The 183,609-nt window shown below is 65.1% G+C and carries 170 protein-coding genes, 1 other RNA gene and 2 pseudogenes; 91 read left to right on the forward strand and 82 right to left on the reverse strand.

Features of this window, described 5'->3' with window-relative positions; genetic code table 11:
* Together pta and DN824_RS05025 are read left to right on the forward strand one after the other, a co-directional pair.
* Nucleotides 1–819 (forward strand): phosphate acetyltransferase (pta, locus tag DN824_RS05020; protein ID WP_138407250.1); only part of this gene is annotated, 819 nt, incomplete at its 5' end.
* 182 nt (nt 820–1,001) lie between these two features.
* On the forward strand, nt 1,002–1,931 hold the full coding sequence (locus DN824_RS05025; RefSeq protein WP_138407251.1) for an acyltransferase: 930 nt from the start codon (nt 1,002–1,004) through the stop codon (nt 1,929–1,931).
* Between the two features lie 30 nt (nt 1,932–1,961).
* Here DN824_RS05025 and DN824_RS05030 read toward each other — a convergent pair whose 3' ends face one another.
* The 6 genes from DN824_RS05030 to DN824_RS05055 form a co-directional block, all read right to left on the reverse strand.
* Nucleotides 1,962–4,109 carry a putative bifunctional diguanylate cyclase/phosphodiesterase gene (locus tag DN824_RS05030; protein ID WP_138407252.1) on the reverse strand — a complete coding sequence of 716 codons (2,148 nt, stop codon included), beginning with the start codon at nt 4,107–4,109 and terminating at the stop codon, nt 1,962–1,964.
* Between the two features lie 154 nt (nt 4,110–4,263).
* The gene (locus DN824_RS05035) at nt 4,264–7,986 is read right to left on the reverse strand and encodes a CHASE domain-containing protein (RefSeq protein ID WP_138407253.1); all 3,723 of its coding nucleotides are present in this window, start codon (nt 7,984–7,986) and stop codon (nt 4,264–4,266) included.
* 151 nt (nt 7,987–8,137) lie between these two features.
* On the reverse strand, nt 8,138–8,794 hold the full coding sequence (locus DN824_RS05040; RefSeq protein ID WP_138407254.1) for a YiaD family glycine zipper/OmpA-like lipoprotein: 657 nt from the start codon (nt 8,792–8,794) through the stop codon (nt 8,138–8,140).
* Nucleotides 8,795–8,937: 143 nt separating this feature from the next.
* Nucleotides 8,938–9,579 (reverse strand): MBL fold metallo-hydrolase, encoded by a 642-nt coding sequence (locus DN824_RS05045; protein ID WP_138407255.1) that lies wholly within the window; start codon nt 9,577–9,579, stop codon nt 8,938–8,940.
* An 83-nt stretch (nt 9,580–9,662) separates the two neighbouring features.
* Nucleotides 9,663–11,345, reverse strand: coding sequence for a fatty acid--CoA ligase (locus DN824_RS05050; protein WP_138407256.1), 1,683 nt, complete (start codon nt 11,343–11,345; stop codon nt 9,663–9,665).
* A 151-nt stretch (nt 11,346–11,496) separates the two neighbouring features.
* Entirely contained in the window at nt 11,497–12,126 is a 630-nt protein-coding gene (locus tag DN824_RS05055) for a LysE family translocator (RefSeq protein ID WP_138407257.1), read from the reverse strand.
* 67 nt (nt 12,127–12,193) lie between these two features.
* On the opposite strand from DN824_RS05055, the gene DN824_RS05060 reads away from it, so the two are divergent.
* From DN824_RS05060 to DN824_RS05075, 4 genes are all read left to right on the forward strand, one after another.
* Nucleotides 12,194–13,156 (forward strand): 2-hydroxyacid dehydrogenase, encoded by a 963-nt coding sequence (locus DN824_RS05060; protein ID WP_138407258.1) that lies wholly within the window; start codon nt 12,194–12,196, stop codon nt 13,154–13,156.
* 69 nt (nt 13,157–13,225) lie between these two features.
* Nucleotides 13,226–14,224 (forward strand): class I SAM-dependent methyltransferase, encoded by a 999-nt coding sequence (locus tag DN824_RS05065; protein WP_138407259.1) that lies wholly within the window; start codon nt 13,226–13,228, stop codon nt 14,222–14,224.
* A 246-nt stretch (nt 14,225–14,470) separates the two neighbouring features.
* The gene (locus tag DN824_RS05070) at nt 14,471–15,058 is read left to right on the forward strand and encodes a TMEM165/GDT1 family protein (RefSeq protein ID WP_138407260.1); all 588 of its coding nucleotides are present in this window, start codon (nt 14,471–14,473) and stop codon (nt 15,056–15,058) included.
* Between the two features lie 84 nt (nt 15,059–15,142).
* The gene (locus DN824_RS05075) at nt 15,143–15,586 is read left to right on the forward strand and encodes an ester cyclase (RefSeq protein WP_138407261.1); all 444 of its coding nucleotides are present in this window, start codon (nt 15,143–15,145) and stop codon (nt 15,584–15,586) included.
* Between the two features lie 17 nt (nt 15,587–15,603).
* Here DN824_RS05075 and DN824_RS05080 read toward each other — a convergent pair whose 3' ends face one another.
* On the reverse strand, nt 15,604–16,422 hold the full coding sequence (locus tag DN824_RS05080; RefSeq protein WP_138407262.1) for a M48 family metallopeptidase: 819 nt from the start codon (nt 16,420–16,422) through the stop codon (nt 15,604–15,606).
* 144 nt (nt 16,423–16,566) lie between these two features.
* Between DN824_RS05080 and DN824_RS05085 the strand changes: the two genes are divergently transcribed.
* On the forward strand, nt 16,567–18,696 hold the full coding sequence (locus DN824_RS05085; RefSeq protein WP_138407263.1) for a methyl-accepting chemotaxis protein: 2,130 nt from the start codon (nt 16,567–16,569) through the stop codon (nt 18,694–18,696).
* 4 nt (nt 18,697–18,700) lie between these two features.
* Here the strand turns inward: DN824_RS05085 and DN824_RS05090 are convergent, their stop codons facing one another.
* From DN824_RS05090 to DN824_RS05100, 3 genes are read right to left on the reverse strand one after another with little or no spacing between them, the layout of a single operon-like run.
* Nucleotides 18,701–19,321, reverse strand: coding sequence for an SOS response-associated peptidase (locus DN824_RS05090; RefSeq protein ID WP_138407264.1), 621 nt, complete (start codon nt 19,319–19,321; stop codon nt 18,701–18,703).
* Nucleotides 19,322–19,357: 36 nt separating this feature from the next.
* Nucleotides 19,358–19,618 carry a putative signal transducing protein gene (locus tag DN824_RS05095; RefSeq protein ID WP_138407265.1) on the reverse strand — a complete coding sequence of 87 codons (261 nt, stop codon included), beginning with the start codon at nt 19,616–19,618 and terminating at the stop codon, nt 19,358–19,360.
* Entirely contained in the window at nt 19,618–19,800 is a 183-nt protein-coding gene (locus DN824_RS05100) for a CPXCG motif-containing cysteine-rich protein (RefSeq protein ID WP_138407266.1), read from the reverse strand. Before DN824_RS05100 ends, DN824_RS05095 begins: the two co-directional genes overlap by 1 nt.
* 90 nt (nt 19,801–19,890) lie before the next feature.
* Between DN824_RS05100 and DN824_RS05105 the strand changes: the two genes are divergently transcribed.
* Together DN824_RS05105 and DN824_RS05110 are read left to right on the forward strand one after the other, a co-directional pair.
* Nucleotides 19,891–21,051 carry a 1-acyl-sn-glycerol-3-phosphate acyltransferase gene (locus tag DN824_RS05105; protein ID WP_138407267.1) on the forward strand — a complete coding sequence of 387 codons (1,161 nt, stop codon included), beginning with the start codon at nt 19,891–19,893 and terminating at the stop codon, nt 21,049–21,051.
* A gap of 340 nt (nt 21,052–21,391) precedes the next feature.
* Nucleotides 21,392–22,741: a DUF1329 domain-containing protein gene (locus tag DN824_RS05110; RefSeq protein ID WP_138407414.1), complete on the forward strand. Its 1,350-nt coding sequence runs from the start codon at nt 21,392–21,394 to the stop codon at nt 22,739–22,741.
* A 119-nt stretch (nt 22,742–22,860) separates the two neighbouring features.
* On the opposite strand, the gene DN824_RS05115 is transcribed toward DN824_RS05110, so the two are convergent.
* The 3 genes from DN824_RS05115 to DN824_RS05125 form a co-directional block, all read right to left on the reverse strand.
* A complete protein-coding gene (locus DN824_RS05115; RefSeq protein WP_138407268.1) occupies nt 22,861–23,445 on the reverse strand; it encodes a YajG family lipoprotein in 585 nt (194 codons plus the stop codon).
* A 175-nt stretch (nt 23,446–23,620) separates the two neighbouring features.
* The gene (mqo, locus tag DN824_RS05120) at nt 23,621–25,126 is read right to left on the reverse strand and encodes a malate dehydrogenase (quinone) (RefSeq protein WP_282096976.1); all 1,506 of its coding nucleotides are present in this window, start codon (nt 25,124–25,126) and stop codon (nt 23,621–23,623) included.
* A gap of 327 nt (nt 25,127–25,453) precedes the next feature.
* On the reverse strand, nt 25,454–25,741 hold the full coding sequence (locus DN824_RS05125) for a PA4642 family protein (protein ID WP_138407270.1): 288 nt from the start codon (nt 25,739–25,741) through the stop codon (nt 25,454–25,456).
* A 216-nt stretch (nt 25,742–25,957) separates the two neighbouring features.
* Here DN824_RS05125 and dauA point away from each other — a divergent pair, with 216 nt between their 5' ends.
* Nucleotides 25,958–27,697, forward strand: coding sequence for a C4-dicarboxylic acid transporter DauA (gene dauA, locus DN824_RS05130; protein WP_138407271.1), 1,740 nt, complete (start codon nt 25,958–25,960; stop codon nt 27,695–27,697).
* A 39-nt stretch (nt 27,698–27,736) separates the two neighbouring features.
* Here dauA and DN824_RS05135 read toward each other — a convergent pair whose 3' ends face one another.
* Nucleotides 27,737–28,648 (reverse strand): SDR family oxidoreductase, encoded by a 912-nt coding sequence (locus DN824_RS05135; protein WP_138407272.1) that lies wholly within the window; start codon nt 28,646–28,648, stop codon nt 27,737–27,739.
* A gap of 321 nt (nt 28,649–28,969) precedes the next feature.
* Here DN824_RS05135 and DN824_RS05140 point away from each other — a divergent pair, with 321 nt between their 5' ends.
* The 8 genes from DN824_RS05140 to DN824_RS05175 all read left to right on the forward strand — a co-directional run bounded on the left by DN824_RS05140 (nt 28,970) and on the right by DN824_RS05175 (nt 35,028).
* On the forward strand, nt 28,970–29,908 hold the full coding sequence (locus tag DN824_RS05140) for a glycerophosphodiester phosphodiesterase family protein (RefSeq protein WP_138407273.1): 939 nt from the start codon (nt 28,970–28,972) through the stop codon (nt 29,906–29,908).
* 771 nt (nt 29,909–30,679) lie between these two features.
* On the forward strand, nt 30,680–31,267 hold the full coding sequence (locus tag DN824_RS05145) for an LOG family protein (RefSeq protein ID WP_138407274.1): 588 nt from the start codon (nt 30,680–30,682) through the stop codon (nt 31,265–31,267).
* 37 nt (nt 31,268–31,304) lie between these two features.
* Nucleotides 31,305–31,793 (forward strand): Mut7-C RNAse domain-containing protein, encoded by a 489-nt coding sequence (locus tag DN824_RS05150; protein ID WP_138407275.1) that lies wholly within the window; start codon nt 31,305–31,307, stop codon nt 31,791–31,793.
* Nucleotides 31,794–31,916: 123 nt separating this feature from the next.
* Nucleotides 31,917–32,330, forward strand: a complete 414-nt coding sequence (locus tag DN824_RS05155; RefSeq protein ID WP_138407276.1) for a VOC family protein — start codon at nt 31,917–31,919, stop codon at nt 32,328–32,330.
* The gene (locus DN824_RS05160) at nt 32,327–32,806 is read left to right on the forward strand and encodes a DUF2726 domain-containing protein (protein ID WP_138407277.1); all 480 of its coding nucleotides are present in this window, start codon (nt 32,327–32,329) and stop codon (nt 32,804–32,806) included. The genes DN824_RS05155 and DN824_RS05160 overlap by 4 nt, the downstream gene beginning before the upstream one ends.
* 48 nt (nt 32,807–32,854) lie before the next feature.
* Nucleotides 32,855–33,358: a thioesterase family protein gene (locus tag DN824_RS05165; protein ID WP_138407278.1), complete on the forward strand. Its 504-nt coding sequence runs from the start codon at nt 32,855–32,857 to the stop codon at nt 33,356–33,358.
* Nucleotides 33,359–33,420: 62 nt separating this feature from the next.
* A complete protein-coding gene (locus tag DN824_RS05170; protein ID WP_138407279.1) occupies nt 33,421–34,443 on the forward strand; it encodes a DUF5924 family protein in 1,023 nt (340 codons plus the stop codon).
* 57 nt (nt 34,444–34,500) lie between these two features.
* Nucleotides 34,501–35,028, forward strand: coding sequence for an MgtC/SapB family protein (locus DN824_RS05175; RefSeq protein WP_138407280.1), 528 nt, complete (start codon nt 34,501–34,503; stop codon nt 35,026–35,028).
* A gap of 34 nt (nt 35,029–35,062) precedes the next feature.
* On the opposite strand, the gene sfsA is transcribed toward DN824_RS05175, so the two are convergent.
* Together sfsA and DN824_RS05185 are read right to left on the reverse strand one after the other, a co-directional pair.
* The gene (gene sfsA, locus DN824_RS05180; RefSeq protein ID WP_138407281.1) at nt 35,063–35,770 is read right to left on the reverse strand and encodes a DNA/RNA nuclease SfsA; all 708 of its coding nucleotides are present in this window, start codon (nt 35,768–35,770) and stop codon (nt 35,063–35,065) included.
* On the reverse strand, nt 35,770–36,942 hold the full coding sequence (locus DN824_RS05185; RefSeq protein WP_138407282.1) for a pyridoxal phosphate-dependent aminotransferase: 1,173 nt from the start codon (nt 36,940–36,942) through the stop codon (nt 35,770–35,772). The genes sfsA and DN824_RS05185 overlap by 1 nt, the downstream gene beginning before the upstream one ends.
* A gap of 190 nt (nt 36,943–37,132) precedes the next feature.
* On the opposite strand from DN824_RS05185, the gene dksA reads away from it, so the two are divergent.
* The 11 genes from dksA to pgi all read left to right on the forward strand — a co-directional run bounded on the left by dksA (nt 37,133) and on the right by pgi (nt 50,045).
* Entirely contained in the window at nt 37,133–37,579 is a 447-nt protein-coding gene (dksA, locus tag DN824_RS05190) for an RNA polymerase-binding protein DksA (protein ID WP_138407283.1), read from the forward strand.
* 56 nt (nt 37,580–37,635) lie between these two features.
* Nucleotides 37,636–38,547 (forward strand): tRNA glutamyl-Q(34) synthetase GluQRS, encoded by a 912-nt coding sequence (gene gluQRS / locus DN824_RS05195; RefSeq protein WP_138407284.1) that lies wholly within the window; start codon nt 37,636–37,638, stop codon nt 38,545–38,547.
* A gap of 103 nt (nt 38,548–38,650) precedes the next feature.
* Nucleotides 38,651–38,827, forward strand: coding sequence for a hypothetical protein (locus DN824_RS05200; protein WP_138407285.1), 177 nt, complete (start codon nt 38,651–38,653; stop codon nt 38,825–38,827).
* Nucleotides 38,811–41,759, forward strand: a complete 2,949-nt coding sequence (locus DN824_RS05205) for a sensor histidine kinase (protein WP_138407286.1) — start codon at nt 38,811–38,813, stop codon at nt 41,757–41,759. The genes DN824_RS05200 and DN824_RS05205 overlap by 17 nt, the downstream gene beginning before the upstream one ends.
* A 62-nt stretch (nt 41,760–41,821) precedes the next feature.
* Nucleotides 41,822–43,234, forward strand: a complete 1,413-nt coding sequence (locus DN824_RS05210; RefSeq protein ID WP_138407287.1) for a sigma-54-dependent transcriptional regulator — start codon at nt 41,822–41,824, stop codon at nt 43,232–43,234.
* Nucleotides 43,235–43,861: 627 nt separating this feature from the next.
* Nucleotides 43,862–45,262, forward strand: a complete 1,401-nt coding sequence (locus tag DN824_RS05220) for a polynucleotide adenylyltransferase PcnB (protein WP_138407289.1) — start codon at nt 43,862–43,864, stop codon at nt 45,260–45,262.
* Nucleotide 45,263: 1 nt separating this feature from the next.
* Entirely contained in the window at nt 45,264–45,782 is a 519-nt protein-coding gene (folK, locus tag DN824_RS05225; RefSeq protein ID WP_138407290.1) for a 2-amino-4-hydroxy-6-hydroxymethyldihydropteridine diphosphokinase, read from the forward strand.
* Nucleotides 45,783–45,942: 160 nt separating this feature from the next.
* Nucleotides 45,943–46,743 (forward strand): 3-methyl-2-oxobutanoate hydroxymethyltransferase, encoded by an 801-nt coding sequence (gene panB / locus DN824_RS05230; protein WP_138407291.1) that lies wholly within the window; start codon nt 45,943–45,945, stop codon nt 46,741–46,743.
* Complete coding sequence (panC, locus tag DN824_RS05235) at nt 46,740–47,597, forward strand: pantoate--beta-alanine ligase (RefSeq protein ID WP_138407292.1); 858 nt, start codon at nt 46,740–46,742, stop codon at nt 47,595–47,597. The genes panB and panC overlap by 4 nt, the downstream gene beginning before the upstream one ends.
* A gap of 73 nt (nt 47,598–47,670) precedes the next feature.
* Nucleotides 47,671–48,051, forward strand: a complete 381-nt coding sequence (gene panD, locus DN824_RS05240; RefSeq protein WP_138407293.1) for an aspartate 1-decarboxylase — start codon at nt 47,671–47,673, stop codon at nt 48,049–48,051.
* Between the two features lie 329 nt (nt 48,052–48,380).
* Complete coding sequence (gene pgi, locus DN824_RS05245) at nt 48,381–50,045, forward strand: glucose-6-phosphate isomerase (protein ID WP_138407294.1); 1,665 nt, start codon at nt 48,381–48,383, stop codon at nt 50,043–50,045.
* A gap of 67 nt (nt 50,046–50,112) precedes the next feature.
* Here the strand turns inward: pgi and DN824_RS05250 are convergent, their stop codons facing one another.
* On the reverse strand, nt 50,113–50,991 hold the full coding sequence (locus DN824_RS05250; RefSeq protein ID WP_138407295.1) for a ChaN family lipoprotein: 879 nt from the start codon (nt 50,989–50,991) through the stop codon (nt 50,113–50,115).
* Nucleotides 50,992–51,129: 138 nt separating this feature from the next.
* Between DN824_RS05250 and DN824_RS05255 the strand changes: the two genes are divergently transcribed.
* The 12 genes from DN824_RS05255 to DN824_RS05310 all read left to right on the forward strand — a co-directional run bounded on the left by DN824_RS05255 (nt 51,130) and on the right by DN824_RS05310 (nt 65,653).
* Nucleotides 51,130–51,462: a Rieske (2Fe-2S) protein gene (locus tag DN824_RS05255; protein ID WP_138407296.1), complete on the forward strand. Its 333-nt coding sequence runs from the start codon at nt 51,130–51,132 to the stop codon at nt 51,460–51,462.
* Nucleotides 51,463–51,522: 60 nt separating this feature from the next.
* A complete protein-coding gene (locus DN824_RS05260) occupies nt 51,523–53,292 on the forward strand; it encodes a protein-disulfide reductase DsbD (protein ID WP_138407297.1) in 1,770 nt (589 codons plus the stop codon).
* A 148-nt stretch (nt 53,293–53,440) separates the two neighbouring features.
* Nucleotides 53,441–53,884, forward strand: a complete 444-nt coding sequence (aroQ, locus tag DN824_RS05265; RefSeq protein ID WP_138407298.1) for a type II 3-dehydroquinate dehydratase — start codon at nt 53,441–53,443, stop codon at nt 53,882–53,884.
* An 80-nt stretch (nt 53,885–53,964) separates the two neighbouring features.
* Nucleotides 53,965–54,417, forward strand: a complete 453-nt coding sequence (accB, locus tag DN824_RS05270; RefSeq protein WP_138407299.1) for an acetyl-CoA carboxylase biotin carboxyl carrier protein — start codon at nt 53,965–53,967, stop codon at nt 54,415–54,417.
* Nucleotides 54,418–54,434: 17 nt separating this feature from the next.
* On the forward strand, nt 54,435–55,784 hold the full coding sequence (accC, locus tag DN824_RS05275) for an acetyl-CoA carboxylase biotin carboxylase subunit (RefSeq protein WP_138407300.1): 1,350 nt from the start codon (nt 54,435–54,437) through the stop codon (nt 55,782–55,784).
* Between the two features lie 101 nt (nt 55,785–55,885).
* Nucleotides 55,886–56,764 carry a 50S ribosomal protein L11 methyltransferase gene (prmA, locus tag DN824_RS05280; protein ID WP_138407301.1) on the forward strand — a complete coding sequence of 293 codons (879 nt, stop codon included), beginning with the start codon at nt 55,886–55,888 and terminating at the stop codon, nt 56,762–56,764.
* Between the two features lie 100 nt (nt 56,765–56,864).
* Entirely contained in the window at nt 56,865–58,082 is a 1,218-nt protein-coding gene (locus tag DN824_RS05285) for a DUF3426 domain-containing protein (protein WP_138407302.1), read from the forward strand.
* 177 nt (nt 58,083–58,259) lie between these two features.
* Nucleotides 58,260–59,273 (forward strand): tRNA dihydrouridine synthase DusB, encoded by a 1,014-nt coding sequence (gene dusB / locus DN824_RS05290; protein ID WP_138407303.1) that lies wholly within the window; start codon nt 58,260–58,262, stop codon nt 59,271–59,273.
* The gene (gene fis, locus DN824_RS05295; RefSeq protein ID WP_138407304.1) at nt 59,270–59,593 is read left to right on the forward strand and encodes a DNA-binding transcriptional regulator Fis; all 324 of its coding nucleotides are present in this window, start codon (nt 59,270–59,272) and stop codon (nt 59,591–59,593) included. The genes dusB and fis overlap by 4 nt, the downstream gene beginning before the upstream one ends.
* A 121-nt stretch (nt 59,594–59,714) precedes the next feature.
* The gene (purH, locus tag DN824_RS05300; RefSeq protein ID WP_138407305.1) at nt 59,715–61,319 is read left to right on the forward strand and encodes a bifunctional phosphoribosylaminoimidazolecarboxamide formyltransferase/IMP cyclohydrolase; all 1,605 of its coding nucleotides are present in this window, start codon (nt 59,715–59,717) and stop codon (nt 61,317–61,319) included.
* Nucleotides 61,320–61,436: 117 nt separating this feature from the next.
* Nucleotides 61,437–62,720 (forward strand): phosphoribosylamine--glycine ligase, encoded by a 1,284-nt coding sequence (gene purD, locus DN824_RS05305; RefSeq protein WP_138407306.1) that lies wholly within the window; start codon nt 61,437–61,439, stop codon nt 62,718–62,720.
* A gap of 119 nt (nt 62,721–62,839) precedes the next feature.
* Nucleotides 62,840–65,653 (forward strand): hybrid sensor histidine kinase/response regulator, encoded by a 2,814-nt coding sequence (locus tag DN824_RS05310; protein WP_138407307.1) that lies wholly within the window; start codon nt 62,840–62,842, stop codon nt 65,651–65,653.
* Between the two features lie 6 nt (nt 65,654–65,659).
* On the opposite strand, the gene DN824_RS05315 is transcribed toward DN824_RS05310, so the two are convergent.
* Nucleotides 65,660–66,907 (reverse strand): cytochrome P450, encoded by a 1,248-nt coding sequence (locus DN824_RS05315; RefSeq protein ID WP_138407308.1) that lies wholly within the window; start codon nt 66,905–66,907, stop codon nt 65,660–65,662.
* Nucleotides 66,908–67,150: 243 nt separating this feature from the next.
* Between DN824_RS05315 and DN824_RS05320 the strand changes: the two genes are divergently transcribed.
* Both DN824_RS05320 and DN824_RS05325 read left to right on the forward strand, forming a co-directional pair.
* On the forward strand, nt 67,151–68,098 hold the full coding sequence (locus tag DN824_RS05320; protein ID WP_138407309.1) for a lysylphosphatidylglycerol synthase transmembrane domain-containing protein: 948 nt from the start codon (nt 67,151–67,153) through the stop codon (nt 68,096–68,098).
* An 85-nt stretch (nt 68,099–68,183) separates the two neighbouring features.
* Nucleotides 68,184–68,915, forward strand: coding sequence for a VC0807 family protein (locus tag DN824_RS05325; protein WP_138407310.1), 732 nt, complete (start codon nt 68,184–68,186; stop codon nt 68,913–68,915).
* Nucleotides 68,916–68,963: 48 nt separating this feature from the next.
* Here DN824_RS05325 and DN824_RS22800 read toward each other — a convergent pair whose 3' ends face one another.
* Nucleotides 68,964–69,089, reverse strand: a complete 126-nt coding sequence (locus DN824_RS22800) for a small membrane protein YohP (RefSeq protein ID WP_282097001.1) — start codon at nt 69,087–69,089, stop codon at nt 68,964–68,966.
* Nucleotides 69,090–69,242: 153 nt separating this feature from the next.
* Nucleotides 69,243–70,166 carry a dTDP-4-dehydrorhamnose reductase gene (gene rfbD / locus DN824_RS05335; protein ID WP_138407311.1) on the reverse strand — a complete coding sequence of 308 codons (924 nt, stop codon included), beginning with the start codon at nt 70,164–70,166 and terminating at the stop codon, nt 69,243–69,245.
* A gap of 464 nt (nt 70,167–70,630) precedes the next feature.
* On the opposite strand from rfbD, the gene osmE reads away from it, so the two are divergent.
* From osmE to DN824_RS05350, 3 genes are all read left to right on the forward strand, one after another.
* Nucleotides 70,631–70,969, forward strand: a complete 339-nt coding sequence (gene osmE / locus DN824_RS05340; protein WP_138407312.1) for an osmotically-inducible lipoprotein OsmE — start codon at nt 70,631–70,633, stop codon at nt 70,967–70,969.
* Nucleotides 70,970–71,011: 42 nt separating this feature from the next.
* Nucleotides 71,012–71,410, forward strand: coding sequence for a Rho termination factor N-terminal domain-containing protein (locus DN824_RS05345; RefSeq protein ID WP_138407313.1), 399 nt, complete (start codon nt 71,012–71,014; stop codon nt 71,408–71,410).
* Between the two features lie 265 nt (nt 71,411–71,675).
* Nucleotides 71,676–72,209, forward strand: a complete 534-nt coding sequence (locus DN824_RS05350; RefSeq protein WP_138407314.1) for a ferritin-like domain-containing protein — start codon at nt 71,676–71,678, stop codon at nt 72,207–72,209.
* Between the two features lie 81 nt (nt 72,210–72,290).
* On the opposite strand, the gene lpxC is transcribed toward DN824_RS05350, so the two are convergent.
* From lpxC to rsmI, 18 genes are all read right to left on the reverse strand, one after another.
* Nucleotides 72,291–73,202: a UDP-3-O-acyl-N-acetylglucosamine deacetylase gene (gene lpxC, locus DN824_RS05355; RefSeq protein WP_138407315.1), complete on the reverse strand. Its 912-nt coding sequence runs from the start codon at nt 73,200–73,202 to the stop codon at nt 72,291–72,293.
* A 112-nt stretch (nt 73,203–73,314) separates the two neighbouring features.
* Complete coding sequence (gene ftsZ / locus DN824_RS05360; protein WP_138407316.1) at nt 73,315–74,502, reverse strand: cell division protein FtsZ; 1,188 nt, start codon at nt 74,500–74,502, stop codon at nt 73,315–73,317.
* 48 nt (nt 74,503–74,550) lie between these two features.
* The gene (ftsA, locus tag DN824_RS05365; protein ID WP_138407317.1) at nt 74,551–75,798 is read right to left on the reverse strand and encodes a cell division protein FtsA; all 1,248 of its coding nucleotides are present in this window, start codon (nt 75,796–75,798) and stop codon (nt 74,551–74,553) included.
* A gap of 13 nt (nt 75,799–75,811) precedes the next feature.
* Nucleotides 75,812–76,669 (reverse strand): cell division protein FtsQ/DivIB, encoded by an 858-nt coding sequence (locus DN824_RS05370; RefSeq protein ID WP_138407318.1) that lies wholly within the window; start codon nt 76,667–76,669, stop codon nt 75,812–75,814.
* Between the two features lie 3 nt (nt 76,670–76,672).
* The gene (locus DN824_RS05375; protein ID WP_138407319.1) at nt 76,673–77,620 is read right to left on the reverse strand and encodes a D-alanine--D-alanine ligase; all 948 of its coding nucleotides are present in this window, start codon (nt 77,618–77,620) and stop codon (nt 76,673–76,675) included.
* Nucleotides 77,617–79,077 (reverse strand): UDP-N-acetylmuramate--L-alanine ligase, encoded by a 1,461-nt coding sequence (gene murC / locus DN824_RS05380; protein WP_138407320.1) that lies wholly within the window; start codon nt 79,075–79,077, stop codon nt 77,617–77,619. Before murC ends, DN824_RS05375 begins: the two co-directional genes overlap by 4 nt.
* Nucleotides 79,070–80,140, reverse strand: coding sequence for an undecaprenyldiphospho-muramoylpentapeptide beta-N-acetylglucosaminyltransferase (gene murG, locus DN824_RS05385; RefSeq protein WP_138407321.1), 1,071 nt, complete (start codon nt 80,138–80,140; stop codon nt 79,070–79,072). Before murG ends, murC begins: the two co-directional genes overlap by 8 nt.
* Entirely contained in the window at nt 80,130–81,359 is a 1,230-nt protein-coding gene (ftsW, locus tag DN824_RS05390) for a putative lipid II flippase FtsW (RefSeq protein WP_138407322.1), read from the reverse strand. Before ftsW ends, murG begins: the two co-directional genes overlap by 11 nt.
* Nucleotides 81,359–82,702 carry a UDP-N-acetylmuramoyl-L-alanine--D-glutamate ligase gene (murD, locus tag DN824_RS05395; protein WP_138407323.1) on the reverse strand — a complete coding sequence of 448 codons (1,344 nt, stop codon included), beginning with the start codon at nt 82,700–82,702 and terminating at the stop codon, nt 81,359–81,361. The genes ftsW and murD overlap by 1 nt, the downstream gene beginning before the upstream one ends.
* A 6-nt stretch (nt 82,703–82,708) precedes the next feature.
* Nucleotides 82,709–83,791 carry a phospho-N-acetylmuramoyl-pentapeptide-transferase gene (mraY, locus tag DN824_RS05400; protein WP_138407324.1) on the reverse strand — a complete coding sequence of 361 codons (1,083 nt, stop codon included), beginning with the start codon at nt 83,789–83,791 and terminating at the stop codon, nt 82,709–82,711.
* Complete coding sequence (locus DN824_RS05405) at nt 83,791–85,167, reverse strand: UDP-N-acetylmuramoyl-tripeptide--D-alanyl-D-alanine ligase (RefSeq protein WP_138407325.1); 1,377 nt, start codon at nt 85,165–85,167, stop codon at nt 83,791–83,793. The genes mraY and DN824_RS05405 overlap by 1 nt, the downstream gene beginning before the upstream one ends.
* Nucleotides 85,160–86,623 carry a UDP-N-acetylmuramoyl-L-alanyl-D-glutamate--2,6-diaminopimelate ligase gene (locus DN824_RS05410; RefSeq protein ID WP_138407326.1) on the reverse strand — a complete coding sequence of 488 codons (1,464 nt, stop codon included), beginning with the start codon at nt 86,621–86,623 and terminating at the stop codon, nt 85,160–85,162. Before DN824_RS05410 ends, DN824_RS05405 begins: the two co-directional genes overlap by 8 nt.
* Entirely contained in the window at nt 86,623–88,347 is a 1,725-nt protein-coding gene (locus DN824_RS05415; RefSeq protein WP_138407416.1) for a peptidoglycan D,D-transpeptidase FtsI family protein, read from the reverse strand. Before DN824_RS05415 ends, DN824_RS05410 begins: the two co-directional genes overlap by 1 nt.
* Nucleotides 88,347–88,637: a cell division protein FtsL gene (gene ftsL / locus DN824_RS05420; protein ID WP_138407327.1), complete on the reverse strand. Its 291-nt coding sequence runs from the start codon at nt 88,635–88,637 to the stop codon at nt 88,347–88,349. The genes DN824_RS05415 and ftsL overlap by 1 nt, the downstream gene beginning before the upstream one ends.
* Nucleotides 88,634–89,581: a 16S rRNA (cytosine(1402)-N(4))-methyltransferase RsmH gene (gene rsmH, locus DN824_RS05425; protein ID WP_138407328.1), complete on the reverse strand. Its 948-nt coding sequence runs from the start codon at nt 89,579–89,581 to the stop codon at nt 88,634–88,636. The genes ftsL and rsmH overlap by 4 nt, the downstream gene beginning before the upstream one ends.
* On the reverse strand, nt 89,578–90,033 hold the full coding sequence (gene mraZ, locus DN824_RS05430; RefSeq protein WP_138407329.1) for a division/cell wall cluster transcriptional repressor MraZ: 456 nt from the start codon (nt 90,031–90,033) through the stop codon (nt 89,578–89,580). Before mraZ ends, rsmH begins: the two co-directional genes overlap by 4 nt.
* A 296-nt stretch (nt 90,034–90,329) precedes the next feature.
* Nucleotides 90,330–90,687: RNase P RNA component class A (gene rnpB / locus DN824_RS05435), an RNA gene on the reverse strand.
* 58 nt (nt 90,688–90,745) lie between these two features.
* The gene (gene rsmI / locus DN824_RS05440; RefSeq protein ID WP_138407330.1) at nt 90,746–91,612 is read right to left on the reverse strand and encodes a 16S rRNA (cytidine(1402)-2'-O)-methyltransferase; all 867 of its coding nucleotides are present in this window, start codon (nt 91,610–91,612) and stop codon (nt 90,746–90,748) included.
* A 115-nt stretch (nt 91,613–91,727) separates the two neighbouring features.
* Here rsmI and DN824_RS05445 point away from each other — a divergent pair, with 115 nt between their 5' ends.
* The 4 genes from DN824_RS05445 (at nt 91,728) to DN824_RS05460 (ending at nt 95,109) form a co-directional block, all read left to right on the forward strand.
* Nucleotides 91,728–93,503 (forward strand): penicillin-binding protein activator, encoded by a 1,776-nt coding sequence (locus DN824_RS05445; protein ID WP_138407331.1) that lies wholly within the window; start codon nt 91,728–91,730, stop codon nt 93,501–93,503.
* Complete coding sequence (locus DN824_RS05450; RefSeq protein WP_138407332.1) at nt 93,500–93,865, forward strand: YraN family protein; 366 nt, start codon at nt 93,500–93,502, stop codon at nt 93,863–93,865. Before DN824_RS05445 ends, DN824_RS05450 begins: the two co-directional genes overlap by 4 nt.
* A 72-nt stretch (nt 93,866–93,937) precedes the next feature.
* Nucleotides 93,938–94,531 (forward strand): phosphoheptose isomerase, encoded by a 594-nt coding sequence (locus tag DN824_RS05455; protein ID WP_138407333.1) that lies wholly within the window; start codon nt 93,938–93,940, stop codon nt 94,529–94,531.
* Nucleotides 94,528–95,109 (forward strand): BON domain-containing protein, encoded by a 582-nt coding sequence (locus tag DN824_RS05460; RefSeq protein WP_138407334.1) that lies wholly within the window; start codon nt 94,528–94,530, stop codon nt 95,107–95,109. Before DN824_RS05455 ends, DN824_RS05460 begins: the two co-directional genes overlap by 4 nt.
* A 66-nt stretch (nt 95,110–95,175) precedes the next feature.
* Here DN824_RS05460 and DN824_RS05465 read toward each other — a convergent pair whose 3' ends face one another.
* From DN824_RS05465 to rplM, 7 genes are all read right to left on the reverse strand, one after another.
* Entirely contained in the window at nt 95,176–95,583 is a 408-nt protein-coding gene (locus DN824_RS05465; protein WP_138407335.1) for a ClpXP protease specificity-enhancing factor, read from the reverse strand.
* A 17-nt stretch (nt 95,584–95,600) separates the two neighbouring features.
* Nucleotides 95,601–96,218, reverse strand: a complete 618-nt coding sequence (locus DN824_RS05470; RefSeq protein WP_138407336.1) for a glutathione S-transferase N-terminal domain-containing protein — start codon at nt 96,216–96,218, stop codon at nt 95,601–95,603.
* A gap of 160 nt (nt 96,219–96,378) precedes the next feature.
* A complete protein-coding gene (locus DN824_RS05475; RefSeq protein WP_138407337.1) occupies nt 96,379–97,161 on the reverse strand; it encodes a cytochrome c1 in 783 nt (260 codons plus the stop codon).
* Nucleotides 97,161–98,372, reverse strand: a complete 1,212-nt coding sequence (locus DN824_RS05480; protein WP_138407338.1) for a cytochrome b — start codon at nt 98,370–98,372, stop codon at nt 97,161–97,163. Before DN824_RS05480 ends, DN824_RS05475 begins: the two co-directional genes overlap by 1 nt.
* Complete coding sequence (gene petA, locus DN824_RS05485; RefSeq protein ID WP_138407339.1) at nt 98,372–98,965, reverse strand: ubiquinol-cytochrome c reductase iron-sulfur subunit; 594 nt, start codon at nt 98,963–98,965, stop codon at nt 98,372–98,374. The genes DN824_RS05480 and petA overlap by 1 nt, the downstream gene beginning before the upstream one ends.
* Nucleotides 98,966–99,218: 253 nt before the next feature.
* Entirely contained in the window at nt 99,219–99,611 is a 393-nt protein-coding gene (gene rpsI, locus DN824_RS05490; RefSeq protein ID WP_138407340.1) for a 30S ribosomal protein S9, read from the reverse strand.
* Nucleotides 99,612–99,625: 14 nt separating this feature from the next.
* Nucleotides 99,626–100,054, reverse strand: coding sequence for a 50S ribosomal protein L13 (gene rplM, locus DN824_RS05495; RefSeq protein ID WP_019342644.1), 429 nt, complete (start codon nt 100,052–100,054; stop codon nt 99,626–99,628).
* 347 nt (nt 100,055–100,401) lie between these two features.
* On the opposite strand from rplM, the gene DN824_RS05500 reads away from it, so the two are divergent.
* Both DN824_RS05500 and DN824_RS05505 read left to right on the forward strand, forming a co-directional pair.
* Nucleotides 100,402–101,439, forward strand: a complete 1,038-nt coding sequence (locus DN824_RS05500) for an NADP(H)-dependent aldo-keto reductase (RefSeq protein ID WP_138407341.1) — start codon at nt 100,402–100,404, stop codon at nt 101,437–101,439.
* Nucleotides 101,440–101,551: 112 nt separating this feature from the next.
* Nucleotides 101,552–102,229 (forward strand): energy-coupling factor ABC transporter permease, encoded by a 678-nt coding sequence (locus tag DN824_RS05505; RefSeq protein ID WP_138407342.1) that lies wholly within the window; start codon nt 101,552–101,554, stop codon nt 102,227–102,229.
* On the opposite strand, the gene yacG is transcribed toward DN824_RS05505, so the two are convergent.
* The 5 genes from yacG to pilB all read right to left on the reverse strand — a co-directional run bounded on the left by yacG (nt 102,230) and on the right by pilB (nt 106,946).
* Nucleotides 102,230–102,427, reverse strand: a complete 198-nt coding sequence (gene yacG / locus DN824_RS05510; protein ID WP_138407343.1) for a DNA gyrase inhibitor YacG — start codon at nt 102,425–102,427, stop codon at nt 102,230–102,232.
* Nucleotides 102,424–103,032: a dephospho-CoA kinase gene (coaE, locus tag DN824_RS05515; RefSeq protein WP_138407344.1), complete on the reverse strand. Its 609-nt coding sequence runs from the start codon at nt 103,030–103,032 to the stop codon at nt 102,424–102,426. The genes yacG and coaE overlap by 4 nt, the downstream gene beginning before the upstream one ends.
* 112 nt (nt 103,033–103,144) lie before the next feature.
* Nucleotides 103,145–104,020: a prepilin peptidase gene (locus DN824_RS05520; protein ID WP_138407345.1), complete on the reverse strand. Its 876-nt coding sequence runs from the start codon at nt 104,018–104,020 to the stop codon at nt 103,145–103,147.
* Complete coding sequence (locus tag DN824_RS05525) at nt 104,021–105,238, reverse strand: type II secretion system F family protein (protein ID WP_138407346.1); 1,218 nt, start codon at nt 105,236–105,238, stop codon at nt 104,021–104,023.
* Nucleotides 105,239–105,242: 4 nt separating this feature from the next.
* Entirely contained in the window at nt 105,243–106,946 is a 1,704-nt protein-coding gene (gene pilB / locus DN824_RS05530) for a type IV-A pilus assembly ATPase PilB (RefSeq protein ID WP_138407347.1), read from the reverse strand.
* 224 nt (nt 106,947–107,170) lie between these two features.
* On the opposite strand from pilB, the gene DN824_RS05535 reads away from it, so the two are divergent.
* Together DN824_RS05535 and DN824_RS22860 are read left to right on the forward strand one after the other, a co-directional pair.
* Complete coding sequence (locus DN824_RS05535; protein WP_138407348.1) at nt 107,171–107,647, forward strand: pilin; 477 nt, start codon at nt 107,171–107,173, stop codon at nt 107,645–107,647.
* Nucleotides 107,648–107,731: 84 nt separating this feature from the next.
* Nucleotides 107,732–108,163 carry a pilin gene (locus DN824_RS22860; RefSeq protein ID WP_158295313.1) on the forward strand — a complete coding sequence of 144 codons (432 nt, stop codon included), beginning with the start codon at nt 107,732–107,734 and terminating at the stop codon, nt 108,161–108,163.
* Nucleotides 108,164–108,362: 199 nt separating this feature from the next.
* On the opposite strand, the pseudogene DN824_RS22675 reads toward DN824_RS22860, so the two are convergent.
* From DN824_RS22675 to DN824_RS05565, 5 genes and pseudogenes are all read right to left on the reverse strand, one after another.
* Nucleotides 108,363–108,655 (reverse strand): annotated as a pseudogene (locus DN824_RS22675) (adenylyl-sulfate kinase); the annotation flags it as partial.
* A 146-nt stretch (nt 108,656–108,801) separates the two neighbouring features.
* Nucleotides 108,802–109,346, reverse strand: a pseudogene (locus DN824_RS22865) (REP-associated tyrosine transposase).
* 101 nt (nt 109,347–109,447) lie between these two features.
* Nucleotides 109,448–111,349 (reverse strand): sulfate adenylyltransferase subunit CysN, encoded by a 1,902-nt coding sequence (gene cysN, locus DN824_RS05555; RefSeq protein WP_138407350.1) that lies wholly within the window; start codon nt 111,347–111,349, stop codon nt 109,448–109,450.
* Nucleotides 111,350–111,448: 99 nt separating this feature from the next.
* Entirely contained in the window at nt 111,449–112,366 is a 918-nt protein-coding gene (cysD, locus tag DN824_RS05560; protein WP_138407351.1) for a sulfate adenylyltransferase subunit CysD, read from the reverse strand.
* A gap of 128 nt (nt 112,367–112,494) precedes the next feature.
* Nucleotides 112,495–113,253, reverse strand: a complete 759-nt coding sequence (locus tag DN824_RS05565) for a Nif3-like dinuclear metal center hexameric protein (RefSeq protein WP_138407352.1) — start codon at nt 113,251–113,253, stop codon at nt 112,495–112,497.
* 1,119 nt (nt 113,254–114,372) lie between these two features.
* Between DN824_RS05565 and ltrA the strand changes: the two genes are divergently transcribed.
* Nucleotides 114,373–116,103, forward strand: a complete 1,731-nt coding sequence (ltrA, locus tag DN824_RS05570; protein WP_125877216.1) for a group II intron reverse transcriptase/maturase — start codon at nt 114,373–114,375, stop codon at nt 116,101–116,103.
* Between the two features lie 176 nt (nt 116,104–116,279).
* The gene (gene algW, locus DN824_RS05575) at nt 116,280–117,443 is read left to right on the forward strand and encodes a Do family serine endopeptidase AlgW (RefSeq protein WP_138407353.1); all 1,164 of its coding nucleotides are present in this window, start codon (nt 116,280–116,282) and stop codon (nt 117,441–117,443) included.
* Nucleotides 117,444–117,482: 39 nt separating this feature from the next.
* On the opposite strand, the gene hisC is transcribed toward algW, so the two are convergent.
* The 10 genes from hisC to DN824_RS05625 all read right to left on the reverse strand — a co-directional run bounded on the left by hisC (nt 117,483) and on the right by DN824_RS05625 (nt 125,597).
* Nucleotides 117,483–118,544 carry a histidinol-phosphate transaminase gene (gene hisC, locus DN824_RS05580; protein WP_138407354.1) on the reverse strand — a complete coding sequence of 354 codons (1,062 nt, stop codon included), beginning with the start codon at nt 118,542–118,544 and terminating at the stop codon, nt 117,483–117,485.
* A 109-nt stretch (nt 118,545–118,653) separates the two neighbouring features.
* The gene (gene hisD, locus DN824_RS05585) at nt 118,654–119,964 is read right to left on the reverse strand and encodes a histidinol dehydrogenase (protein WP_138407355.1); all 1,311 of its coding nucleotides are present in this window, start codon (nt 119,962–119,964) and stop codon (nt 118,654–118,656) included.
* A 169-nt stretch (nt 119,965–120,133) separates the two neighbouring features.
* Complete coding sequence (gene hisG / locus DN824_RS05590; protein ID WP_138407356.1) at nt 120,134–120,760, reverse strand: ATP phosphoribosyltransferase; 627 nt, start codon at nt 120,758–120,760, stop codon at nt 120,134–120,136.
* A gap of 85 nt (nt 120,761–120,845) precedes the next feature.
* Complete coding sequence (murA, locus tag DN824_RS05595) at nt 120,846–122,111, reverse strand: UDP-N-acetylglucosamine 1-carboxyvinyltransferase (RefSeq protein WP_138407357.1); 1,266 nt, start codon at nt 122,109–122,111, stop codon at nt 120,846–120,848.
* A gap of 96 nt (nt 122,112–122,207) precedes the next feature.
* A complete protein-coding gene (locus DN824_RS05600) occupies nt 122,208–122,447 on the reverse strand; it encodes a BolA family protein (RefSeq protein ID WP_138407358.1) in 240 nt (79 codons plus the stop codon).
* A 99-nt stretch (nt 122,448–122,546) separates the two neighbouring features.
* Nucleotides 122,547–122,879: an STAS domain-containing protein gene (locus DN824_RS05605; RefSeq protein ID WP_138407359.1), complete on the reverse strand. Its 333-nt coding sequence runs from the start codon at nt 122,877–122,879 to the stop codon at nt 122,547–122,549.
* On the reverse strand, nt 122,872–123,522 hold the full coding sequence (locus DN824_RS05610) for an MlaC/ttg2D family ABC transporter substrate-binding protein (RefSeq protein WP_138407360.1): 651 nt from the start codon (nt 123,520–123,522) through the stop codon (nt 122,872–122,874). Before DN824_RS05610 ends, DN824_RS05605 begins: the two co-directional genes overlap by 8 nt.
* A gap of 11 nt (nt 123,523–123,533) precedes the next feature.
* Entirely contained in the window at nt 123,534–123,992 is a 459-nt protein-coding gene (mlaD, locus tag DN824_RS05615) for an outer membrane lipid asymmetry maintenance protein MlaD (protein WP_138407361.1), read from the reverse strand.
* Nucleotides 123,992–124,789 carry a lipid asymmetry maintenance ABC transporter permease subunit MlaE gene (gene mlaE / locus DN824_RS05620; protein ID WP_138407362.1) on the reverse strand — a complete coding sequence of 266 codons (798 nt, stop codon included), beginning with the start codon at nt 124,787–124,789 and terminating at the stop codon, nt 123,992–123,994. The genes mlaD and mlaE overlap by 1 nt, the downstream gene beginning before the upstream one ends.
* Nucleotides 124,782–125,597: an ATP-binding cassette domain-containing protein gene (locus DN824_RS05625; RefSeq protein WP_138407363.1), complete on the reverse strand. Its 816-nt coding sequence runs from the start codon at nt 125,595–125,597 to the stop codon at nt 124,782–124,784. Before DN824_RS05625 ends, mlaE begins: the two co-directional genes overlap by 8 nt.
* Before the next feature lie 267 nt (nt 125,598–125,864).
* Between DN824_RS05625 and DN824_RS05630 the strand changes: the two genes are divergently transcribed.
* The 10 genes from DN824_RS05630 (at nt 125,865) to DN824_RS05675 (ending at nt 132,861) form a co-directional block, all read left to right on the forward strand.
* Nucleotides 125,865–126,842, forward strand: a complete 978-nt coding sequence (locus DN824_RS05630) for a KpsF/GutQ family sugar-phosphate isomerase (RefSeq protein ID WP_138407364.1) — start codon at nt 125,865–125,867, stop codon at nt 126,840–126,842.
* Nucleotides 126,842–127,366, forward strand: a complete 525-nt coding sequence (locus DN824_RS05635) for a KdsC family phosphatase (RefSeq protein ID WP_138407365.1) — start codon at nt 126,842–126,844, stop codon at nt 127,364–127,366. The genes DN824_RS05630 and DN824_RS05635 overlap by 1 nt, the downstream gene beginning before the upstream one ends.
* Before the next feature lie 8 nt (nt 127,367–127,374).
* The gene (gene lptC / locus DN824_RS05640; RefSeq protein ID WP_138407366.1) at nt 127,375–127,947 is read left to right on the forward strand and encodes an LPS export ABC transporter periplasmic protein LptC; all 573 of its coding nucleotides are present in this window, start codon (nt 127,375–127,377) and stop codon (nt 127,945–127,947) included.
* Complete coding sequence (gene lptA / locus DN824_RS05645) at nt 127,934–128,479, forward strand: lipopolysaccharide transport periplasmic protein LptA (RefSeq protein WP_138407367.1); 546 nt, start codon at nt 127,934–127,936, stop codon at nt 128,477–128,479. The genes lptC and lptA overlap by 14 nt, the downstream gene beginning before the upstream one ends.
* On the forward strand, nt 128,479–129,204 hold the full coding sequence (lptB, locus tag DN824_RS05650; protein ID WP_138407368.1) for an LPS export ABC transporter ATP-binding protein: 726 nt from the start codon (nt 128,479–128,481) through the stop codon (nt 129,202–129,204). The genes lptA and lptB overlap by 1 nt, the downstream gene beginning before the upstream one ends.
* Nucleotides 129,205–129,352: 148 nt before the next feature.
* Nucleotides 129,353–130,855: an RNA polymerase factor sigma-54 gene (locus tag DN824_RS05655; protein WP_138407369.1), complete on the forward strand. Its 1,503-nt coding sequence runs from the start codon at nt 129,353–129,355 to the stop codon at nt 130,853–130,855.
* Nucleotides 130,856–130,929: 74 nt separating this feature from the next.
* Nucleotides 130,930–131,238 (forward strand): ribosome hibernation-promoting factor, HPF/YfiA family, encoded by a 309-nt coding sequence (hpf, locus tag DN824_RS05660; RefSeq protein ID WP_138407370.1) that lies wholly within the window; start codon nt 130,930–130,932, stop codon nt 131,236–131,238.
* A gap of 10 nt (nt 131,239–131,248) precedes the next feature.
* Nucleotides 131,249–131,713, forward strand: a complete 465-nt coding sequence (gene ptsN, locus DN824_RS05665) for a PTS IIA-like nitrogen regulatory protein PtsN (RefSeq protein ID WP_138407371.1) — start codon at nt 131,249–131,251, stop codon at nt 131,711–131,713.
* Between the two features lie 9 nt (nt 131,714–131,722).
* Complete coding sequence (gene rapZ, locus DN824_RS05670) at nt 131,723–132,580, forward strand: RNase adapter RapZ (RefSeq protein ID WP_138407372.1); 858 nt, start codon at nt 131,723–131,725, stop codon at nt 132,578–132,580.
* Nucleotides 132,581–132,588: 8 nt separating this feature from the next.
* Nucleotides 132,589–132,861, forward strand: a complete 273-nt coding sequence (locus DN824_RS05675; RefSeq protein ID WP_138407373.1) for an HPr family phosphocarrier protein — start codon at nt 132,589–132,591, stop codon at nt 132,859–132,861.
* A gap of 42 nt (nt 132,862–132,903) precedes the next feature.
* Here the strand turns inward: DN824_RS05675 and pmbA are convergent, their stop codons facing one another.
* Complete coding sequence (gene pmbA / locus DN824_RS05680; RefSeq protein ID WP_138407374.1) at nt 132,904–134,250, reverse strand: metalloprotease PmbA; 1,347 nt, start codon at nt 134,248–134,250, stop codon at nt 132,904–132,906.
* 106 nt (nt 134,251–134,356) lie between these two features.
* Here pmbA and yjgA point away from each other — a divergent pair, with 106 nt between their 5' ends.
* Nucleotides 134,357–134,878 (forward strand): ribosome biogenesis factor YjgA, encoded by a 522-nt coding sequence (yjgA, locus tag DN824_RS05685; protein WP_138407375.1) that lies wholly within the window; start codon nt 134,357–134,359, stop codon nt 134,876–134,878.
* 36 nt (nt 134,879–134,914) lie between these two features.
* Here the strand turns inward: yjgA and tldD are convergent, their stop codons facing one another.
* The 8 genes from tldD to mreB all read right to left on the reverse strand — a co-directional run bounded on the left by tldD (nt 134,915) and on the right by mreB (nt 145,876).
* On the reverse strand, nt 134,915–136,357 hold the full coding sequence (gene tldD / locus DN824_RS05690; protein ID WP_138407376.1) for a metalloprotease TldD: 1,443 nt from the start codon (nt 136,355–136,357) through the stop codon (nt 134,915–134,917).
* A gap of 2 nt (nt 136,358–136,359) precedes the next feature.
* Nucleotides 136,360–137,208: a carbon-nitrogen hydrolase family protein gene (locus DN824_RS05695; RefSeq protein ID WP_138407377.1), complete on the reverse strand. Its 849-nt coding sequence runs from the start codon at nt 137,206–137,208 to the stop codon at nt 136,360–136,362.
* 72 nt (nt 137,209–137,280) lie between these two features.
* The gene (locus DN824_RS05700) at nt 137,281–141,099 is read right to left on the reverse strand and encodes a YhdP family protein (protein ID WP_138407378.1); all 3,819 of its coding nucleotides are present in this window, start codon (nt 141,097–141,099) and stop codon (nt 137,281–137,283) included.
* A gap of 52 nt (nt 141,100–141,151) precedes the next feature.
* Nucleotides 141,152–142,609 carry a ribonuclease G gene (gene rng / locus DN824_RS05705; RefSeq protein WP_138407379.1) on the reverse strand — a complete coding sequence of 486 codons (1,458 nt, stop codon included), beginning with the start codon at nt 142,607–142,609 and terminating at the stop codon, nt 141,152–141,154.
* A gap of 73 nt (nt 142,610–142,682) precedes the next feature.
* Complete coding sequence (locus DN824_RS05710; RefSeq protein WP_138407380.1) at nt 142,683–143,273, reverse strand: Maf family protein; 591 nt, start codon at nt 143,271–143,273, stop codon at nt 142,683–142,685.
* A 46-nt stretch (nt 143,274–143,319) separates the two neighbouring features.
* Entirely contained in the window at nt 143,320–143,808 is a 489-nt protein-coding gene (gene mreD / locus DN824_RS05715) for a rod shape-determining protein MreD (protein ID WP_138407381.1), read from the reverse strand.
* On the reverse strand, nt 143,805–144,752 hold the full coding sequence (mreC, locus tag DN824_RS05720) for a rod shape-determining protein MreC (RefSeq protein ID WP_138407382.1): 948 nt from the start codon (nt 144,750–144,752) through the stop codon (nt 143,805–143,807). Before mreC ends, mreD begins: the two co-directional genes overlap by 4 nt.
* An 86-nt stretch (nt 144,753–144,838) precedes the next feature.
* Nucleotides 144,839–145,876 carry a rod shape-determining protein MreB gene (gene mreB / locus DN824_RS05725; RefSeq protein WP_138407383.1) on the reverse strand — a complete coding sequence of 346 codons (1,038 nt, stop codon included), beginning with the start codon at nt 145,874–145,876 and terminating at the stop codon, nt 144,839–144,841.
* A gap of 311 nt (nt 145,877–146,187) precedes the next feature.
* On the opposite strand from mreB, the gene gatC reads away from it, so the two are divergent.
* The 6 genes from gatC to DN824_RS05755 all read left to right on the forward strand — a co-directional run bounded on the left by gatC (nt 146,188) and on the right by DN824_RS05755 (nt 152,169).
* A complete protein-coding gene (gatC, locus tag DN824_RS05730) occupies nt 146,188–146,475 on the forward strand; it encodes an Asp-tRNA(Asn)/Glu-tRNA(Gln) amidotransferase subunit GatC (RefSeq protein WP_138407384.1) in 288 nt (95 codons plus the stop codon).
* A 14-nt stretch (nt 146,476–146,489) separates the two neighbouring features.
* Nucleotides 146,490–147,941, forward strand: coding sequence for an Asp-tRNA(Asn)/Glu-tRNA(Gln) amidotransferase subunit GatA (gene gatA / locus DN824_RS05735; RefSeq protein WP_138407385.1), 1,452 nt, complete (start codon nt 146,490–146,492; stop codon nt 147,939–147,941).
* 11 nt (nt 147,942–147,952) lie between these two features.
* Nucleotides 147,953–149,401, forward strand: coding sequence for an Asp-tRNA(Asn)/Glu-tRNA(Gln) amidotransferase subunit GatB (gene gatB, locus DN824_RS05740; protein ID WP_241666560.1), 1,449 nt, complete (start codon nt 147,953–147,955; stop codon nt 149,399–149,401).
* A 60-nt stretch (nt 149,402–149,461) separates the two neighbouring features.
* Nucleotides 149,462–149,875 (forward strand): septal ring lytic transglycosylase RlpA family protein, encoded by a 414-nt coding sequence (locus tag DN824_RS05745; RefSeq protein ID WP_138407387.1) that lies wholly within the window; start codon nt 149,462–149,464, stop codon nt 149,873–149,875.
* 72 nt (nt 149,876–149,947) lie between these two features.
* Entirely contained in the window at nt 149,948–151,060 is a 1,113-nt protein-coding gene (locus tag DN824_RS05750; RefSeq protein WP_138407388.1) for a calcium/sodium antiporter, read from the forward strand.
* 20 nt (nt 151,061–151,080) lie between these two features.
* Nucleotides 151,081–152,169: a calcium/sodium antiporter gene (locus DN824_RS05755; protein ID WP_138407389.1), complete on the forward strand. Its 1,089-nt coding sequence runs from the start codon at nt 151,081–151,083 to the stop codon at nt 152,167–152,169.
* Nucleotides 152,170–152,175: 6 nt separating this feature from the next.
* On the opposite strand, the gene DN824_RS05760 is transcribed toward DN824_RS05755, so the two are convergent.
* The 3 genes from DN824_RS05760 to DN824_RS05770 form a co-directional block, all read right to left on the reverse strand.
* Entirely contained in the window at nt 152,176–153,117 is a 942-nt protein-coding gene (locus DN824_RS05760; RefSeq protein WP_138407390.1) for an AEC family transporter, read from the reverse strand.
* Nucleotides 153,118–153,194: 77 nt separating this feature from the next.
* Nucleotides 153,195–153,758 (reverse strand): response regulator transcription factor, encoded by a 564-nt coding sequence (locus DN824_RS05765; RefSeq protein ID WP_138407391.1) that lies wholly within the window; start codon nt 153,756–153,758, stop codon nt 153,195–153,197.
* A 24-nt stretch (nt 153,759–153,782) separates the two neighbouring features.
* Nucleotides 153,783–155,036 (reverse strand): ATP-binding protein, encoded by a 1,254-nt coding sequence (locus DN824_RS05770; RefSeq protein WP_138407392.1) that lies wholly within the window; start codon nt 155,034–155,036, stop codon nt 153,783–153,785.
* 147 nt (nt 155,037–155,183) lie between these two features.
* Between DN824_RS05770 and DN824_RS05775 the strand changes: the two genes are divergently transcribed.
* Entirely contained in the window at nt 155,184–155,891 is a 708-nt protein-coding gene (locus tag DN824_RS05775; protein WP_138407393.1) for an SIMPL domain-containing protein, read from the forward strand.
* A 124-nt stretch (nt 155,892–156,015) separates the two neighbouring features.
* Nucleotides 156,016–157,614 (forward strand): ABC transporter substrate-binding protein, encoded by a 1,599-nt coding sequence (locus tag DN824_RS05780; RefSeq protein ID WP_414718395.1) that lies wholly within the window; start codon nt 156,016–156,018, stop codon nt 157,612–157,614.
* A gap of 93 nt (nt 157,615–157,707) precedes the next feature.
* On the opposite strand, the gene DN824_RS05785 is transcribed toward DN824_RS05780, so the two are convergent.
* Nucleotides 157,708–158,937, reverse strand: coding sequence for a M24 family metallopeptidase (locus DN824_RS05785; RefSeq protein WP_138407394.1), 1,230 nt, complete (start codon nt 158,935–158,937; stop codon nt 157,708–157,710).
* A gap of 161 nt (nt 158,938–159,098) precedes the next feature.
* Here DN824_RS05785 and DN824_RS05790 point away from each other — a divergent pair, with 161 nt between their 5' ends.
* The 13 genes from DN824_RS05790 to DN824_RS05850 all read left to right on the forward strand — a co-directional run bounded on the left by DN824_RS05790 (nt 159,099) and on the right by DN824_RS05850 (nt 175,363).
* A complete protein-coding gene (locus DN824_RS05790; RefSeq protein WP_138407395.1) occupies nt 159,099–159,662 on the forward strand; it encodes a helix-turn-helix domain-containing protein in 564 nt (187 codons plus the stop codon).
* 243 nt (nt 159,663–159,905) lie between these two features.
* Nucleotides 159,906–161,507: an ABC transporter substrate-binding protein gene (locus DN824_RS05795; RefSeq protein WP_138407396.1), complete on the forward strand. Its 1,602-nt coding sequence runs from the start codon at nt 159,906–159,908 to the stop codon at nt 161,505–161,507.
* Between the two features lie 218 nt (nt 161,508–161,725).
* Nucleotides 161,726–163,171, forward strand: a complete 1,446-nt coding sequence (locus tag DN824_RS05800; protein ID WP_138407397.1) for an OprD family outer membrane porin — start codon at nt 161,726–161,728, stop codon at nt 163,169–163,171.
* 56 nt (nt 163,172–163,227) lie between these two features.
* On the forward strand, nt 163,228–164,820 hold the full coding sequence (locus DN824_RS05805) for an ABC transporter substrate-binding protein (RefSeq protein WP_138407398.1): 1,593 nt from the start codon (nt 163,228–163,230) through the stop codon (nt 164,818–164,820).
* A gap of 108 nt (nt 164,821–164,928) precedes the next feature.
* Nucleotides 164,929–165,939 carry an ABC transporter permease subunit gene (locus DN824_RS05810; RefSeq protein WP_138407399.1) on the forward strand — a complete coding sequence of 337 codons (1,011 nt, stop codon included), beginning with the start codon at nt 164,929–164,931 and terminating at the stop codon, nt 165,937–165,939.
* 12 nt (nt 165,940–165,951) lie between these two features.
* On the forward strand, nt 165,952–166,863 hold the full coding sequence (locus DN824_RS05815) for an ABC transporter permease subunit (RefSeq protein ID WP_138407400.1): 912 nt from the start codon (nt 165,952–165,954) through the stop codon (nt 166,861–166,863).
* Between the two features lie 89 nt (nt 166,864–166,952).
* Nucleotides 166,953–167,981: an ABC transporter ATP-binding protein gene (locus DN824_RS05820; protein WP_138407401.1), complete on the forward strand. Its 1,029-nt coding sequence runs from the start codon at nt 166,953–166,955 to the stop codon at nt 167,979–167,981.
* The gene (locus DN824_RS05825) at nt 167,971–168,990 is read left to right on the forward strand and encodes a peptide ABC transporter ATP-binding protein (RefSeq protein WP_138407402.1); all 1,020 of its coding nucleotides are present in this window, start codon (nt 167,971–167,973) and stop codon (nt 168,988–168,990) included. Before DN824_RS05820 ends, DN824_RS05825 begins: the two co-directional genes overlap by 11 nt.
* Nucleotides 168,991–169,288: 298 nt before the next feature.
* Entirely contained in the window at nt 169,289–171,493 is a 2,205-nt protein-coding gene (locus tag DN824_RS05830; RefSeq protein ID WP_138407403.1) for a TonB-dependent receptor domain-containing protein, read from the forward strand.
* Between the two features lie 175 nt (nt 171,494–171,668).
* On the forward strand, nt 171,669–172,265 hold the full coding sequence (locus DN824_RS05835; protein ID WP_138407404.1) for a PepSY-associated TM helix domain-containing protein: 597 nt from the start codon (nt 171,669–171,671) through the stop codon (nt 172,263–172,265).
* 10 nt (nt 172,266–172,275) lie between these two features.
* Nucleotides 172,276–172,785, forward strand: a complete 510-nt coding sequence (locus DN824_RS05840) for a DUF2271 domain-containing protein (protein ID WP_138407405.1) — start codon at nt 172,276–172,278, stop codon at nt 172,783–172,785.
* 11 nt (nt 172,786–172,796) lie between these two features.
* Nucleotides 172,797–173,726: a DUF4198 domain-containing protein gene (locus tag DN824_RS05845; protein WP_138407406.1), complete on the forward strand. Its 930-nt coding sequence runs from the start codon at nt 172,797–172,799 to the stop codon at nt 173,724–173,726.
* Between the two features lie 68 nt (nt 173,727–173,794).
* Nucleotides 173,795–175,363, forward strand: a complete 1,569-nt coding sequence (locus DN824_RS05850; RefSeq protein ID WP_241666566.1) for a flavodoxin domain-containing protein — start codon at nt 173,795–173,797, stop codon at nt 175,361–175,363.
* A gap of 31 nt (nt 175,364–175,394) precedes the next feature.
* On the opposite strand, the gene DN824_RS05855 is transcribed toward DN824_RS05850, so the two are convergent.
* Together DN824_RS05855 and DN824_RS05860 are read right to left on the reverse strand one after the other, a co-directional pair.
* The gene (locus DN824_RS05855; protein WP_138407407.1) at nt 175,395–176,348 is read right to left on the reverse strand and encodes a hypothetical protein; all 954 of its coding nucleotides are present in this window, start codon (nt 176,346–176,348) and stop codon (nt 175,395–175,397) included.
* A gap of 382 nt (nt 176,349–176,730) precedes the next feature.
* A complete protein-coding gene (locus tag DN824_RS05860) occupies nt 176,731–177,795 on the reverse strand; it encodes a hypothetical protein (RefSeq protein ID WP_138407408.1) in 1,065 nt (354 codons plus the stop codon).
* A 530-nt stretch (nt 177,796–178,325) separates the two neighbouring features.
* On the opposite strand from DN824_RS05860, the gene DN824_RS05865 reads away from it, so the two are divergent.
* A complete protein-coding gene (locus DN824_RS05865; RefSeq protein WP_138407409.1) occupies nt 178,326–178,553 on the forward strand; it encodes a hypothetical protein in 228 nt (75 codons plus the stop codon).
* Nucleotides 178,554–178,599: 46 nt separating this feature from the next.
* Here the strand turns inward: DN824_RS05865 and DN824_RS05870 are convergent, their stop codons facing one another.
* Nucleotides 178,600–180,852, reverse strand: a complete 2,253-nt coding sequence (locus DN824_RS05870) for a TonB-dependent receptor (protein ID WP_138407410.1) — start codon at nt 180,850–180,852, stop codon at nt 178,600–178,602.
* Between the two features lie 154 nt (nt 180,853–181,006).
* Between DN824_RS05870 and DN824_RS05875 the strand changes: the two genes are divergently transcribed.
* Nucleotides 181,007–181,687 (forward strand): Fe2+-dependent dioxygenase, encoded by a 681-nt coding sequence (locus DN824_RS05875; protein WP_138407411.1) that lies wholly within the window; start codon nt 181,007–181,009, stop codon nt 181,685–181,687.
* Nucleotide 181,688: 1 nt separating this feature from the next.
* Complete coding sequence (locus DN824_RS05880; RefSeq protein WP_138407412.1) at nt 181,689–182,453, forward strand: tetratricopeptide repeat protein; 765 nt, start codon at nt 181,689–181,691, stop codon at nt 182,451–182,453.
* 148 nt (nt 182,454–182,601) lie between these two features.
* Here the strand turns inward: DN824_RS05880 and DN824_RS05885 are convergent.
* Nucleotides 182,602–183,609 (reverse strand): type III PLP-dependent enzyme (locus DN824_RS05885; RefSeq protein ID WP_138407413.1); only part of this gene is annotated, 1,008 nt, incomplete at its 5' end.

The following is a 183,609-nucleotide window of genomic DNA, read 5'->3' on the forward strand; positions in this document are numbered from 1 at the left end:
GTCGCCCAGGCGCAGGGCATCGACCTGCCGGAAGGGCTGGAGATCCTCGACCCGGACCTGATCCGCGAGCGCTACGTGCCGCCGATGGTGGAACTGCGCAAGGGCAAGGGCCTCAATGCCCCCATGGCCAGCGCACAGCTGGAGGACTCGGTGGTGCTGGGCACCATGATGCTGGCCCTGGACGAAGTGGACGGCCTGGTGTCCGGCGCCGTCCACACCACCGCCAACACCATCCGCCCCGCCCTGCAGCTGATCAAGACCGCGCCGGGCTACAAGCTCGTTTCCTCGGTGTTCTTCATGCTGCTGCCCGACCAGGTGGTGGTCTACGGCGACTGCGCGGTCAATCCCGACCCGACTGCCGCCGAACTCGCGGAAATCGCCATTCAGAGCGCCGACTCGGCCGCCGCCTTCGGCATCCCCCCGCGGGTGGCGATGATCAGCTACTCCACCGGCGATTCGGGCAGCGGCGAGGAAGTGGAAAAGGTGCGCGAAGCCACCCGCCTGGCTCGCGAGCTGCGCCCCGACCTCGCCCTCGACGGCCCGCTGCAGTACGACGCCGCCGCCATCGAAAGCGTCGGCCGGCAGAAGGCGCCCAACAGCAAGGTCGCGGGCAACGCCACGGTGTTCATCTTCCCCGACCTCAACACCGGCAACACGACCTACAAGGCCGTGCAGAGAAGCGCCAACGTGATCAGCGTCGGGCCGATGTTGCAGGGCCTGCGCAAGCCGGTGAACGACCTGTCGCGCGGCGCGCTGGTCGATGACATCGTCTTCACCATCGCCCTCACCGCCATCCAGGCCGCCAGCAGCGAAGCCTGATCCCCGCGCGCCATCGTCTCCCGGGGCGGTGGCGCGCGGGCTGCCCGGCGCCCGCCGCATCTGGCGACGATCTCGGCAATAGCTTGCAGTTCTACCCACAATCGTTACCCTTGGCGCCCAAATAATGACCCAAGCGCCAAACACGGGGCCTTCGCCCTGCGCATTTTTCGAGACATCGCACGATGCTGAGCTTTCTGCCCCACGTCCTTCGCGGCGCCCTCGCCGGCCTGTTACTGATCCTCAACACGCTCTTCTGGTGCTGGCCGCTGTTCGCCCTGTCGCTGCTCAAGCTGGTGCTGCCCTTCCCGCTGGCGCAACGGCCGCTGCGCACCGCCATGCACTGGATCGCCGAGTCCTGGATATCGGTGAACAGCTTCTGGATGGATCTGGTGCAGCGCACCCGTTGGGACGTGCAGGGGCTTGAGAAGGTGGACATGAGCCACTCCTACCTGGTCACCAGCAACCACCAGAGCTGGGCCGACATCCTGATGCTGCAGTACCAGCTCAACCGGCGCATGCCCATCCTCAAGTTCTTCCTGAAGCAGGAACTGATCTGGGTGCCGGTGATCGGCCTCTGCTGGTGGGCGCTGGAGTTTCCCTTCATGAAGCGCTTCAGCAAGGAATACCTGGCCAAGCACCCGGAAAAGCGCGGCCAGGACCTGGCCACCACGCGCAAGGCCTGCGAACGCTACCGGACCAACCCGGTGTCGGTGTTCAACTTCCTGGAAGGCACGCGCTTCACCCCGGCCAAGCACGACGAACAGAATTCGCCGTTCACGCATCTGCTCAAGCCCCGCGCGGGCGGCATCGCCTTCGTGCTGGACGCCATGGGCGAGCAGCTGACCGCCATGATCAACATCACCATCCACTATCCGGACGGCAATCCGAGCTTCTGGGACCTGCTGTGCGGGCGCATACGCCACGTGGTGATGCGCATCGAGACGCTACCGATTCCCGCCGAATTCATCTGCAGGAGCTATGACCAGGACGAGCAGTACCGGCTCAGCTTCCAGCAGTGGGTGAACCAGCTCTGGCAGGACAAGGACGCCCAGCTCGAGGCGCTGCACCGGGAATACCCGGGCTCCGCCCGAAGCCCCTCCGACGACCGCTGAACAGGCGAGGCCCTGACGGGCCGCCGCAGCTCAATGCGCCCCGGCGCCCACCACCGGCAGGCGGCTCCAGTCGACCTGCTGCGGAAAGCGGCTGGCCTGCTCGTGGCTGAGCCCGGGCGCGACCAGAAACCCCTGCATCACGTGGCAGTCGTGGGCGATCAGCCAGTCGCGCTGGGCCATGGTTTCGACGCCCTCGGCAATCACTTCCAGCCCCAGGTTGCGCCCCAGATCGATGATGGTGCTGACCACCGCCGCATCGCGGGGTGAATCGAGCATGTTGGACACGAACAGTCGGTCGATCTTCAGCGTATCGAGTTCGAAGTGCCTGAGGTAGGCGAGCGACGAGTAACCGGTGCCGAAGTCGTCGATCGCCACCCGGACGCCCAGCTTGCGCAGCTTGCTGAGCTTCTCGCAGCTGAGGTCGAGGTCCTGCATCAGTGTCCCTTCGGTGACTTCCAGCTCCAGCTGCGAAGGCTTCAGCCGGTAATCGTCGAGCAACCGGCTGAGCGTGTCCAACAGCCCGGCCATGGCGAACTGGACCGGGCTGACGTTGATGCTCAGGACCAGGTCGTCGCCCAGGCGGGGCAGCCATTCCTGGCACTGGCTCAGGCTCTCGCGCATCACCCACTCGCCCACCCGGTTTATCAGCCGCGTCTCTTCGAGCAGGGGGATGAACACGCCCGGCATCACCTGCCCGCTGCCGTTGCCATCCCAGCGCAACAGCGCCTCGAAGCCCCGCAGGCGGCCGGTGTCGAGCTGGATCTGCGGCTGGTAGACCAGGCCGAAATCGTTGCGGTCGATCGCGCTGCGCAGGTTCTCCTCCATGATCAGCCGGGCGTGGGCACGGCCGTTCATTTCCCTGGAGAAGAAGCGGAACTGCTGGCGCCCGGCACGCTTGGCCTCGTACATCGCCATGTCCGCCGAGCGCAGCAGGTCTTCGACGTTCTGCCCGCAATCGGGGAAGCTGGCGATGCCGATGCTCGCCCCCAGCGTCACCTCGGTGCCCTCGATGCTGTGGCGCACCGAGATCAGCTCGATGAGCTTTTCCGCGACCTTGGCCGCGTCCTCGGGATGGTCCAGCGAGTCGAGCAACGCGGTGAATTCGTCGCCGCCCATGCGCGCGAGGATGTCGTAGGGCCGCATGCAGGTTTCCAGCAGGCGCGCCACCTTGCACAGGATCGCGTCACCCGCCTCGTGCCCCAGCGAGTCGTTGATGCGCTTGAAGCCGTCCAGGTCGATGTAGAGGATCGCCATGCGCTTGCCGTTGCGATCGACCCGCGCCAGGGCCGAGTCCAGCGCCTGGTGAAAGCCGCGGCGATTGAGCAGCCCGGTGAGCGAGTCGGTCACCGCCTGGGTCTCGAGCTGCACGTGGAGGTTGCGCACCACCGACATGTCCAGCGCGATCACCACCATCGAGCGCTGCTGGCGCGGCAGCGGCGAGCAGCTCAGCGCCACCGGGAGCGAGCCGCCGTTGCCGGTGCGCAGCTGCGCCTCGTGGACGCGATAGGTCGCGCCGCTGCGCCAGTGCAGGTAGAAGTCGGTCTCGCGCCAGGCCTCGGGCATCTCCGGCGCCTCCAGGTGCGCCAGCAAGGGGGTGCCCTTGAGCGCATCGACGGTGGTGTGCAGCATTTGCGCGATGGCCGGGTTGGCGAAGCTGATGATGCCGTCCTCGCCGACCACCAGAATCCCCTCGGCGGCATTGTTCAGCACCGAGGCGTTGAATGCGCGGGCGCTGTCGAGCTGCTGGCTGAGCAGCTGCAGGTCGCGACGGTTGTGTTCGTGGGCCAGCAGCGTGTTGATCTTGTGCTTGAGAACCTGCGGATCGAACGGCTTGAGGATGAAGTCCACGGCACCGGTGGCGTAGCCGCGCAGCACCGAATCGCGCGTGTGGGCGATGGCCGAGACGAAGATGATGGGCGTGTAGCGGGTGTGCGGGCTGCCGCGCATCAGCCGCGCCACCTCGAAGCCGTCCATGCCGGGCATCTGCACGTCGAGCAGGACCAGCTCCACATCCAGTTCGAGCAGCGCCTGCAGCGCCGCCTCGCCGGAATTGACGGTGTGCACCTGCCAGTCGCCGTCGCCCAGCAGAGCTTCCATCGCAACCAGGTTCGCCTCCCGGTCGTCTACGACCAGCAAGGTGCGGGTGCGGGGCTCCGACTTAAGCTGCGGGCGCGCCATGTGCCACCTCCACTGCCATCGAGGGCATGACCAGGGTCAGCACCCCGATCGAGTGCATCGGCCGCAGGGCCGGGCCTGCCTGGAGCAGCCCCTGTTCGGGCTTGGCGTCCTGCCGCGCGCAGGACCTCAATAATGGGTGCAATCCACCTTCTCCTTATTTGTCTGCGGAGCGCGTCACCGCTACACCGAGCCAATGCTCCAGTCGCTCGGCCAGCTCGCTCTGTGCCACCGGCTTGGGCAGATGATCATCGGCCCCCGCCTCGACGCAGCGCTCCTTGTCTTCCTTCATCGCATGCGCCGTAAGGGCAATGATAGGCACCTGACAGCCGTGTTCGTTCCTCAACCGACGAATAAGTGTGCGTCCATCGAGCTTCGCCGCGCTCATGTCCAGCAACACCAGGTCGATGGGCTCGTCATCGAAATAGTCCAGCGCCTCCTCGGCATCGGTGGCCGGCACCACCTGCAAGCCGAGCTCGTCCAGCTGAGCGGTCATGGTGTAGATGGTGCGCACGTCGTCATCCACCAGCAGCACGCGCTGCCCCAGGAGCGGCTGCTCCACCGCGCCACGCGAGACCGGGCTGTTGTATTCCTGCGGCCGGAGCAGCGGTCCGATCTGCTCGATGGCCCGCTCCCTGGACAAGGTCACGCCAGCATACCGCTCGAGCCGGCGAAGTTCTTCGCCGTCGAGCGGATGATCGATGCCGAGTACCACGCGCGTCCCGCCCAGGGGCCGCAGGCGGTCCAGCGCGGCGAGCAGGTCCAGTCCGTTCGCGCCGTGGTCGATGACCATCGCGCTGTAGGACTGCTCGGCATACGCCAGGCGCGCCTCGTCGCTGTTGCGCACGACCGTCACGCTGTAGCCGAGGCGTTCCAGATGGTCCCGCAGCGCCTGGCGCAGGCTGCGGTCCGTTTCCAGCAGGAGCAGGCGAAGCGGGTTGTGTTTCTGCCGGGCCAGCTCGATGAACAGGCGCTCCAGCTCCGCCCGTGGCACCGGCTTGACCAGGTAGCGGCTGTCCTCATCGTGCCAGTCGTGGGGCTGGGGCACGCTGCTGATGACGATCACCGACACGTCATGGTGCCGCTCTTCGCCACGCACGCTGGCGAGGACCTGCCAGCCACTGTGATCGGGCAACAGCACATCCAGCACGATGGCGGCGAAGCGATTGTTCTTCAGCGCCTGCTGCGCCTCCTCGGCGCTGTGGCAGACCAGGCTGTCGAACCCATGGTTGCCGGCCGCCTCGGCCACTTCCCTGGCGAATGCGGCGTCGCTCTCGACGATCAGCACCCGGGGCCGCTGCTGGGCCACCCGCGGCATCGGTCGGCTTTCGGGGCGCGGCTCGCCCCGGGGTTCGGCCGGGCTGGCCAGGGTCACCGGAATCTGCACGGCGAAGCAGGAACCCTCTCCCGGCGCGCTGGTGAGCGTCACGCGGCCGTCGAGCACCTCGACCAGCTGCCGGGTGATGGCCAGCCCCAGACCGGTCCCGCCGTAGTGCCGGCTGATCGAACCGTCGATCTGCTGGAAGGCCTGAAAGATGCGCTCGTGCTGCTCGGCGGGGATGCCGATGCCGGTGTCGCACACGCGGATGCGGAGCGTCTCGCGGTCCGGCGTCTCGTCCTCGCCCTCGGCGACCCGGTCGACGAGGATCTCCACGCTGCCGCGCTCGGTGAACTTCAGCGCGTTGGACAGCAGGTTGCGCAGGATCTGCTCCAGGCGGGCGCGGTCGCTGCGTATCGCGGTACATACGCCGGGCTCGATCCGCACGCTGAGCGCCAGCCCTTTCTGCTCGGCCATCGGCCGCAGGCTTGCCTCGACCTCGCCGAGCAGGTCCTCGAGGTCGAGCGGTTCGACATCCAACTGCATCCGCCCGGCCTCGATCTTGGCCAGGTCCAGGACGTCGTTGATCAGCTGAAGCAGGTCGTTGCCGGCCCGGTGCATGATGTCGGCGTGGCGAACCTGCTTCTCGGTCAGGTTGCCCGCCGTGTTCTGCCGCATCTGGTCGCTGAGGATCAGGATGCTGTTGAGCGGCGTGCGCAGCTCGTGGGACATGTTGGCGAGGAACTCGGACTTGTAGCGGTTGGCCAGCGCCAGTTCGTCGGCCTGATCGCGCAGGCGCCGTTCCGCGGCCTTGCGGTGACTGATGTCGATGATCACCGCCTGCACCATCAGCTTGTCGCCGGCGCGCATCGGCGACAGCCCGACCTCCAGCGGCAGGGGCCGGCCGTCGGCATGCTGGCCGAACAGCTCGCGGTTGCTGCCCATCCGCCGCGGTTCGGCGTTCTTCATGTAGCCCTGCAGGAGCTCCCGGTGGGTTTCGCGCAACACATCGGGCAACAGCATCTCGACCGGCTGGCCGAGCAGTTGCTGGCGATCGTAGCCGAACATGGCTTCGGTCTGCCGATTGACCATCGCGATGATCCCGCGCTCGTCGACCAGCGCCAGCGCGTTGGGCGAGGCCTCCACCACGTTGCGAAAGCGCTCCTCGGCGCTTTTGCGAGCCTGCAGGTCGACCAGGTTGATCACGTGATGCAGGCCGTCTTCACGGCTCAGCTGGGTCAGGCTGACGGCCACCGGCACCAGCGATCCATCGTCGCGCTGGGCCTGGAATTCCTCCTGATTGGCCGCCATCGGGCCGGCGCGGCTCTCGTCGATCAGCACGCCGGGAACGTAGCGGCTGACGCGCTCGTCGAGCAGCCCTTCGATGGACGTGCCAAGCAGGCTCGCCGCGCTCTGGTTGGCGAGCTCGATACGGCCGCGGTCATTGCACAGCAAGGTCGCGACGGGCAGCTTTTCGATCAGCTGGCGGAACCGCGACTCGCGCTCCTGCAGCTTGAGACTGAGGGCACGACTCTCGCGCAGGGTGCGTTCGCGCAGATAGAGGTAGCTGCCGACCATCAGCGAGAACAGCAGGGCCGCCGTCAGCGCGCCGAGGAGGCTGAACGGTTGCCGGTTGCCACGCAGGATGGCTTCGTACTCCGGCGTGCTGGCAACCACCAGCTGCCAGCTGCGGCCATACATGTATAGGTTGCGGGTGCGCTTGAACTGCGCGCTTTCTGATACCGGCTGGCGCTCGGTGAGCAGGGCCGCGTCCGGGTCGGTCGCATCGTAGAGTTGCAGCTGGAACAGGCCGCTGCGCGAGCCGAGGATGCCCTCGAGCAGGTCGTTCAGCCGAAAGGCGCCATGCAGGGTGCCGGCAAAGGCGGCCCGGCGCTCGTCGCGGGTGGTGGTGGGTGCATTGGGCAGGTACACCGGCAGGTACAGCAGCACGCCGACCTGCACGTGCTGCTCCGTCTCCTGCTTCAGCCGCAGCGGCCCGGTCATGACCGGCACACCCTTCTCGCGTGCGTTCTCGATGGCCTCCCGACGGCCCGGCTCGCTGAGCATGTCGTAGCCGACCACCCTGCGGTTGCGCCAGTCGGTGGGGTGAATGAAGTCGACGACCAGATACTCGTCCCGCTCCCCTTCGGGATACATGCGAAAGCCGGGGCGGCCGTTGCGGCGGATATCGGCAACGAGCTGGGTCAGTGTCTCGGGGGTGGCATAGCGTGCCAGGCTGACCGCCTGGATACCGGGATAGAGGTCCTGGAGCTGCAACTGGTCGGTGGCGCGGGTCCAGTCCTCGGGCGTGACCTCGCCACTGCCTGCGACGAAGCCGGACAAGCCACGCAACACCATCTCGTAGGCGCGCATGCGCTCCTTGAGGGTGTGCTCGATGTCATTGACGGCGAAGACGAAGCGCCGCTCGTCTTCGGCAGCACTGCGCTTTTCAAGGGCTTGCCATTGCCAGCCGACCCATCCACACAGCCCCGCCAGCAAGGTCAGGGTGACCAATACAGGCAGCCAGGCTCTACGCGAATGGAAAGCGGGGCGACGATCCATCCGACCTCCTCAGCCACTTGCTGGCGCACTATCAGCATTGTGAGAGTCTTCAGGCGCCCCAGAGGTTCCGATCGTTTCGATCAGAACCTCCAAACTTGTCACATTATTGGCGACAAAAAACCAGCAAGCAGACGGAGGGAGGTCGCGTGTCTTACATCTGGATCAGGTTGATCTCGACACGACGGTTCTGCGCACGGCCCGCCTCGGTGCTGTTGCTGGCGATCGGCTGGCTCGGACCGGCGCCATAGGCCGAGATGCGGTTGGACGGAATGCCGTTGGACATCAGGTAGGACGCCACGCTCTGCGCGCGACGATTGGACAGGTCCTGGTTCAGCTGCGCCGAGCCGGTGCTGTCGGTGTGGCCGACGATGTTCACGCCGTTCTTGTTGAATTCCTTGAACACCAGCACCAGCGAGTTCAGCGTCGGGTAGAAGCTCGAGGAAATGTCGGAGGAGTTGCTGCCGAAGGTGATGTTGCCCGGCATGATCAGGGTCAGCTGATCGCCGTTGCGCTGCACCTGCACGCCAGTGCCCTGCAGCGTCTGGCGCAGCTTGGCTTCCTGGGTGTCGACGTAGTAGCCGTAGCCGCCACCGGCGGCGCCGCCGACGGCAGCACCGATCAGCGCGCCCTTGGTACGGTCCTTCTTGCTCGAGGTGGCCGCGCCGATGACCGCGCCGCTCACCGCGCCAACGCCGCCATAAATGCCGGCCTTGCCCGCCTGGGACTCACCGGTGTAGGGATTGGTGGTGCAACCGGCAAGCAGTACGAGGCCTGCAGCCACGGCGGTCAGGTTACCCAGCATCTTCATATGTACTTCCTTCGATCATGTTCGGTTATCAAACTGGCCGCCCCGACGGAGCAGGCTCCTGCAGGGCGCGGCAAGATTAACAAGATGAAGCGCAGCGGAGTGGGAACCGGCCATCAGAACGATGATCGGTAGGCACTGCCGGATCAGGCGCGCACGAAGGGGTTTTCCCGCATCTCGTCGCCCAGGCGGGTGTCGGCACCGTGCCCGGCGACCACCTTCGCGTCCTCGTCCAGCCGGTAAAGACGCTGCCTGATCGAACGCTCCAGGGCAGCCCGGTCGCCGCCCCACAGGTCGGTCCTGCCGACGCCACGACGAAACAGCGTATCGCCGGCGATCAGCAGCTTCGCCTCGGGAAACCAGAAGCTCATCGAGCCCGGCGTATGTCCGGGCGTGTGCAGCGCAACGCCACAGCCACAGTCCAGCGCCTGGTCGTCGGCCAACCACTGGTCCGGCGCAGGCACCGGCACGTAGGGCACGCCGAACATCCGGCACTGCATTTCCAGGTTGTCCCAGAGGAACTGGTCGTCCTTGTGCAGGTGCAAGGTGGCGCCGGTCCGCTCCTTCATCTGGCCGGACGCGAGGAAGTGGTCCAGGTGCGCATGGGTGTGAACGATGCTTACCAGCTTCAGCCCATGGGCCTCCAGGCGCGACAGGATCAGTTCCGGATCGCCGCCGGGATCGACGACGATGGCCTTCTTGGTCAGCGGATCACCGATGAGGGTGCAGTTGCACTGCAAAGGCCCGACGGGAAAGGTTTCGCGAATCAGGGAAGCGGAGTTCGACACGGAGAGCCTCGCTGCGGTGGTGTCATGCCGCGCAGGTTATCAAAGACCTGGCGCGGCATGCCCGTCGCGACGCTGGCGCAGCCTCAGAGCGACGACAGTTCCACGCCTCCCTCTTCCTGCCAGCGGGCGATGTCGACGCGGATGCGCTTCTTGTCGAGCTTGCCGACGCTGGTCTTGGGAATCTCCGAGACCAGGGCGATCTGCGAGGGGATCGCCCATTTGTTGATCTGCCCCGCGTCCACGGCGGGCTGGAGGAAGTCCTGCAGGGCGCGGGCGTCTAGCGACTGGCCTTGCGCGAGCACCAGCAGCGCGAACGGACGCTCGCCCCAGCGCTCGTCGGGCACGCCGACCACGGCCACTTCGCGCACCGCCGGATGACGGCTGATGAGGTCTTCGAGGGCCAGCGACGACAGCCACTCCCCGCCGGTCTTGATCACATCCTTTATACGGTCGCGGATGTCGATGGCGCCGCCGGGATCGATCGAGGCGACGTCGCCGGTATGCAGCCAGCCGCCCTGCCAGAGCTCTTCGCCCTTTTCCGGCTCGCGAAAGTAGCTTTGCGTCAGCCAGGGCGCACGCAACACCAGCTCGCCCTGGGCAACGCCGTCGGCGGGCAGGAAGCGCCCGTCCGCCCCCTGGATCGCCGCGTCGACCAGCACCACCGGCACGCCGGCCTTCAGGTAGGCCCGGGTCTGCGCCTCCTCGCCGGCGTCGCGCAGTTCGTCGCTGATATGCGCGCCGGAAATCAGCGGGCAGGTCTCCGACATGCCGTAGGCCGCCGACAGGCGCATGCCGCGCGCCTTGGCGGCCTCGTAGCAACCCCGGTTGAGCGCGCTGCCGCCGACGATGATCTTCCAGCCGGCGAAGTCGATGTCCTGGGCGGCGCCGGCGTTGAGCAGCATCTGCACGATGGTCGGCACGCAGTGGGAGAAGGTGACCTTCTCCCGGCGCCACAGCTCGATCAGCAATTGCGGGTCGTATCGACCCGGATAGACCTGTTTGACCCCGAGCATGGTCGCCACGTACGGCATGCCCCAGGCGTGCACATGAAACATCGGGGTGATCGGCATGTAGACGTCACCGGTACGCATCAGCTCCGGGTCTTCCTTGCCGGTCACCGTGACCGCCGCGGCCAGGGTATGGAGCACCAGCTGCCGATGGGTGAAATACACGCCCTTCGGGTTGCCGGTGGTGCCGGTGGTGTAGAAGGTGGTCGCGACCGAATCCTCGTCGAAATCGGGGAAGTCGTAGTGCGGCTCGGCCTCGGCCAGCAGCTGCTCGTACTCGCCGAGGCAATCGGGCAGCTCTGCATCGGCCGCGCCCTGGTCGGCCAGCAGGATGGTCTTCTGCACGCAGGTCAGCTGACCGGCAATGGCCTGATACAGGGGGGCGAACTCGGCATTGACCAGCACGAAGCGGTCGTCGGCGTGGTTCATGGTGTAGAGAATCTGTTCCGGCGACAGGCGCACGTTGATGGTATGCACCACCGCCCCGATCATCGGGATGGCGAACATGCACTCCAGGTAGCGGTGACTGTCCCAGTCCATCACCGCCACGGTATCGCCGGCCTTGACCCCGGCGGCGGTGAGCACGTTGGCCAGCCGCGCGATGCGCTGGTTGAGCGTGGGGTAATCGAAGCGGAGCTGGTCGCGGTAGACGATCTCGCGGGTGCGCTCGTAACGCTTTCCGGATAGCAGCAGCTGCTTGATCAGCAGCGGGTACTGGTAGGCGTTGTCCGCTGGTTTGAGGATTCGGGTCTGGAGCATCGGGGGCATTCCTTTGTTATTGGAGTTGTTGCCCGCACTCTAGAGGGCGGCGGAAAACCGTAGAACCCGTCGAAAGTGCGATTTTGGCCAGCAGCCATCTCGACCCCGAGGCTCGCCGTGCGATTCCCCACCGACACAGGTTGTAGAACTTTCAGCCCAGTTCGGTCAGCGCCAGCCGCGCGCCCAGCCCCACCAGCACCGCCCCCATCAGGCGATCGAACCAGTGCCCCATGCGGGCGAAACCCGCCCGCACGCGCCGCCGACTGAACAGCCAGGCGACCAAACAGAACCAGAGTGCCGTGGCCAAGGCGAGGTAGAGGCCGTACCCGGCCTGCACCGCAAGCGGCGTCTGCGGGCTGATCACCACGGTGAACAGCGAGAGGAAGAACAGCGTCGCCTTCGGATTCAATCCGTTGGTGACGAAGCCGGTGACGAAGGCCCGCCGCCACGACACCCGGGACTGCTGCGCCTCGGGCTCCAACGCAGCGACGCCCATGGGCCGGGCGCGCAGGGCACGCACGCCCAGATACAACAGATAACCGGCGGCCAGCCATTTGAAGAGGTTGAACAGCATCACCGACTGCGAGACGATCAGGCCGATACCCAGAAGCGAATACGCGACGTGCACGAGGATGCCGCTGCCCACACCCAGGGCCGTCCAGCTGCCCACGCGCCGCCCCTGGGTGACGCTTTCACGCACCACCACCGCGAAATCCGGGCCCGGGCTGGCGACCGCCAGCAGATGCACCAGGGCCACGGTCAGAAACTCCATCCAGTACATGTCTCATGCTCCGCTCAATGCCGGCTGGCATTCTCGACCAGCCAGGGCCACAACAAAAGGTACAGTCATGACCAATCGCCGCGCCGTTTTCCTCGACCTCGCCCCGCTGGACCAGGGCGACCTCGACCTGTCATCGCTACAGGGCGTATTCGACGAGCTGACCTGCCATGAGCACACCGCCCCGCAGGACATCGTCGAACGGCTGCAGGGCGCTCAGGTGGCGATCGTCAACAAGGTCGCGCTCGATGCCGAGGCGCTGGCCGCCTGCCCGTCGCTCGAGCTGATCCTGGTCAGCGCCACGGGCGTGAACAACATCGACCTGAACGCGGCGCGCGAGCACGGGATCACCGTGTGCAACTGCCAGGGCTATGGCACCGCGACGGTGGCCCAGCACACCCTCGCCCTGCTGCTGGCGCTGGCCATACGGCTGCCCGACTACCAGCGCGCCGTAGAGGCCGGTCGCTGGCAGGAGACCGGCCACTTCTGCCTGCTGGACTTTCCCATCGTCGAGCTCGAAGGCAAGACCCTGGGCCTGCTCGGCCACGGCGAACTGGGCAGTGCCGTCGCGCGACTGGCCGAGGCGCTCGGCATGCGCGTACTGATCGGCAACCTGCCGGGCCGTCCGGAGCGCGCCGGCCGGCTTTCGCTGGACGAACTGCTGCCGCAGGTCGACGCCCTGACCCTTCACTGCCCCCTGACCGATGCGACCCGCAACCTGATCGGCGCGCGCGAGCTGGCGCTGCTCAAACCCACCGCATTCGTCATCAATGCCGCGCGCGGCGGGCTGATCGACGAACAGGCGCTGGCCGACAGCCTGCGCAGCGGGCACCTGGGCGGCGCGGCGACCGACGTGCTCACGGTGGAGCCGCCGGTCAACGGCAACCCGCTGCTGGCCGGCGACATCCCGCGCCTGATCATCACCCCCCACAGCGCCTGGGGCAGCCGCGAAGCGCGCCAGCGCATCGTCGGGCAGTTGGCCGAGAACGCCAGCGCCTTCTTCGCCGGCACGCCCAAGCGCCAGGTCGGCTGATCGCGCGGGCAGGCATGCCGCAGCGGCGGCAAGGCTGATAAGCTTCGCCGCTTTTTCAGAGGAGTCGTCATGGATCCGCGCAGCGAAGTCATCTTGCGCCAGGCCGAGCTGTTCGGCGGCAACCTGCTGCTGGCGGGCCTGCCGGCCGACGACCTGCTCGGCCATCTGCCGAACGCCCGCGGCTGGAGCTGGCATGCCGGCGACCAGCAGCGCCTGCAGGCGCGCTTCGGGGAGCGCTGCCTGTTCGGCGTGACCCCGCCGCCGCAGCCCTTCGACGCCGCCGTGCTGTTCCTGCCCAAATCGCGCGAGCTGAGCGACTACCTGCTGCGCGCGCTGGCCAGCCGGCTGGCGGACAAGCCGCTCTATCTGGTGGGCGAAAAGCGCGGCGGTATCGAACGCGCCGCCCGCCAGCTCGAGGCATTCGGCACCCCGCGCAAGCTCGACAGCGCGCGCCATTGCCAGCTCTGGCAGCTGACGGTCAGAGACGCTCCCGACGCCCCGGTGCTCGAGGACCTCGCGCAGCGTTTCACCCTCGACCTGCCCGACGGCCCGCTGGAAATCGTGAGCCTGCCGGGCGTGTTCAGCCATGGACGCCTGGACCGCGGCAGCGCCTTGCTGCTGACCCAGCTCGATGACGTTCCGCGCGGCCGGGTGCTGGACTTCGGCTGCGGAGCCGGCGTGCTCGGCAGCGCCCTGAAGCGACGCTACCCCGAAAGCGAACTGGTGCTGCTGGACGTCGACGCCTTTGCCGTGCAGAGCAGCCGCATGACCCTTGCCGCCAACCAGCTGCAAGCGGAAGTCATCGCCGCCGACGGGATCGACGGCGCGCCGACCGGCCTTGCCGCCATCGTCAGCAACCCGCCCTTCCACCAGGGTGTACACACCGACTACCAGGCCAGCGAAACCCTGTTCCAGCGCGCCGCGTCGCATCTGGTGCCGAACGGCGAACTGCGCCTGGTGGCCAATGCGTTCCTCAAGTACCCCGCCTTGATCGAGGCGGCGCTGGGCCCCTGCCAGACACTGAGCGAGGCCGATGGCTTTCGGATTTACCGGGCCAAACGGCGTTAGCCTGTTGCACAACCGGGTCCGCTTGGGCAAACTCGCGCCCGTCCTGGGGGAGTAGTCTCGGCGAGCACCCTGCCCGCCCGGCGTGCGTCAACATACTTGGTCCACAGACCATGGCGCCCGCGACCAGCGAAGCTGTCACGCAGCCTTCGCCGGCCTGACAAGACCCATGGCATGAACACCTGACCCGGGGGCGGGCAGGTCGTGCATGCCATGGTGAAACGTCGGCCCGCCCCTTTCGGAACCCGCTTGGAATCGTTCTTCATCCCCACGCTGGTCGTCGCCCTCGCCGAAATCGGCGACAAGACCCAGCTGCTCGCCCTGCTCCTGGCCGCCCGCTACCGGCAACCCTGGCCCATCATCGGCGGGATGGTCGTCGCCACCCTGGCCAACCACCTTTTTGCCGGCCTGATCGGCAGCTGGGTATCGAGCACACTGTCGGAAGTCACCCTGAGCTGGATCCTGGCGGCGGCCTTCGCCGCGGTCGCCGTGTGGAGCCTGATCCCCGACAAGCTCGACGAAGACGAAGCCTCGCGCGGACGCCGCTACGGCCCGTTCTTCGCCACGCTGATCGCTTTTTTCCTCGCCGAGATGGGCGACAAGACCCAGGTCGCAACTGTGATGCTGGCCGCACAGTATCCGCAGTTCGTTCTGGTTATCCTCGGCACCACACTGGGCATGTTGATCGCCAATGTGCCCGTGGTCCTGGCGGGCAACTTTGCGGCCGATCGTCTGCCGCTGACGCTCATTCGTCGCGTAGCAGCTGCAGCGTTCGCCGGACTGGCCTTGTATGCCACCTATAAAGCGTTGAGCCTCAGCGGAATGCTGCCTTTCTGACTGCCGGCACAACTATCCGAACCCAGGGCCGCTGCGGCATGCTCGAAGAGGCGCGCCGCAGCCAAACCCAGGAGAGAAGCTGCAATGTCACCGGATGATTGCAAGAAACGTGTCCGTACCCACATCGACCTGAGCTGGAACAAGGGTCGCCTGGCACTGGCCGAACAACTACAAAGCAAATATTTCACCTACAAGAGCTCGCTGGCCCAGCAACCCCTCGACAGCGCCGGGTTCGCCCAGATCGTGCGGGACATCCGCGAGGCGATGCCGGATCTGGAAGTGGTGATCGACGAGTGCCTCAACGACGGCAACAAGGTCATCACCTCCAGCACCCTGATCGGCACGCTGGTCAAGCCGGCGTTCGGGCGCCAGCCGAGCGACAAGATCATGGCGATCGCCGCGATGTCGATCTGGACGCTCAATCCGGCGGGAGACATCGAAGAACTCAATTCGCTCTTCGATATCGATGGCGGGCGTTCCCTGGCCTGTCAGGAAGCGCCCCTGGCGCAGGCACAGCCGCTGGCCTGAGCGGCTCGCCTGAAGGATCAGCGGCCCGAGCGGGCCTGCTCGTACAAGGGCATCACTTTCGGAATGTTCGCCTGCAACGCGGCGATACGGCTGCCGGACGACGGGTGGGTGCTCATGAACTCCGGCGGAGCCGAGCCGCCAGCCTGACTCATCTTCTCCCACAGGGTGATGGCTGCATTCGGGTTGTAACCACCACGCGCGGCCAGCTCCAGGCCGATCAGATCGGCCTCGTTCTCGTTGGCGCGGCTGTTGGGCAGCGTCATCAGGTATTCCACGCCCATGTTGGCCAGCTGCAGGCTGCCATCGCCGAGGCCGAACGCCGAGCCCAGCTGAGTGGCCATCTGTACCCCATAGGCCTTGGACATCGCCTCTCGTCCGTGCTCGCGCAGGGCGTGGGCGATCTCGTGCCCCATCACCGCCGCGATCTCGTCGTCGGTGAGGTTCAGCTTCTCGATCAGGCCGGTGTAGAAGATGATCTTGCCGCCGGGGCCACAGTTGGCGTTCAGCTCCGGACTGGCGATCACGTTGACCTCCCAGTCCCACTGCGCCGCATCGGGGCGGAACACCGGCGCCTTGGCGATCAGGCGCTGGCCGATCGCGTTGACGCGCTTGGAAATGGCGCTGTTCTTGTCCAGCACGCCTTTCTTCGACGCTTCCTGGAGGGTTTCCTGGTACGACTGGGCGTACATCTGGTTGACCTGCTCGGTCGACAGCATGCTGAACATGTACTGCTTGCGGTCAACGCCGATGGCTCCGCCGCTGGTGGTATTGACGGCCTGGCAGCCCACCAGCAGCGCAGCGCCGACCAGCATCGACAGGGAATGTGGCTTGAACATGGTGCTTCTCCGAAAAACGTGGCGCGTATGCTAGAACCGGCCAGAGGCACCGGCAAGCGCGCCAGCGGCCCCATGTGTCGCAAAATTTCAGTTTTCCGGACCGCAGCCGATAACGGGGCCATACCCATAAGAAGGCTGTTTGCCATGTTTCGATCCGTCCAGACCGCATTCGCCGCGCTCGCCGGCGCAAGCATCGTCGCCATCATCGCGGCGCTGCTGCTTTATGTGATGTATTCCGGAGCCCGTACCCAGGCGCTCGTCGAATCCCGTACCAGCGCGATCACCACGACCATGGTCGAGCAGCGCGTCACGGCCCTCGCCCAGCTGCAGATCAGCCGTATCCAGTCGCAGTTGCAGACACCGCTGCTGATCACCGCCGAGCTCGCCCGGGTCAACTCCCTGACCGGCAAGACCGGCGACGACGGCATGCCGCTGGCCAACCTGCGCCGCGAAGAGCTGATCAACCTGGCCCGCGAAACCCTCGTCCAGAACCAGGTGCTGCAGAGCATCTTCATCGCCTGGGAACCGAACGCCATCGACGCCAACGACATCATGTACCGCCGCGATGCGCCCGGCATGCTCAACGGCCGTTTCGCCACCTGGCTGCACCGCGACGTCGGCGGCAAGCTCGCCCTCGACACCCTGACCGAGATCGAGAACACCTCGATGCTGCCCACCGGCGTGCGCGCCGGCGAGTACTACCTGTGCCCGAAGGAAACCCTCAAGCCCTGCGTCGTCGACCCCGCCCCCTACGAGGCAGGCGGCAAGACGACCCTGCTCGCCTCCTTCAACGCCCCGATCCTGATCGACGGCCAGTTCCAAGGCATCATCGGTGCCGACCTCGAGGTCGACTTCATCCAGCAACTGCTCATCGAAGCCAACGGCCAGCTCTACGGCGGTGCCGGCGAGATCTCGCTGATCTCCAACAACGGCCGGCTGGCCGCCTACTCGCGCGACCAGTCCATGATCGGCAAACCCGCCAGCGAAGTGCTCGAGCCCGAGGACCTGGCGCGCGCGCAGCAGCTCAAGGCCGGGGAATACCTCTACCAGATCGACCAGGCGCGCGGGCTGATCAAGCTGTTCCTGCCGTTCAGCTTCTCCGGCACCGACGCACGCTGGACCCTGGCGCTGGAACTGCCCATCGCCGTGGTGATGCAGGAACACCAGCAACTGATCGACACCCTCGCCTCCGACCACGACAGCAACCTGATCGGCATGCTGGTGATCGGCCTGCTGATCGCCGCCGCCGGCCTGGCCCTGGTCTGGATCATCAGCCATCGCCTGACCCGACCGCTGCGTCAGATGGTGGTCATGTTGGATGACATCGCCCAGGGCGACGGCGACCTCACGCAGCGCCTGAACGTCGACAGCCGCAACGAGCTGGGCCAGATCGCCACGGGCTTCAACGCGTTTCTCGCCAAGTTGCAGACGATGATCGGCAACGTGGTCGGCTCGGTGCAGCAGGTCAGCGACGCCTCGGAAAACACCGCCGACATCGCCATTCGCACCGACAAGGGCGTACAGAAGCAGCTGGCCGAGATCGAACAGGTCGCCACCTCTGTCCATGAGATGACCGCCACCGCCCAGGACGTGGCCCGCAACGCCACCCAGGCGGCCGAAGCGGCCAACAATGCCGACCGGGCCGCACGCCAGGGCAAGCAGATCGTCCAGGAAACCGCCGGCACCATCGGCGACCTGGCCGGCGAGATCGGCCGCGCGGTGGGCGTGGTGCAGACGCTGGCCCGGAACAGCGAGAACATCGATACCATTCTGATCACCATCCGCAGCATCGCCGAGCAGACCAACCTGCTGGCCCTCAACGCCGCGATCGAGGCCGCGCGTGCCGGCGAGCAGGGCCGAGGCTTCGCCGTGGTGGCCGACGAGGTGCGCAACCTGGCGCAGAAGACACAGCAGGCCACGGGCGAAATCCAGAACATGATCCAGCAGTTGCAGGAAGGCACCCGCGGCGTGGTTCAGGTGATGGAAAACAGCCAGTCGCGCACGCAGCAGAGCGTGCAGCAGGCCAGCGAGGCGGCTCGCGCCCTGGAGTCGATCACCCAGGCGGTGTCGGTGATCAACGATATGAATACCCAGATCGCCAGCGCCGCGGAACAGCAGAGCGCGGTCTCCGAGGACATCAACCGCAACGTCAGCAGCATCGGCCAGGTCGCCCACGAGGTCGCCGGGGGTGCCGAAGAAGCCAGCCGTGCCAGTGCCGGCCTGACCAAGCTGGCCGAGCAGCAGCGCCGCCTGATCAATCAGTTCAAGGTCTGATGCGCTAATTGGCCGGCGTCAGGCATTCCGGGCCGTCGAGGCCCGGATCGTTGACCAGCGTCGCCAGCGGCCGCTCGCGCAGCGGCTGCTGCGGGGCGGCGAGCAGAGCCTCGAGTTCGTCCAGAGGCGTCTGCGGATCGAGCCAGGCGGCCTGTCCTGCCGCATCGAGAATCAGCGGCCTGCGCAGGCTCGCCGCGGGCAGGGTCACCACCGCCGCGCTCAGGTAGGTATGCCCCTGTACCGGGTAGGCCTCCCACAACGCCGCGAAATACAGAATCGAACCCTCGCCGGTCATCCAGAACGGCCGCTTGCGCTGGTTGCCGCGCCATTCGTAGAAGCCATTGGCCGGCAGCAGGCCGCGCCGCTGGCGGAAGGCGTCGCGAAACATCGGCTGCTCGGCCAGGGTTTCGGCACGCGCCTGGGCCGGCGTGCGGGAGAGATCGGAAAGCCAGGCGGGCGTCAGCCCCCAGCGCACCCGGCTCACGCGCAGGCCCTCGCCGGCATCGTGCAGCAACAGGACCGAAGCGCCCGGCGCCAGGCTCCAGTGCGGTTGCTGGTCGGCGGGAAATCCCGGCAGGCGTGCGAAGTCGGGGTTCCAGCGGAAAAAGGCGAAGCGGCCACACATTTGGCAGAACTCGTCGGGCGGGGGTGAACGGGGGCGTCAGCAGATCAGCTCGCCCGGATAGCTGTCCGGCTCGTCGCCGGGCAAGAGGTCGGCGCCATTGTACTCGGCGATCAGTGACCGCGCCCGCTCGGCATCCGCCTCGGCCACCTGCAGACCCAGCAGGCCGGCAGCGGGCAGCTCGCCTATCGCGCCGATCAGGTGCTGCCCGGACACGAAGGCCACGATTCCCTCGGCCGCCAGCATGCCGACCAGCATCTGCGCTTCCAGCAGATCGCGCGGCTCGTAGATACGCTGCATCACTCATCCTCCCGCAACGCAACCAGCTGCCAGTCGACGCCATAGGTGCGAAGGTCGAAGACGATCGGCCGGCAGCAGACCGGGCAATCCTCGATGTACTGCTGATCCCCTGCGGACAGGTCGAGCACCGCTTCGACCGTCTCTCCGCAGTAAGGGCAAGCATAGTCCTGGGTGTCCAGCATCACCGTCTCCCATGTGACTTGTCGGTATAATGACCGTCTAGTTACCGGCCCGATATGCACGCCGACCACGCCGTTATCCCACAAGAGAGCATGATGGACGAATTCGAAGCCATCCGACCCTACGCCGACGCCGAAGTCCCCACGGTCATGGCGCGTCTGTTCGACGACCAGACCTTCCTCGCGATCCTCGCGCGGTTTCGCTTTCCCCGCCTGGCGGGCTCCCTCGGCTGGGCGCTCAAGCCGCTGATCGCCCGGTACCTGCGCAAGGAGTTCGCCGGACTTGAGACGGTCGACGCGCTGCAGGAAAAGATCGAACCCTACATCGACCGCACCATCGAGCGCGCCACCGACGGTATCACCTATTCGGGCCTGGAGCAGTTGCAGCGTGGCCGCGCCTATCTGTTCCTCGCCAACCACCGTGACATCGTCATGGACCCGGCCTTCGTCAACTACGCGGTGTACCAGGCGGGCCTGCGCACGCCACGCATCGCGATCGGCGACAACCTGCTGCAACGCCCCTTCGTCAGCGACCTGATGCGTCTGAACAAGAGCTTCATCGTCCACCGCTCGATCACCGGCCGGCGTGAAAAGCTGGCGGCCTACCAGCTGTTGTCGGCCTACATCAACCACTCGATCCGCCATGACGGCGAGTCGGTATGGATCGCCCAGGCCGAAGGACGCGCCAAGGACGGGGACGATCGAACCGACTCGGCGATCCTGAAGATGCTGCACATGAGCCGCAAGGACGAACCCTTCGCCCAGGCCATGGCCGAGCTGCGCCCCACGCCGGTCTCGATCAGCTACGAGTACGACCCGTGCGACCAGGCCAAGGCGCGCGAACTCTACATCCGCGCCACCACCGGCAGTTACACCAAGGCGCCCGGCGAGGATGACGCCAGCATCGCCCTGGGCATCACCGGCTACAAGGGACGGGTGCATGTCCATTTCGGCGCTCCAATGGAGCGCGTCCCCGAGGATGCCAAGCAGTTCGCCGTGGCGCTGGATCGCGAGATCCTTGGCAACTACCGCCTGTTCCCGGTGAACTACCTGGCCTATCACATGTGGGCCGGCAAGGACCCGGCACTGGAGGTGCCGGACGCCGCCACCCTGTTCAACGAGCAGGAACTGCAGCGCGCCCATGCCGAGTGGAGCAAGCGTCTGGCGGCCTGCCCGAGCGTGCAGCAGCCCTACCTCGTCGAGCAATACGCCACCCCGGTTCGCAACCAGTACCAGATCCGCCAGCACGGCTGATCCCGACGCCCCGCCCCGCTCGCGCGGGGCGCACCTCCGCCCTCCCGTACCGCAGGCCAGCCGTGACCACTCAGGCAGCATTTGCCTCGTTTATGGTCGTTCCTAAGCCGTGGCGTCCTTGACTATAGTGACGCCCGGCTGCACCCTCAAAACCCCCGAAGGGCCTATCCAGAGCATGCACGACATGCCAGGCGGAACAGCCAGAAGCCCCGGGAACGCCCGCTATCAGGCCAGGACCCCGTGACGCCCCATCGGCGCCACCCACCCTGCGCCTGAATGACGGCCGCACGATGGTCAATGCGCTTCAGGATTACAGGAATAAGAACAAATGAAACAAATAATGCTGAAAACGGGGGCTCTCACTCTCTCTTTGCTGGCTGCCAGCGCCATGGCGGCGGTGTCGGATTCCGATGCGGCCAAGCTGGGCGCCAGCCTCACGCCGATAGGGGCGGAAAAGGCCGGCAATGCCGCAGGCACCATCCCCGAATGGACAGGCGGGTTGCCGGAGAATGCCGCACCCGTCACCGATAACGGCTTCGTGACCGATCCCTTCCCGAACGACAAGCCCAAGTTCGTCATCACCGCCGAGAACGTCGACCAGTACAAGGACAACCTCTCGCCCGGCCAGATCGCCATGTTCAAGCGCTATCCGGACACCTACCGGATGCCGGTGTTCGAGACCCGCCGCAGCGCCGCCATGCCGCAGAGCATCTACGACGCCGCCAAGCGCAACGCGACCCACACCAACCTGGTCCGCGGCGGCAATGGGCTGGAAAACTTCGACACCGCCGTCGCCTTCCCGATGCCCCAGGACGGCCTGGAAGTCATCTGGAACCACATCACCCGTTATCGCGGCGGCTCGGCGCGGCGCGTGGTCGCCCAGGCCACCCCGCAGGTCAACGGCAACTACAGCCTGGTCAAGTTCGTCGACGAGGTGATCTACGCCAACACCCTGACCGACTACAGCCCGGAGAAGCACGGCAACGTGCTGTTCTACTTCAAGCAACAGGTCACCGAACCCTCGCGCCTGGCCGGTAACGTGCTGCTGGTCCACGAGACTCTGGATCAGGTGAAGGAACCGCGCATGGCGTGGATCTACAACGCTGGCCAGCGCCGCGTACGCCGCGCCCCGCAGGTGGCCTACGACGGCCCCGGCACCGCGGCCGACGGCCTGCGCACCTCCGACAACCTCGACCTGTTCAACGGCGCCCCGGATCGCTACGACTGGAAGCTGGTAGGCAAGAAGGAGCTGTACATCCCCTACAACTCCTACCGCCTGGATTCGCCGGAGCTCAAGTACAGCGACATCGTCAAGGCTGGCCACATCAATCAGGACCTGACCCGCTACGAGCTGCACCGTGTGTGGGAGGTCGAAGCGACGCTCAAGAGCGGCGAACGCCACATCTATGCCAAGCGCCACTTCTTCATCGACGAGGACACCTGGCAGGCAGCGATCGTCGACCATTACGACGGCCGCGGCCAGCTCTGGCGCGTAGCCGAGGCGCATGCCCTGTATTTCTATAACGTGCAGGTTCCGCTGTACGCGATGGAAACCCTGTACGACCTGATCTCCGGTCGCTACCTGGTGATGGGCATGAAGAACGAGGAACGCAACCCCTACACCTACAACTACAAGGCGCATTCCAACCAGTACACTCCGGCAGCGCTGCGTAACGCCGGCGTGCGCTGACCGCTCGCCCGCCCTGCAAACGCCCCGCCCTGCGGGGCGTTTTGCATTGTGCGCCGGCAAAAAATCCGCCCATGAAAAAGCCCGCTCGGGAGCGGGCTTTCGAGGACGGGCTCAGAGGATCACTGGGCCAACAGCTGTCCGATGTTCTGGTCGTTGAAGACGCGGGTCAGCGCATCGCTGAGCACCTCGCTGACCAGCTTGGTGTTGGTCTGCTCGTTCGGCGCCATGCCGAAGCGCTGGTTCAGCGTCGCCCCGTAGCGACCGTTGTAACGCCGGCCCCCGTTCTGCGCATCGACGCGGAAGGTGGCGCCGATCGTGGCTTCGGTGACATACAGACCTTCCTTGGGCGACTGGTATTTCAGGTCCGCCAGGGTCAGGGTCAGTTGAGGCGCGTTGAAGGCATTGGGCGACGGCGTGAAGCCGAGCAGGCGAACCGCGGCTTCGGCCTGGGCCTGCAGCTTGGGGATCACGTTGTTGGCCGGAACGATGACCGCGCTGGTCTCGGGATAGAGGCCGCCGCGGGTGCCGAGCGTCGACGAGGGACGACCATCCACCACGCGTACCATGACCGGCTGGCCTTGCCCGACGGGATTGATGGTACCGGTGAGCTTGGGATGCGGATCAAGCTGCTGGGGGCTGTGAGCGCAGCCGACCAGGCCGAGCGCCGCTACCGTGACAAGACCGAACAACAGGCGTTGCAGCATGCTGTCTACTCCAGGTGAGGGTTGAGAAGGAACGGGCCGCAGTATAGCCAGACGGACCGGCCGCTGACAGCGAGCCGATCGTAACCGAAACGGACAGAGGGCTGGCAGTCGAAGCGGCGCCAGCGCAGCGGGGCCCGGCGTTCCCGGGCCAATCGCCCGGGAACGCCGGCGGCCTTCAGTACGACAGGCCCAGGCGCTCGTCGGAGCGCGCGGTGACTTCGCGGTACACCTCGGCATCGGCCGCCAGGAGCTTCTCGCGGGCCGGGAAGATCTCCGCCAGCTTGCTCGCCCAGGCTTGCGACTGGGCTTTCTCCGGGAAGCAGCGCTCGATCAGTTCGAGCATGATCGAGACGGTGACCGAGGCACCCGGGGAGGCGCCCAGCAGGGCCGCGATACTGCCGTCGCGGGCCGCCACCAGCTCGGTGCCGAACTGCAGGATGCCGCCCTTCTTCGGGTCCTTCTTGATGATCTGCACACGCTGACCGGCCACTTCCAGGCGCCAGTCCTCGGCCTTGGCTTCGGGGTAGAAGCCGCGCAGCGTTTCCAGGCGATCCTGCATCGACTGGCGGACTTCCCGGATCAGGTAGCGGGTCAGGTCCATGTTGTCGCGCGCCACGGCCAGCATCGGCTTGAGGTTGCCCGGCCGGATCGACATCGGCAGGTCGAGCGGCGAACCGTACTTCAGGAACTTGGTGGTGAAACCCGCGTAAGGTCCGAACAGCAGCGATTTCTTGCCGTCGACCACCCGGGTGTCCAGGTGAGGCACCGACATCGGCGGCGCGCCGACCGCGGCGAGGCTGTAGACCTTCGCCTGGTGCTGTTTGACGATTTCCTGATTGTCGCAGCGCAGCCACTGGCCGCTGACCGGGAAACCGCCGAAGCCCTTGCCTTCCTTGATGCCCGACATCTGCAGCAGCGGCAGCGCACCGCCACCGGCGCCGAGGAAGACGAACCCGGCCTGGATGTCGCGCTCGGCGCCGCCGCGGGTGTCCTTGACCTTCACCCGCCAGCCCTTGCCGCTGCGCTCGAGGTCAGTGACACGCTGGTTGTAGCTCACGCTAACGCCCGGCTTGAGGGCCAGGTACTGCAGCAGCTGGTTGGTCAGCGCGCCGAAATTGACGTCGGTGCCGTTCATGGCCCGGGTCGCGGCGATCGGCTCGTCGGCCGCGCGGCCCGGCATCATCAGCGGCATCCAGTCGGCCATGGTGGCACGGTCTTCGGTGTAGACCATATCGGCGAAGGCGTGATGGCTGCGCAGCGCCTCGTAGCGCTTGTGCAGATAGGGAACGTTCTTGGCTCCGCGAACGAAGCTCAGGTGCGGGACGGCATTGATGAAGGTCTTGGCCGAACCGAAGCCTTCGCGATCGCACAGGTGAGCCCAGAACTGCTTGGAGACTTCGAACTGGGTGTTGATGGTGACCGCTTTCTTGATGTCGATCGAGCCGTCGGCCGCCTCGGGGGTGTAGTTCAGCTCGCACAGACCGGCGTGACCGGTACCGGCGTTGTTCCAGGGATTGGAGCTTTCGACGGCTCCGGCCTCCTGGAGCTCGACGATCTCAAGACGGATTTCGGGGTCCAGTTCCTTCAGCAGCACCGCCAGTGTAGCGCTCATGATACCGGCTCCCACCAGTACCATATCCACTGCTTCGCTATCGTGTTGCGCCATTAACGCCTTCTCCAAAATCGCAGCAAAAACCTGTCACGACCGCCGTATTCGGTGCGTGTGAAACCCTTCAGCCAGACGGGCAGAAACCGGAGGGGGATTCTGTGCCGTTGGTCGAGCGGGTGCTCGACATGACAGGTCGATCGTCGCCTGCCAGCTCAGAGGCAGGGCTTTTGGCCCTGCCTCTTCCCGCCTTGGCACCCGGAGCGGAACCCGAGGGTCCGGTCAGCTCTGAACAGGTAGCGAAGCGGGGGAAATCGTTCAGCAATTTTCACCATCGCCTGCGGCGACGGCGCGCACGATATCACCGATGCGCGGCTTCTTGATGCGAAAAAGGACCTCGACTCAACGGCGCGCGGCCTCGACCAGCTCGATGTAGGGTTGTGCCTGGCGCTGATCGGCGATCAGCTGGACGAAATCCTGGCCTCGGCTATCACGGGCGTTGAGGTCGTACCCGGCTTCGACAAAGAATCCGAGGAATCGCTCAAAATCATCGATGCGCAGCCCACGGTAGGCCTTGATCAGCTTGTGCAGGGAAGCGGGCGTGTCATCGGCCGGCTCCGGTTGCAGAAACAGCTTGATCGACTCGTCACCGATTTCCTCGCCAATCACCTGTTTCTTGTCTTTGCGCATGCTGCCTCCGGGGGAACGGGTGTTACGGGGCCGGCAGTTTACTCTCGCCGCGCGGCCCGCTCAACGCGATGATGAGCCTTGCGACGAAGGTCGTACGGCGAACGACCTCCCGCACGCGCGTCGATAATGCGACGATCGAGACGATTCGGGTCAGCGCCTGCAAACGCCAGGCGGCCCTATACTGGGGCATGCCGACCAGACTGGAGGGTCATCCGCATGTCGCTGCCGCCACTGTTTGCCGCCTGGCGCGAGGTACTGCAGGTCGGTTATGACGGACGCGCCCTGCGCGGCGACCTCGCCGCCGGGCTGACGGTGGGCATCATCGCCATTCCCCTGGCCATGGCCCTGGCGATCGCCGTCGGCGTTCCGCCGCAGCACGGCCTCTATACCGTGCTGATCGCCGCACCGCTCATAGCACTCACCGGCGGCTCGCGCTTCAACGTCTCCGGCCCCACCGCCGCCTTCGTCGTCATTCTGCTACCGATCACCCAGCAGTTCGGGCTCGGCGGCCTGCTGCTGTGCACCCTGCTCGCCGGGCTGATCCTCATCGTCCTCGGACTGCTGCGTGCCGGCCGACTGATCAGCTTCATTCCTTACCCGGTGATCGTCGGCTTCACCGCCGGCATCGGTATCGTCATCGCCACGCTGCAACTCAAGGACCTGCTCGGCCTCCAGCTCGAAGCCGACCCGCGCCATTACGGCGAGCAGTTGCTCCTGCTGTTTCGCGCCCTTCCCTCCGTCAGCCTTGGCGACACGCTGATCGCCCTGCTTTGCCTGGCGACGCTGATCCTCTGGCCACGCTGGGTCCCTCGCGTGCCGGGCCATCTGGTAGCCCTCACCCTCGGCGCCCTGGCGGCCCTCGCGCTGGAGTCGCGGGGCATCTCGGTCGCGACCCTCGGCGAGCGCTTCCACTACAGTCTCGAAGGCGTCGACCACCCGGGCATTCCACCGCTGCTGCCGTCGTTCGACTGGCCCTGGAACCTGCCGGGGCCCGACGGGCAACCGCTGACGTTGAGCTACGGCCTGCTGCGCGAACTGCTGGCCCCGGCGCTTGCCATCGCCATGCTCGGCGCCATCGAGTCGCTGCTCTGCGCGGTGGTGTCCGACGGCATGGCCGGCACCCGGCACGACCCCAACGCCGAGCTGCTCGGCCAGGGGCTCGGCAACCTGGTCGCACCGCTGTTCGGCGGCATCACCGCCACCGCCGCGATCGCCCGCAGCGCCGCCAACGTTCGCGCCGGGGCGTTCTCGCCGCTGGCGGCCATCATTCACGCTGGCGTCGTGCTGGTGGCGATCCTCTGGCTCTCGCCACTGTTCAGCTACCTGCCGATGGCAGCGCTGGCCGCGCTGCTGCTTATGGTCGCCTGGAACATGAGCGAGGCGCCGCACGTGGTGCATATCCTGCGGATCGCCCCAAGGGGCGACGTGCTGGTGCTGCTGACCTGCCTGTCGCTGACGGTGCTGTTCGACATGGTGCTGGCGGTAGGGGTCGGCTTGCTGCTGGCCGCCGGGCTGTTCGTCAAACGCATGAGCGAACTGACCGACACCACGCCGCTGGCCGCCGACCGGCAGGGGCCGCTCGAGGGCCTGCCGGGCTCCGTGGCGGCCTATACCATCCGCGGCCCGCTGTTCTTCGGGGCGGCGGAAAAGGCCCTGCAGGTGCTGCGCAGGTTCAATCCGCAGATCAAGGTGGTGATCGTCGACATGAGCGCGGTACCGCTACTGGACATGACCGCCCTGGCCAGCCTGGAGACGGTGCTGGACGACTACCGCAAGCGCGACGTGGCGCTGATTCTCAGCGGCTGTCACGCGCGGGTCAGGCTCAAGCTGCGCCGCGCGGGCGTGCATCGCGAACCGGGGCTGCTCTACGCCAGCGGACTGGAGCAGGCGCGGCGCAAGGCGCTGGAGCTGCTGCAGGCACCCCGGCGCGCCGCCGAGGCGGGCGAGCGACGCTGAGCCGCCGCCCGCCTCGCCTGCCGGGGCGCCGAGTGCCGGTCAGCCGGCGTGCTTCTGCAGGTTGGCCATCATTTCCCTCAGGGCCTCGATGTTGTCCGCCGGGTGCGCCGCGTTCTCGAAGTTGCAGATCTGCTGCCAGCTCGCCGCCACGTCCTCGGCGTCGAAGCCGGCCTTCGGATCGAACCCGACACCCAGGCTGCGCTCCCAGCGCACCTTGCCCATCCAGCCGCCGCCCACCTCGAACAGGCCCGAGGTCTCCTGGCAGGCTTCGCTGGCGAGGTAGACCACCAGCGGGCTGACCAGCTCGGGCTTGAGCTGCTCGAACACCTGCGGCGGGATCAGGCCTTCGGTCATGCGGGTGCCGCCCGTGGGCGCGATGGCGTTGACCAGGATGTTGTTCTTGCGGCCTTCGAGCGCCAGCGTACGGGTCAGGCCGTAGAGGCCGAGCTTGGCCATGCCGTAGTTGGACTGGCCGAAGTTGCCGTAGATGCCGGAGGTCGAGGCGGTGAAGATCACCCGGCCATAGCCCTGCTCGCGCATCAGCGGCCAGGCGGCACGGGTCACCTTGTAGGCGCCTTCCACGTGGACCCGATAGACCAGGTCCCAATCGGCGTCTTCCATCTTGTGGAAGGTCTTGTCGCGCAGGATGCCGGCGTTGTTGACCACCACGTCGACCCGGCCGAAGGCATCGAGCGCGTGCTGCACGATCTTCTCGCCATCGGTTACCGAGTCGTGGTTGGCCACCGCAGTACCGCCGGCCTGGCGGATCTCCTCGACCACCCGATCGGCCGCCGAAGCGTTGGCCCCTTCGCCCTGGGCGCTGCCGCCCAGGTCGTTGACCACCACCCGCGCGCCGTGGCGGGCGAAGGCCAGGGCATGGGCGCGGCCCAGGCCGCCACCGGCGCCGGTGATGATCACTACCTTGTCGTCGAAGCGGATGGCTTCCGTCATGTGCAGGCTCCTCGAATGTCATGGGTTCTGGATGCGCCGAGTCTCGCCTCGCATGCGGTGCCGGGCAATCACCGCGTCGCCAATGAATGGCTCGGCATAAGCATGCAGCCGGAGCAGTCCTGAACAGTCGATGCCCAGGCCAGCGCTCGGGGCCGATCCCGGGGGCCATCGAAGGTTCTTCGGTGAAAAGCACAAGACCTGCGTCAAGTATCTGCAAAAAGGCGGCAGGCAAAGCGTGCCAGACGCCCTCCCGCGCCTTGTTGCGGGTCGGAGGGGATGGGCATACTCCGACCGGTATTCCCCTTGGGCTGGAACCCCTCCATGCTGCGTGTGCTTCGCTTCCTCTTCGCGCCTGTCTTGCTCATCGCCTCGGTGCTCGGCCTGCTGTTGCTGACCAGCCAGCCCGCCACCCTGCCGGGGGTGCTCGTCCCGTTCGAAGGCGGCCCGCCGCTGGTCATCGCTCACCGCGGCGGCATGGGGCTGTGGCCGGAGAACAGCCTGTTCGCCTTCGAGCGGGCCACCGCGCTGGGGGTGGACATGCTGGAGATGGACGTGCACCTGTCGCGCGACGGCGAACCAGTGGTGATCCACGACTCGACCCTCGAACGCACCACCAACGGCTTCGGCGAGGTCGCCGACCACGACCTGGCCGAGTTGCAGGCGCTCGACGCCGGTTATCGCTGGACGGCTGACGGTGGCGAAAGCTACCCGTACCGCAACCAGGGCATCGGCATCCCGACCTTCGCCGAGGTGCTCGAAGCGCTCCCGCAGATTCCCAAAGTGGTCGAGATCAAGGCCCCCGATCCGGCGCTGGAAGCGCGGCTGTGCGAGCAGATCATGAACAGCGGCCAGCGCGACCGGATCATCGTCGGCAGCTTTCACGACCGCAGCCTGCAACGCTTTCGCAGTCTCTGCCCGACCGTCGCGACATCCGCCGGGGCCAGCTCGGTGCGCCTGCTGGTGCTGCTCGACCGCATCGGGCTGGGCAGCCTCCTGTCGCCCAGCTACCAGCTCCTGCAGATTCCCGCCCGTCACAGTGGCGTCCAGGTCGCCACGCCCAGCCTGCTCGACACCGCCGCCGAACGCGGCCTGCGCACCCAGCTGTGGACCATCAACGAGCAGCCCGAAATGCAGCGCCTGCTGGACATGGGCGCCGATGGGCTGATCACCGATTACCCCGACCGAGCCCTGCATCTGCTGCGCCTGCGCTACAACGCCGACGAGGACCGGGACCTGTCCGACGAGCCGGACGACGCCTGAGGGGCGCCGACCTGGCTGTTTTTCAACCAGCTTGACGCAAGGCCCGCCGTTTCACCGCTGCGCCGGTGTTTACTCATGTTATCCACAATCCCGTCCACAGCATTCGTGGATAAACCGCTCGAAACGAATCGGCTGCTGCGCCATTCCCTGCAAGCGCGCCCTTGACCGAAAGGCCCGTGATATGCATTCCAGAGCCACCGACCGCCATCGATCAAAAAATGAACGCCTCGCGCCAGACCTACTGGCGCCAGCGTTTCGCTCGCCCACCCCAAGGTTATCCACAGAACATTGCACAGTGATCGGGGATAACCATTCGAAGCGGACCGGCCGCCGCATCAATTCCCACAGCTTCCCCTTGACTAGGCGGCCCTCAACATGCGTGCGAGACGCCCTCACCGGTATCGATCAAAAACTGAGCGCCCGACTCCAGCCTTACTGCCGTCAGCGTTTCGTTCGCTCACCCCAAGGTTATCCACAAAACCTTGCACAGCGATCGGGGATAACTATCGGCGTTGTTCACAAGGCAGGCTATCGGCCCGATTGGTTCCGCTGCGATGAATCGACAGGCGCAGCGGCATAAGCTCACCCTCACCCCTGAGTCGAGGATCTGCTGATGCCGTCTTTCTCCCTGTTTCACAGCCTGCTTGCCGCCTATGCCTGTGCCGCCAGCGGCGCCGCCAGCGCCGACCCTTCGCCCGTGTCCGCCGCCGCGCTGGCGAGGTAGGGCCCCGGGCGCTACCCTGCCTGGCTCTTCAACCCTCGGAGTCGATCATGCCCCTGCGTTCAATCTGCGTGTTCTGCGGCGCCAGCACCGGTGCCAATCCGGTCTATCGTGAGGCCGCCGTTGCCCTCGGCCAGGCCCTTGCCGGGCGAGGCCTGACACTGGTCTATGGCGGCGGCGCGGTAGGCCTGATGGGCGTGGTGGCCGATGCGGCGATGGCCGCCGGTGGCGAGGTGATCGGCATCATTCCGCAAAGCCTGCAGGACGCCGAGATCGGCCACCGGGGCCTGACGCGCCTGGAAGTGGTGGACGGCATGCACGCCCGCAAGGCCCGCATGGCCGAGCTGTCCGACGCGTTCATCGCCCTGCCAGGAGGACTCGGCACACTCGAGGAGCTGTTCGAAGTCTGGACCTGGGGACAACTGGGCTACCACGGCAAGCCGCTGGGCCTGCTCGACGTGAACCACTTCTATACCAAGCTGAGCCATTTCCTCGACCACCTGGTGGAAGAAGGCTTCGTCCGCCCCCACCATCGCGACATGCTGCAGCGCAGCGAGACAGCCGAGGGCCTGCTGCAACAGCTCGAAGCCTGGGAACCGCTGGTGGTACCCAAGTGGGACGACCGCGCGCCTCGCTGAGGCCGGAACCCCGGGCGGCGGCCATGATCCCAGCTTCATGGAACAGCCCCGCCTGCTTGCCGATGCCATGCTCGGCGGGCTCGTGCGCTGGTTGCGCGTACTCGATTGCGACACCGCCTACGACCCCGCCCTTACCGATGCCGAGCTCGTGGCGCTGGCCGCGCGCGAGTCGCGCACGCTGCTGACCCGCGACCGCCACCTGCTGACCTTCCTGCGCCCTCGGTCGGCGCTGCGCATCCGCCACGACGCGCCGCTGCAGCAGCTGCGCCAGGTGGTCGACGCCTGCGCGATCACGCCGCCGCCGACGCTGTTTCGCCGCTGCCTGGTCTGCAACAGCCCGCTGCGGCAGGCCAGTGACGAGCAGGTGGCCAAGGCCCCGCCGTCGGCACGCGCCTTTGCCGAGCCGATGCGTCATTGCCCGGTATGCGACCGTCTCTACTGGCTCGGCTCGCATACCCGGCGCATGCGCGCCACGCTGGCACGGACCTTTCCCGAATGGTCAGCCCTGCGCGGCAACGAACCTTGAGCGCCTGCCTGGCAGCCCCTAGGCTCTTGCAGGGTCGGCACGCGTCGCGCCGGCCGCTGTCCAAGCTGCTACACAGCGTCTTCGCGCCTGACCGGGCGCGGAGCCCAACGCAAGGAGATCGCCATGTTCACCTATGTCTGCCTCGGTACCAACGACCTGCCCCGCGCCATCCGTTTCTATGACCCAGTGATGGCGGCGCTCGGACATGCACGCTGCGAGACGGGCGACGAGCCGGGATGGGAAGACTGCGTGGGCTGGGGACAGTACGAGGACGAAGGCCGGCGGGAACTGGCGCTTTGGCTGCAAAGCCCGTTCGATGGTCATGCCGCCACGTCGGGGAACGGGACGATGGTGGCGCTGGTGGCGAAAACCTGGGAACAGGTCCAGGGCTTCCATGGCGCAGCGCTGGCCCACGGAGGAAGCTGCGAAGGCCCGCCGGGACTGCGCCCCCAATATGCGGCGGACTTCTACGCCGCCTACGTGCGCGACCCGGACGGCAACAAGCTCGCCGCCGTCTGCCGGGGGCGCGTCCAATGAGCTGGCTCGCCCTGACCCTGGTGGTGTTCGGCTGCTTCGTCGCCGTGTTCTATATCAAGAATCGCCAGATGAACCATCCGGCGCTGCAGTTCCCCTATCGCCTCAAGGCCAGCCCCCTGTCGGCCGACGAGCTGGCGCTGTACGAGCTGCTCGGCAAAGCGGTGGGCGAGCGTTACCGGATACTGGTCAAGGTCCGTGCCGCCGACGTGGTGGACGTCACCGCGGTGCCGCGCCGGGCGCCCTGGTATCATGCCGTCAACCGCATTGGCGCCGGCCATTTCGACTTCCTGCTCTGCCGCAAGGACGACCTGGGCGTGGTCTGCGCCATCGAGTACACCGCCAGCCCGGCGGAACAGGAACCCTTCATCGAGCAGCTCTGCCAGAGCATCGACCTGCCACTGGTCAGGCTCAGCGCAGAGCGGGCGCGCTCCTTCAGCGAGGTTCGGAACGCACTCGAAGCGGTGCTGCCTGCCTGACGCCGCCTGCCGGCGATTCGGCGCCCTCTTCCGACTGCAGGAGCCGCCATGGCCGGCCTGTTGCGCAATATCCTGACCCTGCTGTGGGCGCTGCTGCGCCCTGGCGGCGCCCGCCCGGCCGACCGGCTCGTCACGCGGTTTCGCGTCACCCCGCTGGATATCGGGCTGTCGCGGCTCAAGAGCGATCGCTACCTGCAGCTGACCGAAGCGGCCCAGCTCGACTTCCTGGTGCGTACCGGGCTCATCGGCACGCTGATGCGCCATCGCTACAATTTCGTCAACGCCTCGGCGACCGTGCGTTACGCCAGGCCCATCACGCTTTTGTCCCGGGTCAGCGTTGCTTCCCGCGTCGCGTACATCGATGCCCGCTTCGCCTACTTCGAGCACCGCTTTGAGGTGGCGGGCGCCGAGTGCGCCTGCGTGCTGATAAAGATGAAGTTCAAGCAGGGAAGGCGCACCATCGAGCCCGCCCAGATCCTCGGGCCGGTCGGCGCGGCGCAAAAGCCCGAACATCTGCAGCGCTGGGATGACCTGCTGGATCGCTGGCCCTGACGGGAGGGCCGGCACATCCTGGACTCTCCGCTGTCTACTAGCCAACCTGCAACGAACTGCCCATGCGCTGGAAAAGCTACCTGAGCCGCACGCTCGAACTCGTCTCCACCCTCATCCGCCGCTACCCGGGCACCGTCGCCGTGTTCGGCTTCTGCTCGGGCCTCGCCAGTTTCGTGCTGGTGGACCGGCAAGCCGGACTGGCCAAGGTCGTGGCGCTGGTGATGCTGGTCAGCTGGGTGTGGCTGATGCTGGAGAACAGCCTGCGCCGCTTCATCGAGCACCGGTTCGGCTGGCAGCTGCCGCCACCGCTGCTGCGCTATGCGACGCAGATGGTTCACCAGGAAAGCCTGTTCTTCATCATTCCCTTCTTTTTCGTCACGACGACCTGGAACAGCGGTCAGGCGGTATTCACCCTGCTGCTCGGCTGCGCGGCGCTGGTTTCGCTGGTCGACCCGCTGTACTACAGGTGGCTGGCGCCCCGTCGCTGGGTGTACCTGGCCTTCCATGCCCTGACGCTGTTCGCGGTGCTGCTCACCGCGCTGCCGATCATCCTGCACCTGTCGACGCCGCAGAGTTACCAGCTTGCCCTGGGCATCGCCGTCCTGCTGGCGCTGCCCAGCTTCAGCTCGCTGTTTCCGGACTGGGGCTGGCGACGCGGCGTGGCGATCTGCGCGCTGGCCGCCATGGTGGGGCTGGCCGGCTGGTACGGCCGGGCGTGGGTGCCGCCCGCCACCCTGTGGCTGACGGACGTCGCGGTCAGCAGGAGCATGGACAATGCCAGGCGCGAGCCGGGCCAGAGCCTGCGCCGCCTCGGCAGCGCGCAGCTCCAGGCCGACGGGCTGTACGCCTACACCGCTATCAATGCCCCGCGCGGCCTCAAGGAACGCATCTACCATGAGTGGATGCACAACGGCAGGCGCGTCGACCGCATCGCGCTGGACATCAACGGCGGCCGCAAGCAGGGCTACCGCGCCTGGAGCCACAAGCGCAACTTCCCGCAGGACCCGGTGGGGCGCTGGCGCGTCAGGGTCGTGACCGAGGCAGGCCAGATGATCGGCACGCTGCGCTTCGAAGTCACCCCATAGGCCGACCGAACCCTCGGGCCCGTTGCGGTTCATAAGAGCATGACCGGGGAGCTCGGCATGACCTACTGGGAACGCATCGTCTCGACGCTGGCTTCGGAGTTTTCCGACATTCCGGACGTGGAAGAAGCCACGCGAGTCGTCACGCGACTGACCTTCGCCGCCGTGCTGGGCGGCCTGGTCGGCTACGAACGCGAGCGCAAGGGCAAGGCGGCGGGCCTGCGGACCCACATGCTGGTCTCGCTGGGCTCGGCCCTGTTCGTCCTCACCGCCCTGCAGGGCGGCGTGCCACGCGACGATGTCTCCCGGATCATCCAGGGGATCGTCACCGGCATCGGCTTTCTCGGCGCGGGGACCATTCTCAAGGGCAGCACCATCCAGGAAGTCCAGGGGCTGACCACCGCGGCCGGCATCTGGCTGACGGCGGCGATCGGCGTCGCGGCCGGGCTGGGCAACGAGGCCACGGCGGTCTTCAGCACGCTGCTCGCACTCGCCGTGTTCATCCTCATGCCCGGACTCGAACGCCACGCCGCGCGTCGCGCCGGCCGACGCCGCAAGCGTCGCCGCGGTCGGGAAGAGGCGCCCTGACGGCACGCCGAGCCGGAGCTCCCGTGGCGTCCGCTCAGAGCACCACGGGCAGGCGGCGAACCAGGCGAATCTCCTCGGTCGAGAGCGTCACGCCATAGGCGATGATCTCGACGCCGGCCGCCCTGGCCTCGGCGAGGGCGGCGGCGTAGGCGGGGTCGATTTCCGCCGCCGGACGCACCGCTTCGATGCCGCTGAGGTTCACGCAGTACAGCAGTACGGCCCGGACACCCTCGCGCGCCAGCGCGGCCAGCTCGCGCAAATGGCGCGTGCCCCGGCTGGTCACCGCATCGGGAAAGGCCGCCACATGGCCTTCATCGAACCCCAGCGTGACGCTCTTGACCTCGACATAGGCCGGGCCTTCGGGGAATTCGAGGCGGAAGTCGACCCGGCTGTTCTCCGCGCCGTAGGGCACTTCACGTCGCAACGCCGTGAACCCGGCCAGCTCCTCGATCACCCCGCCACGCAAGGCCTCTTCCACCAATGAATTGGCCCGGGCGGTATTCACGCAGGCCAGCCGGCCCTGCGGCGTCTCGGCCAGCTCCCAGGTCGCCGCGAGCTTGCGCCTGGGGTCGCTGGAGCGCTGAAACCAGACGCGCCCGCCCTCGCTCATGCAGTTGAGCATCGAACCGGTATTGGGGCAGTGAATGCACAGGTGCTCGCCTTCGGCGGTCACCACATCGGCGAGAAAGCGCTTGTACCGGCGCAGCAGCCGCCCTTCCTCCAGGGGTGTGGAAAAACGCATCAGCCGGCCCAGCTCTGCAGACCGCGGGCGATGCGCTCGACAGCCTGCTCCAGGCGCGGCACCTGCTGGGTGTAGGCGAAGCGCACATGGTGTCCGGCCAGGTGGCGGCCGAAATCCAGGCCCGGGGTAAAGGCCACGTGCTCGGTCTCGAGAAAATGCTGGCAAAAACGGTAGGCGTCCCCGCCGAACGCGCTGATGTCGGCATACAGGTAAAAGGCGCCTTCGGGCTCGACGGCGATACCGAATCCGAGTTCGCGCAGCGCCGGCAGCAGAAAATCGCGGCGCCGCCCGAATTCGGCCCGGCGCGCCTCGAGGATCTCGAGCGTCTGCGGCTCGAAACAGGCCAGCGCCGCGTGCTGCGCCATGGTCGGCGCACTGATGTAGAGGTTCTGCGCCAGCTTCTCCAGCTCCGGCACCGCCTCGGGCGGCGCGACCAGCCAGCCCAGGCGCCAGCCGGTCATGCCGAAATATTTGGAGAAACTGTTGAGCACGAACGCCGAGTCGTCCACCTCCAGCGCACTGGCGGCGTCCATGCCGTAGGTCAGCCCGTGGTAGATCTCGTCGACGACCAGATGACCACCGCGGGCCTTGATCGACGCGGCCAGGGCCGCCAACTCGTCGCGCGAAAGCACCGTTCCGGTGGGGTTGGCGGGCGAGGCGACCAGCGCGCCGACGCTGTCGCGGTCCCAGTGCCGCTGCACCAGCTCGGGCGTGAGCTGGTAGCGGGTCTGCGGTCCGACCGGGACCAGCTGCGCCGCCCCCTCGATCAGCCGCAGGAAGTGCCGGTTGCAGGGATAGCCGGGATCGGCGAGCAACCAGTGCTTGCCCGGATCGACCAGCAGGCCGCTGGTCAACAGCAAGGCGCCCGAGCCTCCGGGAGTAATCATGATCCGTTCGGGGTCAATAGCTAGCTTGTAGCGCTGCGCGTAGAAACCCGCGATGGCCTCGCGCAGCTCCGGCAGCCCACGGGCAGCCGTGTAACGCGTGTGTCCGGCGGCCAGCGCAGCCTGTCCGGCAGCGATGATAGGGGCGGCGGTGGTGAAATCAGGCTCGCCGATTTCGAGGTGAATCACATCGTGCCCCTGGGCCTGCAATTGATTGGCACGCGCCAGCAATGCCATGACATGAAAAGGTTCGATTGCCCGGCTGCGAGCGCTGTAAGACGAGGTCATCTGACCGTCCTTGAGACATAAAAATTGAATTCTACCGAAGGTCTCTCACACGCCGCAGCCACCGTGATCGCCGGGAGTAGCGCACCCCGATTCGATCTGGTAAGTTCGCCCGCTTGCAGCCGCAGGGCCGGCACGGGTCGGCGAGGGACCACTCACCTGCGCAATGGACATAGCGAGAGGCGTTCATCCAATGGCCATTCTTAAAGAAACACAAACCAGCAACCAACTGATTCGCGCCTTCGAGCCCTACAAGGAAACCGCCGGCGAGGAGTACATGAGCGACAAGATGCGCGCTCACTTCTCCGCCATCCTGAACAAGTGGAAACAGGAACTGATGGAAGAGGTCGATCGCACCGTCCATCACATGCAGGATGAAGCGGCCAACTTCCCGGACCCTGCCGACCGCGCCAGCCAGGAAGAAGAATTCAGCTTGGAACTGCGTGCCCGTGACCGCGAACGCAAGCTGATCAAGAAGATCGACGAAACCCTCCAGCTGCTCGAAGACAACGAGTACGGCTGGTGCGACTCCTGCGGCGTCGAGATCGGCATCCGCCGCCTCGAGGCTCGTCCTACCGCCACCCTTTGCATCGACTGCAAGACCCTGGCGGAAATCAAGGAAAAGCAGCTCGGTTCCTGATCCCGAACGGGGCGCTTCGGCGCCCCGCTTCATTTATATCTCCCCGTTCCGCTCCCATGCCCCATCAGCCAGCCCGCGCGCCTACCGCTGATCCATACGTGGGCCGCTTCGCCCCCACGCCCAGTGGCTACCTTCATTTCGGCTCGCTCGTCGCGGCCCTGGCCTCCTTTCTCGACGCCCGCGCGGTGAACGGCCGCTGGCTGCTGCGCATGGAGGACCTCGACCCACCAAGGGAAATGCCCGGCGCACAGACGGCGATTCTCGACGCGCTGCAGGCCTACGGCTTCGAATGGGACGGCACGCTGGTCAGGCAGAGCGAGCAGCATGATCGCTACCAGGCCGTCATCGACACGCTGCTCGCCGATGGCCATGCCTACGCCTGCACCTGCTCGCGCAAGCAGCTCGAAGCCTACCCGAGCGTCTATCCCGGCTTCTGCCGTGACGCCGGAAAATCCGTCGAACAGGCCGCCATCCGGGTACGGGTGCCCGCGCGCGAGTTCGGCTTCACCGATCGCGTGCAAGGTCCGTTCAGCCAGCAGCTGGCGCGCGACGCCGGCGACTTCGTGATCCGCCGCCGCGACGGGCTCTACGCCTACCAGCTGGCCGTGGTGCTCGACGATGGCTGGCAGGGCGTGACGGACGTGGTTCGCGGCGCCGACCTGCTGGACTCCACGCCGCGCCAGCTGTTCCTGCAGCAGCTGCTCGGCCTGCCGCAGCCGCGCTACCTGCACGTGCCGCTGATCGTCCAGCCCGACGGCCACAAGCTCGGCAAGAGCTACCGCTCGCCGCCGCTGCAGGCCCACGAGGCGCCGCCCTCGCTGTTGCGGGCCCTGCGCGCGCTGGGCCAGCGCCCTCCCGCGGAACTGACCGGCGCGCCGCCGCGGGAAATCCTCGCCTGGGCGATCGCCCACTGGGACGCCGGCGCCATCCCCCGCAGCCCGACCCTGGCCGAGGCGCAACTGAGCTGAGGCGACGGTCCGCGACCCGAGGTTGCCTGCCGCCCTTACTTGCAGCTTGCGGCTCGCGGCCTGCCGCTTCTACCATCCCTGCACTTCAATCCCGAGACCCGCCATGTACATCTACCGACTGGTACTGCTTCTGGTCGTGGGGATCTATCTGTTCTCGCCGGCGATCATGGACTGGTGGATCGACCCCAACGAGGCCTGGTATCGCCCCTACCTGCTGTGGCTGATCCTGATCGTGGTGACCTTCATCCTGCAGAGCCAACGCGATGCTGACGAGCTTTAACCTGAGCTACCTGATCCTGATCAGCGCGGTCTACCTGTTCGTGCTGTTCGGCGTCGCCTGGGTCAGCGAACGCGGAAAGATTCCACGCTGGATCATCCGCCATCCGCTGGTCTATACCCTCTCGCTCGGCGTGTACGCCAGTGCCTGGGCCTTCTATGGCACGGTCGGCCTGGCCTACCAGTACGGCTACGGCTTCCTCGCGTCCTACCTCGGCGTCTGCGGCGCCTTCCTGCTGGCGCCGGTGCTGCTCTATCCGATCCTGCGGATCACCCGCACCTACCAGCTGGCTTCGCTCGCCGACCTCTTCGCCTTTCGCTTTCGCAGCACCTGGAGCGGCGCGCTGACCACGCTGTTCATGCTGGTCGGCATGCTGCCGCTGCTGGCCCTGCAGATCCAGGCGGTGGCCGACGCCATCGGCATCATGACCCTGGAACCCCTGCAGGAGCGGGTGGCCCTGGGTTACTGCGTGCTGATCATGCTCTTCACCATCCTGTTCGGCGCCCGCCATATCGCCACCCGGGAAAAGCACGAGGGGCTGGTGTTCGCCATCGCCTTCGAATCGGTGGTCAAGCTGGTCACCTTCAGCGCCATCGGCCTCTATGCGCTCTATTCGGTCTTTGGCGGCTTCGGTGAGCTGGAAACCTGGCTGCTGCAGAACCAGTCGGCGCTGGCCGCCCTGCACACGCCGCTGCAGGAAGGCCCGTGGCGGACCCTGCTGCTGGTGTTCTTCGCCTCGGCGATCGTCATGCCGCACATGTACCACATGACCTTCACCGAGAACCTCAACCCGCGCGCCATGGTCAGCGCCAGCTGGGGGTTGCCGCTGTACCTGTTGCTGATGAGCCTGGCGGTGCCGCTGATCCTCTGGGCCGGCCTCAAGCTCGGCGTGACTACCAATCCGGAATACTTCACGCTCGGCCTGGGCATCACCCTGGGCAACGAGACCCTTGCGCTGATCGCCTTCATCGGCGGGCTGTCCGCCTCCAGCGGGCTGATCATCGTCAGCACCCTGGCGCTCTCCGGCATGGCCCTCAACCACCTGGTGCTGCCGCTCTACCAGCCGCCGACCGAAGGCAACATCTACCGCTGGCTGAAGTGGACCCGGCGCGGGCTGATCTTCGCCATCATCATGGCCGGCTACGGTTTCTACCTGCTCCTGGGCGCCGAACAGGACCTGTCGAACCTGGGCATCGTCGCCTTCGTCGCCACGCTGCAGTTCCTGCCCGGCGTGCTCTCGGTGCTCTACTGGCCGACCGCCAACCGGCGCGGCTACATCTGCGGCCTGCTGGCCGGCATCGGCGTGTGGGTGGTGACCATGCTGCTGCCGCTGGTGGGCAACCTCGACGGCTTCTACATCCCGCTGTTCAACGTGGTCTACGTGCTCGACGACACCAGCTGGCACCTGGCGGCCATCGCCTCGCTTGCGGTCAACGTGCTGGCCTTCTCCCTCGTCTCGCTGTTCACCGAGGCCAGCCCCGAGGAAAAGAGCGCCGCCGAAGCCTGCGCGGTGGAAAACGTCCGTCGCCCGCAGCGCCGCGAGCTGATGGCCGCCTCCCCGCAGGAATTCGCCGCGCAGCTGGCCAAGCCGCTGGGCGCCAAGACCGCCCAGCGCGAGGTGGAACAGGCCCTCCATGACCTGCAACTGCCGTTCGACGAGCATCGCCCCTACGCCCTGCGCCGCCTGCGCGACCGGATCGAGGCCAACCTGTCCGGCCTGATGGGGCCGAGCGTCGCCCAGGACATCGTCGAGAACTTCCTGGCCTACAAGCACGGCACCGAGGCCTACGTCACCGAAGACATCCACTTCATCGAGAACCGGCTGGAGGACTACCACTCGCGCCTGACCGGCCTTGCGGCCGAGCTCGACGCCCTGCGCCGCTACCATCGTCAGACCCTGCAGGAGCTGCCGATGGGGGTCTGCTCCCTGGCCAAGGACGAAGAGATCCTGATGTGGAACCGGGCCATGGAGGAACTCACCGGTATCCCCGCGCTGCAGGTGGTGGGCTCGCGCCTGTCGACCATCGCCGATCCCTGGAAAAGCCTGCTGCTCGGTTTCATCCGCCAGCCCGAGGAACACCTGCACAAGCAGAAGCTGCCGCTCGACAGCAGCAGCCGCTGGCTCAACCTGCACAAGGCGGCCATCGACGAGCCGCTGGCACCGGGCAACAGCGGCCTGGTCCTGCTGGTCGAGGACCTGACCGAAACCCAGGTGCTGGAAGACCGGCTGGTCCACTCCGAACGCCTGGCCAGCATCGGTCGCCTGGCCGCTGGCGTGGCGCACGAAATCGGCAACCCGATCACCGGCATCGCCTGCCTGGCGCAGAACCTGCGCGAGGAGCGCGAAACGGACGGCGAAATCGTCGAGACCAGCAACCAGATCATCGAGCAGACCAAGCGCGTCTCGCGCATCGTCCAGTCGCTGATGAGCTTCGCCCATGCCGGCGGGCGCCAGCAGCAGCTCTACCCGGTCAGTCTGGCCGAGGTGACGCGCGACGCCATCGGCCTGCTGTCGCTCAACCGACGCCAGACCGAGGTGCAGTACTACAACCTCTGCGACCCCGACCACCTGGCCGAGGGCGACCCGCAGCGCCTCGCCCAGGTACTGATCAACCTGCTCTCCAATGCCCGCGACGCCTCCCCGCAGGGAGGGGCCATCCGGGTGCGCAGCGAAGCCTCGGAACAGACCGTCTACCTGATCGTCGAAGACGAAGGCAGCGGGATTCCCAAGGCCATCCAGGACCGTCTGTTCGAGCCGTTCTTCACCACGAAGGACCCCGGAGAAGGCACCGGCTTGGGGCTTTCACTGGTCTATTCCATCGTGGAAGAGCATTATGGCCAGATAAATATCGACAGCCCGGCCGATCCGCAGACTCAGCGCGGCACCCGAATCAGGGTGACTCTGCCACGGTATGTCGAGGCGACAATCGCTTAATCTGATGAGGCGGCGGACCGTGTTTCAGGCCGGCTCGCCGCAAAGACGTCGAGAGAGTTTTGATGCCACATATTCTTATCGTCGAAGACGAAACCATCATTCGCTCCGCGCTGCGCAGGCTGCTCGAGCGCAACCAGTACGAGGTCAGCGAAGCCGGCTCCGTGCAGGAAGCCCAGGAGCGCTTCAACATCCCTGGTTTCGACCTGATCGTCAGCGACCTGCGACTGCCCGGCGCACCAGGCACCGAGCTGATCAGGCATGCCGAAGGCACGCCCGTGCTGATCATGACCAGCTATGCCAGCCTGCGCTCGGCGGTCGATTCGATGAAGATGGGCGCCGTCGACTACATCGCCAAGCCGTTCGACCACGACGAAATGCTGCAGACCGTCGCGCGCATCCTGCGTGACCGCCAGGAGTCGGCCGCCGCGGCCCCCGCGCGGGAGGCAGGCGGCGCGAGCGGCGCCGCGCCCGCCAACGGGGAAATCGGCATCATCGGCCGCTGCTCGCCGATGCTCGACCTCTACAGCAAGATCCGCAAGGTCGCGCCGACCGATTCGAACGTACTGATCCAGGGCGAATCTGGCACCGGCAAGGAGCTGGTCGCGCGGGCGCTGCACAACCTGTCCCGGCGCGCCAAAGCCACCATGGTCTCGGTCAATTGCGCCGCGATCCCGGAAACGCTGATCGAATCCGAACTGTTCGGCCACGAGAAAGGCGCCTTCACCGGTGCCAGCGCCGGCCGTGCCGGCCTCGTGGAAGCCGCCGACGGCGGCACGCTGTTCCTCGACGAGATCGGCGAGCTGCCCCTGGAAGCCCAGGCGCGCCTGCTGCGCGTGCTCCAGGAGGGCGAGATACGACGCGTCGGCTCAGTTCATTCCCAGAAGGTGGATGTCCGCCTGATCGCCGCCACCCACCGGGACCTCAAAAGCCTGGCCAAGACCGGGCAGTTCCGCGAGGACCTCTATTACCGGCTGCACGTGATCGCGCTCAAGCTCCCGCCCCTGCGCGAGCGCGACGGGGACGTCCTGGAAATCGCCGAAGCCTTCCTGGCTCGGCAATGCCAGCGAATGGACCGGGAGCTGCGCTTCGGCCGCGACGCCGAGCAGGCCATCCGTCATTACGCCTGGCCAGGCAACGTCCGGGAACTGGAGAACGCCATCGAGCGCGCCGCCATCCTCTGCGAGAGCCCGGAAATCGGCGCCGACCTGCTGGGCATCGACATCGAGCTCGACGGCCTGGAGGACGACTTCGACGACAGCAGCCTCGCCACGCCCAGCGCCCCCCTCGGCAACAGCCACGAACCGACGGAAGACCTTTCGCTGGAAGACTATTTCCAGCACTTCGTACTCGAGCATCAGGATCACATGACCGAGACCGAGCTGGCGCGCAAGCTCGGCATCAGCCGCAAGTGCCTGTGGGAACGGCGCCAGCGCCTCGGAATCCCACGTCGCAAATCGAGCGCGGCCGCCGGCTGATCGATTGCGAAGCGGTGTTACCTCGACACGATCACGTAACAGAAAACCGGGTTCATCGGTAACGAGGAACCCGGTTTTTTTATGGCAGCGCCGCGCACGCTCGCCTCAACCCATTGATTTAAAAGGATTTACAAAAGCTGGCACGGCACCTGCTATATCTCCTGCATAACAACAATAACAAGCAGTCCTCAAATAAGAATAAGACGTAACGGCTCTAGCAGAACAACAACAAGAAGGCAGAGACGCAGCTAACTGATTCTTTTGGAGTCGACTTGCCGGCGGGGCTTGCCCCACGACCAGACCGAGAACAATAAAACTGCCCCCAGGCAGCGCCCGAACTGGTTGGATGACGGCAATATCAGCGACCAAAGCAATCCGTTTGCTATTGGCTCCCGGATGGGGAGCTTCCTGGTGACGCACCGGGACGGACGACCAATAAAAACAACACGTCCGTAAAACCAATAATAAAAAAGCACGTACCACATTAGGGGGGAGCTTCGGCTCCCCCCAGTGCTTTGCGCCCTCCCCTCGCTTTGACACCTCACCTCGCTTCGTTCACCATCCATCCATTCCGGCCGTGACCCCGTCCGCTGGCCGATCCGCCATTTCGTCACACAGTGCTCCCCCATGCTGAAAAAGCTGTTCCAGTCATTTCGTTTACCCTCGCGCCGTTTCCCGCACCCTCGCCGGACGCCCGAAATACTGACCAGCCGGCAACATTCCCTCAAACGCAACGAAATCAGCCGCTATGCCGTGAGCGTCGTCGAACGGCTCCAGCACGCCGGCTACGAGGCCTATGTGGTGGGCGGTTGCGTGCGTGATCTGCTGCTGGAACTCGAACCGAAGGACTACGACGTGGCCACCAGCGCGACGCCCGAGCAGGTTCGCGCGGAGTTCCGCAACGCGCGGGTCATCGGTCGTCGCTTCAAGCTCGTACACGTGCATTTCGGCCGTGAGATCATCGAGGTCGCCACCTTCCGCGCCAATCATCCGGAGCCGGACGAGGATGCCGACGCCGGCCAGCAGGCCTCGCGCCACGAAAGCGGCCGCATCCTGCGGGACAACATCTACGGCACCCTCGAGGACGACGCGCAGCGCCGCGACTTCACCATCAACGCCCTGTACTACGACCCGTCCACCGAGCGCATCCTCGATCACACCCACGGTGTGCACGACATCCGCAACCGCCTGATCCGACTGATCGGCGACCCCACGCAGCGCTACCAGGAAGATGCGGTGCGTATGCTTCGCGCCGTGCGTTTCGCCGCCAAGCTGGATTTCGAGATCGAGAAGCACAGCGCCGCGCCGATTCGCCAGCTGGCACCACTGCTGCGCGACATCCCCTCTGCCCGCCTGTTCGAGGAAGTGCTGAAGCTCTTCCTCAACGGACGCGCCGAGCGCACCTTCGAACTGCTGCTCGAATACGACCTGTTCGCCCCGCTGTTCCCGGCCAGCGCCGAAGCTCTGGAGCACAACCCCGAATACACCGGCACCCTGATCCGTCAGGCACTGGCCAACACCGACCTGCGCGTCCGCCAGGGCAAGCCGGTCACCCCGGCGTTCCTGTTCGCCGCGCTGCTCTGGCCCGCACTGCCGGCGCGCGTGCTCGAACTGCAGGAGCGCGGGATGCCGCCGATCCCGGCGATGCAGGAAGCGGCCCACGACATCATCTGGGAGCAATGCCAGCGCATCGCCATCCCCAAGCGGTTCTCCATCCCTATCCGCGAAATCTGGGACATGCAGGAGCGCCTGCCGCGTCGCCATGGCCGCCGCGCCGACCAGCTGCTGGAAAACCCGCGCTTCCGGGCCGGCTACGATTTCCTGCTGCTGCGTGAAAGCGCCGGCGAGGAGACCGACGGCCTCGGCGACTGGTGGACCGACTACCAGGAAGCCAGCGACAGCGAACGTCGCAGCATGATCCGTGACCTCAGCAGCAAGGACGATGGCAGCGGCGCCCCGCGCAAACGTCGCCGCAGCGGACGCAAGCGCCGCGGGCCGGCCTCCGACGCCCCGGCTGCGGCCGACTGAGATGGAAAGGGTCTACATCGGCCTGGGCAGCAACCTCGCCGAGCCCGAACGCCAGCTGCGCGAGGCCGTGCAGGCGATCGCCGCGCTGGAGCAGTCGACCCTGCTGGCCGTCTCGCCTTTCTATGCCAGCGACCCGCTCGGTCCGCCCGATCAGCCGCGCTACGTCAATGCGGTCGCGGCGCTGGCGACCGCGCTGGAACCGCTGGACCTGCTCGATGCCCTGCAGCGCATCGAGCTGACCCAGGGCCGCGAGCGCAAGGCCGAGCGCTGGGGGCCGCGCACCCTGGACCTGGACATTCTCCTGTTCGGCGACCGGCTGATCGCGGAACCGCGGCTGCAGGTCCCGCACTATCACCTGCACGCACGCGCCTTCGTGCTCTACCCGCTGGCCGATGTCGCCCCGGCCGACCTGCGCCTGGCCGACGGCCGAAGCCTCGCGCAACTGCTTGCCGAATGCCCCTTCGCCGGCCTCGACCGGCTCGATCAGGAGCCTGCGATCCCCACGGACGAGCCCCGGTAACAGTCAAGTAACAGTCGCGATTGACTTCACCCGTTCCCATCGGGACTATAAGCGCCCTCCCGGTAACGCATCGTCTTGGGGCGTAACGCCCGAGCCTGCACTGTGACGCAGCAGATGCCAACTTTCGATCCCTGACCAAGGGTCCACAGAGGACGGCGCCATGCCAGACGTAACCCTGACCACGCTGCAAGGGCTCAAGCAGAAAGGCGAGAAGATCGCCATGCTCACCTGCTACGACGCCATCTTCGCCAAGACCGCCAGCGAGGCGGGCGTGGAAATGCTGTTGATCGGCGACTCCCTGGGCATGGTCCTGCAGGGCCACGACAGCACCCTGCCCGTGACCGTCGCGGAGATGGCCTACCACACCGCCTGCGTCAAACGAGGCAATCGCGGGGCGATGATCGTCGCCGACCTGCCGTTCATGGCCAACGCCACCACCGAACAGACGCTGAACAATTCCGCCGTGCTGATGCAGGCCGGCGCGCACATGATCAAGCTCGAAGGTGCCGCCTGGCTGGCCGAATCCATCAGCCTGCTGGCCGAGCGCGGCATTCCGGTCTGCGCCCACCTGGGCCTCACGCCCCAGGCGGTCAACCTGTTCGGTGGCTACAAGGTGCAGGGGCGCCAGGATGCCCAGGCGCAGAAGCTGCTGGCGGACGCCAAGGCGCTGGAACAGGCCGGCGCGGCCATGCTGCTGCTCGAATGCGTCCCCAGCGAACTCGCTGCCCGCATCACCCAGGCGGTCGCCATTCCGGTGATCGGCATCGGCGCCGGCAGCGCCACCGACGGCCAGGTGCTGGTGCTGCACGACATGCTCGGCCTGTCGCTGACCGGCCGCTCGCCCAAGTTCGTCAAGAACTTCATGCAGGAGCACGGCGACGTGGCCTCGGCCATCGCCGGCTACGTCAAGGCCGTCAAGGCCGTCGAATTTCCCGCGGCCGAACATGGGTTTTCCGCATGAAGACAGTGCATAGCGTAGCCGAGCTGCGCCAGGCGGTCGGCGAGGCCCGGCGCAACGGGGCGTCGATCGGTTTCGTGCCGACCATGGGCAACCTCCATGCCGGCCACATTTCCCTGATCGAGCGCGCCCGCCAGCAGTGCGGATTCGTGGTCGCGAGCGTCTTCGTCAACCCGCTGCAGTTCGGCCCCAACGAAGACCTGACCACCTACCCGCGCACCCTCGCGGCGGACCAGGAAAAGCTCGAAGAGGCCGGCTGCGACCTGCTGTTCGCTCCGTCCGTCGACGAGATGTACCCCCGCGGCATGACGCTGCAGACGGTCGTCAGCGTGCCGGCCGTGTCCGAAGGGCTCTGTGGCGCCAGCCGACCGGGCCACTTCGATGGTGTCTCGACCGTGGTGAGCAAGCTGTTCAACATGGTGCAGCCGGACGTCGCGGTGTTCGGCCAGAAGGACTACCAGCAGTTGGCGGTGATCCGCGCGATGGTGCGCGACCTCGACATTCCCGTGCAGATCATCGGCCAGCCCACCGCCCGCGCCGAGGACGGCCTGGCCCTGTCTTCGCGCAACGGTTACCTGACCGAGCAGGAGCGCGCCACCGCCCCGGCCATCTACCGGACGTTGCAGGGGCTCGGCCAGTCGATCGAATCCGGCCAACAGGATTTCGCGGCACTGATCGCTCGGGGCCTGGGCGAGCTGCAAGCCGCAGGGCTGCGCCCCGACTACCTGGAGATACGCGACGCCGATACCCTCGGCGCCGCGCAGCCCGGCTCCGCCCGCCTGGTGCTGGTGGTGGCGGCCCATCTCGGCAAGACCCGCCTGCTCGACAACCTGGTGGTCGAGCGGCGCCCTTGCTGACCCGCCCGCAACCTTGAACACCACCGGGGCTTCGGGCACACTCTGCGCCGCCCTGCCCCACGGAGGAACCGACATGCACGCCATCATGCTCAAGGCCAAACTGCACCGCGCCGTGGTTACCCACTCCGTGCTCGATTACGAAGGCTCTTGCGCCATCGACGGGGACTGGCTGGACCTGGCCGGGATTCGCGAATACGAGCAGATCCAGATCTACAACGTCGACAACGGCGAGCGCTTCACCACCTACGCGATTCGCGGAGAGGAAGGCTCGAAGATCATTTCGGTCAACGGGGCCGCCGCTCACAAGGCCGGCGTCGGGCATCGCCTGATCATCTGCGCCTATGCGCATTACAGCGAAGCCGAGCTGGCCAATTTCAAGCCTCACGTCCTCTATATCGGGGCGGACGGCGACCTCAGCCACACCAGCAACGCCATTCCGGTACAGGTGGCCTGAACGGCCGCCGACCGATGAGTACCAAGCCCGGACCGTCCCGACGTTCCGGGCTTTTTTCATTCGAGCCCGGGACGCGCGGCAAGCGCGGTGCCCGCAGAGTTTGCAGCGCGCCGGAACGTACCGGGCTTTTTGCATGTCTGAGAGCAGTCTCTCCGGGTGCAGGATGCGCCCTTCGCCGCTCCGGCAGTGCCGGAGCGGTTCGCGCCTGACGCATTCAGGAAGAGTGCCTGGCGTGCCAGCACACACCAGGCCGAAATGCGGCGGCGCCAGCACGGTGTCGCCAGGAGCCCATGATCAACGGTCTGTCATGCAAAGGAAGCCGCACTACCATGACGCATTACCAGAATCCCCTTGATGTCACTGAGCTGTCGTCCTGGAAAGCCCTGGGCGATCACCGCCTGGCCATGCAGGACTTCAGCATGCGCGAGGCCTTCGCCAGCGATCCCAGGCGTTTCGAGTCCATGTCCGTATCGGCCTGCGGCCTGTTCCTCGACTATTCGAAGAACCTGGTCACGCCCGAGACCCTGAACCTGCTGTTCAACCTGGCACGCGAAGCGGGCGTCGAGCAGGCCACACGGGCGATGATGTCCGGCGAGCCCGTCAACGCGTCGGAACAGCGCCCGGTCCTCCATACCGCGCTGCGTCGCCCCATGGGCGAAAGCGTGATGGTGAACGGGCAGAACATCATGCGCGACGTCCACACGGCGCTGGCGCAGATGACCGACATCGTCAGCCGCATCCACAACAACCTCTGGCGCGGCTTCAGCGACAAGACCATCACCGACGTGGTGAACATCGGCATCGGCGGCTCCTTCCTCGGCCCGCAGCTGGTGTCCGAAGCGCTGCTGCCGTTCACCCAGCATGGCGTGCGCACCCATTACCTGGCCAACATCGACGGCAGCGAGTTCCGCGAAGTGACCGCCAAGCTGAACGTCGAGACCACCCTGTTCATCATCTCCAGCAAGACCTTCGGCACCCTCGAAACCCTGAAGAATGCCCAGGCCGCGCGCACCTGGTATCTGGGCAAGGGCGGCACCGAGGAAAAGCTCTATCGCCATTTCATCGCCGTGACGAGCAACAAGCAGGCGGCGATCGACTTCGGCATCCGCGAAAAGAACATCTTCCCCATGTGGGACTGGGTCGGCGGCCGCTACTCGCTCTGGTCGGCCATCGGCCTGCCCATCGCGCTGGCCATCGGCATGTCCAACTTCAAGGACCTGCTTTCCGGCGCCTACAGCATGGACTGCCATTTCCAGAACGAGCCGTTCGAGCGCAACATGCCGGTGCTGCTGGCGATGCTCGGAGTCTGGTATCACAACTTCTGGGGCGCGCAGAGCTACGCGTTCCTGCCGTACGACCACTACCTGCGCAACTTCGTCAAGCACCTTCAGCAGATGGACATGGAGTCCAACGGCAAGAGCGTGCGCCAGGACGGCACGCCGGTATCCTGCGGTACCGGCCCGGTGATCTGGGGCGGCGTCGGCGCGAACGGCCAGCACGCCTATCACCAGCTGCTGCACCAGGGCACCCCGCTGATCCCGGCGGACTTCATCGTCCCGGTCGTCAGCCACAACCCGGTCGCCGATCACCACGAATGGCTGTATGCCAACTGCCTGTCCCAGAGCCAGGCGCTGATGCTCGGCAAGAGCCGCGCCGAGGCGGAAGCCGAGCTGCGCGCCAAGGGCCTGGACGAAGCCGAAGTGCAGCGCCTGGCGCCGCACAAGGTGATCCCGGGCAATCGCCCCAGCAACACGGTGGTGATGGAAACCATCAGCCCCGGACGATTGGGCGCGCTGATCGCCCTGTACGAGCACAAGGTCTTCGTCCAGGGCGTGATCTGGGGCATCAACTCATTCGACCAGTGGGGCGTGGAACTCGGCAAGGAGCTGGGCAAGGCGGTCTACAACCGCCTGACCGGCTACGACTCCCCTCCGGCCGAAGACGCCTCGACCCAGGGTCTGGTCGACTACTTCCGCGGCCGCCATCGCGGCTGACCGGCACGGTACGAAAAAGCCAGGGCAGGTGCCCTGGCTTTTTCGTTTCACCGCAAAAACCTGGCGCTCAGTCTTTCCGAAAGGATGCGCAATGGTCCTGCGCCGGCGGCGCCGGCGTAAACCAGACGAAATCCGCCTGCCGCGCACCGATCGGCTCCCCCGGCTCCGCCAGTATCAGCACCCGGGTTTCACCCCGGGCCTGCAAGTCGTCCAGATGCAGCGGAACGCCCAGGTCGCGGCGCACATGGAAGGCACCGGCGATCAGCACCGCCGGGCTCGGCGCCTCGAGCAGCCGCTCGGCCATGCGTCGGTCGCGGTGCTGCTGCACCGCCAGCATCGCGGGCAGCTGCGATTCGGGCAGCATGCCGCAGTGCGACTCGGCGATCTGTGCCAGCAGCATCCGCCGTGGCGCCTCGGCGGTGGAGGCCTGCCCCTCGAGCGCCGCCCCGCTGCGATAGAGCGCGACGATCTCCTCGCGGTCCAGGTTGGCGGCCAGCAACGGGTAGGGCTGCTCAAGGGTATGGAGGACCAACGGCCCGTAAAGCGTCCAGTCCCAGCCGTCCTGCCAGCCCAGCGCCGAGGGCAGGTCCACCGGCTCGCCACGCCGGAACTCGGCCTGGACCTGGCTTACCCGCGCCTGCTGGTCGGGGTTGAACATCTCCAGCAGCAGACTGCCAGGCATGCGGACCTGCCCCAGGGCCTGCAGCAACCACACCTGCAACGCATGGTGGTCGGGATTGTCGTGGCGCTCGCCGATCAGCAGCCGGTCGGCGCGCGACAACCGGGCCACCAGCTCGTCCGGCTGCAGCCGCTCGCCGCTGCGCAGGTCGAGGATCGTGCCGACCTCGGGGTGGTCGCGCCCTTCGCTGCCCTGCCAGTCGGGCAGTGGCGCCAGCGTCTTGCAGCCACCCAGCATGATGATGATCCAGCAGCACAGCAGACGCATCCTGACCCTCCTCTTCGGTTCGACCGCCAGCGGAACGCAGCCTTCGACCCTTCGATATCGTGCCGAAAGGCCTCGGGGGCAGCCCTTGGCAAACGCAGGCATCGGCGGATAATGCCGGGCCAACGCCCGGAGGACCCGATGATACGACTATGCGCCACGACCGCGCTGCCGGAAGGCCAGAGCCGGGGCTTCGTCTTGCAGGGTGACCGGCTGCTGGCGGTGCGCCGCGACGGCCGGGTCCACGTCTACCTCAACCGCTGCCCGCACCGTGGCATCCCGCTGGAGTGGGAAGCCGACCGCTTCCTCGACGACAGCGGCAGCCTGATCCAGTGCGCGACCCACGGCGCGCTGTTTCTGATCGAGTCCGGCGAGTGCGTGGCCGGCCCCTGCGCCGGCGAAAGCCTCACCGCCGTCCCGAGCACCGAGGAAGACGGCGGCATCTGGCTGCACGATACCCCCTGTGACGGTTAACCCCGGGCAGCGGACGCAACGGGCGGGTATCATGGGCGGATCATCCGAAACGAGGCCGCCATGCGACGCCTGCTGAGTCTGCTGCTCCTGATCATCGCGCTGCCCGCCAGCGCCGGGCTGTTCGACAGCCGTCCGAGCCCGACCCTGGGCGGCCTGAACAACAGCGCCGACTTCCTGCCCGTTCGCGAAGCCTTCCGGCTCACGCTGGTGGAAGCCGCCCCTGAGCAGGTGACCCTGCGCTTCGTCGCCGCCGACGGCTATTACCTGTACCGGCACAGGCTCAGCTTCGCGACCTCGACCGAAGGCGTGACCCTGGGGGATCCGGTCCTGCCGGGGGGCGTACACAAGACCGACGAGTACTTCGGCGACGTGGAGGTCTATTACGGCGTGCTCGACGTGCAGCTGCCGATCAGCAACCCCCAGGACAGCCCGTTCACGCTGCAGGTCGGCTACCAGGGCTGCGCCGACAAGGGCCTGTGCTATCCCCCCGAGACCGAGACGCTCAGCCTCGGCAATGGCGCACAGGCCGCCCGCGACGGGACGGATGCCAGCGGTGCGGCGGGTCTGAGCTGGCGCTCGGTGGCGCTGTTCTTCCTCGCCGGCGTCGGCCTGACGTTCACCCCCTGCGTACTGCCGATGCTGCCGATCCTTTCCGGCCTGGTGTTGCGCGGCAAGATCGGCGGAATGCGCAGCTTCCTGCTCGCCCTGACCTACGTGCTCACCATGGCCAGCGGCTTCGCCATCCTGGGCGCGCTGATGGGCGTGTTCGGCGCTGAGCTCAATCTGCAGGCTCGTCTGCAATCGCCCTGGGTGCTGGTGCCCTTCGCCCTGTTCTTCGTCGCTTTCGCGATGGCCATGTTCGGCCTGTTCGAACTGCGCCTGCCGCAAGCCCTCGCCGGCCCGCTCGACCGCCTGGCCGGCAACGCCCGCGGCGGCTCGTTTACCGGCGCCGCCATGCTGGGCGCGGTCTCGAGCCTCCTGGTGTCGCCCTGCGTCTCCGCCCCGCTGGCCGGTGCGCTGCTGTACATCAGCGCCAGCGGCGATGCGCTGGGCGGCGGCGTCCAGCTGCTCGCGCTGGGCCTGGGCATGGGCACGCCGCTGGTGGTATTCGCTACCGGCGGCGGAGCCCTGCTGCCCAAGAGCGGCGCCTGGATGATCGCGGTGCGCAACACCTTCGGCGTCCTGCTGCTGGGCGTCTCGGTGTGGATGCTCGAGCGCGTGCTGCCCGGTCCGGTTGCGCTTGCCCTCTGGGGCCTGCTCGCCGCCGGTAGCGCGCTGTTTCTCGGCGCCCTGGAGTTCACCGTCAAGAGCCCGCGCGCGAAGCTCGCCCAACTGCTCGGGCTCGCGTTGCTGGTATACGCGCTGGCCGCCTGGGTCGGTGCGCTGCAGGGCGCCAGCGACCCGACCCGACCACTGCACCGCGCGGGGCTGGTCCAGACCGGCCAGCCCGCATCCGCGGCCGAAGGCTGGCATACCCTGTCCACCCCGGCCGAACTCGACGCCCAGCTGGCGGCGGCCAGCGCCGCAGGCCAGGCGGTGATCCTCGACTGGTATGCCGACTGGTGCATCAGCTGCAAAGTGATCGAGCGCGAGGTGTTCGCCGATCCGCAGATCGCGCCGCGCCTGGCCGACTATCGCCTGCTGCGCTTCGACATCACCGAAAGCAACGCCGAACAGCGCCGCCTGCTGGATCGTTACCGGCTGTTCGGGCCGCCGGCCATCCTGTTTTTCGATGGCCGGGGCCGCGAACTCGAGCGATCGCGCGTCGTCGGCGAGATCAACGCGCCGGCATTTGCCGAACGCTTGACCGTGGTCGATGCCGCCCGATAGATCATTGCGCCAATCTCCAGACATATTGCTGCCATTTACTTCGATCCAGTAAGCGACTGGACAGTCAGCGCCGGGTTCGGGCATAGTTTTGCCCTTCACTGGCCAGCCCCTTGCGCATGGCCCGCGAGCAGAACAACAAGGAACCCCCATGGCCACCATCCTGGTCCTCCACGGCCCCAACCTGAACATGCTCGGCACCCGCGAGCCCGGCGTATATGGCGCCGTGACCCTGGCCCAGATCAATCAGGATCTGGAGCAGCGCGCACGCGACCAGGGCCATCACCTGCTGCACCTGCAGTCCAACGCCGAGTACGAACTAATCGAGCGCATCCACGCGGCGCGTGGCGAAGGCGTGGACTTCATTCTCATTAATCCGGCCGCCTTCACACATACAAGCGTGGCGTTACGTGACGCATTGCTGGCGGTGAGCATCCCATTCATCGAAGTGCACCTGTCCAACGTGCACAAGCGTGAACCTTTCCGTCATCACTCCTACTTTTCCGACGTGGCGGTAGGGGTGATCTGCGGCCTCGGCGCCAGCGGTTATCGGCTCGCCCTGGAGGCTGCCCTGGAACAACTCGCCGCCTCCTAGAGACGAGCGCGACGCGCAACGCGCATCGCGACGCCCGGGAAGCGATTGCTAACCTTTGAACTCACCGGAGTCATTGCTTCATGGATATTCGCAAAGTCAAAAAACTGATCGAGCTGCTGGAAGAGTCGGGCATCGACGAGCTCGAGATCCACGAAGGTGAAGAATCGGTGCGCATCAGCCGCCACAGCAAGCAGCCGATGATGTCGCAGCCGATGTACGCACCGGCCCCCGCACCGGCCCCGGTCGCCGCTGCGCCCGCCGCCTCCGCCGAAGCTCCGGCTGCAGCCCCTCAGCTCAACGGCACCGTGGTGCGTTCGCCCATGGTCGGCACCTTCTACCGCGCCGCCTCGCCAACCTCGGCGAACTTCGTCGAAGTCGGCCAGACCGTCAAGAAAGGCGACATTCTCTGCATCGTCGAAGCCATGAAGATGATGAACCACATCGAAGCTGAAACCAGCGGCACCATCGAATCGATCCTTGCGGAGAATGGTCAGCCGGTCGAATACGACCAGCCGCTGTTCACCATCGTTTGAACCGCGGAGAGCCTGCGATGCTGGAAAAAGTACTGATCGCCAACCGTGGCGAGATCGCCCTGCGAATCCTGCGCGCATGCAAGGAGCTGGGCATCAAGACGGTCGCGGTCCACTCCACCGCTGACCGTGAACTCATGCACCTGGCACTGGCCGACGAGTCGGTGTGCATCGGCCCGGCCCTTGCGACCAACTCGTACCTGCACATCCCGGCGATCATCGCAGCGGCGGAAGTGACCGGCGCGACCGCGATCCATCCGGGCTACGGCTTTCTCGCCGAGAACGCCGACTTCGCCGAGCAGGTCGAGAAATCCGGCTTCGTCTTCGTCGGCCCGAAAGCCGACACCATCCGCCTGATGGGCGACAAGGTCTCGGCCAAGGATGCGATGAAGAAAGCCGGCGTGCCGACCGTTCCCGGTTCCGACGGCCCGCTGCCGGAAGACGAGGAAACGGCCCTGGCGATCGCACGCGAGGTCGGCTACCCGGTCATCATCAAGGCGGCAGGCGGCGGCGGTGGTCGCGGCATGCGCGTGGTGCACCACGAGGAAGACCTGATCAAGTCGGCCAAGCTGACCCGCACCGAAGCCGGTGCCGCGTTCGGCAACCCGATGGTCTACCTGGAGAAGTTCCTCGGCAATCCGCGCCACGTGGAAGTGCAGGTGCTGTCCGACGGACAGGGCAATGCGATCCACCTCGGCGACCGCGACTGCTCGCTGCAGCGCCGCCACCAGAAGGTCATCGAGGAAGCGCCCGCCCCCTTCATCGACGAGAAGGCCCGCGCCGAAGTGCTCAAGCGCTGCGTCGACGCTTGTATCGAGATCGGCTATCGCGGTGCCGGCACCTTCGAGTTCCTCTACGAAGACGGCCACTTCTATTTCATCGAGATGAACACCCGCGTCCAGGTCGAGCACCCCGTCACCGAAATGGTGACCGGCGTCGACATCGTCAAGGAGATGCTGCGCATCGCCGGCGGCGACAAACTCTCGGTCAAGCAGAGCGACGTGGTGATCCGCGGCCACTCGGTGGAATGCCGGATCAACGCCGAAGACCCGTCGACCTTCCTGCCGAGCCCCGGCAAGGTCAAGCACTTCCATGCACCGGGCGGCAACGGCGTACGCGTCGACTCGCATCTGTACAGCGGTTACACGGTACCGCCGAACTACGACTCGCTGATCGGCAAGCTGATCACCTACGGGGCGACCCGCGAGGAAGCGATGCAGCGCATGCGCAACGCGCTGGACGAGATCGTCGTCGACGGCATCAAGACCAACGTGCCGCTGCACCGCGATCTGGTCCGTGATCCCGGCTTCTGCAAGGGCGGCGTTAACATCCACTACCTGGAAAAGAAACTGGGAATGGATAAGCACTGAGCGCCACGCGCTATCATGTGCACCTGACAAGGAGCGGCCCTGCCGCTCCTTTTTCTTTTCCGCACCCTGGGCTTGCAGGGTGCCTCCGCAGAGGACGCCCCATGCCCTGGTTGCAATTGCGCATCGCCATCAGCCCTGAGCAGGCCGAGCCGCTCGAAGACGCCCTGCTCGGGGTCGGCGCCGTATCGGTAACCTTCATGGATGCCGAGGACCAGCCGATCTTCGAGCCGGACCTGGGCACCACGCCGCTGTGGACTCACACCCACCTGCTCGCCCTGTTCGAGGCCGACGTCGATGCCGATGCGCTGCTGGCCCACCTGCAGCTGCTCACCGGCGGCACCCTTCCGGAGCACCAGCTCGAGCGGATCGAGGACCAGGACTGGGAACGCAGCTGGATGGACAACTTCCAGCCCATGCGCTTCGGTCGACGGCTGTGGATCGTGCCCAGCTGGCACGACGCGCCGGAACCCGAGGCCGTGAACCTGCTGCTCGACCCGGGACTCGCCTTCGGCACCGGCACCCACCCGACCACCGCGCTGTGCCTGGAATGGCTGGACGCGCAGGACCTGGCCGGCACAACCGTGCTCGACTTCGGATGCGGCTCGGGCATTCTCGCCATTGCCGCGCTGCTGCTCGGCGCCGAGCACGCGGTCGGCACCGACATCGACCCGCAGGCGCTCGAAGCCTCGCGCGACAACGCCGAGCGCAACCGCATCGCCGCCGAACGCTTCGAGCTGTTCCTGCCGGAGCAGTTGCCCGCAGGCCAGGCCGACGTCGTGGTGGCCAACATCCTCGCCGGGCCGTTGGTGGCCCTCGCCGGACAGATCACCGAACGCGTGCGCCCGAGCGGCCGTCTCGCGCTGTCGGGCATCCTCGCCGAGCAGGCCGAGGACGTCCGAGCAGCCTACGCGCAGGCGTTCGAACTCGACCCGACCGCGATCAAGGACGGCTGGGTGCGCATCAGCGGCGTACGCCGTTGAGCGGGAACCGGCCGCTGCCGGATGTGGGGGCCGGGCGGCCGCTTGCCGACTGCCGGCGGGCATGCGCTAGACTAGCGGCTGTTTTTGGCCGGACCACCGCATGAGCAGCTTCGTCACCCAGTGCCCCCATTGCCGCACCAGCTTTCGCGTCAGCCGCGCCCAGCTCGGCGCGGCGCAAGGGGTGGTCCGCTGTGGTGCCTGCCTGGAAGTGTTCAATGCCGCGCGCCAGCTGCTGGTGAACCAGAACGTCCGGGCGATGCCCGCCCCGCCTCCACCGCCCGCCCCGCTCAAACCCAAGGCCGACCAGGATACGCTGTGGATTCACGACGACCTGGACCTCGACCACCTGGACCTGGACGAGGAGCTGGCCAAGCTCGAGCAACAGGAACTGCAGCTGTCGCGCGAGTTCATGGAGCTGGAGCAGCGCGCCACCACCGGCGCGTTCACGCGCCCGAACCAGGGCGAACAGGACGCACTCGACGAGGCCTGGGCGGAGCAGCTGCTGCGTGACGAATCGACTCCGCCCGCCGCCACCCCGTCGCCCGCCCCGCAGCGCGAGGTGAGCTTTGCCCCGGTCACCGCCGACGAACCGCTCCCTCCGACGCCACTGACGACCTCGACCCAGCCCTTGCGGACCGCGGCGGCAGAGGAGCCCACCGCCGAGGCGGCGGCAACGCCGACCGCCCTGGCGACCGAGGAGCCCGCACCGAAACGCCGCAAGTCCAGGCGCGCCGGCGACAACCCCAAGCATGAGGCCGATCCGGAACCGGACCGGGAGGGGCTGTTCGATCTCGACGACGAACCCCTGGAGCTGGAGTGGCAGAAGCCCAAGAGCCCCTGGGGCAGCAGGCTCGGCTGGGGCGCGCTGACGCTCCTTGCGCTGCTCGCCCTCGGCGCCCAGTACGCCACCTATAACTTTGACGAACTGGCGCGACAGGATCGGTATCGCCCCTGGTTCGAATGGGTCTGCCCGACCCTGGGTTGCGAGGTGCCGGCCAAGGTCGACATCGCCCAGGTCCGCAGCAGCAACCTGGTGGTACGCAGCCATCCCGATTTCAGCGGCGCGCTGGTGGTCGACGCGATCCTCTACAACCGAGCGCCCTTCTCGCAGCCCTTCCCCATGCTCGAGCTGCGCTTTGCCGACATCAACGGCCAGCTCATCGCCAGCCGGCGTTTCAAGCCCGGCGAATACCTCGCCGGGGAGCTCGCCGGCCAGGTGGACATGCCCCCGCAGACGCCCATCCACATCTCGCTGGACATCCTCGACCCGGGTCCGAGGGCCGTCAATTACAGCCTGAGTTTCCACTCGCCGGAGTGATCGGGACGGGGCTTTCGGGCGCCATCGGGCCGCATCCGAACCTTTGGCGATAAGGTTGCGACTGTTCAGAATTTGTTCAAAACAATCTTTATCCGGTCATGCAGAGCGGGTATTATGCCCACCCTTTTTTGCTGTCCCCGATCGACCTAACAAGCAGGCCCAAACCAGGGAATCTCAATGTCAGCGGTACGTATCGGCCCTTACACCTTGTCCAATCGTCTGATCCTCGCGCCCATGGCCGGCGTGACCGATCAGCCGTTTCGCCAGCTGTGCCGTCGCCTGGGTGCGGGCCTGGTGGTTTCGGAGATGGTGACCAGCGACGTGCGCTTGTGGAACAGCCGCAAGTCGCGCCTGAGGCTGCTGCACGAGGGGGATCCGGAGCCTCGTTCGGTGCAGATCGCCGGCGGCGACGCGCAGATGCTGGCCGAGGCGGCGCGCCGCAATGTCGAGCTCGGGGCGCAGATCATCGACATCAACATGGGTTGCCCGGCCAAGAAGGTCTGCAACAAGGCGGCCGGCTCGGCGCTGATGAAAGATGAGCGCCTGGTGGCGCAGATACTCGAAGCGGTGGTCGGTGCGGTGGACGTCCCGGTGACGCTCAAGATCCGCACCGGCTGGGATCGGCAGAACCGGAACGGCGTGACCGTTGCCCGGATCGCCGAGCAATCGGGAATCGCCGCGCTGGCGGTGCATGGCCGGACCCGCGCCGACCTTTACACCGGCGAGGCCGAGTACGAGACCATCGCGCAGATCAAGCAGTCGGTGGGCATCCCGGTATTCGCCAATGGCGACATCGACTCGCCACAGAAGGCCCGCCAGGTCCTGGCGCACACCGGGGCAGACGCCCTGCTGATCGGACGGGCCGCCCAGGGGCGGCCGTGGATCTTTCGCGAGATCGACCATTTCCTGGCGACCGGCGAATTGCTGCCGGCGCCGGCGCGGGAAGAGATCGAGGGCATTCTGCTCGAACATCTCGACCAGCTGTATGGGTTCTATGGTGATGTGATGGGCGTGCGAATCGCGCGCAAGCATGTGGGCTGGTACCTGTCCACGATGCCGGGGGCGAAGGCATTCCGCAGCACGTTCAATCGACTGGACGAGCGGGAAGCACAATGCGCCAGTGTTCGGGCCTTTTTCTCCGAATGCCGGACGGGCCCTGTTTCAGGGGAAGGGGACGAGGTAGCCGCATGACGACAATGATGACCGACACACTGGTAACTGGAACGACATCCGTGAGCGACAACATCAACCTGAAGCAGCACCTGAACACGCCGAGCGAAGCGGGGCAAACCCTGCGCGGCAGCGTGGAGAAGGCGTTGCGCAACTATTTTGCCCATCTCGAGGGCGCCGAAGTCACGGATGTGTACGACCTGGTGCTTTCGGAAGTCGAGGCCCCGCTGCTGGAAACCGTGATGGATTACGTCAAGGGCAACCAGACCAAGGCTTCCGAACTGCTGGGCCTGAACCGCGGCACGCTGCGCAAGAAGCTCAAGCAGTACGACCTGCTCTGAAGCCGCTGCAAGCCTGAAGCCGGGAGCGCCACGTCGAGCACCGGCAGTGCGTCAATGCCAGGCTTCGAGCATCGCTTCCCGCTCACCCGTCTCTCTTCTTTCCCACTCCAATGGCTCCGAAATGACCGACCAGACCTCCCGCCTCCCCGTTCGCCGCGCCCTGATCAGCGTCTCCGACAAGACCGGCATCCTCGACTTCGCCCGCGAACTCGCCGACCTCGGTGTCGAGATCCTGTCCACTGGCGGCACCTACAAGCTGCTCAAGGACAACGGCGTCGCCGCGGTGGAAGTGGCCGACTACACCGGCTTTCCGGAAATGATGGACGGTCGCGTCAAGACCCTGCACCCGAAGATCCACGGCGGCATTCTCGGCCGCCGCGCGCAGGACGGCGCCGTGATGGACGCCCACGGCATCAAGCCGATCGACCTGGTCGCGGTCAACCTCTACCCGTTCGCAGCCACCGTCGCCAAGCCCGGCTGCACGCTGCCCGATGCGATCGAAAACATCGACATCGGCGGGCCGACGATGGTCCGCAGCGCCGCGAAGAACCACAAGGACGTCGCCATCGTGGTCAACGCCGGCGATTACGCATCGGTCATCGACGCGCTGAAGACCGGCGGCCTGACCTATGCCCAGCGCTTCGATCTGGCACTCAAGGCCTTCGAACACACGGCGGCCTACGACGGCATGATCGCCAACTACCTGGGCGGCATCGACCAGTCGGCCGAAACCCTCAGCACCGAAGGCCGCAGCCTGTTCCCGCGCACCTACAGCATGCAGTTCATCAAGTCCCAGGACATGCGCTACGGCGAGAACCCGCACCAGCAGGCGGCGTTCTACGTCGAGTCGCCCGACGAGGCCTGCGTGGCCACGGCGCGCCAGCTGCAGGGCAAGGAACTCTCGTTCAACAACGTGGCCGATACCGACGCCGCGCTCGAGTGCGTGAAAAGCTTCGTCAAGCCGGCCTGTGTCATCGTCAAGCACGCCAACCCCTGCGGCGTGGCGGTGGTGCCGGAAGAAGACGGCGGCATCCGCCAGGCCTATGAACTGGCCTACGCCACCGACAGCGAGTCGGCTTTCGGTGGCATCATCGCCTTCAACCGCGAGCTGGACGGTGAAACCGCCCGCGCCATCGTCGAACGTCAGTTCGTCGAAGTCATCATTGCCCCGAGCATTTCCGAAGAGGCACGCCAGGCCGTGGCCGCCAAGGCCAACGTGCGCCTGCTCGAATGCGGCCAGTGGCCCGCCGAGCGCGCGCCCGGCTGGGACTTCAAGCGCGTCAATGGCGGCCTGCTGATACAGAGCCGCGACATCGGCATGATCAGCGAGTCGGACCTGAAGATCGTCACCCAGCGTGCGCCGAGCGAAAAGGAAATCCACGACCTGATCTTCGCCTGGAAAGTGGCCAAGTTCGTCAAGTCCAACGCCATCGTCTATGCGAAGAACCGCCAGACCGTCGGCGTCGGCGCCGGCCAGATGAGCCGCGTCAACTCGGCCCGCATCGCCGCGATCAAGGCCGAGCATGCCGGCCTGGCCGTGCAGGGCGCGGTCATGGCCTCCGACGCCTTCTTCCCCTTCCGCGACGGCATCGACAACGCCGCCAAGGCGGGCATCACCGCGGTGATCCAGCCCGGTGGCTCGATGCGCGACGCCGAGGTGATCGCCGCGGCCGACGAAGCCGGTATCGCGATGGTCTTCACCGGGATGCGCCACTTCCGCCATTGACCGCCGGTGGATGGCTTCGGCCATCCACCCTACACGGAACGCCAGACATCGTAGGGTGGATAACGCTCCGCTTATCCACCGAGCGGGCCAAAGGCCAGCCTCCAACGGGAGAGAGAAATGAACGTACTGATCATCGGCAGCGGCGGTCGCGAACACGCCCTGGCCTGGAAAGTCGCGCAGGACAAGCGCGTCGAGAAAGTTTTCGTCGCGCCGGGCAATGCCGGCACGGCTACCGAAGCCAAGTGTGAGAACGTCGCCATCGACGTGCTGGCCATCGAGCAGCTTGCCGATTTCGCCGAAAAGCATGTCGCGCTGACCATCGTCGGCCCCGAAGCCCCGCTGGTCAAAGGCGTCGTCGACCTGTTCCGCGCCCGCGGGCTCGCCATCTTCGGCCCCACCGCCGCCGCGGCCCAGCTGGAAGGCTCGAAAGCCTTCACCAAGGACTTCCTGGCGCGCCACGAGATCCCGACGGCGAGCTACCAGAATTTCACCGAGGTCGAGCCGGCCCTGGCCTACCTGCGCGAGAAAGGCGCCCCCATCGTGATCAAGGCCGACGGCCTCGCCGCCGGCAAGGGCGTCATCGTCGCCATGACCCTGGAGGAAGCCGAAGCGGCCGTGCGCGACATGCTGTCGGGCAACGCCTTCGGCGACGCCGGTGCACGGGTGGTGATCGAAGAGTTCCTCGAGGGCGAGGAAGCCAGCTTCATCGTCATGGTCGACGGCACCAACGTCCTGCCGATGGCCACCAGCCAGGACCACAAGCGCGTCGGCGACGGCGACACCGGCCCGAACACCGGCGGCATGGGTGCGTACTCCCCCGCCCCGGTGGTGACGGACGAGGTCCACCAGCGGGTGATGGACGAGGTGATCTGGCCGACCGTCAGGGGCATGGCCGCCGAAGGCAACGTCTACACCGGCTTCCTGTATGCCGGCCTGATGATCGACAAGTCCGGCGCGCCCAAGGTCATCGAGTTCAACTGCCGCTTCGGCGATCCGGAGACGCAACCGATCATGGTGCGCCTGGAGTCGAGCCTGGTCCTGCTGGTCGAGGCCGCACTGGCGCGCGCGCTGGACAAGGTCGAAGCCCGCTGGGACCCGCGCCCGACGGTCGGCGTGGTGCTCGCCGCCGGTGGCTATCCGGGCGACTACGGCAAAGGCGAGGTGATCGAAGGCCTGGATGCGGCCGCGGCGCTCGACGGCAAGGTGTTCCATGCCGGTACGGCGCTGCGTGACGGCCAGGTCGTGACGTCCGGGGGCCGTGTCCTCTGCGCGACGGCCATCGGCAGGAGCGTCGCCGATGCCCAGCAACAGGCCTATCGCCTGGCCGAGAAGATCCGCTGGAACGGCTGTTTCTACCGCCACGATATCGGCTATCGGGCGATTGCCCGCGAGCAGGCATAGCGCCCGAACAACCGCTCGGCGAAATCAGCCCAAAGTCCAATGGTAAACCCCCTTTGCGCATTACAGCGCCTTGGGGGCATGGCTATAATCCGCTGTCATACCCCTGAAGGGACTTCGCCGTGAGCCGGCTTTGGATTGCCATCGGTATCGTTTGCTGCCTGCTGCTGACGGCCTGGAGCCCTCAGCCGGCGCAGGCCTTTCCGGTACCCCCTTCGGCCGGCGCCGGTGACTCCCCGCAAGAGGACGACCACCATCCGAACTGGCGACTGCTGATCGACGAATCCGGACGCCTGTCCCTGGACGAGGTCCTCGCCCAGCGCAACCTGTTCCAGCGCCTCGACAAGCTCTCCTATACCGCTCCGGCCAGCGACAAGGCCATCTGGCTGCAGGTCAGCCTGGACGGCGACGCCGATCCCAGCTGGCTGTGGCTGTTCGCGCCGCGCGTCCAGCTGCTGGATTTCTACCTGCTGCGCGGCAACCAGCTCGAGCAGCATATTCGCAGCGGCGAGCAGCAGCCCATGAGCAGCCGACCGCTACCGGCCCGCGCGTACCTGTTCTCGCTGCCCAATGACGAGCGCGCGCGCGAGGTCTATGTGCGCATGCAGTCGAACCATCCGCTGATGGCCTGGTTCCAGATCATCGACGAGACCGGGCTGGTCAGCCAGGAAAAGCCGGCCTATCTCTTCGGCGCGCTGCTCGGCGCGCTGGCGCTGCTGATGATCCACAACCTGCTGCGCTTCGCCTACACCCTGAGCTACACCTACATTTCGCTGGGCCTGCTGCATGGCGCGCTGCTGGCGTGCACCGCCGCAAACCTCGGGCTGCTGGCCGTGTGGGTGCCGGAGCTCGGCTTCAGGCAATCACTGGTCGCCGACGTCTCGGCGCTCTGCGCGTGTCTTGCGCTGCTCTCGTTCACCATTGGCTTCTTCCGCTATCGGCCGAGGCGCTGGGTGAACTGGCTGATCGGCATCGAGCTGTGCGCGGTGGCGATCTTCACCCTGGTCATTCTGCTGACCGGCTGGCTCTGGCACAGCTGGCTGATCTATTCGCTGGTGCTGGTCGTGGCGATCAGCGTTCCGGCGGTCGCGATCTATCACTGGCGCCAGGGCTATCGTCCGGCGCGCCTGGTGGTCGCCGGGATGCTGCTGTTCAACACGGGTTTCGCCTTTTTCGTGCCGGTGCTGTTCGGCCTCGACCAGCTCAATCCCGGCTGGCTGGTCAGCGGTGTGTTCAGCGTCGCCACCATCAGCGGCATGGTGCTGAGCTTCGCCCTGGTCGAACGCCAGCGGCATATCCATGCCGCCCGGTTGTCCCAGCACACCGCCGCCGCGGTGAATACCGCCGAGCTCAAGACCAAGGCCGACTTCCTGGCCAAGATCAGCCACGAGATCCGCACCCCGATGAACGGCGTGCTCGGAATGACCGAGCTGTTGCTGGGCACCTCGCTTTCGGCCAAGCAGCGCGACTACGTGCAGACGATCCATAGCGCCGGTAACGAGCTGCTCAACCTGATCAACGAGATACTCGACATCTCCAAGCTCGAATCCGGGCAGATCGAACTGGACGACGTGCAGTTCGACCTCAACGCGCTCGTCGAGGACTGCCTCGACATCTACCGGGCCAAGGCCGAACAGCTCAAGGTCGAGCTGATCAGCTTCATCCAGCCGCAGGTGCCCCGGGTCATTGCCGGCGACCCGACCCGGCTTCGCCAAACGCTGCTGAGCCTGCTGGACAATGCCTTCAAGCAGACCGACGAAGGCGAGGTCCTGCTCGTCGCCGCCATGGACGGTCCGGAGGACGCCCCGCGCCTGCGCATCACCGTGCAGGACAGCGGCCAACCGCTGGACCAGGCCGAGCGCGAAGCCCTGCTCAACGCCGCCCTCAACAGCCGCGACGTGCTTTCGGCGACGCGCTTCAGCGGCCGCCTGGGGCTGATCATCGCCCGCCAGCTGGTCGGCCTGATGAACGGCGAGTTCGGCATTCACAGCGGCGCCTCCCAGGGCAATACGCTGTGGGTCTCCCTGCCCCTGGGCCGGCAGATCCACCTGCCGCCGAGCGCGGACCTCGAGAGCCCCTTGCGCGGCGCACGCCTGCTGGTGGTCGACGACAACGAAACCTGCCGCAAGGTGCTGGTGCAGCAGTGCAGCAGTTGGGGCATGAACGTCAGTGCCGTCGCCTCGGGCAAGGAGGCGCTGGCCCTGCTGCGCACCAAGGCGCACCTTCGCGAGTTCTTCGACGTGGTGCTCCTGGACCAGGAAATGCCCGGCATGACCGGCATGCAACTGGCCGCCAAGATCAAGGAGGACCTCAACCTCAACCATGACCTGCTGCTGATCATGCTCACCGGCATCAGCGCCGCGCCGAGCAAGATCATCGCCCGCAACGCCGGCATCAAGCGGATCCTTGCCAAGCCGGTGGCCGGCTACACGCTCAAGACCACCCTGGCCGACGAGCTGGCCCAGCGCACCCACGGCTCGCTGCCTCACCAGCAACCGGAGCCGGAACCGCAGAGCGCGGCTGCCCTGGGCGTACCGGACGACTTCCGCATCCTGGTCGCCGAAGACAACAGCATCTCGACCAAGGTCATCCGCGGCATGCTGAACAAGCTCAACGTCAAACCCGACACCGCGAGCAATGGCGAGGAGGCGCTCAAGGCGATCATGTCGCAGCCCTACGACCTCGTCCTGATGGACTGCGAGATGCCGGTGCTGGACGGCTTTACCGCCACCGAACGGCTACGCGAATGGGAGGCCAGCCAGCAACGCCCCCGCACGCCGGTGGTCGCGCTCACCGCGCACATCCTCAGCGAACACAAGGAGCGCGCTCGCGAGGCCGGCATGGACGGTCATATGGCCAAGCCGGTCGAGCTGTCGCAACTGCGCGAACTCATCGACTACTGGATCGCGCAGAAGGCCGCCACGACCGCCCGCTGAGCCCGCTCAGCGCCTGCGCACGTCGCTGATCACGAAACAGCTCTCCGGCTGGGCCGGCATCCTCGAGGTGTCGATCCGCAGGTCCTGCGCCGGCACGCCGTAGGTCATCGCCTGCGTCAGCATGCGCAGGGCCAGCTTGAGCAGCTCGATGGACAGGCGTTCGCCGGGACAGCGGTGATTGGTCGCCGCGTCGGCACCGCCCTGGGTGATGAAGCTGTACGGATTGCCGTCCCACTGCTCGAAGCGTTCCGGATGAAAGTGTTCGGGATCCTGCCAGTTGCGCGGGTCCCGGTTGGTCCCGTACAGGTCGAGCATCACCCGGGTCCCTTCGGCGAAGTGGTAGCCCTTCCATTCGAAATCCTTGCGCACCCTCGCGGCGGTGAACGGGAAGAAGGCGTAGAGCCGGCGAACCTCCTGCGCGAACAGCTCGCGGTCCTCGTCGGAGCCGTCGGCGAGCCGCTGGCGCCACTCCGGATGGGCCAGCAACTCGAGCGCCGCGTAGACGATGAAGCGCGACACCGCGACCGTCGGGCGCAGCAGGTTGAGCAGTTCGACCGCCGCGATGCGCGTATCGAGCCGCTCGCCATTGGCGTCCCGGTGCGTGGCCACCGCCTGCAGCGCGCTTTCGGCAGGCGCCGGAAGCGCTCCAGCGCGCACCTGCTCGATCAGGCCAGCGGTCCATCGCTCCGCCTCCCGGCGCGCCTTGCGTGCCTGCCAGTGGCGCGCGCCGACCCCTCCGGCACCGTCGATCATCGCAGCCAATTGCGCACGCCTGATCTCGACCTCCTCGTCGCCCAGCGGCACGGCGGCCCATTGGCATGCGGCCTGGGTGAGGATCCGCTGGGCCTCGATCAGCAACACCACGCGATCGGCCTGGCGCCAGCGCTCGATGGCCGCCTCCCATTGCCCCTGCGCCAGCCGGACCATTTCGGCCACGCCCTGGTCGTCGAGCAACGAGACGAACAGCCGCTTGCGCTGCAGGTGGGCATCGCCGTCGAGCCCCTGCACGCCGCCGCGCCCGAACAGCGTCTGCTGCAGCATCCGGGGCGCGGCATGGGCGCGCTGGAACAGCGCCTTGTCATAGAACAGCCGGGCCGCTTCTTCGCCGCTCATGCAGATGGTGTTCTGCATCAGCAGGCGTGTCTGGAACACGTCGCTGCCGAGGGCACGGCAACGGTCGCGGATGAAGGTGTAGCCTTCGCGCAGCAAGGCTGTAGAGCTTTCCAGGCTGTCGTCACGCGGGATATCGGTCATGGTCGCCCTCTGCATCGTCTAAACCCTTTGGACGACAACGGACGGACAACCGGGGTTGCGTCTACCGGACGAGAGGTGTCCACAGAAATCGAACGGAACGAATGGGGCGATGCGACGATCGATTCATGCATCAGTGGCCGATTGATGCGGCGGCGTGCATGATACGGGCCTCCCTGCCCGACCCGCTGCAGATCGGCCAAATCGATCCCGCAAGCAAGGGCCCACCTGCGTGATGAATACCCGATGATGAAAAGGAGCGATGCCGCCTGGACTTTCGTTGGGCTCGCGGCAGTGGTGTTCTCCAGTTACCTGCTCTATCACGAGCTGCGCGACATCTCGCTCGCCGAGATCGCCGGCAGCCTTGCCGCCATCGGCCATCGCAACTGGTGGCTGGCGCTGGCCGCCACGCTCGGCGCCTATAGCGCGCTGGCCTGGTACGACCGCATCGCCATGGCGCACCTGGGCAAGAAGATCTCCTGGTGGTTCATCACCCTCTGCTCCTTCACCACCTATGCCCTGGCCCACAACATCGGCGCCTCGGTATTTTCCGGCGCGGTCGTGCGCTACCGCGCGTACCGCAGCAAGGGCCTCACGCCCCACGAGATCGGCGTGCTCATCGTGTTCTGCTCGCTGACCTTCGTCCTCGGTACCTTGCTGGCCATCGGCGCGGTGCTGTTGCTGCGCCCGGACCTGTTGAACCGCCTGGTCCGCGTCGACCCCTGGGTTTCCTACGCCATCGGCAGCGCGCTCCTGGCCCTGGTGGCGCTGTATGCGGTCGGGGCCTGGCGCGAACGCGCGCCCTGGCGGCTCGGCAAATGGCACATCGAATACCCTCGCCTGGCCATCGTCGGTCGGCAGCTGCTGGCCGGCCCACTGGAGTTGCTCTGCGCCGCGGCGATCATCTACTTCGCACTGCCCGCGGAGCACAACCCCGGCTACCTGGTGGTGCTCGGCGCATTCCTCGCCTCCTTCTCCCTCGCCCTGCTGTCCCACGCCCCGGGCGGGCTCGGCGTGCTGGAGGTGACCTTCATCGCCGCGCTGCCGGAGCTGCAAACGGCGGACGTACTCGCCGCGCTGATCGTCTTTCGCTGCCTGTATTTGCTGTTGCCGTTCGCCCTGGCGATCCTGGTGGTGGTAGGCTTCGAGGTCGGTCAGTGGTCGCGCAAGCGCGTCGAACTACCCGGCGATTGAGACGGCGTCCTCATCCGACGAATATGGTCTAGCGACGCCGGGTCTCGCAGGCGATCATGCCCCTCCAGCCAACTCCCTTGATGATATGACTGACACTCAGAACGCCCCTGCTCAACACAAGCCCCGCCCGCTCATCGACCTGGCGGTCAGCATCCTGATCCCCTCGCTCATCCTGATGAAACTCAGCGGCGAAGAACGGCTCGGCCCGGACGGCGCGCTGCTGCTGGCCCTCGCCTTTCCCCTGGGTTGGGGAGCGCTGGAACTGATCAAGTACCGCAAGTTCAACTGGATCGCCCTGCTCGGGCTGGTCAGCGTGCTGCTGACCGGCGGCATCGGCCTGTTGAAGCTCGACCCGCAGTGGCTGGCCATCAAGGAAGCGACGATCCCCGGCATCCTCGGCATCGTCGTGCTGGCCTCGACCCGTACGCGCTACCCGCTGATCCGCACCATGCTCTACAACCCCAAGGTGCTCAACGTCGACAAGATCCACCAGCAACTGGAGCGCAACGGCCAGGTCGAGCACTTCGAGACACGCCTGCAGCGCGCCACCTACTGGCTCAGCGGCACCTTCTTCTTCTCGTCGTTCATGAATTACGTCCTGGCCAAGTGGATCGTTCACAGCCCGGCGGGCAGCGAAGCATTCAACGAGGAGCTGGGGCGCATGACGCTGCTCAGTTATCCGATGATCGCGATTCCGAGCATGATGATGATGATGGGGATCTTCTACTATCTCTGGCGAACCATTCACGGCCTCACCGGACTCGGCCTCGAAGAGATCATGGCGACATCGTCGACGAAGGAGCCGTCCCAGGGCTGAGGGGTACAGCGCCATGACTTCAGGGAGAAGCCGTGGCGCAGCGCAAGGTCAGAAGATCAGCTTGAAGATGCCGATGACCACGATGAGCCCGATGATGAAAATGATGCCTGCGGTACCGCCGATGAATTTCAGCATGGTGTTCTCCCGGTAATGAAAGGGGTAATTTTCAGACACCCCCTCCCCCCATCCGTTCGCCGGCCTCCAGGCAAGGCGGCCGTCTCCCCCCTCACGGCGCATCCGCCGCGCCCGTCCCGCATACCCTTCGAGCGCGCAGGCAAGCAGGCTTCCGAGCGGTCATCGGCCAGGCTTCTTCGCGAGTAGAACGTCTCAGGCGCGCGCCCGCTGCTCCATCTGTCGAGCACTGCGCTCGACCTGGGCAAGGTGGTCGATCACCTCGGTCAGCTCGTCGCGCCAATCGCGCGTCGGCAGGCCGAAGGTGGACTCGAAACGTGTGCAGTCGAGCACCGACCATAGAGGCCGTTGCGCCGGCGTCGGATATTCGCGGGTGGGAATGGCGAACACTGTCGGTCGAGTCTCCAACAGGCCTTGCGCCTGCGCCTGCTGAAAGATCTCGACGGCAAAGTCGTACCAGGAGCAGGGAGAACGCCCACTGTAGTGGTAAAGCCCCCAGGGCAGGTCGCCCTGGAGCTTGTAGCGGCGCGCCAGCTCTAGCAGCGTGTCGGCAATGCTGCTGGCCTTGGTCGGACACCCGAACTGGTCGCAGACCACCGAGAGCTCGTCACGCTGGGCGCCGACCCGCAGCATGGTCTTGACGAAGTTGTTGCCGTGAATGCCGTACACCCAGCTCGTTCGCAGGATCACATGCCTGTCCAGGCGCTCCTGGATCACGGTTTCACCGGCCAGCTTGCTCGCACCGTAGACCCCGGTCGGCCCGGTCTTGTCGGTTTCCCGATACGGCGCCTTCGCTTCGCCCGAAAAGACGTAATCGGTGGAGATGTGCAGCAAGGCGATGCCGTGCTTCTGGGCGACCGCCGCGAGGTTGCCCGGACCGTCGCGATTGACGGCGTCAGCGAGCGCCTGCTCCTTCTCGGCGCCATCCACGTTGGTGTATGCGGCCGAATTGATGATCAGTTCCGGCCGGTAGCGCAACACCGCCTGCTCCACCTGATCGGCCTGGGTAATGTCGAGCTGGCTACGGTCGAGGCTGATGGCCTCCAGACCGAACGCCGGCGCGCGGTTGATGATGTCCCGTCCAACCTGCCCTTTGGCGCCACATACAAGGATCTTCATTTCTACCTCAAGTGAATCAGTGAGCGCCGAAGCCATCGCCTGGACGCTATCAAACAGGCCGCTCGTGCGGCGGCTCAAGGCTCAACTCCGGGCCTTCGCGCAACGGATAACCGACACCGTATGAACAGGCCACTCCCTCGGCAGGCAAGAAGGGTCTTCGGAGCAATGCCCGGTTCAGGCCAATTGCAAAGGGTTTTGTTCCCGAGGGGAACCCTTAATTGCGTCCATTTCTCATCAACGAACCGGCAAAAGACCCTAATGATGGCCAACTACCAGCACATTGAGCGCAGTTTGCCGACAATATCGGACATGATCAATTCAAAGTAGCTCGTTTTAAGCCGCCTTGAAAAACACCGGAAGAATCCCGGCCTCCGCCTCGCAGTGTTTCTAATTCTTTCCAAAAGTGAAACTCATTGACCTTTGCACGGCCCAATCTACAAACCCGTCATTGAAGGAAAGTACGCATGATCAAGGCTACTGCTTCGCTAATCACGATTGCCCTTCTCGCCGGTTGCGCCGGCCATGTTCAGAACCCGGTCGATCGCGTGACCTTCCGCGATGAGCCGCTGGTCAAGGACGTGCGTGACGGCATGACCCGCGCCGAGGTCCTGACACTGGGCGGAGAGCCGTCGGCCACCAGCGACAGGGTCGCCAGTCCGGGCACCTGCAATGACTACATCCTCAGCCACAAGGGCGACCAGCAACCCTACTTCGTCAGCTTCGATGCCAATGGACGCGTCGATGGCAAGGGCTTCCTGACCTGCAGGCAGATGGACGAAAACCAGCGCGCACGTCGCCTGTAAGGCGCTGCGCCCTACCAGCCACCCAGATGGGAGGTACACGTCATGCCTCAAGGCGACAAGAGCAAATACACCGAGAAACAGAAGCGCAAGGCCGAGCACATCGAAGAGAGCTACGAAAGCAAGGGCGTTTCCGAGAAGGAGGCCGAAGCCCGTGCCTGGGCGACGGTGAACAAGCAGTCGGGCGGTGGCGAACGTCAGGGCGGTTCGGGACAGAAGAAGTCTTCGACCACCAAACGGGCCGAGCGCAAGGATTCGGCCCACCGCGCGGCACAGGCGCGCAAAGGCGACTCCCCGAACAAGGGCTCGGCCCGCAGCGGCAAATCCGGCAGCACTGCGCTCAGCGACATGACCCGCGACGAGCTGATGAAGAAGGCCAGGGAACGGGACATCTCCGGTCGATCGAAGATGCGCAAGGACGAGCTGATCCGCGCCTTGAGCTGAGGAACGTTCGTGCAACGTCCAGAACCCGATCCGCGTGACGACGGCTCGCCAGGGCCCGGACACATTCCCTCCAGGGAAGAGCCCGGCGAGCCGGCCCCCATCGAGGAGCCGAACGATCCACCGGCGTCCGGCACGGATCGACCCGGCTAAACTTTCGCTACGCCCGTCGATCAGAGTAGCGAGCCGGGGATTTCCGTGACCTCGGCATCCAACAGGCAGCGGACAGCCCTTCGGCGCCGCTACGCCATATCAAGGGAGACGCCTGATGAGCTATGTGCAACTGAGCGACAAGAACACGCTGCGTGAGCGCGCGCGCCAGCATGTCGAGAACGGAGCGGTGACCGAAAGCTACTCGGCCGACCGCGAAACCGTGATCAATCTGCTGAACGAAGCGCTGGCGACCGAGCTGGTCTGCTACCTGCGCTACAAGCGCCACTACTACATGGCGACCGGCCTCAAATCCAGCGTCGCCGCCGACGAGTTCCTCGAGCACGCCAACGAGGAGCAGGAGCATGCCGACCGCCTGGCCGAACGCATCGTCCAGCTGGGCGGAGAGCCGGACTTCAACCCCGACAACCTGACCGAGCGCGCCCATGCCCAGTATGCCGAGGGCAACGGCCTGCGCGACATGGTGTTCGAGAATCTGGTCGCCGAGCGCATCGCCATCGACAGCTACCGCGAGATCGTCCAGTACATCGGCGACAAGGACCCGACCACCCGCCGTATCTTCGAAGACATCCTGGCTCAGGAAGAAGAACACGCCGACGACCTGGCCGGCTTGCTGGACGGAATGAACTGACCTGGGCATTGCCGGAATCGCAATGATTCCGGCAAAAAAAAGGCCACCCGAAGGTGGCCTCTAAAGAAAGGAGAGTATTGCTCAGCCGGCCGCAACCGGGCGCATGTAGGAGATCGGTGCGGTCTGCGGATCATCGAAGGTAACCACTTCCCACGCATCCTCTTGGGCCATCAGGGTGCGCAACAGGCGGTTGTTCAATGCATGTCCGGATTTAAAGCCGCGGAATTCGCCGATCAGGCTATTGCCCAGAAGATACAGATCACCAATCGCATCGAGAATCTTGTGCTTGACGAACTCGTCCTCGTACCGCAGGCCGTCTTCGTTCAACACGCCGTTTTCATCGACGACGATGGCGTTTTCCACGCTGCCGCCAAGCGCCAGGTTGTGCGAGCGCAAGAACTCGATGTCGCGCATGAACCCGAAGGTACGCGCGCGGCTCACTTCCTTGACGAAGGACGTGCTCGAGAAATCCACGCTGGCCGTCTGCGTTCGACCATGGAAAACAGGGTGATCGAAATCGATCTCGAAACTGACCTTGAAGCCTTCGAAAGGCAGGAAGGTCGCGCGCTTGTCGCCATCCTCGACGGTGACTTCGCGCTTGATCCGAATGAACTTCTTGTGGGCGTCCTGCTCCTGGAGACCAGCTGATTGAATCAGGAACACAAAGGGCCCTGCACTACCGTCCATGATCGGCACTTCAGGCGCTGAAAGCTCGACGTAGGCGTTGTCGATTCCCAGGCCAGCCATTGCCGACAGCAGATGCTCCACCGTATCGACCTTCACTTCGCCGTTCACCAGCGTGGTCGACATGGTGGTTTCACCGACGTTCTCTGCCCGCGCGGCAATCTCCACCGGCGGATTGAGGTCGGTACGACAGAACACGATTCCCGTGTCCACAGGCGCCGGCTTAAGGGTGAGATAAACCTTCTCTCCCGAATGCAAACCGACGCCGGTGGCGCGAATGATGTTCTTCAATGTGCGTTGTCTGATCATGGCTTGGTCGCTAAGGCACTAGTTGCGAATGGTTTTCAACAAAACGAAGGCGATCATAGCAGATGCCTACTTTGCTGAACACCAATCAGCACCATCACTGTGATTGACTCCATCAATCAGCCTGACGACGCAGGAATGCCGGAATGTCCAGGTAATCCAGATCCTCCTGCGGGTTCATTTTCGCAGCGGTCGCAGCGCCATGAGCCTGGTTGCGCATCACGGTCGGACGCTCCAGATCACGATAGTTCACCGACGACTGCTCGGCACGCTGGGGCTGTGCCGCCGGGGCAGCCATGGCAGCGGTCTGAACGGTGTTGTCGACGACCTTGACCGGCTTTTCCATGCGCGGTCCGAGACCGGTGGCGACGACGGTCACGTGCAGTTCGTCGTGCATGTCGGCGTCGATCACGGCGCCGACCTTGACGGTCGCATGCTCGGAAGCGAACGCCTCGATGATTTCACCGACGGCGGCGTATTCGCCCAGGGACAGATCCAGGCCAGCCGTGATGTTCACCAGGATGCCGCGGGCGCCCTGCAGGTTCACGTCCTCGAGCAGCGGATTGCGGATCGCCGCCTCGGTGGCTTCGCGGGCGCGGTTCGGGCCGCTGGCGCAACCGGTACCCATCATCGCCATGCCCATTTCGCCCATGACCGTCTTCACGTCGGCGAAGTCGACGTTCATCAGGCCTGGACGCTGCATGATGTCGGAGATGCCGCGTACCGCACCGGCCAGCACGTCGTCGGCCTTGGCGAAAGCGGACAGCAGGCTCGCATCCTTGCCCAGGATGGTCAGCAGCTTCTCGTTGGGGATGGTGATCAGCGAGTCGACGCACTCGGACAGCGCGCGAATCCCCTCGTCGGCCACCTGCATGCGACGACGGCCTTCGAACGGGAACGGACGGGTGACCACGGCGACGGTGAGGATGCCCATTTCCTTGGCCACCGAAGCGATGATCGGCGCAGCGCCGGTACCGGTACCGCCACCCATGCCGGTGGTGATGAACACCATGTCGGCGCCCTGCAGGACTTCGGCGATACGCTCGCGGTCCTCCATGGCGGCCTGACGGCCGATTTCCGGATTGGTGCCGGCGCCGAGGCCCTTGGTGATAGCCGAACCCAGTTGCAGCACGGAACGGGCTTCGACCTTCTTCAGTGCCTGGGCATCGGTGTTGGCGCAGATGAACTCCACGCCTTCGACGCTGTTGCGCACCATGTGGTTGACGGCGTTGCCGCCGCCTCCGCCGACGCCGATGACCTTAATCACTGCGCTTTGCGGGGTATGATCTACGAGTTCGAACATTTCCCTCTCTCCTTTCAGCTTTCTAGTTTTGGTGTTGCGGTTGCACTGTCAGAAATTGCCCTGGACCCAGCTCTTGAGCCGTTCCAGAACGGATGGTTTTGATTCGTCGCTAAAATTGCCGAGGCCGGACAGGGGCACGCCGTCGGTCTGCTTTTGCAATCCGTACAGCAGCAGGCCCACGCCTGTGGAATAGATGGGGTTGCGCACTACGTCGGCCAGGCCCTTGACGTTCTGCGGTACGCCCAGGCGCACCGGCATGTGGAAGATTTCCTCGGCCAGCTCGACGGCACCTTCCATCTTGGAAGTACCGCCCGTGAGGACGATCCCTGCGGGGACCAGATCCTCGTAGCCGCTGCGACGCAGTTCGGCCTGGATAAGGGTGAAGAGCTCGTCGTAACGCGGCTCCACCACTTCGGCCAGGGCTTGGCGCGAGAGTTCCCGCGGCGGACGTTCTCCGACGCTCGGTACCTTGATGGTCTCCCCGGCACCCGCCAGCTTGGCCAGCGCGCACGCGTAGCGGACCTTGATCTCCTCGGCGTACTGCGTTGGCGTACGCAGCGCCATGGCGATGTCGTTGGTGACCTGGTCGCCGGCAATCGGGATCACCGCCGTATGGCGGATGGCGCCTTCGGTGAAGATGCAGATGTCGGTCGTACCTCCGCCGATGTCCACCAGGCAGACGCCCAGCTCCTTCTCGTCGTCGGTCAGGACCGCATGGGCCGAAGCCAGTTGCTCGAGGATGATGTCGTCGACTTCCAGGCCGCAGCGGCGCACGCATTTCTCGATGTTCTGCGCCGCGTTCACCGCGCAGGTCACCACGTGCACCTTGGCTTCCAGGCGCACGCCGGACATGCCGAGAGGCTCGCGTACACCCTCCTGGTTATCGATCACGTAGTCCTGGGGCAGCGTGTGCAATACGCGCTGGTCGGACGGAATGGCGACTGCCTGGGCGGCGTCGAGTACCCGCTCCAGATCCGCAGTGCTGACCTCGCGATCGCGAATGGCGACGATGCCGTGGGAATTCAGGCTGCGGATGTGGTTGCCGGCCAGGCCGACGAACGCCGAATGGATGCGGCAGCCCGCCATCAGCTGGGCTTCCTCGACGGCGCGCTGGATCGACTGCACGGTGGACTCGATGTTGACCACCACGCCCTTCTTCAGGCCACGGGACGGATGGGTACCGATGCCGACGATCTCGATCGAACCGTCCGGGGTCACCTCGCCCACCAGCGCCACCACCTTGGAGGTGCCGATGTCGAGGCCGACGATCATCTTGCCGCTTTGCACACTTGACATGTTTTTCCGTTCCTCAATTCTTTACCGCAACGGCAGTTTCCGTTGCGGCCGGGATGGGCTCGCGCCACGCCACGGCCAAGCCGTTGGGGTAGCGCAGGTCGATCCGCGCGATGTTCTCGCTCTGCTGCTTGAGCGCCGTGTCGTAAATGGTGATGAATCGACGCACCTTTTCCACGACGTGATCGCGACCCAGCAGAAGCTCTACCCCCTGCCCGGTCGTCAGGAACCAGCTTCCGCGTTCGCGCAGTTCCAGTCGGGTGATGGAGAAGCCCATCGGACGCAGCATCTGGCTAAGCATCTGGTACTGCTGCATTACCCGTTGCTGAGCGCGCTTCGGACCTTGGAGTTGTGGCAAGTGTTCGTAGTTGGCAAGTTCGTTGGGCGCAAAAGCCTCGCCCTTGTTATTGAGCAATGCCTCTTCGCCCCAGCGGGCGATCGGCAATTGTTCGTCCAGCCGCACCATTACCTGGTCGGGCCAGACGCGTCTCACTTCGGCGTGGGCAATCCAGGGCATCTGTTCAAGGTCGTGGCGCATGGCCTTGAGATCAACCGTGAAAAAGCTCGCTTCGACGAACGGCGCGATGCGGCGCTGGATCGCCTGCTGGCTGACGTAGCCGAGCTCGCCCTGGACGCTCACCTTGGCGATCGGCCGATCCGCATAGGGCAGCAGTATCTGGCTCAGCTCGTAGCCACCCACCGCCAGGCCGGCCAGCAGCACCGGCCACATGATCCGCTTGAGGCCGTTCAGGCTCGGCTTGGGCAGCCGGGCCGAAAGTGGCTCGCGCGCCACCAGCCGACTGGCACCGCGCGGCGCGGGTTTGCGCAGCGGGCTACGGCCGATCGGTTGAGTGTGACGCAGCATGGCGACCATGGATCAGCGCCCCGCCTCTAGGCTGGCGTCGAGAATCGACAGCACCAGCTGTTGGAAATCGAGCCCCGCCGCACGCGCGGCCATGGGCACCAGACTGTGATCGGTCATGCCCGGCACGGTGTTCACTTCGAGCAGCCAGAACTGGCCGCTTTCGGCATCCTGCATCACGTCCACCCGAGCCCAGCCACGTACGCCCACGGCATCGCTCGCCTGGGCGCAAAGCGACTTGAGCGCCTGCTCGCTGACCGCATCCAGCCCGCACGGAATGCGGTACTGGGTATCGGAAGCGAGGTACTTGGCGTCGTAGTCGTAAAAGGTGTGAGGTGTCCCGAGGCCAATGGGCGGCAGCACCTCGCCGCGCAGCAGCGCGACGGTGTATTCGGGTCCCTGGATCCACTGCTCGACCAGCACTTGCGAGTCGTAGGCACTGGCCGCACGCCAGGCAGCGATCAGCTCGGCGATGCCGCCCACCTTGGCCATGCCGATGCTCGAGCCTTCATGCGCCGGTTTGACGATCAACGGAAACCCGAGTGCCTGCGCCGCCTGATGGCAGTCGGCTTCGCTGGCGAGCGCGGCATGGCGAGGCGTCGGCAGGCCGAGGCTTTGCCAGACCTGCTTGGTACGCAACTTGTCCATCGCCAGAGCCGAGGCAAGGATGCCGCTGCCGGTGTAGGGGATCCCGGCGCATTCGAGCAGGCCCTGCATGCTGCCGTCTTCGCCGCCACGGCCGTGCAGGACGATGAAGGCACGGTCGATGCGCTCGCTGGCAAGGCGCTTGACGAAATCCTCGCCGACATCGATGCCGAAGGCGTCGACACCGGCATCCAGCAGTGCACCGAGCACAGCCTGGCCGGATTTCAGGGAAACCTCGCGCTCGGCGCTGATGCCACCGAACAGTACGGCGACACGACCGAAGTCGCGCACGTCGCGGGTCGAATGCAACGACGTCATTTTGCTTTCCTTGCGGCGCTGTCAGCCCCGCCAAACAAAGGGTTCTGGATCAGTTGCGGCGCGAGGCCGCCGATGTCCCCCGCGCCCTGGCAGAGGAGAATGTCGCCCGCGCGCAGCAGCGGCTTGACCAACGGGCCCAAGTCGACGCCACGCTCGATGTAGATGGGGTCGAGCTGGCCGCGCTGGCGAATGCTGTGGCACAGGTGGCGGCTGTCCGCCCCCGGGATCGGCTCCTCGCCGGCCGGATAGACTTCCATCAGCAGCAGCACATTCGCGTCGGCCAGCACCTGGACGAAATCCTCGTAGAGATCGCGGGTACGGGTGTAACGATGGGGCTGGTAGACCATCACCAGGCGCCGATCGGGCCAGCCGCCGCGGACGGCGCGGATCACCGCAGCCACTTCACGCGGATGATGTCCGTAGTCGTCGACCAGCATCACGCTGCCGCCTTCGACCTGCAGCTCGCCGTACACCTGGAAGCGGCGGCCAACGCCCTGGAAGGCGGACAGCCCCTGGGCGATGGCTTCGTCGTCGATGCCCTCGTCGGTGGCGATGGCGATGGTCGCCAGCGCGTTGAGGACGTTGTGATTGCCCGGCATGTTCACCGACACGTCGAGCGGCTCGTGGCCGTCGCGCAGCACGGTGAAATAGGTGCGCATGCCTTCCTGGCGGACATTGACCGCACGGACGTCGGCCCCTTCGCTGAAGCCATAGGTGGTCACCGGGCGGCCGACCTGGGGCAGTATCTCGCTGACCACCGGGTCGTCCACGCAGACGACCGCCAGCCCGTAGAACGGCAGGTTGTGCAGAAACTCGATGAAGGTCTTCTTCAGCTTGCCGAAATCGCCGCCGTAGGTGCTCATGTGATCGGCGTCGATGTTGGTCACCACGGCCACCATGGGCTGCAGGTGCAGGAAGCTCGCATCGCTTTCGTCAGCTTCGGCAATCAGGTAACGGCTGCTGCCGAGCTGGGCGTTGGTTCCGGCCGCGTTCAGCCGACCACCGATGACGAAGGTCGGGTCCAGGCCGCCGGCGGCGAACACCGAGGCCAGCAGGCTGGTGGTCGTGGTCTTGCCATGGGTGCCGGCAACGGCGATGCCGTGGCGGTAACGCATCAGCTCCGCCAGCATTTCGGCACGGGGTACCACCGGGATCCGCTGCTCGAGCGCCGTGGCCACTTCCGGGTTGGAGTCGTTCACCGCGCTGGACACCACCAGCACGTCGGCACCGGACACGTTGTCCGCCTGGTGGCCGATGAAGATGTGCGCGCCGAAGCTCTCGAGCCGCTCGGTCGCCGCCGACGCCCTGAGGTCGGAGCCGGAAACGTCATAACCGAGGTTCAGCAGGACTTCCGCGATGCCGCACATGCCGACGCCGCCGATGCCGACGAAATGGATGCGACGGATGCGGCGCATCCGGCGGATTTCGGCTTTTACCGCCGCGGGAGATTTAGCCACGAGCCACCTCCAGGCAAATGTCGACAACCGTGCGAGTCGCATCCGGTCGCGCCAGACGGCGCGCGGTGGCCCCCATGGCCTTTAGTTTTTCCGGCTGCATCATTACCTCGGTCAGCTGCGCGGCGAGCAGCGCCGCATCGGTCTTGGCTTGTGGAAGAAGGACGGCGGCGCCCTCGTTGGCCAGATACTGCGCATTGCGCGTCTGGTGGTCGTCGATCGCATGGGGCAGCGGAATGAGGAACGAAGGAAGCCCCGCCGCCGCCAGTTCGCTGACCGTCAGCGCGCCTGCGCGGCAGATCACCAGATCCGCCCAGGCATAGGCGCGCGCCATGTCCTTGATGAAAGGAGCCACCTGCGCCTCGACCGCGGCCTCGCGGTAGCGCTCGGTGGTCAGGTCCGCGTGCTGCTTGCCGGCCTGGTGGAAAACCTCGGGGCGCAGCTCCGGCGCCAGCATGGCGAGCGCGGCAGGCACCAGCTTGTTCAGCGGCTCTGCTCCCAGGCTGCCGCCCAGGACCAGCAAGCGCGGCCGACGGTCGTGCAGCGTCTGGCGCGGTGTTTCGAGAAACAGCTCCTCGCGTACCGGGTTGCCGGTGGTGCGGCGCTTGGCGCTGCTGGCGAAGGTGTCGGGGAAGGCTTCGCACACACGACGAGCCATCGGCACGAGGCTGCGATTGGCGGTACCGGCCACGGCGTTCTGCTCGTGAATGATCAGCGGCGCCCCGGCAAGCCTGGCGGCCAGGCCACCGGGGCCGGTGACATAGCCGCCCAGCCCCAGCACGCATACCGGCTCCAGCTGGCGCATCAGGCGGCGCGCCTGGAACAGCGAGCGCAGCAGCTGGAACGGCGCCTTGAGCAGCGACAGCGCGCCTTTGCCGCGCAGGCCGCTGACCGGAATCAGGTGCAGCGGCAGCCCCGCAGCCGGCACCAGTTCGTTCTCGATCCCACGAGGCGTGCCCAGCCAGTGGACCGAATAGCCGCGTGCCTGGAATTCCTTGGCGCACGCCAGCGCCGGGAACACGTGGCCCCCGGTGCCGCCCGCCATGATCAACACGTTACCGGCCATGGACGAGCCCCCCGGTCTTCGCGTCTTCGGGGAAATCGTCTTCGCTGAAGTCGGCGTCTTCGCTGCCAAGCACCGTGCGGCTTTCCCACTCGATGCGCAGCAGCAGCGCCATGCTCATGCAGGTCACCACCAGCGAGCTGCCGCCGTAACTGAGAAATGGCAACGTCAGGCCCTTGGTCGGCAGCAACCCGACGTTCACCCCGACGTTGATCAGGAACTGGCCGATCCAGAGGAATGCCAGGCCCCAGGCGACATAGGCGGCGAAGAACTGCTTGGCCTTTTCCGCCCACAGGCCGATGTACAGCGCGCGAACCCCGACGAAACCGAACAGCGCCACGGTCGCCAGGGCGCCGACCATGCCCAGCTCTTCGGCCAGTACCGAGAACACGAAATCGGTGTGCGCTTCGGGCAGGTAGAACTGCTTCTGAACGCTGTTGCCCAGCCCGACGCCGAACCATTCGCCGCGGCCGAAGGCGATCAGCGCCTGGGTCAGCTGGTAGCCGGCACCGTACTGGTCGGCCCAGGGGTCGGTGAAGGTGATCAGGCGTTGCAGGCGATATTCCTGGGTCTGCACGAGGACGAACACCGCCGCCACCGCCAGCACCACCATCAGGCCGAAACGGAACAGGCCGACACCGCCGAGGAACAGCATCGCCGCCGCCGCGCCCATCATCACCACGGTCGCGCCGAAGTCGGGCTCCATCAGCAGCAGGCCGGCCATCGGCAGCAGCACGACGAAAGGCTTGAAGAAACCAGCCCAGCTTTCGCGGACCTCTTCCTGACGCCGCACCAGATAGCCGGCGAGGTAGATCACCACGAACAGCTTGGCCAGTTCGGACGGCTGCACGTTGAAGGCGCCGAAACCGATCCAGCGCATCGACCCGTTCACCTCGCGGCCGATGCCGGGCACCAGCACCAGCACCAGCAGCACGAAGGCGCCGAGCAGCAGCATCCAGTCCAGGCGCTGCCAGTTGGCCAGGGGCACCAGCAGGACCAGACCCGCGACGCCCAGGCCGATCATCAGGTACACCAGGTGACGGATCATGTGATAGAGCGCATTGCCGGCGTTCACCGCGGCGACCTCCGACGAGGCCGAGGCGATCATCACCAGGCCCAGGCCGAGCAGTGCCAGGCAGCCGGCCAGCATCGGAAAATCGACGTCCATCAGGCCGCGACGGCTGAAAAGAGGCGATGGCGAATTGAGCAGGGACCGGAGCATCAGGCGAGCGCCTCCACCGCAGCGGCGAACAGGCGGCCGCGCTCTTCGAAATTCTTGAACATGTCGAGGCTGGCGCAGGCCGGCGACAGCAGCACCGCATCGCCCGGCTGCGCCTGTTCGGCGGCTTCGCGAACCGCCTCGTCCAGGGACTTCACGAAAACCGTGGTCACCGCGCCGTCGAGCGTCTCGGCAAGGCGTGCCGCATCGCGCCCGAGCAGGATCACGCAGCGGCAGAAGCGTGCGACCGGCGCCCGCAGCGCATTGAAGTCGGCGCCCTTGCCATCGCCGCCGGCGACCAGCACCAGCTTGCCTTCGATATCGGCGCCCAGCCCTTCGATGGCCGCCAGCGCCGCGCCGACATTGGTCGCCTTGGAGTCGTCGTAGTAGGAAACGCCGCGACATTCGCCGACCCACTGGCAACGGTGCGGCAGCCCGGTGAACGCACGCAGCGCTTGCAGCATGGGCTCGAACGGCAAGCCCACCGCATGGCCCAGCGCCAGGGCCGCCAGTGCGTTGGACTGGTTGTGGGCGCCGCGCATCTTCAGCTCGCGCACCGGCAACAGGGGCTCGAACTGGAACGCCAGGTACTTCTCGCCACCCTCTTCGACCAGGCCGAAGCCCTTCAAATCCGGGCGCCCGAGGCCGAACGACCAGAGCGGGATGTCTTCGCGAATCAGGGGGCGACTCAGTTGATCGTCGCGGTTGAACACCACCTGGCGCGCGCCGCGGAAGATCCGGTGCTTGGCCTGGTGGTAAGCCGGCAGGCCACTGTAGCGATCCATGTGGTCTTCGCTGATGTTGAGGCAGGTGGCGACCTCGGCGTCCAGCCGGTCGGTGGTCTCCAACTGGAAACTCGACAGCTCGATGACGTACAGCTCCACCGAATCGTCGAGCAGGTCCAGCGCGGGCGTGCCCAGGTTGCCGCCCACGGCGACGCGGCGCCCCGCAGCGGCTGCCATTTCACCCACCAGCGTGGTCACGGTGCTCTTGGCGTTGGAACCGGTGATGGCCACGATCGGCGCCCTGGCTTCACGGGCAAAGAGTTCGATGTCGCCGCTGATCTTCACGCCGCGCGCCGCGGCCTCCTGCAAGGCCGGCGTGCTCAGGGCTAGCCCGGGGCTGACCAGCAGTTCGCTGGCGCGGCAGAGGAATTCCACGTCCAGCTCGCCGCAGCGAACCTCGATCTGCGGATATTCGCTCCTCAGCGCCTGCAGCTCCGGCGGGTTCGCACGCGTATCGGCCACGGCAAAGGCAAGTCCCCGGCGCGCCAAGTGGCGAACCAGGGACATGCCGCTCTTGCCGAGACCGACAACGATGCGGAACTGGTCGGAAGCGATCAGCACTCTGGGTTACCTCAGCTTCAAGGTGGCAAGGCCGACCAGCACCAGGATCACGGTGATGATCCAGAACCGCACGATCACGCGTGGCTCGGGCCAGCCTTTGAGTTCGAAATGGTGGTGAATCGGCGCCATACGGAACACGCGCTTGCCGGTCAGCTTGAACGACGCGACCTGGATCATCACCGACAGGGTCTCCATGACGAAGACACCGCCCATGATGAACAGCACGATCTCCTGCCGGACGATCACGGCGATGGTGCCGAGCGCAGCGCCAAGGGCCAGCGCGCCGACGTCGCCCATGAAGACCTGCGCCGGGTACGTGTTGAACCAGAGGAAGCCAAGGCCCGCACCGATCAGCGCGCCACAGAACACGATCAACTCGCCGGCACCGGGCACGTTCGGGATCAACAGGTACTCGGAGAAGTTCGCGTTACCCGAGAGGTAGCAGAAGATGCCCAGCGCACCGCCGACCATCACCGTCGGCATGATCGCCAACCCGTCCAGACCGTCGGTGAGGTTGACCGCATTGCTCGAGCCGACGATGACGAAGTAGCTCAGCACGATGAACCCCAGGCCCAGCGGAATCTCAATGTTCTTCAGAAGCGGCATGATGAACGTCGTCTCGATCGGGTTCTGCGCCGTGGCATAAAGGAAGGCCGCCGCGCCCAGGCCGAAGACCGATTGCCAGAAGTACTTCCAGCGGCTCGGCAGGCCGCGGGAATTCTTCTCGATCACCTTGCGGTAGTCATCGACCCAGCCGATCGCGCCGAACAGCAGCGTCACCGCCAGCACGACCCAGACGTAGCGGTTCGACAGGTCGGCCCAGAGCAGCGTGGCGATCGTGATGGCGCTGAGGATCAGCGCACCGCCCATGGTCGGCGTGCCGGATTTGGACAGGTGCGATTGCGGGCCGTCGTTGCGCACGGCCTGGCCGATCTGGCGGATCTGCAGGGTCCGGATCAGCCACGGACCCATGCACAGCGACAGCACCAGCGCGGTGAGCACGCCGAGAATGCCGCGCAGGGTCAGGTACTGGAAAACCGAGAATCCCTTGTAGAACTGTTGCAGATACTCCGCGAGCAGCAGCAGCATCAGTGTTTCTCCCTGGCCTGAGGGCACAGGGCGGCGACGATCTTGTCCATCGCCGCGCTGCGCGAGCCTTTGATTAGTATGGTGGTGGTGCTGCCGCGCTCTGCCTGGAGCGCTTCGATCAGGCTGGCCTGATCGTCGAAATGCCGGCCGCCAGCGCCGAAGGCGGCCACCGCGTGGGTCATCAGCGGGCCGATGCCGTAGAGCGCGTCCACTTTCCCGGCGGCGTAGGCGCCGACCTCGCGGTGCCCTTCCTCGGCCCACTCGCCCAGCTCGCCCATATCACCGAGCGCCAGAATCTTGCGCCCGGAGAAGCCGGCCAGCACGTCCACCGCGGCGCACATGGAAGCCGGATTGGCGTTGTAGCTGTCGTCGATGACCCGCACGCCGTTGGCAGCGATCTGCGCCACGGCCCGCCCCTTGACCGGCTGCAGTTGCTCCAGACCGGCGACGATATGTTCCAGGCTCACGCCCAGGGCATGGGCTGCCGCAGCCGCCGCCAGGGCATTGGCCACGTTGTGGCGACCGAGCAGGTTCAACTGCACCCGCGCACGCCCCGTCGGACCGAACAGCATGAAGCTCGGGCAACCACGCAGGTCGTAGGCGATCGAACCGGGGTAGAAGTCGGCCAGCGCGCTTTCCAGGCCGAAGCTCAGCACCCGATGGCCCGCCGCACGCGTTTCCCAGACCGCATAGGCCTTGTCGTCACGGTTGAGAATGGCTACGCCGCCATCGCTCAACCCTTCGAGAATTTCGCCCTTGGCCTGGACGATCTTGTCCGGGCCGCCGAACTCGCCGACGTGGGCGGTTCCGGCATTGTTGATGATCGTGACGTGCGGACGAACCAGCCCGACCGTGTAGGCGATTTCGCCCAGACGCGATGCGCCCAGCTCGATCACCGCGGCGCGATGGTCGGGTGCGAGTTCGAGCAGCGTGAGCGGCACGCCCAGCTCGTTGTTCAGGTTGCCGCGCGTCGCCAGTACACCGGTCTCGCCAAAGCCCGCGCGCAGGATGCTGGCCAGCAGCTCCTTGACGCTGGTCTTGCCGCTCGAACCGGTGATGGCCGCGATCGGACCGTCGAAGCGGTCCCGATTGAGAGCGCCGAGCTGGCCCAGCGCAAGGCGTGTATCGGCCACCACCAGCTGCGGCAGCGCGGCGCCCTGGACTTCACGTTCAACCAGCGCGGCGACGGCGCCGCTGGCCGCCACCTGTTCGAGGTAGTCGTGGCCGTCGAAGCGCGGTCCGGTCAGCGCGACGAACAGCTGCCCGGGCTCGATCACGCGGCTGTCGGTGCTGACGGACGAAAACTGCACATCCTGACCGACCAGTCGTGCCGAAAGCGGCTGCGCCAGCTGACTCAAACGCATCTGCTCAAACATGGGCCGGCTCCCAGCTGTCGAGCGCCGTGCGCGCCTGCTCGAGGTCGGAGAAAGGCAGGCGCTCGCCGTTGATTTCCTGATAATCCTCGTGGCCCTTGCCGGCGAGCAGCACGACATCGTCCGCCGCGGCGCTGGCGATGATCTCGGCGATGGCCCGCTCCCGCCCCGGCACGAAGCGAACCGCGCCCGGCTGGGCGAAACCGGCACGGATATCCTCGAGGATCTGCGCCGGATCTTCGGTACGGGGGTTGTCGTCGGTGACCACGACCTGGTCGGCCAGGCGCTCGGCGACCTGCGCCATGAGCGGCCGCTTGCCGCTGTCACGGGCGCCACCGCAGCCGAACAGGCAGAGCAGCTTGCCGCGCGCGTGCGGACGCAGGGCGTCGAGAACTTTTTCCAGCGCGTCCGGCGTGTGTGCGTAGTCGACCACCACCAGCGGCTTTTCACCGCCGCCGACGCGCTGCATGCGCCCTTCCGGCCCTTGCAGCGCCGGCATGACCTTAAGGATCTCGTCGAGCGGGTAGTTCATTCCCAGCAGCGCACCCACCGCCGCGAGCACGTTGCTCAGGTTGAAGCGCCCCAGCAGCGGACTGCGCAGCGCGTATTCGCCCTGGGGCGTGACCAGCCGTGCATGGATGCCATCGTCCCCCAGCGTCGCCTCGGGGCAATACAAATAGGCGGAGGCGTCTTCGAGGCTGTAGCCAATGACGCGCGACTCGTGTGGCGTGCCCGCGAGCAGGCGGCCGAACGGATCGTCGAGATTGAGGACACGGCAGCGCAACCCCTGGAAGGCGAACAGCTGCGCCTTGGCTTCGCCGTAGGCCTGCATGCTGCCGTGATAATCAAGGTGGTCGCGCGACAGGTTGGTGAACACCGCGACGTCGAACTTCAGCGCCGCCACGCGGCCCTGGGCCAGCCCGTGGGACGAGACTTCCATCGCGACCGCGCGCGCTCCAGCCTTGCGCAGCGTGGCCAGGGTCGCCTGCACGCCAATCGCATCGGGGGTGGTGTGGCGCCCCTGCTCCAGCTGTCCATGGAAGCCGGTGCCCAGCGTGCCGATGATTCCGCAACGCTCGCCAAGCGCATCGAGCGCCTGGGCGACCAGCTGGCTGACGCTGGTCTTGCCGTTGGTGCCCGTCACTCCGACCATGTGCAGTCCACGGCTCGGCTCGCCATAGAAACGCCCGGCGATCGCCGACAGCTGTGCGCCGAGCTGACGGACCGGCACCAGCACGGCCCCTTCGACCTGCATCGGCTGAGCGCCTTCGGCCTCGTACGCGACGGCCGCCGCGCCGCGCGCGATCGCGTCGGCGATGTGCGAGCGCCCGTCCTGTTCCAGACCTGGCACCGCAAGGAACAGATCGCCCGGCAGCACCTTGCGGCTGTCGAGCGTGAGCTCGCGCACCAGAACGGCGCTGTCGGCCTGGATCAGCAACTGGTTGAGCGGCATGGGCATCAGCTCCGTCCTCCCTTGCGGTCGGTGGCGTCAGCGGTCTGTACCTCGGCGGGCAGATTGTCCGGCGCAACGTTCATCAGACGCAGCGCACCGGCCATGACCTTGCCGAACACCGGCGCCGAGACCAGGCCGCCGTAGTAGCCGACCTTGCTCGGCTCGTCGATGACCACGACCATGGCGATGCGCGGGTTGTTGGCTGGCGCGAAGCCCGCGAACAACGAGCGATAGGCGTGCTCGGTATAACCCTTTCTGCCGACGGTCGCCTTGCGCGCCGTGCCGCTCTTGCCTGCCACATGGTAGCCCGGTACCTGTGCGCGATGGGCGCCACCCGGCGCCTCGACGACTTGCACGAGCATGCCCTGGATGGTCTTGGCGATGTCTTCGGAGATGACCTGCGAACCTTCCGGCGCACGGTCGACCCGGACCATGGACAGAGGCACGTTACGCCCGTCGTTGGCCAGGGTGGAGAATGCGTGAACCAGCTGGACAGCGGTCACCGAAAGACCGTAGCCATAGGAAAGCGTGGCGGTTTCGGCCTTGCGCCAGTTGCGGTGATTGGGCAGGTTGCCGACGCGCTCGCCGGGGAATCCGAGCCCGGTATCCTGGCCGAGGCCGACCTGCTGCATCACGTTGTAGATGGCTTCGCCGCCGATATCGAAGGCGATCTTGCTCATGCCCACGTTGCTCGACTTGATCAGGATGCCGGTCAGGTCCAACGGCTCATCGCTTCGCGACACGTCGCGGATGGTGTACCTGCCGATCTGCAGCGAACCCGGGTGCACGTCGACCTTGTCGGTGGGCTTCCAGCGGCCGGTCGCCAGCGCCGCACTCATTGAAATAGGCTTCATGGTCGAGCCCGGCTCGAACACGTCGATCAGGGCGCGATTGCGCATGGCCGCCGGCTGCAGGTTGCGGCGATTGTTCGGGTTGTAGGTCGGCTGGTTGACCATCGCCAGCACTTCGCCCGTCTTGACGTCGACCATCGCCAGGCTGCCGGCCTTGGCGCCGAACTCGACCAGCGCGTTGCGCAACTCGCGGTGCGCCAGGTACTGCAGGCGAAGGTCGATCGAAAGCGCCAGCGGCTTGCCGGATTTGGCATTGCTGACCACCTGGACGTCGCGAATCAGCCGGCCACGGCGATCCTTGAGCACCTGGCGCTTGCCCGGCACGCCCGCCAGCCATTCGTTGTAGGCCAGCTCCATGCCTTCGCGGCCACGGTCGTCGATATCGGTGAAGCCGACCACGTGGGCCGCCACCTCACCGGCCGGATAGAAACGGCGGAACTCTTCCTGGGCGTAGACCCCCGGGATCTTGAGGTCGAGCACGGTCTGGCCCTGCTCGGGCGTCAGGCCACGCACCAGGTACATGAATTCACGGGCGGCCTGCTGTTCCAGCCGCTGGGCAAGCGCCTCAGGGCTCTGCCCCAGGGCCTGCGCGAGTTCCGGCCAGCGCGCACGCACCGCCTGCAGCTCCTTGGGATTGGCCCAGAGCGTGGTGACCGGCGTGCTGACCGCCAGTGGCTCGCCGTTACGATCGGTGATCAGGCCCCGGTGTGCCGGAATGGGGATATGCCGGACGCTGCGCGCATCGCCCTGGCCCTTGAGGAAACCCTGGTCGAACACCTGAAGTTCGACGATGCGCCAGACAATGGCACCGATCATCAGCGCCAGCAGCAGCAGCACCAGGCGGAAGCGCCAGGGATAGAGTGCGCCGTCGAGCTTCATCATGGCGCCACCAACTTCACTTCGGCCGGTTCGGGAATGCGCATCTTCAGCTGCTCGCTGGCCAGCGTCTCGATACGTCCATGGGCGGTCCAGGTGCTCTGCTCGAGAATCAGGCGGCCCCATTCGGCCTGCGCCTTGTCGCGCACGCTGAGCTCGGTGTAGAGCATGTTGAGCAACTGACGATTCCAGTGCGCGCTGTAGCTCACGCAGATCGCGGACAACAGCACGCCGACGAACAGCAGCAGCATCAGGAAGCGGCCCTTGGGCATGGTGCGCAACGACCGGTTCATCGCAGCTTCTCCGCGACACGCATCACCGCGCTGCGCGAGCGCGGATTGGCCTTGACCTCGGATTCGGAGGCGAACTGCGGTTTGCCGATGAGCTTGAGCCGCGGCTCGAACACCTTGGCGATCACCGGCAGATTGCGCGGCAACTGGTCGGCTTCGCCCTTGGCATAACGGCGCATGAACTGCTTGACGATGCGGTCTTCGAGCGAGTGGAAGCTGATCACCACCAGCCTGCCGCCTACTTCCAGCGCATCGAAAGCGGCCTGCAGACCGGCTTCGAGATCGCCAAGCTCGTTATTGATGTAGATGCGCAGCCCCTGAAAGGCCCGCGTCGCCGGATTCTTGCCTTTTTCCCAGGCCGGATTGGCGTCCGTCAGGACCTTGGCCAGGTCCGCGGTGCGCTCGAACGGACGCTCGGCGCGGCGCTGGACCACCGCGCGCGCCATGCGCTTGGCGAAACGCTCTTCCCCGTATTCCTTGAACACCCGGGCGATTTCATCTTCGCTGGCGCTGGCGATCCATTGCGCCGCGCTCACGCCGCGGGACGGGTCCATGCGCATGTCGAGCGGACCGTCATTGAGAAAGCTGAAACCGCGCTCCGGGTCGTCGAGCTGCGGCGACGACACGCCCAGGTCGAGCAGCACGCCATTGAGCGTCCCGCTCCAGCCACGCTGCGCCAGTTCGTCGCCAAGCTCGGCAAAGCTTCTCTGCACAACGACAAAGCGGCCGTCCTCGGCCGCCAGTGCTTGCCCCGTAGCGATCGCCTGCGGGTCTTTGTCGAAACCAAGCAAGCAGCCACCAGGCCCGAGCTGCCGCAGCAGCGCGCGGCTGTGTCCTCCGCGCCCGAAGGTGCCATCCACGTAGCGACCTTCCGGACGAACGGCCAGCGCCGCGACGGCTTCGTCGAGCAACACGGTGATATGGCGCAGGCTGCTTGTCTGGTTCACAGGATGAGATCACGCATTTCGTCCGGCAGACCGCCGGGTTGTTTGATGGCCGCCAGGTCCGCGTCGGATATCGCGTTCCAATCGTCCTCGTTCCACAGCTGAAACTTGTTGAGCTGGCCGACCAGCATGGCGCGCTTGTCCAGCCCGGCGTACTCGCGCAAACGCGGCGGCACGAGCACCCGGCCACTGCCGTCGAGCTCGATATCCACCGCATTGCCAATCAACAGGCGCTGCAGCCGCCGCGCCTCTTCACGCAACGAGGGCAACTCGCGCAACTTCGCCTCGATGACTTCCCATTCGGGCAGCGGATAAATGCAGAGGCAGCGATCCACGGCGTCGATCGTGACGATCAACTGGCCATCGCAACGCGAAACGAGCTCGTCACGATACCGGCTAGGCATCGCGAGCCGCCCTTTGGCGTCGAGACTGATGGCGTTTGCTCCGCGAAACACGGCTGCTTCCCCTGAATTCAGCTATCCATGCCCATTTTTATCCACTTCGTACCACTTTCTACCACCTGGGCACACTATAGGAATGCGCCCACCCCACCGTCAAGGCACGCTCAGCGGGAAAACCCTTACAGGACGGCCATTTAGCGAAGCGGTTGGAAACATTGGGGAAGCTCGCGAGGAGCGAAAAGGAGGGAATCTTCAGGCGAAGCGAGGAGTTAACAAGCACACTTAAAGTGACTTGTTAAGAATAAGACTTTTTAGGCATTAGAAATGTAGCGAGCACAAGCGAAAGGAAGGAGGAGAGTCGATCTGTAAGCCGGGTTCTGTCGAGGACAGCCATTCCTCTACGACAGCCATCACTGACTGCCTCTAGCAACCTACCCGGATCCAGCGCGGGCCACGCCAATGGATCCCTATTTGGTCTTGCTCCAAGTGGGGTTTACCTAGCCACGGACTGTTGCCAGCCGTGCGGTGCGCTCTTACCGCACCTTTTCACCCTTACCGGCGCCGAAGCGCTTAGGCGGTTATTTTCTGTGGCACTTTCCGTAGGCTCACGCCCCCCAGGCGTTACCTGGCACTTCGCCCTATGGAGCCCGGACTTTCCTCCCTCCCGCTCTGCAGGCAGAACGGAACAGCGACTGTCCGATCGACTCTCCGCTGACAAGAATACGGGCTAGGCACGGGCAGCCGCAACCTGAAAGCCATCATTCGGCTATGCCTTGCGCTCCAGAGCCGCCTGATACAGCAGGTTCTTGCGCACCCCGGTGATCTCGGCAGCCACCGCAGCGGCGCGCTTGAGCGGCAGCTCGGCCAGCAGCAGATCCAGCACCCGCAAGGCACCGGCATCCAGCGCCTCTTCACTCGCTGGCGCCTGCCATCCGGCAACGACGAGCACACATTCGCCGCGCTGCTGATTGCTGTCCGCCTCGACCCAGCGAACCAGCTCACCCAACGGCAAACCCTGCAGCGTCTCGAACGTCTTGGTCAGCTCGCGCCCGAGCACGGCGGAACGCTCCTCGCCGAACACCTCAGCCATATCCTTCAGACTTTCGAGAAGCCGATGGGGCGCCTCATAGAACAGCAGCGTGCGCGACTCCTGCTTCAAGGACTCGAGCCGCGCCCTGCGCCCGGCCACCTTGGCCGGCAGAAACCCCTCGAATGCGAAGCGGTCGGACGGCAGGCCCGCCGCACTGAGCGCAGCAATCAAGGCGCACGCCCCGGGAACCGGCACCACGCGAATGCCGGCCGCACGCACCTGGCGCACCAGATGAAAGCCGGGATCGGAAATGAGCGGCGTTCCCGCATCGGAAATCAGCGCCACGTCGCCGCCGGCCAGCAACCGATCCAGGAACCGCCCGCCTTCGTCACGCTCGTTGTGATCGTGGCAAGCCGCCAGGGGGGTCGTGATGCCGAAGTGCTGCAGCAGTCGTGACGAGTGCCGCGTGTCCTCGGCAGCAATCAGTGACACTTCCTTCAATACGCGCAGCGCCCTGGCACTGATGTCCTCGAGATTGCCAATCGGCGTGGCGACTACATAGAGCACGCCCGCGGCGGAATTAGCACCAGCTGTCGCAGTCACAGGGCATACCTCGCTAACGGAAACGCGCATTGTAGCCCGTTTCGGGGATGCACCATCGCAGCCCCATAGGGGCTTGGGTACAATCCGTTCACTATTGCTTTCAGGAACCTTTCCCATGACGGCCCGTCTGCGCCCGCTCCTCATCCTCTGCCTCGTTGGCCTGCTGTCGGCCTGTGGCAGCAGCCCGACGTCGACCCTTGGCGAATTGCCCCGCACACCCCAGGCATCCACCCAGCAACTGCTGGAGCAGGCCGCCACCAGCGACGCCGAAAAAGCCGCGCTGCTGCGCCTCACCGCCGCGGACCAGTCCTTCAAGCAGGGCGAACTCGACCGCGCCGCGCAGATCCTCCAGCAGGTTCCGCTGGACGTGCTCAAGCCCGCGCAGCAGATCTTCGCCAGAACGCTGCAGGCCGAACTGGCCCTCGCGAAAGGCGAGCCACAGCAGGCACTGGCGCTGCTGCAACACCCATCGTTCGAGCGACTTTCCGAACTGCCGGTGGACCAGCAGGTTCGCAGCCAGCTCGCCCGCGCCGAAGCCCTTGAGGGCGATGGTCAGCTGCTGGCCGCCGCGCGCGAGCGCGTCTTCATCGCCCCGCTGCTCGGCGGCCAGGCAGCCGAGCAGAACAACGAAGCGATCTGGGAACTGGTCTCCAACCTACCCACCGAACAACTCGGCAGCGCCGAAGAGCCCGACCTGGCTGGATGGCTGTCGCTGGCAGCAGCGCTCAAGCAGGCCGGCACGCTCGGCCAGCAACAGGCGGCCATCGACACCTGGCGCGCCCAGCACCCCGGCCACCCTGCCGCCGAGCGCCTGCCGGAAGCACTGGTAAAACTCAGGGAAATGGCCGACCAGCCACTGACCCACATCGGCCTGCTGCTGCCTACCGATGGCCAGCTGGCCTCGGTAGCACGCGCCTTGCGAGACGGATTCCTCGCCGCGCACCTGCAGGACCGCCAGATGGGAAACACCTCGCCGAAGATCGAACTGTACGATCCGGCCCGCTTCCGCTCCTTGGATGACTTTTATCAGCAGGCCCAGGCCGATGGCGTCCAGCTGGTCGTCGGCCCGCTGGAAAAGGAGCAGGTCCGCCAGCTCGCCGAGCGCGAGCAGCTGCCAATCATCACCCTCGCACTCAACTACAGCGATGCCGGGCAAAAGACGCCGCCGCAACTGTTCCAGTTCGGCCTCGCCGCCGAGGACGAAGCGCGCGAAGTGGCTCGCCGGGCATGGGCCGACGGCCACCGTAGCGCCATCGCCCTGACGCCTCGGGGCGAATGGGGCTCACGCGTGCTGGAGGCCTTCCGCCAGACCTGGCTGGACCAGGGCGGCACCCTGCTTGCCGCAGAGCCACTGGCTGAGCCGGTCGAGCTGGCCAAGCAGATCGCCGACCTGTTCCAGGTTCGCTCCAGCGGCCCCAATGCCGAGCCAACGCGGCGCCAGGACGTCGATTTCGTGTTCCTGGCCGCAACGCCGCAACAGGCGCAGCAGGTCAAGCCGACGCTGATCTTCCAGTACGCCGGTGACGTGCCGGTCTATGCGACCTCTCACCTGCACGCCGCCACCAACAACCGCACCCAGTATCTGGACCTTGACGGCATCCGCTTCGCCGAGACCCCCTGGCTGCTCGACCCCAACATCCCACTGCGCCAACAGGCCGAACAGCAGTGGCCGCAGGCCGGTGGCAGCCTGGGCAGGCTGTACGCGATGGGTGCCGACGCCTATCTTCTCGCACCGCGCCTGAGCCAGCTGGCGGCCCTGCCGGGAATGCGCCTCGAAGGGCTCTCGGGCATCCTCAGCCTGACGCCCGACCAGCGCGTCGAGCGCGAGCTGCCATGGGCCGAGTTCCGCGACGGCCAGGTGCAGCGCCTTCCCGACAGCCTGACGCCATGAGCGAGGACCGCCAGAGCAGCGGTCGAGCGGCCGAAGCCCTGGCGCTGGCGCACCTGAAGCGGCACGGCCTGCGCCTGGTGACGCAGAATTGGCTCTGCCGCAGCGGTGAGCTCGATCTGGTCATGCTCGATGGCGATACAGTAGTATTCGTCGAAGTTCGCTACAGGCGCCACGGCGCCTGGGGCGGCGCCCTGGAAAGCGTCGACGCGCGCAAGCAGCAGAAGCTCATCAAGGCAGCCCAGCTGTTTCTGCAGAAGGAAACGCGCTGGGCCAAACACCCTTGCCGCTTCGACGTCGTCGCCCTCAGCGCCACCGCGCAGCCCAGCGAGCCGAACTGGATTCGCAACGCCTTTGACAGCTGAAGCCAGGGCCAGTCGCTCCGCTCACCGGCGTCAAGCCAGTTCCGCACGCCACACGAAGGTCAGAATTACCGAATGGATATGCAATCCCGTATTCGCCAGTTGTTCCAAGCCAGCATCGAGACCAAGCAGCAGGCCATGGACGTCCTGGCCCCGAGCATCGAGCAGGCTGGCCAGGCGATGGTCAACACGCTGCTCAACGAAGGCAAGATATTGAGCTGCGGCAACGGCGGCTCGGCGGGCGATGCCCAGCACTTCTCCTCCGAGCTTCTCAATCGTTTCGAGCGGGAGCGGCCCAGCCTGCCGGCGATCGCCCTGACCACCGACAGCTCGACCCTGACCTCGATCGCGAACGATTACAGCTATAACGAAGTCTTTTCGAAGCAGATCCGCGCTTTGGGTCAGGCCGGCGATGTCCTCCTGGCGATTTCCACCAGTGGCAACTCGGCCAACATCATCCAGGCGATCCAGGCCGCGCACGATCGCGAGATGCTGGTGGTCGCCCTGACCGGCCGCGACGGCGGCGGCATGGCGTCCCTGCTCTTGCCAGAAGACGTGGAAATCCGGGTTCCGGCCAAAATTACCGCACGTATTCAGGAGGTCCACCTCCTGGCGATCCACTGCCTGTGCGACCTGATCGACAATCAACTGTTCGGGAGTGAAGAATGAACCGGCAAACCCTGGGCGCCGCGGCGCTCGCCCTCTGCCTCGCCGCCACCGGCGGATGCAGTTCGGTATTGAACGCGACGCGCGACGACCCCATATCGGACAACCGTGGCACGCGCACCATCGGCAGCAAGATCGACGATTCACTGATCGAGACCAAGGCCTCGGTGAACATCGCCAAGGCCCATGTCGACCTGGACAAGAACTCGCATATCGTCGTTGCGAGCTACAACGGCGTGGTGCTGCTGGCAGGGCAAACGCCCCGCGAAGAACTCAAGCAGATGGCCGAACAGGCGGCCAGCCAGGTGCAGCGCGTCAAGCGCGTGCACAACGAGCTGCAGATCCTCCAGCCCTCGTCGGCGCTGGCGCGCAGTAACGACACCTGGCTGACCAGCAAGATCAAGGCACAGATGCTGACCGACAGCTCGGTGCCCGGCTCGCGCATCAAGGTCATCACCGAAAACGGAATCGTCTACCTGCTGGGACTGGTCACCCGCCAGGAAGGCACGCGGGCCACGAATCTGGTGCAGGGCGTGTCCGGCGTTCAACGCATCGTCAAGCTGTTCGAATACATCGACTGACCCAGCGCTCCACGCAAGGCAAAAAAAAGCGGCGACCTCCAGGTCGCCGCTTTTTGTTCGCAAGGCCTACTTGACCACCTTGAGACTCGGGCGCCCACCCGGGCCGGGGCGCGGGCCACCCGCTGAGGAAGAAGAGTCCTCAGGTGCACCATCATCAGGGGGCGTGGGCTCGACCTCGAATACCATGCCCTGGCCGTTTTCTCGCGCGTAGATCGCCATCACGGCTGCCGACGGGATATAGAGGCTATGGGGAACCCCACCGAAACGCCCTTCGAAACTGACAGCGTCGTTATCCATCTGCATCTGGCGCACCGCACTGGGCGATACGTTCAGAACGATCTGCCCGTCGCTGGCGAAACCGGCCGGCACCCGCACGCCAGGATGCTCCGCATTGACCAGCAGGTGTGGCGTGCAATCGTTGTCGACGATCCACTCGTACAGCGCGCGAACCAGATAAGGACGACTTGAATTCATGGGGGCTGCCTCTTCTCTTAGCGCATTCGGCGCTCGACGTCGGAAAGACTGACCTGGAAGGCCTCGCGAACGAAATTACGCTCCATGTAATCGAGCAGCGGCTTGGCTGCTCGCGGTAGCTCGATACCCAGACTGGGCAAACGCCACAGGATTGGCAACAGGCAGCAGTCCACCAGGCTGAGCTCTTCACTGAGGAAATAAGGCTTGTCCGCAAACACTGGCGACACACCGGTCAGGCTTTCACGAAGCTCCTTGCGTGCCTGCACCTTGGCCGCCTCGGCGACACGTCGCTCGCCGATCTGATCGACCAGCCGACACCAGTCACGCTGGATGCGGTGAACCAGCAGGCGCGTATTGGCCCGCGCAACCGGGTAAACGGGCAGCAAGGCGGGATGCGGATAACGCTCTTCGAGGTACTCCATGATCACGGTGGACTCATAGAGCGCCAGATCGCGATCGACGAAAGTCGGAACGCTGGCGTAGGGATTGACCTCGGCGAGTTGCGGCGGGCAACGCTGCGGGTCGACGTCGATGATCTGGGCGTCGACACCCTTTTCCGCAAGAACCAGGCGCACCCGATGGGAGTAGTGATCGGCGGGATCGGAGTAACAGGCCAGCTTGTTGTTCATGGCCATAGGGTCCTTCCTCGCGTATGAATGCAATTCGTTGGGTGGCGAAAGCCAAACCACGAGTGTCGTAGCGTGCCCCGCGCGACGGCGCCGATGGCGGCGCCTTCACGGAGCAGAAAAAACACGCGCGCCCATCAGGCGCGCGCGGTGCAACAGGTGCTGCGGCTTAGTGGACGTCTTTCCAGTACTCACGCTTGAGCAGGTAGGCGAACACGAAGAAGACCGCCAGGAACAGCAGCACGTACGTGCCGATGCGCTGGCTCTGCAGCTTGACCGGATTGGCGGAGTACGCCAGGAAGGTCACCAGGTTCTTCACCGTCTCGTCGTACTCGGCCTCGGTCTGGCTACCGGTGCCCGGCATGACGGTCAGCTGGTCACAGGCTTCGTGAGTGATGGGCGTACCGGTCAGCGGGTCGAACTGACGACGGCCGCTCTCGACCACCTGAACCTGCTTGCAGCCCACCACCTGACGACCTTGCAGCGGCGCCAATACGTGCGGCATGCCGACGTTCGGGAAGACACGGTTGTTCACGCCATACGGACGGGTCGGATCTTCGTAAAACGCTCGCAGATAGGAGTACAGCCAGTCGTTACCACGGACACGTGCAACCAGCGTCAGGTCCGGAGGCGCGGCACCGAACCAGTTCTTGGCATCGTCCGGACGCATGCCGATCTGCATATGATCGCCAAACTTGGCGTCATTGAAGACCACGTTCTCCATCATGACTTCCTCGGGAATGCCGAGGTCGGTCGCGACGCGCTCGTATCGCTGGTACTGCGCGCTGTGGCAACCCATGCAGTAGTTGGCGAACGTGCGCAGACCATCCTGCAGTGCGGCCTTGTCGGTCAGATCGATATCGACCTTGTCCAGCTCGACGCCATGGCCACCGGCAGCGAAGGTGAAGGCCGGCATCAGCGCGAGAATCAATGCAGCTATTTGCTTTTTCATCAGCCATCCACCCTATCCGGTACTACTTTGGTCTTCTCGAGCTTGGTGTAGAACGGCATCAGGAGGAAGTACGCGAAGTAAAGGAACGTACACACCTGGGACAGCAGCGTCCGCCCCGGAGTAGGAGACAGAACGCCCAGGACGCCGAGAATTACGAAGGATACGCAGAACACCACCAGCCAGATCTTGCTCATCCAACCCTTGTAGCGCATCGACTTGACGGGGCTGCGGTCGAGCCAGGGCAGCACGAACAGCACGGCAATGGCGGCGCCCATCGCAACGACACCCAGCAGCTTGTCGGGCACCGCACGAAGGATGGCGTAGAAGGGTGTGAAGTACCAGACAGGCGCGATGTGCTCAGGCGTCTTGAAGGCGTTGGCAGCTTCGAAGTTCGGCTTCTCGAGGAAGTACCCTCCCATTTCCGGGAAGAAGAACACCACGGCGCAGAAGATGAACAGGAAGACCACGACACCGACGATGTCCTTCACCGTGTAGTACGGGTGGAACGGAATGCCGTCGAGCGGAACGCCGGCTTCGTCCTTGGACTTCTTGATGTCGACGCCCATCGGGTTGTTCGAGCCGACCTCATGGAGCGCCAGAATGTGCAGCACGACCAGACCGAGAATGACGATCGGCAAGGCGATCACATGAAGCGCGAAGAAGCGGTTCAGGGTGATGCCCGAGATCAGGTAGTCACCACGGATCCACTGGGTCAGATCGTCGCCTATCACCGGGATGGCGCCGAACAGAGAGATGATCACCTGGGCACCCCAGTAGGACATCTGCCCCCACGGCAGCAGATAACCCATGAAGGCTTCGGCCATCAGCGCCAGATAGATCAGCATGCCGAAGATCCATACCAGCTCCCGGGGCTTCTGGTAGGAGCCGTAGAGGATGCCGCGGAACATGTGCAGGTAAACGACGACGAAGAACGCCGAAGCGCCAGTCGAATGCAGGTAACGGATGATCCAGCCGTACTCGACATCACGCATGATGTATTCGACGGAGGCGAAGGCACCTTCAGCCGACGGCTCGAAGCTCATCGTCAACCAGATACCGGTCAGGATCTGGTTGACCAGAACCAGCAGCGCCAGGGACCCGAAGAAGTAAAGAACGTTGAAGTTCTTGGGCGCGTAATACTTGCTCAGATGGTCTTCCCACATCTTGGTCGCGGGGAAGCGCGCATCGACCCATTCCATGAACTTGCTCATCAGGCGTTCTCCTGGTCCACGCCGATGATGAGCACATCATCCGTCTCGTACGAGTGCGGAGGCACCGGCAGGTTCAAGGGCGCTGGCTGCGCTTTGTAAACGCGGCCGGCCATGTCGTATTTGGAGCCGTGGCACGGGCAGAAATAGCCGCCTTGCCAGTTCGCACCGAGATCCGCGGGACCGACTTCCGGGCGAAAGGACGGCGAGCAGCCGAGGTGCGTACACAGCCCCACCAACACCAGTAGTTCGGGCTTGATGGAGCGTGTCTTCGGATCGACATACTCTGGCTGAACCGACTCCTCGGACTGAGGATCGGCCACTTCCGCTTCGACCTTGTCCAGTCCGCTCAGCACCTCGTCGGTCCGGCGCACGATAAATACCGGCTGCCCCCGCCATTCGGCCACCAATTGCTGGCCCGGCTGGATCTTGCCGATATTCACCCTAACCGGCGCACCGGCCGCCTTGGCCTTGGCACTCGGGAACCATGACCCCACGAACGGGACCGCGGCACCCACCGCTCCTGCCGCACCCACCACCGAGGTGGCGGCAACCAGGAAGCGACGCCGGCCAGCATTCACGCCGTCATTGCTCATTCAGTCCTCTCCCATCAGCTTCTTATGGCCTGCTTGGAAGCAGGCGTCTACTACGTAAAATCGGGCCGCGAAAAATTCGCCAAATGGTAAAGAAAACCCCCTCCTCTGACAAGGTAATAGCCCGACACAAAGAACCTGTAAGCCTTTATAAATAAGACATTGAGCGCGCGACATGCTGTCGCATCAATGAATCGAAGGGCAAAAAAAAACGCCCCGATTCGAATGAACCAGGGCGCTTTCTTCGCAAGCGGGATTAACGCTTGGAGTACTGAGGACGCTTACGCGCCTTACGCAGACCAACTTTCTTACGCTCGACTTCGCGCGCATCGCGAGTCACGAAGCCGGCCTTGCGCAGCGGGCTACGCAGAGTCTCGTCGTATTCGATCAGTGCACGGCTGATACCGTGACGGATCGCACCAGCCTGACCGCTGACACCACCACCCAGGACGGTGACATACACATCGAACTTCTCGACGGTAGAAGTCAGCTCGAGCGGCTGACGAACAACCATGCGAGCAGTTTCACGACCGAAGAAGTTGTCCAGTGCGCGGTTGTTGATGGAAATCTTGCCAGTACCCGGACGCAGGAATACGCGTGCGGTTGCAGTCTTGCGACGGCCAGTGCCGTAGTTTTGAGTCGCCGACATAATGAACTATTCCGTTAAATCTTCAGTTCTTGGGGCTGCTGAGCGGTGTGAGGATGGTTCGCACCCTTGTATACCTTCAGCTTGCGGTACATGTCGCGACCCAGCGGATTCTTCGGCAGCATGCCCTTGACCGCGGTCTCGATCACACGTTCAGGCGCCTTGGCGATCAGCTTTTCGAAGTTGATCGACTTGATGCCACCCGGGAAACCGGAGTGAGAGTAGTACATCTTGTCGGTAGTCTTTGCACCGGTCACACGCACTTGCTCAGCGTTGATTACAACGATGTAGTCGCCAGTATCAACGTGAGGAGTGTATTCCGCCTTGTGCTTGCCACGCAGACGGCTGGCAATTTCGGTAGCCAGACGACCCAGGGTCTGACCAGCAGCGTCGACGACAAACCAGTCGCGCTTGACGGTTTCCGGTTTAGCAGTAAAAGTCTTCATTCGTTATAGCCTCAGGGGCCGCCCTGAAAATAAGACGGCGAATCTTACTGAATAGTGCTCGCCCTGACAAGCAGGGCAGCCGGAAACAGACGCTATCGGGGGCTCGGGTCAGCGCGTCCGCTACGGCGGAGGTTCGGTAGGCTAGGCATCCCCTACCTTCATGTCGCCAGGCTAGGCATCCCCGGCGATAAGCTGCGCAATTATCCGGATAACGAGAAGAATAGCAACCGCTTTCAGTACCCCTATCCATGTGAATCGTCGTCACGACACGCCCCGCGCTTCCAATAGACCTGCCCCTGACGTTCAATGGCGCAACCTCTAATCGCCATCGCCATAAAGGAGCCACCATGGAATTGCGAAAACTCGGCCGCTCGAACCTGGACGTCAGCTCCCTGTGCCTGGGCACCATGACCTGGGGCGAGCAGAACAGCGAGGCCGAGGCCTTCGCCCAGATCGACCGCGCCAGAGCTGCCGGCATCAACTTCATCGACACCGCCGAGATGTATCCGGTACCACCGAAGAAGGAAACCTACACCGCCACCGAACTCATCATCGGCAGCTATTTCAAGAGCCGCGGCAACCGCGCCGACTGGATACTCGCCAGCAAGATCGCAGGCCCGGGAAACGGGATCGACTACATCCGCGGCGGGAACCCGAAAATGAACCGTCAGCACATCGCTGCCGCGGTTGATGCCAGCCTTAAGCGCCTGCAAACCGATTGGATAGACCTGTACCAGCTGCACTGGCCGGAACGCAGCACCAACTTCTTCGGACAACTCGGCTACCGCCACAAGGAACAGGACTTCACCCCCCTGCAGGAAACGCTCGAAGCCCTGGACGAACAGGTGAAGGCCGGCAAGATCCGCCACATCGGCCTGTCCAACGAAACGCCCTGGGGGACCATGACCTACCTGGCACTGGCCGAAGCCCGGCAATTGCCCCGTGCCGTCTCGATCCAGAATCCCTACAACCTGCTCAACCGCACCTTCGAAGTAGGATTGGCCGAAGTCGCCATTCGCGAGCAGTGCGGCCTGCTCGCCTACTCGCCACTGGCCTTCGGCATGCTGTCGGGCAAGTACGAAGCCGGCGCCCGCCCCGCCGGCGCCCGACTGAGTCTGTTCAGCCGATTCAGCCGCTACACCAACCCGCAATCGGAGACCGCATGCTCGCGCTACGTCGCGCTCGCCAGGCAGCACGGACTCGACCCGGCGCAGATGGCGCTGGCGTTCGTCACCCAACAACCTTTCGTAACCAGCAACATCATCGGCGCAACCACCCTCGAGCAACTGGAGAGCAACCTGGCCAGCGCCGAGATCACGCTATCGGATGAACTGATCGCGGCGATCAACGCCATCCACACCAGCCAGCCCAACCCGGCGCCCTGAGCGCCCCTGCACAGCACCCTCGCAACCACCTGACGACCTTCGTGTCGTAACTGCAGGTGGTTGCAGCGCCTGGATTACCGCTCGCAGCCTGGACACATCATCGAGCGCGCACATGATTTCCGCTGAACTGCTTTCGGACTCGACCCTGCTCACCGGCTGGGTGATCTACTGCCTGGCGCTTTGCTGGGCCGTGATCCGAGCGCCCTGGGTAGAGCTGTTCAGCGATACGCGCCGGCAACACCTGCTGTTCGGCTCGGTGCTCGCGATATTCCTGCTATGGCTGGTACGCCGGGATTTCGAGTCGGGCCTGTCGTTCCATTTCATCGGCCTGACGGCAGTGACCCTGCTGCTCGACTGGCCACTGGCGATTCTTGCCGCTTTTCTGGCCCAGCTTGGGCTCATGGCACTGGGTCACCAGGACGCGAGCGCGATTGGAATGAACGGGATTCTGCTGATCCTGATACCGGTCGCCGTCACGGAAACCTGCGCCCTGCTGGTGGAGCGCCGGCAGCCGAAGAACCTCTTCGTCTATATCTTTTTTTCCGGCTTTTTTCCGGCCGCCCTCGCCGCGCTGTTCTGCATACTGGCCTCGCTGGGCGTGCTGCTCGTGGACGGCCGCTATCCCATGCCGCCCTGGCTCGACGACTTTGCCGGTTACATCTGGCTGGTGATGTTCCCGGAAGCCTTCATAAACGGCACCGCGGTCACGGCGCTGGTAGTGTTCTATCCGGACTGGCTGGAAACCTTCAACCGCAGCCGCTACCTGCAGGCACCCTGGAAAAATCCCTGATCAGTGGCGCCGCGGCGGCAGGTCCTCGGAAAACAACTCATCCGCCAGCTGATCCCCCGGTATGGCATGCGCCTCGGACGCCCAGGCGCCCAGATCGATCAGCTTGCAGCGCTCCGAACAAAACGGACGCTGCGGGCTTTGCGGGCCCCATTCGACCGGCGCCCCACAGGTTGGGCATTCGACCACTGTTGCGCTCACGGCTGACCTCCCCTTAGCGTCAGATAGAAGGAATGCAGGCGCTCGACCTCTGCGTTGAGCCAGGCCAGATCCCGGTCATTGACCAGCACATCGTCGGCGTGACGCAAGCGCTCGGTCCGCGACGCCTGCACCTCGAGAATCGCACGCGCCTGCGCTTCACTGACACCGTCACGCTGCATGGTGCGCTCAAGCTGCACCGCTTCGGGCACGTCGATCACCAGGATGCGCTGTGAAAGCCGGTGCTGCCCGGACTCCACCAGCAAGGGTGAAACCAGGATGGCATAGGGCGACCGGGCCTGCGACAGATGACGGGAAATCTCCTCGCCGATGAGGGGATGAAGCAGCGCTTCGAGCCATTTGCGCTCCTCGGCATTCTGGAACACCAGCCCCCTCAGCGCAGCGCGATCCAGCGCACCATCGGATCGCAATATCTGCTCACCGAAATGCTCGACGATCCGCTCCAACGCCGGCCGACCAGGTTCGACCACCCAGCGCGCAGCATGATCGGCATCCACCAGATGGACACCCAGGGCGGCAAAGCGCTCGGCCGCCGCGCTCTTACCGCTACCAATGCCGCCGGTCAGTCCAAGAATCCAGGGTTTCATCCAGTTCGCGCGCCCACAAAAAAGGACGCGCAGTAGTAACGCCTTCGGGTTCGGCGCGCAAGCCGCGCTGGACGAAATTGACAGGCCGATCAGCTCGGCCTGAAGAAGGGCTTCAGTTTCCGAAGCCAGCGAATTGCAGATAATTCGCCGTGATGACATCACCCCAGAGCAAGGCGATCCAGCCAGCGATAGCAAGATAGGGCCCGAAAGGAATTGGCGTACCCCTGCCGGCCCGCTGAAGACGCAGCACGATACTGCCCAGCACGGCTCCGACTAGCGACGACAACAGGATGGTCAGCGGCAACACCTGCCAGCCACCCCATGCCCCAAGCATGGCGAGCAGCTTGAAGTCGCCATACCCCATGCCTTCCTTGCCGGTTGCCAGCTTGAACAGCCAATAAACCGACCAGAGCGCCAGGTAGCCTGCAACGGCACCCCAGACAGCATCCTCGAGGGAAACGAACAGTCCGCCAACATTGACGAGAAGGCCCAGCCAAAGCAGCGGCAGGACCAGATCATCTGGCAGCAGCTGGTGATCTACATCGATCAGGCTCATCGCGAGCAGGCCCCAGGTCAACAGCAACATCGCACCGGCCTGCCAGCCGAAGCCGAAATGCCAGGCGACATACCCCGAAAGCAACCCACAGGCCAGCTCGACCAGCGGATAGCGCCTGCTGATCGGCGCCTTGCAGCTGGAGCACTTGCCCTTGAGGGCCAACCAGCTGACCAGCGGAATGTTTTCCCAGGAGCGAATCTGGTGATTGCAATGCGGGCAGCGCGAGCGCGGAACGACGAGATTGAAGCGCGCACCTTGCGGCTCGGCAGGCAACTCCAGCACCTCCCGGGCCTGCCGCTGCCAATCGCGCTGCATCATCAGTGGCAGACGGTGGATGACCACGTTCAGAAAGCTGCCAATCAGCAGACCCAGTACGGCAGCGCAGAAAACAAAGGCCAGCACGTGGCTGGCCAGAAGCTCGAAGGCGGACATTTACACTACGGCGCCCAACTGGAAGATGGGTAGATACATCGCAACGATCAAGCCGCCCACTAGCACACCGAGCACCGCCATGATCATCGGTTCCATCAGAGCCGTGAGACCGTCAACCATGTTATCCACCTCATCCTCGTAAAAGGTCGCGACCTTGCCCAGCATTTCGTCCAGCGCCCCGGACTCTTCGCCGATTGCAGTCATCTGAATAGCCATACTGGGAAAAGTACCGGTGGTGCGCATAGAGAAGTTAAGTTGCATACCAGTAGAAACATCGGCTTTTACTTTCATAGTTGCATTGCGGAAGACCACGTTCCCTGTGGCACCAGCGACCGAATCCAGTGCATCCACCAGCGGCACACCCGCTGAAAAAGTCGTCGACAAGGTTCGCGCAAATCGCGCAATCGCTGACTTATATATAATCTCCCCTACTATTGGCAACTTTAGAATAAATCTATCCATCCAGTTGCGAAATTTTTCGGACCGCTTATGCGCCTCTTTAAACACGAACCCGAAAGCTAACGCCCCGCCAACCACCAACCACCACCATGACTGAAGCGCTTCGGAAAGACCAATGACCATCATAGTAAACGCTGGCAACTCGGCACCAAAATTCGCGAAAACTTCCTGAAACTGCGGAACCACTTTAATTAGCAGAATAGCGGAAACGATAAGAGCGACCAATATCACCGCAACGGGATAGTTCATCGCCTTTTTAATCTTTGCTTTCAATGCCTCGGTTTTTTCTTTATATGTAGCAACACGATCTAACAAAGTTTCTAGTGCACCAGACTGCTCACCAGAGTCAACCAGATTGCAATAGAGGTCGTCAAAATATTGCGGCTTTTTTCGTAGCGAAGCAGCAAAACTATTACCCGCAGCAACCTCTTGCTTTAGATCATCCACGAGCTTGCGCATATTCGGATTCTCGAAGCCCTCAGCAATAATATCGAAGGACTGCAGCAGCGGTACGCCTGCCTTCATCATGGTCGCCATCTGCCGTGTAAACAGGGCGATGTCCATCGGCTTGATTTTCTTACCAGCACTGAACAGCGACACGCTCTTCTTGCGTACCTTCTGCGGATTAATGCCCTGCTTGCGCAGCTGCGCTTTGACCAGGGCCGGATTGACGCCACTAAGCTCTCCCTTGAGCTTCGCCCCTTTGCGGTCAGTGCCTTCCCAGACAAAAACGCTGTTCTTTATCGCTTTCTGCGCCATGTGTTTAGTCCTTGGTCACCCGGTTCACTTCTTCCAGGCTGGTCACGCCCTGCATCGCTTTCAGCAGCGCCGAGGTCCGCAGGTCATTGAAGCCATCTTTGCGCATCTGGGTGGAGATATCGATGGAGTTACCGTCTTCCATGATAATGCGCTGCAAGGCAGGCGTGTTTTTAACCACTTCATAAATACCGACACGGCCTTTGTAACCGCCTTTGCAATTTTCGCAGCCTACTGGGCCATATATCTTGAAGGTACCAATGGCTGCTTCCGGGAAGCCCTCTCGCAAAAGCGCATCGCGTGGCACGTCGACTTCCTTCTTGCAGCTGCCGCAGAGCTTGCGAGCAAGGCGCTGGGCGATGATCAGGTTGACCGAGGTGGCGATGTTGAATGCCGGCACGCCCATGTTTCGCAGGCGCGTCAGGGTCTCGGCAGCGCTGTTGGTGTGCAGGGTGGACATGACCATGTGCCCCGTTTGCGCCGCCTTGATGGCTATCTCGGCAGTTTCGAGGTCTCGAATTTCCCCCACCATGATCACATCGGGGTCCTGACGGAGAAAGGCACGCAGCGCCTGGGAAAAGTCCATACCCTGCTTGGGGTTGACGTTGACCTGATTGATACCTTCCAGGTTGATTTCGACCGGATCTTCCGCGGTGGAGATGTTCACGTCGACCGTATTGAGAATGTTCAAGCCGGTATAGAGCGATACCGTCTTGCCCGAACCCGTAGGGCCTGTGACCAGAATCATTCCTTGCGGCTGGGACAAGGCGTTGAGGTAAAGCTCCTTCTGGCTCTCCTCATACCCAAGCGCGTCGATCCCCATCTGCGCGCTGGAGGGGTCGAGGATCCGCATCACGATCTTCTCACCCCAGAGCGTCGGCAGGGTGTTGACCCGGAAGTCGATGGCCTTGGTCTTGGACAGCTTCATCTTGATCCGGCCGTCCTGCGGCTTGCGGCGCTCGGAAATGTCGAGACCGGCCATGACCTTCAAGCGAGCGGATATACGCGGTGCCAGCTGGATCGGAGGCCTTGCCACCTCATGCAGAATGCCATCGGTCCGCAGACGAACCCGGTAGGCCTTTTCATAAGGTTCGAAATGCAAGTCGGAGGAGCCGCCCCGGATAGCGTCCAGAAGCATTTTATTGACAAAGCGAACGACCGGCGCATCATCTGCCTCACCGCCGCCATCGTCACTTTTGGCGTCCTCACCGACCGTCTCGACATCGACACCGTCGAGATCGACGTCTTCCAAGCCGTCCAATCCGCTCGAGCCGCCGTCGAAGAACTTGTCGATCGCATCGCCGAGCTTGTCATCCTCGACAAGAATGGCTTCGGTGGTCAGACCCGTGCTGAACTGAATATCGGTGATGGCTTGGTGATTACCTGGATCGGACACACCTATATAAAGCTTGTTGCCACGTTTCCAGAGTGGCAACACACGATGCTGGCGCACCAGCTTTTCGCTGACGATGTCCTTGGGCTGGTTGTCTTTATCCAGCACCGAGAGGTCCATGAAGGCGATACCGAACTGCTCGGACGCCAGCTCCGCGACGTCACGCCCTTTTGCCATCTTGTTCTGAACGACGTAGGTCACCAGTGAAAGCTTGTTGCGGACCGCCTGCTGCTGCGCCTGCTGGGCACGCTTTTCGTCAAGAAGCCCGGCCAGGACCATTTGCTTGCCCAAGCCGGAAAGGGAAATGTTTTCGCTCATGGAAGCCTCGCGATGGATCAGTGCACGCCTTATAGCGCAGAAGCCGATCCAATCCAAACGCCAACGAGCCGGGTGACCAAAAGTGTCAGTAATTGAGAATTAAGTAAGTCGGAATGAACCGAGCCGCCTGTGAAAAGCGCATTTTGCGGCGCTTCGAAAGTTGGCACGACGACTGCAATACACTTGGCAGGCCGATGCCTAACCACACCTCCAAGGAGATACACATGAAAGCTCAGATGCAGAAAGGCTTCACTCTTATCGAACTGATGATCGTTGTCGCCATCATCGGTATCCTGGCCGCCATCGCCATCCCGCAGTACCAGACCTACGTCGCTAAGTCGCAGGTACAGCGTGTAGTTGCAGAATCGGGCGCCATCAAGACCGCTGTAGAAGCATGCATTCTGGATGGCAAGGAAACTATTGGCGACGGAGCAGGCGAATGCGATCCGCAAGCCACAGGATCTTCGCTGCTGGATGGCGACGCACAAACTAGCGTTACGCTGCCTAACGGCACCGGCGTACCTCAAGTTTCTGCCCTGACCGGTACTGACGACACCATCACCGCCACCTTTGGCAACAGCGCTGCCATTGCTCTGCGGGACGAAACTATCACTTGGACCCGTGCCAACGACGGCACCTGGACCTGTCAGGCAAGCGCCGGTCTGGACGACAAATATCTGCCAGCAAACTGCCCGAAGTAAGTTGATTATCGTTCAGGCTACTTGAACGGATCGATTTTATGCCCCGCCATGTGCGGGGCATATTTTTATGCCACCGGAAATCTCATGAACACAAGGTCGTTAGGGTTCACCCTTGTTGAACTCATGATCGCCGTTGCTATTATTGGATTACTCGCAGCGATTGCGGTCCCTCTTTTTCAAGAGCGCGTTGTTATAACCCAAATGAAGCGCGCTCATGCTGAATTGTCTTCTTACAAAAGTGCCTTCGAAGCTTCCGTCAATAATGGGCAGACAGACGTCACTAATGAAGACTTAGGCTACGAGCGATCCAACCTAGTAAGAGAAGGCAACGTAGCAAGCGTTAGCAGCAACGGTGCGGGAAGTCTGCATATCACAATGGGGCAAGGAGCACATTCCGCAATTCGCGGCACGTCAATCAGCCTCCAGAGAGCGGCCTCAGGAGTGTGGAGATGCCATGTGGACACCTCGGCCGCAGGCGCATGGCGGTCGGCCTTTATGCCTCACGGATGCGAATAGTCCATCCCCATAATATTGCAAGAGCACGACACCTTTGCTAACCAACCAATCAACCAAGCCCACAGATCTCGGAGGAACCAATTACAAACTTATATTTGGGTTAGGCAGCTTATAGAGATTATTGCCTTATTCCGCTCTCCACCCGAATATCCTTTATCGCTCTTACAAATAGGACCCTGCATGAGCAGGGCTCCTCGGCTTAAATTGCGCCGCGCTGGCGAAGTAATTCGATCACGCTCTTTACACCTTCCTCAAGCGACACGGTTTCGGTATCGATAAGCAGCTCAGCCGCTTCAGGCTCATCATAGCCAAACGCCACGCCCGGAATATTATCTCCACCGGCCGCATACAGCCCCTGCGGGTCACGCTGCTTGCAGATTTCAGCGGAGGCCTTGACGTAAACCGTTAGCAGGCGATGCCACCGATCAATGCCTTGGCCTGTTCGCGGCCCTCGGCATCCGGCGCCACGAAGGCCGCCAAGGTAGTCAGCCCTGTAGGGCGGGTGAAACCCGCGCGGTTACACACCGCCTGACCGACCACACACAAAACCCTGCCCTCCGGCGGGGTTTTGTTTTGCGGGCATGTCCGGACGTGACGATGTCCCTCTGAATACGCGGCGGGGTTACACCGCCCTACGCCTATTCCATGCCGTGGATAGTTTCTGACGCTGCGCGACCTGACCAATCGATGGGGTATATCCCTTCCCTGACGCAACGATGAAAAGACGACCAAGGCCAATCAGCAACACGCGATACCAGCCCATGTTTCAGCGGATTAGCGTGCAGGTAGTCCATATGGTGGCGGAAGTCCCGCTCATCGCGGATGAGATGCTACCAGAAGCGGTGCTGCCAAAGGGTGCCGCACCGCTTGGCTGATCGCCGCCGGGTGAGAAGGTCTGGCCGCACATAGCTAGCCGCACAGGCGCGTGTGACGTGGCGCTTGATCAAGCGCCAGCGATTGGAAAAGTCGGCGTCGCCCTCTGGCAATGTCCAGATCGCATGGAGGTGGTCGGGTAGCAAAACCCAACCGCGGATGTCAAACGGCAGCGTTTGGCGAACCGAAACGATTGCCTCGCATAGCGCAACACGGACAGCGGAATCAGTCAGAATTGACTGGCGCCGCTCCGTTACGACCGTGAAAAAGTAGATGCTCCGGGCATGGCGGCCCGACGATAGCGAGACATTCGAATCACATCCTTGTTGATCGAACGAAAGACGATCGTAACTTATTTAGCTAGCAAATCCATGAAACAGGACGCCGGCGGGTTGCACCCGCCCTACGTTCTTAAATCGCGCCGCGCTGGCGGAGCAGTTCGACCACCTTCTTCACCCCTTCTTCGAGCGGCAGGGCCTCGGTGTCGATGACCAGCTCAGCCGCCTCAGGCTCGTCATACCCAAACGCCACGCCCGGAATATTATCTCCCCCGGCCGTATACAGCCCCTGCGGATCACGCAGCCTACATACTTCCGCGGAGGCCTTGACGTAAACCGTCAGCAGGCGATCGCCACCGATCAATGCCTTGGCCTGTTCGCGGCCCTCGGCATCGGGCGCAACGAAAGCCGCCAGGGTGATCAGGCCGGCTTCGTTGAACTGGCGGGCGACGTGGGCGGCGCGGCGCCAGTTTTCGGTACGGCCGGCGCGATCCTGCGGCAGGCCTTTGTTCAGGTCGTGGCGCAGGTTCTGGCCGTCGAGCACGTAGACTGCGCGCCCCATGTCGAACAGCTTGCGCTCAACCGCATAGGCGAGCGTGCTCTTGCCGGCACCTGAAAGGCCGGTGAACAGCACGGTGGCCGGCTGCTGGCCGAAGCGCGCGGCGCGCTCTTCGCGGGTGACGTGGGCCAGCGCGCCGTGGCTGCCACTGGTGTTCTGGCCGTCCAGCGGGTCGGCGATGATCATGCCGGCGCCGACGGTACCGTTGGTCAAGCGGTCGATGACGATGAAGGCGCCGGTGGTGCGGTTCTGCTCGTAGCCGTCGAAGGCGATGGGCGCATCCAGGGCAACCTTGACCTTGCCGATCTCGTTCAGCTGCAGGCTGCTGGCAGCGCCATGTTCGAGCGTATTCACATCGACCCGGTGCACGATGCTGGCAATCGAGCCCGGCACGTAGCTGGTGGCGCGCTTGATGTCGTATTTCTTGCCCGGAAGCATCGGCTCTTCGGCCATCCACACCAGCATCGCCTCGAAGGCATCGCCAATACGGGGGCGGTTGTCGGCATGGACCAGCATGTCGCCGCGCGAGACGTCGATTTCGTCTTCCAGCGTCAGGGTGACAGCCTCACCCGGCGTCGCCTGCTCCAACTCGCCATCGAAGGTGACGATGGACTTGACCTTGCTACCCTTGCCTGACGGCAGAACCACCACTTCGTCGCCCTTGCGCACGACGCCGCTGGCGAGCGTGCCGGCAAACCCCCGGAAGTTGAGGTTCGGCCGGTTCACGTACTGGACCGGGAAGCGCAGGTCGTTGAAATTGCGGTCGCCGGCGATTTCCACCGTCTCGAGAATTTCCATCAGCGCAGGCCCGGTGTACCACGGTGAACGCTCGCTCTTGTTCACCACGTTGTCGCCCTTGAGAGCGGACATCGGCACGAAATGCAGCGAGGTGGGCTTGAGCTCGATGCGCTCGGCGAACGCCAGGTAATCGGCCTTGATCTGTTCGAACACCTGCTGATCGAAGCCGTTCAGGTCCATCTTGTTGATGGCGACGACGATGTGCTTGATGCCCAGCAGCGAGGCGATGAAGCTGTGGCGTTTGGTCTGGGTCTGCACGCCGTAGCGGGCATCGACCAGGATGATCGCCAGGTCGCAGGTGGATGCGCCGGTGGCCATGTTGCGCGTGTACTGCTCATGGCCGGGGGTGTCGGCAATGATGAACTTGCGCTTGGCTGTGGAGAAGTAGCGGTAGGCCACGTCGATGGTGATGCCCTGCTCACGCTCGGCCTGCAGGCCATCGACCAGCAGCGCCAGGTCAACCTCGTCGCCGGTGGTACCGACCTTTTTCGAATCGCGGGTGATGGCTTCCAGATGATCCTCATAGATCATCTTGGAGTCGTGCAGCAGGCGGCCGATCAGCGTGCTCTTGCCGTCATCGACGTTGCCGCAGGTGAGAAAGCGCAGCAGCTCCTTGCGCTCGTGCTGGGCCAGGTACGCGAGGATGTCCTCGCTGATCAGTTCGGATTGGTGACTCATTCGCTATAGCTCCACACTGCAGCCGAAGGGCGCAGCTAGCCTGAATTCTGTTTTATCAACCGATACGGGCATGCCCGCGAGTTCGTTGTCCGCTGGACGTTAGAAATAGCCCTGCCGCTTTTTCTCTTCCATGGAGCCCGCGGCGTCGTGGTCGATGACGCGGCCCTGGCGCTCGGAGGTGCGGGTCAGCAGCATCTCCTGGATGATCTCCGGCAGGGTCGTGGCGGTGGATTCCACAGCGCCGGTGAGCGGGTAGCAGCCCAGGGTGCGGAAACGGACCATGCGTTTTTCGATGCGGCCCTTCTCCTCTTCCGAGAGGTGTTCGAGGATGCGCTCGTCATCGATCATGATCAGCGTGCCGTTCTTCTCGATCACCTCGCGCTCGGCGGCGAAGTACAGGGGGACGATGGGGATCTGCTCCAGATAGATGTATTGCCAGATATCCAGCTCGGTCCAGTTCGACAGCGGGAACACCCGGATCGACTCGCCCTTTTTCACATTGCCGTTGTAGACGTTCCACAGCTCGGGGCGCTGGTTCTTCGGATCCCAGCGGTGCTTGCTGTCGCGGAACGAGTAGACACGCTCCTTGGCACGGGACTTTTCTTCATCCCGCCGAGCCCCGCCGAACGCGGCGTCGAAGCCGTACTTGTCGAGTGCCTGCTTGAGCCCTTCGGTCTTCATCACGTCGGTGTGCTTGGCACTGCCGTAGGTGAAGGGGTTCATGTCCTGGGCCACACCCTCGGGATTGATGTGGGTGATCAGGTCCAGGTCCATCTCGCTGACCATGCGTTCGCGGAAGCGGTACATCTCCTGGAATTTCCAGCGGGTATCGACGTGCAGCACCGGGAACGGCAGGCGCCCCGGGAAGAAGGCCTTGCGCGCCAGGTGCAACATGACCGCCGAATCCTTGCCGATCGAATAGAGCATCACCGGATTGTCGAACTCGGCAGCGACTTCGCGGATGATGTGGATGCTTTCCGCCTCCAGCTGTTTGAGATGCGTCAGTTTGTCGACCATGGCTACTCACGAGATAAAAATGAACGGCACGACCGGCCGCGAAACGCCGCACTCTAGCACGGCGAAAAATTCTAATCAGGCCCGCAGTTATACCAAAAGGCTCTATGGTTATACCTGGCGTGCTGTGCTCACACCGGATTCGGAATGTCGATGAACAGGTGCTCGATCGCGAAGCGGCGCGCCAGATAATCCCCGAGCGTCTGTACGCCATACCGCTCGGTCGCATGGTGCCCGGCCGCGAAGAAACTGAGGCCGTTCTCGCGAGCGACGTGCACGGTCGGCTCGGAGGCTTCCCCGGTCAGGTAGGCATCGACCCCGGCGTTCACCGCCTGGTCGATATACCCCTGGGCACCGCCGGTGCACCAGGCGACCCGTCGGATCAGCCCTGAGCCCTCGATCATCAGCGGTTCGCGGCCGAGCGCCTCATGGATGCGGTGCATGAAATCCACTGGGGTGAGCGGCGAGTCCAGCGAACCGACCAACCCGACCGACTTGGGATTGTCCGGCTCCAGCGGCCCTTCGATGGTCAGCTCAAGCAGGCGCGCGAGCTGGACGTTGTTGCCGACCTCCGGATGCACGTCGAGCGGCAGGTGATAGGCCAGCAGGCTGATGTCGTGGGTCAGCAGCGTCTTCAGCCGCCGCTGTTTCATGCCCACCACGCGCGCATCCTCGTTCTTCCAGAAATAGCCATGGTGCACGAGGATCACATCGGCCTCGGCCTCCACCGCCGCATCGAGCAGCGCCTGGCTGGCAGTGACCCCGCTGACGATGCGCCGCACCTGCGGCCGCCCTTCGACCTGCAGCCCGTTGGGACAGTAATCGGCGATCCTGGCGGCGTTCAGATAGCGATCCGCTTCGGCAACCAATGTGTTCAGGGCGATGGCCATCAATCGATCCTCTTCGTCATGCACGCTGCATTATTCATGCAGCTTCGTATAATGCCGCCACCTGTGCGACACGTGTGTACGTGTCGTGGTTGGTCTGGTTCACTGCACCATGGCTCCAAATCCTTTGATATCAAGGGGTTGATGCCTAAAACAGCAGTCAATGTACCGGCTTTGCCTGGTAATCCTACGCTTCGGACGCTCTGCGTTTTGTCGAAGCGAGGCAATAAATCTGCATCAATTCGCACCCAAAATGGGTCCGCAATGGGGTGTAGAAACCAGAAAGTAGCAATCCAGCCTGGCTCGATTGTTACAAATAATGTCTAACCCATGGGGTGAATTCCGCCCTCTGGGCAGATTTCGTCCCTCACGTTGGGCATAGAGCCTTTATCACCGTCGTGAGACGTTGGGGGACGTTGAACCAAGCACGGAGCGTCAAGCTCCGAATCGCATTGCTCAGCTCTGCTTGTTCAGGGAGTACCGAGCCTGGCGTGTACCCGCCAGTTCATTAGATCGGCATGCGTTGGGGGCCAACTCCAAGGTGTGAAGCCTGATTAACAATGTCTCGCTCGCAAGAGGGTGTTATCCGGTGACGGAGAACGCTTCGCGTCCGAATTGCACGGACGTGTCGAGGCTAATGACCCAACCCGCATGGCTAACACATGTGAATCGTCGCCAGAACCTCCGTAAGCATTGACGGGCCTACGGCAATTATCGGCCCCAGCCAAACGGCAACGCAGTCGGTCATCACAGTAGGTGAGTGTGATGCGGTACCACGACGACTGCCGGGGGAAAGACGAAGCCTAAACGGGGAATTGATGCGACTCGGGGAACGTGGCAATCCCGACCACTCGCCTGGCCAGCAACATCGGTCAGGCAGGCAAACCGCAAGGGGCGCTGATGGGTGTGGGGAATGGGAGGATGCAAAAAGCGAAGGGCTACCTGTAATGGGTGGCATACCGGTTGAGATATTACCGGCAGGGGCAACCCTGGCTGACGTGCATCTGGTTTACGAGCGTAAGAAGAGCCGCTGATTCCAGCGATAACCAAACGACCCTATGGGCGACTACTGCCCATAGGGGAGTAGTCCGTCCTGAATGTCGTGCATATCAGGAGGACTGTATGAAAACGCAACCAGCAACATCGGTCGCGTCTGCGTCCTTCGACGGGGTGAAGAACTGGCACGATCTCGATTGGGCCAGAATTCAACAAACCGTTCGGAAAACGCAGCTAAAGATTGCGCAGGCAACTCGGGAAGGCGACTGGCGCAGGGTTAAACGCCTGCAACGACTGCTGACCCACTCGTTCTATGGTCGCTGTCTGGCCGTAAGACGAGTCACGGAGAACCGGGGTCGTAAGACGCCGGGTGTCGATGGAGAAACCTGGGGAACGCCTCAGGCCAAGCTCCATGCCGTGGGACGTCTGTCGAAACAACGAGGCTATCGGCCCAGACCGCTGTGGCGGGTATGGATACCGAAGCCCGGTAAACAGGAGAAACGCCCGCTGGGTATCCCGACGATGTTGGATCGGGCCATGCAGGCGCTGTATCTCCAAGCGTTGGAGCCTGTCGTGGAAAGCACCAGCGATCCGAAGTCCTATGGATTTCGCCCGGATCGTTCGACTGCTGACGCAATGGTTGAGCTTTTCCACCTGCTGTCGCCGCAAACGGCGCCGGTCTGGATTCTGGAAGGTGATATCAAAGGGTTCTTCGACAACATTAACCACGAGTGGCTGTGCCGGAATGTCCCGATGGATAGGAAGGTGCTGCGCAAATGGTTGAAGGCCGGGGTTATCGACCGGCGACAACTCATGGCTACGGAGGCCGGGACGCCGCAGGGAGGAATTATCTCGCCCTGTCTGGCAAACGCCACCCTGAATGGTCTGGAGACTCAGCTGAAGCGCCATCTGGCGCAGAAGCTGGGTGCCATGAAGGCCAGGAAGATCAAAGTGCAGTGTGTGCGCTATGCGGATGACTTCGTCGTGACAGCAGCCTCGAAAGAGCTGTTGGAAGAGGAGGTCAAACCCTGGGTAGAGCAATTCCTGTCGGTACGAGGGGTTGCGCTGTCACGGGAGAAAACGCAGATCACGCATATCCATCAAGGCTTCGATTTTCTGGGGTGGAATTTCAGGAAGTACGTGCCGAAATCGCCGTATAGGAACGCCAAGCTGTTGATCAAACCCTCGAAGAAGAACGTCTCGGCGTTCTATCGGAAAGTGCGCGAGATCATCAAAGGCAGCGGGGCTCTGACGCAGGATGCGTTGATCGGCCAGCTGAACCCGGTACTGAGAGGGTGGGCGCAATACCACTCCCCGGTCGTGGCAAAACAGACCTTCAGCAAGCTTGATCACTTGGTGTTCTGGCGACTCTGGAGGTGGGCGAAGCGTAGGCATCCGAAGAAGTCGGCTGACTGGATCAGGAATAAATACTTCCGATCCATAGGCAGGCAGAACTGGGTGTTTGCGTATCCCTACAAGAATGGCAAGGGAGAAAGGCAGTTCCGACGGCTGTACGGGCTGGCGGAAACCGCAATCGTGCGTCACAAGCGTCTACCGGGTGAGTATCAGCCCTACGACGCGATGCAGGAGCTGAAGTGGGAAGCGCTGAGGGTCAAACGGATGCAGCACTCGCTGCGTTATCGGGGGCAGATACTCAGCATCTTCCGCAGGCAGAAGGGGCTTTGTGCCCTGTGCGGACATGCGATCAACAAGGAAACCGGCTGGCACGACCATCACGTCATCAGGCGTGTGGACGGCGGGCCGGATACTCTGAGGAATCGTATGCTGCTTCATCCCAACTGCCATGCGCTGGTGCACAGCCAGCGTGAAAAGGTAGCTCTGCGATATGGAGGGTAATGTTAATATCGCCACCATAGTTGCCGGCCAGCCATAGGCTGGCTTTTCGTAAACTTGAGCCGTATGCGGTGAAAGCCGCACGTACGGTTCTTAGGGGGGGACGGGCCAGTAATGGCCTGTCCCTACCCGACTAAGGGCCGCTCCCTCTGCCCGCAACTCACCGGACCTGGAACGCAATGACCAACGCCCTGCGTTTTTTTGGCTGGCCCCTGGTGGTCGGCGTGCTCGTAGCCCTGCTGATCATCCAGCGCTACCCGCACTGGGTCGGTCTCAGCCCCCATCAATACAGCCTGCAGCAGGCACCGCGGACGATCATGCCGCAACAGCAGGGACCGCACTCCTACGCCAGCGCGGTCAGCAGCGCCGCTCCCTCGGTGGCCAACCTCTACACCACCAAGATGACCAGCCAGTCCGAACACCCGATGCTCAAGGATCCGGTGTTCCGCCGCTTTTTCGGCGAAAGCCTGCCGCGCCAGCGCCGCATCGAGAACAGCCTGGGCTCGGCGGTGATCATGAGCCCCCAGGGTTACCTGCTGACCAACAACCACGTGACGGCCAACGCGGACCAGATCATCGTGGCGCTCAAGGATGGCCGCGAAACCCTGGCGCGCGTGATCGGCAGCGACCCTGAGACCGACCTTGCGGTCCTGAAGATCGACCTGGACAAGTTGCCCGCCATCACCCTGGGCCACTCCGACAGCATCCGCATCGGCGACGTGACCCTGGCGATCGGCAACCCGTTCGGCGTCGGCCAGACGGTGACCATGGGCATCATCAGCGCCACCGGACGCAACCAGCTGGGCCTGAACACCTACGAAGACTTCATCCAGACCGACGCGGCGATCAACCGGGGCAACTCCGGTGGCGCGCTGGTCGATGCCAACGGCAACCTGATCGGCATCAACACCGCGATCATTTCCGAATCCGGCGGTTCGCAGGGCATCGGCTTCGCGATCCCGGTCAAGCTGGCGCTGGAGGTGATGAAGTCGATCATCGACCACGGCCAGGTGATTCGCGGCTGGCTCGGCGTGGAAGTGCAGTCGCTGACGCCGGAACTGGCCGAATCCTTCGGCCTCGAAGGGCGCCCCGGGATCGTGGTGGCGGGCGTCTATCGCGATGGCCCGGCCGAGCGTGCCGGCCTGCAGCCCGGCGACCTGATCCTGACCATCGACAACGCCAGGGCGGTGGACGGACGCAGCTCGATGAACCAGGTCGCCCGCGCGCGCCCGGGCAACAAGATCGCCATCGAGATACTGCGCAACAACAAGCCGATGACGCTGACCGCCGAGGTGGGCATGCGCCCGGTGATCACCGCCGAGCCTGACAAGCCGGACGAATGAACCATGCGTTCAGCCCCGCCGCAGCGGGGCTGAACGATCTCATGCCGAAAGGATGGGAGCCAGGCTATCGAGCAACGCCTGGTTCTGCTCTGGCGTACCGATGGTGATACGCAGGAACTGCGCGATCCGCGGCTGCTTGAAGTGCCGCACGATGATGCCCTGCTCACGCAAGGCCGCCGCCAAGGCGGCCGCATCATGCTGCGGGTGACGGGCGAAGATGAAGTTCGCCGCAGAGGGCAGCACCTCGAAACCCAGCACCTGCATCCGCTCGACGAGCGATTCGCGGCTTTCGATCACCCGCGCACAGGTTTGCTGAAAATAATCGCGATCGGCGAATGCCGCCGCCGCGCCGGCAATCGCGATGCGATCGAGGGGATAGGAATTGAAGCTGTTCTTGATCCGCTCCAGCGCCTCGATCAGCTCGGGCTGGCCAATCGCGAGGCCGACCCGCAGCCCGGCCAGCGACCGGGATTTCGACAGGGTCTGGGTCACCAGCAGGTTGGGGTAGCGCTGGACCAGCGCGACGGCCGTCTGCCCGCCGAAATCGATATAGGCTTCGTCAACCAGCACCACCGAATCCGGATGGGCTTGCAGCAGGCGCTCGATCGCCTCCAGCGGCAGCAGGCAGCCGGTCGGCGCGTTGGGGTTGGGGAAGATGATCCCGCCATTGGGACGGGCGTAATCCTCGATGCGGATCTGGAAGCCTTCGTCGAGCGCGACGGGCTCGAAAGGAATGCCATAGAGCCCGCAATAGACGGGATAGAAGCTGTAGCTGATATCGGGGAACAGCAGCGGCCGGCCATGCTGGAACAGGCCGTGAAACGCGTGCGCCAGCACCTCGTCCGAGCCGTTGCCCACGAACACGTGGCTGGCGGGAATCTGGTAGAAGTCCGCCACCGCCTGCCTGAGCGCGTCGCCGCTCGGATCGGGATACAGCCGCAGGCCGTCGTCGAGCTGAGCACGCATCGCCTCGATCGCCTTGGGCGAGGGGCCGTAGGGGTTTTCGTTGGTGTTGAGCTTGACCAGCCGGGTCAGCTTCGGCTGCTCGCCCGGCACATAGGGCACCAGGTCCTTGACGAAAGGGCTCCAGAATTTGCTCATCCGCCCTTCTCTCCTCGAATGTGGTCGGTTTTCCATTCCTCAAGGGTGGGCAAGAAAAGCGTTGCCCACCCCAGGATCTGACTTGTCGCTTGCGGCGTGAAACGTACCGCTAGCCCTTGATCCGGTATTCCGCGCTGCGCGCATGGGCCGTCAGCGATTCCCCACGGGCGAGCACCGAGGCGACCTTGCCCAGCTCGGATGCGCCGTCGGCGGAGCAGTGAATGATCGAGGAGCGCTTCTGAAAGTCGTAGACGCCCAGTGGCGACGAGAAGCGCGCCGTGCCGGAAGTCGGCAGCACGTGATTCGGCCCGGCGCAGTAGTCGCCGAGCGCTTCGGCGGTATAACGCCCCATGAAGATCGCGCCGGCATGGCGAATCTGCGGCAGCCACTGCTCGGGATCGGCCACAGACAGCTCCAGGTGCTCCGGCGCGATGCGGTTTGCCACCTCGATCGCCTGCGCCATGTCCGCCACCTTGATCAGCGCGCCCCGCCCTTCGAGCGAGGTACGGGCGATGGCCTCGCGCTCCAGCGTCGGCAGCAGCCGCTCGATGCTCGCCGCCACGCGATCGAGGAAGGCGGCATCGGGGCTGACCAGGATCGACTGGGCATCCTCGTCGTGCTCGGCCTGGGAAAACAGGTCCATGGCGATCCAGTCCGGATCGGTCTGGCCGTCACAGACCACCAGGATCTCGGAGGGCCCGGCGATCATGTCGATGCCGACCTTGCCGAACACGTGGCGCTTGGCGGTGGCCACATAGATGTTGCCGGGGCCGACGATCTTGTCCACCGGCGGTACGCTCTCGGTGCCGTAGGCCAGGGCCGCGACGGCCTGGGCACCGCCGATGGTGAAGACGCGGTCGACGCCGGCGATCGCCGCGGCGGCCAGCACCAGCTCGTTGAGCTCTCCGCGCGGCGTGGGCACCACCATTACCACTTCCGGCACCCCGGCGACCTTCGCCGGAATCGCGTTCATCAATACCGAGGAAGGATAGGAGGCCTTGCCGCCGGGCACGTAGAGCCCGGCGCGATCGAGCGGCGTGACCTTCTGGCCCAGCACCGTACCGTCGGCTTCGGTGTACTGCCAGGAATCCTGTCGCTGCTTCTCGTGATAGCTGCGCACCCGCGCGGCGGCCGTTTCCAGCGCGGTGCGCTGTGTCGGCGTGATGCGATCCAGGGCCTGTTCCAGGCGCTGGCGCGGCAGGATCAGATCGGCCATCGAGCCGACCTCCAGGCCGTCGAAGCGCTGGGTGAATTCGACCAGGGCCGCATCGCCGCGCTGCCGAACCGCCGCGATGATCTCCAGGACGCGCTGGTTGACGCCTTCGTCCGAGACGCTTTCCCAGCTCAGCAGATGATCCAGGTCACTCGAAAACGCGGGATCGGCAGCATCGAGTCGGCGAACAGCGCAGGGACGGGTCATATCGGGCCTCATGAAAGCAAATGCACAAGCAGGTTCAGGTCGCAGCGATGGGCTGGCGCGGCCGGCCTCGAACGCCGGCACGCGGCAAGGGCGCCAGAATATCAAGCCCGACCACGGGCCACCCGGCTATTTGAGCTATCGGGCGCATAGCGAAGCGCGAACGCTCCGCCTAGCGCGACTCGACCGCGGTGCGCAGGGCGTCGATCAGTGCCTGGATGCGGGCGTGCTGCATCTTCATCGACGCCTTGTTGACGATCAGCCGCGAGCTGATCGTGGCGATCAGTTCCTGGGGCTCGAGGCCGTTGGCCTTGAGCGTGTTGCCGGTGTCCACGACGTCGATGATCTTGTCCGCCAGGCCGACCAGCGGCGCCAGCTCCATCGAGCCATAGAGCTTGATGATGTCGACCTGGCGGCCCTGCTCGGCGTAATAGCGCTTGGCGACATTGACGAACTTGGTCGCGACCAGCAGGCGACCCTTGGGCTCGGCCGCGCCGACCTTGCCCGCGGTCATCAGCTTGCAGCGGGCGATCTGCAGGTCGAGCGGCTCGTAGAGCCCCTGGCCGCCGTACTCCATCAGCACGTCCTTGCCGGCGACGCCGACATCCGCCGCGCCATGCTCGACATAGGTCGGCACGTCGGTGGCACGAACGATGAGCAGACGCACATCGTCCTGGGTGGTGGGGATGATCAGCTTGCGGCTCTTGTCCGGATTCTCGGTCGGCTCGATGCCGGCAGCCGCCAGCAGCGGCAGCGTGTCGTCGAGGATGCGTCCCTTGGACAGGGCGATGGTCAGCATGGCGAATCCTTAGAAAATACCCGGCGCAGGCCGGTCGATCGCAACCGCGAGCCGGCGACCGGGCGGCCGCCGGCAGGTCAGGCCCTTAGCCCGGTACCCGACGAATCCTGGCGCCGAGCAACTGCAGCTTTTCCTCGATGCACTCGTAGCCGCGGTCGATGTGGTAGATGCGGTCGATCAGCGTGTCGCCCTGGGCGACCAACCCGGCGATCACCAGGCTCGCCGATGCGCGCAGGTCGGTGGCCATCACCGGGGCGCCCTTGAGCTGCGGTACGCCAGTGACGATCGCCGTGTTGCCTTCGACGAGAATCTGCGCGCCCATGCGGTTCATTTCATAGACGTGCATGAAGCGGTTCTCGAACACCGTCTCGATGACGGTGCCGGTGCCCTCGGCCACCGCGTTCATCGAGATGAACTGAGCCTGCATGTCGGTGGGGAACGCCGGGTAAGGCGCCGTGCGGACGCTGACGGCCTTGGGCCGGTTGCCCTTCATGTTCAGCTCGATCCAGTCGCTGCCGGTATCGATGAAGGCACCGGCCTCTTCCAGCTTGAGCAGCACGGCCTCGAGGATCGTCGGATCGGTGTCCTTGAGCTTCACCCGGCCACCGGTCGCAGCGGCAGCGACCAGGTAGGTTCCGGTCTCGATGCGATCGGGCATCACGCTGTAACGACCGCCACCCAGGCGCTTGACGCCATCGATGGTGATCGTCGCGGTGCCGGCACCCGATACCCGTGCGCCCATCGCGTTGAGGAAGTTCGCCAGGTCGACGACTTCCGGCTCGCGCGCGGCGTTCTCCAGAACGCTACGGCCGTTGGCCAGCGCAGCGGCCATCATGATGTTCTCGGTACCGGTCACGCTGACGGTATCGAAGAAGAAGTGCGCGCCACGCAGACCGCCGGCGGGCGCCTTGGCCTTGATATAGCCACCTTCGACGTCGATCTGCGCGCCCATCGCCTCGAGCCCGCGGATGTGCAGGTCGACCGGACGCGAGCCGATGGCACAGCCACCGGGCAATGCCACTTCCGCCTCGCCGAAGCGCGCGACCATCGGGCCGAGCACCAGGATCGAGGCCCGCATGGTCTTGACCAGCTCGTAAGGCGCGACCAGGGTACGGATGCTGCTGGCGTCGACCTCGACGCTGAGCTTCTCGTCGATCACCGGCTGCACGCCCATGCGACCGAACAGCTCGATCATGGTGGTGATGTCGTGCAGGTGCGGCAGGTTGCACACGGTGACGGGCGTGTCGGCCAGCAGGGTGGCGGCCAGGATCGGCAGGGCCGAGTTCTTGGCACCGGAGACGCGGATCTCGCCATCGAGACGGGAGCCGCCGGTAATTAGCAATTTGTCCATGGATTTCCCATAGCGGGCCAGAGGCCGTCTCGAAGAAAGCGCACGGCCGGTGATTCGGAGCGTGCGCTCAGGTCTGTTCGGATACGCCGAATGCGGTCAGGCGCGCTGCGCCCAATCGGTACTGCTGAAGAATTTCATGGTCACCGCATGGATGCTGCCGTTGGCGATCCAGGGGTTCAGATGGGCATAGATCTGCTGCTGGCGCTTGACCGGCCCCAGGGCCGCCAGCTCGTCACTGATGACGTTGAGCTGGAAGTTGCAGCCTTCCCCTTCGACTTCCACCTGGACTCCCGGAAGCTTCTCTTCCAGGAGGTTTTTCACTTCTGCAGCCTGCATGTTCAACCTCGATCGGCGACGGACGCGCACGGCCGTGCATCATACAAAAAACCCCGCGAGCTGCGAACCCTGCGCGGTGCGCAGCCGACGAGAAACGGGTCAGGCCGACGCGGGCGGCGCGACGACCTCGTCGAAGGCCAGCACCTCGTGCAGGCCGTAAACCCCCGCCATCTGGCGCATGTCGCCCGGCAACGCGACGATCCGCAGCTGCCGTCCGGCCGCTGTGGCGTCGCGCTGATAGGCCAGCAGGAGCGACAGCCCGACACTGCTGGACTGCTGCACGCCGGAGCAATCGATGACCACCGCCGGGGTCGTCGCCTTGCGAATCAGCGCCTGCCCCGCCTGACGCAGCGCGGGGCCGCTACGGTAGTCGAGCACGCCGTCGAGCCGCAGCTCGCCCGGTGCGACCTCGGCGATGCGCGCATCAGTCATCGCCGGTCGCCTGCTGACCCGCCTCGGTTTCGCGGGCACGCGCCACCACCTGGGCCCAGCCGTCGATGGTCTTGTCGAGATCGCCGCCATTTCGCTGCATGGTGTCGGCGAACTGGTCACGGAACAGCTTGCCCACGTTGATGCCGTTGATGATCACGTTGCGCACGCGCCACTCGCCACCGAGGTTGACCATGGTGTACTGCACCGGATAGACCGTGCCCTGGCGATCGACCACTTCCATGCCGACGCTGGTGCGCTCCGGATCCTGCTTGCCGCTGGCCGGCAGCACGCGAATCTGCTGGTTGTTGTATTCGAGCAGGGCATTGCCATAGAACTGCATCAGGCTGCGCTTGAAGTTCTCCTCGAAGCGCTTCATCTGCTCGGGTGAGGCCTGGCGCGAATAGCGCACCGTCATGATGCTGCGCGAGATGCCTTCGGCATCCACCACCGGCCCGAGGATCGTATTGAGCGCGTCGTAGAAGGCGCCCGGCTCGCTGCGGTACCGCTCCTTGTTTTCCTTGAGGTCGGCCAGCAGCTCGTCGGTGGTCTGCTGGATCACTTGATGGGCGCTCGGCGCCGCCAGGGCAACCATCGGCACGCTGGCAAGCAGGACCAGCAAACCACGACGCAAGGCTTTGAGCATGTCGAAACTCCTCATTCTCTATTGACCGAATTCAGCAGAAATTTGCCGATCAGCTCTTCCAGTACCAGCGAGGACTGGGTATCACGGATGGTGCTGCCATCCACCAGCAGCTCGTCATCCCCTCCCACGCTGATACCGATGTATTTCTCACCGAGCAGGCCGGCGGTCAGGATCGAAGCGGTCGAATCCATCGGCAGCATGTCCACGTCCTTGCTCACTTCCATCGTCACGCGACCGGTGAAACTGTCGCGATCCAGATCGATCGCCGTGACCTTGCCGATGGTGACGCCCGCCATGGTCACCCTGGATCTGACCGTCAGACCGGCGATATTGTCGAAATAGGCGTAAAGCTTGTAGGTATCGGTACCGGAAACGCTCAGCCCGCTGACCCGCAACGACAGCAGCAGCAGCGCCAGCAGCCCGGCCACCAGGAACAGACCGACACCCATTTCCAGTGTGCGGATTCGCATCAGAAATCTCCAAACATCAAGGCAGTCAAAATGAAATCGAGTCCCAGAACCGCCAGGGACCCGTACACCACGGTCCGGGTAGTCGCTCGGCTGATACCTTCGGAAGTCGGCTCGCAGTCGTAGCCCTGGAACACCGCGATCCAGGTCACCACGAGGGCGAACACGACGCTCTTGATCACCCCGTTGAGCACATCGGAAGTGAAGCTCACGCTGTTCTGCATGTTGGCCCAGTAGGACCCTTCATAGACGCCCAGCCAGTCGACGGCGACCATCGCACCGCCCCAGATACCGACGACGCTGAAGATCACCGACAGCAGGGGCAACGAGATGAAGCCGGCCCACAGCCGCGGGGCGATGATGTACTTGAGCGGATCGACGCCAATGACTTCCAGGCTCGACAGCTGCTCGGTCGCCTTCATGTTGCCGATTTCGGCCGCCAGCGCCGAACCCGCGCGCCCGGCGAACAGCAACGCCGTGACCACCGGCCCGAGCTCGCGCAACAGTGTCAGGGCAACCATCTGCCCGACCGCCTGCTCCGACCCGTAGCTGGCGAGAATGCTGTAGCCCTGCAGCGCCAGCACCATGCCGATGAAAATGCCCGACACCACCACGATGGCGAGCGACAGCACGCCCACCGAGTACAACTGGCGAACCAGCAACTCCAGCGAATTGTTGAGGCCACTCCGGCCGAGCAGGGCATGCCCGAGGAACAGCGTCGAGCGTCCCAGCGCCGCCAAAACGTCGAGGCCGGCCCGACCGAGCAGCCCGACTCGATCGAGCAGAGAATGCTTACGCATCGGCACCTCCGAGCAGGTCATCGGCGTAACCCGACGCAGGAAAGTGGAAAGGCACCGGCCCGTCGGCCAGGCCCTGCATGAACTGGGCGATTCGCGGGTCGCTCGAATGCTTCAATTCCTCAGGCGATCCCTGCCCCAGCACCTGACCGTCGCCCACCACATAGATATGGTCGGCGATGCTGGCGGTCTCGGCGAGGTCGTGGGACACCACGATGCTGGTGATGCCCAGTGCATCGTTGAGCAGCCGAATCAGCCGCACCAGCACGCCCATCGCGATCGGGTCCTGCCCGGCGAAGGGTTCGTCATACATCAGGATCTGCGGGTCCAGCGCGATCGCACGCGCCAGCGCGACGCGGCGCTTCATGCCGCCGGACAGCTCGTCCGGCATCAGCTCCACCGCGCCACGCAGGCCGACCGCCTGCAATTTCATCAGCACGATGTCGCGGATCATGTCGTCCGGCAGCTTGGTGTGGACCCGCAGCGGAAAGGCGACGTTCTCGAACACGTCCAGGTCGGTGAACAGCGCGCCGCTCTGGAACAGCACACCCATGTGCTTGCGCATCTCGAACAGCTCGCTGCGTGACAATGCCGGCAGGTTGCGCCCCGCGACCCACACTTCGCCGGAAGCCGGCATCAACTGCGCGGCGATCAGGCGCAGCAAGGTGGTCTTGCCGCAGCCGGACGGGCCCATGATGGCCGTCACCTTGCCGCGCGGAATGGCGATATCGACATTGTCGAAAATGCTGCGCTCGCCGCGCTTGAAGGTGACACCCTTCAGCTCGACGGCAATATCGTTGGCAGCGCTCATCTGGTCTCCTTGCATGCAGCCTGCAAAACAGACGACCTCCGCCGGCTTGGAGATACTGTCGTGCGCGAGCTTTTTCGGGCGCGAACTATAGCACCGCCCCCGCAACGTCCCAAACGGGGAGCGTGTCGCCAGATTACAGATACGACTTTCGTTCAGGACCGGTTCAGCTTGGACCCGGCCCCGGATTCGCATGCCGGCACCGCGTTTTCGATGAGCGGCGCTCGCTTTGTCGCTATAATCCCGCGTTTTTAGCCAGACCTTCGCATCATGACGAGCCAGAGCAGCCAACTGATCGACACCGCCCAGCGCACCATCCGCTTAGAACTCGAGGCGGTAGAGCAGCTGAAGAACCGCATCGACGACAATTTCGTGCGCGCCTGCGAGCTGATCCTGGCCAGCAAGGGCCGCGTCGTGGTGGTCGGCATGGGCAAGTCCGGTCACATCGGCAACAAGATCGCCGCAACGCTGGCCAGCACCGGCACCACCGCCTTTTTCGTCCACCCGGCCGAGGCGAGCCATGGCGACATGGGCATGATCACCCGCGACGATGTGGTCCTGGCCCTGTCGAACTCGGGCAGCACCAGCGAGATCGTCACCCTGCTGCCGCTGATCAAACGCCTCGGCATCACCCTGATCAGCATGACCGGCAATCCGGAGTCGGTGCTCGCCAAGGCGGCGGCGGTCAACCTCGACGCCAGCGTCGCGATCGAGGCCTGCCCGCTCAACCTCGCCCCGACCTCCTCTACCACCGCCTGTCTCGTGCTCGGCGACGCCCTGGCGATCTCCCTGCTCGAAGCCCGCGGATTCACCGCCGAGGACTTCGCCTTCTCCCACCCCGGCGGTGCGCTGGGCCGGCGCCTGCTGCTCAAGGTCGAACACGTCATGCACAGCGGAGAGCGCCTGCCGCAGGTCACGCGCGGCACCTCGGTGCGCGACGCGCTGCTGGAGATGACCGAAAAAGGACTGGGCATGACCGTCGTGCTCGAAGAAGACGGTCGCCTCGCCGGGGTGTTCACCGACGGCGACCTGCGCCGGACGCTGGACAAGGGTATCGACGTGCGCCAGGCGCGCATCGAGGAGGTCATGACCGTGCATGGCAAGACCGCTCAGGGCGACATGCTCGCGGCCGAAGCGTTGAAGATCATGGAAGACCACAAGATCAGCGCGCTGGTGGTGGTCGACGAGACGGACCGCCCCGTCGGCGCACTCAACATGCACGACCTGCTGCGCGCGGGGGTCATGTGATGGATGCCGACCTGCTGCAACGCGCCGCCGGCATACGCCTGGCCATTTTCGACGTCGACGGCGTGCTCACCGATGGCAAGCTGTATTTCCTCGTCGACGGCAGCGAGCTCAAGACCTTCAATACCCTCGACGGGCACGGCATCAAGATGCTGATCAACTCGGGCGTTCGCACGGCGATCATCAGCGGCCGCAAGACGCCGGTGGTCGAGCGCCGCGCCCAGAACCTCGGCATCCAGCACCTGTACCAGGGTCGTGAGGACAAGCTCGTGGTGCTCGACGAGCTGCTCGCCGAACTGGGGCTAGGCTATGCCGACGTCGCCTACCTGGGCGACGACCTGCCGGACCTGCCCGTGATGCGTCGCGTCGGCCTGGGGATGGCGGTCGCGAGCGCTGACGGCTTCGTCCGCCAGCATGCCCACGGCGTTACCCGGGCCCGGGGCGGGGAAGGCGCAGCAAGGGAGTTCTGCGAACTGATCATGCGCGCCCAGGGCACGCTCGAAGCGGCCCAGGCAGCCTACCTATAGAGGTTCATATGCTGCGCAAACTTCGTCTTCCCGTCGGTTTCGCCCTCCTCGCCGCCGTGCTGGTCGCCGTGGGTTACTGGAACATCCGCCCGGAAACCTTCATGGCGTCGCCGCCGGCCATCACCGCCGAAGAACCCGAGATCGACTTCTATGTCGTCAACTCGCGCACCGTGCAGTATCAGCCCGACGGCCGTCGCCACTACGAGCTGACCGCCGACCGCGTCGAGCACATCAAGGCCAGCGACATCAGCCTGCTGACCCGCCCGGACCTGAACCTCTACCGCGGCAGCGACCTGCCCTGGCATGTGCGCAGCGACCGGGGAGAAGTGTCACCAGAAGGTACAGAAGTGGAATTGATCGACAACGTGCGGGTCGAACGCAACGACGAAAAAGGCAGGCCGACGATCCTGACCACCAGCAGGATGACGGTATTGCCGGACGAGCAATATGCGCAGACCGAGCAAGCCGTTAGAATCGAGGCCGCCAACGGGGTCACTACCGCGACCGGTATGAAAGCGTATTTGAATGACGGCAGGATGCTCCTGCTGTCCAACGTAAGAGGCCAGCATGAGGTTCGTTAACCCCCTTTCCCTTCTCGGCCTGGCGGCGGCTCTGCTGGCCAGCACGAACCTCTGGGCACTGCCCGAAGACCGCAACCAGCCGATCCGTGTCCAGGCCGACAGCGCCGAGCTCGACGATCGTCAGGGCGTGGCCGTCTACCGGGGCGATGTGGTCATCACCCAGGGCTCGATGAAGATCACCGGCAACACCGTGACCATCACCCAGAACCAGAACGGCGACGTCGAAGTGTTCACCGCCATCGGCAAACCGGCCTACTACGAGCAGAAGCCCGCCGCCGACAAGCAGATCGTGCAGGCCTACGGCCTGACCATCCAGTACTTCGCCAGCAACGAGCGCATCGTGCTGCTCGATCAGGCGCGCGTGGTCCAGGAAGGCAACACCTTCGAAGGCGAGAAGATCGTCTATGACACCCAGCGCCAGATCGTCAATGCCGGGCGTGCCACCGGCGCCGAAGTCACCTCGCCGCGCCCTCGGGTAGACATGGTCATCCAGCCGCGCAAGCGTGAACAGGCGGCGGAGCAAAGCGAGTAATGGCGACTCTCAAAGCCCAGCATCTGGCCAAGAGCTACAAGAAGCGGCAGGTCGTGCGCGATGTCAGCCTGTCCATCGAAAGCGGGCAGATCGTCGGCCTGCTGGGGCCCAACGGGGCCGGCAAGACCACCTGCTTCTACATGATCGTGGGGCTGGTCAACGCCGACCAGGGCCGCGTCATGATCGACGATCAGGACGTCACCCACCTGTCCATGCACGGCCGGGCGCGCGCCGGGATCGGCTACCTGCCGCAGGAAGCCTCGATCTTCCGCAAGCTGAGCGTGGCGGACAACATCATGGCCATTCTCGAGACCCGCAAGGACCTCGACCGCAGTGGTCGCCAGCAGGCGCTCGAGGCGTTGCTGCAGGAATTTCACATCAGCCACATCCGCGACAGCCTGGGCATGAGCCTGTCGGGCGGCGAGCGGCGTCGGGTGGAGATCGCCCGCGCGCTGGCCACCGCGCCGAAATTCATCCTGCTCGACGAACCCTTCGCCGGCGTCGACCCCATCTCGGTCGGCGACATCAAGCAGATCATCCATCACCTCAAGGCCAAGGGTATCGGCGTGCTGATCACCGATCACAACGTCCGGGAAACGCTGGATATCTGCGAAGTGGCCTATATCGTCAGCGAAGGCAAGCTCATCGCCGAAGGCGACTCGGATGCGATCCTCGACAACCAGCTGGTCAAGGAAGTGTACCTGGGGCACGAATTCCGCCTCTGACGGCGGTTTTTTTGCTGGCCTTCGGATTCGGGTCTAGGCAAAGCCTTCATTACCGGGCATATAATTTGCTTTCTGTCGGCGCCCCGAGCGCCCGTGAAGTCGGAACAGGCGCCGCCGTGCCAGCACTCAAGGTTCAAAGTCCCCTGCCATGAAACCTTCGCTAGTCCTGAAGATGGGCCAGCAGCTGACGATGACTCCTCAGCTGCAACAAGCCATACGATTGCTCCAGCTCTCCACCCTGGATTTGCAGCAGGAAATTCAGGAGGCGCTGGAATCCAATCCCATGCTCGAGCGCCAGGAAGAGGGCGACGATTTCGACAGCCCCGACCCGATGGCCGATGGCGCCGAGAAGGCCTCCGAGAACACCACCGAAACACGTCAGGAAACCACCTACGAGGAGACCATCAACACGGTCGAGAACCTCGAGGACGGCGAATGGAGCGAGCGCATCCCCAACGAACTGCCGGTGGACACCGCCTGGGAAGACGTCTACCAGACCAGCGCCAGCAGCCTGCCCAGCAGCGATGACGACGAGTGGGACTTCACCGCACGCACCTCGGCCGGCGAAAGCCTGCAGACCCACCTGCTCTGGCAGCTGAACCTGGCGCCGATGAGCGACACCGACCGGCTTATCGCCGTCACCCTGATCGACTGCATCAACAACCAGGGCTATCTGGAAGAATCGCTCCAGGAAGTCCTCGACTCGCTCGATCCGGAACTGGGAATCGAGCTCGATGAAGTCGAGGTGGTGCTGCGCCGCATCCAGCAGTTCGAACCGGCCGGCATCGGTGCGCGCGACCTGCGCGAATGCCTGCTGCTGCAGCTGCGCCAGCTGCCCGCCAAGACGCCCTGGCTCGCCGAGGCGCAGCGACTGGTGAGCGATCATCTGGACGTGCTCGGCAGCCGCGACTACAGCCTGCTGATGCGCAAGATGAAGCTCAAGGAAGACGAGCTGCGCCAGATCATCGAACTGATCCAGAGCCTCAATCCACGTCCCGGCTCGCAGATCGAGGCGAGCGAACCCGAATACGTGGTGCCCGACGTCATCGTGCGCAAGCACAACGACCGCTGGATCGTCGAGCTCAACCAGGAGGCGGTGCCGCGCCTGCGGGTCAACGCCCAGTATGCAGGCTTCGTCAAACGCGCCGATTCGAGCGCCGACAACACCTTCATGCGCAATCAGTTGCAGGAGGCGCGCTGGTTCATCAAGAGCCTGCAGAGCCGCAACGAGACGCTGATGAAGGTCGCCACCCAGATCGTCGAACACCAGCGCGGCTTCCTCGACTATGGCGACGAGGCCATGAAGCCGCTGGTGCTGCACGACATCGCCGAGGCCGTCGGCATGCACGAGTCGACCATTTCGCGAGTGACCACGCAGAAGTACATGCACACCCCGCGCGGCATTTACGAACTGAAGTACTTCTTCTCCAGCCACGTGAGCACCTCCGAAGGCGGCGAATGCTCTTCGACCGCGATCCGCGCCATCATCAAGAAACTGGTGGCGGCGGAAAATCAGAAAAAGCCGTTGAGCGACAGCAAGATCGCTGGTTTACTGGAGGCACAGGGCATTCAGGTCGCCCGCCGCACCGTCGCCAAGTACCGCGAATCTCTCGGGATTGCACCGTCGAGCGAACGCAAGCGACTGATGTGACGGCGACCGCCATAGCGTTACGGCGGCAGGCCCTCCGGCCTGCCACCACACGTGGCGAGAAAGGAGAAAGCTGTATGCAAGTCAACATCAGTGGACACCACCTGGTTGTAACCGACGCCCTTCGCGACTGCATCGAGGACAAGTTCGAAAAGCTCGAACGCCATTTCGACCGAATCATCGCGGTTCAGGTAATTCTCTCCGTCGAGAAGCTCAAACAGAAAATCGAAGCGACTCTGCATGTGGCCGGCCGTGAAGTGGTCGCCAATGCCGAGCACGAAGACATGTACGCAGCCATTGATCTGCTGATCGACAAGCTCGACCGCCAACTGATCAAGCACAAGGAAAAACAGCTCGATCGCCACCAGGGCGTCGTCGCCCGCTGATCGCCTCATTATGATCCGACTCGAAACCATCCTGACCCCCGGACGTTCCTTGGTGAACGTCCCGGGCGGCAGCAAGAAACGCGTGCTCGAACAGATCGCAAGACTGGTCGCGCACGACATGCCCGACCTCGACTCCCAGGTCATCTTCGAAAGTCTCGTGGCCCGCGAGAAGCTCGGCTCGACCGGCTTCGGCAACGGCATCGCGATCCCCCACTGCCGGCTCGCCGGCTGCCAAACACCGCTCAGCGCGGTGCTCCGGCTCGACGCACCGGTGGATTTCGACGCCATCGACGGAATGCCCGTCGACCTGCTGTTCGTGCTCCTGGTACCCCAGGCGGCTACCGACGAACATCTGGAGCTGCTTCGCCAGATCGCCAGCATGCTCGATCGCAGCGAAGTCCGTGACCGCCTGCGCCAGGCGCAGACGAGCGAAAGTCTCTACAGCGTGGTGGTCGACGTCCAGAACGGGCAATAGAGGTCTGAAATGCGCCTGATCATCGTCAGCGGCCGGTCCGGCTCAGGCAAGAGCACAGCCCTCAACGTCCTGGAGGACAACGGTTTCTACTGCATCGACAACCTGCCGGCCGGCCTGCTTCCCGAACTGACGGAGCGGGCCCTGCTGCATACCGAGCTGCTGCATCCGCAGGTAGCGGTATCGATCGACGCGCGCAACCTGCCCAGCCATCTGCAGCGTTTTCCAGAGCTGCTCGCCGATGCGCGGGCGCGCTTCATCCAGTGCGACGTGGTGTATCTGGACGCCGATGACGAGACGCTGCTCAAGCGATTCTCGGAGACGCGCCGACGACACCCGCTGACCAACGAGACACGTTCGCTGGCCGAGGCCATTCAGGACGAAAGGCAGCTGCTGGCGCCCATCACCGACCTTGCCGACCTGAAGATCGACACCACCCACCTCAACCTCTATCAGCTACGCGATGTGCTGAAGCTGCGCCTGCTGAACAAGCCGGAGCCCGGCACCGCGTTTCTGATCGAATCCTTCGGATTCAAGCGCGGCATGCCGGTCGATGCCGACCTGGTGTTCGACGTACGCTGCCTGCCCAACCCCTACTGGAAAGCGGAGCTGCGCGCGCAGTCCGGCCTCGACCAGCCGGTCGCCGAATACCTGGCGACCCAGCCCGAGGTGGAAGAGATGTACCAGGACATCCTGGCCTACCTGAACAAATGGCTGCCACGCTTCGCCGCCAGCAATCGGGCCTACGTGACGGTTGCCATCGGCTGCACGGGCGGTCACCATCGCTCGGTCTATCTGGCCGAACGCCTGGGGCGAGCCCTCCGGGAGCCGCTGAAGAATCTGCAGGTCCGCCACCGCGACCTCAGCTAGGAACCGCAATGCCTGCTTGCGACATCACCATCATCAACAAACTGGGTCTTCATGCCCGCGCGGCGGCGAAATTCGTCGGCGTGGCCAACCGCTTTCCCTGCGACATCCGCGTCGGGCGCGACGCCGCCAGCCTGGTCGACGGCAAGGGGATCATGGCAGTGATGATGCTCGCGGCAAGCAAGGGGACCACCCTGCACCTGCGCACCCAGGGCGAACAGGAGGACGAAGCCCTCGCCGCCCTGATCGCGCTGATCGAGGATTACTTCGAAGAAGGCGAATGATCCGTCCGGCTGCCGCCAGCATCCCGGCGGCAGCCCTCCCCCTCAGCTCCCCGCTACTTTCATCCGCTCGATCAGTACCGAACCGGTGCGCACGTTGCCCCGCGTCTCTACGTCGCTTCCCACCGCGACCAGTTGCCTGAACATGTCCCGCAGGTTGCCGGCGATGGTCACTTCCTGCACCGGAAACTGGATTTCGCCGTTCTCCACCCAGTAACCGCCCGCGCCTCGCGAATAATCGCCGGTGACCAGGTTCAACCCCTGGCCCATCAGCTCGGTCACCAGCAGACCGCGCCCCATGCGCCGGATCAGCGCCGCCTGGTCGTCCTCGCCGTGGCTGACGAACAGGTTGTGCACGCCGCCGGCGTTGGCCGTACTCGGCATCCCCAGCTTGCGTCCCGAATAGGTACTGAGCACGTAGGACACCAGGCGACCGTCCTCCACGAACGGCTTGGCATAGGTCGCCAGCCCGTCGCCGTCGTAGCCCGCGCTGCCCAGCGCCTGCCGCAGGTGCGGACGCTCGTCTAGCTGCAGCCACTCGGGAAACAGCGTCTGCCCCAGGGCGCCTTCGAGAAAGGACGCGTTGCGATAGAGGTTGCCACCCGAAATCGCGGCCAGGAAGTGCCCGAACAGGCCGGTGGCCAGGTCGGCGGAAAACAGCACCGGCACGTCGCAGGTCGGCACCGGGCGCGCGCCAAGGCGTCGGACGGCCCGCTCGGCGGCCCGCCGCCCGATCAGCTGCGGGTCGGCCAGCGAGGTGCCGATGCGGCCGACATCGTAGTAGTAGTCGCGCTGCATCTGCCCGTCGCTTTCGGCGATCATCACGCAGCTCAGGCTATGGCGGGTGCTGCAGTAGCTGCCGATAAAGCCCTGGCTGTTGCCATAGGCCCGGCAGCCCTGGTGGGTATTGAGGCTGGTGCCGTCGGCATTGCGGATACGGCTGTCGGTGTCGAAGGCAGCCGCCTCACACGCCAGCGCCTGTTCGATCGCCTGTTCGGGCGTGATCGCCCAGGGGTGGAAGAGATCGAGGTCGGGCAGCTCGCGCGCCATGAGCGAGGCGTCAGCCAGCCCGGCGTACGAATCTTCCGAAGCGTGCTGGGCGATCGCCAGGGCAGCCGCCACGGTCTCGCGGATGTCGTCGTCCGTCGCGCCGGTGGTGCTTGCCGAGCCCTTGCGCTGGCCTACGTAAACGGTGATGCCAAAGCCCTGGTCGCGATTGAACTCGACGGTCTCCACCTCGCGCTGACGCACCGTGGTCGACAGCCCCTGCTCCATCGACACCGAGACCTCGCTGGCGCTGGCGCCTTGGCGCCGCGCTTCCTCGATGATCTGCGCGACCTTCTCGCGCAACCCTGGCAATGCCGCGGGACCGATGCCCTCTACCTCACTCATAAGCGCTCCAAAACCTTCTGCCAACGTGTGCCCCCAACGGCGCCATGCAGGCGACGGCGGTGAGGCTACTGTTATCATGGCGGCCTTTCCAAGTGGACCATGCCCCATGTCTGAATTTTCCGACGCCGATGCGTTCGATGAAAAAAGCAAATCCCAGGTCAAGCGCGAGTTGCATGCACTGCAGGAACTCGGCGAGCGCCTGACGACGCTCAAGCCCGAGCTGCTCGAACGCCTGCCCCTGACCGACGCGCTGCACAAGGCCCTGCTCGATGCGCCGAAGCACAAGGCCCACATCGCCCGCAAACGCCATCTGCAGTACATCGGCAAGCTGATGCGCGACCAGGACATCGAGGCCATTCTCGCGCTGGTCGACCAGGTCGACGCCTCGACTCGCCAGTACAACGAGCGCTTCCACGCCCTGGAGCGCTGGCGCGACCGGCTGATCGGCGGAGACGACCAGACCCTGGAAGCCTTCGTCACCGAATACCCCGAAGCCGATCGCCAGCACCTGCGTGGGCTCATCCGCCATGCGCAGCACGAGGCGGCGCGCAACAAGCCGCCGGCGGCCGCCCGCAAGGTGTTCAAATACATCCGCGACCTGGACGAAACCAAGCGCGGCCTGCGCTAGCGGCTCCGCGCGGTTCCGCCCGCGGCGAAAGAGCCGTCATGCGCCGGTGCCGCCGACGGTGATCGCATCGATCTTCAAGGTCGGCTGGCCCACGCCGACCGGCACCGACTGCCCATCCTTGCCGCAGGTGCCCACACCGCTGTCCAGCGCCAGGTCGTTGCCGACCATCGAGACCCGGTTCATCACCTCCGGACCATTGCCGATCAGGGTCGCGCCCTTGACCGGCGCGGTGATCCGGCCGTCCTCGATGAGGTAGGCCTCGCTGGTGGAAAAGACGAACTTGCCACTGGTGATGTCGACCTGTCCGCCGCCGAGGCTGGCGCAGTAGATGCCACGCTTGACCGACGCGATGATCTCCTGCGGATCGCTCTCTCCGGCCAGCATGTAAGTGTTGGTCATCCGCGGCATCGGCAGATGCGCATAGGATTCGCGGCGGCCGTTGCCGGTGGGCGCGACGCCCATCAGGCGCGCGTTCAGCTTGTCCTGCATGTAGCCGGTCAGCACGCCGTTCTCGATCAGGGTGGTGCACTGGGTCGGGGTGCCCTCGTCATCGACGCTCAACGAGCCGCGGCGATCGGCCAGGGTGCCGTCGTCGACGATGGTGCAGAGTTTGGACGCCACCTGCTGGCCCACCCTGCCGCTGTAGGCCGAGCTGCCCTTGCGGTTGAAGTCGCCTTCCAGACCATGCCCGACCGCTTCGTGCAGCAACACGCCGGACCAGCCGGAGCCGAGGACCACCGGCAAGGTGCCGGCCGGCGCCGCCACCGCTTCGAGGTTGACCAGCGCCTGGCGCAGGGCCTCGCGCGCATACCCCATGGCACGGTCCTCGGCGAGGAAGAATTCGTAGCCGGTACGCCCGCCACCGCCCTGCCCGCCACGCTCACGGCGGCCGTTCTGCTCGACGATGACGCTCACGTTGAAGCGCACCAGAGGGCGGATGTCGGCCGCCAGGCTGCCGTCCATCGCGGCCACCAGGATGTGTTCCCAGACCCCTGCCAGGCTTACCGTGACCTGCTTGATGCGCGGGTCCAGCGCCCGCGTGGCGATGTCGATGCGCTTGAGCAGCTCGACCTTTTCGCCACGGCCCATGCCGTCGAGCGGGTTGTCACGGGTATAGAGCGGCGACTGGGGCGCCTTGGCGAGTACCTCGACGCGCCCGGAGCGACCGCCCCGGGAAATCGAGCGCGCCGCATGAGCGGCCTGTTTCAGGGCATCGGCGGTAATCGCATTGCTGTAGGCGAAGCCCGTCTTCTCGCCGGACAAGGCGCGCACGCCCACGCCCTGTTCGAGATGAAACCCGCCTTCCTTGACGATGCCGTCCTCGAGCACCCAGCTCTCGGTCACCTGATCCTGAAAATAGAGGTCGGCGGCGTCGATACCGGGCCCGGCCAGTTCGCCGAGCAGGCCGGGAAGATCGTCGAGACCCAGCCCACCCGGGGTGAGCAGGCGCTCGGTGACAGGCAACAGCAGTTCACTCATATTCACTCCGTAGTGCCGGTCGGAACGACCTCTGGCACGCTAAATCGACGGTGCGCGTGCACCGGTATGCGCTGGCGGATCGCGGCCTGCTCCGCCGCGTCGCGGTGGATGGTCAGCACCGCTTCGCCCTGGGCCTGCTGGCACAACACCCGGCCCCAGGGCTCAACGATAGACGAATGACCATGGGTCGTCCGTCCGCCGGGGTGCTCGCCGCCCTGCGCCGCCGCCAGGACGTAGCACTGCGTCTCGATCGCCCGGCTGCGAATCAGGGTTTCCCAGTGGGCCTGCCCGGTCACCGAGGTAAAGGCCGAAGGTGCGCAGATGAGCTCGGCGCCGCCCTCCCGCAAGGCGCTGTAGAGCCCGGCGAAACGCAGGTCGTAACAGACGCTCATGCCCAGCCGGCCCACGGGCGTATCGACCACCACCAGCCGGTGCCCTGCGGCGTACTGGTCCGATTCACGGTAGACCCTGCGGCTGTCGGCGACCTCGGCGTCGAACAGGTGAATCTTGTCGTAGCGCGCCACCCGATTGCCGTCGGCATCGATCAGCAGCGAGCAGGCCAGCGGCTTGCCCAGCGGGTCGTCATCGGGCGGCAAAGGCACGGTGCCGGCGACAATCCATAACCTGAGGGCGCGGGCCGTCCGTTTCAACCAGGGCAGGATCGGCCCGCTTCCGTCGGCCTCGGCTCGCGCCAGCCCCGCCACGTCCGGATGGCCCAGCGCGGCGAAGTTCTCGGGCAGAACCGCCAGCTGCGCGCCGGCCTGCGCCGCCTGCTCCAGGAGCCTGCCGGCGGCAGCCAGGTTGGGTTCTATCTCGGGCCTGCTGACCATCTGGATGACGCTGATCGCCACGATGCGCACCTTGTGCAAGGGTTTGCTGCGCGCCTGGCTCCGATGGCTGTCCCGGTGCCTGGCGCGCGAGCGTTACTGGGGTTTCTCGAACGGCCTGTCGAAGGTGATCGAAGGGGTCTGCCAGGGACCTTCCACCTTGTACTGGACGGTCGCGAAACGGGCCAGGCGATCGCCCAGCAGCCTGTCGGCGATGAACAGCGCACCGCCGATGGCCGGGGCCCCGACGATCAGGGCGGCCAGCGGCAGGTTGTTGGTCACGGGCAAGGTCACCAGCAGTCTGGCATCGATGCGATCGGCCGGCATGTCGAGGATGCCGTCCAGCTCGAGGTTGCTGGACGGGCTGGTGACGGTGATCGGCTCACGGGTCCGGTAGACGCCCTGCTCGGCACTGAGCTGGCCCTTCATCCGGTCGTAGCCGAGGCCCTTGCCGAACAGATCGGAGAAATCCAGCCGCAGCCGCCGGCCGATCGAGTTGAAGTTGAGCAGGCCGAACACCCGCAACGCCTGGGCACTCCCCTCCACCTCGACGAACTGGCCCCTGCGCAGACTCGGCGACAGGTTTCCGGAATAGCGCTTGAGGCTCAGCCAGGCCGGCGATCCGGGCCAGCGCCCATCCGCCTCCAGATGGAAGGATTCGCTGGTAACCGTTGGCGCGAAGCCCCAGGCCAGCAGCACGTCCCCCAGATTGCCCCCTTCGACGCGCCCGCTGAAACGGCTGCCCTGAGCCTCCCAGGCGCCGCCCCCCGTAAGCCGCGCCCCCTTGAGGCCGATATCCAGATCACTGAAGGCAAGGCCCTCGGCGGACGGGCGAAGCTTCAAGGACCAGGCGCCCAGCGGCGCCTCGCCCTGGAGAACACGGGCGATGAAGATATCCATGGGCGGGATCGACCTGGGGTCCACACCGGCGAGCGGGTCTTCGGTGGCGGGCGCCGCGTCGGGGCTCGCGTCCGCCGGCGGAAAGCGCAGATGCTGCAGCGTCACGCCAATGACCGCGCCGCGCGCATCGGGCACCTGCACCTCACCGGCCAGCAGCTCGCTCTGCAGACCCAGCTGCCAGCCGGCCGGCGCCCGCTGCAGATCGACATCCAGCTCCTCGATTTCGGTGCCGAAGCCTGCGAAGCGGCCGATCTGCACCTGCGCGTTGCGCAGCAGCGATACGTCCGCGCCACCGCCCGCTCCGCCGCCGGGGGCGTTGCCCTGGCCCGTGACCAGCGGCTGCCAGGCGCTCCAGTCGAGCTGCTCCAGTCGGCCGCGAATCCGCACGCCGCGCTCGTCGGGGAGGCTGGCGCTGCCGCCACCGAGCATCAGCTCGCCACGGCCTTCCAGCAGGCGATCGGCCGGGGCGGCGTAGGCGAGCGCGGCCAGGTCGCCATAGCGCACCCAGTAGCGCCGCTCCGGCCCTTGAAGCGTCATGCGCAACGAGCTGTCTCGCCTGGCGGCGGTCGCCTTGTCGAATGGCGCCGGCAGCTGAACGTTCAGCCCCTGAAGTGATGAATCGATCTGCAACTGGCCGCCTTCGGCACCGAGCATCAGGCGCAATCGGTAAGGCAGCTCGCCGCTGGCTGGCACGTCCTGCTCGAAGGCCAGCCACTGCTTCAGCCGCGCCAGCTCGACACGGCCTTCGGCTTCGATGCGGGTTCCCGGACTGCCCGGCTTGCCGGTCGCCACCGCCCGTCCGCGCACCGGCTTGCCCAGCACATCGGCCTGCAGCTCGCTGGCGCTCAGCCCCTGGCGCGTGTCATAGCGGAAGCGACCGCCGAGCTTCTGCAGTTCCAGTTTCGGCTCGGCGATTAGCAGCCGGGCGCCTTCGGTGGAAAAGTCGGCCAGCACATGCGGCTCGGCTCCGTGATCCAGCGGGATGTCGAGTTCGAGCACGCCGTGCAGCGGACCTTCCCCCTGCCAGCCGGCGAACAGCTCGGCCGTGCCGATGGGCGCCTCGTGGAGAATCTTCAGTCCGTCGGCGACGCTGCCCTCGACCCGACCCTTTATCGCCAGGCGAGGCGCTTCGCCGGGCGCGGCGTGGGGCACGTCGGCAGTGGCCTCGAGGATGCGGCTGTCCAGGATTCGCCCTTCCTCCAGGCGCACCCGCACGCCGCTGTCCTCGATCAGCACTTCGCCCCGCCCTTCGCGAAGCGCGGGCCAGTCGGGCTGGAACGCCAGCTCGGCGTCGTGGACCTGAAAATACAGGCTCAGGCTGCGGGCGCCCTCGCCGGCGTCGCCGTGGAGCGAGCCCTGGTACTGGAAGTAGCCCTTGTCGATACCGCCGCCGCGGATGGCGCTCTTCAGCCAGGCGCCGAGTTCCGGCGCAAGCCCGTGACTCGGCAGGTATTTTTCGGTGAAGCGGGCATCACCGTTGCGCAGCCCGACCCGCAGATCCATGTAGTCCTCGGCCTCGGGGTCGCGCATCAGCCGGATCAGGAAATCCCCGGCAAGGTCGCCTTCCTCGGCGTCCACCTGCAGGTAGGGCGCCGCCAGCGTGAAGGCCCGCTCGTCGAACGTCCAGGTGAGCCGGCCACGGCCGCGCCGGTATTGCCAGGGCTGATCGAACAGCTGGGCGAGATCGAGGGTGAAATCCCGGCTGTCGAGCCTCAGTTCGCCCCGTGCGGGCGTGCCCTGCAGGCTGCCCGTCACATTGGTCGCGCCGGGCGCTCCGTGATAGGCCCCAAAGGCCACGTTCTCGAGGTTGGTGGCGAACTCCACCCGTTCGAGCGGCGCGGCGTCCGGCCGGTAGGCCAGCACGATGTTGCGCAGCGTGCCCGTTGGCTGCAGCGCCTCCAGGGCCTCGGCGGCCTCTTCAGGCAAGGGAGCGAGCGCCTTGGCCAGCGCCGCGATCGGGGCCAGGTCCAGGCGATCCACTTCGAGGCCCCAGGTGCTGGCGTCGGCATCAGGCCGCTCGACCAGACTCAGGGTGGTGCCACCCCAGCGGGAGTCGCCCAGGCTGAATGCCAGCCCGTCGACCAGCACCCGCATGCCGGACTCGGTGCGATCGGCATAGACGGCGACCGAAAGATCGTCGACCTCCGCCGCGGCACGCTGGTCGTAGGCAACCTGCATCCGGGGCGCGTTGAGCCGCACCACCGCGCGCGACAGCGCCTCCCCGCGCCAGCGCAGCCAGGCCTCGCCGCCGGCGACCAGCGTATCGAGCCGCCAGGCCTCGGTCAGTTCCGCCGGAATCCAGCCGGCCCAGTCGCTCTGGGGGAGACGCAGATAGGCATCGAAGCGCCCCTGCCGCCAGCGCTCGGGGTTGACCCGCCCTTCGACGTTCAGCCCCAGCGGCTTGCCGTCGGGCAGCAGCAGCTCGCCCTGCAGGCGCATCCGCTGTCCGAGGGTACGCAACCGAAGGTTGGCGTAGCTCAGGGTCAGGGGCGCGGCATCGTGAGGCTCGAAGGTGATCTGGCTGTCGCCCAGCGACAGGTCGCCGATCTGCTGCAGGGCGCGCAGGACGGCCTCCGGGTCGGCGGGCGGCTGGTCGGGGCGCTGCGGCAAGCCTTCTACCCGCCAGCTGCCATCGGCGTCCTGGTGCAGGCTCAGGTGCACGCCGTCGAACGCCAGCGAGGCAATGCGCAACTGGCGATTCCATAGGCTTTCCACCAGGTCCGGCACCACGGCGGCACGGTCCAGCCGGACCACCGCGTCGCCCTCCCCCAGGAGCACGTCATGGGCGACCACCCGCGGCAACAGGCCCGTCCAGTCACCTTCCAGACGGCCGATCGACACCGGCATGTCGAGCGCCTGCTGGGCGCGCTGCTGAGCTTCGAGGCGGTACTCGGCCACCAGCGGTATCAGTTGCCGGCCCAGGCTGACATAAAGCGCCGCGAGGATCAGCGCCAGGGCCACCAGCCAGAGCGCCTGGCGCACGACGGTGCCCAACAGGGAAACGAGCCGACTCACGAATTCAGACTCCAGCCGCCAGCGGGGCGCGGACAGCGCGCTGCACCACTATTCAGAGCAGCACCACGTCGTACTGTTCCTGGGAATACATGCTTTCGACCTGGAATTTGATCGGCCGCCCGATGAAGCCTTCCAGGTCCGCGACGTTGCCCGACTCCTCGTCGAGCAGACGGTCGATCACGCGCTGGTTCGCCAGTACCCGGTAGCCTTCGGCCTGGTAGGCACGCGCCTCGCGCAGGATTTCGCGGAAGATCTCGTAGCAGATGGTCTCCGGCGTCTTCAGCTTGCCGCGCGCCTGGCAGCACGAACAGGGCTCGCACAGGATCTGCTCGAGGCTTTCGCGGGTGCGCTTGCGGGTCATCTGCACCAGGCCGAGTTCGGTGATGCCGATGATGTTGGTCTTGGCGTGATCGCGTTCAAGCTGCTTTTCCAGCGTGCGCAGGACCTGGCGACGGTGCTCTTCGTCCTCCATGTCGATGAAGTCGATGATGATGATCCCGCCGATGTTGCGCAGGCGCAGCTGGCGGGCGATCGCCGTGGCCGCCTCCAGGTTGGTCTTGAAGATGGTTTCCTCGAGCGTGCGATGGCCGACGAAGGCTCCGGTGTTGACGTCGATGGTGGTCATCGCCTCGGCCGGATCGACCACCAGGTAGCCGCCGGACTTGAGCATCACCTTGCGTTCGAGGGCCCGCTGGATCTCGTCTTCGACGCCGTAGAGATCGAAGATCGGCCGCTCGCCGGGGTAGTGTTCGAGGCGATCGTCCAGCTCGGGCATCAGCTCGGCGACGAACTGGCTGATCTTCTGGAAGTTCTCCCGCGAGTCGATGCGGATCTTCTCGATGCGGGGATGGACCAGGTCACGCAGGGTCCGCATGGCCAGCGTCAGGTCCTCGTAGATCAGCGAGGGCGCGCGTGCGCTTTTCATCTGCCCGGCGATCTGCCCCCACAGGCGGCGCAGGTAGCGGATGTCCATCATGATCTCGTCGGCACCGGCGCCTTCGGCCGCGGTGCGCAGGATGAAACCGCCGGCCTCCTCGATGCCCTCGGCCTCCACGCATTCGGCGACGATCTGCTTGAGCCGCTCACGCTCGACCTCTTCCTCGATCCGCAGCGAAATGCCGACGTGGCTGGTACGCGGCATGTAGACCAGATAGCGGGAGGGAATCGACAGCTGGGTGGTCAGGCGGGCGCCCTTGGTACCGATCGGGTCCTTGGTGACCTGCACCACCAGGCTCTGGCCGTCATGCACCAGGGCGCTGATCGGCTCGACGGCGCTGCCTTCACGCGCCGAGATTTCCGACGCATGGATGAACGCGGCGCGGTCGAGCCCGATGTCGACGAAGGCCGCCTGCATGCCGGGCAACACCCGCACGACCTTGCCCTTGTAGATGTTGCCGACGATGCCACGGCGCTGCGTGCGCTCGACATGCACCTCCTGCAGCACACCGTTTTCCACCACCGCCACGCGGGACTCCATGGGGGTGATGTTGATCAGAATTTCTTCGCTCATTGGCCACTTCTCGCTGAAGGCGCGGGCGACTGGCCCGTCACACCGCCGCCGTTTGACGGCAAGCCTACCGTCTTCAGGCCCTCGGGTGCCAATGGCCGATGCCGAACGCCTCGAGCAACTGCGCCGTTTCGCAGAGCGGCAGCCCTACGACCGCCGAGTAGCTGCCCTGCAGGTGACTGACGAATACCGCCGCCAACCCCTGGATTCCGTAGGCGCCCGCCTTGTCGCAGGGCTCTCCGGTCGCCCAGTAGGCATCGATTTCGTCGCTCGACACGGGCCGGAAGCTCACCCGGCTGGCCACCACCCGGGATTGACACCTCCCGGCGCCGGCGACCGCCACCGCGGTCAGCACCTGGTGTTCGCGCCCCGACAGGGCTTCGAGCATGTCCCGCGCGTGCTGCCGGTCGGCCGGCTTGCCGAGAATGCGCCCGTCGAGCACCACGGCCGTGTCGGCGCCGAGCACGCAGCTGTCGCCCGCGGCCTCCAGCAGAGTCAGAGCCGCGGCGGCCTTGGCCCGCGCCAGGCGCTCCACGTACGCCTCGGGCGTTTCGTCCGGCAAGACGCTTTCGTCTATCGGCGCGACAAGAGGGATGAACGACACGCCGATCTGGCCGAGCAGCTCGGCCCGACGCGGGGATGCGGATGCGAGATAGAGGATCGCCATCATTCCTTCCCGTTGGGACAGCGCCGAGAAGGTGGGCGCCGCCGGATCAGTTCACGTGAAACCGCAGCCGCAGGCCGCGGAGGGCGACGAATATCCAGGGCCACAACAGCGCGCTGACCAGCGCCGGCAACAGGAACGTCAGGGTTGGCGGCCGACTGCCGCCGAGGGTGTTCAGCCACAGCTGGACCAGCTGAGCCAGGCCGAAGACCACCAGCAGGATCATCACCTGCTGCCACACCGGGTAGATGCGCAGGCGCTGGTTGAGCGCCAGCACCATGCCGGCCACCAGGGTCAGCACCAGGGCATGCTGGCCCAGCAGCGAGCCGTAGAGGACATCCTGGCCGATCCCGAGGATCCAGGCGGTGGTCATGCCGACCCGGTGCGGCAGGTAGAGCACCCAGTAGGTCACGAACATCGCCAGCCACAGCGGCCGGCCGATGTTCATGAATTCCGGCATGGGCGCCACGCTGAGCAGCAACCCCAGCACGAAGGTGAGCCAGACGAGCCAGCCGTTGTTACGCCGCGAGTTGATCACTGGGCAGCCTCTGTCGGCGCCTGGGCAGGCGTGGTTTCGGCAGGCGCCGCGGGCTGCGCCGCCTCTTCGCGGTCGGCCTCCTCCTGAGCGGCGGCCGAATCGTTGGCGCGCTCTTCGGGGGATCGGGTGTCGGTGAACACCAGGAGCAGGTAACGGCTGCGATTGAGGGCCGCGGTAGGCACCGCGCGAACGATGGCGAACGGCTGGCCGGAGTCATGGATGACTTCCTTGACCGTCGCTACCGGATAACCGGTGGGAAAGCGCTGGCCGAGCCCCGAGCTGACCAGCAGGTCGCCCTCGCGGATGTCGGCGGTATCGGCCACATGGCGCAGTTCCAGGCGCTCCGGGTTGCCGGTGCCGCTGGCGATGGCGCGCAGGCCGTTGCGGTTGACCTGGACCGGAATGCTGTGGGTGGTATCGGTGAGCAGCATGACCCGCGAGGTGTAGGGCATCACCTCGACCACCTGCCCCATCAGACCACGGGCATCGAGCACCGGCTGGCCGAGGAACACGCCGTCGCGCTCACCCTTGTCGATCAGGATGCGATGGGTATAGGGATTGGGATCGACACCGATCAGCTCGCCGACCAGTACCCGGTCGTCCACCAGCGCCGACGAATTGAGCAGCTCGCGCAGGCGCACGTTCTGCTCGGTCAGTGCGGCGAGCTTCTGCAGCCGACGCTGCATGAGCAGCGCTTCGGCCTTGAGCTTCTCGTTCTCGGCCATCAGGTTGTCGCGGCTGGCGATCTGAGCCGTTGCCCCTTCCCAGAGCCGAACCGGCATCTCGGCCAGCCAGTAGAACGGCGTCAGCACCAGCCCCATCTGGCTGCGCACCGGCTTGAGCGCCTCGAAACGCGCATCGACCACCATCAGCGCAACGGACAGCACGACGAGCACCAGCAGGCGCACACCGAGTGACGGTCCCTTAGCGAATAGCGGCTTAATGGCGGTTTCCTCGCAACCACAGGCTCACGAGCGCCGGCGAGGCAGGCGAGAGGTTCGCCCGCCGCTCGACGCCGCGGCCTGCCGGATCATTCGGTGGACAACAGGTCCATGGTATGGCGATCCATCATTTCCAGCGCACGGCCACCGCCACGGGCGACGCAGGTCAGCGGATCTTCCGCGACGATCACCGGCAGGCCGGTTTCCTGGGCCAGCAGCTTGTCCAGGTCACGCAGCAGCGCACCGCCGCCAGTGAGCACCAGGCCACGCTCGGCGATGTCGGCGGCCAGTTCCGGCGGCGATTGCTCCAGGGCGCTCTTGACGGCCTGAACGATGGTCGCCAGCGACTCCTGCAGCGCCTCGAGCACTTCGCTGGAGTTGAGCGTGAAGCTGCGCGGTACGCCTTCGGCCAGGTTGCGGCCGCGAACGTCCACTTCGCGCAGTTCGCTGCCGGCGAACGCCGAACCGATTTCCTGCTTGATGCGCTCGGCGGTGGATTCGCCGATCAGGCTGCCGTAGTTGCGACGTACGTAGGTCACGATCGACTCGTCGAAACGGTCGCCACCGACGCGTACGGACTCGGCGTAGACCACGCCGTTGAGGGAGATCAGGGCGATCTCGGTGGTACCGCCGCCGATGTCGACGACCATCGAGCCACGCGCCTCTTCGACCGGCAGGCCGGCACCGATGGCAGCGGCCATCGGCTCTTCGATCAGGAACACTTCACGCGCACCGGCACCCAGCGCCGATTCGCGGATCGCCCGGCGCTCGACCTGGGTCGACTTGCAGGGCACGCAGATCAGCACGCGAGGGCTGGGCTGCAGGAAGCTGTTCTCGTGAACCTTGTTGATGAAGTACTGCAGCATCTTTTCGCAGACGCTGAAGTCGGCGATGACGCCATCCTTCATCGGGCGGATCGCGTTGATGTTGCCAGGGGTACGGCCCAGCATGCGCTTGGCTTCGGTGCCGACGGCGACGACGCTTTTCTGGTTGCCGTGGCTACGGATGGCGACCACGGACGGCTCGTTGAGGACGATGCCGCGGTCGCGCACATAAATGAGGGTATTGGCAGTGCCCAGGTCGATCGACAGATCGCTGGAAAACATGCCACGCAGTTTCTTGAACATTGGGAAAGGGCCCTGAGGCGAACGCGTGGGGAAAAAGTGCGGCAAACTCTAACAACGGTGCGCCCTTTGGGCAAGGCACGAGTCGGGCCTACCGATCAAGGACGTGAGCGGCTTCCGCCTATTTCGGCACCAGGTGCAACTCGTCTCCCGAGCGCCCTTTCCAAGACCCCGGCTCAAGGGCTCCGGCTACCGGGAAACCGGCCTGGCATGCTAGATTTCGCCCTTTGGGCGATAAACCGCTGCTCGCGGTACAGAACGTTGCCTGCCCGCAGGCGCGCAAGCACGCCCCTTCCTTCCGCTGGAGACTCCCGATGGCGCTAGAACGCTCCGAGGTGGAAAAGATCGCTCACCTGGCCCGGCTGGGCCTGAATGACGCCGACCTTCCCCGCACCACCGAGACCCTCAACAACATCCTCGGCCTGATCGACCGCATGCAGGCCGTCGACACCCAGGGCGTCGAACCGCTGGCCCACCCGCTGGAAACCAGCCAGCGCCTGCGCGCCGACGAAGTCACCGAAGGCAATCAGCGCGACGCCTATCAGGCCATCGCACCGGCCGTCGAGGATGGGCTCTATCTGGTCCCGCGGGTGATCGAGTAATGAAGGACGCCGACATGCATCAACTGACCCTGGCCGGCATCGCCCGCGCCCTGGCCGCCAAGGACTTTTCCGCCGAAGAGCTGACCCGCACGCTGCTGGCGCGCATCGAGCAGCTCGATCCGCAACTCAACGCCTTCATCACCGTCACCGCCGACCCGGCGCTCGAGCAGGCGCGAGCCGCCGATGCCCGCCGCGCCGCCGGTGAAAACGGCCCGCTGCTCGGCGCACCGATCGCCCACAAGGACCTGTTCTGCACCCAGGGCATCCGCACCAGCTGCGGATCGAAGATTCTCGATGCGTTCAAGGCGCCCTACGACGCCACCGTGGTGCAGCGCCTCGCCGACGCCGGCGCGGTGAGCCTCGGCAAGCTGAACATGGACGAGTTCGCCATGGGCTCGGCCAACGAGTCGAGCTACTACGGCCCGGTGAAGAACCCCTGGGACCTGAGCCGAGTGCCAGGCGGCTCGTCCGGCGGTTCGGCGGCTGCGGTCGCCGCCCGCCTGCTGCCCGCTGCCACCGGTACCGACACCGGCGGCTCGATCCGCCAGCCGGCGGCGCTGACCAACCTCACCGGCCTCAAGCCCACCTACGGCCGCGTCTCGCGCTGGGGCATGATCGCCTACGCCTCCAGCCTCGACCAGGGCGGCCCCATGGCCCGTACCGCCGAAGACTGCGCACTGCTGCTGGGTGCCATGGCCGGTTTCGACCCGAAGGACTCGACCAGCGTCGACCAGCCGCTGGACGACTACCTCGCCGCCCTGGACAAACCGCTCTCGGGCCTGCGCATCGGCCTGCCGAAGGAGTACTTCGGTGCCGGCCTGGACGCGAAGATCGCAGACGCGGTGATGGCGGCGGTCGAAGTACTGAAGAAGCTCGGCGCCACGGTCAGGGAGATCAGCCTGCCGAACATGCAGCACGCGATCCCCTCCTATTATGTGATCGCGCCGGCCGAGGCCTCCTCCAACCTCTCGCGCTTCGACGGCGTGCGCTTCGGCTACCGCTGCGAGGACCCGGTGGACCTCACCGACCTCTACAAGCGCTCGCGCGCCGAAGGCTTCGGCGATGAGGTCAAGCGCCGCATCATGGTCGGCACCTACGCGCTGTCGGCCGGCTACTACGATGCCTATTACCTGAAAGCGCAGAAGATCCGCCGCCTGATCAAGAACGACTTCGTCAGCGCCTTCGAGCAGGTCGACGTGATCCTCGGCCCTACCACGCCGAACCTGGCCTGGAAGCTGGGCGAGAAGAACGCCGATCCGGTATCGGCCTACCTCGAGGACATCTACACCATCACCGCCAACCTCGCCGGCATCCCGGGCCTGTCCATGCCGGCCGGCTTCGTCGACGGCCTGCCGGTGGGCGTCCAGCTGCTGGCCCCCTATTTCCAGGAAAGCCGCCTGCTCAACGTCGCCCATCAGTACCAGCAGGTCACTGAATGGCACACCCAAGCACCGAGCGGATTCTGAGGACGACACACATGCAATGGGAAACCGTGATCGGGCTGGAAATCCACGCACAGCTCGCCACCCAATCGAAGATCTTCTCCGGCAGCGCCACCGCCTTCGGCGCCGAGCCCAACACCCAGGCCAGCCTGGTCGACCTCGGCATGCCCGGCACCCTGCCGGTGCTCAACGCCGAAGCCGTGCGCATGGCCTGCAAGTTCGGCCTGGCGATCGACGCCGAGATCGCCGAGAAGAACGTCTTCGCGCGCAAGAACTACTTCTACCCTGACCTGCCCAAGGGCTACCAGACCAGCCAGATGGATCACCCCATCGTCGGCAAGGGACACCTGGACATCACCCTGGAAGACGGCACCACGCGCCGCATCGGCATCACCCGGGCGCACCTGGAAGAAGACGCCGGCAAGAGCCTGCACGAAGACTTCCACGGCATGAGCGGCATCGACCTGAACCGCGCCGGCACGCCGCTGCTGGAAATCGTCTCCGAACCGGACATCCGCAGCGCCAAGGAGGCGGTGGCCTACGTCAAGGCCATCCACGCCCTGGTGCGCTACCTCGGCATCTGCGACGGCAACATGGCCGAAGGCTCGCTGCGCTGCGACTGCAACGTCTCGGTTCGCCCCAAGGGCCAGGCCGAGTTCGGCACCCGCGCGGAGATCAAGAACGTCAACTCCTTCCGCTTCATCGAGAAGGCGATCAACCACGAGGTGCAGCGCCAGATCGAGCTGATCGAGGACGGCGGCAAGGTCGTCCAGGAAACCCGCCTGTACGACCCGAACAAGGACGAGACGCGCTCGATGCGCAGCAAGGAGGAAGCCAACGACTACCGTTACTTCCCCTGCCCCGACCTGCTGCCGGTGGTCATCGAGCAAAGCTTCCTCGACGAGGTTCGCGCCAGCCTGCCGGAGCTGCCGGTGCAGAAGCGCGAGCGTTTCGAAAGCCAGTACGGGCTGTCCGCCTACGACGCCACGGTACTGGCCGCGAGCCGCGAACTGGCCGACTACTTCGAAGCCGTGCAGAAGGCCTGCGGCGATGCCAAGCTGTCCGCCAACTGGGTGATGGGCGAGCTGTCCAGCCTGCTCAACAAGGACAACCTCGAAATCGACCAGTCGCCGGTATCGGCCGAACAACTGGGCGGGATGATCCAGCGCATCAAGGACAACACCATCAGCGGCAAGATCGCCAAGATGGTCTTCGAAGCGCTGGCCGCTGGCGAAGGCGCCACCGCGGATGAAATCATCGAGAAGAAGGGTCTCAAGCAGGTCACCGACACCGGCGCCATCGAGGCGATGCTCGACGAGGTGCTCGCCGCCAATGCCGAGCAGGTCGAACAGTACCGCGCCAGCGACGAAGCCAAGCGCGGCAAGATGTTCGGCTTCTTCGTCGGCCAGGCGATGAAGGCGTCCAAGGGCAAGGCCAACCCTGGCCAGGTGAACCAATTGCTGAAGAAGAAACTCGACGGCTGATCGAGCCTCCAAGGATCGACGCCGGGTACGCCCGGCGTTTTCTTGTCAGGAAGGAAACCCATGCTGCGTGCGATCACCCTTGCGACACTAACGACCCTGCTGCTGGCCGGCTGTACCACCCACGAGCCGGTCGAACGACCGCCCGCGAGCGTGCCCGTGCCAGCGCCGGCACCAGCCACCTACAGCGCGGAGGGACTCGCCTCCTTCTATGGCAAGCAGCACCACGGCAAGCGCACCGCCAACGGCGAGACCTTCGACCAGCACGCCATGACCGCGGCACATCGCACGCTGCCGTTCGGCACCTGGGTGCGGGTCACCCATCTGGCCAGCGGGCGCAGCGTCGAGGTTCGAATCAACGACCGCGGCCCCTATGGCCGTGGGCGGATCATCGACCTCTCGCACAAGGCCGCCGCGGAGCTGGGCATCGTCAGGCAGGGTGTTTCGCGGGTGCGCATCGAGCAGCTGGACCGCTGACGGGCACCCTGCCCCGACCCGACTGTCTGATGGCGAGCAGTCTGGTGCCGCCTTTGTTTCGTGGAGTTGAACATGACCCTTTTGATCTTCGTCTACCTGATCGCCGGTCTGGTGCTGCTGGTGATTGGAGCCGAAGTCCTGGTACGCGGGGCGTCGCGCCTGGCGGCCATTTTCGGTATCTCGCCCCTGATCATCGGCCTCACGGTGGTGGCCTTCGGTACCAGCGCACCGGAAACCGCCGTCAGCGTGCAAGCCTCGCTGGGCGGCAGCGGCGACCTTGCCGTGGGCAACGTGATCGGCAGCAACATCGCCAACGTGTTGCTGATCCTCGGGCTGTCGGCGCTGGTCGCGCCGCTGATCGTCTCCCGCCAGCTGATCCGCCTCGACGTCCCGATCATGATCGGCGCCGGCGTCCTGACCTTCGCCCTGGCCTGGGATGGCACGCTGGACCGCCTGGACGGCGCGCTGCTGTTCGCCTCGGTGGTCGGCTACTGCGTGCTGCTGATCGTGCTCAGCCGCCGCAGCAAGCGCCCGGCGGGAGAGCCTGACGAATTCGACGAGGCATTCGCGCTCAAGGAAAAACCGGGGCGATTCGCCTGGCTGATCAACCTGCTGCTGGTCGTGGTGGGCCTGGTGCTGCTGATAGGCGGGTCCAACCTGCTGGTGGAAGGCGCGGTGTCGCTGGCCCGGGCCCTGGGCCTGTCGGAACTGATCATCGGCCTGACGGTGATCGCCGTCGGCACCTCCCTGCCCGAGCTGGCTACCTCGATGCTCGCGGTCTTCAAGGGCGAACGCGACATCGCCGTGGGCAACATCGTCGGCAGCTCCATCTTCAACCTGCTGCTGGTGCTCGGCGCCGCGGCCCTGGTCGCGCCCAGCGGGCTGTCGATCTCGCCCAATGCGCTGGCCTTCGACTTCCCGGTGATGATGGCGGTATTCCTCGCCTGCCTGCCGATCTTCTTCTCGGGCTACCAGATCAGCCGCTGGGAAGGTCTGCTGTTCTTCTTCTACTACCTGGCCTATACCGCCTATCTGGTGCTGTTCGCCACCGGCAGGCCGGTGATCGCCCTGTTCGTGCATGCGATGGCCTGGTACGTGCTGCCCCTGACCGCGCTGACGCTGGTGGTCCTGGCGATACGCGCCTGGCGCCGCCAGCGCGGCGAAACCCTTTCCCAACAACCCTGAACTCCGGAAACCCTTGCACCATGACACCCATGACATTCGTCTACCTGATCGCCGGCCTCGTACTGCTGGTCGCCGGCGCGGAAGTGCTGGTACGCGGCGCCGCCAAGCTCGCCGCGCAATTCGGCATCCCGCCGCTGGTGATCGGCCTGACCGTCGTCGCATTCGGCACCAGCGCGCCGGAAACGGCGGTCAGCGTCCAGTCGGCGCTCGAAGGCAGCGGCGACCTGGCGATCGGCAACGTGGTGGGCAGCAACATCGCCAACGTCCTGCTGATCCTCGGCGTTTCGGCGCTCATCGCACCGCTGGTGGTGTCGCGCCAGCTGATCCGCCTCGACGTGCCGATCATGATCGGCGCGAGCCTGGTCACCTATGCCCTGGCCTGGGACGGCAGGCTGAGCCGGCTGGACGGCGCGCTGCTGTTCGCCGGCGTGGTGGCGTACACGCTGTTCCTGATCATCAAGAGCAAGCGCGAGCAGGCACCGGACGGCCCGGACGAGTTCGCCGAGGAATTCGGCCTGACCGAAACGCCCAAGCCCTACGCCTGGGCGATCAACCTGGGCTTGCTGGTGGCCGGTCTGGTCTTGCTGGTGATCGGCTCGAACCTGCTGGTCGAAGGCGCCGTCAGTCTGGCGCGCGCCCTGGGCCTGTCGGAACTGGTGATCGGCCTGACGGTGATCGCCATCGGCACTTCGCTGCCGGAGCTGGCCACCTCGATCCTGGCCGCCCTGAAGGGCGAGCGTGACATCGCCGTGGGTAACGTCGTGGGCAGCAACATCTTCAACCTGCTCTGCGTCCTCGGCCTGGCCTCGCTGGTCTCGCCCCAGGCGATCGTGGTCTCGGCCAGCGCCCTGGCGTTCGACTTCCCGGTGATGATCGCCGTGGCCGTGGCTTGCCTGCCGATCTTCTTCTCGGGGCATCTGATCAACCGCTGGGAAGGCCTGCTGTTCGTCGCCTACTACCTGGCCTATACCGCCTACCTGGTGCTCAACGCCTCCGGTGCGGGCTTCACCCAGACCTTCGGCCACGCGATGCTCTGGTACGCCCTGCCGCTGACCGCGATCACCCTGCTGGTGATCGGGGTCCGCGCCTGGCAGCAGCAGCGCGGCTAACGCAGGTTAGATCCAGCCGCCCCACTGCAGCACGAAGATGCCGACGTTGGTGGTCACCGCGGCCGCCAGCGTGGTCATCACGATGATGCCGGAGGCCAGCTGGTGGTTGCCGTTGACCGCCTTGGCCATGACGAAGCTGGCCGCCGCCGTCGGGCTGGCGAAATAAAGGAACAGCACGCCCAGGTCGGCGCCGCGAAAACCCAGCGCCCAGGCGCCAAGGGTGGCAAGGCCCGGCAGCCAGATCATCTTCATGGCGCTGGCGCTCAGGGCCAGGGTGCCGCTGTCGCGCAGCATGCCGAGGGTCAGGGTGCCGCCGATGCAGATCAGCGCCAGCGGCAGGGTCATCTGGGCGAAGTACTGTCCCGAGGTCAGCACCCAGGCGGGCAGGCCGATCTGCCAGTAGGCGAACGGAATCGCACCCACCACGCCGATGATCAGCGGGTTGCTGACGATGCTCTTGAAGATGCTCCAGGCATCGGATTTCACGCTCGGGCTGTACAGCGCCAGGATCACCGCCGCCAGCGTGTTGTAGACCAGGATGACCACGCCGGCGAGCACGCCGCCGAGCGACAGCCCGTAGTCGCCGTACATGCTGGTGGCCAGCGCCAGCCCGACGATGCCGTTGTTGCCCCGGAAAGCGCCCTGCACGTAGACGCCACGGTCGGCCAGCGGGCAGCGCCAGATCGCCCAGGCCCAGGCGATCAGAAAGCTGGCCACGGTCGCCAGGACGAAGTAGCCGATCACCGTCGGCTTGACCGCCTGGCTGAGGTCGGCGTGCAGGATCGCGAGGAACAGCATGGTCGGCATCGTGCCCTTGAACACCAGGGCCGACGCCATGTTGACGAAGGCGATGTCGATCCAGCCCAAGCGCTTGAGCAGGACGCCGAGAAACAACATGGCGAAGACCGGAGCGGTGATCCCCACGGTCTGTTGAAACAGGGCGTACATGCACGGGCCTGCGAAAGAAAGGGATGGCCTTATGTTAGCAAGCCCACCGGCGCATGGCCTTGCGCCGGCGAACCAAATCAGCGACGTACCGGGCGTTTTTGCAGCTTGCGCTGCAGCGTCCTGCGGTGCATTCCCAGGGCGCGCGCGGTCGCGGAGATGTTGCCCTCGTGCTCGGCCAGTACCCGCTGGATGTGCTCCCACTGCAGGCGGTCGACCGACATCGGGTTTTCCGGCACCAGGGTATCCAGGTCGGCGTGCTGCGAAAGCAGTGCGGCCAGCACGTCGTCGGCATCGGCCGGCTTGCACAGGTAGTTGCAGGCGCCGCGCTTGATCGCCTCGACGGCGGTGGCGATGCTCGAATAGCCGGTCAGGATCAGCACACGCATCTCCGGATCGAGCTCCAGCAGCTTGGGCAACAGCACCAGACCGGAATCGCCCTCCATCTTCAGGTCGAGCACGGCGTAATCGGGGACGTCCTGCCTGGCCAGCGCCAACCCTTCGTCCGCCGAGCCGGCGATGCTCACCTGCAGGCCACGGCGGCTCATCGCCCGCGCCATCACCCGCGTGAAGGTGGGGTCGTCGTCCACCAGCAGCAGCTTGTGGTGTTCGTCGCCGTCCAGTTGCAGATCCTCGGTGCTCATCTCGCTAATCCTCGCTGTGGCCATTCAGGCACGCGCGGCGCCGTGGGGCAGCCGCAATTCGGTCAGTGTGCCGCCATCCTCATGGTTGTACAGCTTCACTGTACCGCCGGCACGGGTCACGCTGGCCTGACTGAGAAACAGGCCAAGGCCGAAACCCTTGCCCTTGGTGGTGAAGAAAGGCCGACCGATCTGCTCGGCGATCGCCAGCGGCACGCCGGCGCCGTTGTCGCGAATGGTCAGCTTGACCCATTGCGCATCCCAGTCCAGGCGAATGTCGAGGTCGTCGGGGCTGGCGTCGGTGGCATTGTTGAGCAGGTTGAGCAGCGCCTGGCTCAGGTCGGCTGGCGGCATCATCCGCGGAGCGCTGCCACGCCCCACGCACTGGAACCGGTAGCTGGCCTCCGGGCGCATCAGGTGCCAGCGCTTGAGCACCGCCTCGACCCATTCGCGCGCCGTCTGCTCGACGATCGCCTGGCGGCGGTCGGCCTCGGCGGCGCGCACCAGCTGCTGCAGGCTCTCCTTGCACAGCTGTACCTGCGACTGGAGCAGGGCCAGATCGTCCTGCAACTGCGGCTCCTTGTGCTCCTGGCGCAGCTCCTTGAGCAGCACGCTCATGGTCGCCAGCGGCGTGCCGAGCTCATGGGCGGCGCCGGCGGCCTGGGTGGCCACGGCGAGCAGCTGCTGGTCGCGCATGCTTTCCTCGCGGCGCTGGGCCTGGTGCTGCTCCTGGCGACGCAGCTCCTCGGCCATGCGTGCGACGAAGAAGGTGATCAGCGCCGCGGCCAGGGCGAAGCTCAGCCACATGCCGTAGACCTGCATGGTGGCCCGGGCGGCGGCATCCAGGTGCAGCGGGTCGTACCACAGCAGCAGGGCGGTGTAGCCGGCCAGCGCCAGCGCCGACAGCACCATCGAATAGAGCCACGGCAGCGTCGCCGCGGCGATCGTCAAGGGCACCAGGTAATAGGAGACGAAGGGGTTGGTCGACCCCCCGGTGTAGAACAGCAGCAGGCTGTGAATGATCAGGTCGAAGCCCAGGTGCGAGGCGTACTCGAGTTCGGTGACCGGCCAGGGACCACGCAGGCGGATCGCCGTCGCCAGGCACAGGCAGGCGGAAATCGCCAGGGTGATGCACAGCGCCGTCCACGGCAGCGTCACCAGGTTCGCGACATAGGCCAGCCCTACCGAGCCCGCCTGGGCGACCAGCACGAGGGAACGGATCAGCGTGAGTCTCTTGAGGTTTTGACGGCTCGCCGAAAGCAGCTGAACGGGTGCGTACATGGGCTCTCCAAAGGAGCGGCGAGTATAACCAAGGGCGCCTGGGGACTGCTCGGATGCGGCAACGCGCCGCATTACGAGCGTAGCCGGCTCGACCCGCCGGCCAAAGTCTGCAACGCTCTGCCGACACTCCCCACCAAGGAAACCCCCATGTACGCAACCAGACCGTCGTTCGCCGCCCTCGGACTGCTCGCCGTGGCCACCGTCGCCCTGCCGGCGATGGCCGAGGAGCCGCGCTACAACCAGATTTCGCTGCGCGCCGAAGTCAGCAGCGAGGTGGCCCACGACCGGATGCACGTGACGCTCTACAACGAGACCCAGCACAACGATCCGACGCAGCTGGCCGCCGAAACCTCCAAGGTGATGAACGAAGCGCTGGCGCGTGCGCGCAAGGTCGAGGGCGTGACGGTCAGCCTCGGCAGCCGCAACAGCTACCCGGTCTACGAGGAAAAGGGGCAGCAGATCACGGCCTGGCGCGAACGCGCGGAGCTGCGCCTGGAGGGTTCGGATTTCGCCGCGCTGTCCAAGCTCACCGGCGAGCTGATGAACACCCTGAAGATGGGCAGCATGCAGTTCAGCGTTTCCGATGGCATCCGCAAGCAGAACGAGGATGCCCTGCTCAAGGACGCGATCACCGCGTTCCGTGCCCGCGCGCAACTGGCGACCGAAGCGCTGGGCGGCCGTGACTACAAGGTGGTCAGCCTGAACCTGGACAGCAATGGCTACCAGCCGGTGATGATGCGCAGCATGGCGATGAAGAGCAGCCGCATGGAAGACTCGATCGCACCCGAGATCGAAGCCGGCACCCGCCAGGTAACCATGAACGCCAACGGCGTGATCGAAGTCCTGCTGCCCTGATCCCGCACCCGGAACGGACCCTCGACCGGCCTCGCAAGGGGCCGGCTTGCCAACGGCATACCTCTTGCTAGCTTCAATGAAGCCCAAGAGGCTCAACCGAAGCACAACGATCAGAGGGTCCTTAATGCGCACCACCGCGATATTCCCTTATCTTCTCGCTGCCGGCCTGCTGGCCGGCGCGCCACTGGCTCAGGCCGCCAACCTGGTGTTCTGCTCCGAAGGCAGCCCGGCCGGATTCGACCCGGGCCTGTACACCACCGGCACCGACTTCGATGCAGCGGCCGAAACCGTCTTCAACCGGCTGTCGCAGTTCGAGCGCGGCGGTACCGAGGTGGAACCCGGGCTTGCCGAAAAGTGGGACATCTCCGACGACGGCCTGACCTACACCTTCCACCTGCGCAAGGGCGTGAAGTTCCACACCACCGACTACTTCAAGCCGACCCGCGAATTCAACGCCGACGACGTGCTGTTCACCTTCGAGCGCATGCTCGATACCGAACACCCCTTCCGCAAGGCCTACCCCACGGAGTTCCCCTACTTCACCGACATGGGCATGGACCAGAACATCGCCCGCCTCGAGAAGCTCGACGACCACACCGTGCGCTTCACCCTCAATAGCGTCGATGCCGCCTTCATCCAGAACATGGCGATGAGCTTCGCCTCGATCCACTCCGCCGAATACGCCGACCAGTTGCTCAAGGCCGGCAAGGCCGCGCAGATCAACCAGAAGCCCATCGGCACCGGCCCGTTCGTGTTCGGCCGCTACCAGAAGGACGCCCAGATTCGCTACAAGGGCAACACCGAATACTGGAAGCCCGAGGACGTGAAGATCGACAACCTGATCTTCGCCATCAACACCGACGCCTCGGTGCGCATGCAGAAACTGCGCGCCGGTGAATGCCAGATCACGCTGTTCCCGCGCCCGGCCGAACTCGACGCACTGAGAAAGGACCCGAAGCTGAAGATGCCCGACCAGCCCGGCTTCAACCTCGGCTACCTGGCCTACAACACCGAGCACAAGCCGTTCGACAAGCTCGAGGTGCGCCAGGCGCTGGACATGGCGATCAACAAGCCGGCGATCATCAACGCCGTCTACCAGGGCGCCGGGCAGCTCGCGGTCAATGGCATGCCGCCGGGCCAGTGGTCCTACGACGACACCATCAAGGACACCCCCTTCGATCCGGACAAGGCCAGGCAGCTGCTCAGGGACGCCGGGGTCGCCGAAGGCACCGAGATCACCCTCTGGGCGATGCCGGTACAGCGCCCCTACAACCCCAACGCGCGGCTGATGGCCGAGATGATCCAGTCCGACTGGGCGAAGATCGGCATCAAGGCGCGCATCGTCAGTTACGAATGGGGCGAGTACAACAAGCGCGCCAAGGCCGGTGAACACGACACGCTGCTGATCGGCTGGACCGGCGACAACGGCGACCCGGACAACTGGCTCAACGTGCTCTACGGCTGCGACGCCATCGGCGGCAACAACTACAGCCGCCTGTGCGACAAGCCGTTCGACGCGCTGATCAAGAAGGCCAAGGCCATCACCGATTCCGAGGAGCGCACCGAGCTGTACAAGCAGGCCCAGCACCTGCTCAAGGCCAACGTCCAGATAACGCCCATCGCCCACTCGACGGTCTACCAGCCGATGAGCACCCAGGTGAAGGACTTCAAGATCAGCCCGTTCGGCATCAACTCCTTCTACGGCGTCAGCCTCGAGAAGTAGCAACACCGGGGCCAGGCACCGTTTTCGGCCGGTGCCTGGGCCATGGCGGGCGGCCCGCCCGCGAAACCGGGGCGATTGGCCGCCGGCCCGGCCTCAGCGGTTCAGGCCGAAGGGGTCGTCCACGCTGTGGCTCGGCTCGGTGAACCAGCGCGGGCCGGTTTCACTCATGTAGAAGTGATCCTCCAGGCGAATGCCGAATTCGCCGGGCACGCAGATCATCGGCTCGTTGCTCACGCACATGCCCACGTCCAGCGGCGTCTCGTCTCCACGGACCAGGTAGGGGCCTTCATGGATGTCCAGGCCGATGCCGTGTCCGGTGCGATGCGGCAGACCGGGCAACTGGTAACCCGGGCCGAGGCCGTCGGCTTCGAGGGACGCGCGGGCCGCCTCGTCCACTTCCTCGCAACGGGCGCCGAGCCGGGCGGCGGCGAACGCCGCGAGCTGGGCATCCTTCTCCATGTTCCAGAAGGCCCGCTGGCGCTCGTTCGGCTCGCCGAAGACATAGCTGCGGGTGATGTCCGACAGGTAGCCGTGCAGCCGGCAGCCGGTGTCGATCAGCACCATGTCCCCCTGCCGCAGCGTCTGCGCATGCCTGACGCCGTGGGGAAAGGCGCTGGCCGGGCCGAACAGCACGATGCAGAAGTACGAGCCGGACGCGCCGACCGCACGATGGGCCTGGTGGATGAATTCGCTCACCTCGGTGGTGGTGATGCCCTCGCGCAGGATGCTGGCGGCGGCCTTGTGGACCTCGAGGGTCATCTCCTTGGCACGCTGCATCAGCGCGATCTCGGCCGCCGATTTGCGCTGACGGCAGTAGCTGGTCACGACGCCGGCATCGATGAACTCGTAGCCCATCGTCAGCTGGCGGATGCCGTCGTACATGAAGAACGGCAGCGACGAACAGATTCCCACGCGTGGGGCGGCCCGGCGATCGCCGACCACGCCCAGTGCCTGCAGCCGCTCGAGCAGCAGGCGATAGGGGCTCTCGTGCTCTTCCCACAGGCGCACCGGGCCTTCGACCACCTGAAAGTCGAGGATGGTGCCCTCCTCGAAGGCCGGCGCCAGGTATTCCAGGGCGCCGTCGGCGGGCAGGATCGCACCGACCATGCGTTCACTGGGGTTCCAGCGAACGCCGGTGAAATATTCGAGGTTGCTGCCAGCGCCGATGAACAGGGCGCCGATGCCGAGTTCGCGCATCCGCGCCTGGGCCCGATCGAGGCGGGCCTGGTACTCGTCCAGCGCGATGGGCCGAGCGCCCGCCGTCATGTCGCGCAGCCGCGCCAGCGCCTGCTCGGGCGTACTGCCCCCCACTCCCAAGGTCATGTTTGCCACTCCGGATCGATGTCTTGTGCGGCCAGATTTAAGTACAGCTTAAATTTTCAGGCAAAGCTTTTCTGCAAAATGTTGCAAACAGCCCAGGGCCGGACCGCCTTCGCAGCGCTTCGCTGGCCGGTATACTGCCCCTTTCCCCACGGGCCGACCCCATGACTGCAGATCGCATCGGCGAACGCTTGCGCCGCTACCGGCGGGCCGCCAACAAGACGCTCAACCAGGTGGCCAGCGAATCCGGGCTCACGGCCAGCTTCCTCTCCCAGGCCGAGCGCAACCTCACCGGCGTATCCATCTCCTCGCTGGCCAGCATCTCCAAATCCCTCGGCGTGCCGATGAACGTGCTGTTCGACCAGCCGGCGCAACCCCAGCCCGACTCCCACCAGGGCGAACGGGTGCGCTACACCATCGAAGGGCAACCGCTGGCCTACGAGCGGCTGTCGAGCAGCTTTCCCGGCAACCAGATCAACGCGGTGAAGATGAGCATGCCGGTCGGCTATCAGTCCGAGCTGATTTCCCATGAAGGCGCCGAGTTCGCCTACGTGCTCTCGGGGCGCATCGTCTACCACGTCGACGGGCGCGAATACCCGCTGGCCAGCGGGGACTCGATCCACTTCGACGCCGGCAAGGCACACCACCTTGCGAACGTCGGCGACGAGGTTGCCGAAGTGCTGACGGTCACCACCATGGTGTTGTTCGACGATCACAGCAATCGCTAGGCAATTGCACCAAAGTGATCCACTAACGCACCAAGATGACGACAAAATTTAGCACTGCTTAATTTTTGTTGACCGTAATTTCAGCATGACTTAATTTCCAGCCCAGCTTCTCGCAGCCGCTACCCTGTGGCTGCAGGTCCGGTAGTTCTCGTAGCGCTGGCAGGATCGTCACGCACGCGACGGCAGAAATCATGAGCGGTCCCCGCCGCCCCTCAAAACTAGAAAAAACAAATGAGGTTTTGCATGCGCTTGAACACCCCGATCCGGGCTTTGCTCGCCGCTGGACTGATCTTCGGCTCGCCCCTGACCCAGGCGGCCAGCAACCTGGTGTTCTGCTCCGAAGGCAGCCCGGGTGGATTCGATCCGGGCCAGTACACCACCGGCACCGACTTCGATGCGGCCTCCGAAACCGTGTTCAACCGCCTGGCCGAGTTCGAGCGCGGCGGCACCAAGGCCAAGCCGGCACTGGCCACCGAGTGGCAGGTCAGCGAAGACGGGCTCACCTACACCTTCAAGCTGCGCCCCGGCGTACGCTTCCACAGCACCGATTACTTCAAGCCGACGCGCGACTTCAACGCCGACGACGTGCTGTTCACCTTCAATCGCATGCTCGACAGGGAGCATCCGTTCCGCAAGGCCTACCCCACCGAGTTCCCCTACTTCGTCGACATGGGCCTGGACAAGAACATCGCGAGCATCGAAAAGGTCGACGACCTGACCGTGAAGTTCGTCCTGAACAACGTGGACGCCGCCTTCATCCAGAACCTGGCGATGAACTTCGCCGCCATCCACTCTGCCGAATATGCCAACCAGCTGCTCGAAAGCGGCAAGGCTTCGGAGATCAACCAGAAACCGATCGGCACCGGCCCGTTCGTGTTCGGCCGCTACCAGAAGGACGCCCAGATCCGCTTCAAGGGCAACAAGGAGTACTGGAACCCGGAGGATGTGAAGCTCGACAACCTGATCTTCGCCATCAGCACCGACGCCTCGGTGCGTGCCCAGAAGCTGCGCGCCGGCGAATGCCAGATCACCCTGAACCCGCGTCCGGCCGACCTCGCCGCGCTGCTCAAGGACCCGAACCTCAACGTCCCCACCGAGCCGGGCTACAACCTTGGCTACATCGCCTACAACGTCACCCGCGCGCCGTTCGACAAGCTCGAAGTGCGCCAGGCGCTGGACATGGCGGTGAACAAGGCGTCCATCATCGAAGCGGTCTACCAGGGCGCAGGCCAGCTGGCGGTCAACGCCATGCCGCCGACCCAGTGGTCCTATGACGAAACGATCAAGGACGCCGCCTACGACCCGGACAAGGCCCGCGAGCTGCTCAGGGCCGCCGGTGTCGCCGAAGGCACCGAGATCACCCTGTGGGCGATGCCGGTACAGCGTCCCTACAACCCCAACGCCAAGCTGATGGCCGAGATGCTGCAGGCCGACTGGGCCAAGGTCGGCATCAAGGCGCGCATCGTCAGCTACGAATGGGGCGAATACATCAAGCGCGCCCACGCCGGCGAGCACGACGCGATGCTGATCGGCTGGACCGGCGACAACGGCGACCCGGACAACTGGCTCGGCACGCTGTACGGCTGCGACTCGGTGGACGGCAACAACTTCTCCAAGTGGTGCGACCCCGAATACGACGAGCTGGTCACGGCCGCCAAGCGCGTCACCGACCAGGAGGAGCGCACGGCGCTCTACGTCAAGGCCCAGCATCGCCTCAAGCAACAGGTCCCGATCACCCCGATCGCGCATTCGACGGTGTACCAGCCGATGCGCACCAGCGTGAAGGGTTTCGAGATCAGTCCCTTCGGACGCAACTCCTTCTACGGGGTCGAGAACACCCGTTGAAGCCTGCGGTGGGCGGCGTCCGGCCGCCCACCGCCCCCTTCGCATTCCATAACAAGACGCTTTTCCCGCTCTACCGGCGAAGCCCGGTGAGTGTTTCCGCACGCCTGCCAGAAGTCCGCAAGGATGCTCGTCGTCATGCCCCAGGCCAGTCACCGACCGGATCTGGCAGGGCCGGGTGTCGTTGCGCTCAACAAGAACTGAAACCAGGAAGCCATGCAATGAAGCACCCCTTTGGTAGCGGCACCCTATTGAGCCTGAGCCTGCTCGCGATGAGCGTCCATGCCCAGACCCTCGACACTCAGACAGACGTCACCCCGACACCGGAAAATCCCAGCCCGGTGACCGAGATCCAGCGACTCCCCACCGTCGACGAACCCGTGCGCGGCCAGGCCGGCGCCACCGGCTTCTTCGAGGGGCAGGCGCTGACGCTGACCACCCGCAACTTCGCCGCCCGAGAGCAGATGCAGGACAGCTTCTACTTCCGCATCCCCAAGGAAGGCGGCTCCGAACTGACCCATACCCGCCGCGCCTGGGTACAGGGCACCGTGCTCAAGTACAGCTCCGGCTACACCCAGGGCCCGGTGGGCTTCGGCGTGGACATCGCCGCCTTCAACGCGATCAACCTCGAGCGCGGCAAGGGGCGCATCGGTGGCGGCGGCAACCGCACCCTGGCCAGCGACGGCCGGGGCGTGGACGAGTGGTCCAAGCTGGGCGTCGCGGACGTGCGCCTGCGCGTCTCCAACACCGAACTCAAGGCCGGGCGTTTCCTGGTCGACACGCCGGTGTTCAACTACATCGACAACCGCGCCCTGCCGTCGAGCTTCACCGGCTACGCGGTGACCAGCGAGGAGCTCGACGACCTCGCCCTGCAGGCCGGCAGCTTTCGTCGCGTGAGCCCGCGCACCGGCTCCGGCGACGAGCCGCTGACCACCGAATACGGCACCCGCGAAGCGCGCGGCGATCGCTATCACTACCTCGGCGGCACCTACAAGGCGGCCGACAACCTGGAGATCTCCGCCTACGGCGGCCGCTTCGAGGACGTCTGGAACCAGTACTACCTGGGCGTCACCCACGACCTGGGCGACCGCGAGACCCTGTCGCTGCGCACCGCCTTCAACGGCTACCGCACCACCGACGCCGGCTCGCGCGAGGCCGGCTACATCGACAACAACACCTGGAGCCTGGCGTTCACCCTCAGCCACCGCGCCCATGGGCTGACACTGGCCTGGCAGCAGGTCGACGGCGACGAATACTTCGACTACGTTCACGAGACCGCGGCCATCTACCTGGCCAACTCGCTGCTGTCGGACTTCAACAGCCCGAACGAGAAATCCGCGCAGATCCGCTACGACACCGACTGGAGCTACTTCGGCATCCCCGGTTTCAGCACCGCACTGTGGTACGCCAAGGGCTGGGACATCGACGGCACCCATTACGATGGCGACCGCAACGGTGCCTACGGCAACTACGCCGAGGTTCGCGCGATGGACGGCGAGCGCCACCACGAATACGGCATCACCGGTGGCTACAAGGTGCAGGGCGGCGTCCTGAAGGACAGCACCTTCAAGGTGATGTATATGTCCCACCGGGCGAGCAAGGACCAGATCGACGGCAGCGTCGACGAATTGCGCATCGTCAGCACCTTCCCGTTCAACCTGCTCTGATCGCGACGGGGCCGGACGCACCCTCCGGTTGCGCCCGGCCCTTCAGGAGAGTTTCCATGCATTCGACCCTGCGCCATCTGCCGCTGGTATTCGCCCTCGCCGCCGGCGCCCCGCTGGCCCAGGCCAAGAGCCTGGCGGTGTGCACCGAGGCCAGCCCCGAAGGCTTCGACGTGGTCCAGTACACCAGCGCGGTGACGGCCGACGCCGCCGGCGAGACCCTGTTCAACCGCCTGCTGGCGTTCAAGCCCGGCACCACCGAACTGGAGCCGAGCCTGGCGCAACGCTGGGAGATCAGCGACGACGGCCTGACCTACACCTTTCACCTGCGCCCCGACGTGCCGTTTCACCGCACCGAGTACTTCACCCCCTCCCGCACCATGAACGCCGACGACGTGCTCTGGAGCTTCCAGCGCCAGCTCGATCCGAAGCATCCCTGGCACGAGTCGGCCGCGCGTGGTTACGGCTTCTTCGACTCCATGGGCCTGGGCGAGCTGATCGAGCGCGTCGAGAAGCTCGACGAACTGACGGTGCGCTTCACCCTCACCCGCCCGGAGGCGCCTTTTCTCGCCAACCTGGCGATGCCGTTCACCTCCATCTATTCGGCCGAATACGGCGACCAGCTGCTCGCGGCAGGCAAGCAGGGCCAGCTCAACGCCCAGCCGATCGGCACCGGCCCGTTCGTCTTCGGCCGCTACCAGAAGGACGCCCAGATCCGCTTCAAGGCCAACCCCGACTACTTCGAAGGCAAGCCCGAACTGGACAACCTGATCTTCGCCATCACCCTCGACCCCAACGTGCGCCTGCAGCGCGTAAGAGCCAACGAATGCCAGCTGGCGCTCTACCCCAAGCCGCAGGACGTGGCGCAGCTCAGGCAGGATGCCAACCTCGCGGTGGACGAGATCGATGCGCTGCTGACCACCTACGTCGCGATCAACACCACCCGCAAGCCGCTCGACGACGCGCGGGTGCGCCAGGCCATCAACCTGGCGATCGACAAGCCGTCGCTGCTCGGCGCGGTGTTCGGGTCGGGCGCGGCAAGCCCCGCGGTCCTGCCCTATCCACCCACGCTGCTAGGCTACAACCACGACATCCAGGGCTGGCCGCACGATCCCGAGCGCGCCCGCGCCCTGCTCGCCGAGGCGGGCGTGAAGGACCTTCGCATCGACCTCTTCATCCGTAACGGCAGCTCGCCGACAATCCCCAACCCGGCGCTGGCGGCACAGATGATGCAAGCGGATCTCGCCAGGGCCGGTATCACCCTGACCATCCGCTCGCTGGAATGGGGCGAGCTGCTCAAGCGCGCCAAGGCGGGCGAACATGACCTGGTGCTGCTCGGCTGGGCCGGGGACAACGGCGATCCTGACAACTTCCTCAGCCCCAACCTCAGCTGTGCGGCGGCCGAAACCGGAGAGAATCAGGCGCGCTGGTGCGACCCGAAGTTCGAGGCGCTGATCGGCAAGGCGCGCGCGGCCAGTGACCCGGCCGAGCGCGCCCCGCTCTATGAAGAAGCCCTGGCCGTCTTCCACCGCCAGTCGCCGTGGATTCCCCTGGCGCACCCCAGGTTGTTCAATGTGCGGCGCACCACGGTCGAGGGCTACACCATCAGCCCGATGAGCAACAACAACTTCGCCAGGACCCGCGTGCGGTGACGGCGACGCACCGCAGCGCGGCCAACCAGCTGCCTCGGACAAGAAGAAACACACCCGCCGGCGCCACGAGTTCCGGCGGATTGACCTAATGAGGAGTGACTCACCACGATGTTTAGTTTTGTCATGCGCCGGCTGGGGTTGCTCATCCCCACATTCTTCGGCGTCACCCTGCTCACGTTCGCGCTGATCCGGCTGATCCCGGGCGATCCGGTCGAAGTGATGATGGGCGAGCGCCGGGTCGACCCGGAAATGCACGCCCAGGCGATGGAGCGCCTCGGCCTGAACAAGCCGCTCTACGCGCAATACCTGGACTACATCGGCAAGCTCGCCAAGGGTGACCTGGGCGAATCGCTGCGTACCCGCACCAGTGTCTGGGACGAATTCACCACCCTGTTTCCAGCCACGGTCGAACTGGCCTTGGCGGCGCTGTTCTTCGCCGGCACCCTCGGCCTGCTGGCCGGCGTGATCGCCGCCCTCAAACGCGGCTCGCTGTTCGACCACGGGGTGATGGGGCTCTCGCTGACCGGCTATTCGATGCCGATCTTCTGGTGGGGCCTGATCCTGATCATGTTCTTCTCGGTGAGCCTCGGCTGGACGCCGGTCTCGGGGCGCATCGACCTGCTCTACGACATCGAGCCGGTCACCGGCTTCATGCTCATCGACACCCTGCTGTCCGACGAAGAAGGCGCCTTCCTCAATGCCCTGCGCCACCTGATCCTGCCGGCCATCGTGCTGGGCACCATCCCGCTGGCGGTCATCGCCCGGATGACCCGCTCGGCGATGCTCGAAGTGCTGCGCGAGGACTACGTCCGCACCGCCCGCGCCAAAGGCCTGTCGCCCAAGCGCGTGGTGTTCGTCCATGCCTTGCGCAACGCGCTGATCCCGGTGCTCACGGTGTTCGGCCTGCAGGTCGGCGCGCTGCTCGCCGGCGCCGTGCTGACCGAGACGATCTTCTCCTGGCCAGGCATCGGCAAATGGCTGATCGAATCGATCGGCGCGCGCGACTACCCGGTGGTGCAGAACGGCATCCTGCTGGTCGCCTGCCTGGTCATCCTGGTCAATTTCACCGTGGACATCCTCTACGGCCTGGCCAACCCACGCATTCGCCATCAACGCTGAAGGAGGCCGCAGATGAATACCGTCGAAACCCTGCCGGCCGCCGAGCCGACCCCCTACTACCCGTCGCCGCTGCGCGAATTCTGGAGCGCCTTCTGCCACAACAAGGGTGCGCTGGCGGGCCTGCTGTACATGCTGCTGCTGGTCTTCTGCGCGCTGTTCGCGCCCTGGGTCGCCCCCTACAACCCCAGCGAGCAGTTCCGCGACTTCCTGCTGACCCCTCCGGTCTGGGCCGAGGGCGGCACCACGCAGTTTCTGCTGGGCACCGACGAGCTGGGGCGCGACATGCTCTCGCGGCTGATCCACGGCGCGCGCCTGTCGCTGCTGATCGGCCTGGCGTCGGTGGTCTTCTCGCTGATTCCCGGGATCCTGCTCGGCCTGCTGGCCGGCTTCTCGCCGAACCGGCTCGGCCCGTTCATCATGCGCCTGATGGACATCATGCTGGCGCTGCCGTCGCTGCTGCTGGCAGTGGCCATCGTCGCCATCCTCGGCCCCGGTCTGATCAACACCATCTTCGCCATCGCCATCGTCTCGCTGCCTTCGTACGTTCGCCTGACCCGTGCGGCGGTGATGACCGAACTCAACCGCGACTACGTCACCGCCTCGCGTCTGGCCGGTGCCGGCACCCTGCGGCTGATGTTCGTCAGCGTGCTGCCCAACTGCATGGCGCCGCTGATCGTGCAGGCAACCTTAAGCTTCTCCTCGGCGATCCTCGATGCCGCGGCGCTGGGCTTCCTCGGCCTGGGCGTGCAACCGCCGACGCCCGAGTGGGGCACCATGCTGGCCTCGGCGCGTGACTACATCGAGCGTGCCTGGTGGGTCGTCTCGCTGCCGGGCCTGGCGATTCTGCTCAGCGTGCTGGCGATCAACCTGATGGGCGACGGCCTGCGCGATGCGCTGGACCCGAAGCTCAAGAACGCCGCCTGAGGGGTCCCGAACATGCCTTTCTTCCCGTATGCGCCGCCGGCCAAGACCCGGCGCACCCGCGCTACCCTCTTCACCCCGGAGACCCGCCCATGAGCCTCCTCGAAATCCAGAACCTTTCGGTGCGCTTCGGCGATGCCAGCGCGCCGCCGGTGGTCGACGGCCTCGACCTCTCGGTGGACAAGGGCGAAGTACTGGCGATCGTCGGCGAGTCCGGCTCCGGCAAGTCGGTCACCATGATGGCCCTGATGGGGCTGATCGATGCCCCCGGCAAGGTCGACGCCGCCCGCCTGCAGTTCGCCGGGCAGGACCTGCTGTCGCTCAAGGGGCGCCAGCGTCGCCGGCTGATCGGCAAGGACCTGGCGATGGTCTTCCAGGACCCGATGACCGCACTGAACCCCAGCTACACCGTGGGCTTCCAGATCGAGGAAGTGCTGCGCCAGCACCTCGGGCTCAAGGGCAAGGCCGCGCGCCAACGGGCACTGGAGCTGCTCGAGCGGGTCGAGATCCCGGCTGCCGCCAGCCGCCTCGACGCCTACCCGCACCAGCTCTCCGGTGGCATGAGCCAGCGCGTCGCGATCGCCATGGCGATCGCCGGCGAACCTCAACTGCTGATCGCCGACGAGCCGACCACCGCGCTGGACGTGACCATCCAGGCGCAGATCATGGACCTGCTGCTCGACCTGCAGCGCGACCAGAACATGGCGTTGATCCTCATCACCCATGACCTGGCCGTGGTCGCCGAGACCGCCCAGCGCGTCTGCGTGATGTATGCCGGCCAGGCGGTGGAAATGGGCGAGGTCCCGACCCTCTTCGAGGCGCCCGCCCACCCCTACACCGAGGCGCTGCTTGCCTCGATTCCCGAGCACTCCGACACGCCACGGCTGGCGACGCTGCCGGGCATCGTCCCGGGCCGCTACGACCGGCCGGCCGGTTGCCTGCTCTCGCCCCGCTGCCCCTACGCGCAGCCCCGCTGCCAGGAACGCCCGGCCCTGGAGCCTTATGACCGCGGTGCGGTGCGCTGCTTCTTCCCGCGCAACATGGCCCCCGGCGAGACGCCGCGGGTATTGCCACAAGCCCAACGCCCGAGCCGCCCCGCTGGAGAGTTTCATGCACACTGAACACACCTCGCCGGGCAGCGTCCTCTCCGCCCGCGACCTGACGCGCCACTACGAGATCTCCCGCGGCCTGTTCAAGCCGACCGCCACGGTCCGCGCGCTCAACGGCGTGTCCTTCGAACTGCAGCCAGGCGAGACCCTGGCGGTAGTCGGCGAATCGGGTTGCGGCAAGTCGACCCTGGCCCGGGCGCTGACCCTGATCGAGGAGCCGACCTCCGGCTCGCTGCGCATCGCCGGCCAGGAAGTGGCCGGGGCCGACAAGGCCGCCCGCAAGCAGCTGCGCAAGGACGTGCAGATGGTGTTCCAGAACCCCTATGCCTCGCTCAATCCACGGCAGAAGATCGGCGACCAGCTCGGCGAACCCCTGCTGATCAACACCTCGCTGTCGCGTGCCGAACGGCGCGAGAAGGTCCAGACGATGATGCAGCAGGTCGGCCTGCGACCTGAGCATTACCAGCGCTACCCGCACATGTTTTCCGGTGGCCAGCGCCAGCGCATCGCCCTGGCACGGGCGATGATGCTGCAGCCCAAGGTGCTGGTGGCGGACGAACCGACCTCGGCGCTGGACGTCTCGATCCAGGCGCAGGTGCTGAACCTGTTCATGGACCTGCAGGAGGAGTTTCGCACCGGGTACGTGTTCATCTCCCACAACCTGGCCGTGGTGCGCCACGTCGCCGATCAGGTGCTGGTGATGTACCTGGGCCGGCCGATGGAAATGGGCCCGGCGGAACTGATCTACAGCCGCCCGCTGCACCCCTACACCCAGGTGCTGCTGGCCGCGACCCCGAGCATCCGGCGCAATCCGGAGAAACCACGGATCAAGATCGCCGGCGAACTGCCCAATCCTCTCGATCCGCCATCGGGGTGCGTATTCCACAAACGCTGCCCGTACGCGACCGAGCGTTGCCGCAGCGAAGTCCCCGAGTTCCGTCCGCTGGACCAGCGCCAGGTCGCCTGCCATTACGCAGAAGAGGTCGTGCAACGGCAGCTTCCCACCACCGCGAGCGCCTAAACGACGATCTTCCGGATCGTTAAGCCGCGTTGATCCCACCTCTCGTCAGGATCGTCCCGCCCCGCGCGGGAGCGATCCTGACGCTCATCGTCACCGCATCGCACGCTGCCATAGAAGGGCTCGCCTGGTCGCGAACAGCGGGCCGAAATCTCTTGCAATAATGCTGCAAGCGAGACGGCACAAGGCTTTCAGCGTAGTTCAGGGGCTTGCAGGCACGGAGACATCAGGCAGGCGCACCAAAGGCGATTGCGAATAATTATCATGCGACTCCTAATTTACATCCGTAAGGAGTTCGACCATGCCATCGCCTCTCGCCCGTTCAGCCGTCGCCGGTACGGTGCTGGGCTGCAGTCTCTGCGCCCTCGCTCAGGAAACCCCGGTCACGCTGGGCACCACGGTGGTGACGGCCTCGGGCTTCGAACAGAAGGTGACCGACGCGCCTGCGAGCATCAGCGTGATCAGCGCCGAGGAGTTGCAGCAGAAACGTTACAACAACCTGGCCCAGGCGCTGGGCGACGTGGAAGGCATCGACATCGGCCAGGGGACCGGCAAAACCGGCGGTCTGAACATCAGTATTCGCGGCATGCCGAGCCAGTACACCCTGATCCTGATCGATGGCCGCCGACAGAACGCCGCCGGCAACGTCACCCCCAACGGCTTCAACGAAACCAGCACCAGCTTCATGCCGCCGCTGTCGGCCATCGAGCGCATCGAGGTCATTCGCGGTCCGATGTCGACGCTCTACGGTTCCGATGCCATGGGTGGCGTAATCAACATCATCACCAAGAAGGTCGCCAACGAATGGGGTGGCTCCCTGACCCTGGATCACACCTTCCAGGAAAACCGCGATTTCGGTGATACCAGCAACGTAAGCCTGTACGCCAGCGGGCCGCTGATCGACAACTTGCTCGGCTTGCAGCTGCGCGGCAGCGTGTTCAACCGGGACGAGTCCGATCTGTCCTACGGAAACGGCGTCGAGGTCAGCAAGCGCGGCCCATCGCCGGTCGAGGGGCGTGTACACAACCTCGGCGCGCGCCTGGATCTGACGCCCCACGAGAACCACGATTTCGCACTCGACGTGGAACGAGGCCGTCAGGTCTACAACAACGACGAATGTCAGCTCGGTACGCTCGACGGCCTGAACAACAACTGCACGGCTCCATCCACCAATGCCAGCGGATATGCCGACGAGCTGCGCTTCGAGCGCGAGCAGGTCGCATTGACCCACACCGCACGCCTGGGCTTCGGGACTCTGGATTCCAGCCTGATGCACAACACCACCGAAACCATCGGCCGTACCATTCCGGGCACCATCGGAACCCCGACATCTGTACCCGGTGCGATCGGCGGCGCCGCCCGCGAGCTGGAAACCACCAACCTGGTGTTCGATACCAAACTGGTCGCGCCGATCGGCGAATCCCACATCGGCACGGTCGGCGCCCAGTGGTGGAAGGCGGAGATGACCGATGGCATCGCCCAGACCGACTTCGAACAGAAGACCTGGGCACTGTTCGCCGAAGACGAATGGCGCCTGCGCGACGATCTGGCACTGACCCTGGGCGCCCGTTACGACGACCACGAGGCGTTCGGTGGCCACGTCAGCCCTCGTGCTTACCTGGTCTGGAATGCCGCTGACAGCTGGACTTTCAAGGGCGGCGTCAGCCGTGGTTACCGTACTCCGGACCTGAACGACCTGCATGGCGGCATCAATGGTGCTACCGGCCAGGGCGCGATCATCACCATCGGCAACCCGAACCTGGACCCGGAAACCACCACCAGCACCGAATTCGGTGTCTACTTCGACAATCTGGCCGGCTTCAATGCCAACGCCACCCTCTTCCATAACAAGTTCAAGGACAAGATCGCCGCTGGCGACCCGATCTCGGACCCACTGTGCGCAGGCAACAACGGTGGCACCTGCTCGCAGCAGATCAACGTCGACGAAGCGGTGACCCAAGGTCTGGAGCTGGCGGGAAGCTGGCAGTTCGCGCCGGCCTGGACGCTGAGCGCCAACTACACCTACACGGATAGCGAGCAGAAGAGCGGGGACAACAAAGGCGAGCCTCTCACCAATACTCCGGAACACCTGGCCAATGCCCAAGTGCGCTGGCAGACCACCGACCGCCTCAATCTGTGGCTGAAGAGCGAATACCGTGGCGAACGGGCGCGCTTCACCTCCAGGTACGACAACCTGGCCAATGCCAACGGCAGCTACTCCACCAACCAGTCGATCTACGACACCCTGGGCAAGAACACCAAGGCCTATACGCTGTTTCACCTGGGCGGCTCGTTCAGAGCCTCGGAGAACGTGACGCTCAACGCCACGATCTACAACCTGCTGGACAAGGACTTCGTCAGGGGTCGCGCCTATACGACCTATGGCAACAATGGGGCGCCCAGCGGTACCGCTTACGGCACCGACTACCTGCAGAGCACTCAGTCCACCACAGGGGTACTGGAAGAAGGCCGCCGCCTCTGGTTGTCCGCCAACTTCACGTTCTGATTCAGAACGCCGCTCCGAACGCCACCGCTCAGGTGGCGTTCTTCGTTTCGGGGCGGGACAGCGGCCAACGGCATACCGTCAAACGAGAATGTATGCCGTTGGTAAATTCTTAGCATTCGCGTCACGCTACGCCTAGAATCCTCACCTCTTCGCGACACCCATAACAAGGAAACCCATGCCGCGACTCTGGTTTGGCACCCTGCGCCAGTGGCACTGGATCAGCTCCGCGCTGTGTCTGGTGGGCATGCTCCTTTTCGCGATCACCGGCATTACCCTCAACCACGCCGCCACCATCGAATCCCGCCCCCAGGTGCATCACCACCAGGCGCGTCTGCCCGAGCCCTTGCAGCAGGCCCTGCTGGACGCACCGCCGGCCCAGGGCCTGCCCGGGGCGCTGCGCGGCTGGCTGGAAAGCGAACTGGACATCTCGCTCGCCGGGCGCGAGGCCGAGTGGTCCGACGGCGAACTCTACGTGGCCCTGCCCCGCCCGGGCGGCGATGCCTGGCTGAGCCTGGACCTGGGCAGCGGCGAGCTGGAATACGAACGCACCGACCGGGGCTGGATCTCCTGGTTCAACGACCTGCACAAGGGCCGCCATACCGGGCTCGCCTGGAGCCTGTTCATCGACGTCTTCGCGGTCGCCTGCGTGCTGTTCAGCCTCACCGGACTGCTGCTCCTGCAACGCCACGCCGGCGCCCGCCCCGGCACCTGGCCGCTGGTGGGCGCGGGCCTGGTGATCCCCGTTCTGCTGGCCCTGCTATTCATCCACTGAAGGACTCGTGATGCGTAAACACCTGCTGTTGCCCCTCGCGCTGTGCAGCCCGTCGCTGATGGCGGCGAACCTGGAACTCGGCGTGGAGATCCCGCGTCTTCAGGTGGCCGAATACCACCGCCCGTACGTGGCGATCTGGCTGGAGCGACCCGACCAGAGCCACGTCGCCAACCTTGCCGTCTGGTACGACACCAAGCTCAAGGACAAGGAAGGCGAAAAGTGGCTCAAGGACCTGCGCCAGTGGTGGCGTCGCAGCGGCCGCAGCCTGGAAATGCCGGTCGATGGCGTCAGCGGCGCGACCCGTGCCGTCGGCGTGCACAAGCTGACCTATTCGGACGCGCAGGCGCCGCTCGAGGCGCTGCCCGCCGGCGATTATCGCGTGGTGGTCGAGGCCGCCCGCGAAGTAGGCGGGCGCGAACTGCTGCGCCTGCCCTTCAGCTGGCCGCCCACGCAGGCCACCACCGAACAGGCCCAGGGCGAAAGCGAACTGGGCACCGTTACCCTCACGCTCACACCCTGAAGGACGCCCCCATGAAACCGATGATCAAGTGGACCGCACTGGCGCTGGCCATCTGCCTGCCGCTCTCTGCCCAGGCTCACCGGGCCTGGATGCTGCCCTCCGCCACCGTGCTGTCGGGTGAAGACCCGTGGATCACCGTGGACGCCGCGGTCTCCAACGACCTCTTCTACTTCGAGCATTTCCCGTTGCAGATCGAAGGCATCGGCCAGCCCGGCCAGGGACGCCCCGGCCCGCAGGCATCCGCGCCCGCCACTGCCGCCAAGGACAAGCCCGCCACGCCGCAGGCCGGCGCGACACCCATGCGCCGCCCCGGCGCCAAACTGCAGATCATCGCCCCCGACGGCAGCCTGCAGAAAGCCGAGAACGGCGCCGTCGGCCGCTACCGCAGCACCTTCGATGTCCACCTGACCCAGAAAGGGACCTACAAGCTGGCCATCGCCAACGACGGCCTGTTCGCCAGCTACAAGGAAAACGGCGAGCAGCGCCGCTGGATGGGCAGCGCCGCGGACTTCTCCGCCCAGGTGCCCAAGGAGGCCGAAGAGCTCAAGGTGTCCCAGCGCAGCAACCGCATGGAAGTCTTCGTGACCTCCGGCAACCCCAGCGAAGGTGTCCTCGAGCCCACCGGCCAGGGGCTGGAGCTGTCGCCGGTCACTCACCCCAACGACCTCTTCGCGGGCGAAGCGGCCGAGTTCGTCTTTCTGCTCGACGGCAAGCCCGCCGCCGACCTCGAGGTGAGCGTCATCCGGGGCGGCAACCGCTACCGCGACGACCTGGCCGAGATGAAATTCACCACCGATGCCGACGGCAAGGTCGCGATCACCTGGCCGCAGGCGGGCATGTACTGGCTGGAAGCCGAACTGGACACGCAGCAGAACGTGATCGCGCCGGCCACCACCCGCCGCGCCAGCTACAGCGCCACCTTCGAAGTGCTGCCGCAGTAACCGACCGGCGCCGAGCGCTGTCCCTGGGCAGCGGCTCGGCGCCTGTGATTCCCCGCAGGTTTCCCTCCTTGTCCGACGCCCGCTCCCGCATTGCGCCCGCCCTTCGCCACTGGCCATGGCTCGGCGCGCTGCTGCTCGCCGTTCTGCTGCTCTGGCTGCGGCCGCCGCGCGGGCTGTCGGCCGTGCTCGTCGGCGTCGCCTACCTCGTGCTCTGCCTCTGGTACCGGCCCCTGCGACGAGGCGATGCGACCGTGCCGGCCCCGTCGGCGCACGACCTGCTGATCCTCCATGCCAGCCAGGGCGGACAGGCCCGCGCCCTGGCGGAACTCAGCGCCGCGCAGCTGAAAGCAGCCGGGCTCCACGCTCAGCTGCTGCCGCTCAACGCCTGCGATGTCGGACGCTTGCAGCGGCAACGCCGCGTGCTGTTCGTCTGCGCCACCTATGGCGAAGGCGAGGCGCCGGACGACGGTGCCCGCTTCGCCCGCCAGGTGCTGGGCCGGGAACTCGATCTGTCGCACCTCTCCTACGCCGTGCTGGCGCTCGGCGATCGCCAGTACGCGCAGTTCTGCGGTTTTGCCGTGGCGCTCGACCGCTGGTTGCGCCAGCGCCATGCCTCGCCCCTGTTCGATCGGGTCGAGGTGGACCGCGGCGACGCCAGCGCCGTACGGCACTGGCAGCACCTGCTGGGTCATCTCAGCGGACGCAGCGACTTCGTCGACTGGCAACCGGCGCCCTATGGCCGCTGGAGACTGGAGCGTCGCCAGTGCCTGAACCCCGGCAGCCCCGGCGCGCCGATCCATCACCTGGCGCTCGCGCCAACCGACGCGCTGCCGGCCTGGCGCGCCGGCGATATCGCCGAGATCGGGCCGCGCCAGCCAGCCGCAACGGTCGCGGCCTGGCTGGAACGCCTCGGACTCGACGGGGCGCAACCGCTCGAAGACGGCCAATCGCTGGCCCGACACCTGGCCGCGTACCGCCTGCCCGATGCGCTGGACGCCTTGCGCGGCCTGCCGGCCCAGCAGCTGACAGGCCAGCTCGCGAAGCTGCCGCATCGCGAGTACTCCATCGCCTCGGTGCCCGCCGACGGCTGCGTGGAGCTGCTGGTCCGCCAGCAGACCGGCCAGGATGGCGGTCTCGGCCTGGGCTCCGGCTGGCTTTGCCGATACGCCGCGCTCGGCGAGTCGATCGATCTGCGGATTCGCTCCAACCCGGCGTTCCATGGGCCCGGCGATGCCACCCCCATGATCCTGATCGGCAGCGGTACGGGACTGGCCGGCCTGCGCGCGCACCTGCGCGAGCGCGCAGCGGGGTCGCGCAACTGGCTGCTGTTCGGCGAACGCAGCGCGCGCCATGACGCCCTGCTGGACGATGAACTGCAAGGCTGGCAGCGCTCGGGCCATCTGGCACGGCTCGACCGCGCCTATTCGCGCGACGGGGGACAGGTCTACGTACAGCATCTGCTGCGTGAAGCGGCGCAGCCGTTGCGCGACTGGCTGGAGGACGACGCCGCGCTCTACCTGTGCGGAAGCCTCGAAGGCATGGGCCGGGACGTGCACCAGCTGCTGGTCGAGCTGCTGGGCGAGGATCGCCTGGAGTCGCTGGCGGAGCAGGGACGCTACCGCCGCGACCTTTACTGACTGGCGGCCGGCGCGCGCCGGCCCGGTAGGCTCAACGCTGGGTGATGGTCGCCTGGTTGCCGCTGCCGTTCTGCATCACGCTGGCGCTGGGGGCGACCGCCGAGGACGCCTGCATCAGGGTGACCTGATTGGCCGTGCCGATCTGGCTGATCTGCGCTTCGCCCTGATAGGCCTGCTGGTCGACCTTCGCGACGTTCTCCGAGCCCACCTGCGTCAGCTCCAGATAGGCGTCGCTAGCGCCCTGGTCGATTTCCGCACGGTTGAAGTCGCCCGTCGAGCTGCCCGTGAACACGATGCGCTCCCCACCTTGAACGACATCCAGCTCGTTTCCGTTACCCTCCTGGCTAAAGTCCACCTCATTGAAATGACCGCCCTGACGGATATCCGCCTGGTTGTTGTCGCCTTTCTGCTGCAATCTGGCGCTGCCGGGGTTGTTACGGGCGCCGCCCGTCTGACTCATGCTGGCGACGTTACCGTTGCCGATCTGTTCGAGGGACATCACACTGCCCGCACCGGCCACCTGATGCACGATATTGGCGATGTTGTCGTTGCCCACCTGGGCCACGTCGATGTCGCTGAAGCCGCCCTGCGTCACCTGAACGTCGTTGTTGTCGCCGATGGAGCTCACGGTCAGGTTGGCGCGGTACCACTGCTGGACGGCCGTCACGCTGTTGTTGTTGCCCTCCTGGTACAGCACGGCGCTCGAGCCGTTGGTGAGATAGGGCTCGCCTTGCTGACCCTGCCGCAGGTCCGCCTGGTTGCCGTCGCCCAGTTGGGTGATCTCGCCAAGGTTGTCGTAGTCGACCTGGTGGATGCTGGCACTGTTGAGGTTGCCGACCTGGGCCACCTTCGCCTGGTTCTGCTCGCCGGCCTGCTCGACGTACGCCGTATTGTCGCTGCCATCCTGGCTGATGACCGAGTGATTGCGTGTGCCGGACTGGATTTGTTCGGCCAGATTGCCGTCGCCGTTGAACTGCTCGATCACCGCCTCGTTGTCGATGCCCTCCTGATCCTGCAGCGCCGTATTGGCGGCCAGGCATGGCCGCTGAAGATGAGAAACAGGCAGGCAGCCAGTGGCTTCAGTGTGCTCATGTATACGTCCTCCTCATGATGTCGTTCGCGGGCCGCCTTCCCGAGTGCTCGGGGGTGCTTGCGGGCGACGGGCCTGCCGGATTGTTCGCTCGAGGTCGGGGCGCGGAAATCGGCCGATCGATCCAAATTGGACGTGCATGAGACGAGCGGGGAATTAGTCCCGTACCGCTCATCGGCAGTCTCGCCGAATGGGCTGCCTGTCGTCGGAATCCGGCTGAAGGAGGGCTGTTTGGTGCCGAGGTGAACGCGGCCGGCAGGCGCCGGCCGCGACTGACTCAACGCTGGTGGATGGTTGCCTGATTGCCGCTACCGTTCTGCATCACGCTGGCACTGGCGCTGGCATCCCAGGAGGACTGCACGAGAGTGGCCTGGTTGGCCATTCCGATCTGGCTGACCTGGGCATTGCTGTTATAGGCGCCCTGGTCGATCTGGGCGAGGTTCTCGGAACCGACCTGAACCAGTTCCGCGTGGTTACCGTCCATGCTCTGCTGGATCTCGACGCGGTTGAAGTCACCGGTCGAGCTGCCCACCAGCACGGTGCTGCGCCCGCCCTGGTAGGCGTCCAGTTCGTTGCCGTTGCCGTCCTGGCTGAAACGGAGCTCGTTGAATCCGCCGTACTGGGCAACGTTCGCCCGGTTCGCATCGCCGTTCTGCTGCAGCGTGGCGGTGCCGGCGTCGTAGCGACCGCCCCCGCTCTGGGCCATGCTGGCCGAGTTGCCGTTGCCGGCCTGGCTGACCTCCATCGAACCACCGAAGCTGTCGTTGTGCTGCTCGAAGGTGACCACGTTGCCGCTGCCCTCCTGCTGCAGCCGGGCGTTGCCGAAACCGCTTTGAACCACGTGCATGCTGTTGCCGTCGCCCAGGGTGGTCACGGTCAGATCGTTGCCATACCAGGTCTGGTCGACCGTCAGGCTGTTGTCGTTGCCCTGCTGATACAGCGTCGCGCTCGAGCCGTTGAGCAGATAGGGCTCGCCAAACCCCTGGTCCTGGTTGAGAACGATCTGGTTGCCGTCGCCCAGTTGGGTGATTTCGCCCACGTTGTTGTAGCCGACCTGGTAGACGCTGACGCTGTTGAGAGTGCCGACCTGAACCAGTTCGGCCTGGTTCAGCGGTCCGTACTGCTGGGTGATCGCCGTGTTGGCGCCGCCATCCTGGGTGATGGCCGAGCGGTTGAGATCGCCGAACTGGCTCTGGTCGGCGACGTTGCCGTCACCGTTGAGCTGCTCGATCAGCGCCTCGTTGTCGGCACCGTCCTGAATCTGCAGCGCCGAGGTGGCGGCCAGGGCATGGCCGCCGAAGATGAGAAACATGCAGGCAGCCAGTGGCTTGAGTGTGCGCATTCAATCTGCTCCTTGTGGATTTCCATGCCGCGTGCCGCCTTGTCGTTCAAGCGCTTCGGGGGAGTGGCAGCCTCCTTGCTTGATCCTTACGGGCGACGCGGCTGGCCGGATTGTTCGCTCGGGAACCCGGGCGGGAACATCGGCCGATCGACCTAATTTGAAGGCTCGCCGAATGAAAAAAGGATTAATCCCGCGCCGTTGAGCGGCCGCCTCGCTCGAAGCGGGCGACCTGTCGTCGGAATGTGCGCAACATCCAACAATTTCAGAGCCATAGCCGTTATGCTGCTGCCCGTTAGTACCCGCTGCATATCAACAAGACCGCCTGCGCGGCCCCTCCTTGATCGTCACCGGCCTGAACCTTGCCGGGACTCCTTGCCTCCCAAGTACTTTCGCCAGCTGCAAGCATCCTTGTGCGATGAACTTCTTCAGCTGTCTCTGCTCCGATAAGGATCATTCTGACTGCCACGTCTGGCAGCGAATTCGGAGTTCTTCTTCGCGGCCGTCTTGGCCGAACGTGAGTACCTATAAAGATGTCGATTCAACAACAAGCACAGGCCGCCATGAGCGCCCTCCGCAATGCCTTCTCCCCGCTGCAGTGCCACATTCTGGCGACCACCAGCAAAGGGGGCTTCAGCTTCACCCTGGTCAACGAGCACGGCGTCGCCCGCCACTCGGAGCGGCTGTATCCGGACCACTACCTGCACAGCGACAAGCTGCAGGCGGTCATCGAACGCGCTCAGCGATCACTCAAGGCCTGACGAAAAAGCCCCGCAATCGCGGGGCTTTTCATTTGTGCCTGTCCCGTCAGAAATGCACGTTGGTGCTCAGCAACACCGTGCGCCCGGCGGCCACATGGGCCATGTGCGCGCCGTAGACCTGGTCGAAATAGCGCTTGTCGGCGAGGTTCTGCACGTTGAGCTGCAGGTCCAGGTTCTTGCTCAGCCGATAGGCCGCCATCGCGTCGTAACGCCAGTAGTCGGGCACCTGGATCAGGTTGGCCGTGTCGCCGTAGCGCGAATCCACATAGTTCGCCCCGCCCCCGACGGTCAGGTCCTCGGTCAGGTGGTAGGTGGTCCACAGGCTGAAGCTGTTCTGCGGCGTGCTCGGCACCTCGTTGCCGTCGTACAGGCCCTGCACCCATACCGGCGCGTTACGGGTGCCAACGTTGGCGGCGCCCGACTCGACCAGTTCGGCGTCCAGGTAGGTGTAGCTGGCGAACACCTGCCAGTTGCGGGTGAGCTGGCCGGTCGCGCTCAGCTCCAGGCCGTCGACCCGGGTTTCGCCGATGTTCGACTGGAAGCCATCGGCGTTGGTGACCCGCGCGTTGGTCTTCTCGGTGCGGAACAGCGCGGCGGTCAGGCCGAGGCGCTCGTCGAGCAGGTCCCACTTGGTGCCCACCTCGTAGTTGCGGTTGCGCTCGGGATCGAGGATCTCGTTGCTGGTGCTGAGGCCGTCGGCGCCTTCCCCGGCGGTTTCGCCGGACGGGTTGCTGGAGGTCGACCAGGCGACGTAGACGCTGCCGTTGGGCAGCGGGTTGAAGACCAGGCCCAGCTGGTAGTTCCAGAAGTGGCTGGTGTTTTCCGGCCGGGTGACCGCACCGGTGGCTGCGACCGCCTTCTGCCGGGTCTCGTAGTCGTCGTAGCGCAGCCCCATGTTCAGCGACCACTGCTCGTTGAATTTCAGCGTGTCGAAGACGTAGGCGGCCAGCGTCCGGGTGTCGGTATCGGTGCTGGCACTGCTGCGCGCGACGCTACCGGTCCAGGCGTCCTTCGGATTGGGATCGTAGAGGCTGGTGCAGTCGCCCGACGCCAGGGTGGCCGCGGTACAGGTGGTCCCGGGCGCGCCCTGGGTCACCACGTAGGGCCGGTTATGCACGTCGACCGCGCTCGCCTCGATCCCGCCGACCAGGGTGTGTTCGAGGCCTGAGGTCTCGAAGCGCGCGGTCAGGTCGGTCTGGTTGACCCAGCTCCGGTTGCTGGAATTGCGGTTCTTGGACGACCGCGACACCAGCCCGTTGGCGACGTTGCCGCGCGAATCGTCCGGGTTGGTGACGATGGTGTCGAGCGTGGTGCGGGCGATGCGGGTGGTGTTGGACAGGGTCAGGCTGTCGCTCAGGTCGTGCTCGAGCCGCAACGTTCCGGCATCGGTGGTGCTCTCGCGGAAATCGCGCGCGGCGAGCCCATAGAAGTTGTCGCGATCCACGCTGACCGGCGTGCGACCGGGGTTGGCGGCGGTGGCGACGGTCAGCGGCAGGCCGTAGTCCGGCATGTCGTCGGTTTCCAGATGGTAGTACGACAGCGTCGCCCGGGTCGGCGTGTCGAAGCCGAAGGTCACCGTCGGCGCGACGCCCCAGCGGCTCACGTCGACACCGTCGCGGCCGGCGACGTTGGCATCGTGCTTCATCAGGTTCAGGCGGCCGGCGACGTTCTCGCTGATCACCCGGTTGACGTCCAGGGTGTAGCGGCGGGTCTGGTCCGAGCCGTAGGTGAAGCCCGCATCGGCGAAATCGTTGCGCTTGGCGGTCTTGCTGACGAGGTTGAGGCTGCCACCGGTGGAGCCGGCGCCGGTATAGGCCGACCCCGGCCCCTTGCTCACCTCGATCTGCTCGATGTTGAACACCTCGCGGGTCTGCGAACCGAGGTCGCGCAGGCCGTCGACGAAGGTGTCGCTTTCGGCGTTGAAGCCGCGGATGATCGGCCGGTCGCCCGCCGGATTGCCGCCCTCGCCCGCGCCGAAGGTGATGCCCGACGTGGTACGCAGGGCATCGGCCAGCGACAGCGAACCGCTGTCCTTCATCACCTGCTCGGAGATCACCGTGACCGACTTGGGCGTTTCGCGCAGCGGCGCGGTGTACTTCCTCGACGCCGATTCGGTCTTGTAGGCCTCGGCCTGGCCGACGACCGTGACGGACTCCAGATCGACCGCGGACTCGCTGTCCGGACGGGGCTTGGCGGCAGATTGCGCAAGCGCCGGCGATGACAACGCGGTCATCGCGACCCCGATGGCCGACGCCATCAGACCCGGGTATTGCAGCTTGAATTCCGGCGCTTCGCGCATGGTGAACAGTTCCTCGAGGGGGTAATGGGAGCGGCGAAAATATGCGAAACGAGAATCGATATCAATACATTTTCTTACATTTTCTATACACTTTCGCCTTGCACGATGAGCCCGCCCATGGGCCATCGCCCGTCCCGCCTGCCCCCGGTGAGCCATGCTGCTGCGCATCTGCAACCTGTTTTCCCCCGACGAACTCCGGAACATCCGCACCGCGCTGAGCGATGCCGACTGGCGCGATGGCAAGGCCACCGCCGGCTACCAGTCGGCCAGGGCCAAGCACAACCTCCAGCTCGCCGAAAACGATCCGCTTGCCCGCGAGATCGGCGAGGCGATGCTGCAGCGCCTGTGGCACCATCCGCAGTTCATGTCCGCGGCACTGCCGAGCAAGGTCTTCCCGCCCCTGTTCAACCGCTACACCGGCGGCGGCGCCTTCGGCTATCACATCGACAACGCGGTACGGCAGGTCGGCGCGGGCACCGAGCGGGTGCGCACCGATCTGTCGGCCACGCTGTTCTTCAGCGAGCCGGACAGCTACGAAGGGGGCGAACTGGTGATCCAGGACACCTACGGCACACAACGGGTCAAGTTCGACGCCGGCGACCTGGTGCTCTACCCGGGCACCAGCCTGCACAAGGTCGAGCCGGTGACCCGCGGCGAGCGCCTGGCCTCGTTCTTCTGGATCCAGAGCCTGGTCCGCGAAGATGCCCAGCGCACCCTGCTCTACGAGCTGGATCAGGCGATCCAGCAACTCAATCGGGACGTGCCCGAACACCCTTCGCTGATCCAGCTGACCGGCACCTATCACAACCTGCTGCGCCGCTGGGTCGAGGTCTGACATGCACCTGCTCCGTGAAGAAGTCGTCAGCGACGAACAGATGCTCAGCGAACTGCAGCGCAATCCGCGCCATGCCGCGCGGCTGATCCTCGATGCCGCCGCCGAGGGCGACCTCGATGCCCAGGCGCTGCTCGGCCAGATCCTGCTCGACGGGCGCGGTATCGCGCAGGACGCCGCGCTGGCGCTCCAGTGGTTCCTGATCGCCGCCCACCGCGGCCACGCCATGGCCAGCAACATGGCCGGGCGCTGTCTGGAACTTGGCTGGGGCTGCGAGCCCGACCCGGCCGCCGCCGCCCGGCACTACCGCCACGCCGCGCGTCGCGAGCTGGACTGGGGCCTCTACAACCTCGCCAACCTGCTGGCCACCGGTCGCGGCGTGCCCATGGACCAGGCCCTCGCGTTTCGCCTGTATCACCGCGCCGCCGAGCTGGGCCATGCGAAGTCGATGAACCTGGTGGGCCGTTATCTGGAGGACGGCCGCGTGGTGCCCGCCGATCCCCAGGCCGGCCACCAGTGGTATCGGCGCTCGGCCGAAGCCGGCGACTTTCGCGGTCAGTTCAGTTATGCCGCGGTGCTCATCGCCCAAGGCGACTGGGAGCGGGCACGCCACTGGCTCCTGCAGGCGCTGCAGGGCGGGCACCTGAAGTTCCTGCGCAAGGCCCGCGACGAACTGCTGGCAGCGGCCCTGCCGGAGATCGACGACATCGCCCTCGCCTATTCGCGCCGCTGCAACGAACTGATCGGCCAGGCCACCTCGCCGGTCTGAGCGTCGTCGCCGACTCGCGCGTTCGTGCCTAACCCGTTCGCGGTCAAGACCAAACGTCCCCGACCACGCCCAAAGGGACGCGAGATTTGTAGGAACACCAGACACGAAAACGCCGCGACAAGCGCGGCGTTTCGGTCAGCGGCGGGGCTCAGAGGTAGTAGGCCTTCAGCGGCGGGAAGCCGTTGAATTCCACCGCGCTGTAGCTGGTGGTGTAGGCGCCGGTGGAGAACCAGTACAGGCGATCACCACTGGAGAGGTTCAGCGGCAGGCCGTACTTGTAGTGCTCGTACATGATGTCGGCGCTGTCGCAGGTCGGGCCGGCGATCACCACTTCTTCCATCTCGCCCTTCTTCTCGGTCCAGATCGGGAATTTGATGGATTCGTCCATCGTCTCGATCAGGCCGCTGAACTTGCCCACGTCGGTGAACACCCAGCGCTCCACGGCGGTACGCGACTTGCGCGAGACCAGCACCACTTCGGAGACCAGCACGCCGGCGTTGGCGATCAGCGAGCGACCCGGTTCGAGGATGATCTCGGGCAGTTCGTCGCCGAAGTCGTCCTTGAGGAAGCGGATGATCTCTTCAGCGTAGGTGGTCAGGTCGTTGGTCTTGGCGATGTAGTTGGCCGGGAAGCCGCCGCCCATGTTGATCATCTGCAGGACGATGCCGTCTTCTTCCTTGAGGCGCTCGAAGATCACCTTGACCTTGGCGATGGCGGCGTCCCAGACATCGATGTCGCGCTGCTGCGAGCCGACGTGGAAGGAGATGCCGTAGGGCACCAGGCCCAGCTGCTTGGCGAGGATCAGCAGGTCCAGCGCCATGTCGGTCTGGCAGCCGAACTTGCGCGACAGCGGCCAGTCGGCGGTGTTGGAGCCTTCGGTGAGGATTCGCACGTAGACCTTCGAGCCCGGCGCGGCCTTGGCGATGTTGCGCAGGTCGGCTTCCGAGTCGGTGGCGAACATGCGCACGCCCTTCTCGTAGAAGTAGCGGATGTCCTTGGATTTCTTGATGGTGTTGCCGTAGCTGATGCGCTCCGGGCCGACGCCGGTGGCCATCACCTTGTCCAGCTCGTAGATCGAGGCGATGTCGAAGTTCGAGCCCTTGTCGCGCAGCAGTTCGGTGATCTCGGTGGCCGGATTGGCTTTCACCGCATAGTA

Source organism: Stutzerimonas nosocomialis, from assembly GCF_005876855.1.
GTDB lineage: Bacteria > Pseudomonadota > Gammaproteobacteria > Pseudomonadales > Pseudomonadaceae > Stutzerimonas > Stutzerimonas nosocomialis.

Coding starts and splice junctions, on each gene's coding strand:
- DN824_RS05375 (WP_138407319.1), bottom strand. CDS start 77,620: ATGACGTCGTTGCATTCGACCCGCGACGTGCGCGACTTCGGTCGTGTC.
- DN824_RS22860 (WP_158295313.1), top strand. CDS start 107,732: ATGAACACAAGGTCGTTAGGGTTCACCCTTGTTGAACTCATGATCGCC.
- DN824_RS05175 (WP_138407280.1), top strand. CDS start 34,501: ATGACCTACTGGGAACGCATCGTCTCGACGCTGGCTTCGGAGTTTTCC.
- DN824_RS05405 (WP_138407325.1), bottom strand. CDS start 85,167: ATGTTTGAGCAGATGCGTTTGAGTCAGCTGGCGCAGCCGCTTTCGGCA.
- DN824_RS05125 (WP_138407270.1), bottom strand. CDS start 25,741: ATGCGCAAAGACAAGAAACAGGTGATTGGCGAGGAAATCGGTGACGAG.
- dksA (WP_138407283.1), top strand. CDS start 37,133: ATGGCCATTCTTAAAGAAACACAAACCAGCAACCAACTGATTCGCGCC.
- DN824_RS05825 (WP_138407402.1), top strand. CDS start 167,971: ATGCACACTGAACACACCTCGCCGGGCAGCGTCCTCTCCGCCCGCGAC.
- coaE (WP_138407344.1), bottom strand. CDS start 103,032: ATGAAACCCTGGATTCTTGGACTGACCGGCGGCATTGGTAGCGGTAAG.
- DN824_RS05460 (WP_138407334.1), top strand. CDS start 94,528: ATGAACCGGCAAACCCTGGGCGCCGCGGCGCTCGCCCTCTGCCTCGCC.
- ftsW (WP_138407322.1), bottom strand. CDS start 81,359: ATGCTCCGGTCCCTGCTCAATTCGCCATCGCCTCTTTTCAGCCGTCGC.
- DN824_RS05075 (WP_138407261.1), top strand. CDS start 15,143: ATGTCACCGGATGATTGCAAGAAACGTGTCCGTACCCACATCGACCTG.
- DN824_RS05875 (WP_138407411.1), top strand. CDS start 181,007: ATGCTGCTGCGCATCTGCAACCTGTTTTCCCCCGACGAACTCCGGAAC.
- hisC (WP_138407354.1), bottom strand. CDS start 118,544: ATGAGCAAATTCTGGAGCCCTTTCGTCAAGGACCTGGTGCCCTATGTG.
- DN824_RS05415 (WP_138407416.1), bottom strand. CDS start 88,347: ATGAAGCTCGACGGCGCACTCTATCCCTGGCGCTTCCGCCTGGTGCTG.
- purD (WP_138407306.1), top strand. CDS start 61,437: ATGAACGTACTGATCATCGGCAGCGGCGGTCGCGAACACGCCCTGGCC.
- lpxC (WP_138407315.1), bottom strand. CDS start 73,202: ATGATCAGACAACGCACATTGAAGAACATCATTCGCGCCACCGGCGTC.
- murA (WP_138407357.1), bottom strand. CDS start 122,111: ATGGACAAATTGCTAATTACCGGCGGCTCCCGTCTCGATGGCGAGATC.
- gluQRS (WP_138407284.1), top strand. CDS start 37,636: ATGCCCCATCAGCCAGCCCGCGCGCCTACCGCTGATCCATACGTGGGC.
- cysD (WP_138407351.1), bottom strand. CDS start 112,366: ATGGTCGACAAACTGACGCATCTCAAACAGCTGGAGGCGGAAAGCATC.
- dauA (WP_138407271.1), top strand. CDS start 25,958: ATGTCGCTGCCGCCACTGTTTGCCGCCTGGCGCGAGGTACTGCAGGTC.
- gatC (WP_138407384.1), top strand. CDS start 146,188: ATGGCGCTAGAACGCTCCGAGGTGGAAAAGATCGCTCACCTGGCCCGG.
- DN824_RS05110 (WP_138407414.1), top strand. CDS start 21,392: ATGCTGAAAACGGGGGCTCTCACTCTCTCTTTGCTGGCTGCCAGCGCC.
- DN824_RS05370 (WP_138407318.1), bottom strand. CDS start 76,669: ATGGTCGCCATGCTGCGTCACACTCAACCGATCGGCCGTAGCCCGCTG.
- rng (WP_138407379.1), bottom strand. CDS start 142,609: ATGAGCGAAGAAATTCTGATCAACATCACCCCCATGGAGTCCCGCGTG.
- dusB (WP_138407303.1), top strand. CDS start 58,260: ATGTCAGCGGTACGTATCGGCCCTTACACCTTGTCCAATCGTCTGATC.
- DN824_RS05810 (WP_138407399.1), top strand. CDS start 164,929: ATGTTTAGTTTTGTCATGCGCCGGCTGGGGTTGCTCATCCCCACATTC.
- DN824_RS05145 (WP_138407274.1), top strand. CDS start 30,680: ATGCCCCTGCGTTCAATCTGCGTGTTCTGCGGCGCCAGCACCGGTGCC.
- DN824_RS05210 (WP_138407287.1), top strand. CDS start 41,822: ATGCCACATATTCTTATCGTCGAAGACGAAACCATCATTCGCTCCGCG.
- fis (WP_138407304.1), top strand. CDS start 59,270: ATGACGACAATGATGACCGACACACTGGTAACTGGAACGACATCCGTG.
- DN824_RS05710 (WP_138407380.1), bottom strand. CDS start 143,273: ATGGCGATCCTCTATCTCGCATCCGCATCCCCGCGTCGGGCCGAGCTG.
- DN824_RS05775 (WP_138407393.1), top strand. CDS start 155,184: ATGTACGCAACCAGACCGTCGTTCGCCGCCCTCGGACTGCTCGCCGTG.
- DN824_RS05535 (WP_138407348.1), top strand. CDS start 107,171: ATGAAAGCTCAGATGCAGAAAGGCTTCACTCTTATCGAACTGATGATC.
- DN824_RS05520 (WP_138407345.1), bottom strand. CDS start 104,020: ATGTCCGCCTTCGAGCTTCTGGCCAGCCACGTGCTGGCCTTTGTTTTC.
- DN824_RS05205 (WP_138407286.1), top strand. CDS start 38,811: ATGCTGACGAGCTTTAACCTGAGCTACCTGATCCTGATCAGCGCGGTC.
- DN824_RS05845 (WP_138407406.1), top strand. CDS start 172,797: ATGAAACCGATGATCAAGTGGACCGCACTGGCGCTGGCCATCTGCCTG.
- DN824_RS05080 (WP_138407262.1), bottom strand. CDS start 16,422: ATGTTCAAGCCACATTCCCTGTCGATGCTGGTCGGCGCTGCGCTGCTG.
- mlaE (WP_138407362.1), bottom strand. CDS start 124,789: ATGCGTAAGCATTCTCTGCTCGATCGAGTCGGGCTGCTCGGTCGGGCC.
- DN824_RS05805 (WP_138407398.1), top strand. CDS start 163,228: ATGCATTCGACCCTGCGCCATCTGCCGCTGGTATTCGCCCTCGCCGCC.
- ftsL (WP_138407327.1), bottom strand. CDS start 88,637: ATGAACCGGTCGTTGCGCACCATGCCCAAGGGCCGCTTCCTGATGCTG.
- DN824_RS05050 (WP_138407256.1), bottom strand. CDS start 11,345: ATGCTCCAGACCCGAATCCTCAAACCAGCGGACAACGCCTACCAGTAC.
- DN824_RS05865 (WP_138407409.1), top strand. CDS start 178,326: ATGTCGATTCAACAACAAGCACAGGCCGCCATGAGCGCCCTCCGCAAT.
- DN824_RS05815 (WP_138407400.1), top strand. CDS start 165,952: ATGAATACCGTCGAAACCCTGCCGGCCGCCGAGCCGACCCCCTACTAC.
- hisD (WP_138407355.1), bottom strand. CDS start 119,964: ATGACCCGTCCCTGCGCTGTTCGCCGACTCGATGCTGCCGATCCCGCG.
- DN824_RS05315 (WP_138407308.1), bottom strand. CDS start 66,907: ATGACCGATATCCCGCGTGACGACAGCCTGGAAAGCTCTACAGCCTTG.
- DN824_RS05025 (WP_138407251.1), top strand. CDS start 1,002: ATGCTGAGCTTTCTGCCCCACGTCCTTCGCGGCGCCCTCGCCGGCCTG.
- rpsI (WP_138407340.1), bottom strand. CDS start 99,611: ATGTCGGCGACTCAAAACTACGGCACTGGCCGTCGCAAGACTGCAACC.
- DN824_RS05800 (WP_138407397.1), top strand. CDS start 161,726: ATGAAGCACCCCTTTGGTAGCGGCACCCTATTGAGCCTGAGCCTGCTC.
- DN824_RS05505 (WP_138407342.1), top strand. CDS start 101,552: ATGATTTCCGCTGAACTGCTTTCGGACTCGACCCTGCTCACCGGCTGG.
- DN824_RS05880 (WP_138407412.1), top strand. CDS start 181,689: ATGCACCTGCTCCGTGAAGAAGTCGTCAGCGACGAACAGATGCTCAGC.
- DN824_RS05140 (WP_138407273.1), top strand. CDS start 28,970: ATGCTGCGTGTGCTTCGCTTCCTCTTCGCGCCTGTCTTGCTCATCGCC.
- DN824_RS05220 (WP_138407289.1), top strand. CDS start 43,862: ATGCTGAAAAAGCTGTTCCAGTCATTTCGTTTACCCTCGCGCCGTTTC.
- gatB (WP_241666560.1), top strand. CDS start 147,953: ATGCAATGGGAAACCGTGATCGGGCTGGAAATCCACGCACAGCTCGCC.
- DN824_RS05770 (WP_138407392.1), bottom strand. CDS start 155,036: ATGTACGCACCCGTTCAGCTGCTTTCGGCGAGCCGTCAAAACCTCAAG.
- DN824_RS05470 (WP_138407336.1), bottom strand. CDS start 96,218: ATGGCCATGAACAACAAGCTGGCCTGTTACTCCGATCCCGCCGATCAC.
- ftsA (WP_138407317.1), bottom strand. CDS start 75,798: ATGTCAAGTGTGCAAAGCGGCAAGATGATCGTCGGCCTCGACATCGGC.
- ptsN (WP_138407371.1), top strand. CDS start 131,249: ATGATCCGACTCGAAACCATCCTGACCCCCGGACGTTCCTTGGTGAAC.
- purH (WP_138407305.1), top strand. CDS start 59,715: ATGACCGACCAGACCTCCCGCCTCCCCGTTCGCCGCGCCCTGATCAGC.
- mlaD (WP_138407361.1), bottom strand. CDS start 123,992: ATGCGAATCCGCACACTGGAAATGGGTGTCGGTCTGTTCCTGGTGGCC.
- DN824_RS05750 (WP_138407388.1), top strand. CDS start 149,948: ATGACCCTTTTGATCTTCGTCTACCTGATCGCCGGTCTGGTGCTGCTG.
- accC (WP_138407300.1), top strand. CDS start 54,435: ATGCTGGAAAAAGTACTGATCGCCAACCGTGGCGAGATCGCCCTGCGA.
- DN824_RS05760 (WP_138407390.1), bottom strand. CDS start 153,117: ATGTACGCCCTGTTTCAACAGACCGTGGGGATCACCGCTCCGGTCTTC.
- DN824_RS05820 (WP_138407401.1), top strand. CDS start 166,953: ATGAGCCTCCTCGAAATCCAGAACCTTTCGGTGCGCTTCGGCGATGCC.
- tldD (WP_138407376.1), bottom strand. CDS start 136,357: ATGAGTGAACTGCTGTTGCCTGTCACCGAGCGCCTGCTCACCCCGGGT.
- DN824_RS05115 (WP_138407268.1), bottom strand. CDS start 23,445: ATGCTGCAACGCCTGTTGTTCGGTCTTGTCACGGTAGCGGCGCTCGGC.
- DN824_RS05325 (WP_138407310.1), top strand. CDS start 68,184: ATGACTGACACTCAGAACGCCCCTGCTCAACACAAGCCCCGCCCGCTC.
- DN824_RS05565 (WP_138407352.1), bottom strand. CDS start 113,253: ATGGCCATCGCCCTGAACACATTGGTTGCCGAAGCGGATCGCTATCTG.
- DN824_RS05860 (WP_138407408.1), bottom strand. CDS start 177,795: ATGCGCACACTCAAGCCACTGGCTGCCTGCATGTTTCTCATCTTCGGC.
- DN824_RS05450 (WP_138407332.1), top strand. CDS start 93,500: ATGAGCGAGGACCGCCAGAGCAGCGGTCGAGCGGCCGAAGCCCTGGCG.
- lptC (WP_138407366.1), top strand. CDS start 127,375: ATGCTGCGCAAACTTCGTCTTCCCGTCGGTTTCGCCCTCCTCGCCGCC.
- folK (WP_138407290.1), top strand. CDS start 45,264: ATGGAAAGGGTCTACATCGGCCTGGGCAGCAACCTCGCCGAGCCCGAA.
- DN824_RS05445 (WP_138407331.1), top strand. CDS start 91,728: ATGACGGCCCGTCTGCGCCCGCTCCTCATCCTCTGCCTCGTTGGCCTG.
- gatA (WP_138407385.1), top strand. CDS start 146,490: ATGCATCAACTGACCCTGGCCGGCATCGCCCGCGCCCTGGCCGCCAAG.
- DN824_RS05255 (WP_138407296.1), top strand. CDS start 51,130: ATGATACGACTATGCGCCACGACCGCGCTGCCGGAAGGCCAGAGCCGG.
- DN824_RS05675 (WP_138407373.1), top strand. CDS start 132,589: ATGCCTGCTTGCGACATCACCATCATCAACAAACTGGGTCTTCATGCC.
- DN824_RS05655 (WP_138407369.1), top strand. CDS start 129,353: ATGAAACCTTCGCTAGTCCTGAAGATGGGCCAGCAGCTGACGATGACT.
- ftsZ (WP_138407316.1), bottom strand. CDS start 74,502: ATGTTCGAACTCGTAGATCATACCCCGCAAAGCGCAGTGATTAAGGTC.
- DN824_RS05260 (WP_138407297.1), top strand. CDS start 51,523: ATGCGACGCCTGCTGAGTCTGCTGCTCCTGATCATCGCGCTGCCCGCC.
- hisG (WP_138407356.1), bottom strand. CDS start 120,760: ATGCTGACCATCGCCCTGTCCAAGGGACGCATCCTCGACGACACGCTG.
- DN824_RS05830 (WP_138407403.1), top strand. CDS start 169,289: ATGCCATCGCCTCTCGCCCGTTCAGCCGTCGCCGGTACGGTGCTGGGC.
- DN824_RS05870 (WP_138407410.1), bottom strand. CDS start 180,852: ATGCGCGAAGCGCCGGAATTCAAGCTGCAATACCCGGGTCTGATGGCG.
- DN824_RS05480 (WP_138407338.1), bottom strand. CDS start 98,372: ATGAGCAAGTTCATGGAATGGGTCGATGCGCGCTTCCCCGCGACCAAG.
- pilB (WP_138407347.1), bottom strand. CDS start 106,946: ATGAGCGAAAACATTTCCCTTTCCGGCTTGGGCAAGCAAATGGTCCTG.
- DN824_RS05410 (WP_138407326.1), bottom strand. CDS start 86,623: ATGCCCATGCCGCTCAACCAGTTGCTGATCCAGGCCGACAGCGCCGTT.
- DN824_RS05065 (WP_138407259.1), top strand. CDS start 13,226: ATGGATCCGCGCAGCGAAGTCATCTTGCGCCAGGCCGAGCTGTTCGGC.
- rapZ (WP_138407372.1), top strand. CDS start 131,723: ATGCGCCTGATCATCGTCAGCGGCCGGTCCGGCTCAGGCAAGAGCACA.
- DN824_RS05475 (WP_138407337.1), bottom strand. CDS start 97,161: ATGAAAAAGCAAATAGCTGCATTGATTCTCGCGCTGATGCCGGCCTTC.
- DN824_RS05610 (WP_138407360.1), bottom strand. CDS start 123,522: ATGCTCAAAGCCTTGCGTCGTGGTTTGCTGGTCCTGCTTGCCAGCGTG.
- DN824_RS05465 (WP_138407335.1), bottom strand. CDS start 95,583: ATGAATTCAAGTCGTCCTTATCTGGTTCGCGCGCTGTACGAGTGGATC.
- aroQ (WP_138407298.1), top strand. CDS start 53,441: ATGGCCACCATCCTGGTCCTCCACGGCCCCAACCTGAACATGCTCGGC.
- mraY (WP_138407324.1), bottom strand. CDS start 83,791: ATGCTGCTGCTGCTCGCGGAGTATCTGCAACAGTTCTACAAGGGATTC.
- DN824_RS05765 (WP_138407391.1), bottom strand. CDS start 153,758: ATGAGCACCGAGGATCTGCAACTGGACGGCGACGAACACCACAAGCTG.
- lptB (WP_138407368.1), top strand. CDS start 128,479: ATGGCGACTCTCAAAGCCCAGCATCTGGCCAAGAGCTACAAGAAGCGG.
- DN824_RS05165 (WP_138407278.1), top strand. CDS start 32,855: ATGGCCGGCCTGTTGCGCAATATCCTGACCCTGCTGTGGGCGCTGCTG.
- mreB (WP_138407383.1), bottom strand. CDS start 145,876: ATGTTCAAGAAACTGCGTGGCATGTTTTCCAGCGATCTGTCGATCGAC.
- DN824_RS05200 (WP_138407285.1), top strand. CDS start 38,651: ATGTACATCTACCGACTGGTACTGCTTCTGGTCGTGGGGATCTATCTG.
- hpf (WP_138407370.1), top strand. CDS start 130,930: ATGCAAGTCAACATCAGTGGACACCACCTGGTTGTAACCGACGCCCTT.
- DN824_RS05835 (WP_138407404.1), top strand. CDS start 171,669: ATGCCGCGACTCTGGTTTGGCACCCTGCGCCAGTGGCACTGGATCAGC.
- petA (WP_138407339.1), bottom strand. CDS start 98,965: ATGAGCAATGACGGCGTGAATGCTGGCCGGCGTCGCTTCCTGGTTGCC.
- prmA (WP_138407301.1), top strand. CDS start 55,886: ATGCCCTGGTTGCAATTGCGCATCGCCATCAGCCCTGAGCAGGCCGAG.
- DN824_RS05755 (WP_138407389.1), top strand. CDS start 151,081: ATGACACCCATGACATTCGTCTACCTGATCGCCGGCCTCGTACTGCTG.
- DN824_RS05630 (WP_138407364.1), top strand. CDS start 125,865: ATGACGAGCCAGAGCAGCCAACTGATCGACACCGCCCAGCGCACCATC.
- DN824_RS05170 (WP_138407279.1), top strand. CDS start 33,421: ATGCGCTGGAAAAGCTACCTGAGCCGCACGCTCGAACTCGTCTCCACC.
- murG (WP_138407321.1), bottom strand. CDS start 80,140: ATGGCCGGTAACGTGTTGATCATGGCGGGCGGCACCGGGGGCCACGTG.
- DN824_RS05500 (WP_138407341.1), top strand. CDS start 100,402: ATGGAATTGCGAAAACTCGGCCGCTCGAACCTGGACGTCAGCTCCCTG.
- DN824_RS05285 (WP_138407302.1), top strand. CDS start 56,865: ATGAGCAGCTTCGTCACCCAGTGCCCCCATTGCCGCACCAGCTTTCGC.
- DN824_RS05135 (WP_138407272.1), bottom strand. CDS start 28,648: ATGACGGAAGCCATCCGCTTCGACGACAAGGTAGTGATCATCACCGGC.
- DN824_RS05840 (WP_138407405.1), top strand. CDS start 172,276: ATGCGTAAACACCTGCTGTTGCCCCTCGCGCTGTGCAGCCCGTCGCTG.
- yjgA (WP_138407375.1), top strand. CDS start 134,357: ATGTCTGAATTTTCCGACGCCGATGCGTTCGATGAAAAAAGCAAATCC.
- DN824_RS05455 (WP_138407333.1), top strand. CDS start 93,938: ATGGATATGCAATCCCGTATTCGCCAGTTGTTCCAAGCCAGCATCGAG.
- DN824_RS05250 (WP_138407295.1), bottom strand. CDS start 50,991: ATGCGTCTGCTGTGCTGCTGGATCATCATCATGCTGGGTGGCTGCAAG.
- DN824_RS05605 (WP_138407359.1), bottom strand. CDS start 122,879: ATGACTGATGCGCGCATCGCCGAGGTCGCACCGGGCGAGCTGCGGCTC.
- DN824_RS05055 (WP_138407257.1), bottom strand. CDS start 12,126: ATGTACTGGATGGAGTTTCTGACCGTGGCCCTGGTGCATCTGCTGGCG.
- DN824_RS05090 (WP_138407264.1), bottom strand. CDS start 19,321: ATGTGTGGCCGCTTCGCCTTTTTCCGCTGGAACCCCGACTTCGCACGC.
- sfsA (WP_138407281.1), bottom strand. CDS start 35,770: ATGCGTTTTTCCACACCCCTGGAGGAAGGGCGGCTGCTGCGCCGGTAC.
- DN824_RS05320 (WP_138407309.1), top strand. CDS start 67,151: ATGATGAAAAGGAGCGATGCCGCCTGGACTTTCGTTGGGCTCGCGGCA.
- pmbA (WP_138407374.1), bottom strand. CDS start 134,250: ATGAGTGAGGTAGAGGGCATCGGTCCCGCGGCATTGCCAGGGTTGCGC.
- DN824_RS05030 (WP_138407252.1), bottom strand. CDS start 4,109: ATGGCGCGCCCGCAGCTTAAGTCGGAGCCCCGCACCCGCACCTTGCTG.
- panC (WP_138407292.1), top strand. CDS start 46,740: ATGAAGACAGTGCATAGCGTAGCCGAGCTGCGCCAGGCGGTCGGCGAG.
- DN824_RS05155 (WP_138407276.1), top strand. CDS start 31,917: ATGTTCACCTATGTCTGCCTCGGTACCAACGACCTGCCCCGCGCCATC.
- DN824_RS05350 (WP_138407314.1), top strand. CDS start 71,676: ATGAGCTATGTGCAACTGAGCGACAAGAACACGCTGCGTGAGCGCGCG.
- rfbD (WP_138407311.1), bottom strand. CDS start 70,166: ATGAAGATCCTTGTATGTGGCGCCAAAGGGCAGGTTGGACGGGACATC.
- DN824_RS05795 (WP_138407396.1), top strand. CDS start 159,906: ATGCGCTTGAACACCCCGATCCGGGCTTTGCTCGCCGCTGGACTGATC.
- rplM (WP_019342644.1), bottom strand. CDS start 100,054: ATGAAGACTTTTACTGCTAAACCGGAAACCGTCAAGCGCGACTGGTTT.
- DN824_RS05600 (WP_138407358.1), bottom strand. CDS start 122,447: ATGCAGGCTGCAGAAGTGAAAAACCTCCTGGAAGAGAAGCTTCCGGGA.
- DN824_RS05035 (WP_138407253.1), bottom strand. CDS start 7,986: ATGGATCGTCGCCCCGCTTTCCATTCGCGTAGAGCCTGGCTGCCTGTA.
- accB (WP_138407299.1), top strand. CDS start 53,965: ATGGATATTCGCAAAGTCAAAAAACTGATCGAGCTGCTGGAAGAGTCG.
- pgi (WP_138407294.1), top strand. CDS start 48,381: ATGACGCATTACCAGAATCCCCTTGATGTCACTGAGCTGTCGTCCTGG.
- DN824_RS05780 (WP_414718395.1), top strand. CDS start 156,016: ATGCGCACCACCGCGATATTCCCTTATCTTCTCGCTGCCGGCCTGCTG.
- DN824_RS05095 (WP_138407265.1), bottom strand. CDS start 19,618: ATGCAGCGTATCTACGAGCCGCGCGATCTGCTGGAAGCGCAGATGCTG.
- DN824_RS05635 (WP_138407365.1), top strand. CDS start 126,842: ATGGATGCCGACCTGCTGCAACGCGCCGCCGGCATACGCCTGGCCATT.
- cysN (WP_138407350.1), bottom strand. CDS start 111,349: ATGAGTCACCAATCCGAACTGATCAGCGAGGACATCCTCGCGTACCTG.
- panD (WP_138407293.1), top strand. CDS start 47,671: ATGCACGCCATCATGCTCAAGGCCAAACTGCACCGCGCCGTGGTTACC.
- DN824_RS05105 (WP_138407267.1), top strand. CDS start 19,891: ATGATGGACGAATTCGAAGCCATCCGACCCTACGCCGACGCCGAAGTC.
- DN824_RS05040 (WP_138407254.1), bottom strand. CDS start 8,794: ATGAAGATGCTGGGTAACCTGACCGCCGTGGCTGCAGGCCTCGTACTG.
- DN824_RS05150 (WP_138407275.1), top strand. CDS start 31,305: ATGGAACAGCCCCGCCTGCTTGCCGATGCCATGCTCGGCGGGCTCGTG.
- DN824_RS05160 (WP_138407277.1), top strand. CDS start 32,327: ATGAGCTGGCTCGCCCTGACCCTGGTGGTGTTCGGCTGCTTCGTCGCC.
- DN824_RS05745 (WP_138407387.1), top strand. CDS start 149,462: ATGCTGCGTGCGATCACCCTTGCGACACTAACGACCCTGCTGCTGGCC.
- DN824_RS05085 (WP_138407263.1), top strand. CDS start 16,567: ATGTTTCGATCCGTCCAGACCGCATTCGCCGCGCTCGCCGGCGCAAGC.
- DN824_RS05060 (WP_138407258.1), top strand. CDS start 12,194: ATGACCAATCGCCGCGCCGTTTTCCTCGACCTCGCCCCGCTGGACCAG.
- DN824_RS05185 (WP_138407282.1), bottom strand. CDS start 36,942: ATGACCTCGTCTTACAGCGCTCGCAGCCGGGCAATCGAACCTTTTCAT.
- DN824_RS05785 (WP_138407394.1), bottom strand. CDS start 158,937: ATGACCTTGGGAGTGGGGGGCAGTACGCCCGAGCAGGCGCTGGCGCGG.
- DN824_RS05525 (WP_138407346.1), bottom strand. CDS start 105,238: ATGGCGCAGAAAGCGATAAAGAACAGCGTTTTTGTCTGGGAAGGCACT.
- lptA (WP_138407367.1), top strand. CDS start 127,934: ATGAGGTTCGTTAACCCCCTTTCCCTTCTCGGCCTGGCGGCGGCTCTG.
- algW (WP_138407353.1), top strand. CDS start 116,280: ATGACCAACGCCCTGCGTTTTTTTGGCTGGCCCCTGGTGGTCGGCGTG.
- osmE (WP_138407312.1), top strand. CDS start 70,631: ATGATCAAGGCTACTGCTTCGCTAATCACGATTGCCCTTCTCGCCGGT.
- panB (WP_138407291.1), top strand. CDS start 45,943: ATGCCAGACGTAACCCTGACCACGCTGCAAGGGCTCAAGCAGAAAGGC.
- DN824_RS05100 (WP_138407266.1), bottom strand. CDS start 19,800: ATGCTGGACACCCAGGACTATGCTTGCCCTTACTGCGGAGAGACGGTC.
- ltrA (WP_125877216.1), top strand. CDS start 114,373: ATGAAAACGCAACCAGCAACATCGGTCGCGTCTGCGTCCTTCGACGGG.
- DN824_RS05625 (WP_138407363.1), bottom strand. CDS start 125,597: ATGAGCGCTGCCAACGATATTGCCGTCGAGCTGAAGGGTGTCACCTTC.
- DN824_RS05790 (WP_138407395.1), top strand. CDS start 159,099: ATGACTGCAGATCGCATCGGCGAACGCTTGCGCCGCTACCGGCGGGCC.
- DN824_RS05345 (WP_138407313.1), top strand. CDS start 71,012: ATGCCTCAAGGCGACAAGAGCAAATACACCGAGAAACAGAAGCGCAAG.